Genomic DNA, 230,686 nt, shown 5'->3' on the forward strand with positions numbered 1-230,686 from the left:
CGGTGACGCGTGTCGCTGCCGAATATCCGGATGTGAAGCTGGAGCACCAGTTGGTCGATTCGATGGCGATGCTGTTGTTGACCCAGCCGTCGCGCTACGACGTGGTGGTCACCGAAAACCTGTTCGGCGACATCCTCACCGACGAAGCCGCGGCCTTGGCCGGCTCGCTCGGCTTGTTGCCATCCGCCTCGCTGGGCGAAGGCAAGGTCGGTTTGTACGAACCCATTCACGGCTCCGCGCCGGATATCGCCGGCCAGAACGTCGCCAACCCGCTGGGCGCGATCCTGTCCGCCGCGCTGCTGCTGCGCCACTCGCTGGGCTTGGAAATCGAAGCCGCCACGATCGAAGCCGCGGTAGCCCACGTATTGAGCAACGGCCCGCATAGTTGCGATATCGGCGGCAAAGCTTCCACCCGTGACATGCGCGATGCCGTGATCGCCGCGCTCGACGACGTTGCCACGCCCGCCTTCCTGTGCGGCCTGCGTGCGTGCGGCTGAGCGAGGCGACGCGTTGCAGACGCTCGGCCTGTCGCCGATGGACTTCAACGATATCCCGGCCACGCATGAGATGTTGCGCTGAGCGGACACTCCCCCGCTTTCGGCGCAAAGCTGGCACGCTACACTTCCTCCCATGACCCTGACTTCCCGCAAGCGCCCGCGGCGCAATCCACCCGCGCCCGCCACCCACCGCCTGCGTCCTGCCGCCTCTGCGCCGACCATGCCGACCATGCCGACGAGTCCTGCGGACAGCTCGACCCGCGCTACGCGTGTGCTGGACTGGCTGCTACGCGGACTGCCGGATCGTCAGCGCCAGAAAGCGCATGACATGCTTGTACTTACCCGCATGGATCGCCCCATTGGCGCCCTGCTCCTGCTATGGCCGACCTGGTGGGCGCTTTGGCTCGCCGCCGGCGATTTTCCACCGTGGAAGCCCCTGATCATCTTCACCCTCGGCGTGTTCGCCATGCGTGCTGCGGGTTGCGCGATCAACGATTACGCCGACCGCAAGCTCGATCCGCAGGTAACGCGGACTGCCGGGCGCCCGATCGCCTCGGGCCGGATCACGCCGCGAGAGGCGCTGATCGTCTTCGCCTCGCTGCTGGGGTTTGCGTTCGTGCTGGTGCTGTTCACCAATGCGCTAACCATCAAGTTGTCGTTTATCGGCGCAGCGCTCGCGGCCATCTATCCCTTCACCAAGCGCTATACCGATCTGCCGCAGGTGGTGCTCGGCGCGGCTTTTGGCTGGTCGATCCCGATGGCTTTCGCCGCTGTGCAGAACACGGTGCCAGCCGTCGGCTGGGTGCTGTTCATCGCCAATATCCTGTGGTCGGTGATCTATGACACGGAATACGCGATGGTCGATCGCGATGACGACATCAAGGTCGGCGCACGCTCCACCGCCATCCTGTTCGGCGACGCCGATCTCACCATCATCGGCGTGCTGATGGGCACCTTCATCACCGCCATGGTGATGGTCGGCACCCGTGCGCATCTGGGCTGGCCTTATTGGCTGTCCGTCGTCGCCACGGCCGGTTTGTTCGGCTGGCAGCAGTGGCTGATCCGCAACCGCGAACGCGATACTTGCCTTGCGGCGTTTCGGAACAACAATGGGGTAGGCTTAGCGTTGTGGATCGGCATAGCGCTGGCGTTGGCGATTCGCTGACGCGCTCCGCTTTTTCATATTGCCGTCACAAGGCAGGATCGATCCTTCCCTTACCTGCCGCTACCAGGAATCGGCGCACGTGCAAGCGCCCATGCATCCACGCGTACCACTCCCGCGCGCTTTAAGGTGCGCACGCACTCGGCAAGCGTGGCACCTGTCGTGAATACGTCATCAAGCACTGCGACATGCGTAGGCAATGGCACAGCATTGCGCAGCACAAAGGCGCCACGAAGATTGCGTCGACGCTCCATCGCGTCCAATCCTGTTTGCGCATCGGTATGGCGAGTGCGTATTAGCACATCATGTCGACAGGGAATGCCAAAGATGCTCGCAAGGGGTCGTGCGATTTCCACCGCTTGGTTATAACCCCGTTCGCGCAGCCGACGATGGTGCAAAGGCACCGGGATGATCATCCGCGGCAACGTGACAGGACAAGCTTCGCGTTGCCACAGCGTCGTCAGCGCGCGTCCCGCGGCAAGATCTCGACTGAATTTGAAGCGCGTTTCCAGCCAATCCAGTGGCCACGCGTAACGAAATGGCGCCCAAGCGGCATCCCAGGGCGGAACTTTACGCTGGCAGCGGCCGCATAGCGGGACCGACATGGGAAGCGGCAACGCGCAGCGCTGGCAGCAGTGCGTGTTGCGCGGCAATTCCGCCGCACAGTCGGCACACAAATCCATGCCATTAGCATCGGCATCGCCGCATAGCAGGCAACGCCAGGGCAGCAGCCAGTGGTGCAAGTGGGAAAGCCAGCGAATCGGCGCGTCCATGCGTAATGTTTCGGTCAGTGGTTGGGTTTGAACATCGCCGCATCGAGGATCGACCACAAATGGATAATCCAGCCCATCCAGAACACCCACAACACGCCGGCCAGCACGAACATCAGTACGGCTTTCAGGAAACGCCCCTGCACCAGTTGGCCCAGTCCCGGGATGAACAGACTGCAGATGGCGGCGATCACATTGCCGGCACTACCTTGACCTGCCGCATTCATGGCGACTCCTTCGATGGATGATGGGTCGATGTTAGCGGCCCGCGCCTCCATTCCGTCAACTATTCGCGCGCGAATCGAGTTGACAGTCCACCGGGTGGCTCCCACACTGTGCGCCGGTTTCCCGGAGCCTTCCCATGACTGCAGCCGCGCTTCGTCACGACTGGACCCGCGACGAAGTCGTCGCCCTATTTGCCTTACCCTTCAATGAACTGCTGCACCGGGCGCACAGCGTGCATCGCGCGCATCACGATCCGAACGCGGTACAGATATCCACTCTGCTGTCGATCAAGACCGGCGGCTGCCCGGAGGATTGCGGTTATTGCCCCCAGGCCGCCCGCTACCACACCGGGGTGAAGGCAGAGAAGCTGATATCGATGGAAAGCGTAGTCGCCCGTGCGCAGGCCGCCAAGCAGGCCGGCGCCAGCCGCTTCTGCATGGGTGCCGCGTGGCGTAGCCCGAAGGACCGCGACGTGGTCCAAGTGGCGGAAATCGTTTCCGCCGTGAAGGCGCTGGGTCTGGAAACCTGCGCCACGCTGGGCATGCTCAGCGGCGAACAAGCGCAGACGCTGAAGCAGGCCGGTCTCGACTACTACAACCACAACCTGGATACGGCGCCGGAGTTTTACGACCAGGTCATCCACACGCGCCAGTACCAGGATCGCCTGGATACCCTGGAACAGGTGCGCCAGGTCGGCCTGAAGACCTGCTGTGGCGGTATTGTCGGCATGGGCGAGACGCGCGATCAGCGCGCTGGCTTGCTGCAGACGCTGGCTAACCTGCCGGAGCATCCGCAATCGGTGCCGATCAACCAGCTGGTGCAAGTGCCAGGTACGCCGCTGCATGGCACGCAGGCGCTGGACCCGTTCGAGTTCGTGCGCACGATCGCCGTGGCGCGCATCCTGATGCCTCAGTCGATGGTGCGCCTGTCCGCCGGCCGTCAGCAGATGGACGATGCCGTGCAAGCCTTATGCTTCTTCGCCGGCGCCAACTCGATCTTCTATGGCGAAAAGCTGCTGACCACCGGCAACCCGGATGTGGAACATGATCGCGCGCTGTTCCGCCGCCTTGATTTGCATGCATTGGAAGTGGTCGAGGAAATCGACACCGTGCACACCGACATCCTTGAGACGGAAGCCGTCGGAAGCTGTGGCCAGAGCTGTGGCTGCGCGGCCTGACTTGCTCGAGCGTCTGGCCGTCCAGACGGCCGAACGCGCACAGGCACAATTGCAACGCCGCCTGCACACCATCGATGCAAGCCATAGACCCTATGTGGAAGTCGGTGGGCAACGCCTGCTGGCCTTCTGCACCAATGATTATCTTGGCCTAGCGCAAGATCCGCGCTTGATTGCCGCCTTGAAGAAAGCCGCCGATACATGCGGTGTCGGCAGCGGCTCGGCGCATCTGATCTGCGGCCATCATCGCGAACACGCCGCGCTGGAAGAAGCGTTGGCCGAGTGGACCGGGCGCGAACGCGCACTGCTGTTTTCCACCGGCCACATGGCCAACCTCGGTGTGATCCAGGCACTTCTCCAACGTGACGATCTATGCGTGCAAGACAAGCTCAATCACGCCTGCCTGCTGGATGGCGCGCAACTGGCCGGCGCCGTGTTGAAGCGTTATCCGCATGCTGATGCCAACGCCGCCGCTCGCCCATTACAGCGCGCCGCGAACAGTTACGCCCTGCTCGCCACCGATGGCGTATTCAGCATGGATGGCGATATCGCCCCGTTGCAGGCATTGGCGACTCTGTGCGCAAGCGAGCGAGCCAGCTTGATGGTGGATGACGCACACGGGCTGGGGGTATTGGGACACGACGGCGCCGGCAGCGTCATGGAAGCAGGTTTGACCGAACGCGACGTGCCGATTCTGATGGCGACGCTAGGCAAGGCGCTCGGTTGCGGGGGCGCATTTGTTGCCGGCTCCGCGACGTTGATCGATGGCTTGACCCAATTCGCGCGCACCTATGTTTACACCACAGCCATGCCCCCGGCTCTTGCCGCGGCAGCCCATTGCGCGGTCACGTTGGCCCGCAGTGAAAACTGGCGGAGGGAAAAGCTCAACGCGCTGATCCAGCGCTTCCGCTTCGGCGCGAAACAACTCGGCTTACCGCTGATGCCTTCGCGCACGGCCATCCAACCGCTGATGCTGGGTGATGCCCAGCGCGCCGTGGACACCTCCCGCGCCCTGGAGGCCCAGGGCCTGCTTGCCGTCGCCATCCGCCCGCCCACCGTCCCTCATGGGCAGGCGCGCCTGCGCATCACCTTGTCGGCCAACCACGAGGAAAGCCATGTGGATAGGCTCTTGCAGGCACTTGAGTCCCTGCGTCTGGCGGATGCGTCGGTATAATTAGCGTTCTCGCACTCCCCCTCCGCCTATGTCGATCCTCAATATTTCCGCTTACCGCTTCGTCAGCCTGGACGATCTGCCGGCGTTGCGCGAACGGGTGTTTGCACAGTGCGAGGCGCTGGCGCTGAAAGGCACCATTTTGCTGGCACCCGAGGGGATCAACCTGTTCCTGGCCGCTCCGCGCGAAGCGATCGACGCCTTCATGGCGTGGCTGCATCAGGATTCGCGCTTTGCTGGCCTTGAGGCGAAAGAATCGCCCTCCGACCAGGTGCCGTTCAAACGTATGCGCGTGCGTCTGAAGAAGGAAATCATCACGCTGCGACAACCTACCATTCGCCCCGAAGGTGGACGCGCGCCCGCGGTGGATGCGGCGACGCTCAAGCGTTGGCTGGATCAGGGGCACGACGATCGCAGCCGCGACGTGATTCTGCTGGATACGCGCAACGCCTATGAAACCGACATAGGCATGTTTCCGCAGGCTGTCGATTACCGCATTGCCCGTTTTACCGAATTGCCCGGCGCACTGGCAGCCGATCAGGCGCGCTACCACGGCAAGACGGTGGTGTCGTATTGCACCGGTGGCATTCGTTGCGAAAAAGCAGTGTTGCATATGCAAGACATCGGCATGGAAAACGTGTACCAGTTGGAAGGCGGCATCCTGAAGTATTTCGAGGAGGTCGGCGGCACGCATTGGGAAGGCGACTGCTTTGTCTTCGATGAGCGAGGCGCCGTCGACAAGGCACTCGCACCCCTGGATTTGCTCCCTCTCCCCTATGGGGAGGGAGCTGAAAGCACATGAGCCTGCATATCGAGGTCCACGGCAGCGGCCCGATGCCGCTGGTGATGATCCACGGCTGGGCGATGCACGGCGGCATCTTTGCGCCGCTGGTGGAAGCCTTGCGTGAACGCTGCACGATATATCTGGTCGATCTGCCCGGTCACGGCTACTCGCGCCACTGCGGCCTGCCACTGGATCCATCGCCATGCGCACGCGCCATCGCCGACGCCACGCCGCCAGCCGTATGGATGGGCTGGTCGCTCGGCGGACTGGTCGCGCTCAATGCAGCACTGGAGCTTCCGCAGCACGTTCGCGCGCTGGCCATGTTGTGCGCCACGCCGCGCTTTGTGGTCGCTGAAGATTGGCCGCACGGCCGGGATGCTTCACTGGTGCAACAACTCGCCGCCGATTTGGAAACCGACTACCACGCCACCATTGAACGTTTCCTGGCACTGGAAGTGATGGGTAGTCCCGATCCGCTCGGTGATCTACGCAAACTACGCGCCGAAGTGTTTTCGCGTGGTGAACCTGATTTACGCATATTGCAGGAAGGCATTCGCATTCTCGACCAGACCGATCTGCGCGCTAGCCTCCCGCAACTGAAAGCAAAACCGAGTTGGTGGAGTGCCGGGCGACTGGATCGTCTGGTGCATCCGGCTGCGATGCAGACATCTGCGGATGCGTGCGGCGGCGAATGTCACGTCATTGCGCGCGCCGGACATGCTCCGTTCCTGAGCCACCCTGATGCCGTAGCGCAGATTTTGCTGCCCTGGCTTGAATCCCTTCGATGAGTGATTTCCAAGTCGACCATCGCCGGGTGCGCGCCAATTTCAGCCACGCTGCCGAGAGCTACGAGCAACACGACGCCTTGCAGCGCGAAGTGCAACAACTTCTGCTGGAACGGCTCGATTTCTATCTGCAGCAACCCGAGCGCGTCATCGATGTCGGCGCCGGCACCGGTCGCGGCAGCGCATTGCTGAAAAAGCGCTACGCCAAGGCACAGGTGATCGCCGTGGATGCTGCTTTGCCGATGCTGCGCACGGCCAAGTCCCACACACGCTGGCTCAAACCGTTCCTGCGCGTATGCGGTGAAGCCACGGCATTGCCCCTGCCTGATCACAGTGTCGATGTCTTGCACTCGAATCTGTGTTTCCAATGGATCGATGACCTGCCCACGCTGTTCGATGAATGCGTGCGCGCACTGAAGCCGGGTGGCATGTTGCTGTTTTCCACCTTCGGCCCGGATACCTTGCGCGAACTGCGTGCGGCATGGGCATCGGTGGATCAGCACTCACATGTCAGCCGCTTTCTGGATATGCACGATCTGGGCGACGCCATGATCAATGCCGGCCTGCGTGATCCGGTACTGGATGTGGATCGTTACACGCTCACCTACAGCGAACCGAAAGCATTGCTGTATGAGCTCAAGGGACTCGGAGCTACTCACGCTGACCGTGTCCGCAAGCGCGGACTGACCGGCAAACACCACTTTCAGAGCATGCTCGCAACCTACGAAGCCATGCGCAAAGACGGCCGCATTCCCGCCACGTGGGAGGTGGTGACCGCTCACGCTTGGGGTCCACCGCCCGGCCAATCGCGTCGCACCAAGGATGGCGGCGAAATCGCCAGCTTCTCGATCGACAGCCTGCGCGGGTCGCGGCGGCGCTAGCCCGACTTTCGGGTTAGCTTAGGGATACCTGAGCAGTCTGTTGAGAAACTTACGCCGAAATCGCCAACCGCTCCGAGCGATAAACCTTCGCCGTCACCAAGGTAACCAGCAGCGCCACGACCAGCCCAGACACTATGCAGGCGGCCATCTCACGCGGGGCAATTTCACCACCGCGCAGCAACTGCGTAATGCCCACTTGCTGACCAAGCAACGGCACCGCATACATCCAATCCACCACTTTCACCGGTAGCACGCTGAGCAGAATCGACGGCAACGCCGGCACTATCATCAGCACGCCCAGATAGGTCTGCGCTTCGCGATAGCTCTTGGCGAACGCCGCCACCAGGGTTTGCAGCGATGCCAACAAGATAATCAGATGTTTTCGCGTGCGGTGAGGCGCTTGTACAAACCTCTCGCATCAGGAAACACTCCGAGTTGACGACGCACCGCCGCCGCGTTACTCGTCGCATCAATACCATCGACCAGCACTTTCCCCTGATCAGGATGCATCAACGTATACAGCATGCGCAGCGTGGTGGTCTTGCCGGCGCCATTGGGGGCCAACAAGCCTGTGATCTCACCGTCGCGCGCCTTGAAACTGACTCCATCGACGGCTTTCACTGTGCCGAAGCAAACATGCGCACCACGCTGGCAAGCGAAAATTCGCTCAATGGGCGCTCGACTGTCTGATGGGTCTGTGGATCGCGGAAGCTGACCGTATGCGGATTGGCGCGCAGCGCATCGCGCAATTGATACAAGGTTTGCATGATGTTTCATGGGAGTCTTCCTTGGCCCCCTTGCAACTCAGCGGATGGGAGCCACCCGTACCACGCTGATCCAACAGCACTACATCGTGATGCTTGAGCACCTCGACAAACGCAGGCGCTTCCAGTACCCACGATTCAGTCGCCGCTTCGCCCGGGCCACCGGCCGGCAAAACGGTCATGTTCGGATCGGGCACCTGTGCATCGCTGCGTGCAATGGCTAGCTTCAGGCCGATGCGGCGGCTGTGCGGATCATCGCGGTTTTCCGGCGCGTCGAACGTCGTGCACCAGGCCCCGGCGGTCACGCCACTGCCAGGACGCCCCCATTCACAGGGTTTGAAGGTCAACGCGCCGCGGTGCCAGATGCGCGCAGCGGGCGCCGCCACCTTGCCAGATGCGGCTGTCAACGAGGCGGGTGTCGACGTGGTGTTTTCCGGCACCACGTGCGACGACTTATCCATTCGCCAGCACGGATAGGCGAGTGCACTGATAACCACTGTGACAACAACGATGCGTAACACGGTTCTGGATGGCATCCCTACGCTGCTCCGGGTACGAAGATCATTTCGATCGGACCTCATCGTGACGTCCGATTAGGTTTCTTCGTTGTGATGTTCCTCTGCCACCGCAGCGCGGGATCTTGGAACAAACGCTTTGGCCGCTACATTCCATTGCCCCGGTGGAAGTGGGTGATGCGCGTTCCCTGCCTTCTTCGTGACCTGCACGTAGGGTTGGTTTTCCTGGAACGCATAGGTCATGGTGTACCCCTCACCCTTAAATTGACTCAGCGCTAGTTCCGCGCTTGCACGCATCTTCCCTTTGTTCGCGGCCAGATGACGCGATGAACCATAGACGACCCGGAGGGTGTCGCAAGAGGGTAGTAGCTGATGGAGCGCCATGGTGCAAAACGCGTGACCTAACTTGTGTGACAAGTAGTGAAGATCCACTGCAAATAGGTGACCGTGTCGGGGATCAGGATGAATGTGTCGCGGGTTGTTTAGTAACCGCCAAAGCGTCCTGGAATAGGTCCCAGGCGTGAGGTCCTGCGGACGGAGCGGCAGGTTCAATGAGCCACTGATCTGGGTGATTAAAGATTTTGTCGAGGGATGGGTGAGATGGTTTCTTACGCTGAAGATACACTCCGCCAGATAGGTTGCCGGAGGAATACCTGTCTTGGTGACGTCGTTAGCGCTGATGCGTGCTGCATGCACGACCAAGGCATCCAGCACCGCGTGAGTGCCCGCCGTCGGCGGCATGTTTTGCAGCCCGTACAGGGCGTTGCCGATTTCTTGGGCAGATAAGGGGGGTGCCTCGGAAATGTACGGCGCTATGGCCTGCAGCACCGCCTCGGTGCCCGCCGTCGAAGGCATGTTCTGCAGCCCGTACAGGGCGTTGCCGATTTCTTGGCCAGATAAAGAGGGGGCCTCGGAAATGTGCGGCGCCATGGCCTGCAGCACCGCCTCGGTGCCGTCCGTCGAAGGCATGTTCTGCAGCCCGTACAGGGCGTTGCCGATTTCTTGGCCAGATAAAGAGGGGGCCTCGGAAATGTGCGGCGCCATGGCCTGCAGCACCGCCTCGGTGCCGTCCGTCGAAGGCATGTTCTGCAGCCCGTACAGGGCATTGCCGATGGCTTGGGCATCTAAAAAGGGTGTCTTGGAAATGTGCCAGGCCATGGCCTGCAGCACCGCCTCGGTGCCGTCCGTCGAAGGCATGTTCTGCAGCCCGTACAGGGCATTGCCGATGGCTTGGGCATCTAAAAAGGGTGTCTTGGAAATGTGCCAGGCCATGGCCTGCAGCACCGCCTCGGTGCCAGAGGTAGATGGCATCGCCTGCAAGTTGTAAAGGAGGGTGCCCGCAGCCTGAGGTTTCAATCCTTCTGGTAGGTCGTTCAACCAGTCGACCATGGCGTGCAATAACGGTTCCAACTGCTGCCTGCCATGAGGGTCGTTCCCGACTTTTAGAAATAGCGAGCTCCATTGGGCATACGTTTGCTCATTCAATATGTACCGGGGTGAGTTGCGTACAAGCGTGGGGAGCTGCTCCACGAGCAACTTGAGATCATCCGGCGTAGGCCGATCGAAGTGTTTCATCATTTTGAACCAGCATGCACACGTCAACACATTTAACCGGCACGGTTGCGCTCGCAATGCCGCGCGCAGTGCGCCGGCTGATTGGATCGGTGCAGCCGGTGCTTTGCCCTTAACGGCCGGCCTCCCATCCACCGGCGCTGACTCTGTGTGGATACCTGGGGCCGCATTGGGCGAGAGAGGCGCACCGCGACCTGACGAAGGAACCGGTGCCGACGTGTGATGGTTACCGGTGGCCCAAGGCTGGCCTCGCCCGCTGAACCCGCCGCGAGAGCGATCGCCGGTGCCTCGCCTATCCCGAGCAGGTGGCGCATCTAAGACTTGGGCACCGTGAAAAACACCTCCTTCGGCGGGCGTTGGTGCATCACTGGCAGGTGATTGCGAGGTATCCGACACAGATACCTCACGTTGATAAGGATTAACGCGTTGATAAGGACCAACATGCATGAGGCTATTCCTAATTAGTCATTAATGAGTGTGCGGAGACTGGTCTGTGCAACAACGCGACAAAAAGTGGCTGGCGTTGCACTATTGAGCTTTTCATCATTCACAACATGCGCTCCGCGTAGATCAGAACTCCACGAACTTCAACATCGCCGATTCGTTATCCCAGCTTTCGCTGGGATAACGATTCTGCTTCCAGGCATCCGATTACACAAATCTTTCTTCGATGTCAGGCCAGGTGAGCAAAGTGTAATCGGATGGGTTTGGCCGCTACAGAATAAATCAGAACTTCCAAGATGGTTGACAGGAGTCGCATAGCGAAGCGGTTCATGGCCTACCCTGCCATCAAGTTCCAGTTTGCGATGCTCTGCGTACTCAGTCCCAATCGTCATCAGACGGCGAGATTGGACCTGTTAGCCTGATGGGTGGTACCCCACGCCAAAAGGACTATGCTGATTGGCCTGCCACCAGGTTCCGTACACCACGCTGAAAGCCAGAATGATTGTGTTGCGGATACCCCAATGCAGCAGGCATGGCCACAAGCATGGAATCGCATGCCGGTGGCGCGTCTGCCAGGTTTACATGCGGCCGCGAGCGATATCGCGGTCCTATCGAATATTCGACTCATGTCATCAGGAGTACTGCAATGGAACACCCAACCCGCACGCTCAATGGACTCGGCCAGAGCCTTTGGCTGGATAACATCACGCGAAGCATGTTGGGCGACGGTACCTTACTAGGCTACCGCGAGCAAAAGAGTGTTACCGGCCTGACCTCCAACCCCACCATCTTTGCCCAGGCCATCAAGTCCGGTAAGGACTATGACGCGTCGATCCGCGCTGCCGGGCAGGTGGAGCCGGAAACGATTTTCTTCGGCTTGGCCATCGACGACCTTCGTCGCGCCGCCGCCATCTTCGAGCCGGTCTATCAGCATACGCATGGCGTGGACGGATGGGTGTCGCTGGAAGTTTCGCCGTTGCTGGCGGACGACACCGCCCGCACCGTCGAGCAGTCGGTTGCACTGCACAAGCAGGCCGCGGTGCACAACCTTTTCATCAAGGTGCCGGGCACGCCGGCCGGCATCGGCGCCATCGAAGAACTGATCTTCCGCGGCGTGCCGATCAATGTGACCCTCCTGTTCTCGCCCGTGCAATACCAGGCGGCGGCCGATGCCTGGCTGCGCGGCCTTGAACGTCGTCATGCGGCAGGATTGGATCTGGACGTGGCTTCGGTCGCGTCGATATTCATCAGTCGCTGGGATGTGAAAGTGGCCGACAAGGTATCGGCTGAGCTGCAGAATAAACTCGGCTTTGCGGTATGCGGACAGATTTACGCTAAGTACCGCCAGCTACTTGATTCGCCACGCCTGCAGCGCCTGCAGAACGCCGGGGCGCGCGTACAGCGCCTGCTCTGGGCCAGCACGGGCACCAAGGATCCGCAAGCCAGCGATGTGCTTTACATTGAAAACCTGGTAGCGCCGCTGACCGTCAACACCATGCCGCAAAAGACCCTGTTGGCCTTCGCCGATCATGGCAAGGCTGCGCATCTGATGGCCCTGAACGACCCGAGCGTGGCCAGCACGCTGGCGAAGTTCGAGGCTGCTGGCATCCTGGTCGAGCCGCTGGCGAAGACACTTCAGCAGGAAGGTGCCGATACATTCGTGAAGTCCTGGCGCGAATTGCTGGATACCATCAGCGAGCGCATGGGAGCCACCGCATGAGCGCGTTACGCGAGAAAGCGGCATGGCGCGCACTGGAACAACATCAATCCGAACTGGCCCGACACCATCTGCGTGATCTTTTCGCGATGGATCCCGGTCGCGCCGAGCGCTATCGCGCCGAGGCCGCGGGCTGGAAGTTCGATTATGCACGTCATCGCATTAACGACCAGACGTTGGAACATCTGTTTGCGCTAGCGCGTGAATGTGGACTGGAAGCCCGCCGCGACGCCATGTTCGCGGGCGAAAAGATCAACATCACCGAACAGCGCGCGGCCTTGCATGTTGCCTTACGCGCACCGGCGCGCAATGTGATCAAGGTCGATGGCGTCAATGTAGTGCCCCAAGTGCACACGGTGCTCAGGCGCATGGTCGAATTTGCCAACGATATCCGCGAAGGGCGCTGGCTTGGCTTTACCGGCAAACCGATTCGCAACATCGTCAATGTTGGCATCGGCGGATCCGACCTCGGGCCGGTGATGGCGTTTGAAGCCTTGCGTCACTACAGCGATCGCAAGTTGCAGATGCGCTTCGTTTCTAACGTGGACTACACCGACTTCGCTGAAGCGGTGATTGATCTGCGCCCCGAGGAAACCCTGTTTATCGTTGCCTCCAAGACCTTCACCACACTGGAAACGATGACCAACGCGCACAGTGCGCGCGACTGGTTGATGAAAGCAGCGGGTGGCGACAAGAAAGCAGTTGCCAAGCACTTTGTCGCGCTATCCACCCATGCGAAGGCGGTGGAAGAATTTGGCATTTCCGCCGATCACATGTATGGCTTTTGGGATTGGGTGGGCGGCCGTTATTCGATGGATTCGGCCATCGGCCTGTCCACCATGATGGCGGTCGGCCCGGATGCTTTCAGCGAAATGCTCGCTGGTTTCCACGCGATGGATGAGCATTTCCGCACCGCGCCATTGAAACGCAACCTGCCGGTCATCATGGGCTTGCTGGGCGTGTGGTACACGGATTTCTTCCATGCCGAAACCGTGGCCGTGCTGCCGTATGAGCAGTATCTCAAACGTTTTCCTGCCTATTTGCAGCAGCTCACGATGGAGTCGAATGGCAAGCACGTCACGCTGGAAGGTGCCAGCGTCGATTACCCCACTGGCCCCATCTATTGGGGCGAGCCAGGCACCAACGGGCAGCATTCGTTCTATCAACTTATCCATCAGGGTACGCGGCTGATTCCTTGTGATTTCGTTGGTTTCGCGCAGTCATTGAATCCGTCTGGCCGCCATCACGATCTGTTGATTGCCAATGTCATCGCACAAGCGGAAGCTCTGGCTTTCGGCAAGACTTTGCAGCAAGTGAAAGATGAGGGCATCAGTGACGAGCTGGCGCCGCACCGTGTGTTCGAAGGCAATCGTCCTTCCAGCCTACTGCTGGCTGATCGTCTTACGCCGGCTGTGCTGGGCAGCCTAGTTGCCCTTTATGAGCATAGCGTGTTCACGCAAGCGACGATCTGGAACATCAACCCTTTCGATCAATGGGGCGTGGAACTGGGCAAGCAACTGGCTCTGCGCGTAGTGGACGAGATTGAATCGCCGCGCAAGCCACTCAATCACGACAGCGCTACCAATGCGACAATTACGTGGTATCGCAAGACGCGTCGCAAGGTATCGATCGAAGCTGCCGCGCCTGTATCTGCAGTCAAGCCGCAGCGCGTGCTGGTGATCGATATTGGTGGCAGCCACGTCAAGGCCATGCTCAGCGGCAATCCACGCGAAGTGGAGATCAAGTCCGGTCGCTTGCTAGCGCCGGAAACGATGATCAAACAATTGCGCCCGACGATTCGGGGCTGGAAATACGATGCAGTGACGATCGGTTATCCCGGCCCGCTCCTGCACGATCGCATTGCGCGCGATCCGTACAACCTTGGCAAAGGTTGGGTGGGTTTCGATTTCGCCAAGGCGTTCGGTTGCCCGGTGAGGGTTATCAACGATGCAGCCATGCAGGCATTGGGTAGTTACGAAGGTGGTCGCATGTTGTTCCTTGGCCTGGGCACTGGCCTGGGCACGGCGTTTATCGTCGACGGTGTCATCGAGCCGATGGAGCTGGCACATCTTCCGTATAAGAAAGGCACGTTCGAGGACTACGTTGGCACGCGCGGCCTGAAAAAACTCGGCAAGAAGAAATGGCATGCGTATGTCTTCGATGTGGTCGAGCAATTGCGCGCGGCACTTGAGCCCGATTACGTCGTGCTTGGCGGTGGTAATGTACGCCACCTCATCGAGTTGCCCGAAGGCGTACGCCGTGGCGACAACCGTAACGCCTTTATCGGCGGATTTCGCTTGTGGGAGAACCATGCATGAGCGCAGCAACATCACGGAAGGAAACACTGCAACTGGGTTTTGTTGGTTTGGGACGCATGGGGCTGAACATGGTTCGCCGCATGCAGCAAGCGGGCATCGATTGCGTGGTATTCGATACGAATATCGATGCGCGCAAAGAAGCTGCCAGCTATGGCTCGACCATCGCCGAATCGATTCAGGACTTGGCCGGCAAGCTTGAAGGTTCACGAGCCGTATGGCTGATGTTGCCGACGGCAGTGGTCGATGCGGTGCTCGATCAGCTTGTGCCGCTGCTATCTGCTGGCGATATCGTCATCGACGGCGGCAACTCGCATTACGTGGAGGACCTGCGGCGCGCTGAGGCGCTCAGCAAGCATCGGATCATGTACGTTGACGTCGGGGTCAGCGGCGGCGTGTGGGGGTGCGAGCGCGGTTATTGCCAGATGATTGGTGGCCCTGAACAGGCTTACAAACGGCTGGAGCCTGCTTTTGTTGCACTAGCGCCTGGCGTGGGAGCAGCGCCGCGCAGCGAAGGGCGCACGGGTGATCCGTCGCCGGCTGAAAACGGTTATCTGTATTGCGGCCCTAGTGGTGCCGGCCACTTCGTAAAGATGATTCACAACGGCATCGAATACGGCTTGATGACCGCTTATGCGGAGGGCCTCAACGTGCTGAAGGGTGCCAATGCCGGCAAACACAAGCGCAGTGCCGATGCCGAAACCTCGCCGCTGGAGCATCCGGAACGCTATCAATACGACTTCCCCATCAGCGAGATCACGGAACTGTGGCGTCGCGGCAGCGTGATCGGCTCGTGGCTGTTGGATCTCACGGCTACCGAACTGAACCGCGATCCCTCTTTGAAGGATTACACCGGTCGTGTTTCCGATTCCGGCGAAGGGCGTTGGACGGCACAAGCCGCAATCGATGAAGGCGTGCCCGTACCGGTGCTTACGGCAGCACTATTCGGTCGCTTTACTTCACAGGGCAACGAGCTTTACGCGAACAAGGTGATGTCCGCGATGCGCCATGCTTTCGGTGGTCATCATGAAGTCACGACCGACAACAAGGATTGAGCCATGACCGCCGCCACGCTCGTGATTCTTGGCGCCAGCGGCGATCTCACCAAGCGGCTGTTGATGCCGGCGCTGTATCGCCTGCACGCGCTAGGCTTGACCCCGGATTTGCGCATCGTCGGTTATGCCATGGAACCATGGAGTCGTGCGCATTTCGAGCAGCATATCCATGAAGCGTTGCAAGCCTTTGCGATGGACTTCAAGCCAGCGCAGTGGAATCGCTTCCGTCGCCAGCTCGATTATGTAGGTGGCGAATTGAAAGCGGATCAGCTTGTCGCGCTCAAGGGCAAGCTGAGCCCGGCCACCATGTTTTATCTTGCATTGCCACCTCCGTTGTTTGGTGTAGCAGCCACAGCGCTCGGCGAAGCCGGTTTTTCAGAGAGCCCGCGCGGCGGTTGGCGGCGTCTGGTAGTGGAAAAGCCGTTCGGCACCGATCTGGCTTCCGCCGAAGCCTTGCGCGGGCAGATGCATACGTATTGGGAAGAAGAACAGATCCTGCGTATCGATCACTTCCTCGGCAAGGAAACCACCCAGAACCTGATGGTGTTCCGTTTTGCCAACCGCTTTCTCGAACCCATCTGGAACGCACAGAACATTGCGCAAGTGCAGATCACCTACGCCGAAACCCTGGGCGTGGAACAGCGTGCCGCTTATTACGACAAGGCGGGTGCCTTGCGTGACATGTTGCAAAATCATCTGATGCAGTTGTTCAGCCTTACTGCGATGGAACCGCCTTCGAGCTGGGATGCGGAAGTGCTGCGCGATCACAAGGTTGAAGTGTTGCGCTCCGTCACGCCAATCACTGCAAAGACGATCAACAAGCATGCTGTGCGCGGGCAATATCGAGCCGGCAAGCTTGGGCGCAAAAAAATGATCGGTTATCGCAACGAGCCCGGTGTGAAACGGGGCTCCGACACGGAGACTTTCGCTGCCTTACGACTGGAAGTGGACAATTGGCGTTGGCGTGGCGTGCCGTTCTATTTGCGCAGCGGCAAGCGGTTAGCCAGTAACTACTCTGAAATTGCCGTGCAGTTTCGCGAGGTGCCGGGTCCGATTCCGCATGCTGTGCATGCGGGCAACAACTGGATGATTTTCCGTATTCGTCCAGTTGAACGCATGGATTTGCTGGTGACCGCCAAGCAGCCAGGCGTGAAATTGGCAGGACGTCCGGTGACGTTGACGGCGCCTTATGCAACACCGAACGATCGGGAATTTTCCGCCTACGAACAGTTGCTGGTGGATGCGCTAGGCGGCGATCGCTCGAACTTCCTGCGTTTTGACGAAGTGGAATGGGCGTGGCGAGTGCTCTCGCCTGTGTTGAGGGCCTGGGAGAAAGGTGCGCCGAATTTCTATCCGGCAGGTTCCGAAGGTCCTGATACGCAAGCGCGATTGCTCGATCTCGGTCATGACTGGCGGCCGATCGCCCTGGATGGGGATGGCTGAGCCGGGGCCGCAGCGGCCATCGCTGCGACCCCGCAAGGCGCAGCGGTAGAATGGCGTTATGCATATCTTCAAAGTTTTCCAGATCGAGGCTGCGCATCGGTTGCCCAATGTTCCAGTCGGGCACAAGTGCGCGCGGCTGCATGGTCATTCATTCCGCATCGAAATTCATCTGCGCGGCGAGCCTGATCCCAAGCTGGGCTGGGTGATGGACTTTGCCGATGTGAAGATGGCTTTTGCGCCGCTCTACGACCGGCTGGACCATCATTACCTCAACGACATCGAAGGGCTTGAAAATCCTACCAGCGAAATGCTGGCGCGCTGGATCTGGCGACATCTGGAACCTGTTCTGCCGGGGCTGAACAAGGTTGTCGTGCATGAGACCTGCACATCTGGGGCATCCTGTACCCGGGATAGCTTTTGACACAAATTTGACGCGATGCAAAATTAATTCTTTGTTACCAGTTGATTGTGTTTGTTGAAGATTTTGTGAAGTGTCGAATCTTTTTTAAAAAAAGATATTGCGCCGCACAAAAAGCCTTGCTAGTCTTTATCCCACTCTCCCACTTCCCGTTGAGGGACAAAGTCATGACCCAGCAACTGAACTCCCAGATTTTTGCTTATGCCAAGCAGCTTTCCGACAATGCATTTAAGGCGCACGCCCTGACCATCAGAGGTCTAGAGCAGGTCGCCGAACTGCAGCTCGCAGCCCTGGAAAAGCAGGCTCAGGTTACCGCTGACTTCATTGCCCAGGCGGCTGAAGTGCGTGACATCGAAGCCTTGCGTGGCCTGTGGGAAAAGGGCACGTCCCTGGGTCGCGAACAGGCTGAGAGCGCTGTGGCCGTCACCAAGGAAGTGGTTGCCGTAGCCCAGAAGACCGCCGAGTCCCTCAACGCGCTCCTGCAGGAACAGCAAAAAGCTGCCAACGAGGCCGTGGCCGCTCCAGTTGCTGCCATCAAGAAGGCCGCTGCAGCCGCTGCCAAGTAATCGTCTTCCTGCCATCGCGATTCCCTTGCGATTTGCCATTGGGCCGGGCCTCTGCGTCCGGCCCTTTTCTTATCAGCACGTCCTTATCAGCACGTCCTTGTCCGTACAGCCCTCGTGAGGCGGCATGTCGCACATGGGTCAGCTTGCTGGTCCAAAAGTCACGCTGATATACTTTTCCGGATTGGATCGTGGCCCGTGGCGTGTTGAATGCCTGGTGCGGAAACCGCAGGAACCTCACGTGCTCAACAGTCTTGCTTCCGGTCGACGTCTTGCGCTGCGATTACTGCTTTGGCAGCTATTCGCGGCGCTTATTGTGGGCCTCGTTTTTGCGACGTTGGGACTTCGCGAAGCGATAGCGGCAGCGGCGGGGGCAACGATCGTGGCGTTGGGAACCGTGCTGCTTTCGCTGAGGTTCTTTAGCCAGGTAAGCGGCGCCGGCATTGCGCTGGGGCACTTACTGATAGGCATGATCCTGAAATGGATCGTGATCATCGGGGGGATGATCACGATCATGTTTCAATACAAATTGCCGCCGTTAGCTGCCATCACGGGGCTGGCGGCTGCTTATGCGGTTAATCTGCTGGCGTTCAGATTTAAGGGTTAAAAGATGGCAAGCGAGCCGCAGGGCGGTCTTACCGAATACATCACGCACCACTTGCGCCATTTCAAGCCGGTGCAGATTAGCGAAGGCGGCTTCTGGTCGGTGCATATCGACTCGCTGACCGTATCGTTGGCGTTGGGCGTGGTGTTCTGCCTGTGGTTCTGGGCCAAGGCTCGCAAGGCCACGTCTGGCGTTCCTAGCAAGGGCCAGGCCTTCGTCGAAATCGTGCTCGAGTTCGTCGATGGTCAAGTCAAGGACGTTTTCCACGGCGATCGCCGCTTCCTCGGCCCATTGGCGCTGACCGTGTTTGTCTGGGTGTTCCTGATGAACGCCATGGATCTGCTGCCGGTTGATCTGCTGCCCTGGATCACATACCAATTCGGCATCGGCCACTTCCGTTCCGTGCCCACCGCCGATCTCAACCTGACCTTTGCGATGTCGATCACCGTGTTGTTGCTGGTGATTTTTTATAGCTTCAAGGCGAAAGGCTTCAGTGGCTATACACACGAACTCTTCACAGCGCCGTTCGGCGCCCATCCGACCCTGTGGATTCCCAATTTCCTGTTGAACATCGTCGAGCTGCTGTCCAAGCCGGTCAGTCTGTCGATGCGATTGTTCGGCAACATGTACGCTGGCGAACTGGTGTTCATGTTGATCGCAGGCCTGTTCAGCGCCGGTAGCTGGGTGCTTTATGGCATGGGCGTGATCGGTTATGCGGTGTGGGGCATCTTCCACATCCTGATCATCTCGATTCAGGCCTTTATCTTCATGGTGCTCACCATCGTGTATATCTCGATGGCCCACGATCACCACTGAGTCATTCACTTTGTTTGTAAGAACAACTGCTTTTCTTTTCTTGAGGAGAACACCGTGGAACTAGTTGCTCACCTTGCCCAAGTCCAGGGCTTTACCGCTATCGCCCTTGGCCTGATCATCGGTTTCGGTGCGCTTGGCGCCTGTATCGGCATCGGCATCATGGGTTCGAAGTTCCTCGAGGCTGCCGCCCGCCAGCCTGAGCTGGTGCCACTGCTGCAAGGCCGCATGTTTCTGCTAGCCGGCCTGATCGACGCGGCGTTCCTGATTGGTGTGGCGCTGGCAATGTTCTTCGCGTTCACCAATCCGCTGCTGAACGCGCTGAAGACTGCCACGGGCGGTTAATCCCGTCTGGTAGTCCATTTCCGGGTGCAGCCGTGATCGCACGGTTGCATCTCTTAGCCATCCACATGTACAGGTAACGCAGCGATGGAATTCAACGCGACCTTGATCGGCGAAATGATCGCATTCGCCATTCTGATCTGGTTTTGCGTCCACTTCATTTGGCCGCACATCACCAAGGCCATCGAAGAACGCCAGCTAAAAATCGCTGAGGGCCTCAATGCCGCCGAGCGCGCGCATGCCGAGCTGAAGGAAGCCGACAACAAAGTGGCAGCCGAGATCAAGCAAGCACGCCAGCAGGCTGCCGAAATCATCGACCGCGCCCAGCAGCAGGCCAACCAGATCCTTGACAAGGCCCGTGCCGACGCGGTGTCCGAGATCAACCGCCTGAAAGCGGTCGCGCAGGACGATATCGCTTCGATGGCGCAGCGCGCCCGCGAAGATCTACGTGAACGCGTCGGCGCACTGGCTGTTCAGGGTGCATCGAAGATCGTGCAGCGTGAGATCGACCCGGCGGCACACAGAGCGTTGCTCGACCAGCTCGCCACCGAGATCTGATCGATGGCAGCCCAGGCAATCACGCTTGCTCGCCCCTACGCCCGTGCCGCTTTCGAGTTGGCGCAGGCGGATGGTTCACTCGCCGACTGGTCGCAGGCGCTGGCTTTCGCCGCGGAAGTGGCGAAAGATCCGCGCGTGACCGCGCTGAGCTCCGACCCGCGTGTGCAACCGAACCAACTGGTTGCGTTGCACCTACCCAATGGCGACAAAGCCGAAGGTGCCTTCGGCAAGTTCCTCGGGGAATTGGCTGAAAAACGTCGCATGACACTGCTGCCGGAAGTGGGTTCGCTCTATGAAACCTACAAACGCGAAGCCGAGTCGCAGTTGCTGGTGAAAGTCACCAGTGCCATACCTCTGGATGCTGCGCAGGCTGAACAGCTCAAGGCATCGCTCAAGCGTCGCTTCAAGCGCGAGATCGAACTGGATACCCAGGTCGATCCTTCGCTGCTCGGCGGCGTGCTGATCGATACAGGCAGCGAGGTGATCGACGGCTCCGTCCGCGGTCGTCTGCAGCGCCTGGCTTCGGCTCTCACAAATTAGTTTCACGCGAAGTCCTCTTCGCGAAGAGCAAAAACCTGCCATCCATGGCCGGACTCTTAAAGAAAAGCATACACATTCAGGATAACGACCATGTCTAGCACCACCCTGAACCCGTCAGAGATCAGTGAACTGATCAAACATCGCATCGAGCAGTTCAAGCTTGGCGCGGAGGCCCGCAACGAGGGCACGATCATCAGCGTGTCCGACGGCATCGTGCGCATCCACGGCCTGGCCGATGCGATGCAGGGCGAAATGATCGAATTGCCGGGCAATTCGTTTGCGCTGGCCCTGAACCTTGAGCGCGACTCCGTTGGCGCGGTAGTATTGGGTGAATACCAGCATCTGCGCGAAGGCGACGTTGCCAAGACGACCGGTCGCATTCTTGAAGTGCCGGTTGGCCCAGAAATGCTCGGCCGCGTCGTCGATTCACTGGGCAACCCCATCGATGGCAAGGGCTCGATCAATGCCAAGCTCAGCTCGCCGATCGAAAAGGTTGCGCCTGGCGTGGTGTGGCGCAAGTCAGTCAATCAGCCGGTGCAAACGGGCTACAAGTCGGTCGACTCGATGATTCCGATCGGCCGCGGTCAGCGCGAACTGATCATTGGCGACCGCCAGACCGGCAAGACCGCGCTGGCCGTCGATGCGATCATCAACCAGAAAGACTCCGGCATTAAGTGTATCTATGTCGCCATCGGCCAGAAGCGCTCGTCGATCGCCAACGTGGTGCGCAAGCTGGAAGAGAATGGCGCGCTGGCCAACACCATTGTGGTCGTTGCTTCCGCTTCCGAATCGGCCGCGTTGCAATACATCGCGCCATACTCCGGTTGTGCCATGGGTGAATACTTCCGCGACCGCGGCGAAGATGCGCTGATCATCTATGACGACCTGTCCAAGCAGGCTGTGGCCTACCGCCAGATCTCGCTGCTGTTGAAGCGCCCGCCGGGACGCGAAGCCTATCCGGGTGACGTGTTCTATCTGCACTCGCGTCTGCTTGAGCGTGCTGCGCGCGTGTCCGAAGAGTACGTCGAAAAATTCACCCACGGCGAAGTGAAAGGCAAGACCGGTTCGCTCACCGCGCTGCCGATCATCGAAACGCAGGCTGGCGACGTGTCCGCATTCGTGCCGACCAACGTTATCTCAATCACTGACGGCCAGATCTTTCTGGAAACCGACCTGTTCAACGCTGGTATTCGTCCAGCCGTGAACGCTGGCATCTCGGTATCGCGCGTGGGCGGCTCTGCGCAGACCAAGATCGTGAAGAAGCTGTCCGGTGGTGTGAAGCTGGCGCTTGCTCAATACCGTGAGCTGGCGGCATTCGCACAGTTCGCTTCGGATCTCGACCCAGCTACGCGTGCCCAGCTCGATCGCGGCCAGCGCGTCACCGAGCTGATGAAGCAGTCGCAGTATGCGCCGCTGTCGATTGCTGAACTGGCCTTGTCCGTGTACGCCGCTGAGAAGGGCTACCTGGACGATCTGCCGGTGAACAAGGTGTTGCCGTTCGAAAAGGGGTTGCATGCCTTCTTCCATCAGAACTACGCAGATCTGATCAAGAAGATCGTGGCGACCGGCGACTGGAACAACGACATCGAGGCGAGCTTCAAGGCCGGTCTTGACGAGTACAAGAAGACCGGTAGCTGGTAACAAGAGCAGGGAATCGTCAATCGGAAATCGGGAATCGTCAAAGCGCATTGTGCATTTGCTGCGATTCCCGATGGATGATTTCCGATTCACGACATAGCAAGCATAGCGAGCGAAGCACATGGCAGGCGGACGTGAAATCAAATCCAAAATCAAGAGCACGCAAAACATGCGTAAAGTGACGCGTGCGCTTGAAATGGTCTCGGCCTCCAAGATCCGCAAGGCGCAGGATCTAATGAAAACTTCACGTCCCTATGCGCGTTCCATGCGCAAGGTGATCGCTCACGTTGCGCAGGCCAGCACGGACTTCAGTCACCCGTTTCTCAACGAACGCGAGAAGGTCGCGCGCGTAGGTTACGTGGTCGTAACGACCGATCGCGGCCTCTGCGGCGGCCTCAACTCCAACCTGTTCCGTCGCTTGCTGCCCGCCATCCGCGAATGGCAAGACAAGGGCGTGCAAGTTGACGTGGTTGCGATTGGACAGAAAGCAGTGCAATTTTTTCGGCGCATCAAGGGTGTGAATCTGGTCGGTAGCGTCACGCATCTGGGTGAGCGTCCGAAGGTCGAGCAGCTCATCGGCGTCATCAAGGTGGTGCTGGATTCGTATTCGGAAGGCAAGCTAGATCGCGTTTTTCTGGCCTACAACGACTTCGTCAACACCATGACGCAGAAGCCGTCCATCGACGCGCTGCTGCCGCTGCCCGCGGTGGCCGCGGAGCTGGAAGCACAGCACGTGAAGGGTGTTGCGTTGGAGCAGTCGCATGACTGGGATTACATCTACGAACCCGATGCCGCTACGGTGCTTGAGCACGTCCTCGGCCGTTATATCGAGTCAGTGGTGTACCAGGCCGTGCTGGAAAACCTCGCCAGCGAACACGCCGCTCGCATGGTCGCGATGAAGTCCGCGTCGGACAACGCTACCAAAGTGATCGGCGAGCTGACGCTCAGCTACAACAAGGCGCGTCAGGCCGCGATTACTCAAGAAATTTCTGAAATCGTAGGTGGTGCCGCAGCTGTATAAGTGCGGTCATCCATGACCGCGAAGATTAAAAAGCTGCCTTCCATGACAGCACTTTTAAATTTGAGAGCGACGCCCAGGCGGCGCTTTGGCAGTAAAGACCAAACACTTTTTTAAAGATCCATCCGGAGCACATCCATGAGTCAGGGCAAAGTTGTACAGATCATCGGCGCGGTTATCGACGTCGAGTTCGCACGCGATCAGGTGCCGCAGGTGTATGACGCACTGAAAATCGACGGTACCGAGATCACGCTGGAAGTCCAGCAGGTGCTCGGCGACGGCATCGTGCGTACGATCGCCCTCGGTTCCACTGACGGCCTGAAACGTGGCCTTGTCGCGCGCAATACCGGTGAAGGCATCAAGGTGCCGGTCGGTAAGGCCACCCTCGGCCGCATCATGGACGTGCTCGGCAATCCGATCGATGAAGTCGGTCCGATCAAGGCGGAAGACCATTGGGTCATCCACCGCGAGGCCCCGGCTTACGACGAACAGGCGCTGGCCAACGAGCTGCTGGAAACCGGCATCAAGGTGATCGACCTGGTGTGCCCATTCGCCAAGGGCGGCAAAGTCGGCTTGTTCGGCGGCGCCGGCGTGGGCAAGACCGTGAACATGCTTGAACTCATCAACAACATCGCCACCCAGCACTCGGGTCTGTCGGTGTTCGCTGGCGTGGGTGAGCGTACCCGCGAAGGCAACGACTTCTATCACGAAATGCAGGACGCCGGCGTCGTGAAGATCGACAACCTACCGGAGTCGAAAGTGGCGATGGTGTACGGCCAGATGAACGAGCCGCCGGGCAATCGTCTGCGCGTGGCCCTGACCGGCCTGACCATGGCCGAATACTTCCGCGACGAGAAGGACGAACACGGCAAGGGCCGTGACGTGCTGTTCTTCGTCGACAACATCTACCGCTACACCCTGGCTGGTACCGAGGTGTCCGCACTGCTTGGCCGTATGCCGTCCGCCGTGGGTTACCAGCCGACGCTTGCCGAAGAAATGGGCGTGCTGCAGGAACGCATCACGTCCACCAAGACCGGCTCGATCACCTCGATCCAGGCCGTGTACGTGCCCGCGGACGACCTGACCGACCCGTCGCCAGCCACCACCTTTGCGCACTTGGACTCCACCGTGACCTTGTCGCGCAACATCGCGGCGCTGGGTATCTACCCGGCCGTGGATCCGCTGGACTCCACCAGCCGCCAGCTCGATCCGCAGGTGGTGGGTCAGGAGCATTACGACGTGGCCCGTCGCGTGCAGGGCATGCTGCAGCGTTACAAGGAACTGAAGGACATCATCGCGATTCTCGGCATGGACGAACTGTCCGAAGAAGACAAGCAGGTCGTGTACCGCGCACGTAAGTGCGAGCGCTTTTTCTCACAGCCGTTCCATGTAGCCGAAGTGTTCACCGGCTCACCGGGCAAGTACGTGACGCTGAAAGAAACCATCCGTGGCTTCAAAATGATCGTCGACGGCGACGTGGACCATATTCCGGAACAAGCGTTCTACATGGTCGGCACCATCGACGAAGCCATCAAGAAGGCAGAGGAAATGGCTGCCAAGAAGGCGGCCTGATTAAGCTGGGAATCGTCAATCGGGAATAGGGAATCGACAGAGCGCCTTTCGCGGTTCCCCACTCCCGATTCCCTTCGAGCGAAGCGAGAAATTCTATGAGCACCATTCGTTGCGACATCGTCAGTGCCGAGGCCGAGATCTTTCATGGTGAAGCGGTGATGGTGGTCGCCACCGGCGAGCTGGGCGAGTTGGGTATTACGCCCCGTCACGCGCCGCTGATCACCCGCCTCAAGCCGGGCCACATTGACGTGGTGCTGGAAGGTGGTGAGCGCCAGCAGTTCTACGTTTCCGGCGGCATCCTGGAAGTGCAGCCGCAAGTGGTAACGGTGTTGGCCGACACGGCCGCTCGTGCCGCCGATCTGGACGAAGCCGCGGCGCAGCGTGCCAAGAAGGAAGCCGAAGCCGCGCTGGCCAATCGCACCGATGCCGTTGAAGTGGCTGAGGCTCAGGCCAAGCTGGCCCAAGCACTGGCCCAGCTTCAAGCGCTGGAGCGCTTGCGCAAGAACCTCAAGCACTAAGGCCCGGAACCTTATGCAGCAAAACGCAAGCTCAGCTCCTTATCTTTCGTAGCGAGCGGTCGTCGGGAAAAGCTCGCTTGTGCAGAAAACGTTTGCCCGCTGTAACCACGTTGCTCATCGTGGACCTCGCAACAACGACACACACAGACACCGTCGCAACGCTCATAAGCGCTGCTATGAGAGTCTGACAAATTTTAAACAATCTTTGAACTTCTCACAGTTCACATTGGCAACTAGGGGGCATCCATTGCTCATGCAATAAGTGGGAAGGGCTTATGCGCACGGCACACTTGTTTGGCTTCGTATTGGCGTCATGGGTGGTTGTACTGCTGACGCTTGCACCCAGATTGACCCGGGCCGCCGACAACCCGCCATTGAGCGCGGAGGAGCAGGGCTTTCTGATCCAGGCTATGTCGGACAACGCCGCGCAGATCACCATGGCGAAACTGGCTTTGCAGAAATCGCAAAACCAGAAAGTCATCGGCCTTGCCAACACGGTCATGCATGAGCGCATGGACCTCGATGCCAATCTCGTGCGATTGCTAGCCACAGGTGTAGGCAGCATGAAACCTGCCGCGAACAACGAAGCATCGATGACCTCGCTACAAGCGTTGAGTGGCGATGCTTTCGACAAATCCTATGCCGGTCTGCTGGTGCGAGATCACAACAGGATCATTTCCGCATACGAATGCAGCAAGGCCAATTCCACCAACCTCGCGCTGCATAACATCGTGCGCAAAGCCGTACCTGAGCTGCAAGGCAATCTGATGGTGGCGCTCACAGTACTGCGTTCGTCGGATTGGGCGCCGGCAGCACATCAGCAGGTATTGACTGCAACGGATACCCGCTCGAGCAAAGCCATGATGTTCATGGGTGAGCCGCTTACCTCGATCGTTACGGCACCGTGGTGATGCGCTAACGATCAAGCTCGACTGTTGCTGTCGCAAGTATTCGGTCTGCACTTCAGCATGGGCACGATCTTGGTTGCCCACGGCAAAGTTGGATGATCATTGACAGCCGCATCGACACAGGAGGAACCCAGCCTGCAATGTGGATGGTTGCTGGCGTCTGCGCCATCCATGGCGAAGACGTCGGGGACAAGCTGCCAATCAGAAGCATGGATGTTCGAATGGCACTCACATCCTCTTGCGAAGAATCCGTTACGGCGTGCGGCTACCGGAGTTAACGGCAGGCGCCGGTTCCAGATTGAACGAGATGGTAGTGATCTTGGCATCCAGACCCTGCACCACGGCTGGCGTTAGGTCGTTGGTCATGTTGCCGCCCAGCACCACGGCGCGATCCAGCAGCAAGCCGCAGTTCTTGCTGTTATACGCACTGACGATCACCGGTTGTGTGTATTGTGCGATCTGGTCCATCGCCTTGGCGCGGGTGGCCTCCAACTGCCGCCCTTTGGTCTGCTGATCGGTCTGCACGGCTTGCATGCGTTGTGCCAGAGCCTGTTCCTGCGATTGACGCTGATCGGCGGAGAGCGACGAGGCTTTCGCACGGTACGCCTGCACGTCTGCATCGAGCGGCTTGCGCTCGGCATCAATCTGCCTCTGTGCTTGTTCGGCCAACTGCTTCAAGCGTGCCGAAGCGGCCAGGCCGACCTTGGCATTGGCGAAGATCGCCTCGCGGGACAACAGGCAGATGCTGGCCACCGCAGGGCCATTCAGCGGCATGTTGCCGCCGGTGCTGGCCTGGGCGTGCGCGGCAGTGGCTGGCATTCCGACCAGAGCAACTACTGCAAGAGCCATAAGGGTTCGGTCGATACGCATCGCGATTCCTTTATTGGGTGAAGTGCGAAATGAATAAGATCGCATTAATGCCGGCGTTTTGCACCGGGCACGGCGCTTTTAGCGCTGCGGCATCCTGCCAAGAGCCCGATTGATTCTTTGCGCTCCTGTTCAAACTACGCCTTTTGCATCTGCCACTGGGCCTGCTGGCCTTGCAAATCCTTACTGGCCGAGTGCTTACCACTCGGCCATGCTGCCGTCACTATGGCGCCAGATCGGATTACGCCAGCGATGTCCCACCACCGCACGCTCGGCGACATAGGCTTCATTGACTTCAACGCCCAGGCCCGGTCCGCCCGGAATGGTGACATAGCCGTTCTCATAGGCGAACACGCTGCGATCGGTCACGTAATCGAGCAGATCGTTGGCAGCGTTGTAGTGAATGCCCAGGCTTTGTTCCTGGATAAAAGCGTTGTGGCAGATCGCATCGAGCTGCAGATTGGCCGCCAGCGCGATCGGGCCGAGCGGGCAGTGCAGGGCGAGCGCGACGTCGTAAGCCTCGGCCATGGTGGCGATCTTGTGGGTTTCGGTAATGCCGCCGGCATGGGACGGATCAGGCTGGATGATGTCCACGCCGCCCGTCTCGAACACGCGTTTGAAGTCGTAGCGCGAGTACAGTCGCTCACCCAGTGCAATCGGTGCGGGGGACATCGTGGCGAGTTCCGGAATGGCTTCCAGGTGATCCGACAGCACGGGCTCCTCGATAAACATCAGCTTGAACGGCGCCAGCTCGCGCATCAGCACCTTAGCCATCGGCTTGTGCACGCGGCCATGGAAATCGAGGCCAAGACCGATATCCTGACCCACGGCATCGCGCACCGCCTGCACGTTTTCCAGTACGCGTTGCACTTTCGCATAGGTGTCGACGAAGTGCATTTCTTCGGTGGCGTTCATTTTCACGGCGGTGAAGCCACGCGCCACCGCATCCTTGGCAGCCTTGGCCGTATCCGCCGGACGATCCCCGCCGATCCACGAATACACGCGGATGCGTTCGCGCACCGGTCCACCCAGCAAGGTATGCACGGGTACGCCAAGGTGCTTGCCCTTGATATCCCACAGCGCCTGATCGATACCGGCGATGGCGCTCATCAAGATCGGGCCGCCGCGATAGAAGCCGCCGCGATACAGCACGTTCCAGTGATCTTCGATATGGCGCGGATCCTTGCCGACCAGATAATCCGATAGCTCATCGACCGCCGCCGCCACGGTATGCGCGCGCCCCTCCACCACCGGCTCGCCCCAGCCGCTGATGCCCTCGTCGGTATCCACCCGCACAAACAGCCATCGCGGCGGAACCAGGAAAGTGGTGAGACGGGTGATCTTCATGTGTGAATTCCTTGAGAGCCTTCCTTCCAGGCTCGTGCAAAGGCGCGAGCGCGGCGACCGATATCGTCAGCGCTGCGGCCAGGGACGTAGAGCGCGGAACCAAGGCCAAAACCGTTGGCGCCAGCCGCGATGTAGGGCGCCATCGATTCAGGCGCGATGCCACCAACCGGCAGCACGACGAGATCGCGCGGTATCACAGCGCGCCAAGCCTTGAGCGCGGCCGGTCCCAGTTGTTCGGCGGGAAACAGCTTGATGGCGTCAGCGCCGGCCTGGATCGCCGAAAACGCTTCAGTAGGGGTGGCAACACCCGGCACGCAATACATGCCGGCGCGCTTGGCCTCTGCGATCACGACGGTGTCAGCGTGCGGCATCACGATCAGGCGGCCACCGGCGGCGGCAATCTGCGCAACCTGCTCGACACTCATGACGGTGCCTGCGCCAATCAGAAAGTTGTCACCCAGTGCGGAGGACAGCAAGCGAATGCTTTCGAGCGGTTCCGGCGAATTCATCGGAACTTCGATCACGCGAAAACACGCGTCGGCAAGCGCACGGCCTACATCCAGCGCGTCCGACGGCCGTAGGCCGCGAAGGATGGCTACCAGAGGAAAGGGATCCAGCCAAGTGCGGATCATGCGTCGGCTCCCGAATAAGAATGCAGAACAGCTTGTTCAAGCAAGCCGGCCACCGAGGCCAGTTGCCAGAGTCCCTGCGCGGCGGCATCGTCGATCACCGACGGTATGGGATAGCCAAAGATCGCCGCAGCACTGAGGTAACGCTGGCACAGCAAAGGTTCGCCGATCAGGCAAAGCGGTGCGATACCACCATCACGCAACAGAGCGATGCGGAATTCTTCGCCGATCAGCAAACCGGAAAGGAAATCCAGCAGGTCGTCGAACGCAAGCTGGCCAGCCAGCATCAAGGCGCGTGTCGAGAATAGGCAACTGGAGAGACCCGCTGCACCACTTTCCTTTATCGCGCGCAGGCCACGCACAAAGGCGACATGCGAGAAGGGGTGGGTGGACTCGGCGGAAGCGCCCACCCCCAGGATGGAATGTTTCATCAGCAAGGCGTACAGCTCGCCGGTCATCACCGTATCGAAGGCGACGATGCGCCCATCGTTGACCGTGGCCCATTTGCTGTGCGTTCCGGGCAATACGAAGCGTGCGTTGTTCCGGTAAGCCGGATGCTGCGCCAGGGTACCGATGATTTGTGTTTCCTCACCACGCATCACATCGGCAGGACGGACCCTGCGCAAACCGGGTGCAATCCATAGCGCATGGCTGGTACAGGCTTCAACACGCACCATGCCACGTGCGATAGCCTGCGCATCGGCGGGCAAGTCGACATAGGGCGCCTCGCACCAGCCCTGCCGACTGCCGACCATGCCGGACGCGACGATGGTGCAGGGCGGCCAGCCCGACGTGATCGCACGCAGCGCTGCGGGATAATCGCCTTCCGGCAAGTGACGGATACCCCATGCATGCTGGCGTGTGTCGACCACTATGCCGCCGGCATCAAAGAGATAGGCACGCAGACTGCTGGTACCCCAATCCAGACCGATCAGCCGTGCTCGGGTAGTCATGCGAATTTCCTGCTGCGCGGCTTACCGGTGATATGAGCGCGCGAATCGAGAATCATCCGTTGCATGGCGCGACGTGCCACTTCAGGCTGGCGCCGGCGGATCGCTTCATAGACCTTGCGGTGACAAGGCAATGAATACTTGAAATCGTTGCTCTTGCGTGCCGAGAGCACAAAGTAGGAACCGAGCGCGGTTTCCACCACGGAGAACAGCGAAATCATCAACTCGTTGTTGGTAGCGACCAGCACGGCCTCATGGAAGGCCAGGTCGGCTACCGCCCATTCATCGCTATTGCACGAAGCCTCCATCGCCTTGTAAGCCGTTTCGATGTGCTCGAATTGATCGACATTGCGGCGGCGCGCTGCCAGAGCGGCTGCGGCGGGCTCGAAAATCTCGCGCATCTCCGCTAGCTTCTGCACGAAATCCGCGGTGGGCATCGAGGCGCAGCGCCATGCCAGCACCTCGGCGTCGAGCTGTTGCCAGTAGCGTTCCTCGCGCACACGCGTACCGACTTTCGGCCGCGCCTCGATCAGACCCTTGGCGGAAAGTACGCGCATCGCTTCGCGCAGGGCCGTGCGGCTCACCGCCATCTGCTTCGCCAACATTTCCTCGCGCGGCAACGCCTCGCCCGGTTGGAGTGCGCCGTTGACGATACGCACACCAAGCTCCTGGATGACGTGGCCGTGCAGGTTGCGGGCGATCGGGGCTCTCATAAGGGTCTAGAGATGATGAAATCGTTCGTGGATATGGCACTTCCTGCCGCAACTGCACCATCTGAAGCAGTGCCGGACTTCGTTCGAATATAATCATACAATATGCGCAGATGCGAGTAGCCAGGCCGGACCCATTTTGTAAGGTTTCTGAGTAAATTTGTAAGGTGCCTGACCGGCCCTGTGAACAACCCGTTCTTCTTAATGACGAGGTCGATGCGCAAGATTGGGACACGATCTGGCATAGCTGGTTTCGACTTCAAGAACGCCAAGCAAGCCATGGATCAACCCATGTGATCAAGAGACAGGGTCTGCGCCGAGGCGACGGCTAAAGCGGCAACCCATGCAGCGGTTTCGGGCCGGCTCTGAGACAATAGCCAACCGTTCCACCTGCCCCGCCCCGCATGCTGCGACTGACCGATATCAAGCTACCGCTGGACCACGCCGAGGAAGCGCTGGTAGCGGCTATCCGTACCAAATTACATGTCGGCTCTCAGGCTATTCGCGGTTACCGCATCTTTCGCCGCGGCTATGACGCCCGCAAGCGCGGTGCGATCCAGCTTATCTATACGCTGGATGTGGAGGTGGCTGATGAGGCGAAGCTGCTGCTGCGTTATACGGACGATCCACATGTACGTCCAACACCCGATACGAATTACCGTTTCGTGACCCGTGGAACAAAAGGCATGATCCATCGACCGGTGGTCATCGGTATGGGCCCTTGCGGTCTATTTGCCGGCCTGATCCTGGCGCAAATGGGTTTTCGCCCTATCATCCTGGAGCGCGGCAAGGCGGTGCGCGAGCGTACCAAGGACACCTGGGACTTGTGGCGCAAGCGCAACCTGCATCCCGAATCCAACGTGCAATTCGGCGAAGGTGGCGCAGGTACGTTTTCCGATGGCAAGCTCTACAGTCAGATTTCCGATCCGCATCATTACGGGCGCAAAGTGCTTGCCGAGTTCGTAAAGGCGGGCGCGCCGGAAGAAATCATCTATGTAAGCAAGCCGCATATCGGCACGTTCCGCCTGGTGACGATGGTGGAGAGCATGCGCAACACCATCGAGTCGCTCGGTGGCGAGATTCGTTTCGAGCACCGCGCGGACGACTTGCACATCGAGACCGATGCCCAGGGTATCCGCCATGTGCGCGGCGTGGTGCTGGCAAATGGCGAGCAGATCCGTACCGATCATGTGGTACTGGCGTTAGGCCATAGTGCACGCGACACCTTTGAGATGCTGCACAAGCGCGGCGTGTATCTGGAAGCGAAACCCTTTTCGATGGGTTTCCGCGTCGAACATCCGCAATCGATGATCGATCGCGCGCGTTTTGGTCCGCAAGCTGGCCATCCGCTTCTTGGCGCGGCGGATTACAAGCTGGTGCATCACTGCCGTAACGGCCGTTCGGTCTACAGCTTTTGCATGTGTCCTGGCGGCACCGTGGTCGCGGCAACCAGCGAGCCAGGACATGTGGTGACGAACGGCATGAGCCAATATTCACGCAACGAGCGCAATGCGAATGCCGCCATCGTCGTGGGTATCGAACCCAGTGATTTCATACCCTACGATGGTAGCGGCAGTCCGCTGGCGGGTATCGCGTTGCAACGTCACTGGGAAAGCCGTGCGTTCGAGCTTGGTGGTGGCACCTATGAAGCGCCAGGGCAACTGGTCGGCGACTTTATCGCCGGGCGTCCATCCACCGCCTTTGGTGAAGTGCAACCTTCCTACCAGCCCGGCGTGCATCTGACGGATTTGACGAGTGCCTTGCCCGATTACGCGGTGGAAGCCATACGCGAGGCGATGCCTGCGTTCGACCGCAAGATCAAGGGTTTTGCCCAGCACGATGCTATCTTTACGGCCGTTGAGACACGCACATCCTCACCGGTTCGCGTGCGTCGCAACGATGTCGACTACCAGAGTCTCAACACGTGCGGACTGTTCCCTGCCGGTGAAGGAGCAGGTTATGCGGGTGGCATTCTTTCCGCGGGTGTCGATGGCATTCGCGTGGCGGAAGCGGTGGCTTTGAGCATCGTCGGCATGCATCAGGAAACCTATGCTCACTGACGCACTCAAGGACAACATCCGCGAGGCTTACACACGTATCAAGGACGGGCTACCCGGTTTCCGCGCGCGTCCCGCGCAGTTGCGCATGATTGCCGAAGTAGCCAAGGCATTGGCTCAATCCGGTGGTGCGGCGGTGATCGAAGCCCCTACTGGCACCGGCAAGTCGATGGCCTATCTGGTCGCCGGTGCGGAAGTGGCCAAGGCGCAGAAGAAAAAACTGCTGATCGCAACCGCCACGGTGACTTTGCAGGAGCAGTTGGTCGAGCGTGATATTCCGTTGTATCTGAAGCTCAATGGTAGTGAAGCAAAAGTTGCGCTGGCCAAGGGCCGGGGACGCTATCTGTGCCCACGCAATCTACACATGGCAGCCGGCAGTATCGGCGAGAACAACCAGATGGGCCTGGGCTTCGATGCTGATCTTGCCTTGTGGAGCAAACCACCGGCGGAACGCGACAAGCAGGTGATACGCAAGCTCACCGATGCCTTCGATCGCAACGAATGGAATGGTGATATGGATGCCGCGCCAGAAACACCCGGCGATATGCTGCGCGCGCTGATCACCACCAGCGCCGGTGGCTGCACGTCGCGCCGTTGCGGACACTTCATGATCTGTCCGTTCTTCGCCGCGCGTCGCGCCGTTGCCGATGCGGACATCATCGTGGCCAATCAAGATCTGGTGCTTTCCGATCTCACCCTTTCCAGCGGCGAAGAAAGCTGGGGCGGTGTTTTCCTGCCCAAGCCTGAAGAAACTGTCTACGTGTTCGACGAAGCGCACCACATGCCCGACAAGACCATCGATCGCGGCGCGTCGGATGTGCCGCTGGGTTTGGCCGTGCGGCAAATCAATCGTCTGACTCGACAGGTGCACGCCGCTTATTCGTTGACCGACAAGGAAGTGATCGGCAAGCTCACGCTGGGCGCCGGCGACGAAAAACTGCAGGAACTCAGCGACGCGCTGGAGGCCCTGGAAAAGGACATCCGCCAATCCTGGCTGCCCGATCCGGGCCAAACCGAACCCATGTATCGCGGATCGCTGGGGCAGTTGCCGGAAATTTGGTCTCATCACGCCGGCATGCTGTATGTCTACACTGCGGAAATACAGCGCTGGCTGACGGCTGTGCGGCGAACCGTTACTGAAATGAGCGAAGGTGGCCCCACGCAGGAAGCCTTGTCGCGTGAACTGGGCATCGCACTGGAGCGTATCGATCGCCAGGTACGCACGTGGCATGCCTGGTCCAGTGATGATCCTGAGCATGCGCCGCCGCTCGCGCGCTGGGTCACGCTGTCGCCGGATCAGCAACTCGTTTGTCACGCTTCCACCGTTTCAGCCGGCGACTTGTTGCGCAATATTTTGTGGGACAACGCCAGTGCAGCGGTCATGACCTCAGCCACCTTGAGCGCAGGCGGCAATTTTCGCGGATTTGCCGACGCCGTGGGCCTGCCGGACGATGCGGTGACGATAAGCCTGCCTTCCCCGTTCGACCTGAGTGTGCAGGCACGCCTGGAGGTACCCGCCTTGTCCGCACTGCCCGATACACGCGAACAGCACGCGCAAGAAGTGACGGATTGGCTGGCGAAACACCTGGATTGGGATGCCGGCAACCTGGTGCTGTTTACCTCCCGCGCGAAACTCGAGCGCGTCTTGCAGCGCCTGCCTATCGACAAGGTGCGCAGAGTGCGTGCGCAAGGCTCGCTGGGCAAGACGCAATTGATTGCCGAGCACACGGCCGCTATCGAAGCAGGCAAAGGCAGCACCTTGTTCGGCCTGGCATCGTTCGGCGAAGGCCTCGATCTGCCTGGCAAGTTGTGCGAGACGGTGGTCATCACCCAATTGCCATTTGCGGTGCCAACCGATCCAGTAGGCGCCACTTATGCGGAATGGCTAGAATCGTGCGGGCGCAATCCGTTCCTGGAGGTCGCCGTGCCGGAAGCCACGCGTCTGCTCACCCAGTACTGTGGGCGCCTGATCCGAAGCGAAACGGATCGCGGGCGCATCGTGCTGCTGGACCGGCGCGTCGTCACACGGCAATACGGCAGTCAGATGCTAAAAGCATTACCCCCTTTTCAGCGCGTGATCGAGCGAAGTACATGAGCATCATCCGTCTTCGTGATTGCCCAGCCATGCCGTGGAAAAATGGCATGGGTCGTACACGTGAGCTTGCCGTCCATCCGGTCGGTGCCGGCATGGATGAATTCACCTGGCGCGCGAGCGTGGCGGAAGTCGATAGCACAGCACCGTTTTCCGCGTTTCCAGGTATCGATCGTCACATCGCTCTACTTGAAGGCGCCGGGTTCATCATGGCCCTGGACGATGGACGCACCCATGCGCTGACCTCGCCCTTCATGCCGTTTACATTCCCTGGCGAAGCCCAGGTGAGCGTAACCTTGCGTGGTGGCCCGACGCGCGACTTCAACCTGATGCTGCGCCGCACACGAGTGCATGGCGAGCTGGTAGTGTGGGACGAACCCGGTCGGCAAGTGGTGGATGATGCGGTGGCCTTGATCTATTGTGCGCAAGGCCACGTCGATACGGCGGACGGGCGCCTGCAAACAGGTGATGCGTGGTTGCCAGGGCTGTCATCGACTGGGCGTATCGCACTGGATCCTGGAACATTGACACTTGTCGCGCGAGTGGAATCGCGCGGAAATTAGCCATTGCTGGCGTTTCTTCCAAGGGGTCTCCACTATGATCATGTTGGTCTTCGGTCTTATCGTTTTCCTCGGCTTGCACTCCCTTCGCATCGTGGCCGACGACTGGCGCAAGCAGCAGATCGCGCGCATCGGGCTGCATCGCTGGAAAGGCTTCTGCTCCATAGTCGCGCTCATCGGTATCGGGTTGATCATCTGGGGGTTCGGGCTGGCGCGGCAGCATCCGGTGCTGGTTTACGCGCCACCGCTTTGGCTGCGCCATCTCAACAGTTTGTTCATGCTGGTGGCACTGATTTTTCTTGCGGCAGCGCGCGTACCCCGCAACCATATCAAGGCGAGGCTGGGTCACCCTCAGGTACTGGCGGTGAAAACCTGGTCGTTCGGCCATCTTCTGGCGACCGGCATGTTGCACGACCTGGTGTTGTTCGCGCCGTTCCTGGTCTGGTCGGTGGTGTTCTTCATCGTGTCGCGCAGGCGCGACCGCCGGGACAGCACGGTTTATCCGGCCGGTACGGTCAAGGGTGACGCGCTCGCGGTGGTGATGGGGGTGGCGGTCTGGACGCTGTTCGCATTCTGGCTGCATAACCTGCTGTTCGGCGTGAATCCGTTGACCTGAATGGTTTTTAGATAAGTCACCTGATGACATCGTCCAGGGTGAAAAGAGGGATGCGGCTATGAACGCCAAGCTTATTGCCCCTCCACCACCGGCAAGCTGATAAAGCTCGCATGATCCGGGGTATGCCATACCCGTTGCGTAGCCTTCACATAATCCGACGCTTTCGCATCAAAGATGTTTGGCACGAAGGTCTGCGGATTGCGGTCATATAACGGGAACAGGCTGGATTGCACCTGCACCATGATGCGGTGTCCCGGTTGGAATACATGGTTCACGGTCGGCAAGCGGAAGCTGTAAAGCAACGGTGCATGGGCTTCGATCGCCTGCGGATGCTCAAAGCTGGTGCGATAGCGGCCGCGGAAAATATCCAGCGAGATCGGCAATTCATAGCCGCCCATGCTCGGGTTGGACGGCACAGAATCCGGGTATACGTCGATGATCTTCACCACCCAGTCGCTGTCCGTACCACTGGTTGATGCCACCAGGTTCACTTGCGGTGCGCCGCCCAGATGCATCGGTGTGGTCAGCGGCTCGCTGACATAGGTGAGTACATCCGGCCGACCGTCGACAAAGCGCTGGTCATTGAGCAACCAGTGCGTCCAGGCTTCGTGATCGGAGCCCACCACCGGACGCGGCTGATATGGCACCGGCTTGGCCGGATCGGAAACGTATTCGTCGTACTTGGCATCACTGGCTGTGGGCGCTTCGAATGACAGGCGACCATCTGCTTCGAGGTAAATCGGCTTGGGTTTCGATACACAGCCGTTGTCACATGATAGCGGCCAATGCGTGTAACGATCCCAATGGTTCTCGCCCGTGTTGTAGATGAACACCGGCGGCGTGTTGGCCTTCGGCGCGCCATCTTTCAGGTATTGATTGAAGAACGGCAGCAATACGTCGCGGCGGAATTGCAGTGCGGTATCGCCATCCCATTTCATGGGACCGAGCGTGCTGCCATCGTAGTTCGCCTGGCTGTGCCGCCACGGGCCCATCACCAGGTAGTTCTTGGTGTGGGTGATGTCCTTGGGTTCCATGACTTCGTAGCTATGGATGGCGCCCCACATATCTTCCTGATCCCACAAGCCCTGCTCCCACATGGTGGGCACCTTCAGCGGTTGGTTGACCAGGATCTGGTCCAGCGCCTGATTCGACCAGAATGCATCGTAGGCCGGGTGCTCATGGATCTTGCGCCAGAACGGCAGTGCATCCAGTCCGTTGGCATGCGCGAAGTCACCGGCGGAGCCCACGCGCAGGAAATTGGTGTAATCGTCCAGACCCTGGCGCGGGATCATGTAGCCCGTGCCTTTCTTGGTGGTCTGGAAGGTGATGTAGTCCAGGTCGTTCTGACGGAAGGCGCCGTAGTGGAACCAGTCGTCACCCATCCAGCCATCCACCATCGGGCTTTCCGGCGCGGCGACCTTCAACGCCGGGTTCGGGTTGATCAGCGCCATCACCACGGTGAAGCCCTCGTATGACGAACCGAGCATGCCGACCTTGCCATTGGACTCGGGAATGTTCTTCGACAGCCAGTCGATGGTGTCGTAGGCATCGGTGGATTCATCCACCTTGCCGTGATTGAGCGGTCCGCGCAGCGGCAAGGTCATCACATAGTCGCCTTCGGAGCCGTACTTGCCACGGATGTCCTGGAACACGCGGATATAGCCTGCTTCCACGAATACTTCGTCACCCTGTGGTAACAGATCCAGCATGTGCGGCGACAGCGTGCGCTCGGTGCGGCCGTCCGCGTTGTAGGGCGTGCGCGTCAGCAAGATCGGCGCATTGTGCGCACCCTTCGGAATCACGATGACCGTGTGCAGCTTTACGCCGTCGCGCATCGGAATCATCACCACGCGCTTGATGTAGTCGTTGGCATCGGTCGGCGCGGTGAAGTTCACCGGAATATCCGGCGTGAGCGGCGCGGTCTGGGCATGGATGCTCGCAGCGGACAGGGCCATTGCGAGTGCCGTAGCAAAAAGCAGGGAACGAATCGGATACATGAGGATCTCCACAACAGCCGCCCCAACCCTAAGGCAGCGGGTGCCATCGATGTCTGGAAAGCTGCTCTCCCGGCAGCATGGAGACTTTAAGACAACGCTGATGGAAAGCCATGCATGACTTTTTGCCTAGTGACCCCTTGCATTTGCTAACCGCAGGTGGAGGATGGAAGGCTAGCCCATCGGGGAACCTTCATGAGGTCAGCCGCTTTGTGCGACGAGCGAAGTCACTGGGTCCCGGCCTGCGCCGGGACGACGAGCAAAAACCTGTGACTTTGACGCTTCGACGTCGCCTCTCGTTTTATCAGCCACTTTTTTCCAAGTCATGCCGCGCTAACCCAACCTGCGAATGACCTTCCGCAGGGCTGCGGATTCAAAGGCCACTCGGTCTCGCCAAGGAAACGGCCCATCGGCCCGAAGCGGCGTTCCACGATGCGTCCCCGGCCCTCGTTATCGATCGCCACGACGGTGCTGGCGCGCGTGCCGTAATACTCGCCACGGATAAAGGCGGAAGACAGCCAGCGCTCACGCTCCAAGCCAATGCCCGTATCCGGTAACGTCTCATCAGGCGCCTGCTGCTCGTTGGCCAGCGCGCGGAACAACGGTGCGAAATCCACTTCATGGCCGGCATTCATCCAGGCCTGCAAGCGCACCATCAAGGCCTTGGTCTTGGGCCAGGGCGTATTGAAGTCCGCATTGGAAAGCCCATGCACACCGGGCTCGATCCGTTGCACCTTCGCCGTTGGGCGATTGCCGATGTAGAAGCCGTGATCGACATCGAAAGTAAGCAGATTAAACGGTCGATAGCTGGCTGCCGTTGCCATCACGTTTTGCGCATGCTGGGTGGCGTCGTCGGGGCCAGCGAGGTAATCCGTGGCAAGCAGACCGCGCGACGTGCCGTGCTGCGGATCGCGCGGATCGCGCATGTTGGTGACGACACAGCATCGGCCCGACTCGGTGACACCTAACCACGTGCCGCCGGCTTCCCGATCACGGCCGCCAATGATCGCCAGATCTTTCCAGTGGCATAAAGGGTTGCTTGGCCGCGCATGGAATTCATCGCGGTTACCCGCCAGCAGTAGACGCCAGCGTGGGTGGCTATGCCAAGCGAACGCGATCAGGCACATAGAGGCATGGATTCTAGCTCATCGGCGGGACGCGCGCCGCCGTACCGCCTCCGCCCAGCGAACAGCCAGCCGTGGCGCCGTCATAAAAACTGTTTCATCCGTTATCGTATTGCTCCATTTGAATACTGCCCAGATCTACCACCATCTACGTCAGTTTTCACGGCGGCGTGCCTTCGGAAAAACGCCCGGCCTTGGTGGAACGCTTTCGCAACGATCCTGCATGCCGCGTCTTTCTTTCCATCGATGCCGGAGCCACAGGGCTCAACCTGCAACACGCCTCCGTACTGGTGAACATGGATCTGCCGTGGAATCCGGCCACCGGAGCACAACGGCTCAATCTGCCGTTACCCTCCGGGGAAACCGCCAGCAAGCTCGCTGATGCTTGCGCATTATTAGCGGAAACCTTGCGAGGGAGGTCTTGAAGTCAATAAGGGATGCAGTAGCGGCTGCTTTGTTCACCGGAGCCAGGAATTCATGCAAGCGCGCCAGATCGGAAAGAGCCTTACCGGTCCACTTCAACTCCATCAACGAGGCACCGGGAGTGTCTCGTCGGTGCCAAGGCTATCTGCCCACGCTTGTACGGCCTGATGGTCGATGACGTGACCTGCGTCAACGTCGGCCAATGCCTCTCGGGTCAGGCGGTCACGCTCTTCCTCTTGGGCAATCCAGGCTGTGAGCGCCTGCTTCAATATCCAGCCACGTGGACGCTCAAGACGATCGGCCAAGCGGTCGACTTGCTCGGCTAGCGAAACCGGTACGTGGGCGGTGAGAACACGGGTTGCAGCTTTCGTCATGGCGACCTCACGATCAATTGACACGGCACATCCTTGCGATCTGATTCAGATGTAATCTGAATGATTAAATCCGATTACATCAATGAAAGCTGGGATTACATCCCAGCGGCAGCAGCCCCTTGCGGATACCGCGACGACAGCTGCGGCCGATTTCCTGTCGATCCCCCTTCGACACGCGCTAACAGACCACTCCGGCTAAAATGTCCGTGAGGCCGCGCCAGAGCGCCATCCGTGCCATCTCGCCGGAACAAGCCAGCTCGGACATAATCAGCTTTATGCCGACCTATTCCAACGCCTTTCACCCACTTTCAGCCGCCCTGATCGCCTGCGCGATCGCCTTTTTCGCCATCGTCCCCATACCCGTCCGAGCCGCACAGGACGGCAAGACCCAGGCCCAACAGGCCGAGGCCAGGCAGCAGTTGGCCGACTTGCGTACCAAGATGCAAGCACTGACCAAGGAGCAGGCGGACACCGCCGCGCGCCGTGATAGCGCCAACGCTGCCCTGGCCAAGCAATCCGACGCCGTCGCCAGCGCGGCCAGAGCCGTGCACGATACCGACGCGCAGATCGCCGCCAAGCAGCAACAGCTCGATCAGTTGCAGACGCAACGAAATGCCCTCAACCAGCACCTGGACAGCCAGCGCGCAGCGATTGCCGATCTGCTGCGCGCCACTTACACCGTCGGCCAGGGCTCCGACCTGCGCTTGCTGCTCGGTGACGAGGACATCGCCCGGATTGCCCGCTCGCTCGCCTACTCCAAGTATTTCCAGCAGGACCGCGTGCAAAAAGTGCAGGAGCTAATGACGCAACTCACCCAACTGCAGGACCTGGAAAACCAAGTCGCCACCGATCAGCAAGCCCTGCAAGCGACACGTACGCAGCGCCAGCAGCAGGCCAGCGCGCTCGAGCAACAGCGCAAATCGCAGCAGCAACTCGCCAGCCAGATCGATGCGCAATACAAGAATGAAGCACAGAAGCTAACGGCGATGAAGCAGAACGAGCAGTCGCTCAATGACTTGCTGGTCAAGTTGCAAAAGGCGATCGACGAAGCCGCTCGCGAGGCGGAGCGTAAGGCACGCGCCAACCCGACCGTACCTGGCGCCAACACCGGCAAGGCGCTGGCCAATATTCGCGGAAACTTGCCGTGGCCGGCTGCCGGGCCGGTGCACAGCTTCGGCAACGGCGTGTTGATCAGCGCACCGCGCGGCAGCGAAGTGCATGCGGTGGCGGCCGGCCGCGTGGTCTACGCCCACTTCATGCGCGGCTACGGCCAGCTCATCATTCTCAGCCACGGCAATGGCTGGCTGAGCATGTACGGCAATAACGAGACTCTGCTGCACGGAGTGGGGGACGACGTGGCATCGGGCGAGTCGCTTGGCACGGCCATGCTTGTCACCAGCGACAGCAACGGCGTGTATTTCGAACTGCGCCACCATGGACAGCCGGTCGATCCGCGAACCTGGTTGAGCCAGAAGCGATGACCTCTACCCATGCGATAGCTGCTTCCCCCACGTGCAAGGGAGCCATGTCACGAATGTGCAGGTCCTTACGCCAAGACCAGCCAGACAACGCCATCGCAACAAGGATCGGCGTATTCTGTGGCGACTGAATTCGGACGGTGCCGAACAGTCTCAACATTGCCGTCATCTCTTTTCCTGTGGAGTTTGCCCCATGCGTTTCCCCCGTCACTGCCTTCTCGCCCTGCTGCTGGCGACGCCTGTGCTGCATGCACAAGTGGCGACTGATACGGGTGCGAACGCCGCGATCGATAACGGCAGCACCCCTGCCAAAGCGTCCAGCAGTGCCACCCCGGCAGACCAGGTCAACATGGACGACGTGAGTAATTTTGCGCACGTGTACCAGGTCATCCGCCAGGCCTACGTGGAAAAGGTCGACAACAAGACCCTGATGAACGATGCGATCAAGGGCATGCTCTCCGGCCTTGATCCACATAGCGCCTACCTCGACAAGGAAGGGTTGCAGGAACTCAACGAGGACACCACCGGCCAGTATGGCGGTCTCGGCATCGAGGTGATGGAGGACAACAGCCTGTTGCGCATCGTATCCCCGATCGACGACACGCCCGCTTCACGCGCGGGCATCAAGCCGGGGGACGTGATCACTTCGATCAACGGCAAAGCGGTGACCCCCGACAACATCGACGACATGTTCAACGCCCTGCGCGGCGATCCCGGCACTAAGATCTCGCTAGGCATCCTGCACGAAAAGTCGGAGCAACCGGTCACCATGACCATGACCCGCGAACGCATCTCGATGACCAGCGTGAAGGTGCGCGAACTGGAACCGGGTTATGCCTATATCCGCATCAGCCAGTTCCAGGATGACACCGCCGGTGATCTGGAGAAGAAGCTGGGTGACCTGTTGAAAAAGAATGGTACGCAGAAAGGCGCCGTTCTCGACTTGCGCTCCAACCCGGGCGGCCTGTTGACTGCTGCCGTAGGCGTTAGCAGTGACTTCCTTGATTCCGGCGCCATCGTGACCACGCATGGCCGCCTGCCGGATTCCAACCTCACCTTCACGGCCCACGCCGGTGGCGACTTGTTGAACGGCGCACCGATGGTCGTGCTGGCCGACAACGGCACGGCCTCGGCAGCCGAGATCGTTTCCGGCGCACTGAAAGACAATCATCGTGCACTGATCGTCGGTCGCCGCACATTCGGCAAGGGCGTGGTACAGACGGTGCTGCCGCTCGATGCCGATCACGCGGTGAAGTTGACCACGGCTCGCTACTACACCCCGAACGGCACCTCGATCCAAGCTGAAGGCATCAAACCGGATATCGCACTGGCGGATTTGACGGTCGCCAAGGTGGACAACTCGCAGGAACCCATGAGCTCGGAAGCGGACCTACCGCATCACTTGGCCAATGAAGCTGCTGCGGTGGCCGGTGGCAACATCAATAACGATGGCAGTGCGGAGAACGCCAAGCTGGCGACCACTGACTATGCGTTGTCGCAGGCGTTGAATATTTTGAAAGGGCTGGCGCTAAGGCGCGATAGTGGGACGCCCGCGGCCAAGGCGCAATAACGCACACACTCACCCCTTGTCATCCTGGCGAAGGTCCACTGTTAGCGGAAAATTCGCGGCACGGCACTCCTCTTCCCAGAAGGGAGAGGGAAATGCCAGTGTAAGACGAACCTTAAAAATCCTTCTGCAACGTCAGGTACACCCCACGCCGCGGCCCATATTGCGGCGCCCCCACGCCCACACCGGTACCGCTACGCAGTTCATACGTGCGATCCAGCGCATTGATCAGCGCAAGCTGTGTATGCAGCTTGCCGAAGCTCTCAAAGTTGAAGTCATGCGAGACATTGAGGTTTAGCTGGAAGTAGTACGGCAGCGAAAGACCATTCGGCGTGAGGCCATCCTCGCGCAGGCCGCTGCCGAAAATGTAATCAGCGCCGACCTTGGTGGCATCGGTGATAGCGTAGTTGATGCCACCGGATGAGGTCAGCTTCTGATCGTGGTCGAGATGGATCCAATGATCCGCGATATAAGCCAGTTCATCCGGACTGAAGTTGTACTGGCTGGTGATCACATCCTTGCCCATCGCGCGGCTGTAGGCAAAGTTGAAGTACGCGGACAGCGGCCCCTGGTTGTAGGTCAGGCTGAACTCGTTGCCGCGCACGCGACCGTACTTGTAATTGAAGGTGGAGTACACCAGCGCCGCGCCGAACTGACCCTCATCCTGCAGACGATCCACCTGGCGGTAGTAGGAATCGAAGCCCAGGGTCCACGCCGAACCGATGTTCTGCGAAATGCCGACGTCGAAGTAATGGGAGCGCTCAGCCAGCGGTGTGTTGTTGCCGTAATTCTTCACCGCGTTGGTGGTGCCAGCGAATGCCTCGATGTTTTCGGTGGAAATCAGCTCGGTCTGCGGCGGCGTAAAGTAGCGCGAATAACCAGCGTGCACCGTGGTGCTATCGGTCGCCTGCCAGACCACGCCAACGCGTGGGCTCAACTGGCTTTCCTCGCGGAATGCCTGATAGCGATCACCACGCACGCCATAGTTGACGGTCCAGCTATCGTTGATATCCCACTGGTCCTGGACGTAGGCAGCCATAGTTTTAGCGAGGATGCGATCGCCAGTGAAGATGCTGAAAGGCACCGTGCTGGTCTGGTTGCCTGCGTCATCGGCCGGGAACACTTGCGAATAAGTATGGGTGTAGGCGCGATCGAGTTCGCCGTACAAACCGTAGCGCAAAGTGTGATTGCTGGCCCACGGCATGGAGAAGTCCGCCTGCAAGGTCGTGGCGCGGTCGCCCTGGTTGATCTGTCCGGCTACGCCGTTGAACATCAGGTCGCCGATGTCATCGGGGTAATACTGCAAACCGCTGTAACGCTGACCCACCGATACCTGGTAATGGGTGTCGGCGAACTTGCCCTGTAACGCCAGCGCGCCGAAACGCGTTTCTTCGTCCTGACGTTCGTTCAGATCGGCGGAGTTGAAGGTGGTGATATCCAAATAACCGAACTGCGGCACCTGGCTTGGATTGTTCGGAATCTGGAAACGATTGTTGGTCGAGCCGAACATCAGGCTCAAACGTGTGTCGTTGTTGATCAGGTACGTGACATCACCGAACGCCTTGATCTGGTTGGTATGATCGTGGATCGGGTCGCGGCTCGGAGTTGGATTTTCGATCCCGATGTTGTTCTCCAGATAATTGGCCGTGAAGAAATAACTCCAATTGCCGCTGTGCCCCCACAGCGAGGCATAGGGATTCACGGTACCGAACGAACCACCTGTGATACCCACGCTGCCACCGTTGTTGAGGTCGGAGCCACTTTTGGTGTTGATGTCCACCACGGCCGCCGTGCGCTCCCCATATTGCGCTGGCAAGGCGCCGTCGAGCAGGGTGACGCTCTGGATGGTTCGCGGATCCAGCGACTGACCGAAGCCGGAGATCGATTCCGGAATCATCACGCCATTGATGCGGTACTGCAGATTGGCGTGGTCGCCGCGCACATGAAGCTGGCCGTAGGAATCCTGTACCACGCCCGGCGCCTGCAGCAGCACCTGGTTCATCGGGGTGGCATCGCCCAGCGGCAACGCCTGGATGTTCTGCGCGGTGATGACGTACTGGCTGCTGCCCGTATCCGGCGACAAACCGTTGCGAGCCTGGTCGAGCGCTGCGGTCACGCTTATCGTGCCTAGCTGCTGGACCTTGGAGGGGCGCCGATTGCGCGAGCCCGCGGCACCGCTTGTGTCATCGGCATTGCTGTCCGCCGGTTGTTGGGCAGTCGCGGCCGACGAGGCGACGGCGGGGGTTGTACCAGGGATATCCAGCGTGGGAATCGCTGTGGCTGCATAACTGGAAACCGCATATAGCGCGAGGCTGAGTCCAAGAGCGAGCGGGGACAATTTCATGCAGGGGTTCCGGACGAGTGTGGTTTGGGTCGGCCGATCGGAAGGGGGCTAATTTCGATATGTTATAACATTTCTATCGCATCCCGACATCCCTCCCAGAAGTCATGCCCGTCGGAATGGGAGAATTGAAGAACCACACGCGCACGGCGGGTGGTTTGCGCCAGTCGCCCCTGCGAGGAAGATGGAGTTAAAATCCCGCAGTTCCGGCAGGGCGCACCGCATGATCTCCGTTTGGACAGCACTTCAGTGACCGCATGCAGGTCCCGAAATCCGATATACGACGCGCTCCCCCCACCCGCATATACCGTGCACCCCCGAGTGCGCAAGGTGCAGTCATGGTGGCGCCGGCACCGCCCAGCTATTACGAGGAACACAGGTTTTGAATACAGCGAATGATACGGCAGCACAACAGCGTAATCCTGGCGTGAGTGGCATGAGCCTGTACGTGCCCCAGCCTCGCGTCCCGCTGCAGGACTGGTGCGCGTGGACGGGCAACTCCTGGGATAAAGTGCAGGCCGTGGTCGGGCGCAGCTTCCGCCGACCGGCGCCTTATGAAGACGCTTACACCATGGCGGCGACCGCCGTGCTGCGTCTGATTCGTCACTACAACGTCGATCCGCGCAATATCGGCCAGCTCGCGCTCGGCACCGAAAGCAGCAAGGACAATTCCGCTGGCGCCGTGATCGTGCGTGGCATGGTCGATCGCGAGCTGGAGCGCCTGGGGCTGCCGCGTCTTGCCCGTCAGCTTGAAGTCCCCGAATTCAAGCATGCCTGCCTCGGCGGCGTGTACGCGCTGAAGAGCGCGCTGCGCTACGTCGCCTTCGACGCTAAGGGCAAGCAAGCCATCGTGGTGTGCAGCGACATCGCCGAATACGAACGCGGCTCCAGCGGCGAGCAGACTCAGGGCGCCGGTGCGGTAGCCATGCTGGTCGAGGCCCATCCGAAGCTGTTCGAAGTGGACTTGGCGCACTCGGGCAGTGCCTCGGATTACCGAGGTCCGGATTTCCGCAAGCCGTTTGCCCGCCATTTCGACCAGGACTATGGCCAGCGCAGCAAACGTGCGCATGATTTCCCCGTGTTCAGCGGCAAGTACTCCACGTTTGCCTACCTCGACGAAACCGGTCAGGCGGTGGATGCGATGCTGGAGCGCCTTGGCGTTTCCGACGCGGATTTTCTCGCTGGTGCGGACGGTCTGTTCTTCCATCGCCCCTACCACATGATGCCGCTGCAGGCGCTGGCGTTTATTTACGCCCGCGCACTGGCCCGCTCGCCGCAACCGAATGCCGAATTTCAGGCGCTGTGCGAACAGGTTGGCGTCTCGGCAGAAGGCGTAGTGGAGGAATGCCGCAACAAGCCCGATCTGTTCGGCGAGTTCGTGCGCCTGGGCGGCGGCGCCGATGCCGCACAGGAACCGCATCCGCTCACCACCCAGCTATCTGGCGTGGTGCGCAAGAGCCCTAAGTTCCAGAAGCTGCTGGCCGAGCGCGTTAACCTTGGCACCGACTGGGCGATGGAGTTGGGCAACCTGTACACCGCCGCGCTGCCGGCATGGATTGCCGCCGGCCTTGAGCAAGCATTGGAACACAACGTGGAGCTGTCGAACGCCAAGCTCTATGCGATCGGCTACGGCAGCGGCGATGCTTCCGAAGCGATTCCGCTGAAGGTGGTGCCAGAGTGGCGTGAAGCAGCCGGCAAGATCGGCTTCCGCAAGGCACTAGCCATAGCTTCCGACCTGTCGCAGCAGCAATACGAAGCGCTGCACGACGGCAAGCATGCGGAGCTGAGCTGCCCACCACGGGATCAATTCAAGATTGCGCGTACCGGCAACACGTACGAAACCACGTTCCAGGACCTTGGCGTGGATTACTACGAGTTTGTGCCCTGATTTTAGAGAGGATGCACGCCGCTCAGCCGCTACAATGTTCTAGATGGATGTCTCCCACCTGATCGACTCGCTCAACGATGCGCAGCGCGAAGCCGTCTGCGCACCACCCGGCCACTATCTAGTCCTCGCTGGCGCCGGTTCCGGCAAGACGCGCGTGCTCACTCATCGCATCGGCTGGCTCAGCCAGGTCGACCGCGTGCCACCATGGGCCATTATCGCGGTGACCTTCACTAACAAGGCGGCCGGCGAGATGCGTACGCGCCTGGACAACCTGATTCCTGGCGGCGCACAGGGCCTCACCGTAGGCACGTTCCACGGCATCGCCCACCGCCTGCTGCGCCGTCACTGGCGCGAAGCAGGTTTGCCGGAAAGCTTCCAGATCCTGGATGCCGACGACCAGCAACGCCTGATCAAGCGCGTCATGGCCGGTCTCGGCCTGGACGAAGCACGGTTCCCGCCACGCCAGGCCACCTGGCAGATCAATAGCTGGAAGGACGAAGGCAAGCGCGCCGAGAACATCGAACACGGCCAGCATCCGGTCACCCGCACCCTCGTGCAAATCTACCAAGCTTACGAAGATGCTTGCCGTCGTGCGGGCCTGGTCGATTTTGCCGAACTGCTGCTGCGCGCACATGAGCTCTGGCTCAAGCAACCCGCCATTCTGGAGCATTACCAGCAACGCTGGCGCCATCTGTTGATCGACGAATTCCAGGATACCAACGCGCTGCAATATGCGTGGATTCGCGTACTGGCCGGACAGACCGGGCAAGTCTTCGTGGTCGGCGACGACGACCAGTCGATCTACGGCTGGCGCGGCGCCAAAGTGGAAAACGTGCAGCAATTCCTGCGCGATTTCCCCGGTGCCCGCACGATCAAGCTGGAACAGAACTACCGCTCCACCTCCAACATCCTCAAAGCCGCCAACAGCGTAATCCAGCGCAACGGCAACCGTCTCGGCAAACAATTGTGGACGGCTGGCGAGGAAGGCGCGCGTATCGCCGTCTACGCGGCCTACAACGAACAGGATGAAGCACGCTTCGTGATCGAGCGTATTCGCGAATATATCGCCGAGCATGGCGACGCGAAGGATTGCGCGATTCTTTATCGCTCCAATGCGCAGTCGCGCAATTTCGAAGAACAGCTTATCCAGCACGATATTCCCTATCGCGTGTACGGTGGCTTGCGTTTTTTCGAGCGAGCTGAAATCAAAGATGCGCTTTCCTATCTGCGCCTTACCGCCAATCGACACGACGATGCCGCGTTCGAACGCGCGGTGAATACGCCGCCACGTGGCATTGGCGATCGTACCCTGGATGTGTTGCGCCGATGTGCGCGCGGCGAAGGTGTGTCCATGTGGGACGCTGCATTGAACGAGCTTTCCACCGGCAACGAACTAGCTGGACGCGCCAAGAATGCCGTGAAAAGCTTTCTTGGCATGATCGATGAAATGGCGCGCGTTTTTTCGCCCTCTCCCCTCCGGGGCACGCGGGAAGAGGAGAGGGTTTCAGAAGTTCTGCCGTTGGCCGAACAAATCGACCACGCCATCGTCCAATCCAGCCTGCGCGACTTCTACGAAAAAGACAGCCGCGGCAATGCCGAATCGCGGGTGGAAAACCTGGATGAACTGGTCAATGTCGCCACTCGTTTCGAGATGACGCCGGACGATGTCGATGCCGGCCTCAGCGAACTCTCCGCCTTTCTCTCGCATGCAGCGTTGGAAGCCGGCGAAGGCCAGGGTGAATCCTGGGACAACTGCGTGCAATTGATGACGCTGCACTCGGCCAAGGGCCTGGAATTCCCGCTGGTCTTTCTCGTCGGCGTAGAAGAAGGCCTGTTCCCCAGCCAGCGCTCGGTGGAAGACGAAGGCCGCCTGGAAGAAGAACGCCGCCTCGCCTACGTGGGCATCACGCGCGCACGCGAACGGCTGGTGATCACGCATGCCGAATCGCGTCGCATGCACGGTGCGGAAATGCTTGCCCGCCCCTCGCGCTTTCTCGGCGAAATTCCGCCATCACTGGTCGATGAAGTGCGCCCACGCGTACACATCAGCCGTCCGTTGTACGCTGGACGCTTCGCCGAGCCAGCACCTTCGCTGAAAGAAGACCTGTCGGTAAAACTCGGGCAGCGCGTCAACCATCCGAGCTTTGGCGAAGGTGTCGTAGTTAGCGCGGAAGGCAGCGGTGCGCATACGCGTTTGCAGGTCAATTTCAAAATAGCCGGCAGCAAATGGCTGGTCGCCGCCTACGCCAACCTCACACCGTTATAAATGATGCGACACGATGAGCGAAAAAGCAGTTTTTTCGTGCGGGAACACTCGCCATCTGGCGATCAGGCTGCGACGGCTTCTTGCTCTTCCACGGGCAGACGGATCAGGTAATCGAACGCACTCAGTGATGCCTTCGCACCTTCGCCCATCGCAATCACGATCTGTTTGTACGGCACGATCGTGACGTCACCAGCGGCGAATACGCCCGGCACCGACGTTTCGCCACGCGCATCCACATCGATCTCGCCACGCGACGACAGTTTTACCGTGCCCTTCAGCCATTCGGTGTTCGGCAACAAGCCGATCTGCACGAAGACGCCTTCCAGCTCCACGCGATGGTCTTGGTTGCTGGTGCGATCGGTGTAGACCAGGCTGGTCACTTTCTGGCCGTCGCCCGACACTTCGGTGGTTTGCGCGCTGATGATGATGTTGACGTTGGGCAGGCTGCGCAGCTTGCGCTGGAGCACCTCATCCGCACGCAGTTTGCTGTCGAATTCCAGCAAGGTGACGTGGCCCACGATACCGGCAAGGTCGATCGCCGCTTCCACCCCGGAGTTGCCACCGCCAATCACTGCCACACGCTTGCCCTTGAACAGCGGACCGTCGCAGTGCGGGCAATAGGTGACACCCTTGTTGCGGTATTCCTGCTCGCCCGGCACGTTCATGTTGCGCCAGCGCGCACCGGTGGAAAGGATCACCGATTTCGCCTTGAGCGAGGCGCCGTTGGCCAACTTCACTTCGATCAGCCCGCCTTCTTCGGCTGCTGGAATCAACCGCTCGGCACACTGCAGGTTCATCACGTCCACATCGTATTCGTGCACGTGCTGTTCCAGTGCCGTCGCCAGCTTCGGACCTTCGGTATACGGCACCGAGATGAAGTTTTCGATCGCCATGGTGTCCAGCACCTGGCCACCGAAACGCTCCGCCGCCACGCCCGTGCGGATGCCCTTGCGTGCGGCATAGATGGCTGCCGCGGCGCCCGCCGGACCACCGCCGATCACCAGCACATCGAACGCGGCCTTGGTCTTGATCTTCTCGGCAGCGCGCTGGGCGGCACCGCTATCAAGGCGGGCAGCGATCTGTTCGATCGACATGCGGCCCTGGTCGAACGGCTCGCCGTTGAGGAACACGGTCGGCACGGACATCACCTGACGTCGGTCCACTTCGTCCTGAAACAGCGCGCCATCAATCGCCACGTGCTTGATGTTGGGATTGAGCACGCTCATCAAATTCAGCGCCTGCACGGTATCCGGACAGCTATGACAGGACAACGACATGAAGGTTTCGAACACATATTCGCCTTCAAGGATGCGCACCTGCTCGATCACTTCGTCCGACACCTTGGGTGGATGACCGCCAACCTGCAGCAGCGCCAATACCAGCGAAGTGAATTCGTGACCCATCGGGATGCCGGCAAAGCGCACGCCGACATCCGTGCCGCTGCGGTTGATCGCGAATGACGGCTTGCGCGCGTCGTTACCGTTGAGGCTCAGCGAGATGCGATCGGACAACGCTTCGATATCCTGCAGCAGCGCGCGCAGTTCTTGCGACTTGGCGCCATCGTCGAGGGAGGCCACCAGCTCGATCGGATGAACCACTTTCTCCAGGTAAGCCTTGAGCTGGGTTTTCAGGTCGTTATCCAACATGGGTGACATCTCCTTGGCATTTTTTAGGGTGAGCGCCACCGCATCCGCCAGGGCGAATGGGACGACAACTCAGGGATAAGGTGGGCCTGCCAAGTTGAACAGGCCCAAGCGGTTCCGCAGGGGATAGAACCGCAAAGCGAAGCAAAACTTAGATCTTGCCGACCAGTTCGAGCGACGGCTTCAGGGTGCTGGCGCCTTCCTTCCACTTGGCCGGGCACACTTCACCCGGGTGGGAGGCGACGTACTGCGCAGCCTTCACCTTGCGCAGCAGTTCGCTGGCGTCACGGCCGATGCCGTTGTCGTGGATTTCGCACAGCTTGATCTGGCCTTCCGGATTAATCACGAAGGTGCCGCGCAGGGCCAGGCCTTCTTCTTCAATCATCACCTCGAAGTTACGGGTGATAGCACCGGTGGGATCGCCGACCAGCGGGTACTTGACCTTGCCGATCGCGTCAGAGGTGTCGTGCCACGCTTTATGCGAGAAGTGCGTGTCGGTCGAGACACCGTAGATCTCCACACCCAGCTTCTGGAATGCGGCGTAATGATCGGCGAGATCTTCCAGCTCGGTCGGACAGACGAAGGTGAAATCAGCCGGATAGAAAACCACCACCGACCACTTGCCTTTCAATGTGGCTTCGGTGATTTCGATGAACTTCCCGTTCTTGTAAGCAGTGGCTTTGAACGGTTTGATTTCGGTGTTGATCAGCGACATCTATATCTTCCGCATGGTTGTGGATGAAGTCGCAAAGACTAGAGACTTTAGGGCGAAAGAGCTAATTGATTGTCGAGATAGGTTTGATAAATGCCATCTATGGGATGAGCTGGCATTATGCATACATCAGGGTGGGGTTCGCGCCACGTTGGCGTTGCGATCATGCCTATTTCAGCGACAGTGCACTTTCCCATTGGACGTGAGCCCCCGCTTCGGCCTTGCGCCACCAGCGTTCACCCGTATGCGGCGACGCGAGATCCAGACACTCGCCCATGCGCGGCGTGGCCAGCGGTATGTCGCACTCGGCCGCCAGGGCAAGAACACGCTCGAACGGCTCCTGCCAGGGATGCATGGCTAGGTCGAACGTGCCGTTGTGCACCGGCATCAACCAGCGTCCGCGCAGATCGAGATGAGCCTGCACGGTCTGTTCCGGCTGCATATGCACATAGGGCCATTGCGCGTCATAGGCCCCGGTTTCCATCAACGTGACGTCGAACGGCCCCAGACGTTCACCGATAGTCTTGAAACCGTCGAAATAGCCGGTGTCGCCACTAAAGAACAAGCGCAGGTCGTCATCGACGATGACCCACGATGCCCACAGCGTGAGGTTGTGGTCGAAAAGAGTGCGCCCGGAAAAGTGCTGGGCGGGCGTGGCGGTTAGGTGCAGTCCGTCGATCTCCACGCTTTGCCACCAGTCGAATTGCTGCACTTTGGCGGCCGGCACGCCCCATTCGATCAACCGATCGCCTACACCCAGCGGCGTCAAGAAAAGCTCGGTAGTGCTGGCCAGGTACTGGATGGCCTGGCGATCGAGATGATCATAATGATCGTGCGACAGGATGACGCCACGGATCGGCGGCAGGTCGCGAAGGGCAATCGGTGGTTGATGAAAGCGCTTTGGCCCCATCCACTGGAACGGGGACGCGCGTTCGGCAAACACCGGATCGGTTAGCCACCAACTTCCGCGCAGCTTGATCAGCATGGTGGAGTGGCCCAGCCGGAACAGGCTGCGATTCGGTGCTGCATCCAGTTGTACGCGACTGACAGCCTGCACGGGCACTAGGCCATTCGGCACCGTACCGGCAGGCTTATTAAAGAATGCGTTCCAGATAATCCGCAGGTTTTTGCCAAGGCTCTGGGCCGGACGTGGCGCCGGGTTCTGAAAATGGCCGTCGCGACGCTGCGGCGATCTCTGGTACTTGTCGGCCATTGCAGACCGGGGCGGTTTGGAAGAGCGGACAACCATGACAGGCTCCCAGGCCGGATCACGGCCAGCATTGATATAATGCACAGTATAGTTTTTCCTATAAAAGTAAACCAAAACGCGCACACGACCGGCTTGTATGCTTTGGTCACGAAACATCCCACCCACTGCCTGCCGTACAAGCGGCGAGCCGGACGATGGCAACGAGGTAGACGACATGCACAGCGATGTCCTCATCACAGGCGCCGGCCCTACCGGCCTGGTGCTGGCCTTGTGGCTGACCCGGCTTGGCGTGAAGGTGCATATCATCGACAAGACATCCGCGCCCGGTACCACCTCGCGTGCACTGGCGGTGCAGGCGCGGACGCTGGAGCTTTACCGGCAGCTCGATCTGTCCGATGCGGTGATTGAAAGAGGGCATCAGGTACCGGCGATCAACCTTTGGGTCAAAGGTGAAAAGACGACACGATTGGCGATCGAAACCATCGGTTCGGATCTCACGCCATATCCGTTCCTGCAGATTTTTCCGCAGGACCAGCATGAGATGCTGCTGGTCGAGCGGCTGGAAAAACTCGGCGTAACGGTCCAGCGGCAAACGGAACTGCTCGGCTTCGATGATAGCGGCGAGTGCGTGCTGGCCCGCCTGAAGGGCCCGGACGGCAGCGAACAAAGCTGGGAAACCAGCTATATCGCGGGCTGCGATGGCGCCCGTTCGCGGGTGCGTGAAGTGATCGGCACGGGATTCCCCGGCGGAACCTACCGACAGGTTTTTTATGTCGCGGATGTCGAAGCGGTAGGGCCTTCGATGAATGGCGAATTGAATATCGACCTCGATGAATCGGATTTCCTCGCCGTCTTTCCACTGGCCGCAACAGGCCAGGCAAGGTTGATCGGAACCGTGCGCGACGAACGCGATGAACACTTGGAAACGCTCAAGTTCGAGGATGTCAGCCATCGCGCGATGGAACACCTGAAAGTGAAGGTGAACACGGTGCATGGGTTTTCCACCTACCGTGTGCACTATCGCGTCACCGAGCATTTCCGCAAGGGCCGCGCGTTTCTGCTTGGCGATGCGGCGCATATCCACAGTCCCGCTGGCGGCCAGGGTATGAACACCGGCATTGGCGATGCGATCAACCTGGCCTGGAAGCTGGCCAGCGTATTGAAGGGTTGCGCGACGGACAACCTGCTCGACAGTTACGAAGCCGAACGCATCGGCTTCGCGCGCAAACTGGTGGATACAACCGATCGCGTTTTCAGTTTTGTCACTGCCGAAGGCCGGATTGCCGATCTCATACGTACGCGCATTGCACCGAGGCTGATCCCCACCGTCGCGCGCTTTGACGCCGCGCGCGAGTTTCTGTTTCGTACCGTGTCGCAGATCACCTTGAACTATCGCGGCAGCCCGTTGAGCCAAGGGATGTCCGGTCACGTCCATGCGGGCGATCGCCTGCCGTGGGCCGTAGCGGGCTATAAGGATAATTTTGCCAGCCTGTCGCACATGGATTGGCAGGTGCATGTGTACGGTACGGCACAGCCGGAGTTGATCGACTGCTGCAAGACGCTTGGATTGATGCTGACTGTATTTGATTGGCAACGCGAGTACGAAACGGCTGGACTGACGCAAAATGTGGTTTACCTGTTGCGGCCGGATACGTATGTCGGCATGGTGGATCAGACTGGCAACGGGGAGATATTGGATCATTACTTTGCGTCGCGCGGGTTGGCGCCACTGCAGCGGATATGGTCGTGATGTGCCAGAAAAAACCCTCCATGCTGCTCGCCGGCATCGGCGCCCTGGGGGTGGTGTTCGGAGATATCGGCACCAGCCCGCTGTATACCTTCAAAACCGTGCTGGACATGACCGGTGGCGACAACGCGCACACCATCTACGGCGTGATTTCTCTGTTGATCTGGACGCTGATCGTGGTGACCACGATCAAATACGCCGGCTTCGCCATGCGTATCGACAACGACGGCGAAGGCGGCATCCTGGCCCTGATGGCCTTGCTGGGAGTGAAGCGGAACAAGCGTCCGCTGATCGTGGCAGCGGGATTGTTCGGCGCGGCGTTGATCTATGGCGATGGTGCGATTACCCCGGCGATTTCGGTGCTTTCCGCGCTGGAAGGCCTGAATATCGTGAAGCCCGCACTACAGCACTATGTGTTGCCGCTGACAGTGCTGATCCTACTGGCTTTGTTCGCGTTCCAGTCGCAAGGAACGGCCAGGATCGGACGAGCGTTCGGGCCGATCATGGCGGTGTGGTTCATCACCATGGCGATCCTCGGCATCTGGGGCATCGTGCAGCATCCGGCCATTCTCGGGGCACTGAATCCCTACTACGGCCTCGCTTACCTGCTGCACAGCGGTGGCACCGGTTTTCTGGTGCTGGGCGGCGTTTTCCTGTGCGTGACAGGCGCGGAAGCGCTGTATGCCGACATGGGGCATTTCGGTGCGGGCCCGATCAAGCTGGCTTGGTCCGGGCTGGTTTTTCCAAGCCTGGTGCTGAACTACGCCGGCCAGGGGGCGATCGTGCTGGCGGGTGCGCCAACCACCGGCAATATTTTCTATCGCCTATGTCCGGCATCGCTCACCTTGCCGCTGGTGATTCTGTCAACAATCGCCACCATCATCGCCAGTCAATCCATCATTACCGGCGCCTTTTCGATGACGCGGCAGGCCATCCAGCTCGGCTGGATGCCGCGACTGAAAGTGTCGCAAACCTCCGAAGAGGGTTACGGCCAGATCTATGTTGGCGCGGTGAACTGGCTGTTGATGCTGGTGACGATCGGCCTGGCGCTGGGTTTCCGCAAATCCGACAACCTCGCCGCCGCTTACGGTATTGCCGTGTCGGCCACCATGCTGATGACCACGATGTTGCTGTTTATCGCCATGCGCGAGATCTGGAAGTGGCGCTTGGCGGCAAGCGCGATAGTGGCCGGTCTGTTCTTCGTGGTGGATGCCTCGTTCTTTGCCTCGAACATGACGAAGCTGCTCGATGGCGGCTATGTACCTTTGCTGCTGGCCTTGCTGGTGTATGGCGTGATGTACGTGTGGCATCGCGGGATCGTCGCGTTGGCCATGCGGCTGACCGAAGATCCGGTGCCCGTTGACACCTTCCTCGACGAGCTTACCCAGACCGGCGTGGCACGCGTGCCAGGCACGGCGGTGTTTCTGACCCGCGCCCAAGCGACCACTCCGCCGGTGATGCAGTTGTACGTCAAACACACCTTGGCCTTGCACAAACGCGTGCTGGCCGTGACGCTGGATATCGCATCCACACCTTACATCGCGGCGAGGGATCGATTAGCCCTGTCGGAAATCGGTCCCAACTTCTGGTCGATCACCGCCCGCTACGGTTTCATGGAACGGCCGGACATGCCTGCATTGATGGCGCAGATCGCCACGCACGGGTGCCCGATTGATCCGAAGAAGCTCACCTATTTCATCGGCATGGAAAAAATCGTGGCGCGCGAGGGGCCGCATCGCGTGCCGCGACTGATACGCGCGATTTTCACCGTGATGCTGCGCAACTGTACGCGGGTGACGGATTATCTGCGTATTCCAGCCCATCAGGTGGTGGATATTGGCAGGCAGGTTTCGATTTGAACTGCTTCATCGCCATTGGCCGGCTTCGCTGTTGAAAAGCGCTTCGGCGAAGACCCGCTGCTTTGCGCTCGTCATCCCAGCTTTCATTGGGATGACGGTGTCGCAGGAATTAGGAGAGCGGCGGAGAATCTGCGCACCCTTGCGTGTGCTGCCGCTGACATTGCCCAGCACTTCACGCATGATGCGTCTCCTTCCATATCGATGATCGTGAGCTACTATCGCGCGATGAACCGTTTCCTCTCCCCTTCGGGACATGGGGAGAGGGAGTAATCGCGCCCGTCCTCAGGTAGCACACAACGGCGCCACGAATCCCTTGGACAACCTGCGGCGGGGTACTCTCAGACATGAGCCTGTTGTACGACCTGTCAGCCCATGCCGTGCGCCGCATCTATGACGCACGCATCAATACCCCTCCGGTACTCGATACCAGCACTTACTTTCCCCAGGCCGCCAGATTTGCCGCCGGATGGTCTTCGATTCGCGATGAAGCGCTTGCCGTGGCGGCGCAACGCATGCAGACCATTCCGCGCTTCCATGAAATCATGCCGGCGCAAGCTTCGCTCTCCGCCCATGACGGCAGGGACTGGCGGCTTTTCATATTGAAGGTTTACGGTACGGAGGTCGAGCGCAACATGGCGGCTTGCCCAACGCTGGCGCAGCTTGTTTCGTCATCGCCGGATGTGCTGTCGGCAAGTCTTTCTTTCCTTGCTCCGCGCAAACATATTCCATGTCATCGTGGTCCGTTCCGCGGGGTGCTGCGTTTCCAGCTTGGTCTTGCCGTACCGATCGACACGGAAGGCCGCCCGGCGGCGGTGCTGTCGCTCAACGATGAAGAACACCGCATTGGCAGTGGTCAGCACCTGCTGTGGGACGATACCTATCCGCACGAGGTATGGAACAACAGCGACGAATTGCGTGTCGCCTTGCTGCTGGATGTGCGCCGGCGCCATATGCCGATGGATATGCAGTTGCTCTCGAGCGCCCTGATTGCCTCGGTGGGCATGGTCGCGCGCTTACGTGGCATGGCTTGAGCGAGCTTGCACAAGGGGCAAAGAGCGCAATGGTCATGGTCTTTTCCCTCCGATTAGACCGCGAAGACAACGGCAACGCGCCCGGCAGAAGCCGCACGTCGAGCCGGGCCGACAACGATTTGCACGTCACGGCCTAGCCGCGCGAGGCAATCAAGCATCTTCGTTTCACTGATGCCGCGAAACTGGCCGCGCAGCATCTTGGATAGCTTCGGCTGAGGGATGCCGAGAACATCAGCGGCTTGCTGCTGACTCCACTTCCGGCCCTTGATGATCTCGCCAATCTTGCTGGCAAGTTGGGCCTTCACAAGCATTTCTTCGGCATCAACCATGCCCAGATCGGCATAGACGTTGCCCGTGCTTTCTTCGATCTTGGTCATTTGGACTCTCCTTTGGCATGCGCTTCCGCCGCCTTCAATCATTCCCGAATCAAATCCATGTCCGGCTTCGGCGTGGCTATGCCATGCGTCGATTTCTTCTGAAAGCAATGCAGGACATAAACCGCGTCGACCAACTTGACGGTGTAGACGGCGCGGAACGTACCGCCGCCGGAGTCTTCAACCACCTCAAGGACACTTGCCGAGCCGAACCCCTTCAATGGTTTCGTCTGTTCGTACTTCTTGCCAACCTGCGCCAGATGCAGCGCATAGCCGAAAGTGTCTTGCACCTCTTCCGGCATCGCCACCAAGTCTTTCTTGGCTGACCCGATCCAGAACAACTTCTTCATTTGTGGATCCATCAGCACACTATACCCAAATGGGTCTAACAAGACAATCCGCTAAACGTTCGTTTCGCAGGCAGGCATACACCTTGATATATGCGCCGCATTGGCATGTCCTGCGATATATGCCAACGCCTTCATCGGAGAAGAATCGTGAGTCACGTTGCCAAGCTGTTTATCAATGGCCGCAGCCAAGCCGTCCGCTTGCCTGCCGCCTACCGCTTTACCGAGAAAGAGGTTTTCATTCGCCAAGACCCGGAAATCGGTGACGTCATCCTGTCGCGGAAGCCTGCAACGTGGGAGGATTTTTTCGCAGCACTCAAGGGTGCAGACGTGCCGACTCATTTTTTGGATGCAGCCGAGCGCAATCAGGGCACGCAGGATCGTGATCCTTTTGCGGGATGGCAGGAATGAAACGCATCGATCCGTAGCAGCGCAGCCCGATTGACGCAGTACAGCTTTGGCATATACAATATGGCATATACATTGGAGAGCAATACCATGCCTATCTTATCGACGCCATCCAGACCCAAGGAGGCCAAGCTGTTTCGCAACAACCGCAGCCAGGCGGTGCGGATTCCTGTGGAGTTCGAGTTGCCGGGGGATCGTGTGCTGATCCATCGCGAAGGCAGCAAACTCATCATCGAACCAGTGACTCGGCCAACGAACATCATCGAACTGCTGGCCGAGTGGAGGAAAGAAGCGCCGCTTGGGCCAGAAGATCAGTTCCCGGCCATTGAGGACATGCCCGCCAAGCCAGAGGACATATTTTGAGCGGATATCTGCTGGACACGAACATCATCAGCGATGTGATCCGCAGCCCGAATGGACTTGCTGCACGCCACATTGAGCAGGTCGGACCGAAGGAGATTTTCACCAGCATCATTGTCGCAGCCGAACTGCGCTATGGCTGCGCAAAGAAGGGCTCGCCCAAGTTGCTCACCAAAGTGGAGGGCATCCTTGAAACGATCCCGGTGCTACCGCTGGATATTCCGGCTGACGCTGAATATGGCGGCATCCGCGCCGAACTGGAAGCGGCTGGCCAGCCTATCGGCATGAACGACCTGCTGATCGCCGCACACACCTATGCGCTTGGCCTCACGCTAGTAACGGACAACACGCGCGAATTCAACCGCATCCGTGGCCTCAACGTAGAGAACTGGCTGGAAAGATAGCCGGCCCCTCTTGTAAGAAAGACGGGGAAAGACTGAGACCCAACGTTCGGCTATTTCTTCATCCGACCAGTCGTTGACGACCTGCGGGTCAGCATGTGCAACACAACGTGCACGTGATTGCTCATGACCGCATAGGCATACAGCCCCACTGCGAAACACTCCGCCAGCGCCATCCATCGTTCTTCCACCCAAGCCTTTCGGTGCTCGTAGGAGCGTCCGCTATACGCATCTTCGCCACACAGAAAGGCGCGGCGCACGCAGCGGGAAACGCAGTGGAAGAAGCCGGCGGCTTGCGGATTGACGATGTGATGGCGGGGATAGGTCATGGGGCCAAGTTAGCCCCCATGGCCGTCCGCCCACATTAGTCGATGATGCCTTTGCTTGCCGGCGAAGGAGTATTTCATGGGTGTCCCAAATCAACCTTTGGGTGTCCCAAATCACTCTACAAATCACTCGAATAAACCCTTCTCCTTTTCTGAACTCTCGGTGGCGCCCCTTCTATAAGATTTATGCCCTTCTTATTCTCAGTCACAGTCAAATTAGCTCCTTCGCCACTTTCGTTCCCAATCTTGTCACCTTTCAGGTTTTTTTCTTGGGTGTCCTCATTCGCGTTCCCCCAAGTGTTTCCATTAATGTCAAAATCCATTGATTTTGATTTAAATAAATTATCTAAACATATATCGCTGATAAGAGTCTGATCGTTCAAAAATGAGGGCTCAACGTAGCTAGTATCCGAATAAAAGAGATCTTCAGTAGAAGCAGTGTTAGTAGCGATGCTCTGGTCGTCCATATCTACCGTGGTTACATCACTATCCTGGCCGTCGTTATTCGTTCCATCGGTCTTGCGGTTGATAAGTACTTTTTCGCTAGATTCAGATGAATCGGCTTCGCTTTCGCTGCTTTCGCTTTTGCTGACCGAGATCTCAGACTGGCTGGATTCGCTTGTCGAGGGAGGCAATTGGATAACTCCGGCTTCTTCGTACGACGTAGTGTTTGACTGATGGCACAAGCCCGAAGTGTTCGATTGATTCGCAGCGTCTTGTTGTTGCGTGTTGCTAGGAACTGTTCCATTAACCGGTAGTGTCTGCTGAGATCCATCCGTCGAGGAAGGAACATTCGATCCGTTATCCACCGCAACCAGATTAGGACGACGCCTAAGCTCTTCAATTTGACGGTCACGCTCTTCAATTTGACGCTTTAGATCGTTTATTGAGTTATTCAAATTCGTAAGCTGATTTTGCCATGGCGTTGCGTTGAAATGGTTGGATGCCTCGTCAGCATGTTCGGTCGCATTCGAGTAATCCGCGAGCAGGACGGCCAGCCCTGCCGCGGCCACCGCCAGCCCTGCCCCGGCCAGCCCTACGGGATTTGTCACTACAACGGCTGTCACAACGACAGCCGCTGCTATGGTTACAACGGTTTTGAGTATCTGGCTGGCCTTGCCTGGTTCGTCGGAACCGAAATGCTGGCTAATCTGCTGCGACAGTTGAGTCAGTTTTGTATCAAGTTGATGGAGTAGATTGCCGCTCTCCGCCGGATTGCCGCTGCCCATCTGGTTAGTGGCTTGGATAGCGGTTTCTTGGAGATCGGACACTGTATGGGTTAAAGCGTGCTGGGCGTTGCTACCCAGGTTTGAGCCGTGGATCGCCTGCTGAGCTTGGCCACCATTAACAGCAATACTCGCGCGCGCTTGAGATGCGGGGTTGCTCGGGCTGCCCATCCCGGTCACAGGAGCACCGTTAGTTGATGCAATGCCGGGTGTGGGTGTGGGTGTGGGTGTGGATAGGTTACCGTGCATTTCCGATTTCAACCATTGATAGAGAAGTTACGAATTCCAGGAAACATATGCATTTTCCCGGGGTTATTTTTGTTGGGGTTATCCCGATTATGGCCGTCATAACTAGTGTAGATATGACAACCATGCAAGCTCGGCGGTAACGCGCGGATCCTCACTTTGCTTGATAGCAGATGCGGTAAGCCCCTCTCCCTCCGGGAGAGGGTGTCGGCAGATGGGTGAGGGTCCGGGCGAAGCGAGCGCTTCAGTTACTGTACATGTCGTTCTCGCACAAGTCTTTGTTTTCGCGCCCTGGCCGCACCCTCACCCCAACCCCTCTCCCGGAGAGAGAGGGGCTCACGCCCTACTCACCCGGCCTGACATCGCAAAAAGATGGGTGTAATCGGATGGGTTAGTGGGTGCACGGTCCGGATGTCGGCGAAGGAGACGGCCCCGTCTGGTAATTGCATACCGTACCATCGGAAAACATGCTGTAGCGCCCCGTTGAGCTGTTGTTTTGATTGGAATAGGGGAAACTGATGATCACCCCATTGCTGTCGCTGAAGGAGGGAATGCCGGCGTAGCTGCCGCCCTTATGGATGGTCGGCACGTCGATGTACTCCTCTTCGGAGCGGCCTTTGGGCCAGTCTGCCGTGACGATACCCATGAATTGCTGGTGACCGTTGTCGGTCGGATCCCTGGCGATGTCCTTTTTGATGGGTTCGTCGTTGTATTCAAAGTAAAGCGCGCCCAGGTTGTGAACATTTTGCGAATGTTTCAGCAGATAGGCCCACTCGTTGTTGTACCAGTTGGGCGAAAACTGTTGGTTGTCGTACTGGCCGGTTTCACCGATCGCAAACGGAATCTGATAGGCCGTCGTCAATGCCTGAATCTGCTGGAAGAGCGTGTCATACGCAGATAGACCGCCGTTACCGTCGTTGCGGTATTCGTTAACCATAAAAACGTCGACGCCTTTGCCCTTGGTATGCTTGCTGTTGCCCAGCAACTCCAGCGCCGGACTGATACCTTGCGGGTTGATAATCCAACTGTTGCTGCCGCCGGAGATATCGTCGTTGTCGGTGTAGCTCACCAGAGCACCCGGGCACTCGCGGCGCACGATGCTGATGGCGGTGTGGATATTGGCGACCGTCTGCGCGTCACTGAGCGGCAATTCGTTGCCTACGTTATAAGCCAGGATCGCGGGATGGAGGGCGCCACTAGGGCAGGTCTCATTCACCAGAGCAGTCACTGTGCCCGGCAGAGTGTCGGGATGGCTGTTGGTATAGGTGGTCAGGGCTGGGAAAATAACGCGAATGCCATGCTGCGACGCTTCATTCAAGAAATCGGTATGCTTTTTGAACTGGCTGGCCTGCACGTCATACAGCCGGATGGTGTTCACACCCAAGCGCTGCATGTCGCCCAGATCGCGATCCCACACTTGGGTCAGGGCGGCGTTGTAAGCCTTATTGTTGACCGTGGTGTCGGTGAGCTTTCCTGCTAGGTCGTTGTCCCCGCATGCGGACTGCCAGTCCCCAGGGCTGTACTCATTGGTTCCGGAGCATAGCCATGCACCGTTTTTGTGTTGCTGCCCTTGCGGCCCCACTGAAGTGAGCCCATTGCCAGGCCAGCCGCGCGTTTCCGGCGCATAGTTCATGCCGCGAATGAAATAAGGCTGGCCGTCGACGGTCAGTTGCAAGGTGTTGGGGTCGATGGCCGGACCCGCCGCATGCGCCGCGGCGATGCTGCCGCCTAGCAGCGAGGAGGTGAGCAGCCATTTCAATGTGTTATTCATCAAGGTTCTTTGGAATGAAAAGGTTATGCGAGGTGAGCCATAGGTTGCCGGCCGCTTCGGGTACCTTGGGTACCTGCGTATGGTGTTGCGGTTGTGGCTATTGTGGGTACTCGGGCATCGCGACCCTATCGGGTGAATACCTGAATAGTCGTTTAGGGTTTGGTCGGCTCGGCCATTCAGGTACCTGATCTTGCCTTTGAATCACAGACACGACTCGTCTCTTGCCTCTCACCCAACAGCAGGGGCACTGTTCTGAACTTAAGCGTCATTCCAACGTATCGTCATCCCAGCGAAAGCTGGGATGACGAGCATGGAATTTCCACCGTTAAGTTCGGAGCATTGATAGCAGGTTGTCTTAGCGGACGGGATGGGGCTTCACCCAGGTTTCGAACAGTTCATCTATGCGGCGATATTCGTCATACCACGAATCCGCATGCTCAAACTCGTGCCGCTCCAGCGGATAGAGTGAAATCCAGAAGTTTTTCTTGTGCAGCTCGACGAAACGCTGGTACAGGCGCAGTGAATCGGCAGCCAGCACGTTGTCGTCGATCAGGCCGTGGTTGATCAGCAACGGATCGCGCAGGTTGCTGGCGTACTCGATCGGCGAGCTGGTTTGGTAGGCTTCCGGATCGATCTGGGGATCGTTGAGGATGCTGGAGGTGTATGGGTCGTTATAGGTGACCCAGTCGGCCGGCGAACGTTGCGCCGCGCCAGCGGCGAATTCGCCCGGTGCGCGCAGCAAGGCCATTTCGGTCATGAAGCCACCATAGCTGCCGCCGTAGATGCCTACGCGTTTGGGATCCACGCCGTGGTTCTTTACCAGCCAAGCTTTGCCGTCAAGCAGATCTTCCAGTTCGGGATGGCCCATCTGACGGTAGATCGCGGTACGCCATGCGCTGCCGTAGCCTTCGGAAGCGCGGTAATCCATATCAAGCACGACGTAGCCTTGCTGCACCAACCGATTGTTGAACAATTGTTCGCGCTGGTAATACGAGGCCGATTCGCTCACATCCTGCAGGTAGCCGGCACCATGCACAAAAATCACCGCAGGGCGCGAAGCGGCTGCATCGGTTTCATGGGCGGGGCCGTAGTACTTCGCATAGATCACGCCCGCACCGTGCGAGGACGGTACCTCGACGATCTTCGGCTGAATCCAGGCATGTGCCGTGAAGCCAGGCTTCATGGTGTGGGTGAGTTCGCGCGGCGTACCACCTTGGGCACTCTGCACGGCAAGCTGCGGCAGCACATACGCCGAGGAATGAAGCACGGCAAGCTGCCCGTCATCGGGCGACAGGGCGAATTGATCCATGCCGCCGTACTGGGTGACGCGGCTCAGGGTGCCGCCGTTCGACGGTATGCGATACATATCGTAGCTGTATGGCGCGACCTGGTTAGTGCGCAGGTAGAACCATTTACCGTCGTTGGAAAGCTGGGGTTGGCTGACTTCGAACTGGCCGGTGGTGAGTGCCTTCGCCGATCCGTCGACGGGCTTGGTGTAGAGCTGCGAGTAGCCGGTTTCCTCGCTGAGATACCACAGCGTGCGATGGTCCTTGAGCCAACCGACATCGTTGAAGATCCAGTTGATCCAGGCATCGTTATGCAGGCGGTGCTGCGGCACGAGCGTGTGTTGGGTGAAATCGATGGTTGCGATCCAGCGATCCTTGCTATCGATGGAGAGGAATTCCAGTGCGGCGTTGCGCCCGTCGTCACTCCAGGCGATGCCAGCACTGCCACTGTCCATGCTGTACAGGGTCACCGGACGGACGTCGGGTGCTTTCAGCGCCTTGGCTTCGTCGTCCTTGCCGGCCTTTTCCAGCGCAGCGACGGTTTTGGCGCGGATGGCTTTGAGTGGATCATCCTTGATGCCCGGCAAGTTGTCGGTGGAAAGCGGGTACTGCTTGTGCGCAGACAAGTCGAGCAGCCGTACCGACTGCGGCGCCGGATCGTTGCGGCCCACGTAGGTGCGTGCGTCTTCGGTTTCGGTGTAGCCGGAATCGGTGACGTAATGAATGACGTAGGGGGCCTTGCCGTTATCGCGGTGCGCAGGCTGAGTGACCACCAGCATCCAGCGGCCATCGGGCGACAACTCGGTGTCCACCGCCTGCACCTTGTCACCGAGATAGAACGGCAGCGGCGCGCGGGTGGGATCGGCCGCAGTCAGTGCTTGCTGAGCGGCGCGCTGGGCGTCCTTGTCGTCTTTGTTTTCGCGCAGCGCCTTGAACCGATCAAGCTGCTGCTGTTCCAGTGCGTCGGGCTTCTTCACCTGCGGATCGTCGGTGAACTTCAGCACCGCCGCGGGTGAGGTGACGCCACTGGCCATATCGTAGACGTACCAGTTGTTACCCTCGCGGAACTGCAGCGAGCGGCCATCGGCGGAAAATTGCGGCGACGATTCTGGCTGCGGACTGCGGGTCACTTGCGTACGCCGGCCGCTTGCCAGGTCCACCAGAAAAACATCGCCATGCAGAATGTAGGCGGCATGCCGGTGTGTGCGGTCATACACCGCCGGACCTTCCGCCTGCGCCATTGCCGACGGATCGAGCTTGGTGTTCTGTCCGCTGGCGGGATCGACGCGATACACGTCGCGTACCGAACTCCCATCGCGCTTGAGGCTGTAATACAGGCTGCGGCCGTCCACACTCCAGTAGGGATTTTCCACCGCGTGGCCCATCCAGTCCGGATGGGCCATGATGGTTTCCAGATCAAGCGGTTGTGCGGTTTCTGCTGCCACGGGCAGTACGGAAAGGGCGATAAGGCCGGCGAGCAGCAGTTGGCGCATGGGATGCTCCTTGATCGAAAACCACCCAGGATAGCCAAGCAGGCGAGCCTGGCAAGCACCAAGGATTTACTTCCGCGTCTTGCACAGTGGCAAAACATCCTATGGGAACGGCTGCTACGATGCGGCTCCGGTTCCTACTGTTGATGCCTCATGAGTTTGCTTCCCACCGTCGAAAACGAAACCGCCGCCAGCCCCACCTACAGCATCATCTGGCTGCATGGCCTGGGCGCCGATGGCTACGATTTCGCCCCGATCGTGCCGGCGCTGGTCTCCCCGCAGTGGCCGGCGGTGCGCTTTGTATTCCCGCACGCGCCGATGCGGCCGGTCACGGTGAACAACGGCATGTCGATGCGGGCTTGGTACGACATCTACGGTTTCGATCTGGTATCGCGCCAGGATGAGGCGGGCACGCGCCAGTCGATCGCCGACGTGGAAGCATTGATCGCCCGCGAACAGGAACGCGGCATACCGAGCGAGCGCATCCTGCTCGCCGGCTTTTCGCAAGGCGGTGCGATTGCGTTGGCCGCCGGCCTGCGTCATCCGCACCAACTGGCGGGCATCATCGCACTGTCCACCTATGTGCCGATGGCCGATTCACTGGCGGCCGAACGCAGTGCCGCCAACGCCTCGATCCCGATTTTCTGGGGACACGGCACATTTGATCCGGCGGTGATCCTGCAGCGTGGCCTCGATTCGCGCACTGCGTTGGAAGCGCTGGGCTATCACGTGGCATGGCACACCTACCCCATGGCGCATGCGGTCTGCCCGGAGGAACTCGCAGACCTCAGCCATTGGATCGGGCAACGGTTCCGCTGAAAGCTGAGCCGGCAGCGGGCATACTTGCACGCATGCCGGGAACTGCCGACAAAGCGCCAGCTCAACCGCACAGTCCGCTGCCGGATTTCTGCAGCCTGCCGGTGATTTCCGCCTTGCTGGTGGTGGGCGCGCTGTGCGTTACGCTGGCGTGGCTGGCCCCGGATAGCACGCATGGCTGGCGCGGCTACAGTGTAGGCATGTTGTTTGTGGAGTGGCTGGGGATGGTCATCGGCGTGGCACTGTGCAAGCTGCGACCGTGGTTGTCGCGTCTGCCTGGCCTGCTGCCTTATGCAGGCGTATGGCTGGTAATGGTGCTGATGGTAACCCTGAGCAGTCTGCTGGCGCAGTGGATGGACCAGATGCTGCAGATGCAATTGCTTGTCTCAGGGTCCCCTGTCTTCGTGCGCAACAACGCCATGATCGCCGCCTTGCTTGGTGCGGCGATGCTGCGTTATTTCTACGTGCTGGCCGAATGGCAGGCGCGGCTCGCCGCCGTTGCACACGCCAAAGTGGAAGCCTTGCAGGCGCGCATCCGCCCGCACTTTCTGTTCAATAGCATGAATACGGTGGCCGCCTTGGTAAAGGTGGATCCGGTGGCCGCCGAGCGCACGGTGGAAAATCTCTCCGAACTGTTCCGCGCTGCACTGGGTCAGCACGATACGCACACCAGTACCTTGGGTGAGGAACTGCAATTGGTTGATCGCTATCTCGCCATCGAGGAGCTGCGTCTTGGTGATCGCTTGCACGTGCGTCGCGAGCTCAACGAATTACCCATGGGTGCTTCGCTACCGCTGCTGCTTTTGCAGCCGCTGGTCGAAAATGCCGTGCGCCATGGCATACAACCGTTGCGCGAAGGTGGCGAAATAGTCCTGCGCGGCAAGCATGGGAACAACACGATGCTGATCGAGATCGACAACCCGCTTGCCGATTGCCCAAGCATCGGCGGCAGCGGTCATGGCCTGAACAATGTACGGCAGCGCGTCGCTTATCATTTCGGCCCTCGGGCACGCGTGGAAGCAGGCCCCAGGGACGGGCGCTTTGTGGTGAGGCTGCATTTACCCGTGGAGGTACGCCATGCGCGTGCTGATCGTCGATGACGAACCGCTTGCACGAGCACGTCTTGCCGCCTTGTTGAAAGAATGCGAAGACGTGGAAGTCGTCGGCAGCATGGCAGACGGCGAAGCCGCGCTGACGGCGCTGTCTGAAATCCGTCCGGACCTGTTGCTGCTGGATATCAACATGCCTGGCCTGGATGGCAAGGCGCTTGCAGCAAAACTGGCCAACCGCGCGCGGCCACAAGTAGTGTTTTGCACCGCTTACGAAGCCCACGCCGTGCAGGCTTTTGATCTGGGCGCCACCGACTACCTGCTCAAGCCCGTGCGGGTGGAACGTTTGCGCGATGCGCTCAAGCGTGTACGTCAACGGCTGGATGCGCAACCGCGCGAACCTACGGGGTGGCTGCACGCCCGCGTGCGTGGCGAACCGGTACGCATGGCGTTGGATGAAGTGGTCTGCTTGTTGGCGGAAGAGAAGTACGTGATCGCGCATCGCCGCGGCGGTCAGCTCTTGTTGGATGAATCGCTGCGGCAACTGGAAGAAACCTATCCGGACCAGTTGATTCGTCTGCATCGCAACTGCCTGGTCCCCGCCTATCGCCTGATCGGCTTGAAGACACTGGCCGATGGACGCGTGCTGGCTCGTCTTGCCGGCACGGATTTCAGCCCGGAAGTGAGCCGGCGCAATCTGCCCACCCTGCGCAAACTGCTACGCATGGGCTAAGGATGCTCCGATGCATCCTGCGCGGGATGCATCGGAGCATCCTTAAGTGCGCGACAATAGAGGCTGACGTCCATTCCCGGAGCCCTCATGACGCCGTCGATCCTGCGCATCGCCACACGCAAAAGTGCACTCGCGCTGTGGCAAGCCGAACATGTGGCAGGACTGTTGCGTGCTGCGCATCCGGGGCTTCATGTGAAGCTGGTGCCGTTATCGACACGCGGCGACGAAATCCTCGACAAGCCGCTCGCCACCCTCGGCGGCAAGGGCCTTTTCCTTAAGGAACTCGAAGTGGCGATGCTGGAAGGCCATGCCGACTTGGCGGTGCATTCGCTGAAAGATGTGCCCGCGGAATTGGAACCAGGTTTTGCCCTGCCGGCGATCCTGCCGCGGGCGGATGCTGCCGATGCCTTTGTGAGTAACGACTACGCGGACTTGATGGCCTTGCCGCATGGTGTGCGCGTCGGCACGTCGTCGTTGCGACGACAGGCGCAACTGCGTGCGATGCGGCCGGACCTGGCACTGCTCGACTTGCGCGGCAATGTCGGCACGCGGCTACAAAAACTCGACGCCGGCCACTATGAAGCCATCCTGCTCGCTTGCGCAGGATTGGAAAGGCTGGGTTTGCACGATCGTATCCGCAGCCGCCTGAGCGCACCTTCATGGTTACCCGCACCGGGCCAGGCGGCTATCGCCATCGAAGCACGCGCCGATCGGGTCCCCGTGCTGAAAGCGCTAGCAGTGCTTGATGACACCGACACGCGGCTGGCCGTTACCGCCGAGCGCGCTATGAACCATGCCTTGGGCGGAAGCTGCACGGTGCCCGTGGGTGCATGGTGCACCGTGACCGAGCGCGGACTGCATTTGCGTGGACTGGTCGGCGAAGTTTCCAGCGGACGCCTGCTGGTTGCCGAAGCGCGCGGTGATAACGATGATGCAGTGAGCCTTGGTAACAAGGTGGCGCAGGCATTGTTTGCGCAGGGCGCCGAGACACTGCTCAAATCCTAACCCCCCGTTTGCGTGGAGGGGCTTTCGCTGCGACGAAACCGTCGTACGGGATCAGAGGTTGTAGACCACGTTGGTCGTGGTAAGCGTGTCGGTGTGGCGGATGCCCGGCAGCACTTCGCTGTTATGACGCAGCTGGAAGCCGACCTTGATCGAGAGCTTTTTGGTCATGCCGACTGCGAGACCCGCATCGTTCTGCATGTAGGTGTTCTTGCCACCCGCTTCGGTCAGGAACGTGTCGTCGAAGGAGGTGTTGTCGGTGATACGGTATTTGTAGTTCACCAGGCCACGCGCCACCACTTCGCTCTGACGCGGTTCCATCAACGGCATCGATTGGCCGTTGATTACCTGCGTGCCGGTAGCCGGCTGGTATTGGGTGTAACCGGGACCGATTTCGAGCGAAAGCTGGGTCCGGTCGGTTTTCAGCGCCATGTAGCCATAGCCAACCGAGACGGTCCCCTGCCAACGGTTCGCGGCGAAGTCGTCGTGGTCGTAGCGGATGGCCGTTACCACGTAACTGCGCGGATCAAGCTTGTAACCTGCCGAGGCGCCCATGTCATAACGATTGGCGGTGGTGTCGAATTGCTTGTAACGGGTGCCGCCGGGACCGACGACCGTGACTTGGCCCTTGGAACGAAGTGCATCAAGGAAGAAGTTGTTCTTCCACTGATCGGTTTCCTGATTCAGAGTCAGCTTGGCGTTGACGTTCTGGGAGCGGGAGTTGCCGGTGGTCGACGCAAAGCCCACTTCACCCGAGCCCGTCCATTCACCCGAAGAGGTCTGCACGCCGGAGGAAGTGTCCTGGGCTTGGGCAGCGAATGTGGCCAGAGTGGCAAGCGCCAGACTGGTCAGCAGGGTGTTTTTCATGACTAAGTCGTCCTATTGTTAATAAATTGTTTGGCGCGTCACTTTAACGGCACGGCTTGAATCTTTTGTGAATGTTTAGATCGATCTTAGAGCGACTTAAGGGCAGTTATGTGGCCAAAGTGGGGCAGGTTCGGCCGAACGGGCGAGGGCGCAGCGGATCAGGGTGGACAGCCATAGCTCCAGACTTTTGCTGATGACACAGACCGTTGCAGCACAACAGGCCAGCCAGCGTCCGTCGGGGCACGGCCGTTTAAGCAGCAGGCTCACAGGATCACCCAGAACAAAGCGGCAAGAAACCGCTGGGACTAAAGGCTACGGGCCATTTGCCAGTACTCACCCTGATCCGACACCCTCAGCAACTGTCAGCTCAAGCCATCGACCAGCCGTTAACTGACTGCGATGGATGGGGGATTGATGAGCATAAGGACCGGGGAAAGTCCGCACGCACGCTTGCAGACGTCACGTAGCATGCTCATGCTACACAAGACCCTTCTGCCGAACATCGACATGGATCGCTACGAGCGCATTCTTACCCTGCACCGTCTGCTTAAATCGGCCCACTACCCGGTGCCGCTGCCAAGACTGATGGCCGAGCTTGAATGCTCACGCGCCACGCTGTACCGCGATATCGCCTTTCTGCGCGATGCGCTGGGAGCGCCAATCGAGAGCGCGGGTGGCGAGCACGCGGCTTTTCGCTATGAAGCCGCCGAAGGCCAGCGCTTCGAACTGCCCGGCCTGTGGCTGACCTCGGATGAACTAGCTGCCCTGCTGGCCCTGAACGAATTGATCGGACGCAGCGGCCCCGGCGTACTAGCCGGTGCGCTGGCGCCATTCAAAGCTCGCATCGAGCACCTGCTTTCCGACAAGGCCAGCGGCAAGGCGCTGCCGGTCGAACGCATCCGCGTGATTCCGTGGGGGGAACGCAAGCTGGATCAGCAGGCATTCCGCATCACAGCCGGTGCTGTGCTGGATCGCAAGCAACTGCGTTTCCTGTACCGTGCACGCACCACCCATAATGAAAGCCGCCGCATGGTATCACCGCAACGGCTGACGCATTACCGCGACAACTGGTATCTGGATGCCTGGGATCATGATCGCGAGGCACTGCGCAGCTTCGCGGTGGATCGCATTACCGAGCCGCACACGCTGGAAACACCTGCCACCCACGTGGTGGAAAACGACCTCAACGAGCTGCTGGCTTCCAGCTACGGCATTTTCGCCGGTAAGCCCAAGGCGTGGGCCACGATCCGCTTCTCGGCCCACGCCGCGCGCTGGGTCGCCGACGAACATTGGCATTCGCAGCAGAAGGGCATGTGGCTGCCCGATGGCCGCTATGAATTGCAGTTGCCCTATTCCAACTCGCGTGAGCTGTTGATGGACGTGCTCAAGTACGGCCCGGATGCGGAAATCGTGGCACCACTGCCATTACGCGAGGAAATGAAGATCCTATTGCAGCTCGCGTTGGGCGGGTATTCGTAGCATCAGATGGCTCCTCCCCTGCCCGTGAGGGAGTCGATCTGCACTATCTCTGATCTTCTCGCGCTACCATGCCTCGGATGGCTGTCATTGATCCCCTACCTGACGCTGCTGGCAAGGACTCCACGCGCAAACCTACCGTCGCGCTGGCCCTTGGCGCAGGCGGCGCAAAAGGCTTGGCGCATATAGGGGCCATCGAGGAACTGGAGGCACAAGGTTTCCAGATTGTCGCCGTGGCAGGCTGCTCGATGGGGGCACTGATCGGCGGCATCTATGCCATGGGCAAACTGGATGTTTACCGCGACTGGGTCTGCTCGCTGGACAAATTCGATGTGCTCAAGCTGGTGGACTGGTCGTTCTCGTTTTCGGGCGGTGGCTTGATCAAGGGCGAGAAAATCATCGGCACCTTGCTTGATCTGATTGGCGACACGCGTATCGAAGAGTTGCCCATCGATTTCACTGCTGTTGCCACGGATATCGAGCGCGAACGCGAGGTATGGCTGTCGCGGGGGTCGCTATTCGATGCGGTGCGCGCTTCCATCGCCGTTCCCACACTGCTCCGCCCGCATTCCATTGATGGGCGCCTGCTGGTGGACGGCGCCCTGCTCAATCCCGTACCCGTTACACCGTTGATACGCGATCCGGCAGATTATCTGTTCGCCGTGAGCATTGATGGACCTGCCGATACGAATACGCCCATTGAGATGACTGCCAGCGATGTATCCAGCAGGCGCCGTATCGGGCGATGGCTGAGTCGATGGCTGCCCGGCGGTGGCGAAGCGAAACCCAGCGAACTCAAAACGCAGGAACACGGTGCGCTGGAGTTGCTGGTGCAGTCGATGGATCTGATGCAAGCCAATCTTTCACGCTTGCGGCTGGCTGCCTATCAACCGGATTTGCAGGTGCAACTTGCGCGCAATGTGTCGAGCGACTATGCGTTCTATCGTGCGCACGAGTTGATCGAGCTGGGACGGGAAAAAACGCGTTCGGCGTTGGCAACGTGGAACCCCTCGCCGCGCTGACCCAAACCTCAAGCCTTCATCTAACGCAACCCGTTCGCTTTGATCCAGTTATCAAGGTATATCTTCAGCGCCACGGCTTGGTTATGTTCCTCATCCTTTGCACCGTAAAGCAACGTGACGCGATGCCGCTCAGCCTGGGTAAGCAGTGGTTGCCAGAAGGGTTTTCGTGCATCCAGTTCACTGGCGTAGCGATGGCGAAAGCCTTCCCAGCGGACCGGATCATGGCCGAACCATCGGCGCAGGGCCTTGGTGGGGGCTAGTTCGCGTGACCAGACATTGAGCGCGGCTTCTTCCTTTTTCAGCCCGCGCGGCCACATGCGATCAACCAATACCCGATAGCCATCCGACTTGGCGGCCGGCTCATAAACACGTTTTATAGCAATACTCACGGACAATCTCCCATACGGGACTACGACTTCCGAGCATACGCATCCGTCATTCAATTGGCGTGATGATCGTCACTATTCTTCGACGCGGGTCACTTTGGCGCGGCGCATCAGCCACGCAACACCACGCAAATCGGCCACGCCAACCCACAAGCGATCCAGCATGCCGTACTTGGATGTGCCCGCTGTTCGCGGGCGATGGCCCACCGGCACACTCTGGCTACGATAGCCAGCGCGCTTCACCAGCGCCGGCAGATAACGGTGCATGTGATCGAAGTACGGCAGGCGCAGGAACACTTCCCGCTCGAACAGCTTGAGGCCACAACCGGTATCGGGTGTGTTATCGCGCAACATGCGCGAGCGCACTGCGTTGGCGATCTTGGAGGAAATACGCTTGTTGAAGCTGTCGCGGCGCGTGGTGCGCCAGCCAGCAAACAACTTGAAATCGGGCTCGGCAGCGGCGCGTGCGGCGAGTAGCTTGGGGATGTCGGCCGGATCGTTCTGGCCATCGCCATCCAAGGTGGCGATCCATGCCGCACGCGCAGCGCGCACACCGTTCCACACCGCCGTGCTCTGCCCGCTGCGACTTACGTGATGCAGGACGCGCAATTCCGGATAGCTGACTTTCTGCGCGTTCAATACCGCACGGCTGTCGTCGCTGGAATCGTCGTCGATGTAGACGATCTCGAAATCCACCTTGCCACGCAGTGCCGTAGCGATCTCGGCGAGCAGCGGCGGGATGTTGTCACGTTCGTTGAAGACGGGCACGACGACGGAAAGTTGCGGCATGAAACGGTGACCTTGTGATGCGAGTGGGTTGTCTAAGCCCTCTCCCCAGAGGGGAGAGGGAGTAAGTCGTCAGCGCATCTTGCCGAGAATCCCTTCCAGCTCGTCATTGCTGTGGTAGTGGATCACCACCTTGCCACGGCCACCACGACCATGAGCCACTTCCACCTTGGTGGCAAAACGTTCGGCCAGCTCGCGCTCCAGCGCATCGATATTCGGGTCGCGGGCCGGCGTGCTCTTAGCCTTGCCCTTGGGCGCGGTTTGCGCTTTACGGGCGGCATCTTCCAGCTCGCGCACGCTCCAGTTATGGCGCGCAGCTTCCAGCGCTAGCGCTTCGGCCTGATATTCCGGCAAAGTGAGTAGGCAGCGAGCGTGGCCCATTTCCAGCTTGCCGTCGTCGAGCAGGCGTTTGATGGAGGCCGGCAGGTCGATTAGGCGCAGCATGTTGGATACCGCGGCGCGCGAACGGCCCACTGCATCGGCCGCCTGCTGGTGAGTGAGGTCGAAATCGTCGATCAGGCGCTTGATGGCGTCAGCTTCTTCCAGCGGAGTGAGATCCTGACGCTGGATGTTTTCGATCAGCGCCATCGCCGGCACGGCGACTTCCGGCACGTCTTTCACCAGCGCCGGAATCTCGCTGAGCTGGGCACGCTGCGCCGCGCGCCAGCGGCGTTCGCCGGCGATCAGCTCGTAGCTGTTCTTGCCCAACGCGCGCACCACGACTGGCTGGATCAGCCCCTGCGCCTTGATCGAGGCCGCCAGTTCGTCCAACGCCTCATCGTTCCAGTGTCGGCGCGGCTGGTATTTGCCGGGCTGGATGTACTGGATAGGCAGCGCGCGCAACTCGCCTTCTTGTTCGATCACTGACGGAGTGCCGGTGTCGCCACCGCCGAGCAATGCATCGAGTCCACGTCCCAAACCGCGCTTTTTAGCCGCTGACATGCTTATAGAGCCTCTATTCCTGATCCAGATGTGCCGAGGCTTCCAGCGTTTCCCCGGGGGCGTCACCGTGCATGGCGTGCAGCGCAGGCGCCGCAGCCTGCGAACCACGTTCGCGACGAATGATCTCGCCGGCGAGCCCGATATAGGCGATCGCGCCGCGCGAGCTGCGGTCGTAGAGATGAATGGGCTGGCCATGGCTGGGCGCTTCGGCCAGGCGTACGTTGCGCGGAATGATCGACCGCAGCACCTTGTCGCCGAAGTGCTGGGTGAGCTGTGCTGATACTTCGTTGCCGAGGTTGTTGCGCACGTCGTACATGGTGCGCAGCAGACCTTCGATTTCCAGTTGCGGATTGAGGTGTTGGCGCACGGCTTTCACCGTATCGAGCAGGCTGGACAGACCTTCCAGCGCAAAGTACTCGCACTGCACCGGAATCAGCAGGCCGTGCGCGGCTGTAAGCGCGTTCACGGTGAGCAGGTGCAGGGTAGGCGGGCAATCGACCAGGATGGTGTCGTACTTGTGGTCGATCTTGGCCAGTTGTTCCTTCAGTCGGTTTTCCCGCGCTAGCGCGTCCATCAGCTTGAGTTCGGCGGCGGTAAGATCGCCATTGCCGGGCAACAGGTCGTAATGCGCTTCGGTGGTGACGATAGCCGTTTCAATCGACGCTTCACCCAGCAGCACTTCGCAGCCGTTGGGTGTGGTCTCGTGCTTGTCCACGCCCGATGCCATGGTCGCATTGCCTTGCGGATCGAGATCGACCAGCAGCACTTTGCGCTTCGCCGCGGCGAGTGCCGCAGCGAGGTTGACAGCAGTAGTGGTTTTGCCGACGCCGCCCTTTTGGTTGGCGACAGCGATGATACGGGCCATGCCTTGTCCGGTACCGTGAGTATGGGTAAGAACAACTAGGTTACCAGTTTGTGGGTCCAAACCTCGAAAGCTCGCCACCCTGACAGCTTTTCGGGTCGGTGCGGATAGCGCATCCACAGCGCCGCTGTTCCCGCTTCTATTCGTTGGCACGCCCAAGCACGACGAGATGACGCTCCGCCGCACCCAATCCGGGCACGTTCAAGGTGTGAATGCCTCTTACCGTGAAGCCGTCCGGCACGCCGGGCAGCTCCTCGTCCGGCGCTTTACCCTTCATCGCCAGCCAGATGCCCTGCGGCGCCAGCAGATGGCCGCCCCAGACCAGCATGTCGGCCAGACTGGCAAAAGCGCGGGCGGTTATGCAATCGAATTGGCCCTCCACGTCTTCTACACGCGATTGCAGCGCACGCACGCCCTCCAGCTTCAGCGAGCGGATTACCTCGCGCAGGAAACGCACCTTCTTGCCGTTGGAATCAACCAGCAACACCTGACGACCGGGTGCAACGATGGCTAGAGGAATACCGGGAAGGCCAGGGCCCGTGCCCAGATCGGCCAGCGAATTCCCTTGCACGTAAGGCAAGATCGCCAGCGAATCGAGCACATGACGGCTGATCATCTCCGCTGGATCACGAATGGCAGTGAGGTTGTAGGTACCGTTCCAGCGCTCCAGCAGCACCTGGTAATCAAGCAAACGCGGCACCGCGTCAGCGGACAACCTCAGGCCGAGCGCTTCGATGCCCTGTTCGAGCCGGGTTTGCAGAGCGGAGCGATCGGTCATCGATAATCCGTGGCGTGAGACACCACACTAGCCTTGCACAAAAGAAGACCCGCCGAAGCGGGTCGATACTTTCTTAGGTTCCCCTGTGCCGGTGCTTTCTTGGGCAACCTGGCCAGTTTGTTGCTACTCAAGCGGCTTCCAGTTCCACACGGGTCACCATGACGCCACGCTCGCGCAGACGCTGGTTGAGGTTGGACTTCAGGCGGGCAGCCACTTCGCGGCGCGCTTCTTCCTGATTGGCGGCGGCATCGGCGTTAAGCGCATCGAGCACATTGCGGCGAATGAGTTGATCAGCTTGATCAATCACAGCATCCGCACGTTCGGGTTCAAGCACCTGCCAGTAGACCGTGCCATGCAACGACTGGGCTTCCGAGGCGTCGAAACGCAGCGTGCGGCCGCCCAGATCGATACGATGCCCTACCCGGTCTACCAGTGGCAGTACCACATGGGTGCCTGGTTGCAGCAGACGTACAGGCTTTCCACGGCGATAAAGACTATGAACCTGATCAGCCGGGACATGCTTCACCGCCACTACCGCGAGGGCAAGCATTGCAATGATAAGAACGAGCGCCAGGATAGTCATGGTCTGTTAAAACAATTGTTTAGCTGTGATTTCTGAAATTTTCACGAAGCAGGATTCTACAGGCGCATGACCCTGCTTGGATTAATCTTTATTTAACGGTGAAATTCCCCACGTCACCATGCTTGCTGTTAATCGTTTTTTCGGCTTCCGTTGACAGAGATGAAGCATCGTTCGTGCCATGAACACGGAACGAACATCGCCCTGCCGATATCACTATCGGCAGGGCGATGGATTAGCTGAAATGTTCGGAACGGTGACAACAATCCCTGACACCGGACCGACAGCGTCACCTAAGGACCCAGCGATGACCTTCACCGTCACCCCTTTGGCCAGGTACAGCACTGGAATCCGCTCCGGACCGATGTTCTGCTAGTGCGGCTCGGTCATCCTTATCTTTGGAAAGCTAAGTTCACCCAAAGCTGGAAACCCCACATCAGACCGTTTTAAGGTGTTTACCTGACATCAAATCCGCACCTCGGCCTTAACCTCAGGATCAAGGATCCATGGAAATCATGTTCGAATGATGACGTTGCATTGTCAGGCAATGGTTTCAACTCACCGTAGGACCTTTGTTACCCACTCGTCCCTAAGGAGAATGCATGAAAGCATGGTCGTTGTTGTTGTTGGGTGTCGCTTTGGTCGCACCCACTGTTTTTGCCGGAAACGCCGATGTTGCGCCGGACGCCCGTTACGCGCACGTTCTATCGCCATCCGGTCCGCTCAGTCGCGAGGAATTGCTGAAACAGGGGCCACCTAAAGCCGAATTGACCGCGGGTATTGCCGCGGTGCCTGGCCCTCCCACTTACACCTACGTGCGCTGCTATTACCGTACGGGCAGCAGTAATACACAACCAAGTACTGACTACGTATGGGCGCTTGATCCGTCTGGTGGTGACTATTACCGACTGAGCGGCAATTGGTGGTCCAGCAGCCTGGTCGATTGGAAGAACATGTTCTACAGCAACGTAACGCAAGATGCGTTGTACTCGATTTGTCAAAACACACTGGCGACAAAGGGCATTCAACAGCAGCCTGCCATGGTATTTGCTGCCGACAATCAGTTGTCGTACAACTACACGGTATGGAGCAACGACCCGCCAGGCGAGGGTTCGGCGATCAATAAGATTGTCGTGTTTGGCGATAGTCTGTCGGACAATCAGAACATCTATACCGGTTCGGTGTGGGGTCTTCCTAATCGCAATAGTTGGTATATCGGCCATTTCAGCAATGGCCCGGTGTGGGTGGAATATCTGGCTCAACAACTGCGACTGCCGTTGTATAACTGGGCGATAGGCGGCGCTGGTGTCACCACCCAGGACTTATTAATTCCAGGCGTGCAGCAGCAAGTGCAATCATGGCAGCAGTACATGCAGCAGGCACCCCATTACAATCCAGCCACCACGCTGTTTGCCGTATGGATAGGCGCGAATGATCTGATGAGTTATGGCAGCACACCCGATCAGGTAATTTCCGGCGAGCAACAAGCGTTGATTAACCTAATCAACACCGGCGCCCGTAACATCGTGCTTCTGAACCTACCCGATATATCGCGTGCGCCGGTGTACCAGATCAGAAGCGGCGGTGCTGCTCTAACGATTCAAGTATCGGAATACAATCAGAAGTTGGATGGGCTAGCGGTACTGCTGCGTCAGCAGTATGGCGTCAACATCCAGGTATTTGATGCCTATACATTATTCAACGACCTGTTGAATAACCCGGCCAAGTATCAGATGAATAACACGACCCAATCCTGCTTGGACATCAACACCGATTCGTCACTCAACTACATGCAAGCTCAGTCGCCGCGCTCCAATTGCAGCAACGCCGACACCTTCGTGTTCTGGGATACGTTGCATCCAACCACTCGCGCTCACCTGCTATTGGGTAATGCGGTGGCTGACTTCCTCCGCTCGACGGGTATGCTACCGATGACGATGCATGGATACGAGTAGGCTGCAACGGACGCTGCTTGGCTAATCGATCCTAACCACGTTCCATGGACACGGAACGTGTTCTTATGCCACCAAGATGCGCCATAACAAAGCGCAACAAAACTGCCTTGCACCGGTCTACTAAGATTTTCCCGTTCCCAGCATCCAATCAATGCACCCACTGCCCGCTACGCTGACGTGGCGGGCCAGTGGGACGTTCCTTGTTGGTTTCATTCGCATGATTGAGCGCGTCGATTTCTGCTTCGGTAGCGGGATGTTCGTACCAGTAGTGATTCACGGCTATCAATACGGCCGGAAGCTGCGCCAAACAGTCGTCGTACTCTTCTTCGCTAAGTTTTTCGAATTCGGCTTCGGCGCTGAGGATGCCTTCGTCCACCGCCAGGGCCATCACCGGGCCGAGCGTTTCCATCAGGGATGGATCGTCGGCTAGGCGTTTTTCCCACAGGCCTGCGCGCAGATCGATGCCACGACTGAAGCCTTCGCACCAGCCTGCCGCCGACAGTGCCGGACCGACTTCGGTCTCCACTTCACCCAGGATCGGCTCGTAGGCGTCGACGTCGAGTTCAGCACTGATCGAATCACTGAGCTTGGCCAGAAGGGCCAGCACGCGGTTGCCCTCGTTCTCGTTCTCGAACGGCTCGTGCAGCACCTCGGGCAGCCACTCTTCGGGCAGCACCTGTATCGGACCTACCGCGATCGCGCTGAGTAGGCCGTGCACTCCATCCAGCAACAGGTGGCCATCTTGGGTGTGCGCGCGCAGATAGTTGTCGAGCTCGTCGAGTTCGCTATCGTCCAGAGAACTGGGCCAGTCGGCCTTGGTATGGCTTGTCGTCATTAGATATCCAGGTCCACCGTGACCGGCGTGTGATCGGAAGGGCGCTCCCAGCGCCGCGGTTCGCGGTCGATGGCAGCAGCTCTCGCCGACGATGTCAGGGCATCGCCGAGCAGGATCAAGTCGATGCGCAAGCCCATGTTGCGCCGGAACGCGCCCTGCCGGTAGTCCCACCAAGTGTAGTGGCCGGCTTCCGTTTCAAAAAGCCGAAAACTGTCGTGCAGGCCCAGATCCATGATGGCTTTCAGGACTCCGCGCTCGGGCGGGGAGCAGAGCACCTCCTCCCCCCATCCGAGCGGGTCGTACACATCACGATCATCAGGAGCGATGTTGAAGTCACCCAGCACCACCAGTTTCGGGTGCCGCTGGATTTCCTGCGCCAGGAAGGCGTGCACCTGTTCCAACCAGTGCAGCTTGTAGGTGTATTTCTCGTCACCGACGGATTTGCCGTTGACCACGTACAGATCCACCACGCGCACCCCGCCCACGGTGGCGGCAAGGATGCGCCGCTGCGGATCGTCCAGACCGGGAATATCGGTGATGACACCCTCGAAACGCAGCCCGGTGTCATGGCGGGCCAGGATCGCTACACCGTTGTAGGCCTTCTGGCCCGCATAAACAGCCTGATAACCGGCGGCAGCCAGCTCATCGACGGGAAATTTGTCGTCTTCCAGTTTGGTTTCCTGCAGCGCCACCACGTCCGGCCGCGCATCGGACAGCCACTGGGTGAGGTGCGGAATGCGCACTTTGAGCGAATTGACGTTCCACGAAGCGATTTTCATCCGCCGATTGTAAGGGATGTAGGTTACCGCCAAGAACTACCACCACCACGGTTCCACGCATCGAGGCCCTGCTTACCTAAGATTAGAATAGCTCGCCTTGCGGCGAAGGCTTTCTTGGTGGAATAAAGCGTGTCGTATCCAGCAGCAATTCACGCGCACGTCCAAAGTTGTGACGACGACAAGCCATGTCGAAACGCCGCCGCAGCAAGTCGGCAAACACACCCTCACCGTGCATGCGTGTCGCAAAATTGCTGTCGTAATCGCGGCCGTGATTCATTTGTTGCACAAGGCTCATTACGTGTGCCGCGCGCTGCGGCACATGCAGCTCCAACCATTCGCGAAACAGCGCTTTCAATTCATACGGAAGGCGAAGTATCGTGTAGCCTGCGCATGAAGCACCAGCTTCTGCTGCCTGCTCCAGAACCGCTTCCATGTCATGCTCGTTCAGTGCTGGAATCATCGGCGCAACCAATACGCCTACCGGCACACCTGCTGTGGCCAGCACACGGATGGCTTTGATACGACGATGTGGTGCGCTCGCTCGCGGCTCCAGTTTCGCCGCGAGATGGTTATCCAATGAGTTGATCGAGACAAACACTTGCACCAGATGTTCGCGCGCCATCGGTACCAGGATGTCCAGGTCGCGCTCGACCAGAGCGTTCTTTGTCACGATGGTGCAAGGGTGATGACATTCGGCTAGCACCTCGAGGGCAGCGCGCGTAAGTCGCCAGCGCTGTTCGATCGGCTGATAGGAGTCGGTATTGCTACCTATGTTGATCGGGCTGACGATATAGCCCGGTTTCGCCAGGTCCGCGCGCAGCACTTCCGCCAGATTCGTTTTCGCGCGCAGCTTCGTTTCAAAATCGAGCCCTGGCGACAGGTTGAGATAGCTGTGGCTGGGACGCGCAAAGCAGTAAATGCACCCATGCTCGCACCCTCTGTAGGGATTCATCGCCTGGTTGAAATGAATATCCGGGGAGTCGTTGCGTGTGATGACACTGCGCGCGCACTCTTCGGTGACTTCCGTGCGGGGACGCGGACGCTCTTCGTCAAGCATGGTGTGTTGCCAGCCATCATCCTCCGCATGGTGTCGGATGGTTTCGAAGCGTCCCTCCGGGTTGGAAGCCGCGCCGCGTCCTTTAAGTGCGTGAGGAAGGTCAGCCATGTGCCTATGATGCGCTTGGTTGGTCTCATCCACCGCGACACTCAGGGTTGCATCGCATTGCGCAGTTGCCCCGCAAGCCAGTCCGCCATGACGCCAAGTGGATAATTCTGTTCAAGCTGCCGATGCATTTCTTCGAATGCCGGCGGAGAAATGGTCCAGCCCAATGGCAACGTGTAATTACCAGGACACAAACGCATGTGCCACAGGATGTCGCCATTGTCTGGGTCTGCCTGATTGATCTTTAGTGATGAAAGCAGTTCGGCGCGAGCGTATTCACCACGCGCTCCCCGAGTATCGAGTAGGGCAACGATCGGCGCCGTCGCTTCGCCATAGCTTGATCGTTCGGTGGGGCTTGGCTCACGCGGACACGCGGCCGAGTAGAGGGGCAAGGGCTGTTTCGCATTATGGGCGTCGACAAAGTCATGCAGACTTGGATCGTTGCTGATATGCAACACGATGATCTGCAAAGCTTGTCCCTGTTTTACGGCGATGGCGCGCAAGCGATGGATGATCTCGCGCAGGGTGGCGGCACCGGAATTTTCAAAGTAGCCGCCATCAACCAGTTGAAATTCCACTGGTGTTGGCGGGTTGGTTTGAATAGCTGTCTGCAATGTACCGGCTGGACTTAGATACGTGAAGCGAGCGCTGTTGAGGACGACTTCACTCAGCGGCATTCGCGGATCTAGCCAGTGCGAACCGTCGTACGCAGTGGTCCAGGGGCTATGGGTGAAAGGACGGAAGGGATCCTGCACGAATCGCCATCCCTGCCCCACCGTGGCGCTGTTAAGAAACAGCGCGGGTACATCCGCATTCACGCTGCCATCGGCGTGTTCATACAGTGTTGAAAAGGGCTGGGCCAGCGCGTTCATGCCTTGCTCCTGCGCTGCCTGTTCCCATGCGCGCGTCAGTGCACGACCGCGGTCGTCGAACAGCGCACCGGGAAGCCAGCGTTGGGTGAAGTCGACGAACCAGGCGTTGGCCATCACGGGGGCGAGAAAATCGTGGTTGAGCATGTGCTCGGTTCGCATCTGGACAGCTAGGCCCGTACGCGGGGCCACTTGCAGGGCGGCTACGTAGGCAGCCAACCCGAGGCTGCCGCCCGATACACCACTTCCCGCGAACAGGTAGCGCGTGAACACGGGCTCGCCACCATTGGGTGGCAGGATCTGGTCGATGAGGGCGGTGAAGCGGCTTAGCACCATGGTCGTCCATGCTGCGCTCCGCAGGCCGCCACCTTCTGTCGACACCATGATCACCGGACACGCGCGCTGAGGGATGCAGCGACTTTGCAACCACGTCGCGGCGTAGGCATCGAAATCCGGTCGATGATCTTCCGGCGGCGTGTCTGGCCGCTGATGCGTATTCATCGATGGGTACTGGCGCACGCGATGATTGTCGTTGAGATGCATCATGTGCAGGCTCACAGCTATCGCCGCTAGCAGGCTGAGCAGGGGCACGCCACGGCGATCGGCAAGCATGCACAGAAATCCGCCACTCATGCAGAAGAAGCTACCGGTGATCAGCAGCACAGCCAGCGAACCCATACCGTCGAACTGGCGTGGTTGGATCACCACCAGCACCGTGAGCAGGACATTCAGCATCAGCGTGGCAAGGAAAATCGCCAGCGGTACCATGCCCAGCACGGTGATCGACTCAATCCGCTGAGTGGCAACCTGGGTGGAACCGCGCACTCCAAGCAACCAACGCCGGCCAATGAAGAACATGAACATCATGGCGGCTTCTGCCAGCAGCCCGGCTACACGCAGATCACGGCGATGGCATTGCTCGCCGATGCTGCAGGTGGCGGGTGGGGCACCACGTAGTGTAAGCAGATAACCGAACAAAACCAGCAGAGGCACCAGGATACCTAGTATCCGCGGGATCCATTTACGCAAGGATGCGGCGCGCGGATCCTGCAAAGCGGGCCAACGCGGGTAGACCAGTCGATAGGCATTGCGGGCGGTGTACCAGATGGCCAACCCGGCCATGGCGCAGGTGACCAACAAGGACAGGTAACGAACCCTGCTAGGGTCAGCCCACATAGCGATCAGGAACAGTTCGCTGGCCTGATCAACGTTGCTGATCACGATGGTTGTAAAGGTAAGTACCAACAGGGAAACCCTGATCGGCTTACAGTGATCCAGCCCGATTGCCACCCAATCGAAAGCGATCCTCAGGGCAGAACGTGGTTGTTTCAACGCCATGGAATGCGCATTCCGACGAAATCGGCCACCCAATCCAACGCAAATCGGCCAGGTGTTCCGAGGCTAATCGGCCACCTCGGCAAGGTCATGCGTGGGTGGGTGGATTATGGCGTAGCCGAGGGGGTCGACGCCATGGGAGAGGAGGCACGTTTGTGCATGGACTCGCCAGTGAGGCGAGTCGGTAGCTGTTGTGGACGAGACGGTCGAGGATGGCGTCGGCAAGGGTGGGCTCATCAATGTAAGTGTGCCACTGCTCGATCGGCAACTGACTGGTGATGAGCGTGGATTTCTTGTCGTAACGATCGTCGAGGATTTCCAGCAAGTCACGTTTGTGCTGATCGCTGAGTGGTGCCAGGCCGAAGTCGTCGATGTAGAGCAGGTCCACCTTGGCCAGTTGGCGCAGGAACGCCGAGCGATTGGCCTGCGCGTGCTGACGGACCAGTTCATCGGTCAGGCGTGGCATGCGATAGGAGCGCACCGAGTAATCGGCACGACACGCGGCATGCGCCAATTGCACTGGCGATATAACTTTTACCGACGCCGCATGGTCCGGTGATCAACACGTTGAGTTTGTCCCGCAGCCAGGCAAGTGCGCCGAGGGTGGCGATCAGCTTGGGATCGAGGCCGCGCGCAGTGCGTGTATCGAGATCTTCAAACGTCGCGTCTTGGGGAAGTTTGGCCCAGCGCAAACGTTGCGCCAGACGCTTTGCATCACGATCGGTGATTTCGTGCTGGATCATCAAGCCTAAGCGCTCTTCGAAGGTAAGCGCATCGTGCGAGGTGCTGTACAGGGATTGTTCGAGCGCAGCGGCCATGCCACGCAAGCGCAGCTGATGAAGCTGCTGGATCATCGGTTCCATCAACATGGATAAAACTCCGCGGGTTAGTGGAAGCACTCAGGTCCGCGCACGTTGTCGTGCACAAGGGGTAGCTGGCGCGAAGCGCCAGATTCGGCGAGGTGTTCGCCGTTGATGATCAACTGGCGAACGCTTTGGTAGCTGAAGGTTTTCAGCGCCAGTGCGCACGTGCAGGCGTTGGCCAGGCGCTCGGGACTGAAGTCCTGAGCGAGGCGCAAGATGCCCTGGGCAGAACGGATAGCTTCCTCGGGATGCAGTCGGCGGCGAGATTGCTCGCGCAGCACATCGGCGACAGACGGAGCGATCATTTCGACACGCTCAATGAGTCGTGCGAGCGTGGTATCGATGACGGCGCAATGATGTGGCGGACGGTGCGCATTGAGCGTGATGCGCTCGCCACGCTTGGTGCTGCGCGGATGCGTGGCGATGCGCTTATGCTTCGCGAAGACTTCAATCATGCGCGCGGTCAGGCGCACATCTACGCGCTGACCGATGCAGGTGTAAGGCACCGAGTAATAGGCATGCTCCACCTCGATGTGATAATCGGGATGGACCTTGGCGTATTTCCATTGCGCAAACTCGTAGGGGTGCACCGGCAACGGCTTGAGTGCCGGTCGCTCGACGTGCAGGAATTGCGTGTGGCGCGATCCTGCGAGTTTCTGGAAAGGACGGTGATTGAGCTCATCGAGCAGGATGCGGAGCGCGGCATTGAGCTCGGTGAGCGAGAAAAATTGCCGATCACGCAAGGGCGCGAGAAGGGAGCGTTCGACGATCAGGACGGCACCTTCCACCTTGGCTTTGTCGCGTGGCTTGCGCACGCGCGCAGGAAGGATCGCTACGTCGTAATGCGCCGCAAAGTCGGCGTAGGAGCGATTGATCTGTGGCTCATAACGATCAGGGCGGTGCACGCCACTCTTGAGATTGTCCGGGACAATCGCGGTCGGTGCGTCGCCGAAGAAGGTCAATGCGCGCGCATGCGAGCCGATCCAATCGGATAGGTTTTGCGTGAGTGTGGCTTCGGCGTAGATGTAGTTGGAGCAACCGAGGGCGGCCACGAAAATTTGTGCGGCGTGCAGCTCGCCGGTGTGGCGATTGATGATCTCGACGGTCTGCCCTGCGTAGTCGACAAAGCACTTCTCGCCGGCGCGATGCTCCAAGCGCATTACCAGTTCGGCGGTGGCGTGCGACCATTCGCTGTAGCGATCGCAGAACGCGCTGTACTGCGGGCCATCGGGATGCTGTGCCTTGTATTCCTGCCATAGCAATGGGCGTGTCACGCCAGAGCGGGACAGTTCGCGGTGAACATGAGCAAAGTCCGGCCACGGTATCGGCGACGTCACGGACTTGGGTTTGCATGGATACAGGCTCGCTTCGAGCGCAACGTCGTCGAGCTCATCGGGCAGCGGCCAGCTCAATGACGCAGCGGCAACACGATTCAAGCATTCCTTGATCGACGAGCGGGCCATGGAAAGGCTTTGAGCAATCTTGCGTTCACTCAATCCCAGCTCAAATTTCAATCGCAACAGTTCACGGATTTTTCGCATGGATAACCTCTCTTTAGGCATGACTCTGCTCGTTGGGGAAAAACGAGCGAGCGTGCCTGATCAGGGGTCCACGCACGACATCGGCGGGGTGGCCGATTTACATCGGAAGGGGTGGCCGATTTAGCTCGGAATCACTGGCCGATTTCGTCGGAATGCGCAGACGCTCGAAGAGCAACTCGCAATTTCCTTCTGCATAGCCGATTTTTATTAATCCCGAATCATGCAAAGGGAAGCCTATTAACATTCCTGTGCTGTCAGTCTTCATGTTCAACCTCCGTGCGGAACATTAGGTCCGCGCGGCGGAGGCGGATCTCCTGCCTGCGGCGGTCTCGGAGGACCACAGTCCCCGCTTGTTGGGCGCCCACCACCGGGGGCCCTTTTTCGTCTGGATGCGGTAAATCCCTGTCCGTCAGCGGGTAACCATCATCACCATAAGTGCGACTGCCTGTCCCCCCGCGCACAGTTGAACCGGAATCACCTGTCCAAGGCGGAATACGCAGTGCTTACGGAATCAGGTTACTGACAGGAGAAAAGCCTTGGCTGCCAAGCCTTCTCCTCAGAAGCTATACCGTCTCCCTTTGCATTTACGAACCTATTGCTCCTGGAAATAGGCTTCGTTTCGTTTGATTGCTGGCTCCAACAACACTAACAACTGTGCAGCCTCCTTGCGAAGCGGTTCCCATGCCGGATGGTTCATCGCAGTGATGCATCCAGCGTGGCCGGTCATCTTCATATGAGGCACTGGCACTGATAACGCTTCTTTTGGCAATCGCCTCAATGCCGCCACTAGATCAACAATTTTTTCCGCTTGTTCCCAACTTAGATAGGGAGCCGACAAGCGTAACGATCCTAAACCATCGCTAGTCGTATTTCGCTGGATTTCCCACGGCGTATTATAGTTACCCATATCCTCACACTGCTTAGCAGCATCGCTCGATAACACGCGGAGCGCTTTAGTGAAGTAAAAGAAAGTGTTTTCAAATACCTCATGGTCGTCCATTTCCTCGGAAGCCATAATTTTCACCTCTGCAGTACTGATCTTCGTCTTCATGGAATGATCGGATCAATAATAGGAGGTTCCACCACCGGCGGCTCGGTAACGGGTGGCTCAGTGATCGGCGGCGGTTGAGAAGGAGGAAGTGGTGGCTCGGCCGGTAGCGGATTTCCAGGATGTGCCTCTTCCGGGCTCATCCATCTTCCATCTGTCGGATTCCAACGATCCCATCCGTTCTGGCCTGGTTGTTGAGTTTCCCAATACCCAGTCGAACCAGGTGAACCACCATTTTCTTCACTCGGCACCCATCGACACATTGCCCTCGGCCCTTTGGGCTGCTTAGGACCTAAGAATGTTCCAGGCCTTTGTCCTGAATTATTGGAAGTCGAACTCCAAGGTCCACCGGGAACATTGCCGGGGATTTCTGATGCGTCCGGAATTCTGCCGCCGGGGTCTGCCGGTGAAAACGGCCCCATCGGCGGTTGTATGGGAGCGAACCCCGTTGGATCAATGTAAGTCAGCGGATTGTTCAGACCATATACGTACAGGCCGATCCCGCCATTGAATCCCGATGGATCGGCCTGATCGTACCCACCACGACTCGAGTCGTAGTAGCGCGCACCGTTGTAGTAGAGGCCCGTTTCCGCATCGTAGTACTGCCCCGCAAAGCGCAGGTTGTACGTATAACCGTTGCCAACAGGCTGTTGCTCACCCCACGCGTTCCCTTGATAGGCCCACGTCCACACCGCGTTGCCGCTGCTATCGGTGACGGCTCGCGGCGCGCCGAGCTGATCCGCCGTGACGTAGGCGACCGACGTGGTCGTTCCCTGCGTGTCAAGGTTCGCCACCGGAATACCAGCAAGGTAGACGTAGTCACGGTTGGTCGTGCCGTATTCGCTTAAAAGCTGACTGTCCTCGTTGTAGCTGTAGCGTTCGGTCGTTCCTGCGGCCGTCTTGGCTACGCGTTCACCGTCGGCGTTATAGGCGTAGTTCGCAACCGTGCTCTGGTTGAGTTGGGCGAGCGCCATCCGGTTACGCGCGTTGTAACCAAATCCATACGTGCTGCCAGCTTGGTTGATCGCGGTGGTGTTGCCGTTGGCATCCACCGTTCGCGCCGTATTCCCCGTGCCAATCAACTGATGCGAATTGGGGTTGTAGCGTCAGGTACGCAAAATTCTTGCCGGACAGCAGTGCACTTTCGCGGGAATGACGGCCATGGGGATTACGCGCTCCGCTTTTTCTTAAGGAGCTTTTAGACTCAGACCCGCCATAGCCACCCCGGCAGGAAGCTTCGTCGAGTTGTCGTATACCGCAGACTCAAATAAAGCCTTATCGGTCTTAGCCCCTGAAAAATCAGCGCCACTTAAGTCGACATACCCACCCATGTTGTCGCTAGTAAAAATAGCGCCACTCAAATCTGCATTACTAAAGTCAACATCTTTATAACTTCCTCCTGCAAACTTCGCATTCTTCAGAATCGCGTTGGAAAAAGAAGCCCCCATCGCAAGCACCATGTAAAACTCACTGCCACTCAAGTCCGAATTTGAAAAGTCGGCCCCAAACATTGCCACTCCCTCAAACATGGCATTCTGTAAGGTGGCTCCCTGGATTTCACAATCACTGAGACTTCCTCCTTGAAATTTAGCGTTCATTTTTTTAACGCTCATCATTCAACCCTTATTCAAATTGCACAATTGTTCACTTTCGAACCAATCGGTGACTTTTCTTGCAACATCACTTACTCAGCAAGCAATGTATTTAATAGCTCCACCCCCTCTTCCACAGCCTCCCCACTTCCTTCAGCAGCGGGGGCGGTTGGCGGAAGCGGAAAAGCATCAGGCGACTGATTAGGATTCGAAGTTGGGCAATCCGGCGGACGACCCCCGCACCGATCATTATATTGCTTGATGGCATTTGCCAAATCGTTTTGATACTTAAAAAGCAATTGCTCGTGCCCCCAAACTGAATCCTTCAAAGCACCGCCTGGCCCACTAAACCCCGGGGCGTAATAGGCAAGATTTCCGGGATTGTTCGCCAAATTTTCGATCTGCCGCTGGATTTCAGCCTTTAGATTTTGAATTCTCTTCGCGAGGTTGATGCAACCTTCGCCGTTCGGATCCATTGGTCTATTCTTCCAATCCGCTTTTGAGAGCCCTAATGGGTCAATATCTGCGAGAGGATTGGCACCCACATATGAAAAGGTAGAAAGGCCGCCTTTGAGCCCAATCAGATCGCTTTGCAGATATCGCCCTGTGCCTGAGTCGAAATCGCGATTGACGTTGTAGTTGAGTCCTGTCTCTGTGTCTAAGTATTGTCCGGGAAAGTGCAAGTTATAAACATAACCGTTGGACGTTGGTTGCATTTCGCCCCATGGATTACCGTGGTAAGCGAATTGCCAAAGGGTGCTTCCGGCGCTATCCGCAATCGCACGTGGCGTTCCCAACTGATCCGCCGTGACATAACTGATCGAAGCGCTTCCGTTTGCTACATCCACATTCGCCACCGGAATTCCATCCATCCAGATGTAATCCCGATTGGTCGCGCCATACTCGGCCAGCATCTGACTCGCTTCGTTGTAGCTAAAGCGCTGGCTTACGCCGTTAGCAACCTTCTGCACCCGCTGATTCAACGCGTTATACGTATAACTCCCCACCGTATTCCCAGCGAGCTGCGCCACCGCCATCCGATTGCGATCGTTATACCCAAACCCATACACACTCCCCGCCTGGCGGACCGCCGTGGTATTGCCATTGGCATCCACACTGCGCGCCGCATTCCCCGTCGCGATCAACTGATGCGTATTCGGGTTGTAGCCGTAATTTCCGGTCGCCAGCCCACTGCCCGTCTTGCTCAGGCGGTCACCGGTCTGGTTGTACGTGACGCTTTCCAACGTACTGCCATCCGCCTCCGTGATTTGGGTCAAGCGATACAGCGGATCGTAAGTGTAGGTTTCCGTCGCCGGAGTCGCCCCCGGCGCATTGCCGATGGCGGTGATGTTGCCCATCGCATCCCGCGCCACGTGCAGGGTGAAGGCCGGGCTGGTCAGGTCCGTCAGCCGGTAGTTGGCGTCGTAGGCACGCGTGACTTGCTGGCCGTTGCCCAGGGTGTAGCCGCTGACCGGGCCGAACGGTTGGTAGCTGACGTTGCTCACCACCGTGCTGGCGGTGCCGTGGGGCGGCATGGCGGTGATGGCCTGGATGCGGCCGTTGCTGTCCCGGGTGCGTATTCCGACGAAATCGGCCACTCATTCCAGCGCAAATCGGCCACCTGATCCGAGCCAAATCGGCCGGGTCTTCCGAGGTTAATCGGCCACCCCGGCAAAGGCCGTGCGCGGGGTGGGTGGATTATGGGGTGACGGAGCGGGTCGAGGCCACCGTGGCCGGAGCGCGCTTGCGCATGGACTCGCCGGTGAGGGCGAGTCGGTAGCTGTTATGGACGAGGCGATCGAGGATGGCGTCGGCGAGGGTGGGGTCGCCCAGGTACGCATGCCACTGCTCGACCGGCAACTGACTGGTGATGAGGGTGGATTTCTTGTCGTAGCGATCGTCGAGGATTTCCAGCAGGTCGCGCCGATTGAGGTCGGTCAGCGGTGCCAGGGCAAAGTCATCGAGCACGATCACGTCGACCTTGGCGAGCGAGCGGAAGTAAGCGCTACGACGTGATTCGGCGTGTGCCTTGGTCAGTTCATCGATCAATCGTGGCAGGCGGAAGTAGCGCACCGAGTAATCTGCCCGACAGGCCGCTTGAGCGAGCGCACACCCGAGATAACTCTTGCCGACACCGGTCGGTCCGGTGATCAGCACGTTCAGGTGCTCTTTGATCCACGTCAGCGTGGCGAGTTTGGCGATCAAGCACTTGTCCAGCCCCCGTGCGATGCGTGTATCGAGGTCTTCCAGGGTGGCGCTCTGTCCGAGTTTGGCCCAGCGTAAACGCTGATGCAGGCGCTGCGTATCGCGGTCGGCCATCTCGTGCTGAACCAACAGGGCCAGGCGGTCCTCGAAGGGCAAATGGTCGGCTTGGGTAGATGCCAGTTGCTGCGTCAGGGCGGCGGCCATGCCGCGCAAACGCAAGGATTGCAGTTGTTCGATCAAGGGATGTAGCACCATCGTGGTCTCCGTCAGTGGTAGTAGGACGCGCCGCGCACGTTGTCGTGCTCGGGCAGGGAAAGTGTCAATTCGGTTTGCGGAAGGGTGTGCTTGATCAGCGCACGAATGGCGCGGTAACTGGTGCTGTTGTGCGCCAGCGCCTGCTTGCAGGCTGCCTCCAGTTGCAGCGGCGAGAAGTCGTTGGCCAAGCGCAAAATGCCCAGGCATGCGCGCAACGCATATTCGGGATGCTTGCGCATGTTGACTTGCATGTTCAGCACGCCGACGACGTTCGGCCCGATGGTTGCGTATTTCGGCCCATCGTGACCGCCCATTTCGGTAAGGCGTGACCGGTCATTTCGGTAAGCCGTGACCGCCCGTTTCGGTTGATCGTGACCGATTTTCGACGGTCACCGAAATCAGCGGTCACGGCTTACCGAAACGCGCCCCTCGTTGTGCATAACTTCAACGCAACGGCATCCTCCACGGCTTTTTGGAGTGGCGATGCCGACCCCGCGAGTAGCTATGCGCAAGATCAAAGAATGTCTTCGACTGAAGCTGGAGTGCGACCTCTCGCACGAACGCATCGCCTTGGCCTTGGGTCTGTCCAAGGGCGTGGTCAGCAAGTACGTGAAACGTGCCACGGCCGCCGGACTGGACTGGCCCGGCCTGTCCGCCATGGACGACAACGCGATTGCCGCCCAGCTGTGTATGTCACCACCCGCCGTGCGTGGCGAGCGGGCACCCATCGATCTGCCATGGGTGCATCGGGAGTTGCGCCGCAAAGGCGTCACGCGACAATTGTTGTGGCAGGAATACTGCGACGCGAACGCTGGCCGTCTCACGTACCAATACACCCAGTTTTGCCAGCACCTCCACGACTACACGGCCTCGCTGCGCCGTTCGATGCGTCAGTTGCACGTTGCCGGTGAAAAGCTGTTTATCGACTACGCCGGCCCCACCCTTGGCGTCGTCAACCCCGACACCGGCGAGCTGCAGCGAGCGCACATCTTCGTGGCCGTGCTGGGTGCGTCCAGTTTCACCTATGCCTGCGCCACACCGGGCGAAACGCAGATCGACTGGCTGCGCGGCTTGACGCAGACGTTGGCATTTTTTGGTGGCGTGCCGGCGCTGGTGGTACCTGACAATCCGCGCGCGCTGATCACCCAGCCGGATCGCTACGAGCCCGTGCTCAACCGTGCTACGCAGGTGTGTGCAGAGCATTACGGCATGGCGATCCTGCCGGCCCGCCCACGACGCCCGCAGGACAAGGCCAAGGTCGAGGTCGGCGTGCAGGTGGTCGAGCGCTGGATCCTCGCGCGCTTGCGCCATCCGTGCTTTTTTACCTTCAGCGCTCTCAATCACGCCATCGCCGACCTGCTGACGGACTTGAATGCACGGCCGTTCAAGAAGCTCGACGGCTCGCGCCGTTCGTGGTTCGAGACGATCGACCGTCCCGCCCTGATGCCCTTGCCGGCGCAACCCTATGAGCCGGCGCGCTTCAAGCCGTGCAAGGTCAACATCGATTACCACATCGAGGTCGATGGCCATTACTACAGCGTGCCGCATAGCCTGGTACGCAAGACCGTCGAGGCGCGCATCACCGACACCACCGTCGAGATCCTGCATGCCGGCCAGCGCATCGCCAGCCACGTCCGCTCCCCGGCGCGCGGACGCCACACCACCGTCGCCGACCACATGCCGGCCGCACATCGTGCGCATCGGGAATGGTCACCCGGTCGCTTCCTGCACTGGGCCGACACGATCGGCGCGGCAACCCGTCAGTTGGTCGAGCACCTGCTGACCGAGCGCCCGCATCCGGAGATGGGCTATCGCAGTTGCCTGGGGCTGCTGGCGCTCGCGCGCCAGTACGGCGACGACCGCCTGGAAGCGGCCTGCGCACGCGCGTGGGCGATCGGTTCGCGCACGCGCAAATCCGTGCAGTCGATCCTGCACAACAAGCTCGATCAACACCCCTTGCCCAGCGCCATCGCCCAAACCGACTGGGTCACACCCGACCACGTCAACCTGCGTGGCCCCACCTATTACCGCGATCCACCCACCACTCACTGAAAAGGAGACCACCTTGTTGATCCATCCCACCCTTGAACACTTGCGTGCCCTCAAGCTCGACGGCATGGCACAGGCGCTGGAAGAACAGCGCCTGTTGCCGGCCTGTCACGATCTGCCGTTCGAAGATCGGCTCGGCATGCTGGTCGATCGCGAACGCCATTGGCGTGACGGTCGACGGCAGGAACGATTACTTCGTGTGGCCAAGCTCAAACACGCCCAGGCCTGCCTGGAAGATGTGCAGTACAGCGCCGACCGCGGTATCGACAAACGCCTGATCGCCACCTTGTCCGGCGGCGACTGGATCCGGCAGGGGCAAAGTGTGTTGCTGACCGGTCCGACCGGGGTTGGTAAAACGTGGCTGGCGTGTGCGCTTGGACAACATGCCTGCCGCCAAGGCTTCCCGGTGCTGTATCAGCGTGTGCCACGCCTCGCCGAGATGCTACGCATCGCCCACGCCGACGGCAGCTTCGGTCGCGTGCTTGCTCAGTTGGCGCGCATCGACGTGCTAATCCTTGACGATTGGGGCATGACACCGCTCGATCAGGCGGCGCGCCATGATCTGCTGGAGGTCATCGACGATCGCGGCAACGGCAAATCGACCCTCATCACCAGCCAGCTACCGATCGAACACTGGCACGCCTGGCTCAACGATCCCACCCTCGCCGATGCCATCCTCGACCGTCTCGTACACCGCTCTCATCGCATCGTGCTGAAGGGCGAATCGATGCGCCGAAAGTCCTCCGCCAAGCCAGCCGCCGATACCTCATCGTGACCGGTCCAGTTACACTCGAGTGCACCGCACAATGACTGGCGCTGACCGGTCACGATCAACCGAAATACGCGGTCACGATCGCCGAAATCCGCAGTGAGCCGGAGAACTTCTCGAATCTTGCGCATGGACAACCTCGCTTTGGGCATCGCTCTGCTCGCTGGGGAAAAGCGGGCGAGCGTGCCCGATCAGGGGTCCACGCATGACGTTGGCAGGGTGGCCGATTTGGCTCGGAATGGGGGGCCGATTTACGTCGGAACGGGTGGCCGATTTAGCTCGGAATCAGTGGCCGATTTGCGTCGGAATACGCAGTCAGATGAGGACTTACGGTTATGGCCACCCTCCCGTCCGTGATTTCGACCGTGGCCCTCAGCAAGGAAGAGCAAGCTTTCTTCGTCCAGCTCGGCAACCGCATTGCGCAGCTACGCAAGGAGCAAGACATCACCCAGGTCCAGCTCGCCGAGCTGCTGGGCGTGTCGCAGCAGACCATCAACGCCTACGAGGTGGGGCGGCGACGCATCCAGGTATCGGCATTGCCGGTGATCGCCCGTGCGTTGCATACGTCGATCGAGGAGCTGATTGGCGAGGACACGAAGCGCAACAGCAAGCGCGGTCCGGCATCGCGGTTACAGCAGCAGCTAGAGCAAGTCAGTCAGCTCCCCAAGGCACAGCAGAAGTTCGTCAGCCAGATGCTCGACACGGTGCTGCAGCAAGCCAGCCGATAAGCGGCTAAGAGATAAAACGGTTCGACCTCGGCGTCGATCGCATAGTACCCGCCTCACGGGCCGCGACAGCGGCCTGAGAGGTGGGTGTTTTTTATTTCTATAAAAGATTTAGCTGGCTAAATTTCCAAGGCAATCAGCATTACCCGGCCCGGGTAACCGCTTCTCTTTAGGGTGCTGTGGATGGATCACGGAACGCACCGGCGGCAATTCGCTCGCGCAGATGGCGCAGCACGGCGTCCAGTTCGATCTCACCACGTGCATGGCGGTTTAGATCTTCCGTCGTCACTGGATCGACGCTCAGACCTTCTAAGCGCACTGTAGCGATGGCATTGGCCACCGCCCGATGACGTTCCAGCTTTTCCTTTTCATCGATCATGTGCACACCTGGTTGATCACTCGATGACCCGATTCGAGTCACTGCGATGTTTCTGCTTGCCAAGGCGTGATGCCCTGGCGTTGCAGTTCCGCCTGCACCATACGCACGTGTTGCGGATTGGTCACGGCGCGTAGCAGTAGCAGAGTTTCGATAGCCACACTGTCCGCGTGGCTACCATCAGGCCGTCCATGCCCTCGACCGATATCGACCGCTAAATCACGGATGTCCAAACGCAACGCGTCAAGATGTTCGGCGATGGCATCGCCTTCTTCGAGCCGACGCTTGAGGTAGGTGGAGAGTGGAATCGGGTTCGGCCAAGCCTCGTCGGCCATAGCCTGATAACGGGTGGCGGCGGCTTCAGAGAGCCGGATGCTGACGACCTTCATGCAGAGCAAGTCACTCCGTTGCGAGCATGTAAGCGGTTTGTAATCGCTTCATGCGCACAGCATAGCCATTTGCGCGGCATCGTGTAGTAGTCGTGTAAGCATTTTTGCGTGTATTAACTTTGTCTCACTTTTGAATATTGATTTGCGCATCAACGCGTTGCGCATGCTCTTATCGCTCCCGCAGAGGAGCGTAATGTGTATGGCGCGATTTGGGGGTTAAGGGACACCTCCAACGGCCCGCAAACACCCCTAAAAACGGCCAGATTGCACGCCAAGAGGGTCCACCACCATCCCCATGGCCCGCAGGGCCATGGGCAGAGACAACGATGATGCCAAGGTGAGACAAACTTAATACGAAGGTGATGCACTTTGCGTCACGGCTAATACAACCATGAGCCAAACGTGATGCAGTGATGATGCAAAAACGCCTGGCTAGTTGCGTGGCTTACGTTCCTGCGCGATGACGACCGGCGGACCGCCTGGCCGCATCCATTTGGCATCGGGCGAGCTGGGCGGGATGTCGCTGCAGTCGATGTCACTGTTTGGCATGGCTGCCAAGCGGACGAGCATGGCTTGCTCGTCCGCGCTCAGCGGCGTGGTGGCGTCGAGGGTGAACGTGATGGTTTTTTCAACAGTTCGATTACCCATGGATTAACACCAAGCTTTCTATTGCTCCTGGAAATAGGCTTCGTTTCGTTTGATTGCCGGTTCCAACAGCACTAGCAACTGTGTAGCCTCCTTGCGAAGCGGCTCCCAAGCCGGATGGTTCATCGCAGTAATGCATCCAGCGTGGCCAATCATCTTCATATGAGGCACTGGCACTGACAGCGCCTCCTTTGGTAATCGCCTCAATGCAGCCACCAGATCAACAATCTTTTCGGCCTGTCCCCAGCTTAGATACGGCGCCGACAAACGCAAAGATCCCAAACCACTACCGGCTGTATCGCGTTGAATTTCCCATGGCGTGTTGTAGTTGCCCATCTCCTCACACTGCGTATCTGCATCGTGGGACAAAACCTGCAACGCTTGGACAAAGTGAAGGAAACAGTTTTCAAACTCTTCGCGAGCATCCATTTCTTCGGAAGTCATAACTGCTCCGGTGTAACAGTGATCGTCGTCTTCATGGAATGATCGGATCAATAATAGGCGGTTCTATCACCGGCGGCTCAGTAACCGGGGGTTCTGTGACTGGCGGTTCGGCAGGCGGCGTAGGCTCAACAGGCGGCTCCGCTGGTGGCGGATTTCCAGGATGTGCCTGTTCTGGCGGTTGCCAATTTCCATTCAAGTTCCAACGATCCCAACCCTTCTGGCCTGGTGCCTTTGTTTTCCAATAGGGCGGCTCGCCATTATTACCTTCAGGCACCCACCTGCACATCGCCCTCCCACCCTTCGGTTGAGCTGGACCATAGAAATCACCCGGTAACTGACCCGGCCCTGCTGGTGTCCATGGCCCACCAGGAAGACCACCCGGGATATCTGATGCACCAGGAAGTTGTCCGGGATCTTCCGGCGGAAACGGCCCGATCGGCGGCGGTGCGCCTGGGGGCGACAGCCCTGATGGGTCGATATACGTCAGCGGATCGTTGAGGCCGTAAACATACGGATTGATGCCACCGCGGAGTCCAGCCGGATCAGCTTGCGGGAAGCGTCCCGATGCCGGGTCGTAATAGCGCGCACCGTTGTAAACCAGGCCCGTCTCGGCATCAAAGTACTGCCCCGGGAAGCGAAAGTTATACGTATAGCCATTGCTTGTGGGTGCTTGTTCAGCCCAGGCATTCCCTTGATAGGCCCATGTCCATATCGAGTTGCCGCTGCTATCGGCGACGGCTCGCGGCGTGCTCAGCTGATCTGCCGTGACGTAGGCGACCGACGTGGCCGTTCCCTGCGTGTCAAGGTTCGCCACCGGAATACCATCAAGGTAGAGCATGTCGTCATAAGATTCTGAGCCACATGACGAGGCAGCGAATTTGCACAGCGGCAAGGAAAGAGGACAGATTCTTCGCGTAGCGTGTCGCCACACCACGCCACTGTTTCAGGTACAAAAACGCATTCTCAACCAGGTGGCGATGACGATACAGGTACGTGTCGTAGTCGCGCGGCTCTTTTCGGTTTTTACGTGGCGGAATATGCGCCTGCATGCCTTGCTCATGAGCCTGCTCAACAATGGCATCACTGTCATAACCTTTGTCGGCCATGAGATGCTCAGCAGGAATGTCTTTGATCAGTTCCGCGGCCTGCGAACAATCTGCCCGGGTACCCTCTGTAACAAGAATTCGGACTGGCATACCATGCGCATCCACGGCCAAATGTATCTTGGTGTTGCGCCCCCTTTTGTGAGACCTATGCCCTGATTGCCGCCACGAGCTCCCGCTGCATGAGGATGAACCTTGCAGTGACTGGCATCGATCATCAGCCACTCAAAGTCCGGCTCATCCATCACACGTTCCAACAGACCTTCCCATGTGCCGTTATCGCGCCAGCGACAAAAGCGCCGATGGGTATTCTTCCAATCGCCGTACTCGGGTGGTAAATCTCGCCACGGCGCTCCGGTGCGAAGTATCCAGAACACTGCGTTGATGAATTGCCGATTATCTTTGGCTACACGCCCCCATCGGCCCGCTTGACCCGGCAAATGGGGTTCAAGCAAACCCCATTTTTCATCGGAGATGTCATGGCGTCGATAGGCTGCAGTCACAGAGGATTCCATCCAGCAAGATTCCATGGCGGGTAGTTAACCATATTTCAACACCTCATGACGACAGGCTCTAGACGTAGTCGCGATTGGTCGTGCCGTATTCGTTTAAAAGCTGACTATCCTCGTTGTAGCTGTAGCGTTCGGTCGTTCCTGCGGCCGTCTTGGCTACGCGTTCACCGTCGGCGTTATAGGCGTAGTTCGCAACCGTGCTCTGGTTGAGTTGGGCGAGCGCCATCCGGTTACGCGCGTTGTAACCAAATCCATACGTGCTGCCAGCTTGGTTGATCGCGGTGGTGTTGCCGTTGGCATCCACCGTTCGCGCCGCATTCCCCGTGCCGATCAACTGATGCGTATTGGGGTTGTAGCTGTACGCCCCCGTCGCCAGGCCGCTGCCCGTCTTGCTCAACCGATCCCCGGTCGGGTTATACGTCACGCTCTCCAGCGTGCTGCCATCGGCTTCCGTGATGGCCGTGAGGCGATACAGCGGGTCGTAGCTGTACGTCTCGGTGGCCGGGTTGGCGCCGGGGCTGTTGCCGGTCGCGGTGATATGGCCCATCGCGTCCCGCGCCACGTGCAAGGTGAACGCCGGGCCGACGAGGTCCGTCAGCCGATAATTGGCGTCGTAGCTGCGCGTGATCGTTTGCCCGTTGCCCAGCGTGTAGCCGCTGATCGGTCCGAACGGCAGATAGGTGACGTTGCTGACCAGGGTGGTGGTGCCGTTGGCGGTGGTGGCGGTGACGCCGCTGATGTGGCCATCCGCATCGTAGCTGTAACTCACCTGGTTGCCGCTGGGATGGGTGATGCTCAGCAGCTTGCCGCCGGGGCTGCGGATGTAGCCCGTGACATCCGTGTGGCCGTCGACCGTCTGGCTCTTCTGGATCACGTAGCCCTGGGCGTTGTAGCAGTACGCCGTGGTGACGGCGCTTTCGATCACCCGCGTCAGGTGGCCGATGGGATACGACGTGGTGCAGCCCGTGACGCTGTTGGGTTCGTCGTAGGCGTAGCTGATGTTCTGGGTGCTGTCGGCGTAGCTGGCGCTCAGGCGGCGGTCGTTGGCGTCGTAGGTGTAGGTGACGGTATTGCCGTTGGCATCGGTGGCGGTCAGCACGTTGCCGGCGGCGTCATAGGTCTTGGCGGTGACGCCGGTATCGGGGCTGGTGAGTGTCGTCTCGTCCGACAGGCCGTCGTAGTGATAGGTGGTGTTGAGGCCGCTGGGATCGGTGACTTGGGTGAGGCGATCCAAGCTGTCGTAGTGATACGCCGTCGTGGTGTTCTGGGTGGTGGTATCGCTGCCGTTGTAGTTGTCGATTGTCTGCACCAGGCGGTTGAGGGCGTCGTAGCCTTGCTGGCGCTGGATACCTAAACCGTCACTGTTTTGCACCAGGTTGCCGTTGGCGTCGTAGCTGGTGCCGGCGCTTGCATCGAAGATGGTGTGGTGGAGGCCATCCATCACCGTGGTGAGCTGGCCCAAGGTGTTGAAGCTGCGGGTGAGGCTTTTGTGCAAGGTGCCAGTGGCGTCATGGACCTGTTCGGCGGTTTGGTTGCCGGCGGCGTCCAGGGTGTATTGGATGGTGTTGCCGAGCGCATCGGTGATTTTGGTGAGGCGATGTGCGGTGTCGTAGCCGTAAGTGGTGGTGACGCCATCCGGATCGGTGACGGTTTGTACGGCACCGTAGGGCATGTAAGTGAAGCTAGTCGTCGCGCCGCCGACCGTGCGCGAGGCGAGCCAGCCGCGCGGGGTGTAGGTCATATCGGTGTTGACGCCGTTGGCGTCGGTGATGCGCGTGATGCGGCCGTCGGCATCGTAGGAAGCGAGGGTGGTGACGTGGCCCAGGGCATCGGTGACGGTGTGCAGATCGCCGGCTTGGTAGCAGGCCGCGCCCGGCGTGCCGCAGTTCGTCGCGCTACCGGTCATGTAGTAGCGGTAGGTGGTGGTTTGGGTGAGATCGGTGCGCGGACCGGTGGCGGTCAGTAGCAAGCCGACCAACGGACACTGCACGGTGTCGACGGCGGTGCAGTAGGTGTAGGTGCTGCGGCGCACGCCAGCGGGGACGGTGCCCGTCGTACTACAGCTATAACCTGATGCCGCACTGTTAGTCGGATCGATGTCGCAGCGAGCCAGGGTTTGGCCGGTGGTGTGGTAGACCCATTGGGTGGAGCTGATGACGGTGCCGCTGGCGTTGGCCACGGAGCGAGTCAGCGGCAACCTCAAGGCATCGTTCCAAAGAAGGGTGGTGGTGCGCTGGGTGCTTGCTCCTTGTGCATCAACTCGCTGAGACAGCAGGTTGGCGTTGTCGTAACTAAACGCCGTAATATTGCCTAGACCGTCAGTGGCCGTTGCAACTCTGCCGTTGCTACCAAACGTATAAGTCATAGGCAAACGTAAGCGTGCGTCCTCGTGCATCCTGCACGCTGGCGATTTGACCCGCACTATTACGCGTCACTGTTTGCGTAAAGCCGTTTCGATCTGCCATCGACAGTAAATTTCCGGATGCATCGTAGGTCTCGGTTTCACCTTTCTCATTCAAATAAGTGAAACCAATAAAATTGCCATTGCTGTCCTGCGTGGATGTGAGCGAGCCGTCAACATCTGCGTCCAACGTCCACACACCATTCGCGTAGTCCGCGATATAGGTTTTGCCGTCGGGTCGTGTCACGTAGGCTGAGACAAAGGTTGTGCCAGGCATGCTGTATGCCCGCACGGTTCGTAAATAGTTCAGCGATCTATGGGTGCCGAGCACCATTTCAGTTTGTGATGTAGAGCCGCTATTCCCTGTGCTGTTATAGGTCCACGTCAACTCCAAGGGGAATGGACCGCTTCCTTGGTATTCCGTTTTAGTCTCGTAGACATTCCCGCTGCCGACGTCAATAGGGTCGCCACACGAGCAATCCGACTTTCCACGTGACTTTTGAATGTCAGTGCCCGTCGGAGAAGGACAAGAGATCCCAGGATAACGGTAGGCAGGTGCTGGCGGCGAAGTACAGGAAGACCATTGCTCGGTGATATTGTCCAGGGTGTAGGACGGTGGGTTTGATATCTCACCGGAACTACACAATCGGTGCTCGGAATAAGGTTCCCAAAAATCCCCATCAGAGTAGTCCGCGGCATGCCTCATTCGCGCATTCCCCAGAAAAACGGGAAAAATGGGGTGTGTTCCGCATGCGCTTTGCTGCGCATACCAAGGCCAGCCTGCCTCAAGCGCTGCTACTGCAGAAGGATAACGCTGGGTCGACGGATCTTGATTGTAATTGGTGCTGGCGAAATAGTTGATGGGAGCGTGATCCGCACGCGCGTTTAGCGCCACACCCAACAGGCATAGCAGCAAACAAACCATCGCATAACGGCTCACTATCGACCAAAGCGTTGGCCGCCTTGTCGTTTTACTAAAAACGGTGGGTCTATTCTTACAAAGAGTATGCCAACCTAGATCGAGCACGCACTCAACGTGACATACAAAATCGAAACTAGCCGAGGTTAGGTTGCGCAATGTACGATCCATCGGGAACCCATGGTTCGAATTTACGGTGTGCGTGGTATTCATGATCAACCTCCCTGTCAGTTTGTGCCGTGGTTGTTGTCGATCGTCTGCAGCAGGCGATTGAGTGCGTCGTCGCCTGTTAAAGTGTAACTATTCAGCCCGGGGTAGGCACGAGCGAAGGTTTCACGTCGGTGCCGCCGAAGTCATAGTGAAACGTGTCGCAGTAGAACGCAAACACGGAGCGCTGCTGCTGGATGCAGGTATGCATGGCGGAGTAGATCCGCTCGACGCCGCTTCGGGTTTGACGGAGGAGTTCATCGGCGAGCAGTGTGCTCAACGTTGTGCGGCGTGACAATCGTTCATCCAGCGCGGAAATCGGTAGGGGTGGGCTGAATAATTACACGGATTCTGCTCAACCATCGTTCCATTTTCCCCGTGCGGCTTGATCGACGACTCATATTAGGCCAGAGATGTGTGGAACAGGTGGTGACATCGCACCTCTGTTGCACTGCAGCTTTGATGGTTTAGCCGCCCAAACGCTACACTCGATGGATCGACACTTCGCAAAAAAGTGTCATGCGGTTTTTCACTGAGTGTGCTCCCGGTTGATCGGTGAGCAGGAGGCGAACATGTCAAAGGTCTATCCAGTCGATCCCGCATTTGCCGCCAAGGCGCATCTTCGTAAGGCGGACTACGAACGTTTGTATGCCGAGTCGGTCAAGGATCCCGAAGGTTTCTGGGGTCGCATCGGCGAAAGACTGGAATGGTCGAAAAAACCCACCAAGATCCGCGACGTTTCCTACGATCCGAAAGATCTGCACATCCGCTGGTACGAAGATGGTCTGCTGAATGTCTCGGCCAACTGCCTCGATCGTCACCTTACCGAGCGCGGGGACAAGACGGCTATTATCTTCGAAGGCGACGATCCGAACGATTCGCGCCGTATCAGCTATCGCGAGTTGCACGCTGAAGTTTGCAAGTTCGCTAACACACTCAAGCATCTTGGCGTCAACAAGGGGGATCGCGTAGCGATCTATCTGCCCATGATTCCGGAGGCCTCGGTTGCGATGCTGGCTTGCGCGCGCATTGGCGCGATTCACTCGGTGGTGTTCGGCGGCTTTTCGCCCGATTCGCTCGCCAGCCGCATCGCCGATTCCACCGCCAAAGTGGTGATTACGGCCGACGAGGGCATGCGTGGTGGCAAGAAGATTCCCCTGAAAGCGAATGTCGACGTTGCCCTAGCGCGACCGGGTACTCACAGCGTGGAAACGGTGATCATGGTACGCCGCACCGGGGCTGCGGTACCGATACAGTCGCCCCGCGATCGGTATTACCACGTACTGATGGAAGGGCAATTAGTCGACTGTCCGCCTGAGCCGGTGGACGCCGAACATCCTCTCTTCATTCTTTACACGTCCGGTTCAACTGGTAAGCCGAAGGGCGTGCTGCATACGTCGGGTGGTTACCTTGTCTACGCCAGCTTTACCCATGAGATGGTGTTCGACCTGCGTGAGGAAGATGTCTACTGGTGCACGGCCGATGTGGGCTGGGTGACTGGACACAGCTATGTGGTGTATGGCCCACTCGCCAATGGCGCCACCACGGTGATGTTCGACGGCGTGCCGAATTATCCAGATTTCAGCCGTTTCTGGCAGGTGGTCGACAAGCACAAGGTCAGCCTCTTCTACACCGCGCCCACCGCTATCCGTGCCTTGATGCGTGAGGGTGAAGCGCCGGTGAAGAAATGTTCGCGTGCCAGTTTGCGCCTGCTTGGTTCGGTGGGCGAACCCATCAACCCGGAAGCCTGGGAGTGGTATCACCGCGTAGTCGGTGACGCGCGTTGTCCTATTGTCGATACCTGGTGGCAAACGGAAACCGGGGGCATCCTGATTACGCCACTGGCGGGCGCCATCGATGCCAAACCGGGTTCGGCGACCTTGCCGTTTTTTGGCGTAAAGCCTGCGGTGGTCGACGCGGGCGGGTCCGTGCTGGATGGTGCTTGCGAAGGCAATTTGCTGATCACTGATTCGTGGCCGGGCCAGATGCGTACCGTTTACGGTGACCATGAGCGTTTCATCGACACCTACTTCAGGGCCTATCCGGGCAACTATTTCACTGGCGACGGCGTACGTCGTGACGAAGATGGTTATTACTGGATTACCGGCCGCGTGGATGACGTGATCAACGTTTCCGGTCACCGCATCGGCACTGCTGAAGTGGAGAGTGCACTGGTGGCTCATCCGAAGGTGGCCGAGGCAGCAGTCGTCGGTTGCCCGCATGAGATCAAGGGACAGGGCATTTATGCCTATGTCACGCTGGTGGCCGGGGAGCAGGGCAGCGACGCATTGCGCAAGGAGCTGATTGCCTGGGTGCGCAAGGAAATCGGGCCAATCGCCACACCCGATTACTTGCAATGGGCTCCGGGGCTGCCCAAAACACGATCCGGCAAGATCATGCGCCGTATCCTGCGCAAGATCGGCGAGAATCAGTCTGATCAGCTCGGCGACATTTCAACGCTGGCTGATCCGGGCGTAGTGAAGAATCTGATCGATGAGCGCCTGATTCGCTGAGGTTCTAGTGTGGCGTCTCGCAAGTATCGGGAAAAGGTCCATCGCCACCGCTTGTACCCAGCAGTGGCGATCCGGCAGCATGTGCTGATGCACACCTCTCTCGGCCATGATGTCGCCAGCATTGCTTCCAACCTAGGCGACGGCGGCATACATATCTGGTTGATCGACTATCACCGATCCCAGCAGCGTCGGCCGCTGCAAGCGTTGCTGGGTGTGTATCTAAGCCTGCCTGCCGAGGCTGTCATTCTGATCGATGGCGAACATGGGCGACCGGACCTCGCGCCACCATGGAACCAGGTTTTGCAGTTCAATTGGTCGCATAGCGTGGATAAGGCCATTATTGCCATTACTCGTCATGTCGCACCGGGTATCGATATTGAGTGTATCCGGCCAAGACCTCGGGCCATGCAATTAGCCGAGAGGTTTTTCCACCCTGAGGAAGTAGCAGCACTGCAGGCGCTAGACAAGCACCGGCGTGAGATCGCCTTTCTGCAGCTCTGGACCAGCAAGGAAGCGGTACTTAAAGCGCTGGGACGAGGCGTGACCTTTGGCCTGCATCGATTGCACTTGAGTGTTGCATCCGAGTCGCCCGATCTGCTCTGGCTGGACGGTGATGACGCCACACAGTGGCAGCTCCATTGCCTGAAGATCGACTGTGATCATGTTGCCAGCCTAGCTTGGCGCGGCCCATCACTGGCTGTGGACATCTGGACACTTGCCGAGAACGGCTGATCGGCGCAGTGTATTCGGCCCGACATCTATTTTGCTCTCCAATCCATGACCTTGCTTAGCGTCAATCTCAACAAGATCGCCGTGTTGCGCAATTCGCGTGGTGGCCAGGAACCTGATATTTCACGTGCTACCGTCACTTGTATCGAAGCCGGTTGCGGCGGGATTACCGTTCACCCGCGCCCTGACATGCGGCACGTACGGCCTGATGACGTGCGAACCTTGGCCGCTCTACTGCGCGGACGCGTTGAATACAACATAGAAGGCAATCCGTTGGCAGCGCCACGCGGCAATTACCCGGGTCTGATGGTGCTCGCGCGCGAAGTGCGCCCAACGCAAGTGACCCTGGTACCGGACAGTGATGGGCAGATCACGTCTAACCATGGATTCGATCTCGCCAATGACACCGAGCGACTGCGTCCCTTGGTTGCGGAACTCCGCGAGCTTGGCTGTCGCGTAAGCCTGTTTGTCGATCCCGGAGCGAAGGGTTTTGAGCATGCTGCCGCCATGGGTGTGCAACGCGTGGAAATTTACACCGGGCCTTATGCACAAGCTTTTGAGGAAGGCGATGCGGGCGAGCAGCTTGCTCTGTGCGTAGATACCGCGCGTCGTGCGCAACAAGCTGGTCTGGCTGTCAATGCCGGGCATGATCTTAATCAAGCAAATCTCGGCACTTTACGTGTGGCTATCCCCGGTCTTGCCGAAGTATCTATTGGCCATGCCTTGATCGGTGAAGCACTTTACGAAGGCTTGGCTAATACCGTGCGCAACTATCTGCAAATTTTGCGCTGAAGAAATGGCTGTCTAAACAGCCACGCAAAACAGAAACCCCCGCTTTCGCGGGGGTTCTGCGGGTAACGCCTGACAGTGATTGAACCGCTCCGATTCAATCGCTGCGATTTGCTTACTGTCCGCTGCTATCAGTGAAGCCGATCTTGTTCAAGCCGTAGCTCTTCGCATCGGCCAGAACGCGAGCAACCACCTGATATGGCACCTGATCGGCCGCATCGATCTGCACTTCCGGCTGATCCGCTTCGCTCTTGGTTGCAATAACTGCGATCTGAGTCTTCAACTGCGGCTCATCCACCGGAGTGTCGTTCCAATAGAACGCGCCGGATTGGTCGATCTTCAGGTGAACCGGTTCCGGCGGGTTAGTCGGAGGAATGATGTTCGGATTCGGCTGCGGCAGATCGATCTTGACCTTGTGAGTCATGATCGGTGCCGTGATCATGAAGATGATCAACAACACCAGCATCACGTCAACCAACGGTGTGACGTTGATGTCGGCCATGGGGCCCTTGCCACCACCCATACTAAATGCCATGGGATATCACTCCTTACCGGTGGTCATGAAGCCGACGTGCACCATGCCCGAATCCTTCGCTTCGCCCAGAACCTTCCGGACGATCTTGAACTCCGTGTCCTTGGCTGCACGAATCTGCAGTTCTGGCTGTGGTGACATCGCCGCGAACACCGCGAATTTCGACTTCAATTCGGTATCGGTGATCGGGTTCGAATCGTCATTGAGGAACATGTTGCCATCTTCCTTAATGGCCAAATCCATCGGCGGAGTCAACGGCGGCGTATCCGTGGTTTTCGGATTTGCCGTCGGTAGATCCACCCTGATCCGGTGCGACATCAGCGGTGCTGTGATCATAAAGATGATCAACAGCACCAGCATCACGTCGACCAGCGGCGTGACGTTGATTTCCGACATCGGCGAGCCGGACTCGTTTCCGGAGCTCATCGCCATGGGTCAATCCTCACTTCTGAGTCGGAGCGACGCCTTCGACGCGTGCGCCGGTGGCGAAGAAGTCGTGCAGGTCATGCGCGAATTCATCGAAGCGGGCATAGGTCAGGCGGTTGGAACGGGTGAAGAAGTTGTAGGCAAGCACGGCCGGGATAGCGGTAAACAGACCGAAGGCGGTCATGATCAGCGCTTCACCCACGGGGCCCGCCACGGCTTCCATTGAAGCATTACCGGACGCGGCAATGCGGATCAGCGCGTGGTAAATGCCCCACACCGTACCGAGCAGACCGATAAACGGTGCCGACGAACCGACGGTGGCAAGCAGAGTCATGCCACCTTCCAAACGCAGGCTCTCACGAGCAACGGCCTGACGCAGGGCACGGTCGATGAATTCCGAACGGCTCAGCGATTCCGCAAGACGACCGCCGCCAGCGGAAGCCTGCTGGTGGTGAGCCACGGCGGAGGCAGCATCCAGAGCGATCTTCGAGAAGGGTTCGCCCTTGGGTTGGGCTTCCAACTCACGGATAGCATCCTGGGTGGAGTTATTGGACCAGAAGCCGTTGATCACGCCATCAGCGCGACCGCGGACCATTGAATTACGGATGGCATTGGCGATGATGAAGTACCACGAAGAGAACGACATCACCACGAGCACCACGAATACGATCCACCCCAGAAAATCGAAGTTGTGGAGCAGGTCGTGGAAACCCATTTGTTGCATGGCCATCGCATTGGCGTTGCCACCCAGAGCCGGAGCGGCATCGGAAGCAGGAGTCTGTTGGAACATAAACGCTACCCTTGGAAGTCAGGCGTGAACAGTAACTGTAATAGGTATTACAGCTGGTTGAGATTGAAGTTGACAGGCACGCGTACGTATCCCTCAACCTTTTTACCGTTTTTGATTTCTGGATTGAAACGCCACTTCTGAGCCGCTTCAATCGCCGCACGATCAAGCTCGCGGAAGCCACTGGACTGGTCGACCTTGATGTCCTTCGGCGTGCCATCCTCGGACACGAGGATTAGCAGAGTCACCGTGCCTTCATGCCGCTGGCGAATAGCCTGCGGCGGATACTTCGGCTGGAGACGACTGTTGTAGCTGATGTCCTGGCCAGCCTGGATATCCGCCGGCGGTGCCGGCGGAGCAGGCGGTGCCGGCGGCGGCGAAGCCACAGCATTGGTCGAAGCTTCTTCCACCGCCGGCGGCGGTGCCGGCGGTGGCGGAGTTGGCGGCGGGACCACCTGCTTGATGATCTTCGGCGGCGGCTGCTTTGGTGGTTCTGGCGGCGGCGGCGGTGGTGGTGGTGGTGGTGGTGGTGGCTCGAGGAAGTTCACCTGCACGACCTTTTCTTTCTGAACTTCCGCCGTTTTCGGAGGCGCCATCGGCGCGATCAGTATCAGGAAAGCAAACGCATGCAGCGCGATGGCTACCGCCAGCGCCCATGTGCGCCCCCAACTGAACGGTTTAGCGCCGGTATCTTCGTTACTTGAGGCCATCTGTCGCTTTCAATCAGGAGCTAGTCAATCGGAATGACGTTGTCGCAGCAACCATCGGCAAAGCCGTTCCCAAAAAGGGGGACATTTGCCACTGGACAATGCGGGAAAAGTCCAACGGTACAACAGCACATGGCGTTTGTATAGCTTTCGTATAGGCATTGGATGGCAATCGAATAGACGTCCATCTGTGCGGCCGAAACAAATGCCGTGTGCTTACGAATCAATTGCCAATATTGGCGTCTTTAAGCCATTTTTTGGCTTGGGCGGCCGTCTCCGGGTCCTTTTCCGCTTCCATGACTGCATCGGCCGCGGCTGCCTTGTTCTTGAGGCCGATATTTGCCTGGGCTAGGGCCATGTAGGCCTTGCCCTTATGCTTCACGCCTTTACTGATGGCTTGCTGCAACTCTTGCTTTGCTTCGCTGTACTGATTGGCCATCACATAAGCCACACCGGCTTTGTAGGCGGGCTCGCCATCACTGGCAGATGGAGCCGCCTTCTGATAGGCCGCAGCGGCGTCATTGAAGTTCTGGCCGATCATATTGGCGTCGCCGATCAACATGTAATTCTCAGCGCTCGGCTTCACTACGTTCTTGCTGATACCTTCCTGGAGGATCTGCACAGCCTTGGTGGTGTCACCGCTCGGATCTTGGTTGCTGTCGCTCTGCGCATCATTCATGTAGAGCTTGGCCATCGTGACGTAGTCGTTCTCGGAGAACGGGATTTTGCCTTCGATGTGGGTCTGCTCCATCAGCTTCAGCGCATCAGCGTAGTTCTTCGACTGAATGTACAGGCTCAGCGCGTTGTGGAAACTGGTAGGGTCGGTCGGTGAAGTGCTGACGGCCTGCTTGGCGAGTGCGGCAGCTTTGTCCGTTTGTCCGGATTCGCTGTAATCAAGCATCAGCAACTGATTCCAGCGTGGATCTGCCTTGTCCCCAGCCATCGACTGCGCTTTCTGGATAGCAGTGATGGATTCGGGGTATTTCTTCATGTGGTAGTAGGCTTCGCCTTCCAGCGCATAGGACTCCGGTGTTTCCTTCTTACCCTCGGAGCGCCACTGTTCGGCCTCATTGATGGCGTCTTGATACTGCTGATTAAGCAGATAGAACGTCGCGAGTTCGTATTTGAGCTGGAAGTAAGCATCGTTTGGCAGCACACCGTTAGTGAGCGCCTGCTTCAGCTTGTCGATGCCAGCCGGAAGGTTGTTGTTTGTGGCATCGACGCGAGCAAGTCCTTGCAGTGCCATGGCCTGCGCGTACTTGCTCTTGCTGCCCGTGGCGATCGGCTGCAGCAACTGCGTGGCCTTGTCCTTGTCGTTGTTTTCGGCTGCCGTCAGGCCGTCATTGAGGGCCTGCTGCTCTTTTTTGTCGGTGAGATCCAGCTTCGGTTCTTTGCGGGTCGCATTTGGATAAAGCGGAGCCGCTTTCTGCTGGTCGCTCGACGACGAGTTGTCGTTCGCTAGCGCCGGAGTGCTTGCCAACATCAACGCAAACGCTGCGCCGGCCAGCATCTTCAGGGAAGCGTGTTTCATAGCGTTCCTCAAAATCAAAGGAGTCGGGTTTCACACCCGAACGGTGCGGGAGATTACTGAGATTAACCTGAGCCGACTGTCGATAACAAGTCGCAGTGCGGCATGAAAGCTGTTTACAAATCAATAACTTATGTCAATGCAGGCATGCGCGTCCGCATTTTTCCTACTTGACGGATACGTGTTTTGTGAAATCTGCTTTGCGTGCGAAATTAGGCACTCGCGCGATATTATGTGCACGCTAATGATCCACGTGTAGGCGCAATCCAGATGTAGATGCTCCAGCCCACTCGTGGATCAAATATCAAGGTTGGCAACTTTCAATGCATTGGCTTCGATGAAATCACGACGTGGTTCGACCGCCTCGCCCATCAACATCGAGAACATTTGATCTGCCGCAATAGCGTCCTCGATGCCCACCTGCAGCATGCGGCGTGTTTCGGGATTAACGGTGGTTTCCCAAAGTTGTTCGGGGTTCATTTCACCCAGACCCTTGAAGCGCTGAATGGTGCGTCCCTTCTTCGCTTCGTCAAGCAACCAGCCGCGGACTTCGGCAAAGCTCAGGACCCCACGTGAAGCGTTGCCACGACGGATCACAGCATCCGCTTGGATTAGTCCTGCCAACTGCTGGCTGATCGTGAGAATCGGGCGAAATTCCGAGCCACTGAAGAATGGCTGCGACAGCAGCCAGATGTGGCTGAGACCATGCTGGTCGCGCACTACCTCGATCGCAGCCGGATGCTCTGCGTGGGAAGCACGCAAGGAAAGACGATAACGCGGTTTGCCCAAGCCACTTGCAGCCAGACTCTTCGCTACACCATCCAGCCAGGCTTGCATCGCGGCCGAATCGTTCCAGTGATGCGCGTCGATGGGGGCATGCTCGAGCATAGCTGTGAGCACGTTGGCGTCGAAACGGTGTCCGAGGCGTTCGATCTGATCCAGCGCCCCCTGGTAATCGCGTAGCAGTTTTTCCAATGCTTCGCCGCTAATCGGCAACACGCCTGGGCTGTAAGTGAGTTCGGCGTTATCGACCGCGCTGGAAATCAGGTAAGCATTGAGGGCTGCGTCATCCTTTAGATACAACTCTTGCTTGCCTTGTTTAAGTTTGTACAGAGGCGGCAGGCCGATGTAGACATGACCGCGTTCGATCAGATCCGGCATCTGGCGGTAGAAGAACGTCAGCAACAGCGTGCGGATGTGCGAGCCATCCACATCCGCGTCGGTCATGATGATGATGCGGTGGTAGCGCAGCTTGTCGGGGTTGTAGTCTTCTTTGCCGATACCTGTACCCAATGCAGTGATCAAGGTGCCCACCTCGGCCGAGGAGAGCATCTTGTCGAAGCGGGCTTTCTCCACGTTGAGGATCTTGCCTTTCAGCGGCAGCACGGCTTGAGTCTTGCGGTTGCGCCCCTGTTTGGCCGAACCACCTGCAGAGTCACCCTCCACCAGGAACAGTTCACAAAGGGAAGGATCTTTTTCCTGACAATCGGCCAGTTTGCCCGGCAAGCCTGCGATATCGAGTGCACCCTTGCGGCGAGTCATTTCGCGGGCTTTGCGCGCCGCTTCACGGGCGCGGGCTGCGTCGACCACCTTGATAGCAATAGCTTTGGCTTCGTTTGGATGTTCCAGCAGAAATTCGCCTAGCTTTTCGTAGACCACCTGCTCCACCACTGTCTTCACCTCAGACGAAACCAGCTTGTCCTTGGTCTGGGAGGAGAATTTCGGATCAGGTACCTTCACCGACAACACGGCGATCAGCCCTTCGCGCATATCGTCACCAGAGAGTGTGACCTTGGCGTTCTTGGCCAGCCCCTCCTTTTCGATATAGGCCTGGATCGCACGTGTCAGAGCAGCGCGGAAACCCGTCAAGTGGGTGCCGCCGTCGCGCTGAGGAATGTTGTTGGTGAAGCAGAACATTGTTTCCTGATAGGAGTCGGTCCATTGCATTGCCAATTCGACATTGATGCCGTCTTGTTGGGCACTGAGGCTGATAACATTCGGGTGTAGCGCAGTCTTGAGTTGGGCTAGATGCTGCACGAAGGAACGAATGCCGCCTTCGTAGGCATAGGTGTCGTGGCGCCCTTCCCCACGCTCGTCGCGTAGGTCGATGGTGACACCGGAGTTGAGGAAAGCTAGTTCGCGTAGGCGTTTAGCCAATATGTCGTAATGGAATTCGATATGAGTGAAGGTCTGCGGGCTGGGCAAAAACCGTACAGTGGTGCCGCGCTTTTCCGAGGGGCGGATCATTTTCACGGGATAAAGCGGCTCGCCTAGCGAATACTCCTGATGGTATTCGTGGCCATCGCGATGAATCGTCAGCCAAAGGTGTTCGCTAAGCGCGTTCACCACCGACACACCCACGCCGTGCAGACCACCGGAAACCTTGTACGAATTCGCATCGAACTTGCCGCCCGCATGCAAGACAGTCATAACCACTTCTGCCGTGGAACGCCCCTCTTCCGGGTGCATGTCTACAGGGATACCACGGCCGTTGTCCACGACACTGACGGAGCCGTCTTCATGGATGGTCACGACAACATGATCGCAAAAGCCAGCCAGGGCCTCGTCGATGGAGTTGTCCACAACCTCGAACACCATATGGTGAAGGCCGGTGCCGTCATCGGTGTCTCCGATGTACATACCTGGGCGCTTGCGCACCGCTTCCAGACCTTTGAGTACCTTGATGCTGTTCGAATCGTAAGATGCGTTCATGCAATGACCGTGTCTCGACGCCATTAATCCGCCCGGTATGGCGCCAGAGGGGCCGGACTAGATGCAATTCACTATGATAGCAGAGGTGTCAATTCACCCTGTTCCACGTGGAACACTCTCACGGCTGCGCCTTCAAGGGGACGTGGCATCTCGGTTCCGGTAATGAGCACCTGAGCAGGCGCGGACAACAAATTTCGTACAACCGCGGTCTGATGATCGAGATCCAGCTCAGATGCCAAGTCATCTAGGCAGATAATCGGCCATTCCCCACGACGCTCTGCGTCCAATCGGGCTTGCGCGAGCAAACAGGCCAACGCTACGAGCTTTTCTTGTCCACGGGAGAGATGCTCCCGTTGGGGAGCCTGTAAGAACGACAGTGACCAATCCGCCCGATGAACTCCCACTGTCGTATGACCACGAGTTTGGTCCTTCAAACGGTGCTCTGCCAGGGTGACGGCCAAACTCTCTCCTTCAGGCCAACCTCCGCGGTAACGAAGTTCAACCTCACCCAGTTCAGGAAGAAACAAAGCCGCTTGCTCACGTAAGTGCGGCAAGAACGCTCCCAAGTAGTCCCGACGCCATTCATCAATCAGCACGCCGGTACGGGCCATTTCCAGCTCCCATGACCCGTAAAGTTCCTTTTCTGACACTGATTCCTTCCGCAGCAGGCTATTTCGCTGCTTTAACGCCCGCTGATATCTCCGCCAAACGGATAGGAATTCTTGTTCCACGTGGAACACTCCCCAATCCAGGAATCGGCGTCGCTCGTCTGCCGCACCAGCAATCAATGCGTGTGATCCAGGTTCAAAGCAAACAACCGCACACTCCCGCACGAGTTGTCCGATGGTAGCGTCCTGAGAATCGATGCGCGCTTCCCATCGCCCCCCTTCTCTGCCCAGTCCGAGCCGGATCAAACGCTGATCGTCCCGTCGAAGGGTTGAAAACACACTCAAAGCCGACGCACCACGCTGCATCAGTGCTTCTCGGGCTCCGCTGCGAAACGAACGACCACGTGAAAGAAGAAACGCAGCTTCCAGAAAAGAGGTTTTGCCTGCGCCGTTCGCCCCCACCAAAACGTTAAATCCCGCCCCCAGATCGAGCGTCGCGTTGGAAATACAGCGCAAGCCACGAAGCTGCATCCGTTCGAGCTGCATCAACAAATACCTATAAACGGCAACGCCGGAGCTTGATGGCCCCGGCGTTGCGATGTCGACAACGGACAAGCGACTGGCATGCGAACTAATCAGAGCCTCAACGGCATAATGACGTGACGTGACTGCTCCGTACCATCCTCCTGCACCAGACAGCTTGATTGGGCATCTCGAAGGCTCAAACGCGCCTTCTCACCGTGCAACGCAGCCAGAGCATCAAGCAAATAACTCACGTTGAATCCAACGCTCAGATCGGAAACACCCGTTTCTGCTTCCACTTCCTCGACAGCTTCTTCCTGCTCCGGGTTATGCGCCACAATTTTCAGCTTCCCGGGCGAGAATTCGAGTTTTACACCGCGATATTTTTCGTTGGAAAGAATGGCGGCACGTTGCAATGCACCTCGCAACACCTCTCTATTGAGCGTCGCCTGCTTGTCTGCGCCTAATGGAATCACAGCTTCGTAATCTGGGAAACGCCCATCAATCAGCTTCGAGGTGAAAACTACGTTCCCGCGACGCACGCGAAGATGATTGCGACCGAATTCAAGCTCAACTGAACCTTCACCAGACTCAAGCAAGCCAACCAGCTCGTTGACACCCTTGCGTGGGATGATGATTTGGCGTCGTGCGGAGACCTTGCTGTCCAGTTGCGTTTCTTTCAATGCAAGGCGGTGACCGTCGGTCGCGACACAGCGCAACGCGTGTTCCTGCACATCCAGCAACATACCGTTGAGGTAATACCGAACATCCTGGTTCGCCATCGCGAACGCAGTGCGATCCATCAGATCGCGCAGCACTTCTTCCGGAAGGCTTACGCGCTCGACCGACTCAATCGCGTCAATCGTCGGAAATTCCGTCGCCGGCAGCGTGGTGAGTGTGAAGCGGCTGCGCCCTGCATTCAAGGCAATGCGGTCACCGTTTTGTTTCAGTTCGATCTTAGCGCCATCAGGCAATGCACGCACAATATCGAAAAGCTTGCGCGCGGGAATGGTGGTCTCGCCATCGACAAGCTTTTCCGCTTCCGTTGACGCAATCAATTCCACTTCAAGATCAGTGCTGGTGAAAGAGAGCTTTCCGTCACCCACCTTGACCAGGAGGTTAGCCAGAACCGGTAGTGTTTGTCGACGTTCCACCACGCCGACCACTTGCTGTAAGGGTTTAAGCAGAGCTTCTCGTTGGATGCTGAATTGCATGTTTGTGCTTTCCCTAATCCGCAGTTCTGTTTTTAAAAGAAAAGTAGTGGTAGAAGTAGGTGCCGTGGATAACTTGATAAAGGCAAATTATCTTTAATAAACAGTAGGTTGAAAAAATTCCTCCTGTGCCTTGAACTATCGACGAGTTGTGTATCAACAGTGGATAACTTTTGGGCTTCAAGACATCTTCATATTATCCACAGGATACCCTGCTGGTTTTCAAGCGCTTATTCAACATCGCGCCATCAACCTGTGAGCGTGCGGATCAATTGTTCCCAGTCTTGCCGCATGCGGGTGTCGGTTTCGCACAACTTCTTGATCGTCCGGCAGGCGTGCAATACCGTGGTGTGGTCGCGCCCACCGAAGGCTTCGCCGATTTCAGGCAAGCTGTGTTCGGTAAGCTCTTTGGACAATGCCATGGCAATCTGCCGCGGACGGGCCAGCGAGCGCACACGGCGCTTGGAAAGCAGATCCTGCAGGCGTACGCCGAAATATTCGGCGACGATCTTCTGGATATTCGGGACGGTGACCGCCTGAGCATGCGTTGCGAGCAGGTCGCGCAGAGTCTCTTCGGCGAAATCTGTTGTGATTGGCCGGCCGTAGAAGTTGGCACGTGCGGCCAGCGTGTTGAGCGCCCCTTCTAGGTCGCGCACATTTGAGCGGATGCGTTTGGCCAGCAGCATCGCTACGTTTTCACTTACCGACACGCCTTTGTCCTGCGCTTTCGCAAGCAAAATCGCGGCGCGTGTTTCGAAATCGGGTGGCTCGATCGCTACTGACAAACCCCAGCCCAGGCGCGATTTCAGGCGCGGCTCAAGCTTGTCCACTTCCTTCGGATAACGGTCGCACGTAAGGATGATTTGCTGCTTGGATTCGAACAGCGCGTTGAAGGTATGGAAAAACTCTTCTTGCGTGGTGTCCTTGCCGGCAAAGAACTGGATGTCATCGATCAATAGCGCATCCACTGAACGGAAACGGCGCTTGAACTCGTCCATGCTCTTGGTGCGCAAGGCTTCGATCATCGAACCGACGAACTGTTCAGAGCGCAGGTACAGCACTTTGCACTTCGGGTTGCGTTCGCGCATCAGGTTGCCGGCGGCGTGCATCAGATGCGTCTTGCCCAGGCCGGTGCCGCCGTAAAGCAGCAGCGGGTTGTAGGCACGACCTGGGTTCTGGGCCACCTGCATCGCGGCGGCCTTGCCGAGCTGGTTGGATTTGCCTTCCACAAAGGTTTCGAAGGTGTAATGCGGGTCAAGGTTGTGGCTGAAGCTGGCCACCTGCGGCTCCACCATTGCTGTGGCTGAGCGTGGCGTGGCAGTGGCAGGCCGAGCATGACTAGCGCCATTGGCACTGGAGCCTACTTCCAGGCGCACAGTCATACGCTGGCCATTGAGCAAGGTCAGTACGGCCTCGATCTGGGGTAAATAACGTTCACGAACAGCATCCAACGTGTAAGGATTGGGCGCATAAAGCTGCAAGCCGTCCGCATCATCGCGTGCCTGCAGTGGCATTAGCCACGTATGCAGGTCCTCGGCGCTCAATTCACCTTCCAGACGCTCGAGACAGCGCCGCCACAAGTCACTCATGGATACTATCAGCCACAGCAGGGGCGCTTTCGCGCAGGGTGGATCAGGAAGTCTAGCAGCACATCCATGACAACTATCCACATGGATATCCACAAGTTGCTGTCAAGCATTCATTTGACAGCCATTGGTTTCGTTCCGCATAATTCCCAATCTTTTTTCACTCATTCATTTTAGGAGGAAGCCATGAAGCGGACCTTCCAGCCCAGCAAGCTCAAGCGCGCCCGCACGCACGGCTTTCGTGCCCGCATGGCCACGGCCGATGGTCGCAAAGTGCTCAACGCACGCCGCGCCAAGGGCCGCAAGCGCCTGATCCCGTAAGCGTTCACGTATATGGGTACCACCGGCCTGCCGCGCGAGGCGCGGATTCGCCGAGCCGGTGACTTTGCTGTCTTGCGTCAAGCCAGCGGCCGCCTTGGCGGCCGCTGTTTTTCTGTGCGCTACCGTCAGAACGAACGGGGTCACGCACGACTTGGCTTAGCTGTTTCCAAACGGGTTTCCAAACGCGCGGTAGAGCGCAATCGCATCAAGCGGCTCTTGCGCGAATCCTTTCGCCGCGTCCGTAACCAGCTTCCGCCGCTGGATCTGATGGTCATGGCCCGCGAACAGGCTGCTGGCGTCCCCGGTCCGGAGCTGCTGGCTGAGCTCGAAACGCTGTGGCGTAGGATTCCGCCGTTGAAGCGCAGTGGCGACGCCGCCACAATGACGAGTTGACCTCTCTTTTTCCACCCAAGTGGCCCGCCAGCGCGGCGCCTGGAACCGGATCGCTACGCGATGAATCAAACGCGCACCTTCCTCATGTTTGCTTTGCTGGCTGTTTCGTTCCTGCTTTGGCAGGCATGGGAGCAGGATTACGGTCCGCACCCTGTCAACGAGCCGACCACAGTGTCGACCACCACCACTGATGGCAACATCGTCCCGGGCGCCGCACCAACCATCGCCAACGGTTTCGCGGAAGGCACGGCGCAACTGATCACGGTAACCACCGATGTCCTGCGCCTCACCATCGATACGCGCGGTGGTACCATAGTGCGTTCGGAGTTACTGGATTACCCAGTCACGCCGCGCACGAGGAAGGATCCGAATCCGGTACCGATCCGTTTGCTGGACGATGGCGTGGCCGACTACTTCGCCGCACAGAGCGGCCTAGTCAGTGCGGATAGTGCTGCTCCCGATCACCGTGCGGTTTTCCAGTCGGCGCAGACCAGCTATGAACTGACCTCCGGTCAGGATGCGTTGAATGTCGACCTCACCTGGGCGGATCCATCTGGCATCAAGGTGCTCAAGCGCTACACCCTGCATCGCGGCAGCTACGTGATCGGTCTCGACCAGCAGATCGACAACGGCAGCAGCAAGAACTGGGACGGCAACGCTTATCGTCAGTTCCAACGTGTGGATCGCCCTGCTCCGGTCTACAGTAACTTTCTGCAGCGCATTTCCGATCAGTCACGCTACGGCTTCTTCGGCGCCGTGTGGTACACGCCGGAACAGAAATTCAACAAACTGCCCTTCGACAAGTACGAGAAGGAACCGCTGCAAAACCAGTCCGCCACCGGTGGCTGGGTATCGATGATGCAGCAGTACTTCCTGGGCGTCTGGATTCCGCCAGCCAAGGAAACGGATACGTTCTCCAGCGCTATGGTGAACGAGCAAGGCAGCGCACCGCGATATGTCATTCGCAGTGTTGGTCCGCAGATCAGCGTGGCGCCAGGCCAGCAGGCCAGTAGCGCGGCCGAGCTCTACATCGGTCCCAAGTTGCCCGATCAGTTGCAAAACGTGGCGCCGGGCCTGGAGCTGACCATCGATTACGGCATGCTCAAGATCTTCGCCGAACCCCTGCATTGGGTGCTGGCCAAGCTCGACAAGCTCACCCATAACTGGGGTGTGTCCATCATCCTGTTGGTGCTGCTGATCAACCTTGTCACTTTCAAGTTCACCAATGCGCAATTCGAATCCGCCGCCAAGATGCGCAAGCTCAAGCCGCGCATGGATGCGCTGAAAGAGCGCTATGGAGACGATCGCCAAAAGATGCAGCAGGCGATGATGGAGCTGTACAAAAAGGAAAAAGTGAATCCCGCTGCCGGCTGCCTGCCGGTGCTGATCACCATTCCCATTTTCTACGGCCTTTACTACGTGTTGCGCGACAGCGTGGAGCTGCGCCAAGCACCGTTCTTTGGCTGGATCCACGACCTGTCCGCGGCCGATCCCTACTTTGTGCTGCCGATCCTCTACACCGTCGTGATGCTCGTGCAGCAGTGGATGATGCCGCCCACCGCCGGCATGGATCCCACCCAGGCGAAGATGATGAAGTTCATGCCGCTCATGTTCGCGGTAATCTTCTTGTTCTTCCCCTCGGGCCTGGTGCTTTACTACGTCGTCAACGGCCTGTGCCGCCTGTTGCAGCAATGGTGGGTTACGCGCCGTACCGAAGCCGTGCAGGCTAAAGCTGCCTGATAACAACACGTGGGCGGCCACGCATCGCCCGCCGCGGTTATGCTAAACCCATGACCGCCGACGCCTTTTACGAAGACACCATCGCCGCAATGGCCAGTGCTCCTGGTGCCGCTGGGGTCGGAATTGTACGCGTTTCGGGGCCGCGCGTTCCGTTTATAGCCGAAGCACTACTAAGTCGCGCGCCAACGCCGCGACACGCCCACTTCGCCGCATTTCGAAATGCGGATGGCCAACTGATCGATCGCGGATTGCTGCTGTATTTTCCCTCGCCTGCTTCCTATACCGGCGAACACGTGTTGGAACTGCAAGGTCACGGCAGCACCGTTCTGCTTGCTGCGTTGTTGCGGCGTATCGGTGAATTGGGTGCACGTCTGGCACGTCCCGGTGAATTTACCGAGCGTGCGTTCCTTAATGGCAAACTCGATCTTGCGCAAGCCGAAGCCGTAGCTGATCTGATTGCCGCACGATCACAAGCGGGCGCACACGCAGCGCTGCAGTCCATGGAAGGCGTGTTTTCCAACAAGGTCGAAGCGTTGTTGCATGCCTTGATTGCCTTGCGTGTGCATATCGAAGCCGCCATCGATTTTCCGGAAGAAGAAATCGATTTTCTGACGGATCCTGCGATTGCCCGGCAATTGGAAGCCTTGCGCACGCAACTCGATGAGCTGCTACGCGAAACACGACGAGGCGTTCGGCTCAACGACGGTTTGCGCATTGCTATCGTTGGTCGACCCAACGCCGGCAAATCCAGCTTGCTCAACGCACTGGCCGGCAACGAACGAGCCATCGTCACGGACATCGCGGGTACCACCCGCGATGTCGTACGGGAAAGCATCCATCTTGATGGCTACACGCTGGAACTGGCTGACACTGCAGGCTTGCGCGATACCCACGATCCCGTCGAACGCGAAGGCGTACGCCGTGCACACAGCGAACGCGAGCGCGCTGATGTCGTTTTGTTAGTGACTGATGCCCAACACGCCGAAGCAGATCTTGCGTGGTTGGCCGATCTTCCCCCTGCGGTCGAACGCATCGTCATTGTCAACAAGATTGATCTGGATAGCGAACAAGCACACACTGAACAACGCGTGGATACCAAGTGGCTTTGGCTCTCCACCAAGACAGGAGACGGCCTAGAGACATTGCGTGAGTATCTCAAACAGCTCGCTGGAGCTGGTAGCGGTGAAGGCGCTTTCAGCGCGCGCCGCCGCCATGTGCTTGCACTCGAACAAGTCGCTGCTCACCTGGCACGAACGACTATCGTATTGACCGAGAATCGAGCCGGCGAACTCGCCGCCGAAGAACTGCGACATGCCCAACATGCACTTGGCGAGATCACCGGAACCTACACCAGCGACGACTTGTTGGGTGCCATCTTCAGTTCGTTTTGCATTGGCAAGTAGACCATGGGTCTAATGACACCCGTTATTAAGCTCCAGTGTTAACTCGTAGCCTAGTGACATAAATCCATGTTTTGCCACCGTCCCCTGAACTCAAAACATCCTCATGCCAAGGATCGGGTATTGATCCAAAAATACCGCTCAATGGCACCGCTCTAAATTCAAAAAATTTTTTCAGATGGGAGACCCATATTATAGCGTCAGGCCAACCAATGCACTCAGACAAGGACCAATGTATGCCATCGGTCGTGTAATATATTCGTTTTTCAAATGTGAAATCATAATAAGTGCCGTGAGCAGCTGCAACCGCTGCGCCACTATAGTCATTATCGGCTGCTAAAATGGTTAAGCTATAGCGCGAAGGTCCCTGAATGCCGCTGGTTTGACTCCAAACATGCGTGGTGAATGTGTCACTATAAAACGCTGTGGCATTATTCCCGACGGCAATCCACCTATGAAGCGGTTTGTCATAAAGCACTCTGTTTATGGTCGTGTTGGGTAACTTATCCAAACCGCTAACATACCTCCATGTATTGGAATTCCCTGTCTCGGATGCCATAACGGTCAGGTAAGGTCCAACCACAACAAATAGACCGTTCCTTATGCATAGAGCGGGCGGATAACAGACAATGTTCGACGAGGGGTCTCTACCATACGCAATGCCCTGGAAATGAGCCTTGTTTCCAAACACCCCAACTGTCCACGAGGCGCCGCCGTCGCTAGATCGAACATACTGATACGGTGACAGTGTCTGTTGGCTCGAAGCATTTGCAAGTGCCACTATTGTATTATCGATCTGAGCCGCCCCCAAAACTTCGAAGCCACGCGGTGTTCCGCCAGAAGACCCCTTCGAAGTCCATAAGGGTGGTGTGTTTCTTTCGGAAGGGGGGCGCAAATATGGGGGATGACCCAAATATGGAAATCCACCGTAGGCGAATGCAATGAAATTTCCCTGCAACTGCACGCCAAGGAGCCCTGTTGGCTTAAATCCTAGACATTCCTCGTAACCGCAATAGGCGGGGTTCTTGTTCGGATATTGTGGATGCCAGTGTGCACCGTTATCAGTGGAAACCCAAATGTCCCGAGCGCCCGACTGGCCAGCTGGTGCTGATTCGAGCTCGGAGAGCATCCAGCTACCGTGGCCGTTATAGGCTAAATCGCTAAACTCGCCTATAGGGGATGCCCACTGTCCAGGATTGTCGATTTTGCCTCGATTCCAGGTAGTGCCGTCGGTTGAGTAGTAGATGACGCCACCGACACCTGCGTAGATAATCACGCCATTTGCAGATACGACTTGGGAGTCTCCCTGCACCGAGTCCGCATACACTTGGCGAGCAAGGCTTCCCACAAGAATAGAAAATAAAATCGGCATTATTTTCTTAATATACCCTCCCATTCGACCAAAGTCAGGAAAGCATGCACCCGAACGTTCTTTCAGGAAGGAATCTTTTAACTGTTTCATAATATTGATTACGATCTGAAGGAGTAGGCTTAAATTAGTGCCATTGCGATTAATTCCACATTGAACGAGTTCACCTCCTACGGCTTTGTTCGATTGTAATTTGATATACGCCAAGTTGGTTGTGGATGCAAGTAGGGGTATATATGAACGCGCTCCGTTTGCGCCAGTGTTTCGTGTGATCCGACATCAACAGGATGGGTTGCAGCTGTCGAAGTAGATGTTTTATCGCTTGCGATTGAATGCAGTGATCCTCGGTCACCACAACGTGTGGCTGCATGGTGTAAGAGAAACTCTAAAAGAGTGATCATCAATTCCGGCAGAGCTGGGTAAGCGAATGTCGTTTTCCTTTGGAGAACCTGCACAGAAGTCGACCAGGCAGGCATCGCCATCGTCGGATCGCCATTTATTTGCCCCGCTCTGAACAGGAGGATCTCGTTATGATTCAACGATCATCGGGTTCTTACACGCAATCAAAATCGGGACGCGAATCATGGGAAAATTTCACGCAGCATGTTTGCTTGCCGCTACGGCTATCGCTAACGCTGCATTGGCTGCTACGCCTCAGAAGGATATTGACACGAATATTCAACCTGCCGTCCAGGCGTTCATGCAGCAGTACAAAGTACCTGGTGTGGCGATTGCTCTCACGGTCGATGGCAAGCAGCATTTTTACAACTATGGTGTGGCTTCTCGCGACACCCAGCAGCAGGTTACCAGCGATACGCTTTTCGAAATCGGGTCGATTAGCAAGACATTCACGGCGACTCTGGTTGCTTATGCACTAGTCAACGGCCAGCTTTCATTGACCGATCATCCGGGCAAATATCTGCCGGAACTGAAGGGCAGCGACTTCGACAAAGTAACGTTGCTTAACCTTGGGACGCATACAGCGGGTGGTTTTCCGATACAAGTACCAGACGAAATTCAAAACACCTCGCAGTTGATGGCTTATTTCAAAGCGTGGAAGCCACAGTATCCCGCCGGCACCCAACGCACTTACGCCAATCCGAGCGTAGGCATGCTTGGTTTGATTGCGGCAAAGAGCATGCAAACTCCCTTCGACGTTGCGATCGAACATGTACTGTTGCCCAAGCTTGGCATGTCCGATACCTATCTTCACGTGCCCGCAGACAAAATGGTGTTGTACGCGCAGGGCTACAACAACAAGGATGCCCCTGTTCGCGTCAATCCAGGCATGCTTTGGGAAGAAGCGTATGGCGTGAAAACCAATGCCAGGGATTTGCTGCGATTTGTTGAGATCAACCTTGGTTTGGTCAACGTGGAACCCAAGCTCAAGCAAGCCATTGAGGACACCCATGTTGGCTACTTCAGGCTGGGTGCCATGACCCAGGATTTGATCTGGGAGCAATTGGCTTACCCTGTGAGCCTGAACGATCTGCTTGAAGGCAGTTCCGACCACGTTGTGCTTCAGAACAACGTGGTAACGCCTTGGCAACCATCGCGGGCTCCGCAACAGGATGTGTTGATCAACAAAACGGGCTCCACCGCAGGTTTTGGCGCTTACGTCGCCTTTATTCCATCGAAAAAGATGGGCATCGTGCTATTGACCAATCGCAGCAATCCGACAGATGCCAGACTACGTCTCGCGTACACGATTTTGAACGCAGCGAACGCACTGTCGAACTAGCACCACCATCTTGCCACGCGGCTTCATTCGTTACGTTGCCGCGCCAGCAATGCCTCTACCTCTGCCGGATGCGGCATGCCGCCGCGCGCACCCATACGGGTGACCGAAAGGGCGGCGGCAGCGCAGGCTTTGCGTACGGCAATCGATAAGCCTTCGTGTAGGAAGACGGCCAGCGCTGCGTTGAAGGTATCGCCGGCACCCGTGCTGTCGATGGCTTCCACGTGGAAACCACGTTGAAGCTGCGGCTCCTCCTCCTCCCGAAACCACGCACCTTCCGCACCGCGGGTCAACACGACCGGACAAGGTGCCTGACGCATCAGGTCGCGAAAATCTTCCGACGGATCTGCGCCAAGCAAAACCGCCAGCTCATGCTGGTTTGGCGTCACATAGCGTGCCAACTTCAGCCAATCCGACGGCAATCGCTGCGCAGGCGCAGGGTTCAGAATCACCGGCACCCGCTCCTGCTGTGCGATGCGCAGGGTGGCTTCTATGGTTTCCAATGGAATTTCCATTTGCATCAGAATTGCGTCGGCGCTTGCAATCTCCGGCCTGGCTTGGTTCACGTGTGCAGCACTGAGTCGCGCATTGGCGCCTGGCACGACGATGATTTGGTTTTCCCCGCCGGCAACAGTGATGGTGGCGGTTCCGCTACTGCAATCACGGATGCGAGTGATGTGCTGGCTATGGACGCCTTCCGCGACCAACGCATCGCATAAAGCGTGGGCGAAGCCGTCGTCCCCCACCGCGCCTACCATATGCACGTCGGCGCCCAGGCGTGCCGCCGCAACGGCCTGATTGCCGCCTTTGCCACCGTGCACGGAAAGAAAGCGTTCGCCAAGCAGGGTTTCGCCGGACGCGGGGAAACGCTGCGCCACGGTGACCAGATCCATATTGATGCTGCCGACGACAACAAGACGCGTCATGGAGGTTCTCTCAGTATGTTTACCGGAGAGCGTAAAGCCACAGGCCATGCTGTAGTAGTCGCTACGTGTCAGCGCACGGATAGGATGTCGGTGCGCTGCGGAAAAACGTCCAGCGAAAGTAGACTAGTTGCTGCCGTTGTCGGAGCTGGAGCCAGCAATGATGATGATCTCACTATGCCCGGCCGACGTCGGAATCACCCTGCAATAACGGTGGTGGCGCACCAGCGACGGCTAGTAGAGACTGTGCATAGCCGTCTTCCATCGTCACCGTCGACACTTCATCCCAGGCGAAGAAAGAAGGCTCACGCAACCACTCTGCATCGGGGGTGATTTCCTGCATATTGAAACCATCCTCCTCAACGCTGACCAATCGGCCGATGTAGCAAACTTCCGATTCGTCTTCGCTATCCACGTGTACACCGATCACCGGCGCCATCGCGCTAGCCGCTTGTACCACTTCACGAATGCTGTCGAGCGGAAAGTTGCGCGGGAGCCGTGGTACTAAGTTCTTCAATACCAGCGCCTTCTCCATGAAGTGGCTGTGTTTGTCAGGTGTTTCCAGCTCGGAGATGTCGCGGTGCCGCATGATGTACATGCCGTCGTAGGTGATGCCATCACCCACGACCCACAACAGGAAAAATTCCCGACCCACACTGCCGACGTAACCGCAGAAGCTGCCGTGTTCGAGTTCGCCGCGCCATAGACGCACCAACTGCTGCTTCTGTTGCGCTTCGCGGAGTTGCGCACGCTGGCCGGTGGTCTTCAGTTCAATAATCTTGCCCATTTGGACATTTTACCAGAGAGGGGACCGGCAGCTTGTTTACAGCCCGCTAAGTGCAAGTGGTTGTTTAATTTTTACTTTTTAAACAGTAGGTTGTATTGAATGGTAGGCGCTTAGAGGATGTACCGGCTGAGATCCTCGTCACGAACCAGGCTGCCAAGGTTCTTATCCACATATTCGGCGTTGATCAGGTAGTTTTCGCCGGATTTGTCCGCAGCTTCGTAGGAGATCTTTTCCAGAAGGCGCTCCATCACCGTGTGCAGGCGGCGAGCGCCGATATTCTCGGTGCGTTCATTTACCTGGTAGGCGACCTCGGCCAGGCGATCGACCCCGGACTCATCGAAGTTCAGGGTCACGCCCTCGGTACCCAGCAAGGCCACGTATTGCTTGGTGAGAGCGTTGTGCGGTTCGCGCAAGATGCGCTTGAAGTCGTCGACCGACAGGGCGGACAACTCCACGCGGATCGGCAGGCGGCCCTGCAACTCCGGGATCAGGTCCGACGGCTTGGCCAGCGAAAACGCACCAGAGGCGATGAAAAGCATGTGATCGGTCTTGATCGGACCGTACTTGGTGGACACGGTGGAGCCTTCCACCAGCGGCAGCAAGTCACGCTGTACGCCTTCGCGGCTGACGCCAGCCCCGCCCCATTCGGAGCGTTGTGCAATCTTGTCGATCTCGTCGATGAAGACGATGCCGTTCTGCTCGGCGGCTTCCATCGCCTGGGCGCGGACCTCCTCGTCGTTGAGCAAGCGCGCGGCCTCCTCTTCGATCAGCAGCGGGCGGGCGGCCTTGATGGCCAGCTTGCGCTTCTGCGTCTTGGCGCCGCCCAGGTTTTGGAACATCTGGCGCAACTGCTGACCCATTTCCTCCATGCCTGGCGGCGACATGATTTCCACGCCGACATTCATGCTCACGTCCAGCTCGATCTCGCGTTCGTTCAGCGCACCTTCGCGCAATTGTTTGCGCAGCTTCTGGCGTGTTTCGGTTTCGATCGCGCTGGCCGGTGCCGGGTCGTGGCTCCAGTCGCTGGGAGCCTGGCGGCGTGGCAGTAGTGCATCCAGGATGCGATCTTCAGCGCGATCCTCGGCTTGCGTGCGCACGCGTTTCATTGCCTGCTCACGCGTGAGCTTGTACGCGACATCGGCAAGATCGCGCACGATCGATTCTACATCCTTGCCGACATACCCTACCTCTGTGAACTTGGTTGCTTCCACCTTCACGAACGGCGCGTTGGCCAGCGTAGCCAGGCGGCGGGCGATTTCGGTCTTGCCCACGCCGGTAGGACCGATCATCAGGATGTTCTTCGGCGTTACTTCTTCGCGCAGCGCCGGCTCAAGCTGCATACGGCGCCAGCGATTGCGCAGCGCAATGGCCACGGCTCGCTTGGCGTCATGTTGGCCGATGATGTAGCGGTCGAGTTCGTTGACGATTTCGCGTGGGGTAAGTTCTGACATAGCCGGGAATCTAAATAGGGGGTAGGGAATGGGAAGAGCAAGAGCGCGGGATGAAGGGTTTTCGCCCCCCCTATTCCCGACGTCCCATTCACAGCTCTTCAATCGTGGTGTTGTGATTGGTGTAGATACAGATGTCGCCGGCGATCTTCAGCGAGCGCTCCACGATGGCACGCGCATCGAGCTCGGTGTTGTGCATCAAGGCCAGCGCGGCCGATTGCGCGTATGGGCCACCGGAGCCGATCGCGATCAGGCCATGCTCGGGTTCAAGCACGTCACCGTTGCCGGAGATCAGCAGCGAAGCTTCTTTGTCGGCCACGGCAAGCATCGCTTCCAGGCGCCCAAGGCGGCGATCGGTGCGCCACTCCTTGGCCATCTCGACGGCGGCACGGGTGAGGTTGCCACTGTGCTTGTCCAGCTTCTGCTCGAACAGTTCGAACAGGGTGAAGGCATCGGCGGTGGCACCGGCGAAACCGGCCAGCACATCGCCCTTGCCTAGACGGCGGATCTTGCGGGCATTGGCTTTCATCACGGTATTGCCCAGCGTGACTTGGCCGTCGCCGCCGATCACGACACGACCATGGTGGCGCACCGAGACGATGGTAGTGGCGTGGAACGATTCCATGTGAGGCTCCGGCAAAGACGTTGAACGCTGAACGTGGGGATGGGGCAAGGCCAGTTCAATGAGCCAGGAGTGAGTGGAGAGAAGAGAGAGAAGGCTCAGGCGGCCGCGGATGGGCTTTTCTATTACTTCTCACTTCTCTCCACTCCTCGTTTCTTCGCACGTGGATGCGCGGCGTCATACACCTTGGCCAGATGCTGGAAATCCAGATGCGTATAGATCTGGGTGGTGGCGATGTCCGCATGGCCAAGCAACTCCTGCACCGCGCGCAGATCTCCGGAGGATTCCAGCATATGGCTGGCAAAGGTATGTCGCAGCAAATGCGGATGTACGTGCTTGGCGAAACCCTGTCGCAACGCAAGGGTTTTCATCCGTGCCTGCACGGCACGCGGACTGATCGGTGCGCCATGGCGACCACGGAATACCGGCGAGTTAGGCTCGCGTCCCTCGAATTCACCCCATGCACACAGCGCTGCCATCGCATGACGGCCTACTGGCACGATACGCGTCTTGCGTCCCTTGCCCAGCACGCGCACCTCACCCGCTTCCAGATCAAGGTCCATCCAGCACAATCCGATCAGCTCGGACAAGCGCAGGCCAGAGGAGTAAAACAATTCCAGCATGGCGCGATCGCGCAAGTTCAGTGCTTCGCCACCCTCGCCTTCCACCAATGCGGTGGCTTCGTCGACGTCCAGCACTTGCGGTAGTTTGCGGTGTACTTTTGGGCCATGCACACCGGCAAGCGGGTCATGCGTGAGCAAGCCTTCGCGCGTGAGCTGGCGGAACAAGCTGCGACACGATGACAACAATCGCTGCAGACTCTTGGGCGACAAACCGCCGCGATGCTCCGCAGCGATAAAGCCGCGCATGCGGTGGGGTATCAGCGCATCGAACGAAGGGAGCTGTTGCGTCTGCATGTAACGCAACAGCTTGGCCAGATCGCGGCGATAGGCTTCGATAGTGTGCGGTGACGCCTTGCGTTCGTTGGCCAGCCGCGCAAGCCATGCATCGATCTGGCCCCGGATATCCACGACCGTACTCAGGCACCGTCTTTCAGGCGTGCCAGCGCGGCAGTTACCGTGGCCGCAATCATCTTCAGGAACATCGTGCCCATGCCGGGCTGGAAGTGATCCGGATCTTGACTGCCGATCGCCAGCAGACCCAGTTCACCCAATGACATCACGGCGGCGGAGCGAATCTCCGGCGCACGCTGGCCGAACAAGCGGTAGAGGCGTTCAGCGGAAAGCCGGCCGGACATGGGTTCATGGTGGGCAAGAAAATCCACGAACTCCGGCATGGCAGTGCGCCCGCCTGGTTCGTGCAGCAGCCAGTCCGCCGGCGGCAGGATCAGGTCGCCGAACAGCACCAGCCGGATCTGGTCGGTGCCAAAATCTTCGGAGAGCTTGGCCACCACACTGCGCACCGCGACGGCCGAGGTATTGGCGCGCAGCACCGCCACGTTAAGCTCGTGCACGCGCTGCATCAGGCGTTCGTTCTCGGTAGCGATCGTGGTCAGTTCCGCCAGTTTGCGTTCCAGTTCGCTGTTCTTGTCGCGCAATGTCTGCAGTTGATACGCAGCCAGCGAAGCCACTGTGCCCTGTTCGCGCGGCAGAGTCAGGAGCGTCGCCAGTTCCGGATAGTCACTGAGAAAGTCCGGATATTTGCGCAGGTAGGTGGCTACATCGCTGGCTTTGATCGTGTCTTTGAGCAGTGCGTTAGTCATACGCGAAACCTCGAACCGGAAAACGCGGGGGCATATTCATACTGCCGGAACTGAATGTGCGATGGACGCGCTGGCGCATCAATCACCTGCTTGCCAGTCTAGCCATTCACCTTCGAACACAAAGCTGGCAGGACCGGTCATCCACAGGTGTTCACCGGGGCCGACCCAGTCGATCTGCAGGTTGCCGCCCGGCAAATCCACCTGCACTTGGACTTCGACTTCGCCGCGTTGTCGCAGCACCGCCATCGCCGCACAGGCGCCGGTGCCGCAAGCGAGCGTCCAGCCAGAACCGCGCTCGTGCACGCGTAAGCGGACGTGGCGCGGGCTGAGTTTCTGTACAAAGTCGGTGTTGGCGCCTTCGCGAAAACGCGAATGGCCGGTCAGGGCAGGGCCAAGCCGCGCCAATGCCGGGGCGGAAAGATCGTCCACGACCACGACGGCGTGTGGATTGCCCATTGACGCGGCACCGATTTCCAGCGTCTGGCCGTCCACCTCCAGGATGTAGCGCGCGGAGGCATGCGGGGCATCGAAGGGAATGCGCGCCGGATCGAAGATCGGCTCGCCCATGTCCACCATGACATGATGCGCATCGACCAGACGCACCGCTACCGGACCCGACGGGCTTTGGATCTGCACGGTCTTGCCCAGCGGCAGGGCACCAGCACGGTGCAACCACGCGGCGACACAGCGCACGCCATTGCCACATTGTCCAGAGGGCGAGCCGTCGGCATTCCAGATGCCGTAATAAAACACACTAGCACCATCGCGCGCCGGCTCAACGCTCAGCAACTGATCGAAGCCGATGCCAGTATGCCTATCGGCCATGGCGCGGATCGTGGCGGCACTCAACACCAGTGCGCCACCGCGGCTGTCGATCACGACAAAGTCGTTACCGCTGCCATGCATCTTGGAAAATGGTAAGACCATGACGAATAGGAGATCAGCTTCCGCTGAGCGGCTTGGTGACAACGCTGCTGGAACTGGCTGGTTGAGCCGCCGTGCTTGCGTGCACCGGTGCGGGTTTTGCCGGCGGCGCGGGAGTCGGTGGCGGCATATAGAGTGGGCCTTTGTTGCCGCAGCCGGGGATCGCTGCGAAAGCAAGGCAGGCCGATAGCAGCAAGATCGATCGGCGCATAGTGCAAAGTCCTAGGGAAACGCTGTCAGTATAGCCAAGCATTCCAGGGTGCGATCGCGGCAGCATTTATCATGTGCAGCAGATTGCACAGGATATGTGGGTATTGGGAGTCGTCAATGAACTGGAATGAATTACTGCGCCTGCCGGCGACCTTGCTTGCCATCCTGGCCGGCATCGTCTTGCTGGTTGCCTTGGCCCAGCTACTGGCGGCGCGTCAGCACGTGCGCGATCGACGCCGCCTTATGGCGAGCGGCCATGCGTTGCTGATGCTGGTGTTTCTGCTGCTGGCCATCTTCCTCGGCGGCCTGGCCATGTCGCTGCGGGGCTATCGCTTCCTGAGTGAGGAGGTGCCTGTGGTACAGATCGATGCACGTATCCTCTCGCCACAGCGCTGGGTACTCATACTCACCTGGCCGGATGGCGCCACGCGCCAGGTGACGCTCTCAGGCGATGACTTCCAGGTTGATGCCATCGTGCTGAAGTGGAAGTTGCCCGCCATGCTGGCAGGCTTGCCGCCGTTGTACCGGCTGGATCGCATCTCCGGGCGTTATGACGATGCGAATCAGGACATGACGGCATCTCGCACGGTTATCGATTTCAGCCAGGCGGGTCAGGGCGACGTGCTCGATCTGAAAAAGCAGACCCCGGCCTGGTGGCCCGAGGTGGATGCGGTGTTTGGCAGCGGAGCCTTCTTGCCGTTGGTGGATGGCGGGCATTACAGCGTGGATTTGATGCGTACCGGGGCGCTGGTGGCGCGCCCGGACAAGGCCACGCAGCAAAGGATCGGGCAACCGTTGGGCGGTTGATCTTGGCCGCTTTTTGATCACTTCAGAAGCTTTTCGTAGCGATAAGCATCCGATCCATCTTCGTAAAAACCTTTCACCACCGGACCGAAGCGGTGATAGCCCAGCCGTTCATACAGGCGCACGGCGGTTTTGTTATCCGTGCGCACTTCCAGGTGCAAGGCGTGACAGTGGCGCTGACGGGCTGTCGCCTCGGCGGCTTCGATCAGCGCCGTGCCCACACCTTTGCCGCGTGTTTCCGGCAGACTGGCAATCGAATACAGCCGCGCCACGCGACTGCCCTTGCGGAAGAACACCAGCGCTGTGCCAAGAAAGCGGCGATGGTTGGCACTGGCGACCAGCACGTGCGCAGTGTTGCTATCTAGGTGGCGACGAAATTGCGCACGACTCACCCGGTCGCTGTCGAAGGTGGCTTGCTCCAGTGCGACCAGATCATCGAGATCGGAAAGTTCGGCTCGGCGCACCCGCACGGCGGTGGTTGCTGGCGATGGGGTCATCAGGGTTCTCGTCAAACGCGCCGGTGGTCGGTCGCCTGGTGCAAGTCACTGGGGTCGAGTAAGCGCAGCACTGTAGTGCAGAGCGCGCGGGAAAGCATCCGGCCAAGGTCATCCTTCAGTTCGTGAGGGCCTTCGGCGGAATGCGCGTTTAGTCCCGCTTCAGTGCATACCCTTGTGCACCTTGCCGAGGTACAAGACACTGCTACCTTGCGCTGCGCCGCCTCGTGCCCCTACGCGACGACGTCTTTCTTCTAGTCTTCCGAGGTGTCATGACCCGACTCGTCATCGTCGTCGAGAAAGCTTCCGACTGGGGCTCTTACTATCCGTCCGTCGACGTCGTCACTGCGATGGACTATTTGCGCGAACCGGTGGGCGGCGACGACGAACGCACCCATGTGCTCAACCTATGCCGCAGCTACAAATATCTGGGCACCGGCTATTACGTATCGCTGTTGGCCGAAGCGCGTGGGCATCGCGTCATGCCCTCGGTGCGCACGGTGAACGACTTGCGCCGCCGCTCGTTGTACGGTCTGGCCATCGACGATCTCAACGCTAAGCTCACGCATTTCCTGCCCGAGGGCGGCCGGGATACGACTGATTTCGGCATCCTGGTCTACTTCGGCGAGACGTCCCATCCGGCGTTGCAAGACTTGGCGCGGCAGGTGTTCGAAATGTATCCCTGTCCGCTGCTGCGCATCGAGTTCGAGCGCGAGCGTGTATGGCGGATCAGTTCGATCAAACCAGTGGGCCTGCACACGCTGGATGATGCGCAGGAAGACGCCTTCGCCACCGAGCTGGATCGGTTCTCCAAGAAACTATGGCGCAAGCCTCGCGCAAGGCGGCTGTATCGCTACGACGTTGCCATGCTGGTCGATCCCCATGAAACCATGCCGCCGTCGAACAAGAAAGCGCTGAAATCCTTCATCAATGCCGGTAAGGAATTGAGTATCGAAGTCGATCCCATCGGCAAGAACGATTACCAGCGCTTGGCCGAATACGACGGCCTGTTCATTCGCGAGACCACTGCCAGCGACAACCACACTTACAGCTTCGCCCATCGCGCCGAACGCGAAGGCATGGTGGTCATCGACGATCCCAGTTCGATCCTGCGCTGTACCAACAAGATCTTCCTCAATGATCTGATGGTGTCGCGTAAGCTCGCCGTACCACGTACCGAAATACTGTATCGCGACGACATTAAGGGCCTGAAGGAAGTGGCCAGCAAACTTGGCTATCCGTTGGTGCTGAAGATTCCCGATGGTTCGTTTTCGCGCGGAGTCATGAAGGTAGAAAGCGAAGACCAGCTCGAAAAAGCCGCCGGCGAACTGTTCCAGCACAGTGTACTGCTGCTGGCGCAGGAATTCGTCTACACCGATTTCGACTGGCGCGTCGGCGTACTCAATCGCGAACCTTTGTACGCCTGCAAGTACTACATGTCGCGCGGCCACTGGCAAATCTTCAACCACGGCGCGAAAGGCGCCGCGAAATTCGGTGGCTTCGAAACCATTCCGACGCGCGATGTACCGGCGGAAGTCATCAAGCTCGCGTTGAAAGCCACCAATGCCGTCGGCGACGGCCTGTATGGCGTGGACCTGAAGCAGGTGGGCGACAAGACGGTGGTGATCGAGGTGAACGACAATCCATCGATCGATGCCGGTGTCGAAGACGCCTACCTTGGTGAAGATCTCTATCGCCGCATCATGCAGGAATTCCTGCGGCGCATGGAACGCAAGCGGCTGGGTATCAATGGCTAGTGTGGTGTCTCACAAGCAACGTGAATAAATTCCGAGTGGATTTCGTCGCGAGACAAGGCGCGAGGAGGAGTCATAGTGGGCGCTATGGCGACGACGAGCAACGCAGGATCGTGGCGAAAGATGCCGGAATTTGTTCACGTTGCTTGTGAGACACCACACTAGGTAATGAGTGGAGAGGCGTGAGAGGTGAGAGAAAGTCGTAAAATCATCATCTTGAGCAAGGAGCCCCCCGTGTCCCACCCCCAATCATTCGCCGTCTTCGGCCACCCGATCTCGCACAGCCTGTCGCCGCATATCCACCAGGCTTTCGCACAGCAATTCGGCATGGCGCTCGACTACCGCACCATCGACGTCGCACCCGAAGCATGGGTCGATGCCGTACGCCATTTCTTCCAGGAAGAAGGCGGACGAGGCGCGAATGTCACCCTTCCCCATAAGCACGCAGCCTTTGCGCTGGCGGACGAACGCACCCAGGCCGCTACGCGCGCAGGTACCGCCAACGTGCTTACGCGCCTCGCTGATGGCCGCCTTGCCGCGCACAACACAGACGGTGCCGCCATGGTGCGCGATCTCACCGAACGCCATGATCTGGATCTGCGCGGCCACGATGCACTGCTGCTTGGCGCGGGTGGTGCCGCGCGCGCGGTAGCCTGGTCCTTGTTTGAAGCGGGCGTGCAGACCCTCACCATCGTCAACCGTTCACCTGAAGCCGCCGATGCGCTGGCTGACGCCATGGGCGAACCGGCACGCGTGCACACCCGTTACTGGGAAGACCTTGGCAATATCGGCAGCTTCGACCTGATCGTCAACGCCACCTCGGCAGGCACACTGGATCAGTCGCTGAGCTTGCCCTTTTCGCTGATCGCGTCACGCGCTACCTGCTACGACCTCGGTTACGCCAAGGCTGCTTTCAGCTTCCTCGCCTGGGCACGCGCGGCCGGTGCCCGCTATGCCCATGATGGTCTCGGCATGCTGGTGGAACAAGCTGCCGATGCTTTCGAGTTGTGGCACGGCAAACGCCCTGATACCGAGTCGGTTTATCAGTTGCTCAAGGCGCAAAGTGTCTGAACGGCCATCGCCAATCCATTTGGCATCTCTAACTTTCCTGTCGTGCTAGCTTTAGCGGACAGGGGGTGTCACGACGCGGGGAGTTGCGCACATGTTGCCGAAGGGGAGTTTCAGCCGTTGCCTGGCGATCGCCGGGCTTTCATTGTTTTTTGCTGGCGTTGCGGAAGCGGCGCTGGATAACAACAGTCCAGTCGGCACGGCCAATGTCACCGTTGCCGATCCCACCGTACCGCGACCGCCGGGCCAGCCGTGCGTGGTGCAGCTTTTCAGCAATGACACGTTTGACGATTTCAATCCGCGGCCTTTCACCTATACGCCACCCAGCGGTTGCGGCGCGCATTGGGCCAAGGTGGTGTTGGAAGCGGATTTCTCCGTCACGGAAGGTGTGCAATACGACCGTACCGCAACCATTTTCTTTGGTGGTGTGAACCTGTATTTCGGTACCACGCAGGAGCCTTCCTCCACACTCGCGCCGAGTTGGCACGTGGAACGTGACCTGACCGATTACAGCGCCTTGTTCAGCAGCACGGGCCAGGGCCAGGCGTTTATTGGCAACATCGTCGACAGCACTTATACCGGTGTGATCCACGGCAGCGCGCGCTTGCTGTTTTATCCTGCCGATGCGGTTGCGCCGGCGGCGAAGGTGCCTGATGCGGTGTATCCGTTGAGCAGCGATCTGATCGGCAGCACTGTTACCTTGAACAATTCCAGCAGCCAGATGACCGCAACACTAAGTCTGCCGCGCAACGTGGAGAAGGCTTATCTGGATGTCTTCACGCAGAGCCAGAGCAGCGATGAGTTCTGGTACACCTGTGTGCCAGCGCAGTACGCAGCCGAAACCGGCGAATGCAACAACGGCAATTTCCGCGAGGCGGAGGTCAGCATCGATGGCCAGCCGGCCGGTGTGGCGCCGGTGTACCCATGGATTTATACCGGTGGCCTCGACCTGTTCATCTGGAAGCCGACGCCTGGCGTGCAAACGCTGAACTTCATGCCCTATCGCGTGGATCTGACGCCGTTCGCCGGCGTGCTCAGCAACGGTTCGCCGCATACAGTGGCTGTGAACGTGGAGGGTGCGGACAGCTACTTTTCCGGCACGGCGGCGTTGCTTGTGTATCAGGATAAGAACACCAAACAAGTGAGCGGACAGGTCACGCGCAATACGCTGGCCAATCAGCCGCCGACGCCCACCACTAGCAGCACCCTGAGCCAGGATGCTTCCGGCAATGTTACCGGCGGCGTAACCACCGCCCTCACTCGCCACTTTGTGATCGAAGGCTATGCCGATACCTCGCGTGGCCGAGTGACGACCACGGTGGACCAGACGGTTGGGTTCACCAACACCGAAAGCTTCAACATCACCCGTAGCCTCTACGATCAGATCACCGATCAGCTCACCACGGTGGCGAGCGTAAGTCGCAGCAAACGGGGTCAGGCGCTGGTGAATGAGTTCAAGGCCAGTTATCGCTATCCGCTGTATGTGAAATCGGACCAGAGCAGGCTCGCCGATGGTAACTACTCCATTCTTACCAAGGTTCGCCAGGGCTACCACCAACACACGGCGTTGGGCGCGGATGGCATCACGCCGTACTCGGCCGATGTGAAAAACCAAGTGGATGGTTCCGATACCCTGGTGCTGACACCCGGCTATCGCATCATCAGCCACAGCGGCCAGCAGGCCACGCAAACAGTTGCGTTCGACGATTCATGGGGTGGTTGCTATCGCGGTAGCGTTAGCTCCGCCAACAACGTGGTGACTGCCTACAGCAGCGATCACGGTTGCCCCGGCCAACAGAACCGGGTGCTGTGGTTCGCCCATCCGGATGGCTCGCCCTATCAGGGTGACAGCCTGTTCGGCGGGTAAACGGCACAGGAATCGACACCCCCTCGGATGGTCCGAGGGGGTGTCGGCATGCTAGTTTTGCCGGCATTGCCGCTTGGCACCACGTTTCCCCGGAGTCCTTACTGATGCGTACCCGTCTGCTTGCCTTTTCCATTCTTGGCGTGGCCGTTGCCCTTGCCGGCTGCCATCGAGGCACGCGTCCGGATGGAGCACGGGTGGACAAGAACGGCGTGTCCAGCATGGGCCAGTTCGAAAACTTCGTCGCCACACACCCGACACCGGAGCAATTCAAGTCGATGTATCCGGGTGTGCAGTTGATGCTGCCGGGCACCGTGAGCACCATGGAAATCCGCTACGACAACTCGCGCTTTTTCCCGCAACTGGACAAGGATGACCGCATCGTCGGCGGCGATTTCCATTGATTTTGTGACAGGCCTGTTAGCCCTGTTTGGCGGCGTGCTGGATGCGCAGCGAGTGATTAAGGCGCAACAGGCAGCAGGTGGGTAGAGCACCCATTGGGTTTATCCAGCCAGGTAAACATCCTTCAGCCGCACGTAGTGATCGGCTGAGTAGTGCAACTGCTCGATCTGCTGGTCAGTCAACACGCGCACGCGCTGGGCCGGATTGCCCAGCCAAAGTTCGCGCTCACCTATCACCTTGCCCGGCGGAACCACCGCGCCTGCGCCAATAAAGCCGTACTTCTTCACGACAGCGCCATCGAGCACGGTGGCGTGCATGCCGATCAGGCAGTAATCCTCGATGGTGCAGGCGTGGATGACCGCGGCGTGGCCGACCGTCACACCTTCGCCTATGATGGTCGGGAAACCACCCGGGGAATGTGGGCCATCGTGCGTGACGTGCAGCACTGCGCCGTCCTGTACATTACTGCGCGCGCCAATGCGGATGTAGTGCACGTCGCCGCGCAGGACGGCGCTAGGCCAGATGGAAACGTCGTCGCCCAGCACGACATCGCCGATCACTGTAGCGGCCGGATCGACATAGGTACGGGCACCCAGGGTGGGCGTGATGCCCTTAAAGCTGCGCACATTATTCATCCTGGCATTTTAAGGCAACGCTGAATAAGTATCACCGTCGTCACCAGCTTCAAGTACGCGTAGTGTTTCCTGGACATCGTACGTATCACACGCCGAAGACCGCCTTGATTTCGGCCCTCGTCGCCAGCACGCTGTCAGGTCTGAAGGAGTCTGACATGAACCAAGCCAATCCCCTACTGGACGATGCCGAACTGCCGGCGTTTTCGCAGATCAGCCCCGACAATGTGACGCCCGCGATCGATACCCTGCTGGCCGCCAGCCGAGCCGGCATTGCCGCACTGACTACCCCCGGCGCACCGCATGATTTTGCTTCCGTCATGCTGCCGCAGGAGCGGCTGGAGCAGCGCATCGCACACGCCTGGTCCCCCGTTTCGCACCTGCACTCGGTGGCCGATAGCGAAGCATTGCGCAAGGTGTACGGCCCGGCCGAGGAAAAGCTCACCGATCATGCGCTCGAAGTAGGCCAGAATCGTGATCTGTATGCCGCCGTGCAGGCTGTGGCCGATGCACCGGATTTCGCCAGCCTGTCTCGCGCACAGCGCGCACTGGTGGAACATGCGTTGCGTGATTTCAGGCTTTCCGGCGTGGCCTTGGAAGAACCAGCGCGTTCGCGCTTTCGCGACATCGGTGTGGAGCTGAGCAAGCTTTCCACCGAATTCTCCAACGCCGTGCTGGACGCGACGGACGCGTGGCACGAGCGCATTACCGACGAACGCGATTTGGCTGGCGTGCCCGAATCCGGTCGCGCGGTGTTGCGCCAGTACGCCAAAGAGCAGGGCACGGATGGCTATCTGGTCACGCTCAAGCAACCTAGCGTGCAGACGGTGATGACCTACGCTGACAATCGTGGCCTGCGCGAGCGCGTGTACTGGGCCTATCAAACGCGCGCCTCCGATCAGGGTCCGCATGCAGGCAAGTACGACAACAGTGCACGCATCGAACGCATCATGGGCCTGCGCCACGAAGCGGCCCGGTTGCTTGGCTTTGCCAATGCAGTCGAAGAATCGCTAGCAACGAAAATGGCCAGTGCACCGGCTGATGTGCTGGCCTTCCTGCGCGATTTGGCGGGGCGAGCCAAACCCGTTGCGCAAAAAGAACTCGTCACGCTGCGCGAATTCGCCTCCAACGAACTGCACATCGACAACCTCGAAGCCTGGGATGTCGCCTACGCTTCCGAAAAACTGCGTCAGAAACAGTACGCGCTGGATGAAGAGCAGCTCAAGCCATACTTCCCGTTGCCCGTGGTGATCGATGGCTTGTTCGGCCTGGTCCATCGACTCTATGGCATTAGCCTGACCCCGCGCGATGACGTCGATGTCTGGCATCCGGATGTCCGCTATTACGACGTCATCGATAAGAGTGGGCGTATTTTTGCCGGTGCTTACATCGATCTTTATGCACGTAGCGGCAAGCGTGGCGGTGCCTGGATGGACGTGTGTCGCGCGCGCTTCGACGATGAGGCGCATACGCAGATTCCGGTGGCCTTCCTCACCTGCAATTTCGCGCCGCCGACCGAAGGTCGCCCGGCTTTGCTCACTCACGATGACGTATTGACCCTGTTCCACGAATTTGGTCATGGCTTCCATCACCTGCTGACGGAAGTACCACTGCCTTCCGTAGGCGGCATCGACGGCGTGGAATGGGATGCGGTGGAGTTGCCCAGTCAGTTCATGGAGAACTTCGGCTGGAACCGGGAGGCGTTGGATCTGTTTGCCAAACATTGGGAAACCGGTGAGCGCCTGCCCGACGAATTGTTCGAACGCATGCTCGCGGCGCGTCATTTCCACGCCGGCCTGTTCCTGGTGCGCCAGCTCGAATTCGCGTTGTTTGACTTCCTGCTGCATCTGGAATACGACCCGGTGAAAGGCGCACGTACACTCGAGGTGCTGGAGCAGGCGCGTCACGAGATTGCCGTGCTGCATCCACCGGCTTGGCAGCGCTTTCCGCATGCCTTCACGCACATCTTTGCGGGTGGCTATGCGGCGGGTTACTACAGTTATCTGTGGGCGGAGCTGCTGAGCGCCGATGCATTCGGTGCCTTCGAGGAACATGCGCGCGACGGGCAAAGCGTGATCGAGCCGGCCACCGGCGAGCGTTTCCGCCGCGAAATCCTGGCGGTGGGCGCAAGCCGGCCGGCCATCGAGAGCTTTGTCGCGTTCCGGGGCCGCAAGCCGGAGCCCGACGCTTTGCTACGCAGCCACGGTTTGGCGTGAGGCCGCTCTTCCTCCTCTCCCCTTTTGTGGGAGAGGACCAGGGTGAGGGGCGACTCATGCCAGGGGCTCGCCCTTCCCTCGCAAACAGGTTCACAATCGCCTCCGCCCCGCCCTGCGACCATCAGCGGCGCAAATCCCCATCAACAGCGCTGTAGACCTGAGGACTCTGCGATGAACGCGATGACGCAACTGCCGCCCGAATGGCACAACTGGATCCAGGAAAATCTCGCGCGTGGTTGTGCCCCGCAATCGTTGATCGACGACATGGTGCGCAATCATTTCGATCCGGTGTTTGCGCGTGCCGCGGTCAACGGCGTCATGAGCGGCCCCTTTGTCGTCACCACGAAACCACAACCGCCAACGCAGCCTGCCAGCGGCTACGTCTATGAAAAGCCGCGGCTCCACGCCGGCAATGTCATCCGTACTTCCGATCGCGACGTGCGCGTGGTCACGCGCGTGAATCGTCCGATGATCGCCGTGCTCGACGGTGTGCTGAGCGAAGAGGAATGCGATGAATTGATCCGCCGCTCCGCTGACAAGATGCGCCGCTCCACCACCGTCGATCCGCTCACCGGCAAGCATGAAGTGATTGCCGATCGCAGCAGCGAAGGCACTTTCTTCACGCTCAATGCCAATCCCTTCATCGCGCGCCTCGACCGCCGCATTTCCGAAGTGATGAATTGGCCGGTGGAGAACGGCGAGGGCCTGCAGATCCTGCACTACGGCATCGGCGGCGAATACAAGCCGCACTTCGATTACTTCCCGCCGGAAGATCCCGGCAGCCAGGTGCAGATGACCATCGGCGGCCAGCGTGTCTCCACCATGGTGATGTACTTGAACGAAGTGGAAGAAGACGGCACCACCATCTTTCCCGAGATCGGCCTGGAAGTCGTGCCGAAAAAAGGTTCAGCCGTCTATTTCGAATACACCAATAGCCAGAACCAGCTCGACAAGCTCACCTTGCACGGCGGCTCGCCGGTGACGCGTGGCGAGAAGTGGATCGTTACCAAATGGATGCGGCAGCGGCGATATGGCGAGACTGTTGTGTAATCGCACGAGCCCTTCCTCTGGCTTCATGGTTTGATCACACCTTTGTTTTGGCGTCGTGGTGGAGACGCCGTCTTTTGTTTGCCTCACTTAGCTCTGCGCCACGTCCGCTTCGACGTGATAGTGCGTGGCAGCCTCAACTTCTTTCTTCGAGCCCAGGAACACCGGCACGCGTTGATGCAAGCCTGTCGGCTGTAGCTCGAGAATGCGCTCGCGGCCGGTTGTGGCTGCGCCACCGGCTTGTTCGATGATCAAGGCCATTGGGTTGGCTTCATACATCAGGCGCAGCTTGCCGCCCTTGCTCTTGATCTTCGCATCCAGCGGATAGAAGAACACACCGCCGCGGGTGATGATGCGATGCACGTCGGCCACCATCGAGGCCACCCAACGCATATTGAAATCCTTGCCGCGCGGGCCGTCCTTGCCGGCGAGCAGTTCACCGATATAGCGCTGCATCGGCGGTTCCCAATGACGCTGGTTGGACATGTTGATGGCGAATTCGGCGGTTTCTTCGGGAATGCGAATGTCGCGGCGGCTGAGGGTGAAGCTGCCCACTTCGCGATCGAGCGTGAACTCGTGCGTACCGTAGCCGAAGGTCAGCACCAGCACGGTGGCGGGGCCATACACCACGTAACCGGCGGCGAGCTGCGTGGTGCCGGGCTGCAGGAAATGTTCGGCCTTCGGCTCGCTCACACCATCCGGACAGTGCAGTACGGAGAAGATGGTGCCGACAGAAATGTTCACATCGATGTTCGAGCTGCCGTCCAGCGGATCGAACAGCAAAAGGTGATTGCCCTTCGGATACATATCGGGAATCGGTTGCGGATCTTCCATTTCCTCCGATGCACAAGCGGCGAGCTGGCCACCCCAGGCGTTGGCCTCGAGCAAGATTTCGTTGGAGATCACGTCCAACTTTTTCTGCGCTTCGCCCTGGATGTTGCCCGTGCCTGCCTCGCCCAGCACGCCGCCGATGGCGCCCTTGTTGGTCGCGACCGCGATGCGCTTGCAGGCGCGTGCCACCACTTCGATCAGCAAGGTGAGTTCGGCATTGATGTGGTCGGCGCGGCGTTCTTCGATCAGGAACTGGATCAGCGAGATGGGCTTCATGGCGAACCTGCTGGAAAAGGGACAGTCATTGTCCTGGCTCAGCCTTACGGAAGCCAGTCATAGGCCTGAATCTCTCACTAGCGTCAGCCCGTCATCCCTGCAAAAGCGCCCCTTTGGATGCTGATGCACCGACAGATGGATTCTCGCTTTCGCGCGAATGACGAGGTGGAGGGTTGCTGACAACACGCTGGCAGTAGCAGGGGCGCAGGCTCTCACCATCGAAAAGGAGGGACGATCATGCGCGACACGATTTATGTGCTGGTGTTCGAAGGGTTTGCGGATTGGCAGGTCGCTCTGGCCCTGGCTGAAATCCGTCGCCCGGGGGATTGGGCAGTGCGCAGTGCCGGCTTCACACGCGAGCCGGTCACATCGATGAGCGGGCTCAAGGTATCGCCCGATGTAAGCGTGGATGAGCTTGATCTGGATGCCGCTGCGTTGCTGATCCTGCCAGGAGGACACCTGTGGTTATCCGCGCAACTTGAGCAGACGGTGGCCGTAGCGCGACGCGTTTACGAAGCGGGGGCACCGGTTGCTGCCATCGATCAAGGTGTGCCGGTGCTGGCGCGTGCTGGTTTGCTCGACCGTTGCCGTCATACCGGCAACTGGCCTGGACAGGTCAATCGCGAAGCGCCCGCGTACGCAGGACACGACCAATACGACGCGAACGTGCTCGCCGTGAGCGATGACGGTGTGATCACGGCAAGTCATCTCGGCAGCATCGAGTTCGCGCGGGAAATCATCCATACGCTGGATCTGTACAACGCCAGCGACCGCGAACACTGGTATCGCTTGTTCAAGCATGCCGTGCTGCCGCCGTGGTTTGCCGGTCAACCCATCGAAGTCGTTCGCGCTGCATAAAAGGCTTAAGAGGCTTACATCATGAACACAAGCAACTTCATTGATCGGCTTTTGGCTGCGTATCGGCCGATGTATCTGCGGGGCCAGTTGATGGATGGCCAATATCGCCTACCTGCCTCGCAGGAAAAGAAACCGGAAAAGGGCGATCGGGTCATAGAACTCACACCGGCATTCAATCTAGGACGCAAGCGAGTGCTGGTCACGTCAGCCACCGCTTCAGCAAGTCTGCGCATGCGGTCGACGGACGAACCATCGGGCGGATTGAGCGGCGCATAACCCATCACCCAGGACATCATCATGCAAAAGACTTATCACAGCAGTTGTCATTGCGGTGCAGTGACGTTCGAAGCGGATATCGACCTCACGCAAGGTACGGGGCGCTGCAATTGCTCCATCTGTAGCAAGGCGCGGCAGTGGGGTGTGATCGTGAAGCCGGATGCATTCCGGCTCATCCATGGCGCTAGTGAGCTTTCCGACTACCAGTTCGGCAGCCACAGCATGCATCACCTGTTCTGCAGGCACTGCGGCATCAGGCCGTTCGGCAAAGGCAGCCTGGATGTGCTGGGTGGCGAGTTCTATTTCGTCAACGTGTTCTGCCTGGACGACGTCGAGCCTGCAGAGTTGATCGAAGCGCCGCTGCATTTTTCCGACGGACGCAACAACAACTGGCAGAACACGCTGGCGGAAACGCGGCATCTATAACCCTTAGTGCCAAGGTGAGGACATGAATCGCACGATCACTTTCTACCACGCACCCAATAGCCGGTCGGTCGGCACGTTTTCCCTGCTCGAGGAATTGAGTGCGGATTACGAACTGCACCTGGTCAACCTCAAGGCCGGCGAATCGCGCCTGCCGGACTATCGGGCGATCAATCCGATAGGCAAGGTGCCCGCGATTCGCCATGGCGACGTGCTGATTACCGAGCAGCCGGCGATATTCATGTATCTCGCCGACCTGTATGCGGAAGCAGGGCTTGCTCCAGCCATCGACGATCCATTGCGTGGCCCGTACCTGCGTTGGCTGGTTTTCTACGGTTCGTGTTTTGAACCGGCCTTGGTTGATCGCTCATTGAATCGGCATCCGGCGCCGCCATCCACGTCGCCCTATGACACCTGGGACGACGTCATCAACACGTTGCAGCTGCAGCTCGCCAAAGGGACGTACATGCTCGGCGAGCGGTTTACTGCGGTAGACGTGCTATGGGGTGGTGCTCTGCATTGGGCCACCCTGTTCAAGTGGGTGCCGGAAACGCCGCAAATTTGCGCCTATATCAATCGCGTCATCACGCGCCCTGCCATGCAACGCCTAGCGGCCAGGGATGCCGACATGCTTGCGCAGCAGGCTGCGTGAGATGGTGGATGGCGACGGGTATGTTTCCATTTGTCTTGCATAGCAGGGTCTCACGCAGTGCGACGGCCCTGCATGACTTCGGACGCTGGTCCGTAAGGTCAACCTGGGCGATCATGCACGGATGCGTCGTGCCGATCGCCTCTTCCTCATCATCAACGCCTTGCGCGGTCGACGTACCGCGCTGCAGGCGCGCCAGCTCGCGGAAGTGTTGGGGGTATCGCTGCGCACGGTTTACCGCGACGTGGCGGACCTCCAGCTCTCGGGCGTACCGATCGAAGGCGAAGCCGGCGTCGGCTACATGCTGCGCAAAGGCTCGGACATCCCGCCGCTGATGTTTACTGCTGACGAACTCGAATCGCTGGTGGTCGGTACACGCTTCGTCCGCGCTTTTGCCGGCGAGAAGCTGGCGGTCAGCGCCCAGGCTGCCTTGGTCAAGATCGAAGCGGTGCTGCCGTCCGAATTGCGCGAACGCTCCTCCCGCACCCGCATCTACGCACCGATCTGGCGCGACGAAGAATCGGTTGCCTTTGCCGCCCGTATCGATCAGCTACATGCTGCGATCGAAGCTCAGCACGTGTTGCGCCTGTGCTATCGCGATGAAGTAGAGCGCGAAAGCGAGCGCGAGGTGGAGCCGCTGTGCCTGGCCTTCTGGGGCGGCAAGTGGACGCTCGGCACCTGGTGTCGTTTGCGCTGGGATTTCCGTAATTTCCGCCCCGACCGCATCAAGCGGATGGACAAGACGGGCGAGGTGTTCCAGAGTGGACCCGATCGCGATCTTGCTTCGTACCTGCAAGCCATGCGGGGGTATTACTCGGGATTGGAATAACGCCTTCCAGGTACGCGGTTGGGTTACCCTCGGATCAAGAAACAGGGATTAAGGCAACCCTGACTAAGTATCGTCGCTTGCTGTTCATCGGGTACCCTGCGCCAATCACGGTACCGTAGGAGTCACCCATGTCAGGTGTGCGTCATCCTCTGTTGTCGATTGCACCGGGCAAGCTGCGTCCAACGCAGATGACGGTGGGCAAGGCCGAAGTGGCCGAAAAACGCACCCAATGGGAAAAGCTCGGCAAGAAGAAGCGCAAGGAAATGCTGGCCGAGCATTGGTTTCCGGGCGTACTCGGTCCCAAGAATCAGGTTTATATCGTCGATCACCATCACCTTGGACTGGCCTTGCTCGAAGAGAAGGTGAAGGAAGTATCGGTGATGATCCAGCGCGATTTTTCCTGGCTGGAACCGGCGGTGTTTTGGAAAACCATGGAATTCAACCGTTGGGCGCATCCCTACAACGAACAGGGCGTGCGCGAGCAGTACGACGCTATCCCGGTGAAGCTCATCGACATGCGTGATGATCCGTTCCGCACACTTGCCGCGCGAGTTCGCAACGCCGGCGGTTATTCCAAGGACGCCACGCCTTATTCGGAATTCCTGTGGGCCGATTTCTACCGGCGCCACATGAAACTGAAAGACGGGCACCTTATGCCCAAGGTGATGAAGGACGCCATGCTGTACGCGCATTCGCACGATACGGCGTACCTGCCCGGTTGGAGCGGCGTGATCGTGCAATGAGTGCCGTGCCGGTACGCACTGGCATCAACGCCGCGGACCTGCTGGCAGGCCTGGCGATTGCGGGTTTGCTGGTGCCCGAAGCGGTGGCCTATTCCGGCATTGCCGGCCTGCCGCCGCAGGCCGGTGTGATCGCGCTGTTCATCGGCCTGATCTGCTACGGATTGCGAGGTACCAGCCGCTACGCCATCGTGTCTTCAACCTCGTCATCGGCAGCGGTGCTGGCCGCCGGCACCTTGGCGTTGGCGGGCAACGCGGCGATGGCGCGGATCGCGGTTGCCGAAACCCTGGTGCTGTTCGGCGGCATGTGTTTTCTCGTGACGGGGTTTGCCCGGTTGGGTGGGTTGTCGCATCTGATCGCGCGGCCGGTGTTGCGCGGCTACACCTTCGGCCTGGCTATCGTGATTGCGCTCAAGCAGTTGCCACATCTGGGTGGTTGGCCGGATCTGCATGGCGATTTCGTGCCGTTGTTGATCAAGGATCTGGTGCAGACCGCCGGTCAGGTGCATGCGGTGACGCTGGGTACCGGTTTGCTCGCGCTGGTGCTGTTGTTCGCCTGCGAGCGCATACGGCGCTTGCCCGGCAGCCTGCTGGTGATCGCTTTAGGTGTGATCGCTTCCGGTTGGTTGTCCGCGCATGGCGTGCCGCTGACAGGCCCCATCGACCTGCATATGAATCTTGCCATGCCGACCTGGCCATCCCGCGATCAGTGGTTGCCCAGCGCGGGGCTTGCCGCCGCCTTGCTGTTGATTCTCTATGCAGAGTCGTACAGCTCGATCCGCGGTTTTGCGCTCAAGCACAACGACCCGGTGGAACCGAATCGCGACCTGCTGGTGCTGGGCGTGGCCAACGTGTTGTGCGGCCTGCTGCAAGGCATGCCGGTAGGCGCCGGTTATTCGGGCACGTCGGCCAACGAGGCGGCTGGCGCGCAGTCGCGTCTGGCCGGTCTGGTGGCAGGCGTCACGGTGCTGCTGATGGTGCTGCTGCTGTTGCGTTGGATCGAGCGTATTCCGCTGGCGGTGCTGGCGGCAATCGTGATCCACGCGGTGAGCAAATCGTGGCGGTTGTCGGTGTTCCGGCCGTATCTGCAGTGGAAGCGCGATCGCCTGCTGGCGCTGTTGGCGGTACTGGCGGTGTTGTCGCTAGGCATCCTCAACGGTCTGCTGGTGGCCATCGGCTTCAGCCTGGTCATGCTGTTGCGCCAATTGGCGGTAGCACGCTTGAGCGTATTGGGGCGGCTCGCCAACGGCCACGATTTCGTCGACGTCGCACAGCATACGGATGCATTGGAGCCGCCGGGCATGCTGATTCTGCGCCCGGCAGAGCCGCTGTTTTTCGCCAATGCCGAATCGGTGATGAGCTTGGCGCGCAAGCAAGTGACGCAGCGTTCCGGCCTGAAGCAGGTGATCCTCAGCCTGGAGGAATCGCCGGACCTCGACAGCACGTCGCTGGAATCCCTCAGCGATTTTTCGAGCTGGCTGCAATCGTTGGGTGTCGGTCTGCACGTGGCGCGCCTGAAGGACGATACGCGCGATTTGCTGTTGCGTGCCGCCCTGCCCCAGCTTTCGCCCCAGGCGCTCAATAACTGGAGCGTGGAAGATGCCGTCTCGGCATTGGCCGGCGCACCTTCGTCAACCGGGAAGCAAGCGTAGTGAAAACAGCAACACGTATGACTTACATAGCGCTTGGATTTGCACTGGCCATTCCGGTTGTTGCGCAACAGAACGCAGACACTCGCTTCAGACAGATTCATCAGCAGGAATGGGCATGGCGCAACGGTAAGGTCGGCATCAGCGCCTCGGGCGAATCGCAGCCCAACAACGGCCGTCTCGATCAAGTGGATGCCAAAAGCCAGCAGGAACGGTTGGGCTATTGGCAGAAGGTCATGAGTCAGCTCGACGCCATCGACGTCAAGCAGCTCGCGCCTGACGAGCAGGTGAACTATGCGGTCTATCGCGAGCAGATCCGCAATTTCATCGCTGACCAGCAATTCAAGCAATGGCAGATGCCTTTCAATAGCGATTCGGCGTTCTGGAGCGAGCTCAACGACGATCTGGATAGCGATGGGTTGCGCAATGAGAGCGATTATCGCCGCTATGTCGATCGCCTCGGCCAGATACCTGCCTACTTCACCCAGCAGATCGACAACATGCGTGCGGGCTTGAAGCGGGGTTTCAGCGTGCCGCGTGCGGTGCTTGCTGGACGTGATGTGTCCATTGCTTCGGTCGCCGAAGCGAAAGATCCTGCGCAGACATCGTTCTATGCACCTCTACAACATATGCCGTCCAGCATTCCGGTTGCAACGGCGGCAGCTATCCAAGCCGACGCGCGCGAAAAAATCAGCAAGGACGTGATTCCGGCTTACGCCAAATTGCTTTCCTTCTTCCGCAACGAATATGTACCGCAGTCCCGTATCACGCTAGCCGCCGAAGCCCTGCCCGACGGCAAGGACTATTACCGCCAGCAGATTCACGAATACACCACGCTCGATCTCGATCCGGACACCATCCACCAGGTCGGCCTGGAGCAGGTCGCCAAGATCCACACGGAAATGCTGCAGACCATGCAGCAAACCGGCTTCAAGGGCAGCTTTGCGGATTTCCTGCATTTCCTGCGTACCGATCCGCGGTTCTACGCCAAGACGCCACAGGAGCTGCTCGACAAGACGGCATGGGTGGCCAAGGAAGTGGATGGCCAGCTCAGTCAATTCTTCGGCCACCTGCCGCGCGAACGCTTCACCATTCAGCCGGTGCCGGATAGCATCGCGCCTTACTACACCTCAGGCCGTGGCGGTCCGGACGTCTATCTGGTCAACACTTACGACCTGCCTTCTCGTCCGCTCTACAACATGCCGGCGCTGACCCTGCACGAGTCCTATCCGGGCCATGCATTGCAGTTGGAATTGGCGGAAGAGGAGCATGACCAGCCTGCGTTCCGTCGCAATGGTTACATCTCCGCCTACGGCGAAGGCTGGGGCCTGTATTCCGAATATCTCGGCAACGAGATGGGCATCTACAAGACGCCCTACCAGCACTTTGGCTACTTGACCTACCAGATGTGGCGGGCCTGTCGCCTGGTCGTCGACACGGGCATCCATCATTTGGGCTGGACGCGCCAGCAGTCGATTGATTTCATGTCGCAGAATACCGCGCTATCCGATCGAGAAATCGCCAACGAGGTCGATCGTTATATCAGTTGGCCAGGACAGGCGCTGTCCTACGAACTGGGTTATTTGAAGATGCTCGATTTGCGGGCGAAAGCCGAAAAGGCACTGGGGTCGAAGTTCGATATCCGTGCCTTCCACGACACGATCCTGCAGATCGGCTCCGTGCCGCTGCCGGTGTTGGAACAACGGATTGATCGTTTCATCACCGAAGGCGGTCCGGAGCCGGACTACGGTAACGATGGCCACGCTGTGAAGCAGTGACTTGCACACGTGCGATAACTTGAGCGGCGCACCCATCAAAACCACCGATGGTTCAACCTGCCACTCTGTAACGGCCCAATAAGTCTGAAGCAGTGTCACCGCCTGCGCTGGTTCCACCGGCTCGAAGCCATGGCATTGCCTGGGTTGACGAGGATCAGGCTGCCCGGTCCGGCTTCCAGGGAGGACTGGTCAAAACTCCACATATAAAGTAATATCTTCACAAACTCTATATGGAGAGTTTGCTATGACAGCTTATCCATTGCCTCGGACCGAGCCCGCCGAAGGCTTGGGTGGCCCTGCCCTCCGCAGTTTCTTCAAGTTGGCGGAGCGGTGGAATCTGCGCATTGCCCAACAGCGCAAGTTGCTAGGGGACCCGCCGGAATCCACCTTCTACAAGTGGAAGCGGCATCAGGATGGCGTGCTGGGCCGCGATACGCTGGAGCGCATCAGTTATCTGCTGGGGATCTACAAGGCCCTGCAGATTCTGTTCCCCGATACCAAGCAAGCCGATGCGTGGTTGCACAAGCCGAACCAGGCGTCATTGTTCGGCGGGCACTCAGCGCTGGAGCGCATGTTGTCGGGCAACGTGGCCGATTTGTACGTAGTGCGGCAATATCTGGATGCCCAGCGCGGCGATCACTAAGCGCATGGCGTGAAAACGGCGCCGCTTGTCGCAGTCGACGAGAACATGCTTCGGCACACTTTGATGGCAAAAACAACAAGGGAAGAACGCGAATCGACACGATTCGTGCCACGGATTATTCATGTCTATCGACACGCCCCCCCTTCGACGCATCCGCTGGAGCCAGGCCTATCGCATCGTGCCGAGCCGCTTTCCACCGGCTGGGTTGTTCGATCGCATCGCCGATCCCGCTGACCTTGATGCCGTCTTCGCGATCGAAGCATTGACCAATCCTCGTTTGCGCGAGGAAGCCAATACACTACGCCTGGTGCCGCGTGATCGCCGCATTAGCGGACCAGGGAGCACGCCCATCATGGCCGCTTTCACGCATCTCAATCCGGAAGGCAGTCGCTTTTCCGACGGTAGCTGGGGCGTGTTCTACGCGGCGCACACGGTAACCACGGCGGTGGAAGAAACCGTCTATCACCGCGAACGGTTTCTGGCCGCCACGGCTGAACCTGCTTGCGATATCGAAATGCGCTGCTACGGCACCCGCGTGGATAGCAAGCTGCACGATATACGCGGCGGTTGGCCGGAAGCACACGATCCCGACAGCTATGTCGCAGGCGTCAAGCTGGCGCGCGAGCTGCGCGCCGCGGGTTCCAACGGCATCGTTTACGACAGCGCACGGCACCGCGAAGGCGAATGCCTCGCGGCTTTTTATCCGGACGTGATCGCTCCTTGCGTACAGGCCCAACATCTGACCTATCGCTGGGATGGCAAGCGCATCGTGAAGGTATGGGAAGTAAGCGAGATAAAGCGCGGTTAACGCCAACGGCACTAACTTACGGAGTTGGCATCCATGTTCTTGAATCAGCGCAACCCGACGTCTTTCTCAGGTGTCCGCGTCGGTTGCAAACCCTTCGCGCGTGCCGCGGTTGAACACATGGTCGTGGTCCAGTACGTCGGCTGCCGCACGAGCCGATAGGGGCTTGAGCTTGGCGTAGATCGGTGTGAAGTCTGGTTGGGTGGCTTCAAACAATTGCTCGAAGCTGTCGATCACGAAATAGGTCTGTTGATATGTATCGATGCGGTAGCGCGTATTCATCACGCGCTCCAGGCCAAAGCCGATGCGGTTTGGCGCTGGCGAATCCAGGCAGTAGATCGACTCACCCTTGGAGCTGACAATACCGGCGCCGTAGATGCGCATGCCTTCGCTAGTGTTGATCAGGCCGAATTCCACCGTGTACCAGTACAGGCGGGTGAGGTTCATCAGCGCTTCGGGGCCGATGTTGAACGCCTTCATGCCGCCGCGGCCGTAGGCTTGCATGTAGTCGGCAAAGACCGGGTTGAGCAGTAATGGCACGTGGCCGAACAGGTCGTGGAACAGGTCGGGCTCGCTCAGGTAATCGAGCTGCTCTGGCTTACGGATCCACCAGCTCACCGGGAAGCGGCGATTGGCCAGATGATCGAAGAACACTTCGTCAGGCAGCAGGCCTTCCACCGCAACCAATTCCCAGCCCGTGGCCTTGCCCAGTACCTTATTGAGCTCGGAGAACTTGGGGATGCCACCGTCACCCAGGCCAAAACGCTCTACGCCAGCCAGGAATTCCTTGCAGGCGCGTCCGGGCAACAGTTCACACTGGCGCTTGTACAGGGTGTCCCACACCTCGTGGTCGGTGCGGGTATAGGACTCCCACGGCTGCTTTACCACGCCGGTGGCGTACACCGGCACATAGCCGCGGTCGGTCTGCTGGTGTTCGACTTTGCGGGGCGCGGCGCGGGTGTCCATCGGTGGCTCCAATGTTTAAGGCAGGCCCTAAAAGGTAAGCAAAAGCATACGACCTCCGTCATGCACGAAGCTTGTTTTATTGCAGAATTAAGGGTTAATAATGCAATATTTATGCGACATAAACTAAAAATATCGAAGGATCATGCATGAATAGCCTGGACCGCACTGACCTGCGCATCCTCGCCGTATTGCAGGGCGAGGGTCGCATCACCAATGCCGAGCTGGCTGAGCGGGTCAGCTTGTCCCCATCCGCCTGTTTGCGCCGCCTGCAGCGGCTGGAGGGGGAGGGCATCCTTGTTGGCTACATCGCCCAGCTCGATCCGGAAGCCGTCGGCCTGGGCCTGCAGGCTTTCGTGCGCGTGCAGCTCACCAAGCACGAGGCCGAAACCATCGAGCGCTTCGTCAAGCATGTGAACACCTGGGACGAGGTGGTGGCCTGCTACGCACTCACCGGTGACATGGACTACCTGATGCACATTTACGTAGCGGACTTGCAGCACTTCTCGCGCTTCCTGCTGGACCGCCTGCTTAATGCCTCGGGCGTGGCCGACGTGAATTCCAGTTTCGTGCTGCGTACGGTCAAGCGTTCAGCCGCCCTGCCTTTGAGCCAGCTCGAACACTGATTCAGGGTTACAGAGATAAGCGGTAGAGCGAGAAATTCGAATAGGGCAGGTAGATGAGTGATAGCCCGCGCAGGCCGTAATAGGCGAACAGCAACATAACGCGTCCCGTTCGGAACGCATGCGGAGAGGGAGTCAGGGTTGCATGCAAAAATTCGCACGCTTAAAACACAGCAAGAAACTGTACGCAAGCATACTTCCGACTTGTACGTCGATTGACGTTAAAATGATGTACTGATGAGCATCGAAGCCGTTTCCGCCCCGGACCGAGACCTGCTGCGCCCGCTGCGTTACCTGTGGCGGGTACCCCTGTTGCTGCTGCATGTGGTGCTCGGCATCTTGCTGTGCGGGTTCATCCTTACCTGGAACCGCCACGCAGTGATGAAGAGCGGGCGCGAGCCTTTCACCCATCGCATGATCCGCGCATGGTCCAAGGCGCTGATGCGCATCTTCGGCTTGCGTTCCGTGCGTGTCGGCCAACCCATGCGGGACGCCGTATTGTTCGTCGCCAATCACACCTCGTGGATCGATATCGAACTGCTGCACAGCCAACGCGCGGCCTGCTTCGTGGCCAAGGCCGAGATCGCAAACTGGCCGCTGGTCGGATGGCTGGCAGCCAGCGGTGGCACCATCTTCCATCGCCGTGGCAACAATCACTCGCTGGCCACGGTCATGCAGGCGATGGTCGAGCGGCTGCGCGAAGGTCGCTCAGTGGCGGTATTTCCCGAAGGTGGTACCGGTCACAACGGCGTGCTGAGAGTGTTCCATGCGCGCATCTTCCAGGCCGCACTGGACGCCGAAGTGGCGGTGCAGCCGGTGGCCCTGCGTTTCATGCGGGATGGCAGGCGGCAGATCGACGCCGGTTTTCGCGAAGACGAAAACTTCCTGCAAAACTTCCTGCGCATGCTCGGCGGCGCGCCGATGGATGCGGAAGTGCATTTTCTGGAACAGGTGCCGATCAGCCAGGATGGTCGACGCCGTATGGCCGATCTGGCGCGCGAGCGCATCGCCAAAGCGCTGGAGGATCGCGCGGCATGACGCTGCCACAGGGACGGGACTTCCGTCCCGCATGGCCGCTTAACAGCGGTCATATCCAGACCATGCTTTCCTCCAGCAGCGTGCGCCGCATGCTGCTTCCGCGCCACGCTTACAAAGTGCTGGAAGGCGCGGAGCCAGTGATGGTCGATGGTGGCGATGGCGTACGCCTTACCGGCGCCTACACCGCACAGAAAACGCAGGCCACCTCATGTGGCCTCGCCGTACTGTTCCACGGCTGGGAAGGCAGCGTCGATTCCACCTATGTCCTGCAGACCGGCAGCCGTCTGCTGGATGACGGTTGGGACATCTTCCGGCTCAACTTCCGCGATCACGGTGAAAGCCACGGCTTGAACGAGGCGCTGTTCCATTCCTGCCGGCTCGATGAAGTCGTGCATGCGCTGGGCGATATCGCCCGCCGCTGGGCCGCGCCGCGGATGGTGTTGGCAGGTTTTTCACTGGGAGGGAACTTTGCCCTGCGCGCGGCCATGCAAGCCCCCGTGAAAAACATTCCGCTGGACTACGCACTGGCGGTATGCCCCATCATCGATCCCAGCGAAGGCTTGTTTTCGCTGGAAGAATCCGCGCCGTGGTTCTACCAGGCATATTTCATGAACAAATGGCGCCGCTCGCTGCGCGCCAAGCAAGCCGCTTTTCCCCATAGTGAATATTTCGAGTTGCAGGAACTGAAACAGAACCTGCGTGGCCTCACCGAGGCGTTAGTACTGCGCCATACCGATTTCGACTCGCTGCAGGCTTATCTGGATGGCTATTCGGTCGCTGGTCGCGCGTTGGCAGCCATGCAGATACCCGCTACCATCCTCACGGCGCGCGACGATCCGGTCATCCCCGTCGATGCTTTTGAAAAGCTTGAGCTGCCACATAACGTGGAGCTGGACATTGCCCCCTATGGCGGGCACTGTGGTTTCATCCGAGGCTGGGACATGACCAGCTATTGCGACGATTACATCGCTGCGCGTTTCAATGCCCTCATAGGATAAAAGCACGGTGCCCGTCGCGTAGCACTTGATCGTGCAGCCAGGTGCCCGCAGCAAGTGCCGCGCCGAAGGTATCAGACCTTCTCCATGTCATCCAGGATTTTCTCGGTATCTGGATACGGGCTTGCGTCACCTTGACAGTGCCCCAAACTGAAAGGCTTTCCACCCGTACCATCGCCTGTATCGCCGGAGACTTCCATGCAGCTACGTAGCGACAACTTCCAGCACGGCACGCCGATTCCGACCAAATTCGCATTCGGCAAGCCCGGCAACCCGGTGGCGCTGTCGGACAACCACAGCCCGCACCTGGCCTGGAAGGAGGCGCCCGCGGGCACTCGCTCCTTCGTGCTCACCTGCATCGACACTGATGTGCCCAGCAAGTCGGATGACGTGAACAAGGAAGGGCGCAGCGTGTCGGCCGACCTGCCCCGCGAGGAATTCGTGCATTGGTTGATGGCGAATATTCCCGTCGAATGCGTCGAACTGGGCGAAGGCGCCTGCAGCGACGAGATCACACCGAGCGGCAAACAGGAACCTTTCGGCCCGCCAGGCAGCGTGCAGGGCGTGAATGATTACACCACCTGGTTCGCCGACGACGCCGACATGGGCGGCACATACCTGGGCTACGATGGCCCCTGCCCGCCGTGGAACGACACGCTGGTGCATCACTATCACTTTCGTGTCTACGCACTGGATACCGAGTTGGCGTTGAAACCCGGTTTCAGCCTCGCCGAATTGCGCACGGCGATGCATGGCCACGTGCTGGGGGAAGCAGTGCTCACCGGCATCTACAGCCTCAATTCTAAAGGCAACGCTGAACCAACCGAAAAAAAAACAGGCGACTGCAACAATTACATTGGGCAACCTTCACGCCCGAACAGCATGTAATGTGTCACATAAAGAGCGGAGCGTGCGACATCACGCCTTGATGTCAGAAGGAGCGCCGTCATGCTGCATTACGCCCTGGTTTTTCTGGTTATCGCTGTCATCTCAGCCTTGCTTGGATTTACGCGTATTGCTGGTACCGCTGCCTGGATCGCCAAGGTACTGTTTGTGCTCTTTCTGATCCTGGCCGCGATCGCCTTTTTGCGGTGAGTAAGCTGAACGGCGCCGCGATCGTTCAGCCAATGGGCCGACAACCCGCTACAGTCAAGACCTTGCCATCGGAGAACGTCATGAACAAAGAAGTCCAGGCGCACGAGACGCACGAACACGAGCACGAGCACAACATCCACGAGCGCATCGACCATGGCGCCGAACGCATCAAGCAGGCTACGTCCGACGCCGTCGCCAACAGCAAAGACAAGTTCGGGCGCGTCGCCGATCATCTTGAGGACGGACTGCACCGCGCCACCGACAAGGCCGCGCATGCCGCCAACCGCGCCAGCGATAAGGTGGACGAAGCGAAAGAGCGGGGTCGTGCCGCCTACGGCCAGGCCCGGGATCGCGCCGACGAATGGCTGGACGAAGTGCGTGACTACGTTCGCGAGAAGCCAGTCCAGGCCGTTGCCATTGCATTGGGCGCGGGCTGGCTGCTTGGCCGTATCCTTCGTCGCTGATCCTTGACGATTTCAGCACGGAGGGGGCGATGCACGATTCCGTGCGCGATAACGAGGCGGCCGGGCAAACCGAGCCGCCGCCAAGGTCAGCGCCAAGCGGCCTGATCGATGAACTTGGTCAGTTGGCCGGGGCGGTGCGCCGGTTGTTTGGCGAGCAAATGCACCTGCTGGTTGCCGAACTGGGATTGGCGCGCAGCGCCGTTTCCTGGCTGCTGGCGGCTGGCCTGATTGCGACCGTGACAGGTGTTGGTCTCGGCTTGACCGTGTTGGGCCTGATCGGACTGGTGTTGGCCAAATGGCTCCATTCCTGGATCGCAGCCTTTGCCGTGCTTGCCGTGTTGGAAGCACTGGCACTCTTTGGTGCCGTCCTGTTGTTCCGTCGTTGCATGCATTGGATGAGCTTGCCCGCCAGCCGTCAGGAATGGGGGGCGATCATGCGCGATACTTTGCAAAAGGCCGAGCAGGACATCGAGGCCGACAAGCGTTCGGACTGAAGGGGCCTCAGCCATGAGTTTGTTCAAGCAGCTTGAAAGGGTTCGCAAGGCGCGCGACCGTGTGGCGATCCGCCGCGACGAAGTCGCCACGCCCGCGGCTGCCCTACTGGCGCGTGGCCATCGCCACCCGCTGACTACGGTAGGTGCAGCAGCTGGCGCGGGTTTCATGCTCGGCACGCTTGGGGTCGGCGCATTGCGCGTACCCGGCATGGCGTCGATGATCAGCACCAGCATGGCAGATATCGTGGCGCACGGCATGCGCCTGATCGCTGAACTCGGCATGGATGACAGCGACAACGAAAACGACAGCAACGATACATGACCGGCATCAAGCCCACGGCATTGCCCAGCAATACGCCAGAGGCCGGAGCACCGCACGCAACAGCGCCAGCCCCGACACCTGCCGCTGTACTCACCTCCAAACAGATCAAGCAGGCCGCACAAGGTGTACACCGCTTGCGAGGACACCTGCGCGCCATCCGCATGACGCTCAATGCCCTGTTGATCCTGGCCCTGCTCTACACCGTCACCCTCGTCAAAGCGCTGATCATTCCGCTGGTGCTGGCCGCCTTTATTGGCTTGGCGTTGAATCCCATCGTTGCGCGCGGCACACGCCATCACATACCGCGCTGGTTGGGCGCAAGCGTGCTGATGATCACGCTGATCGCCGGCATCGGTCGCGGCATCGGCATGCTGAGCGGGCCAGCAATGACCTGGCTGCATACCGCGCCGTCGCAGATCCGCAGCTTCATTCCCAAGCTTGAACACTTCACTCGCCCCCTGGAAGCGGCAGGCCGCGCCACGCAGACGCTCGTCAACGGTCATCCAAGCTTGTCGGCGCAGAGTCCTGGTGAAGTTGCCTTCAACGCTTGGGACGTACTGGCGAACGCGCCGAAAGTGCTGGCGGCAGTGCTCACCGTGCTGCTGTTGGTGTTCTTTTTCCTGGTCTATGGCGACCTGATCCTGCGCCGATTGGTGGAGATCGCGCCGAATTTCGGCTACAAGCGTCACGCGGTGAACCTCGTGCGCGGCATCCAGACCGAAGTGTCGCGCTACATCCTCACCACCGTGCTGATCAACGCCTCGCTCGGCCTCGTCACCGCCAGCATGCTGTACCTCATGCACATGCCTGATCCATTGCTATGGGGCACGGTGGCGATGTTCGCCAACTTCATTCCTTACGTCGGCGCCATCGTCACCACCACCACGCTGCTGTTCGTCGGCTTGATCCATTTCGAGCAACTGCCGGACGCACTGCTGCCCGCGTTCTGCTTTGCGTGCATCACCGCGGTCGAAGGCAACCTGATCACGCCAATGATTCTGGGCAGGCGCATGCGCGTCAGCCCCATCGCCATCCTGATCTGGCTGCTTATCTGGGGTTGGCTATGGGGCGTGCCCGGCGCGCTGCTGGCGGTACCGATGCTGACCAGCGCGAAGCTGATTGCGGAGCGCGTGCGCGGATGGGAGTGGTTTGCGCGGATAGTGCAGCGCTGATCAATTCCACGTATCCGCCATACCTGTCGAGATCGATGCCGACGCATCGCGTCTGGTTTCGATGACATCCCCTGACATGCCAAGCGGCTAACGTCGTGCCCTGCCCGCGCGCTAGCGCGCCGGTCAAGCATTCCGCAGGGAGTCATCAATGCACGACCCGAACGATATCGTGGCGGCCATCGCGCCGCCGCTCCATCAGCGCTACTTCGTCGACGTCACCGGCTTTGCGCGCAACGAAGCGTCGTCCGTGCGCGAGTTCGAAGTACACGAACAGCTCGGCCATTACTACCGCATCACGCTCACGCATCCCGAGGCGCTCACGCGCGCGGAGATGGTCGGCAAGGATGCGAGCTTCCGCATGCTGTCCGCCGACGGCACGCCGCGCCGCTTCGCCGGTTGCATCACCGCCTTCAGTCAACTGCGGCGCAGCCAGGACGAATACACCTATCGCATCGTGATCGAACCGCACGTCGCGCGCCTGCGTCTCACGCGCGCCAGCCGCATCTTCCAGCATCAGACCGCGCCGCAGATCATCGAGGCGATCCTGCGCCGTCACGGCTTCAAGGGGCACCAGTTCATCTTCAAGCTGCGCCGCAAGTACCCGGAATATACTTTTAGATTTCAGTATCAGTGCAGCGACGCATGTTTCATGAAAATACTCATGGAACAGGAAGGCTTATTTTCCTACGTCGAAGAAGGCGAACACGGGGATCTTCTCGTGCTCGGGGACGACATCGACCATTATATATACCTCCCCACGCTGACCCTGCCTTTCCGTGAACCCGCTGGCCTGAATGCCGGCGGTGACGCCATCCTTGCACTCGAAACGCACGCGCGAACCGTGCCGCAGTCGTTCCGGGTGGCCGACTATAACCCGGATCTGGCGTGGGAGCGTATCCAGGCCGAAGCCAATGTCGCGAGTAAGGACACCACGACTTACGGCCAGCCGTATATCTACGGCACCGGTCATCTGGATCAGAAACAAGCCCAATGGGAAGCACAACTGCGCCACGAAGCCGCCATCAGCGGGCAGGTGCGCTATCAGGGCGAGACCACCCATCCCGGCCTGCGCTGCGCGCGCATCACCCACACCACCGAGCCTTTGCCCGATGCACCGAACGGCATGGTGATCACCGAGGTGATCCACCGCGGCGCGCGCGACCAGGCGTATCGCAACAGCTTCAAAGCGATACCGGCCGACCGGCGCTTCCGCCTGCCGCTCGACGAGGCGTCGTGGCCGAAGATCCACGGCACGCTATCCGCGCGCGTCACCTCGCCGAGCAAATACAAGTACGCCTACCTGACCAAGGCCGGCTACTACGTGGTGCGCTTCGATCTGGATTTCGATGCCTGGAATCCCGGTGGCGAAAGCGTGCCGTTGCGTCTTGCCAAACCCTTCGCCGGCAAGCGGCAGACCGGCATGCACTTCCCCGCGCTGGATGGCGACGAAGCCGTCATCGAGTTCCGCGACGGCGACCCGAACAAGCCCTATATCGCCGCCTTCCACCACCACAGCCAAGCCGTCGACCTGATCACCACCCAGGACCGCTGGCTGTCGCGCAACGTGATCCGCACGCAAAGCGACAACAAGCTGCAGATGGAAGACTGGAAGGACCAGGAGCACGTCAAGTTCAGCACGCAGCATTCGGGCAAGAGCCAACTCACGCTTGGCCATATGGTCAACGGCAACCGCGAGAAGCGCGGTGAGGGCTTTGAGCTGCGCACGTCGGCGCACGGCGCCGTGCGCGCCGGCAAAGGGTTGTTCATCAGCACCGACGATCGGCCCGGTGCCCAGGGCGCGCAGCTCGACATGCAGGAAGCCATGCGGCAACTCCAGTCCGCGCATGCGCAGATGGAAAGTTTGGCGCAGGTGACCCGCGACGCACAGGCCGAAGCGTCTGACGTCAAGGCGATGAACGAGGTCCTGCAAACGCAGCTCAAGGAACTACAACAGGCTGTGATGGTGTTGTCGGCACGCTCGTCCATTGCCTTCACCACACCAGACACGATCCAGCACAGTGCCGGAAAGAACCTCACTTTCACTGCGGGCGAAAGCGCCGACGTGGGCGTGCTACGCAAGTTTCGCGTGGCGGCCGGCGAACTGATCAGCCTGTTCGCGCAGAAGATGGGGCTATCGCTCATCGCCAGTCGGGGCAAAGTCGCCATCCAGGCGCAGAACGACGCGATGGCACTGTCCGCCCTCAAGGATGTGACCGTGACCAGCACCAACGGCAAACTCATCCTGTCCGCGAAAAAAGAGGTGTGGATCGGTGCCGGTGGCTCCTACATCCGCCTCGATGCCACGCGCATCGAAAGCGGCACGCCGGGCGACATTCTCGAAAAATGCGCGGCGTGGGAGAGGCGGACGCCGGATTCACAGATCAGGAAAGACACCCTGCCATGGACAAGTGAACTGCCTGACCTGCGACGTCATGGCTCGAAGTTCTCGGGCTGATCACCGAAGCGGGTACTCCAGAGAACCTAAAGAATAACGAGAACTCACACATGCCAAAGAACATCACTGCACGCTTTGTCGTATCGATGCTCCTGATGATGCCTATCACCCTGTTGCAGTCCAACTTAGGCGCAGCGGCCATTTCGCGGCCATCTAGTGCAACTGAACAGTCGTCAGTAGCCTGCCCAAGTCGGAATTTCGATAAATTCCTTCAGGCATTTGCCGATGACGTGGCGATTCAGCGCGCCTACACGCAAGTGCCGTTGAAGAGTACCGAATTTATGCATGCCAATCCCGAGCCGGTGCCGAGGACGCAATGGCTGCGCTTGGCAGATATCCGCTTCCCAATCATGCCAAGCAAGGCCGACCAAGAGGCATATCGAGCGAAAACGACGATCAGAAAGCCGTCAAAAAATGGTCGCAGCGTCAAGGTGTCCGGCACCGATAACGGCGCACTTGTCGTGTACGAATTCGGCTTTCGAGCCGGCTGTTGGATGCTTATCAGTGTCGATGACCAGTCCATGTAAGCAGTTCACCTGGAAGGAATGCAATGAGTTTCGATGAAGTTATGCAGCGGATGCTGCCTGAGCAACAAGGCAAATCGGCCCACATCACGGATCACTATGGAGCAACCAATCCAATTCGTAACTACCGACCACACGATGGGGTCGACTTCAATTACACAGGTGGACAAAATGGTCTCAATCTAACGCATCCCACCATCAACTCGCCCGTTGACGGTGAGGTAACTTTCGTTGGCGGCCAATTCGGGACCATCAAGATTCGCGATGTCGAAGGCTACAGCCATGAGATCCTGCATACGAACGACCAGAGTGTGCAGGTGGGTCAGCGCGTTGCTTCTGGAGGCTCGATAGGCACCATGGGTGGCCGTGGTCCTGGCGGTCCAACTCAGTTCGCTCAGCACGTTCACTATCAAATAGAAGATCCACAAGGGAAGCGCATCAATCCACAAGAATGGTGGAATCAACGTGAGGCAAATACCGATTCGGCTTTGGCGCTCAATCCGGTCAAAGCTTGGAGCTATCCCTTCCGTGCCAAAGATGGCCGCACGGAAATTACCGGCCGGCAAACGTTCTTCGGCGCCTTTTCACAGATGGACGATGGTTACTTCCCCATAGGCGTTAATGGTTTTCCCCACGGCGGCGTGCACTTCGGCGCTGCGACCGCCGGCAGCTTCGATCAGGCCGATGGTGTGCGCTGCATCGCTGATGGCGAGATCGTCGCTTACAAACTCGATGACACCTATCCGAAGCTGCATTTCACGCAGGACGATCACTGGGCGATGTATTCAACCGGCTTCGTGCTGGTGCGGCACACCCTGGCGTTGCCGTCCGTGCCGAACAGTCCGGTGTCGGCCAGCGACACGCAAACGCTCTACAGCCTCGCCATGCATATGGCGGACTGGTCGACCTATCTGGCTGAGGGTGCGCTCAAGCGACCCGGATGGTGGATCGGCGTGGAGGCGTTTCGCATCGGCAATGCCGACCGGCAACGCGGTGGCGAGACCAAGGGCGCGCGAGTACGCACGGAGCCCAAGGCCGATACGCGCGGGCGTTACACCGCCGGAGCGTTGGTGGGCTTCCTGCCCGAGGGTAGTGAAGTTCGCATCGGCGAAAAGCACGGCCCCTGGGGTCACATCATCTCCATTAGCGCAGGCGGCATGATCAGCCCCGACAGTGGCGGCACATTCGGCGGCGACGACGATCTGAACGGGCCGTGGTACGCGCCCGGCAACGACAAAACCAGACCGGTCACGCCGCGCGGCGACTGGGGCTGGATTTACCTGCACGAACAGCATGCCGTTACGGCGCCGACCGGTGTCGGCAGCGTCGTCATTCCGCCGGAGCCCATTCCCATCAAAGCCGGCACATTGCTAGGCCAGCTCGGCGAGTACATCGACTACGAGCGATCCACGCCACTGCCGCCGCTGCCCATGCGCCAGTTGCTGCATCTGGAAGTGTTTGCGGGCGAGGACTTCAAAGCGTTCCTGGACAGGAGCCGGGCGCGCGCCGCACAGCTTCCCGCCGAGCAGAAGACCGTGCTGATGGTGAAGGCCGGCACGCGGTTCGTCGCCAGCGCGACACCCTCTGATCGGCAACTGGCCGACATGTATCCCTCCGCGTTTGCCGAGGCCAAACCCACCGCGGACAGCCCCAGCGACGGTCCTTGGGTCAAGGTCCAGCCGATGTACCGATCACCGTGGGGCCATCACGATATCGAGCGTGACGGATCGCCGGTCTGGATCGAGCGGGACAAGCTGGCGCAGGTCACTGCCACCACGCCGGCCTGGTCGCGATTTCCCCTGCAGGTTAACGCGGCGAACGGGCCGACCAGCGACTTTATCGAAACCCACACCCGTGCCGAGCTGGAGGGTCTCGATGGCCGCGACCGCGCCGTCGATGATCAGGGACATCGGTGGTGGCGCTTCGATGTGGGCACCGCCGATGGGAAATCCACCACCGGCTGGCTGAGCCAGAACCACCCGGGCAGCGAATGGGTCAGCCCATGGGCATGGCCGGGTTTTGAAGTCGTAGATGCAACCGGCATCGCCTTGACCGATGCGTTCCAGCGCAACCTCGTTGTCACCGGCTCGGCGGACTGGCAAGAAGCGGGGAAATACAAAGAGGCGGTGGAACGAGTCAATGCCAGCCCGCTGCTGCGCCGGCTGGAGCAGGTGCTGGGCAAACACGTCAGGAAGGATACCTACGGCCGCGAACTGCCCAAGAACAAGTACAGCATCGTCACCGCGCGCGCCTTGCAGGAAGCCATGCGCCTCCCGTGGCTCGCCAGCGAGATCAGCCACCTGATCCTGCGTTATGAAAGCGAATGGAGCGGCAACATGGGCCGATGGGAAGCGATCACGCCGTTGATGCGCCACGCGCGGCAGAACTGGGAGTGCGAGGTGCAACGCATTCACAAGTTGCAATGGTGGAACGAGGTGAAGGGCAAGGTGGCGGGATTTCCGGACAGCCCGGTGGTGTATCACATTCATCCGATTGCGTTGGTGGGGAATTTCGAAGGCGCATGCCCAGAAAGCTGCAAAACAAAAGTAGTCGAATTCCAGACTAGCGAAGGGATATTTCAAGTTTCGAAACGAGCATTCGAATTCGTGCTCTCCACAGAGGACTACAGAGCTCACCCATACGTTCCGTCCGGCGATCAATCGAGCGGCGTTACCGTTGGATACGGATACGATCTCGGTCAACAAACGTCTGCAACAATTGCCTCCGAGTTGAGCGGGATCTTCTCGCCTGAGCAAATCACAAGCCTTCAGCAAGCATCAGGACTACACGGCGACACTGCTAGGAATTTGCTACCTTCGTTAGCAAACATTTCGATTAGTCGAGACATGGCGCTTCGTCTGGCCGTGGTAATGAAGGGGAGATATGCACAATATACGGTAGATGCATTTCCTGGGGTGACAAAATTGCACCCTCATTGCCAAGGGGCGCTACTAAGTCTTGTAATAAATCGCGGCCCTGGGCTTGTCGACAAGCCGCACCAGAAAACTCGCGAACAAATGAGATCCATTAAATCCGATATCGAGAACAGTAAGACGAAAGACGTTCCTGTTCAATTGCGATCGATGAAGTCTCTATGGGCCGGCAGCGGTCAAGGCGGCTTAGTAGAACGTAGAGAACAAGAGGCCATTCTTTTTGAAAGTGGAATGACATGTAATTGTTGGAGATAGAATCATGAAAAAGCTCTTCGTTTTATCTGTTTTTATTCTGTCGCTTCCAAATCTAGCCGGCGCGGGAGTTCTTTGCAATGGCAAAACAACACATGCACTTGAAGAGTGCGCACAAAGTAACTTCAAATTATCTGATGATCAATTGAATGTTTTTTACAAAGATTTTTCATCCAAACTTTCGAGGGACCAAAAGGCGCTATTGGTGGATGCCCAGCGTGAATGGATCAAATATAAAGAGAGCACATGTCAAGCGGCCTATGATGCAACGTCGCCAGGCGAGGAAGCTGGGATTGATAAATGGACGTGCTTGGATGAGGTCACAAGGGCGCGCATAAATGAGCTTCATTATCTTGACTCTGGTATCGGAGGGGACAGCTTCTTACACGCGGTGGATGTGGTCGCAAAGCTGTATGAAGGCGGGAATAGAGATCGATTTATCGAGAAACTCTCCAAGCAACCGGCAAGTAAAGACGATCAACATTGGGGCGCATATGTAAGCAAAAACTGCATACTGGCCGTTCAGCGCTTACACGAAGAAAGGAATCTCTGCGTAGCTAGGCAAAACTTTTACAGCTATCCATTAAGATGCGGCCATGGACCAGCGATCTGCCCGACCTGCGACGTCATGGCTCGAAGTTGGGCACAGTCCATATCCCCTCCAATTACGTCAAGTCGGGAGATGTGTGGCGAGATGATATGAGGAAGAAAGAATTGTATGTCCCCGAGGAAGATGAAATCAAAGGACACACAACCTTGAAAGTACGTCAGGGTGAATTACTAAAATGAAAAAAGATACGATCGAAAAAATTCTAGCCCTTCTATTTCTGGCCGCAGCATTCGAAGGTTGTCGCGCGACAGCAGGGCCGGATGCTGGGGTATCGTCAACCCTTGCAAATGGTTCGAATGAATTTGAGGGTCGATGGTCGCCAAATTGCGAAAGATTTGAAGGCTTCAAGGTAGGAAATAACCTTCGCGCTAACTTTGTCATTAATTCAAACCAGATTAATATTAATATCCATCTAAAAATAAGTGGTGTAGAAGACAATTTAATATCAATCTATTTTGATTCGCCGTCCGATCTAGGAAGAGGTGGAATTAATCTGGATTGGGCAGATTTCTCAAAAAATATTCCAATTGCCATTGGTGAGATTGATGGAAAAAATAGCATGAGATTAAATTGGAGTGGATTCTATAACACAAAGTCATTTTTGTATCAGTGGGTTAATCAACCTGATTTTTACGAAAAAAGAAACGTTATTCTTTTTCATAGGTGCGCAAGCTAAAGCCAAAATCTTTTGGACCCGACAGAACCTGAGCGCGACAAAGCACAAGGCGAGCTGAGCAATGAAGGCGACTATTAAATGTGTTGCATTGGCTTTGACGCTAAGTTGGACAGATCTGTTCGTCCTCAATGATAACGGAGACAAGATAACACCTGTTACGAAGACGTTTGTTGGCTGCTACAAACCATGAAAGAACTCCTCTTTTTAGCATTTTTGTTTTATCGATCCTGAGCCCGGTCGACGCGGGAGTTCTTTGCAATGGCAGAACTACGCATGCACCTGAAGAATTCGCACAAAGCAACTTCAAATTATCCGATGATAAATTGAATGATTTTTACAAAGATTTTTCATCCAAACTTTCGAGGGACCAAAAATCTTGACCGGCTCGTACACCATGAGCATTGAAGGCCGCAATGTGGCGCGAGTGGCTGACCTGGTGTCGTTCCGGCAAATCGGCACCCATCGCATCATCTCCGATGTGTGTAATCGGATGGGCTAAATCGGGTGGATGACTGTCTAAGGACGAACATATGATAAAGATATACAGCGCCTTGGTTGCGAAGGCGATCGCTTGGATTTTTCTGGCTTCTTATTTCAACGTAGTTCATGCCAACAAATCATTTTCGGGCGAATGGAGATATGTCCAGTACATAGACACATCAAAAAAGCCCTATTCCACTTTCGATATCAGATTGGTGGAGGGCAACGATGGAAAAATTCAAGGATCTTATTGCTTTATAACTCAGGGCGGAAACAGGATTGACTGTGACCCTGATGGTGAAGAAATCAATATCACCGGTCGAGCTGCGCCAGATGATAGCTCGACGGAAGTCCATTTTTACTCTTTCTTTGGAGCAAAAGATGGAGTTGCTAGGCTTTCGAGGGTTGGAAATGATCTGATTTGGCAGGTCATCAAGAACCCAAGCGGCGATTTCTTTTACGGGCCATACAAAGCTTAGAGCATGTCGTCATAAGATTCTGAGCCACATGACGAGGCAGCGAATTTGCACAGCGGCAAGGAAAGAGGACAGATTCTTCGCGTAGCGTGTCGCCACACCACGCCACTGTTTCAGGTACAAAAACGCATTCTCAACCAGGTGGCGATGACGATACAGGTACGTGTCGTAGTCGCGCGGCTCTTTTCGGTTTTTACGTGGCGGAATATGCGCCTGCATGCCTTGCTCATGAGCCTGCTCAACAATGGCATCACTGTCATAACCTTTGTCGGCCATGAGATGCTCAGCAGGAATGTCTTTGATCAGTTCCGCGGCCTGCGAACAATCTGCCCGGGTACCCTCTGTAACAAGAATTCGGACTGGCATACCATGCGCATCCACGGCCAAATGTATCTTGGTGTTGCGCCCCCTTTTGTGAGACCTATGCCCTGATTGCCGCCACGAGCTCCCGCTGCATGAGGATGAACCTTGCAGTGACTGGCATCGATCATCAGCCACTCAAAGTCCGGCTCATCCATCACACGTTCCAACAGACCTTCCCATGTGCCGTTATCGCGCCAGCGACAAAAGCGCCGATGGGTATTCTTCCAATCGCCGTACTCGGGTGGTAAATCTCGCCACGGCGCTCCGGTGCGAAGTATCCAGAACACTGCGTTGATGAATTGCCGATTATCTTTGGCTACACGCCCCCATCGGCCCGCTTGACCCGGCAAATGGGGTTCAAGCAAACCCCATTTTTCATCGGAGATGTCATGGCGTCGATAGGCTGCAGTCACAGAGGATTCCATCCAGCAAGATTCGATGGCAGGTAGTTAACCATATTTCAACACCTCATGACGACAGGCTCTAGCTAAAAAAGACATCCGATGATAAACATCGTGGAGAACGCCGGGTAGTAATTGAAGGGGCTTATTTATACGATTACCCATCAAATTCCTTTGCCACCAATACCTACGTGATAAAGGACGACTATGTGAAGTTACTAAACATTTCTGATGATTTAAAGTTTTGGAAAATTCTATATATCCGTGCAGATGGAGTCGTGATCGAGCGTTGGATCAACTGCAATGCGATAAATTTCTGTCCGTAAAATGCAAATGCGATGAAAGAGGAAGAAAGAAGGACTGATCTTGGAAGTGGATCCATCGAAAGCGGCGATGGATGGTGCTATCGAGGTCGCCGCCTTAAGCAGACCACTGGCAAGTACAACTACGCAACGTTCAATTCAGCCTATCCATCAATATGACCAGGATAAATTGTCGATTTTACAAAAAATCCTGAACTTCCCCTGCTGTCACTGGCTCGGCGGACTGGCAAGAAGCGGGGAAATACAAAGAGGCGGCGGAACGAGTCAATGCCAGCCCGCTGCTGCGCCGGCTGGAGCAGGTGCTGGGCAAACACGTCAAGAAGGATACCTACGGCCGCGAACTGCCCAAGAACAAGTACAGCATCGTCACCGCGCGCGCCTTGCAGGAGGCCATGCGCCTCCCGTGGCTCGCCAGCGAGATCAGCCAGCTGATCCTGCGTTATGAAAGCGAATGGAGCGGCAACATGGGCCGATGGAAAGCGATCACGCCGTTGATGCGCCACGCGCGGCAGAACTGGGAGTGCGAGGTGCAACGCATTCACAAGTTGCAATGGTGGAACGAGGTGAAGGGCAAGGTGGCGGGATTTCCGGATAGTCCGGTGGTGTATCACATTCATCCGATTGCGTTGGTGGGGAATTTCTCGTCACCATGCAAATGCATTAACTACGATGCAATACTAGTTAAAAGAGCCGCACCAGCATATCGTGATAGTCAGATTGTTACTCACAGCCACTACCGTCTTTCCATAGACACGAAACCTGGACGATTAGCCGGTAATAGTAGGCGGGCGGGAGACGCAAGCAAACAAGTTCAGATGCAAGTAATCGACATTCTTGTTGAAAAAGCTCGGGCGCACCGTCTCAGTCGAGAAGATATTGCCATGGTTCTCGCAATGACGAGACATGAATCTGGATTCAACCCCGATGCGGCCGCTGGTACAACGTCGGCGTCTGGACTTGGGCAGTTCGTCGACCAAACCGCTACCGCTTACGGAATCAGGACAGATGAGCAGCGCTTTGACGCCGAACAAGGAGCAGAGGCAATGGTCGAGCATTACCTTGAAAATAAGAGGTTGGCTCAGAATGGAGGTGCAAAGGGACGAAATTTATTCATAGATATATATGCCTACCATCACGATGGCCCATCATTAGCATACGGCGGTCGACAAATATCAGAATCAAGTGTAATGCCTTGGTTCGACACCATCGTGGCTAACATTTGCGCCGACATAGCGGATTGAGGAGATACATGAGATTCGTTTTTTTCGCGTTTTTTTCATTTTTCCTTGCAACCCATGCTTATTGCAAAGAACCTTCAACTTCGATCGAAGACAAAAATTTGCGCGTTGTGCCTACTGATGTTGATTCGGCGGTCGTCAACGATAAATCCTTTGCCACCTTCAAACAGTTGAACTGCAAAACAAGAGATGTTGAAGTTGTGCTATCCATAAGCGATCTAAATAAAACATGGTTTGTCACGACGGCGGATGGGTGTGGCTGGGGAGCTGCTTTAGCTCCTATCTGGATAATTGCACAGACTAACTCGCAGCGTATCTCCTTGCTTCTTTCCACTGGAGGGTACGCGTTGATTCCATCGAACATATTTCATAATGGGATGGCTGACATTGTCATCTCCGCTGGCACTTCGGGTGAAAGCGAATCTAAGGCGTATATTTTTGACGGGAAATTGTATGTCCCCAAGTCACGAAAATAATTTTCATGGGCACACTCAAGGAGTAGAAAAATGCAGTTCATCGCATGGGTGGGTGACAATACAACCTGCGGCGGAAAAATCTTGACCGGCTCGAGCACCATGAGCATTGACGGGCGCAATGTGGCGCGAGTGGGTGATCTGGTGTCGTGCCCTGCAGCTCGCGGTGCAGCGAATCAAGCCCCCGCCGGCATCAGCAACAACAGTGCCGCGCCCAGCGCAATGCGATACCAAGCAAACCACGTAAAGCGATGCGTGCGGATGTAGCCCAGCAGCCATTTCACGGCCACGAACGCCACGATCAGCGACACCACGAATCCGACGATCAGCGCCGTCCAGTCTTCGTGCGCGGCGCCACCCTGCTTGAACACCTTCAACAACTCGTAAGCCGTGGCCGCGTACATGGTGGGAATGCCGACCAGGAACGAGAACTCCGTCGCCGCCGGCCGATTGCTGGTGCCGGCCAGCATCGCTGTGAAGATCGTCGCACCCGAGCGCGAGGTGCCGGGAAAAATGCCCGCCACCATCTGCGCGATGCCGACCAGAATCGCCACGCGCCAGGTGACCTCGCTGCAATCGACCTGTCTGGCCGCCATCGCCTCCGCACCCAGCATCCAGAAACCGCCGATCACCAACGCCCACGCGATCGGCGTCACCGTTTCCGGCAGCTTGAAGCCAAAGTGCGTGACCACCAGGCCGAGCGCGCAAGTAATCAGGAACGCCACGGACAGTTTGAACAGATACGCGCGATTGGCCGGAGCCCGCCACTGCGTCAGCAACTGCCAGATCCGCTTCCAGTAGATCAGCGTGATCGCCAGGATCGCCCCCGCCTGGATGCCCACGTTGAACAGTTCCGAACGCGCACCCAACCCGAAACTTTCGGCGATCAGCAGGTGGCCGGTACTGGAGATCGGCAGGAATTCGGTAATACCCTCGACAATGCCGAGCAGGATGATGTTGATCAGGTCATGCACGCGGAGAACTCCTTTGGGGTGCGTGGCGGGAGGCGGCACAAGCGGTATAGCTTAAAGTCTGTTTCCCTCACGCCAGATGCCTTGGCAGTGCTGTTTTATTAGCGCCATAAATGGGCAAAGCAAGTTCCATTATGGTGCATAAGCCGCGCTTTGGAATGTGCGGTCCTGATATAATTCATTGAAAAAAGACGTGTTTCATAGCTGGTACGGTGTTTGCCTAGAAGCACGCGCGACCCCCTTTCACGAAACCTCGAGGTTTACATGTCCACCAAGAAAGTGCTCGACCTGATCCAGGAACATGAGGTCGAGTTCGTCGACCTGCGTTTTGCCGACATGCTCGGCAAGCACCACCACGTGACCTTCCCCGCCCACGCCATCGACGACTCCACCTTCGAAGACGGCAAAATGTTCGACGGCTCCTCGATCTCGGGCTGGAAAGGCATCAACGAGTCGGACATGGTGCTGCTTCCCGATCCGGACACCGCCTACCTCGATCCGTTCAGCTCCCACACCCAGCTGGTCCTGCATTGCGACGTGCTGGAGCCGAGCACCATGCAGGCCTACGGCCGCGATCCGCGCTCCATCGCCAAGCGCGCCGAGGCGTACCTGAAGTCCACCGGCGTGGCCGACACCGCTTTCTTTGGTCCGGAGCCGGAATTCTTCATCTTCGATTCGGTGCGCTGGCAGAACGACATGGGTCGCGTGTTCTATGAAATCGAATCGCAGGAAGCCGCGTGGAGCTCGCGCTTCAAGTACGACGAAGGCAACAGCGGCCATCGTCCGGGCGTGAAGGGCGGCTACTTCCCGGTCAGCCCGGTCGACTCGCTGGGCGACCTGCGCGCCGACATGTGCAAAGTGCTGGAGTCACTCGGCCAGGTGGTGGAAGTGCATCACCACGAAGTGGCCAACGCCGGGCAGTGCGAAATCGGCACCAAGTTCAACACGCTGGTGAGGAAGGCCGACGAACTGATGACGATGAAGTACGTCATCAAGAACGTTGCCCACCAGAACGACAAGACCGTCACCTTCATGCCCAAGCCGATCGTCGGCGACAACGGCAGCGGCATGCACGTGCATCAGTCGCTGGCGAAGGAAGGTAAGAACCTGTTCTCCGGTGATCTCTACGGTGGCCTGTCGCAGACCGCGCTGTGGTACATCGGCGGCATCTTCAAGCACGCCAAGGCCATCAACGCCTTCGCCAACTCCACCACCAACAGTTACAAGCGCCTGGTGCCGGGCTTCGAAGCACCGGTGATGCTGGCCTACTCCGCGCGCAATCGCTCGGCGAGCTGCCGCATTCCGTTCGTGTCGAACCCGAAGGGCCGTCGCATCGAGCTGCGCTTCCCCGACCCGATGCAGTCGGGCTATCTCACCTTCACCGCGCTGATGATGGCCGGCCTCGACGGCATCCTCAACAAGATCGATCCGGGTGCGCCGGCCGACAAGGATCTCTACGATCTGCCGCCGGAAGAGGAAAAGAACATTCCGCAAGTGTGCTCCAGCCTCGACGCCGCACTGGAAGCGCTGGACAAGGACCGCGACTTCCTCAAGGCCGGCGGTGTGTTCACCGACGACTTCATCGATGCCTACATCGAACTGAAGATGCAGGAAGTCACCCGCTACCGCGCCAGCACGCATCCGCTGGAATTCCAGATGTATTACGCGATGTGATTGCGGTTGCACGCGATGAACATCAACGGGCGCCTCGGCGCCCGTTGATGTTTCCGGTGGATGCTCCACTACGTGGACACCCTTCCGCGTTTCTCGGACAATCTTCCATGCCGCTCCCACCAAGGAGGCATCATGCCGGTCATCTCAATGTTTTACGGCATCAATCATCCGAATGTATCTGATCGATAACAAGCATCACCATGCACCTCACATCCACGCGAGGTATGCGGAGTTTGAAGCATCGGTCTCCATCTCCGAAGGCGAGATCCTCGCAGGCGAACTTCCAAAAAAGCAGCTTCGACTCGTTCAGGCGTGGATAGAGTTGCACCGCGACGAGCTGATTGCTGATTGGGAGCTGGCGATTAGTGGCGAAAGCCCGTACAAGATCGCTCCACTTTGAGGTACTCCAATGTATTGGGACGTCAAAAAAGTAAAACCGCTCGATGATTACAGGCTTTTTGTAGAGCTCGAAGACGGCAGAATCGGAATCTTTGACGTGAAGCCTTATCTGAATCACGATGCGTTCAAAGAGCTTCAGAACAGGGATTACTTCAATCAAGTTGGCATTTTATTTGGCGCCGTTACGTGGCCGCACGAACAAGATATCGCTCCGGAAACACTCCTGGCTGAGTTGCAGCCTTGTGATGCCTCGGCTGCGTAAGAGCCCGCAAGCGACAGAAATCGCTCGTTTCCTGGGCTTGTTAGCCTCCTCAATCGGACACCGCGAAAGCTGGCGCCATCTTGCGACGAACTGCTGCATCGCATCCGCGATATCCGCGGCTCCGAGAAACGCTCTACCAGGAGCTGCGCGATCTGTTCAAAGCCAGCAGCAGCGATTACGACGGCAGCGCGCAAACGGCCAAGACCTTCTTCGCCACCATCCAGAATAAGCTGGTCTTTGCTGTCACCGGCCAGACCGCCGCCGCTTGGAAGAAGCGCAGGTGGCGGAACAAGAGGCCTCCGAAGATCTTAAGGGCGACCTTTACGAAGGTCCGCTGCAAAAGAACGCGGAAGACACCAAGAGCGGCGCCGGTAAATACTTCACCCCACGCGCGCTGATCCAGGCCATGGTCGAATGCGTGCAACCGGAGCCGAAGAAAACGGTGGCAGGACCCTGCCTGCGGCACCGGCGGCTTCTTTTTTCTGGGCGTGCACGAATGGCTTAATCGCCAGAAGTTGAACAAGGCTCAGGCACAGTTTCTTCGCCATCAAACCTTTTATGGCAACGAAATCGTGCCAAGCGCACTGCGATGGTACTTGGTGAAACAAACAACGGGCGCTTCGGCGCCCGTTGTCGTTGCGCGCGTCACCGCGTGCAAGTCACCAGCCGCCGCCATGGCTTGGCTATGCTGTTGGGATCGGTGATGAAATTCTCGTCCGGTTGCTGGTTTTGCGTCCAATGAACAACCTCATAAAGCCAGTTGTCGTAGGAAACCTTTACACCCGGCGTGTCGTATACCTTGCTGCTGATCCATGCTTCCACGCCATCGCAATGGCCACCGCCAGGTTCTTTCGGCGCCACCATCACGGTGGCATGAAACGTTGACGAATGCAGACCGTCGCTGACGGCTACCGATACCTCAAAGGGTTCCGGGGCTTGTACGGTGGGCGCGGTGATCGTGAGCGTGTTAGTCGTAGCGCCCTCCGGATCCAGAAACCCACCATGGCTCCATTGATAAGAAAGTTCATGGCCGCCCGGGCTGCCGGCATCGGCCACCGCCGAAAATCGATCGCCGCTTCGAACCTCGGACACCACCACGATATCGCCGATGGGCGGCAACTGGTCGCCTGGGCCGTAATAGGTATATGGCGCCGACATGTCGGTGTTTTCCCAGATGGGCTTGTCTAGCGACGGCAAATGCAGATTCTCGACCGTCTGTCGCGTAGCGGCGGTGATCGGCATACCCCATTTTTCATAGAAGGGAATCAAATTGCGGCCGGCAACACGACTGGTTTCGATGACCACGCGCGCTTGCTTTTCCGCCTTTGCTACTCCTGGATAACCCTTCAGTGCACGAGATTCACGCGCATACCGTGGATAGAACGTCGGCCCGAATGCCAGGTGCAGCTGCCAGAACATTCCCAGACGGATAAACAGGTAAGCTCGGTCGTAGCTTGGATTCAGTTGATCCCAGTTCTTCGAAGTTTGGTCCAGATAACGTTTGATTTTCGGCCATACATTGTCCACCTCCAGCTCGCTCTTCAGGTCGAAAAGATTGGTTTGAACCCATAAGGAAGTCAGGTTGTTGGAGGTCTCGTCATCCATCGGATATGACAGGTCGCGGGCGACATCCATGGTCAGGTCGTCGTGTTGAAGGATGTGTCCAAGTTCATGCCAGGGTCCCCAGCCATCGGTTTCGAGCAGATGCTTGTTAACCACGGCCTTGATGGCGTCGTCCGCATACGCCGTACGATACTGCCATGCATACATATAAGAGTCGCAGCCCACGCATTCCACAAAGTGATGCGGCAATCGCGGAGAGTCGTGCGGAGCTTCGTTGTCCAGTGCCAGGCCGTATTGGGCTTCGCCGACATTGATAATGCGATCCCAGTTTTCCAGCACTCCGACGGGATCGTCTACGAATCGTCGGGCACGTGCCAAGGTCAAGGTAATCATCGCTCGCTGACTAATCAATTCGGCATACGGAGCGTTTGCATAGGTCTGAAGCATGTTTGCCCAATCGGAGTCGCCATGCTCCCCCAGTATGAAGCGGGGCATGGGATGTCCGCCGGATTCAATATCGACGGTCATCACCCCGCCGCTAGGCTGATTTTGGACTGCGATATAGACAGCCCCCTTCTTGCTTGCATGGATGGTGTTGATGCCAGAACGCAGACGGACTTTCTGCGCTTCGTCGTACTCCCACGTATCGTCATCCAGCGAATGGATCCACACCGATGGCATGGGCGAAGGTGCTGCACCTGAATATTGAAAATCAATCACCAAGGTGTCGCCGGCATTGACCCAATAGCCTGTCGAGCGCATCGGCGTCAACGCAAATTCGTTGATTGTCCGCTGCGCGATCATGAACTGCTTATCAGGCAACGTCGCTTGCACAAGCGTGAAAAATCGTGGCGGCAAAATAGCTGCGTGCAACGTTGGATGATCCAGTGCGGCTATTCTTGTCTGGCCTTGCGTGGAGCGCTTGTGCGCAGGAATCGCCGGTATGTGCAACTCTGTCGCAGGCGTTCTTTCGCGTGGGTGTCTCATATCTACGCGCTTGTCGTCCGCATGTAACGACAGCGCCAGGCAGGATAGGCCGCAGAACAGCATGCTAAAGAGAAAAGCTTTCACGTTATGTCCCTCCTTTAGACGACGCAAACCCGTTTTGGTGTTCACGCTTGGTGATCCACGCACAACGGCATGGATAAGGCGGAGTGATGAAATAACCCACTCGAAACAGTTCTTGCGGATGGCAATACATGCGCCGCTTTTATCGAGCGCTACGTCAGCACAATATTGGCGAGACAGGATGAAAGTTCGGTGAAACGATAGACCTCGATTTGAGAGCTATGCACAGCCTCGCGTCGGGAGAGTGTGCGGGTCAACAGGTTGGGGTGTACGGCAACTTGTCGCAGCAATCCCTGCGGGGTACCACGATGAATGCGCTTGCCAGCACGATTGGCAACACCATTGCCGAGCAGATGGTGATGGAATCGCAAGCCAAGGCGCAGACTGTTGCTGCTGGAACGTGTTGCTTCGGTCTTTCAGTGCCGCAAGTAGCCTATGTCGCTGGTCCCATCCGGCGCCACCCGACGCAGCAACGCATTGAACCAGCGACGTTTCTGCACCAGGTCGCTGTCGATCAACCATTGCGACTTGTTGGCCACCAGGGCTGCAACAGGTAAACCATCTTCATAGAGCACGCGGGTACCTGCCAGCGCGGGCAAGCGGTCGCCAGCGAGTACGGTGCCGACAAGATTGAGCGGGTCGCTGCCGCTCAGGCAGACGCATTGCTGTTCGAGGGAGCGCTGACGAATGCTGCGTAGCTGGCCGATGGCTTCGGGCAGCGCGAATTGTTCGCCGATCAGGCCTTCCACGAAACGGCCGCCGCGGATGTCGCCACGGGCTTCCAGTCGATGGTAGACGCGCAGCAGTTCGCGCCAGCTTGGAAGCCAGGAGGCTTCGCGTTCGAGCAATTTCCAGAAGACCACACCGTAGCGGCGTAGCAGCGTGCGGGCAATGTGCTCGATCGGATCGGTGTCGTCGCCGACTTGGCTATGGGGCGTGGACTTGCGCACCAGCGACCAGCGGCCGGCATCTTCGATGTCACTCAGCGCATGACGACGTACACGACGATGCCTGGGTGATTCGCGCTTGGCTGCAGGAGTGAGCAGCACACGCAGGCCGGCGAAACTGTCGGCGGTGACACGGCCGGCGGAGACCAGCTCGCCGAGCGCATTTTCCAGTTCCGTACGTAGAAGATGCGCGCCATCGATCAGTTCGTCGAAGAACAAGGCGCCGTGTGCGGCCAGTGCATCGATAACAGCTTGCGCGCGTGAAGACAGCAACAGCTCCTGTTCCTGATGGCGATCGGCGATGGAGGTCCAGATGCCGAGCTGGCGGCGTGGGAGCAGCACAATGGGCGTGGCGCGTATCGGGCCGCCACTGCCACCGCCGCTGCGCAGGCGATTCCAGCCGATACGGCCCGCGCGGCAGAGTTCGTCCAACCAGCGGCTGGCATAGTCTTCAATGCGCGCGGCAAGCAGTTCACTTTCCCAGGCGCCCGCAGCGGCTTCGTAACCTTCGAGCTGGGTAAGTACGGCGCCGAGCGCATCGGGGCCTTTGAGCCGCGTAGTGGGTGTGGTGTGCTGCCAGTCGAGCAGAAAGCGCATCAGATCGCGGCGGCTGACGGGTTCGATTTCGCGACGCAGGCGGCCGATGGTGTAGCGGTGGATGCGTGCCAGCAGATGACGTTCGCACCATTCGACGTCGTTCGCCTCTCGCGTAAAACGGCCTTGCATCACATAGCCTTCGGACTGCAGGCGGATCAATGCGAGTTCGACATCGGACATTTCCACGCTGAGCGAGGCGGCGAGCGCGGACACGGTGACGGGACCGAGACCGGTGAGGCGGCCGCGCACCAGTTCGAGCAGGGCGTCTTCGCGCGTCCAACCCTGGGCGGCGTATTCGGCGGGTGCGGCGATGGCTGGGTGCATCGATACGCTGCCGTGAATGGTTTGCCAGAGAGGAAGTTTTTCGGCGCAGGCCCACACGTCGCACGAGCTTGGCCCTTCCCCTTGCGAGCAAGGGGAAGGAGTAAGGAGCGTGGCGCGATGGACGTTTGCTAGCTTGTGTAACCAGTCGCGCCAACCCGCATTGGCTTCGACTTCGTGGGTGGTAACAAAGCCAAGCACGTTCAGCGCTTCGTGCATTTCATCCGCACTGCGTACCTCAGGCCATGCTTCGGCGCGCACCGCGGCGATGGCTTCGGGATCGAGCTTGGCCAGATCGTCGGTATCTTCAATGCCGTTCCAATGGCGTGTTTGGACGGCACGCGTGCGGCGTTCTTCCAATGGCGCATCGTCGAGGAAGGCATAGGGCGCGGCGCTGAGTATTTCGCTGGCAAGCGGACTGGGCGCGGTGAGGTCGCGCGCAACGACTGTGATGGCGCCAGATTCCAGGCCCTTCAGGATATGCAACAGACCGTCCACGTCCATCGCCTCGCGCAGGCAATCGTGCACGGTCTGGTTGACCAGGGGATGATCCGGAATCTGGCGTTCGCCGGCGATGTTTTCCAGGCACGCTATTTGATCGGGAAAGACGGTGGCGAGCAGGTCTTCGCTTTTCATGCGTTGCAATGGCGCGGGGACTTTCTTGCCGCCGACATAGCGCGGCAAGGCCAGCGCGGTGACGGCATTCCAGCGCCAGCGCACCGGGAACAGCGGTGCATCGAGCAGCGCTTGTACCAGCACGTGTTCGGCGCTGCTGCTGTGTAGATAACGTGCGACTTCTTCTAGTGGAAAGCTGTGGCTGGTGGAAAGCGACAGCACGATGGCGTTTTCGGTTGCCGCGGCCTGCAATTCGAAATTGAACTGGCGGCAGAAGCGTTTACGCAACGTAAGGCCCCAGGCGCGATTGATGCGGCTGCCCCAGGGCGTGTGGATCACGAGCTGGGTACCGCCGGATTCATCGAAGAAGCGTTCGAACACGAGCGTGGATTGCGTGGGCAGCACCCCAAGCGCGGCCTTAGCTTTGGCCAGGTATTCCACGATCTGCTGTGCAACGGATTCGTTGAAGCCCAGCGTCTCGCGCAGCCAATCGAACGCGGCCTGCACGCCACCCGCATCGATACGCGCAACCACTTCCTCGCGCAGGCGTGATACCCCGACCGAAAGCTCATTGCTGCGCCCGGGTGCTTCCCCCAGCCAGAACGGAATGCTCGGCGGTGCGCCTTGCGCATCTTCCACGCGTACGCGGTCGCGTTCCACGCGAAGAATGCGGTAACTGGTATTGCCGAGCTGGAAGATATCGCCAGCCATGCTTTCGATCGCGAAATCTTCATTGACCGTGCCGACGATGGTGGCTTGTGGTTCCAGCACGACCAGGTAATCGGCCATGTCAGGAATGGTGCCGCCGGAGGTGACGGCGGTCAGCCGGGCGCCACGTCGTGCGCGTAGTTCGTGATGCACGGCATCGCGATGTACGTAGGCCGCGCGCGCACCGCGCCGTGTGGTGAAACCGTCGGCCAGCATGCGCACGATGGCGTTGAATTGCTCGCGGGGCAGCGCGCGATAAGGGTAAGCGCGCCGAACCAGATCGAACAGCGCATCTTCATCCCATTCGGTGCAGGCCACTTCGGCGACGATCTGCTGCGCCAGCACGTCCAGCGGTTGCGGTGGTTGCATCAGCGTGTCGAGTTCGCCGCGGCGCACGCAGTCCAGCAGTGCAGCGCATTCGATCAGATCATCGCGGCTGGTGGGGAACAGGCGCGCTTTCGGTGTGCCGTTGACCGCGTGGCCGGAGCGGCCGGCACGTTGCAGGAACGCGGCGATGGAGCGCGGGGACGAGAGCTGGCAAACCAGATCGACGTCCCCGATATCGATGCCCAGTTCCAGCGAGGCCGTGGCGATCAACACGTTCAGTACGCCGCGTTTCAGGCGCTGCTCGGCGTCGAGCCGTTGCTCTTTGGCGAGGCTGCCATGGTGCGCGGCGACCGCATCGCGGCCCAGGCGCTCGGATAGGTGCCGCGCGACGCGTTCGGCCATGCGCCGGGTATTCACGAACACCAGGGTGGTGCGATGTTGTTCGGCTAACTGGACGATCTGGTTGTAGACCAGTTCCCAGGTGTCGTTGGACATCACCGCTTCAAGCGGCACCGGCGGCACTTCGATGGCGAGATCGCGTGCGCGCGCGTGGCCGACATCGATGATGGCGCAACGCTTCTCCCTCTCCCCCACCAAAAAATTCGCCACATCTTCAATCGGCTTCTGCGTCGCCGACAAACCAATGCGCAACAACGGCCGCTGGCACAACGCCTCAAGCCGCTCCAAGGTCAGCGCCAGATGCGCGCCACGCTTGCTCGCAGCAACCGCGTGGATTTCGTCGACGATCACGCTGCGCACCGTCTTGAGCATCTCGCGCCCGGACAGCGAACCCATCAGCACGTACAGCGATTCCGGCGTGGTGACCAGAATATGTGGCGGCGCCTTGCGCATCAGGTTGCGCTCGGGTTGGGGTGTGTCGCCAGTACGCACGGCGGTGCGGATCGGTGCACCGGGCAGGCCGCGTTTTTCTAGCTGTTCGCGAATGCCTTCCAGTGGCGCTTCAAGGTTGATGTGGATGTCGTTCGACAGCGCCTTTAAAGGCGAGACGTATACGACGCGCGTTTCGTCTGGCAGGGTGCCGCCGCGTGCCACGGCTTCGTGCACCAGCGCATCGATAGCCGCGAGAAAGGCGGTGAGGGTTTTACCCGAGCCAGTTGGCGCTGCGACCAGCGTATGCTGCCCTGCCCTGATCGCCGGCCATGCGCGCGCCTGCGCGGAAGTTGGCGTAGGGAACGTGGCTTCAAACCACGCGGAGACGGCAGGATGGAACGCGTGCAGCGGCATCGTCGATGGCCCGAGGTCGAGCGGTGCGGTTCGTCGATCATACATAATTCACGTCTGTCCATTTGCTGAAACAATAGGTGTCTGAACTATATTTGCCTTGACAAATATTGTTGGCGGCAATAGAGTGCGCTGCCATGAACACAGCCCCGCTCATTACTCCTTCTCGTCAGGAAAGCCTTGGCGTGCTGATCGGCCTCGTCCGTATGGAGCTGGTGCGTGGCATCGAAGCGGAAATCGCTGCCAAGGGTCTGGATTTGCGCTTTACGCAGTTCCTGATCCTCAAGCGGCTGGCCGCCCTGGGCCCCATGACGGCCACCGAACTGGCTCGGGCGGTGGAGCTGGATGGTGGCGCAATGACCAGGCAGCTCGATCAACTGGAGGGTAGAGGCTTCTTGCGCCGGCATCCGCACGAGCAGGACCGGCGCGCGTTGCGCATCGAACTGACCGAAGCAGGCCATGCGCTGTGGCAGCAACTTACCGATTGCAATGAACGCGTCCTGCAAGCGGCGCAACGTTCGTTGACCGACACCGAAAGCAAGCAATTGCACGATTACCTGGAGCGAGTGCTGCACGCACTTCGCGACAAGAACTGATTGATCCGGCAGGCTAGGGAGGGCTTGCCACGAATCGGGCACTGACATGTTTGATTCGCCGGAGCTGGGTTCGGACTCGTGCCGAGCCCGGTGCGTTATGAAAGGACAGGAACGCGCTTTCCCGACACCTTAGTTAAATACACATCGAGACTTGAAAGCCATGCGTCTGTATATTCTTGCGGCGGCTGTCGGACTGGCATTCGCGTTGGCGGGTTGCGCCACCCGCGGTGGCATTCATCCGGACGGCACCCTGACCGATCCCTCTTCGCTCAAGACCGACCGCAGCCTGGCGAAGGTGCGGGTGTCCGACGCGGCCTGGCCGAAAGACGATTGGTGGACCGGATTGGGCGATCCCCAGCTCAGCGCACTGATCACGGAAGCACTGCACGACAACCCGACGTTGGCCGTCGCCGATGCACGCGCACGTGCTGCGCAAGCGGCTGTCGGTGTGGCTGATGCGGCGCGCCAGCCGACCGTCGATGCGGGTGCCAGTGTTGCCGAGACACGCATTCCCACTTCCATTCCGGCTTTCGGCAACGGACACCTGGGAGCCGCCAAGTACGTCTATGGCAGTTTCAAATGGGATCTGGACCTGTGGGGCGGCCAGCGCGCTGCGTGGGAAGCAGCATTGGGCCAGTCTCGTGCGGCCGAAGTGGATGCGCAGGCCGCGCGCATCGAATTGTCCACCCATGTAGCCCGTGCGTATGTGCAGTTGAGCTACGCCTACGTGCAGCAGGATGTAGCCATCGCTGAAATGAAGCGCGCTAGCGAAGCGCGCGACCTCACGCGTCAGCGTGTTGCTGCAGGCATCGACAACCAGATGCAACTCAAGCAGAGCGACTCCGAAGTCGCCAGCGCACAAGGGCAGAAGGCACAGGCCGATCGTGCGATCAACGCAGCGCGTTCTTCCTTGTCGGTGTTGCTTGGCAAGGGGCCGGATCGCGGCCTGGATATCGGCCGCCCGCCACGGGTGCCCACGAATGCGTTGACGGTGCCGTCCAACGTACCCGTGGAGCTGATGGGTCATCGCGCCGATCTGGTCGCTGCACGCTGGCGCGTCGAAGCGGCCAGCAAGGACATCCAATCCGCCAAGACCGAATTCCTGCCCAATGTGAACATCGGCGCCATGGTCGGCCTGATCAATTTGGGTGGTGGCAATCTGTTCCAGTTGTCAAACCGCTTCTACGAGGCAGCGCCGGCTATCAGCCTGCCGATCTTCGACGGTGGCCATCGCCGCGCCAACTTGAGCGGCAAGGATGCGCAATACGACTTGGCCGTGGCGCAATACAACCAGAAGCTGGTGTCGGCGATCAACGAAATCGCCGATGACTATGATGCGCTCAACTCGTTGAAGGAGCAGGTCGATGCGCAGCAGCGCGCACTCGATGCGGCGAACGATGCGTGGACGTTGTCCGAGCAGCGTTACAAATCGGGCATCGGCAGTTATCTGGAAGCGCTCAGCGTGCGCCAGGAATGGCTGGCAGCCGAACAGCGCATGGCCGCCCTGCATGCACAGCAGGCCGATCTGAATGTGCAACTGATCCAGGCGCTCGGCGGCGGCTTCCGTCCTGGGGGATGCACTGATCAATCCCCCGCAGGCGCCAGCGACTCTGTCTGCCCGCAGCCCTTCGGTCCGCCGGCTCGACAGACAGCCAGTCTGCCTTCGCCGCCGGCCCTGCGGTCTGCAAACAGACAGAGCCGCTGACACCTACGTCGAATCGATCAGTGCATCCCTAGCTGACACCCAACTTTCTTCCAAGTAATTCTATTGTTCCTGAGGCAGCCCCCATGTCCAGTCAGAATCCCAACATCGCCGATACGCCGGCAGTTCAGGCGCCGCCGGCCAACAACCGGCGCGGCTTTCTGCTGCGGCTGTTGCTCGTCATCCTTGTTCTCACCACTATCGCATGGACGGCGTGGTATTTCCTGGATGGCCGTTGGTACGAAAGTACCGACGACGCGTACGTCAACGGCAACATCGTGCTGATCACGCCGCGCATTGCCGGCACCGTGATCAGCATTGGCGCTGACGATGGCGACCTGGTGAAGCAGGGCGATGTGATGGTGCAGCTCGACAAATCCGATGCGGATGTCGAACTGCAGCGCGCGTCCGCCAACCTCGCCAGCACGGTGCGTCGCGTGCGGGGTCTCTACAGCACGGTGTCCGGTGCACAAGCGCAGTTGGCCGTGCAGAAGGTCAGCCTGCAAAAAGCGCAGGCCGACTTCAACCGCCGCCGCGACCTGGCCAAGACGGGCGCGATCTCCGCGGAAGAACTGTCGCACGCACGCGATGCATTGACCGCCGCGCAAAACGCGATGGATACCGTCCAGCAGCAATTGCAGACCAACAAAGTGTTGGTGGACGACATCGACGTCGCGTCGCACCCGGACGTGAAAGTCGCTGCCGCACAGTACCGCGCGGCCTACCTCGATGACGTGCGCACCACCATGATTGCCCCAGTGACCGGCTATGTCGCCAAGCGCACGGTGCAGGTCGGCCAGCGCGTGCAGCCGGGTGCCGCCCTGATGGCCGTGGTGCCGCTGCACGAAGTATGGGTGGATGCCAACTTCAAGGAAACGCAACTCACCCGTATGCGCATTGGCCAGTCGGTGGACATCAGTTCCGACGTCTATGGCGGTGCGGTGAAGTACAAGGCGCAGGTGCAGAGCCTAGGCGTGGGCACGGGCAGTGCGTTCTCGCTGCTGCCAGCGCAGAATGCCACGGGTAACTGGATCAAGATCGTGCAGCGCATTCCAGTGCGCGTGGTGTTCACCGATCCGTCGCAGCTCGTCAAGTATCCGTTGCGTATCGGCATGTCGCTCGACACGGAAGTGAACCTGCACGACCAGAACGGCCCGATGCTGTCGCAGACGTCGCGCACCGAGCCGCTGTTCAGTACGGACATCTACAACCACGAGCTCACCGAAGCGAACGAGAAGATCGAGCAGATCATTCACGCGAACATGGGTGGGCATTGAGCTCCTGCGCTTTTTCCCTTTCTGCGAAGGGGAAAGAGTTCAGGTCTAGGCTAGGTACCCACCTATGAACACCCATTTCCGTCCACCTAATCTGGTCTTGGCGACAATCGGCTTGTCGCTGGCCACGTTCATGCAGGTGCTGGACACCACCATCGCTAACGTGTCCTTGCCGACCATCGCCGGTAATCTCGGCGTGAGTCAGGATCAGAGCACCTGGGTGATCACCTCCTTCGCGGTGAGCAACGCCATCGCGCTGCCGCTCACCGGCTTCCTCACTCGACGCTTCGGCGAAGTGAAATTGTTTGTGTCGGCAACGTTGCTGTTCTCGTTGGCATCGCTTCTATGCGGCATCGCGCAGAGCATGAGCATGTTGATCCTGTTCCGGACCATCCAGGGTGCGGTGGCAGGTCCCATGTATCCGATCACGCAGGCGCTGCTGATCTCGATCTATCCACCGGCCAAACGAAGCATGGCGCTGGCGCTGTTGGCGATGGTGACGGTGGTGGCGCCGATTGCCGGTCCGATTCTCGGTGGTTGGATTACCGACAACTACTCGTGGCCGTGGATCTTCTTCATCAACGTGCCGATCGGCATCTTTGCCAGCATGGTGGTGGCCAACCAGATGCGATTGCGCGAGGTGGTCACGCAGCGGCCCAAGATCGATTACGTGGGCCTGATCACGCTGGTGATCGGCGTGGGCGCCTTGCAGGTAGTGCTCGACAAGGGCAACGACGAAGACTGGTTCAACTCCACCTTCATTGTGATCACCTCGATCATCTCCGCGATTGCGATTGCGATCTTCCTGATCTGGGAGTTGACCGACAAGGAGCCGATTGTCGACCTGAAGCTGTTGCGGCATCGCAACTTCCGCATGGGTACGATTTCGCTGGTGCTCGCCTATGCAGCGTTCTTCGCGATCGGTTTGCTGGTGCCGCAATGGTTGCAATTGAATTTGGGTTACACCGCTACCTGGGCCGGTTTCGCTACGGCTCCGCTGGGTGTGTTGCCGGTACTGCTCACCTTTGTCGTCGGCAAATACGCCACGCGTTTTGACCTTCGTCTACTCACCAGTGGTGCGTTCGTCATCATGGGTTTGACCTGCTTCCTGCGTTCGAATTTCTATATTGGTGTCGACTTCGAACACGTGGCGTTGGTGCAGTTGCTGCAAGGTCTTGGCGTGGCTTTTTTCTTCATGCCGGTGACCACGATCCTGCTGTCGGATCTGCAGCCACATGAAATCGCCGCGGGGGGTGGCTTGGCGACCTTCTTGCGTACCGTGGGCGCCAGCTTCTCGGCATCGCTCACCACCTTCCTTTGGCAACGTCGCGGCATCGTACATCACGAGCATCTGGCAGAGCAGATCACCCCCTACAACCCGCTGGTGCAGCAGGCGCAGAGCCAGGCGGGTGATTCACAGACCGTCATGGCGATGTTGAATCAGTCGATCACTTTGCAGGGTCTGCAGATTTCCTTCAACGAAGTGTTCCACATGTTGGGCTGGATCTTCCTCTCCCTGATCGTGGTGATCTGGATGGCTAAGCCGCCGTTTGCGGCCAAGGCCGGTGCCGGTGATGGCAGACATTGAGAACTTTCGCTGACGTTGACACGAAACAACAACGGCCCCGTCGGAGCCGTTGTTTTGTACATGGCAGGAAAGTGCCGAATCAGAACGCGATACCGGCCACCGCCATTGTCTCGCCACGGTTCGGCTCGTGGAAACTGCTGTTGGAGATGTGGCGAATGCCAAGGCTCCAGTGATTGCCCTGATAGCCGACCGTCGTAACGAACTCGTAGACGGTGCTGAGCGCCTGCGTACGACCGGCGTGTACCGCGAGCTGGAAGCTTAAGAAGAGCGGCTGATACCAAGCATAGGTAGGGCCGTAGTGAAAGCGCACACCACCGGCCAGCACAAAGGCGTCATTGCGCACGGTGTAACGATCCGCATTGAATTGCGCATATGTGTTGCCGGTGCGGCCACCGATCCAGCCGACAGTAACATCCGGTGACCAGGTGAAATGACTGCTACCGATCGGATTCGGTTCAAAGATGACTTCGCCGAATGCAGCAGGCGAACTGTAGCCATCGGAAGGGCTGCCCATGTAACTGACGCCACCCTGCAATTCGAAACGAGCCGCCATGGCGGGAAGCGCCGGAAGAGCGCACATCAGCACGGCAATCAAACCACGGGTGATTGGATGAATACGCATTCGAAATACCTGTGTGGGAGAGGTGGTATGACGTTTATGCACTTAGCGGAGCATGGATTCAGTCGGCTGCTGCATCAGGAGGAAGCGGCTCTGGCAGCACGAACTGAAATCCGCGACTTTCAAGATCGGTCAATGCCTGATCGAGCACTGCAGCGGTAGCCGGCTTGTCGTGCATCAGCAGAATCGAATAGTTTTGGGTCTGCTCTCGGGTCCAGTAGAGAATCTGCTCTGGCTTGGTCTGCCAGCTATCCTGGGTGTTTGCGTTCCAGAGTATCTGCTGCATGCCTGATGCCTCTGCTAGTTGCCTGACATGCGAGGATGTCAGGCCGAATGGGGGGCGAAAATAATACGGGCGATGTCCCGTGAGGCTCGCAATGCGTCGACTACAGCCCTCGATTTGCTGATACAGGTCAAAATCTTCCAGTTTGTTGAGCTGAAGATGGTCGAAGCTATGGTTGCCGATGATATGGCCTTCCTGCTCGAACGTTCCCAGAAGGCGGCCTGTTGTATCGTCAATGCGATGGCAGACAAGGAAGAAGATGGCGTGTGCGTGATGGTGACGAAGCACACTCAGAATATGTTCATCCACACCATGTCCGTAGGGGCCATCGTCAAAGGTCAGTACGGCATATTTGCGCCCGTCCAGCCAATCACTGGCTTTGCGCCAAACGTATTCGTCGACGGGAGTAACACTCGCCTGGGTAGCCGGGTCCAACACGAAATGAGGTGGCTTTAACCCACGCCCCGCCAATACAAGCATGCACGCGAGCACGGCCAGCAAAACAGCGCTAGCAATCGGGTGGCGTCGAGGCCAACGTAGTGGCTTAGTGACGGCTGTCTGTAAATTCATTTCCCCCGCTCGATCATGCTGCGGCTCATTGCCCATATAGGCCAATGGCGGACATGGGTGCATCCGAGTCGCAAAAGGCGCACAACGACGAAGCATACGCCATGCCATTCATAAATTCACGGATTCGGCGCGTTTGACCTTCGAATCAGGCATGCAGTGAGCCATAGACTTCTTTGTGGCGCATTATCCATGATGGTGCAATGAGTGAGCATGAGTCCCGAGGCTGGGCGGAGCAGATGTCGACCGGGTTGGCGGTGGTCGATGGACAATTGCGGGTGCAATGGATCAACTCGGCCTTGGCGGAATTGCTGGGGTTGGGGTTGCGCCATGCCCAGGGACAATTGCTGGCGGAGTTACTAGCGGATGCCGGTGTGGCGGAACAGGCGGCGCGCAGCTTGGCGGAGCAGCGTTCGGTGCAGTGCCGGGGCGTGGCGCTGTCGGGGATGCCGGCCGGGGAGCAACGGGTGGATGTGGCTTTGCAGCCACTCGATGCCCATCGTTTGTTGGTGGAGGTGCATGCCCTGGCGGAGCCGGTACCAGCAGTATCGCCGCTGTCGGCTACGCTGCGTGGCTTTGCGCATGAGGTGAAGAACCCGCTGGCGGGTTTGCGTGGGGCAGCGCAGTTGCTGCAGCGACGTCTAGATGATGCGGACATGCAAGCGCTTGCGGGTATGGTGATGGCTGAGGCGGATCGGCTGACGGCTTTGGCCAATCGCTTGCTGCATCACGATGGCGCATCGCATTGGGGGCCCGTGAATTTGCATCAATTGCTGGAACGTTTGAGCGACTTGATCCAGGCCGAGCCATCGCCACCGCGACTGCGCCACGATTACGATCCCAGTTTGCCGGATGTGCATGGTGATGCCGATCGGTTGCAGCAGGTGATGCTGAATCTTGCGCGCAACGCTATCGAGGCGGGTGCGCAGACGCTTACTTTGCGCAGCCGCGTTGAGCACGGTGTACGTTTGGGCGATCGCATGCTTCGCAGCGCTCTGCGGCTGGACGTGATGGATGATGGCTCGGGTGTTTCGCCAACGGTGCGCGATACCTTGTTCGAGCCATTGGTTTCCGGTCGCGTTGATGGCACTGGCTTGGGTTTGGCGCTGTCGCGCGAAATTGCACACGAACACGGTGGTGAGTTGCGTTATGTCAGCCGGCCGGGCGAAACGGTGTTTTCGCTCTATCTTCCGTTGCCGCCGCGCGCAGGTGCAGCGGTACTTTCTTCTGGGCGCTCCGATGGCTAAGCAATCCGGTACATCCGGCATCTGGATTGTCGACGATGATCGTGGCGTACGTTTTGTGCTGGCCGAAGCGCTGCGTGACGCGGGTCTTGTCGTGCGCGAATTCGGTGATGCTGCAAGCGTGCGCGCCATGCTACGTGAAGAAACGCCAGCCTTGCTGATTACGGATGTGCGTATGCCTGGCGAAGGTGGTTTGGCGTTGCTGGAGGAATTGCGTGCGCGCCAGATCGGACCGGTCATCGTGATGAGCGCTTATACCGATGTAGCGACAACCGCTGCGGCGTATCGCGCGGGGGCGGTGGATTATCTGGCCAAGCCGTTCGATCTGGATCAGGTGGTGGCGGCGGTGCGGCGCGCCTTGACGGATGCGCCGCACGCGCAAGTGGCGCCAGCCGCATCCGTCACACCACCGCATGCGTTGCTCGGCGAAAGTGCGTCCATGCGCGAGGTATTTCGACTTATCGGGCGTGTGGCCGCCAGCGATCTGAATGTGTTGGTGACGGGTGAAACCGGTACCGGCAAGGAGCTGGTGGCGCGTGCCTTGCATGAGGAAAGCGCTCGATACGCCAAGCCTTTTGTAGCGCTGAATACCGCGGCCATTCCCAGCGAGCTGCTGGAAAGCGAGTTGTTTGGCCATGAGTCCGGTGCGTTTACCGGCGCAACGCGCCGCGTGTCCGGTCGTTTTGAGCAGGCTGAAGGCGGCACGTTGTTTCTGGATGAGATTGGCGATATGCCGCTGATTCTGCAAACGCGCTTGCTACGCGTGTTGGCGGGTAGTGAGTTTTATCGAGTGGGTGGGCGTGAGCTGATCCGCTGCAACGTGCGTATCATTGCGGCTACCCACCAGGACCTGGACGCACGTGTCGCGGCGGGACAGTTTCGCGCCGATCTGAAGCATCGACTGGATGTGGTGCGGATCGAGTTGCCGCCACTGCGGCAGCGGCGCAGCGATATTCCTCTGCTGGCGCAGCATTTTCTGGCAGGTGCGGCACAAGAGCTGAGGCTCCCGCCCAAGCGGTTTTCCAGGGCGGCGCTTAAATCGATCGCCCAGCGTGATTTTCCGGGCAATGTGCGTGAGCTGGAAAACTTGTGCAGGCGCCTGGCGGTGATTGCTTCGGGCACTGAGGTGTTACCCGCGGATTTGGGCAAGTCGGTTGACGTGCCGCGTGGCGATTGGAGCGATGCCTTGCGTGAATGGGCGGAGCGCGCGCTCGAGCATGGCGAGGCAGATATTCACACGCGTGCACGCGAGACGCTTGATCGCGTGTTATTGGAGGCGGCGTTAGCCGCACATGATGGCCATCGTCAGCACGCTGCCTCCGCGCTGGGAGTCGGGCGTAACACGCTGACGCGCAAGCTGGGTGCGTCGCGGACGCGCCGCAAATAACGATGAGTGGAGTAAGGAACGTGTCGACAACAATGATTCTCCATGCCATACACAGCGATATCGTCGCCTTGCCAGAAGGTTGCGCGCAACGGTGAGTTAGTCAGCCGGGTTGTTCGGCTAGCCGTTGTTCCAGCAGTTCCGCCGGCATCGGTGCGCCAAACAGAAAGCCTTGCATCTGCGAACATCCGGCTTCACGCAGGAAGGTGCTTTGCATTTCCGTTTCAACCCCTTCGGCAATCACATCCTTGTTGAGGCTGCGCGCCATGGCGATGATGGCGCTGGTGATGGCGGCAGTTTCGGCATCCTGGGTGATGTCGCGTACAAAGGCGCGGTCGATCTTCAAGGCATCGACCGGGAAATGCTTGAGATAGGAAAGGCTGCTGTAGCCTGTGCCAAAGTCATCGAGGGACAGGCGCACGCCACGCTGGCGGATGCGTCGCAACAGGCGGATGGTGCCGTCGCCGCCGGTCATCATGGTGCGCTCGGTGAGTTCCAGTTCGAGCAGGCAGGGATCGAGGCCGGTTTCGTTGAGAATGCTGTCGAGGCGTTCGTAGAAGCCGGCGTACTGGAATTGCAGCGGTGAAACGTTCACCGACACGGGAATCGGTCGTCCTTCGCATTGCCAACGGCGCGCCTGCTGGCAGGCTTCGTGCAGGGCCCAGGTACCGATGGAGACGATCAGGCCGGTATCTTCCGCTACCGGAATGAACTGATCGGGGACGAACAGATCCTGGCCATCGACCTGCAGGCGCAGTAGTGCTTCAGCGCCGACGATATGGCCGAGCCGCGCATCTACTTTGGGCTGGTATTGCAGTGAGAGTTCACTATGCGCCAGTGCGTGTCGCAAGACATTTTCAATGCGCCGGCTGGCGGTGGAGCGCTGGGTCATTTCCGGGGCGTAGAAGGAGTAGCCATGTCGGCCCTGGGTTTTCACTTCGTACATGGCCGCGTCGGCGGTGCGTACCAAGGCCTCCGGCTCGGTGGCATCGCGCGGGAACATACTGATGCCGATGCTGGCGCGGATATCGAGCGGAGGTAAATGCGATACATGTGTTTGCGAGCAGGCATCAAGCAGGCGCTGAGCAAAGCTGGCAGCTTCGTTGGCGTCGTCCGCGCGTGGCAGCAATACCACGAATTCGTCGCCGGTGTAACGGAAAGCCAAGTCTTCACTATCGCGCAAGGTGCCGCGAATCTGCTGTGCTACGGCTTGCAATACCTGATCGCCAACGTCGTGGCCTAGCGTATCGTTGATACGGCGGAAGTGGTCAAGATCAAGATAAAGCAAAGCGCACTGCCGATGACGTTGAGTGGCCATCGCCGTGGCCTGCTCGATGCGCGCATACAGCAGGCTGCGGTTGGGCAGGCCGGTCAGCATGTCGTGCTGGGCAAGCTGGATCAGCTTCAGCGCCAGCGTGCGGTTTTCGCTGATGTCGTGGCAGACCAGTACGCCACCCGTGACGCTGCCGGCGTGATCATGGATTAAGGCCGCCGAATTCTCGATCAGCGTTTCGAAGCCATTGCGATGCAGAAGAATGGTTCGCCCGTTGAAATCGACGATCGCATTGCGTCGCATAGCCTGGCGCAGTGGGTTGTCCAGTGGCTGGTGACTGTTGACGTCGCGCAGGCGAAATACGTCGTCCAGAGGGCTGCCTTTGGCATCGGCATTGGACCATCCGGTCATCGCCTCGGCAATCGGGTTAAGCGAGGTGATGTTGAGTGCGATATCGGTGGTGATGACCGCATCGCTAATGGAGTTCAGCGTCACTTCTGCGAGCTGGTGTTCACGGAACAGCGCCTCTTCGAATTGCTTGCGCTTGGTGATGTCCTGCACCTGGCTGATAGCGTAGTTGAGTTGGCCCGATTCACTGTGTATCTGCGCCACGCTGATCAGCACGTGCACGCTATGTCCATCGCGATGGATGTAGCGTTTTTCGGTCTGGAACGCATCGCGTTTGCCGTTGATGAGTTGCGCGGAAAGTGCCTCGCTCAGCGGGATATCGTCAGGATGCGTGATGTCTCGCCAGGTCAGTCCGCGCATCTGTGCTTCGTTGTAGCCAAGCATGTCGCACAGCGCGGAGTTGACTTGCTGGTAGCGGCCGTTGGGTAGGATCAGCGCCATGCCTACGGCAGCGTGGTGGAAGGCTTGCGAGAAGCGTTGCTCGCTTTCGCGCAGTTGCTCTTCCAGCGCATGGCGTTCGGTGATATCGGTAAATACGGTAAACACGCCGCGCAATTCACCATATTCGTTCAGGTCCGGCGTGAAGCTGCCATGCACGTAGCGGCGCTGTGGCGTACTGAATAGCGCGCCTTCGTAACTGGAATCCTGGCCGTTGAGCGCTTGCAGCAGGGCGGCGCGTGCGCGCAGATAACTTTCCGGATCCAGCACTTCGCTGACGAGGCGGCCGGTGATCAGGCCCGGATCGAGATCAAACCAGTGCCGGTGGGCTTCGTTGGCGAAGACGTAGCGTTCGTCCCGATCGATATAGGAGATCAGTGCAGGCACGCTCTGCACGACATGGGCGAGCAAATCCGCTCCCGGTTGCGGGGACGGCGACGTGCCTTCGATGGGGATCGTCACCTTCGACATGGAGTTCCGGTTAACTGATCGCGGCCTGTATGCACACATCATGCGCTGGAGCGGGTTCGATTTGCATCATGCCTTCGCGCATCGTGTCCGTAAGACTGCCCCATCAGTGCAAGGCAATGGCTGGCGCGCTGAGCTGGCCGCTTTCGTCAAGCTGAATCCGGCCCAGCGCATGCAGGTCGCTGGCGGTGCCGAAATGCTCGGCGAGCATCGCAATCAGCGGCCCCAGGGCTGCCGGTTGTAAGGGGTAGCCATGCGCCAGCGCGCGCGCGCTGCCCGTCGGGCCGCGTTGCGCCACGGTGATGGCGACGATACCCAGGCCCGCGGCTTCATGCGCAAACAAATGGGGCGCGCCGTAGATCGTATCGGTCGTGGCAATGGTTTCGGCAAGCCAGCCTTGCCCATATTCGGGGTGACTGCCCGGCGCGGTATCAAGATGTAGTGACAGCCCGTGTGCCTGCAGCAGCGCAGCGTATTGGCGCAATTCGAACACCGCGCCGGCGAAAGCATGGCTGCGTTCGATGAGGTCGCCGTGCTGGGTGCTTAGCCACTGTGCGGGTGATTGTGACCAGACCTTGCCGTCGGCGTAGCGCAGGGTCAGTCCACGGGCGCTCAGTGTGGTTTCGCTGCGATAGGGCGTGAGCATGGCTGCTTCCAGCAGTTGCCAAAGGGGGGCTAGGTTGACGTGTTCGTATTGCACGCAGGTGAGCGCGAGCAGGTCGTTGCGGCTCAGGTAACGGGCGTGTTCCAACCGCACGCCGAAGCAGCGCATCAGCCAGTCGGCCGTACACGTGCCGGCTTCACCGCGACCTACCAGCTCCACTTCCAGTCGTTCGAACAGCTCGCTGGCGAGGGCTTCGGGGGCCAGTACGCTAAGCGGCAGCAGGCGCATCGGGCCATCGATGTAGGTCGGATCGGGCTCAAGCGGTTGCGCGGGCATGCGGCCTTCGTGGCTGCCGAAGGCCACCACCTTTTCCAGTGGGTCGTGTTCCAGTTGGCCGCGGGGAATGCGGTGGGCCAATTCATCCAGCGTTGTCCATACGGGAAAGCCGGGGCGTAGCAATTCGACTGCATCGAACAAAGCGCCGGCCAATGTCAATCGTGCCTGGGCGATGTCCGGGACCAACTTGTGCAGGTCTTCGGCCATCAGCGCCGCCAGTTTGGCGGCTTCATCGCGGCTCAGGCTCAGCCGCTGCGGGTGCTCGCCCGGGGATAGTTCCAGTGCCAGGACGGCGGGCAAGGCTTGCAGCGGAACGGCTTCCACGACGTAATTCCAGGTAACAAAGGGCCGCAAGTCTAACATTCGCTGATCGAGCGGCCGTTCGGGCTTTCGCCGAGGCACTTCGCGGGTTAGCCTTGCCAAACTCAAGGTGTATCTGGACCAGTCAGGCTATGGAAAACACGCAGCAGCGCGTCGGTGTCATCGGCGGTGTGCGCATCCCGTTCTGTCGCAACAACACGGCGTATGCGGACGTGGGCAACTTCGGTATGTCAGTGAAGGTGCTGGGGGCACTGGTCGAGCGCCTCGGGCTGCATGGCGTGGAGCTGGGTGAAGTGGCGATGGGGGCGGTGATCAAGCACTCCTCCGAGTGGAACCTAGCCCGCGAGGCCCTGCTGAGTTCCGGCCTGGCCCCGACCACGCCGGGTATCACGATTGCCCGTGCCTGCGGTACCTCGCTGGACAATGCCATCATCATCGCCAACAAGATCGCCGCTGGGCAGATCGAGGCAGGCATTGCCGGCGGCTCCGATACCACCAGCGACGTGCCGATCGTCTTCAGCCAACGCCTGCGCAAGCGTCTGCTGGCAGTGAATCGTGCCAAGACACCCTTGGAAAAACTGAAAACCGCCGTACGCGGTTTTTCATTGAGTGAATTGAAGCCTTCTTTTCCGGGCGTGGCCGAGCCGCGTACCGGCATGTCGATGGGTGATCACTGCGAAAAGATGGCCAAGGAGTGGCATGTTGGTCGCCAGGACCAGGATCGGTTGGCGTTGGAGAGCCACCACAAGCTGGCCGCTGCCTATGAATCGGGCTTCTTCGAGGATCTGGTGGTGCCGTTCCGCGGTTTGAAGCGCGATGGTTTCCTGCGTCCCGACACCACCATGGACAAGCTGGCCACCTTGAAGCCGGCGTTCGACAAAGCCTCTGGCCTGGGCACGCTTACTGCGGGCAATTCCACCGGTTTGTCCGATGGCGCGGCGGCCGTCTTGTTGGCCAACGAAGCCTGGGCCGCCACACGTGGCCTAAAAATCCAAGCTTGGCTGCGCGATGCAGAAGTGGCAGCGGTGGATTTCGTGCACGGCGAAGGGCTGCTGATGGCGCCCACGGTCGCGGTGCCGCGCATGCTGGCCCGGCATGGCCTGACTCTGCAGGACTTCGATTTCTACGAAATCCATGAAGCCTTTGCCGCGCAGGTTTTGTGTACGTTGCGGGCCTGGGAATCCGCGGACTACTGCAAAAACCGCCTTGGCCTTGATGTGCCCATGGGCAGCATCGATTCGGCCAAGCTCAACGTGCATGGCTCCAGCCTCGCCGTGGGCCATCCGTTTGCGGCCACGGGCGCGCGCATCATCGCAACGCTGGCCAAGATGCTGGAGCTAAAAGGTTCCGGGCGCGGGTTGATTTCCATCTGTACCGCCGGTGGCATGGGTGTCACCGCCATCTTGGAGCGAACCTGAGTGTTGCAGCCTGGCGTTTTGAGCAGATTTGCGTAGGCATAACGGAACGGTTACGAGGTTGCCGCTAGAGCACGCCTTTCACGCCGGCGCCGAATGCAGTGATCAAGCGGGTGTAGAGCAACTTCGGCGAAATCGCCACGTCGGGGAAATCACCAACAGCTTCATAGCAGCGACTGAAATCCGGATTGTTCGGCTGCATCGGAGGGCAATTGGGTTTCAGTTCGTAGCTGGTGGCATAGCGGAATGGCCAGATATCGAAAAACGGCAGCTTGGCCGAGATGTCGCCGATGACCTGGCTGATTTGCCCGAGCACAGGAATAGTGGGTTTGCGCGGCGCGATGATCCAGGCGTTCTGCGGCTTGGTGGCCTGCATGATCGATGTGCGTAATTGATCGGCAAAACGTGGGTCGTACACGATCACGCCCGCTTCGGTGTTGTAGTGATCTGAGCGTGGATCGAAATTGTGCGAGCCCACCATGGCGAAGCTATCGTCTACTACCAGCGATTTGGCATGCAGGCCGAAACGGCGTCCGGCGCTGATCAGCGGTACGGGGCGATTGCGCCTGCTGTTGCTGCCGAACAGGCCGGCGCGGCGCTCGGTGCCGGGGAAGCGTGTTTGCCGGGTGCCGGACAAGGTGGTAGTAGTCATTGCTTCCTCATCGTCATCATCGGTTTCATCGATGACATTGGCCTGCACATAGGCATACGCGGCGAGCTGGGCGTGAGGTTTCATTTCATAGATGTCGAAACCGTATTGGGTAAGGTAGCTCTTGCGGTGCTTGTAGGACACCGCATAGACCGCAAACGCATCGGTGGATGCCAGCGAATTGGTGGAGACGGTGATCCGCGGCGGCGGTGTTTCCTTGTGCAATTTCTGGAAGATCTTCTGCGCGCGGCGACTCATCACCAGATAGGGCGTTTGCAACACCACCTCGTGCTGCGCGGCGCCGATCAGGTGCATCAGGTGCGCGGTAAATTGCTGGGCGTCGCGCTTGTCAGGTTGCTCGGTCTTTGCGGGACGATCGCTGAAATACGCTACCTTGCCGGTGACCAGGCTGGGGGCGATCAGGTGTTGGGTGAGCCAGTCCATGTCTTGCGCTTCGTTCACCGCATCTTCGACGCGTGCCGGATACGCGTAGTGCGGTGCCGGCCACGGTGGTGGATGGGGGTCGCGAATGATCAATCGATTCACGTCGCGCAAATGGGCCAGCGGTACGGAGCGTTTGAGTTTCCAGAATTGGTTGAAACTGGTGGCCATCTGCTGCGTGGCAGGCCCGCCCACCATGATGTCGCGATCAACGTAATTGAAATCATTGTCCCAGTTGAAATACCGGTCCTGATAATTGCGCCCGCCGGTAATGCCGATGCTGTTGTCCACCAGTAGCAGCTTGTTGTGCATGCGCTGATTGAATTTCATGAAGCAGCACAGGACGCCTGCGGCAAATTCCAGGGGTGGTGTATGCGAGTTGTGAAAGGTGGGGTTGTACAGGCGAACGTGCAGGTTGGGGCTGACGCGGGTGAGGCGCTCCAGCAGGTTGGGATCTTCGAACGAGAAGAGCTGGTCGGCCAGAATACGCACCTTCACGCCGCGCCGCGCCGCGGCGATCAGTTCGTTGAGTACCAATTGGCCGATGTCATCTTCGTCCCAGATATACATCTGCACGTCGATGGATTGATGCGCGGCACGAATCAGGTTGATGCGTGCGACCAGGGCCGCTTCGCTGTCGTCGAGCAGGGTGACGACATGTTCCGGCTGGCTGGACGTGGAACGGGCAATGGCCTGTTTGGCGGCATCGAGCAAGGACGATGGGGTGGCGCAATGATCGTCGCTGCTGCAGGTGATTTGGCGATCGACGGTTGCCGTGACGATCGCGTCGGCGCGTTTGATCTGTGCACTCGTCAGCGTGCAGCCCTGCAACAAGGCGGCCAGCAATAAAGTGAAGACGAGACTGCAACGCAGAGACATGTCCTTATGATAGTTGGGGTGTTCACCGTTGGGCGAGAGCTGCTATTGTCTAAAATCGGCGTAATATGGAGTGGCAATTTCAGAAAGAGGAGATGCGATTATGGGGATGACGCGTCGAGATTTCATTAAAGCCGGCATTGGCGGGGCGGTGGCACTCACTGTGGCGCAAGGAGTAGATCGCGCGCAAAGCGCCTCCGCATCGACTACGGGGATCATCGTAGTCGGTGCGGACGGTTCCGATCTCACCCCCAGTTACCTCCATGATTATCTGACCGCCGGCGCCACCGTATGGCAGTACTCTGGGAATACCATGACTTTTCATCGCTTTGATGAGATCGATAGTTTTGTGACTGCTAACTCATCGAAGGTCATTCTAGCCAAATCCTACAACGATATCCTAGCCGCTAAAAAGGAGGGCAAGGTTGCTATCGTCGCCGGCGCTCAAGATTTGTACCCGCTTGAGCTAACGTGGAACAACGAGCAGGATCTCAGCAACCCTCCCAACAATTGGTATGTCAATCCGCCGCAAACGCAGCTTTCCAAGTATTACGACAGGGGTCTCCGGATTGCCAACCTCGCCTATCAATTCTCCAACTTTTTTGGCGGCGGCGACCTTGACCCAACGACGCCCCTGTCGAAGGCGGGCCGGTATATGGTTGGCCAGATGCAGGAAATCGGTATTCTGGTCGATTGCAGCCATTCGGGCGAGCGGACCGGCCTCGATATTGTTAAAATGTCAAGCCGGCCCGTTGTCTGTTCACATTCGAACCCTGCCGCGCTAGACGATAATCCGCGTAACGCCAGTGACCGCCTCATCGAGGGTATTGCCGAAACCGGCGGGCTAATCGGCCTGAACGCGACAAACTGCTTTATACTCTGGAGCCGAGCTGACGCTCCTTATGCGAATACCGGGCCGTTTCCCCCGCTGGCGAGCATTTCGCAATATGTCGATATGATGGACTATATCGTTCGTCTCGTGGGAGTCGATTATGTCGGCATGGGTCCTGACTGGACCATCGGCTCCCCTCCCGACCACACGCCACCCCCTGATCCTGCTAAATCATTCTATTTTGGCCCCGAATTTCAATACAACCAGCCTAATGGACTTCAGTATGTCGCGGATTTCGACACAGTATCCGGCCTCCCAGTCCTCACTGCAGAACTGGTGCGTCGCGGCTACTCTTCCGCTGACATGGCGAAAATCATGGGCGGCAACTGGATGCGCGTGTTCCGTCAAGCCTGGAATTCTTGACATGATTCGGAGCAGCTTTGTTCGAGAGGGTAGGCGCCCAATGGGTTGCGGACATCATTAGGAACCGTCCCGAAGTTGCCATGGATGTGTTTCAGCCACAGCAGGCGCACCTGAAAAGTGGCCTGTAAGGTGACCTGATCGATGCGGTAATTGGATTCAGTGGCGGCTACGCAGGTGGGTAACAACCCGAGCAGTAGCAGTGCGACTCGTCTCACGGCGACCAGAACGCATCCAGTCGTGCATTGCCCGGTTCCAATGGGCCATCTAGGTGAAGCACGGCCAGGCCGGCGGGTGGCATGCCACGAAATTCATTCGAGCGACCTTCCACCAGCAAGGCGACCAACCGTTCAATGCCAGGATTGTGACCGATCAGCAAGACAGTACTGGCATCGAGATGCTTATCGAGCAAGACCAGCAGTTCGCCAGGCGTGGCGTTGTAGATTTCTTTGGCGGTTTGCATGGCAGGAGCGCGTTCAAGCGCAGCCAGCGCCAGTGTGCCGGTGGCGCAAGTGCGCTCTGACGGCGAGCACAGCACACGGTCAGGCTTCTTGCCATGCTTCTTGAGCCAGTCGCCGGCAGCGCGTGCTTCCTGTTCGCCGCGCCTGCTCAGGCGACGCACGGAGTCTTCCACGCCGGGCTTGGCGGGTTGGGCTTCAGCATGTCGCAGCAAAATCAATTCGTGCATGGGTGCTCCGTATTAGTGCTGGCGCTTGATCCAGCGCAGCAGTGGCGTCCAGTCCTGCTGATGCCCGCGCACCTGCTCGGATCCGTAATCGAAAATGCCCTTACCCAACGAAGTGAGCAAGACATAGGCTTGGGTGTCGCGCAACTGGGCTACTACCGGGAAGGGTGCCTGTTCAGCCAGTTGCGCAACGGCCTCCTGACTGGCATGGGTCCACGGTTTCAGTCGATTGCCGATCAGCGCCACCGGCAGCTTGCCGCGCTTGATCCGGCTGATACCGCGCAAATGTTGCAGGAAATTCAGGGTGGCGTGCAGGTCGAACGAAGAGGGCAACACCGGGACCAGCAAGGCGTCGGCCTTTTCCAGATAGGGCTCCAACTCTTTTTCGTGGGCGCCGGCCGGGGTATCGATCAGCGCGCGTTCAGTGTCCTCGGGCAGCTTGTCCAGTGCCTTGCGGCCGCCTTCCGTGGCCAGCACGCCGGGGACGTTGTCCGGACGTAAGGTGGCCCAGCGATAACTGGAGCCTTGTGGATCGCTGTCGACGATGGCCGTGCGTTTGTTGTCTTGTGCCCAATGCGAAGCGAGCTGGGTGACCAGCGTACTTTTGCCGCAACCGCCTTTACTGCTTGCTACCAACACCGTAAGCATCAGTTATCCCTGATGGCGTGAGGTGTCACAAGGGTAGCTGGGTAGCTGGGAATCGTAAATCGGGAATCGGGAATCGGGAATCGTAAATCGGGAATCGGAAATAGTTAAAAGCGGTGGCCAGTACGCTTACCAGTCATCGCTTTTGCGATTCCCGATTCCCGATTCCCGATTTACGATTTACGATTTACGGGCTTTTCGTCGGCTGCCAGTCCGCGGGTGCATCGGTTGGGATGCCGCCGTCGTGCAGGGCCGCCAGCACCAGGCTCATCTGGGTGCCGCCACTGCGGGCGAGGGCCAGCATGTGTTGCGATTGGGCCTTGTCGTTTTGCGCGCGCAAGGACAACGCGGCGAAGTTTTGCACCTGCCAGATCAGGTTACGGCGGGCGTTCTGGGCATCCTGCTGCTGGGCCGGATCGGTGTTGAGCACCTCGCGCAGATGGAGGCCGAGTGAGCGGGCCAACGGGCTGGAGCCCCACTCCAACAACTTGCCCAGCTTCAAGCAATCATCCTTGATCGAATCATCCTTCGGTGCGTTCTGTTCGCAATAGGTCGCGGTATCCCGCAGTGCGGGTTGCGGCATGGCCGCGGCGGTGCCGAACACGATTAGGGACTGCACGCCTTCTGCGCCGGCGGCCGAGTTTGGATCGATGGTCGCATTGGGCGGTGGCAAGGTGCTGATCGTGCTAGCCAAGGCTTGCAGGCCGATGCCGCTGTAGTCGTCAAACAGCTTGGCCGAGGCGGCCTTGGCCAGATCTTGACGCACATCGTCCTTCTTTCGGGCATTGACGTCCTGGCTCAACGTGAGCAGCCACACCGCGGCATTGTCTGGCGCCTGCTGGACCAGTTGCGCTAACGCATGGGTGTTAGGACAGTCGCCCCGGGTATCGGGGTTGCAGTCGGCTAGGCGCACCCAGCTCACGGCGGGGCCGGTGTCATCGGCATGGGAGGCACGCTCGATAAGGGCGTGGAAACTGACAATCTTGGACTGATGGGGCAGCGGGCGCGCCAGCAGGGCGGCGGCGAGCAGGCGTTGAGCATCCGCACTGGGTGCGAGTACGCTGACCAGATCGCTCTGGAATGAGGTCAGTGCCTTGTGTCGTGCCGCGGCGTTGTTGGTAGCACTGGATGCGGTCTTGGTGGCCTGTGGGCCTGCCATCACGGTTGCGGAGGCGCCAAGCAGGCCGGCCAGGATCAGGGCGAGGGGACGCCATCCACGCATGGGAAGTGCTCCGTGGTTCATAAAACCACAAGCATAACTGGGGCGGATTGACGATGTTCTGAACAGACGCTGCGATACATGTCTGTCGGGGGCTTGCCAGGGGCTTGCTCTTGCTAGGATGCCTGCTTGCCATTGCGGTATGCAGGAGAAGGCTGTGGAGTCGTTTTCGATGCTGGCCCAAGCGCGCGCGCCGTGGTTCGTCGGGTGGGGCACGTTGGCCTTGATCAATGCCGGTCTGGCACAGGGCAAGAACCGCAGTGGGTTGTGGTGGTTCTTGCTGTCGCTATTGTTTGGTCCGCTTGCAACGCTGGTGCTGGTGCTGCTCCCGAAGGTGCGGGGCAGGATTTTTTGAGCGAGACTTGGGACTTGGGAAATGCAAAAGGCACCTGAGCCATTGCGCAGGTGCCTTTAAATAGCTTTGTCTGGATTTTTCGTGGCGGGCGATGCGAGCACGTTCCACGTTTGCTCTGAGGCGAGCGAGTCCCCGGTTCCAAGTCCCAACTCTTATTCCCCCAACGCTCCGCGCATGAACTCAGGCAGCGCCAGCGCACCCTTGTGCACATCGGCGTTGTAGTAGCGCGTGGTGAAATTTTTGCTCAGCGCGCCGCGTTCGCGGAAGCCAGCCAAGTCGCCGCCTTTGCGGGCCATGGTGCAGCTCCACCAGCCGGTGGGATAGCACGGTTGCGGGAAAGGCAACGTCTTCACGGCACTGAAACCGGAAGTGCGCATGGCGGCACGCATCGACTTGATCAGTTCCAGATGCGCCAGCGGCGATTCGCTCTGCTGCACCAAGATGCCGCCGTGGCGCAGTGCCTTGTAGCAACTGGCGTAGAAGGCTGCGTTGAACAAGCCTTCGGCTGGACCCACCGGATCGGTGGAGTCGACGATGATCAGGTCCAGCGATTCCGGTTCGGCATCGGCCATGTACTTGATGCCGTCGATAAACAGCAGCTCGGCGCGCGGGTCGTGGTTGGCGTCGCACAGTTCTGGGAAATACTGTTCGGCCAGACGCGTCACGCGCTCGTCAATTTCCACCTGTACGGCGTGCTCGACTTCTTCATGCTTGAGCACTTCGCGCAGCGTGCCGCAGTCACCGCCGCCGATGATCACCACGCGCTTGGCGCGCGCATGGGTGAATAGCGCTGGGTGGGTCATCATCTCGTGGTAGAGGAAGTTGTCGCGGTTGGTGAGCATCACGCAGCCATCGATTACCATCAGGTTGCCCCAGTCAGTGGTCTGGTAGATCTCGATGGTCTGGAACGGGGTTTTCTCCGCATGAAGCGGCTTCTCCAAGCGATAACCGATGGAGGAACCGGAAGCCTGATGTGCTTCGGTGAACCAGCTTGGCTGCGACATGACGGGGAAATCCTGCGGATCGTAGTTAAAGAGGCGTGATTGTAGCGGCAACCGCGGCGGTCGTGCCCGCGCGGCTGACCTCAAATTGTCGCCATGCCCTATTACGCCATGCCCTATTACGACATGCCCTATTACGACATGCCCTATTACGACATGCCCTATTACGACATGCCCTATTACAATAGAAATTTGGACTGTCGCCTAGGCGGTCCGGCAAGCCCATTCGGCCCCGCGGCGTGCGAGGCTTCCGGTCGGTGGACTTACGTTCGTCAAGGCTCGCCGCTGCGACGATGTCATCCCTCATGGGCTCTTGCGGCCCACACAAGGAGATACCGTCCCATGGCGAATGCCTGGAATACCGACACTGCCCGCCATACCTACGCCGTATCCAACTGGGGCGATGGCTATGTCGACATCAATGATGCCGGCGATATCGTGATGCGGCCGCGCGGTTCGCGCGGCCCGGCTTTTTCCCTGCCTGAGATCGTCGAATGTGCGCGCACCGACGGCCTGCGTCTGCCGCTGCTCGTGCGTTTCCCCGACATCCTGGCCGATCGTCTCGCACGGCTGCAGGGTGCATTCGCCAAGGCCATTGGCGAGTGGAATTACGCGGGCGGCTATACGGCCATCTATCCGATCAAGGTCAACCAGCAGCGTGGCGTGGTAGCCGAACTGGTGGCTGCGGGCGAACATGGCTTTGGCCTGGAAGCAGGCTCCAAGCCGGAGCTGATGGCGGTACTGGCGATGGCGCGCCCCGGCTCCATCGTTATCTGTAATGGCTACAAGGATCGCGAATACATCCGCCTTGCGCTGATCGGTCGCAAGCTCGGGTTGCGCATCTACATCGTGATCGAGAAGCCTTCCGAGCTGGAACACGTCATTTCGGAAGCCAAGGCGTTGGAGGTGGAGCCGCTGCTCGGCGTGCGCGTGCGCCTGGCGTCGATCGGCGCTGGCAAGTGGCAGAACACCGGCGGGGACAAGGCCAAGTTCGGCCTATCTCCGGCGCAGGTGCTGGGCCTGGTCGAGCGTCTGGACAAGGCGGGCCTCAAGCACACGCTCAAACTGCAGCATTTCCACATGGGCTCGCAGATTTCCAACATACGCGACATCGCCAATGGCATGCGCGAAGCCACGCGTTATTTCGTGGAACTCACCCGCCTGGGTGTGCCGCTGGAGAGCGTCGACGTGGGCGGCGGTCTTGGCGTGGATTACGAAGGTTCGCGTTCGCGCAGCCTCAACTCGATCAACTATTCGTTGGAACAATACGCCGCGACCATCGTGCAATCGCTGGCCGAAGCAGTGGAAACCGAAGGCCTGAAGGCGCCGCACATCCTCACCGAAGCCGGTCGTGCGATGACCGCGCATCATGCGGTCATGGTGGTGAACGTGAGCGAAGTTGAAACCGTGCCGGTTGGCAGCCTGCCGCTTGCGCAGACCGATGAACCCAAGGTACTGCGCCATCTGCGTGAGGTGCATGAGGAACTGGGTGTGCGTCCGCCGCTCGAGCTGCTCCACGAAGCGCAGCATCATTTGCAGGAAGGCCAGACGCTCTACGCGCTGGGCCAGTTGTCGCTGGCGGATCGTGCGTGTCTGGATGAGTTGTATTACACCATCGTCAACGCCGTGCGTGCGCGCCTGCTACCGGCGGAGCGCGCGCATCGCCAGGCGCTCGATGATCTCGACGAAAAACTGGTCGACAAATACTTCGTCAATTTCTCGGTGTTTGAATCGGTGCCCGATGTGTGGGCCATCGATCAGATCTTTCCAATCGTACCGATTGCCCGTTTGAACGAACAACCCACGCGTCGTGGCGTGCTGGTGGATCTCACTTGTGACTCGGATGGCCGCATTGATCATTACGTCGATGCAGAGGGTGTCGATGTAAGCCTTCCGCTTCATGCACTGCAGGAAGGCGAGCCATATCGGCTAGGCATTTTCATGGTCGGGGCCTATCAGGAAACGCTGGGTGACATCCACAACCTGTTCGGCGATACCGACGCCGTGAACGTGCGTGTGGACGGTGGCAACTACGTTTTTGCGCACAAGCGCCGCGGTGATACCACCGACCTGATGCTGGATTACGTGGGGTATGATCTGGAAGCATTGCGGCGCAGTTATCGAGAACGCATTACGGCTGCAGGGATTGTCGGTGAGCAGGCTGAGCGCTTGTTTGTAACATTGAATGAAGGTCTGACCGGTTATACCTACCTTTCCGAGGGCGTGCGTTAGCAACACGGCCCGGGGTGCTTCGAAACATGTCGTGGCGCCCCGCGGCAGACCGATGTGTCGCCCCACTTTCCGTTTTTCCGATATCGAAGGAGTGGCACATGGCAAATCTCGACGGCAAAGTTGCATTGATCACGGGCGCAGCCAGCGGCCTGGGCAAGGCGATTGCTGAGCTGTATGCGAAAAATGGTGCAGCGGTAGCCATCGCCGACATCAACCAGCAGGCTGCCGAGGCAGCAGCGGCAGAGATCAAGGCAGTCGGCGGCAAGGCCATCGGCATTGAAATGGACGTCACCAGCGAAGACGCAGTGAACGCTGGTACGGATAAGACCGTGGCCGCATTCGGCAGTCTCGACGTGCTCATTTCCAACGCGGGTGTGCAAATCATCAATCCGATCGACCAGTTCTCGTTTGCCGATTGGAAGAAAATGCTGGCGATTCACCTGGATGGCGGCTTCCTCACCACCAAGGCCGCGCTCAAGCACATGTACAAGGATGACGGTACGGGTAAGAGCCGCGGCGGCACGGTGATCTACATGGGATCGGTGCATTCGCACGAAGCCTCCAAGCTGAAATCCGCCTACGTCACCGCCAAGCACGGTTTGCTCGGTCTGGCACGTACGCTGGCGAAGGAAGGTGCGGCGCATAACGTGCGCTCGCACGTGATCTGTCCCGGTTTCGTGCGCACGCCGCTGGTGGAAAAGCAGATTCCCGAACAGGCCAAGGAACTGGGCATCAGCGAAGCCGATGTGATCAAGAACGTGATGCTGAAGGACACAGTGGATGGCGTGTTCACCACCGTCGATGACATTGCGCGGACGGCGCTGTTCCTGGCGGCATTCCCAAGTGCGGCACTCACTGGCCAGAGTTTCGTGGTCAGCCATGGTTGGTATATGCAGTAATCGATGCGATCTGTCCCGCTCCTGCAGGCAGGAGCGGGACAAATGATTGTAAGAATCGCGATGCCACGCACAACGTTTACAAGGGAGTACTGATGAAGATCGCCGACGTTAAAGCAAACGCTTTTGCCATGCCCTTGACCAGTCCCGCCTTTCCGGTGGGGCCTTATCGTTTCGTCAATCGCGAATTCTTGGTCATTACTTATCGCACGGATATGGATGCGCTGCGCGCCGTCGTGCCGGAGCCATTGGAAGTGCATGAGCCGCTGGTGAAATACGAATTCATTCGCATGCCCGACTCCACCGGTTTCGGTGACTACACCGAATCGGGGCAGGTGATACCGGTAAGTTTCCGTGGCAAGAAGGGCGGCTATGTGCACGCCATGTATCTCAACGACCATCCGCCGATTGCCGGCGGCCGCGAGCTATGGGGTTTCCCGAAGAAGCTGGCCACGCCGATTCTGGAAACCGAGATCGATACGCTCGTTGGCACGCTCGACTACGGCAAGGTGCGCGTGGCCAAGGCCACCATGGGCTTCAAGCATCGCGAAGCCGATCGCAACGCCATCCTCGCTGGTCTTGCCGCACCGAGCTTCCTGCTGAAGATCATTCCGCACGTGGACGGCACGCCGCGCATCTGCGAACTCGTGCGTTACTACACCACCAACGTCACCCTCAAGGGCGCGTGGACCGGACCTGCCTCGCTGGAACTGCATCCGCATGCGTTGGCGCCGGTGGCCGACCTTCCCGTGTTGAAGGTGGAGTCGGCGGTGCATTACATCACCGATCTCACCCTCGATCTGGGTTCGGTGGTCTACGACTATCTCGACGAAAAGAACGCGTAGGAGTCGATGCATGGCCGCGCAAAAAACGCCGTCAGCCAAGACCGCGACAAAGCATCCCGTGCAGAATGCCTACAAGATCACCGCCCTGGTTCTGCAGGGTGGTGGTGCATTGGGTGCTTATCAGGCGGGTGTCTATCAGGCGCTCGATGAAGCGGGCTTGCACCCGAACTGGATTGCGGGCATTTCGATCGGCGCGTTGAACGCCGCCATCATCGCCGGCAATCCGCTGGAGCTGCGAGTCGAAAAGCTGTCCGAATTCTGGGAAACCATCTGTCAGTCGGCCTTGTGGCCCAGCCGCCCTACGTTTCCCTGGCCGGAAAACTTCTCGTTTCCGCAGATTTTTCGCGATGGCGTCAACGCGCTGGCTGCATGGCGTGCACTGACCGAGGGCCAGGCAGGCTTCTTCCAGCCACGCGTGCCGCCGCCGGTCATGCAGTGGCACGGCAATCCCGCCACCGCGAGCTGGTATGACACCGCACCGCTGCGCGCAACACTGGAGCGCCTGGCTGATTTCGATCGCATCAATCATCCATCCTGCGTGCGCGTGTCGGTAGGCGCGGTAAACGTGCGCTCGGGCAACTTCGCTTATTTCGACAATCGCCGCGACAAGCTGCGGCCGGAACATTTCATGGCCTCCGGTGCCTTGCCGCCCGGCTTTCCAGCGGTGGAGATCGATGGCGAGTACTACTGGGACGGCGGCATGGTTTCCAACACGCCGCTGTATCAAGTGCTGACGGAACGGCCGCACCACGATTCGCTGATTTTCCAGGTGGATCTGTGGAACGCGAGCGGCGCGTTGCCACGCGACATGGGCAGCGTGGCCGAGCGCTCCAAGGACATCCAGTTTTCCAGCCGCACGCGCCTGGTCACCGAGTACATGCGCCAGAATCGCGAACAGCAGCGGCTGGTGCATGAACTGATGGGACTGGTGCCGGAAGCCCAGCGCAACAGCCCGGTGTTTCGTCGCGCCGAGCGTTATGCGAGCGGCTCGCTGACCAACCTCATCCACCTGATCTATCGAGACAAACCCTATGAAGGGCACTACAAGGATTACGAGTTCAGTGCGACGACCATGCACGAACACTGGCAAAGTGGCCTGACCGACATGCGGCATACTCTCACGAAGCCGCACTGGCTCGACCTGCCGACGAGCGAGAATCCCTTCGTAACGCACGACGTACATCGTGGCTGAGCGCCGCAGCAAGGAAATAAAACCACATGCAGCATCACAGGGAGAGGGCCGGCCACGGCCATCGGGCGTTTTCGGCATTCGCGAAGCAGGTTCTCAGATGCGAATGGAAGTGCTGGAAGGACAACACATGACTCTCAAGACAGCATTTATCGGCCTCGGCGCCATGGGCGCACCGATGGCGAAGCACCTGAAGCAACACGGTCTGCTGCACGCCGTTGCCAATCGCACCCATGCCAAGGCCATGGCGTTGGCGCGCGAGCTGGGCGTCGTTGCGCCGGACAGTTTGGCGGAACTTGCACAGCCATGCGACGTGATTGCGTTGTGCGTTACCGCGGATGCTGACGTCATCAACACCGTTGAGGCATTGGCGCCGCATGTAAAGCCCGGCACGATCGTGATCGATCATTCGACCGTGGCGCCGGATACGGCCAAACAGGCAGCTGCACGTCTGCACCCGATCGGCGCGCATTTTCTCGATGCGCCGGTTTCCGGCGGCGTGGAAGGGGCGAAGAGCGGCAAATTGTCGATCATGGTGGGTGGCGACGCCGCGGTGCTGGAACGTGCGCGTCCGGTGCTCGAAGCCTATGCTTTACGCATCACGCACCTTGGCGATGTCGGCGCGGGGCAGGCTACCAAGGCCGTTAATCAAGTGCTGGTTGCGGGTATTGCGCAGGCCGTATGCGAAGGGCTCGCGCTGGGTGAGGCGTTGGGCCTCGATCCGGAGCGCTTGATTCCTACCCTGGGTGCGGGCGCCGCGGGCAACTGGTTTCTCGACAAGCGTGGCGCGACCATGTTGAAGAACGAGTTCAGCGTGGGTTTCAAGCTTGCTCTGCTGCACAAGGATCTGGGGATTGTGCGCGGTATTGCGGAAAAAGCAGGTACGTCACGGGAGATGATCGAGCGCTCGCTGGCCGACTATGCCGAGCTGATGACGCAAGGTCACGGCGATGACGATATTTCCGGCCTCATTCGCCTCAAGCGGCGCCACTGATTCAAGGCGAGCCGCGGCAAGCACCAAGGCAAATGATAAATATAAATCCACCGTAAATCGTAATTGCTTGCAGTGATTCGTCGGCATGTCTGTTGATTCGATGCATTCGTGGTGAGTCAGGAACTCAATATCGGCATGCCAGGCAAGCGTTACATGTCTTTTCAATGTCACGCTGATTCGAATGATGTTGCAACACGGTGTCAATGTATAAATCGTTTCGCTACGGTTCACTGTCAGGCAATTCGATCATGCAATGATTGAAAAGTAGTTGATGTGCTGCTTTGGTGATGGTTCCTGCTTCGGATGCCGCGTATCACGTTTGTATCGCAAGTGCCAAAGCATAGGCAGTATCCGAATCGATGCGTGTGGTTCAATGCGTGAGTGGCAGCAATCCTTTAGTTACGGAGGTCGTGTAGCCCAGCATTGTAGTAACGCGATTCTGGAATCCAACCAAGTGTGGGATTCCGGATCGGACAGGGGGCTTTCATCACCGGCGCCATTGAATGGCGCCGATCTGCCTAGGTCCGGGAGCGTGCCAGCACCGTGTTCAAGCGGATATTGATCGTTTGCGTGGGCAACATTTGCCGCAGTCCAGCGGCGGAGTACCTGTTCCGGGAGCGGATGGGCGCGCGTGGTATTGAACTGTGCAGCGCGGGGCTCGTCGCATTGGTCGGCAATCCCATGGACCAGATGGTCCTGCAGCTCCTTAGCGAAAGTGGCGTCGATGGCACGTCGCATCGCGCTCATCAACTCACACCCTCCATGTTGCTTCAGGCTGATCTCGTGCTTGGCATGGAAAAGCGCCATGTCAACGCGATGGTTCAGCTTGCGCCCGAGGCACGCGGCAAGGTTTATCTGCTCGACAAATGGCTGGGCGAGCGCGACGTTCCCGATCCCTACGGCCAGCCACGATTTGTATTCGATCGCGTTTACGAAATGATCATGGGCGACGTCGATAGCTGGGCGGCCCATTTGTGACTCTCTATTTTCTCCATGTGATGGATTGAACGCGCGCATGTTCACTACTCAAATACCCTTACAGCATGATGGTGGGCGTGACGGTGAGATGGAACTGAGCGAAATGCTCGGCACGCTTAAGGACAATAAGTGGCGAATCATCATCATCACTGCCGTATTTGTCGCACTCAGTGTGACCTACGCGCTGCTGGCCACGCCGATCTATCAGGCTAGCGCCATGGTGCAGGTCGAGCAGAAAGTGCCAGACCTGCCTGGGCTAAGTGCGCTGACCCAGACATTGAGTGCCGAAAGTCCCGTGGCAACGACGGAATCGGATCTGATCACGTCACGCATGGTCATCGGTGCGGCAGTGAACAAGCTCAACCTCACGATTCAGGCAAGTCCGCGTCGATTTCCAGTGCTTGGTAACTTCATCGCCCGTCATTACGCTGCAAAAAATCCCGGCAAGGTAGCCCCTGCTCCATGGGGGCTGGCCGGATATGACTGGGGTGGCGCGAAGCTGGATATTTTCCAGTTAGATGTTCCCGACGATCTGCTGGACAAACCCTTGCAATTGACCGTCGGTGAAGGCGGTATCTACGTGCTGCAGGACGACAATGACAACGTTCTAGTTATCGGTCGTGCAGGCCAATCCTCCCGCGGTCATGGCGTGACCATGCAGGTAAGGACGCTGGCTGCCAATCCTGGCACGCGTTTCCGAGTCTTTCGGCACCGTGACTTGACGGTCATCAACGGCTTGCAGAAACAGATCAACGTCAAGGAGGAAGGTAAAGACTCCGGCATCCTGAGGATGACCTATAACAATGCCGACCCTAAGCTGGCTGCCCATCTGCTTGAACAAGTGGGCGAGATGTACGTGCGACAGGATGTCGATCGCAATTCCGCGGAAGCGACAAACAGTCTGAAGTTCGTCAGGGAGCAACTCCCGAACGTACGCCTCGAATTGGAGAAAGCGACGGAAGCACTCAATGCCTTCCAGAACCAGGCGCATTCTGTCGATATGAGCATGCAGACGCAAAGCTTTCTGACCCAGCAGGTTTCCATTGAAGCCAACCTGCAGCAATTGCGCCTGCAGCAGGCGGATATGCAGCGTCAATTCACACCGGAGCATCCGGCGTATAAGGCATTGATGAAGCAGATCGGTGAACTGGAAGGACAAAAATCAGACGTCGACAAGAAAATTGGCGCCTTGCCGGATACGCAGAAAACGCTGTTGAAACTCACCAGCGATGTGCAGGTGAGCAATCAAACCTATCAAAACCTGCTGAATCAGGCCCAGCAACTGGATATCGCCCGGGCCGGCACGGTTGGCAACGTACGCATTGTCGACAATGCGGCCGTAGATGTCACCGATCCAGCTTGGCCAAAAAAAATCATCGTGGTGCTCGGCGGTGCTGTCCTCGGTGGCGTCGTAGCCATGATGTACGTATTTATCCGCCAGGTGCTCAATCGCGGCATCGAGGATCCTTCTGTCATTGAGAATCTTGGTCTGCCGGTATATGCCACTATCCCTGTCAGTTCGCGGGAATTGGCGCTTGAAAGCAAACGAAGCCGTGGAGACGCCAAGCAGTACTTGCTTGTCACCGATGCGCCAGCGGACCTTGCTGCCGAAGCATTGCGCAGTTTGCGAACCAGCCTGCATTTTGCGCGTTTGGAAGCAAAGAACAATGTGCTCATGATTTCCGGTGCGAGCCCGGATACCGGAAAGACTTTCGTCTCCGCAAATCTTGCTGCCGTTGTCGCCCAAAGTGGGCAAAAAGTGTTGCTGATCGATGGTGACCTGCGCATGGGCACGTTGCACGAGGTGGTGGGTGGCAAGGCAGATGTTGGTCTTTCGGAATTGATTTCCGGTCAAGCCGAGCTGGGGGAAGCGATGCGGCCAGTAGCGCCGTTGAGTCATTTGTATTTCATCGGTCGCGGTCGGATTCCACCCAACCCCTCCGAGCTTTTGATGAATGCCAGGTTCTCGACACTGCTCGATCACCTGAAGCCGATGTACGACCTCATCATCATTGATACACCGCCGATTCTAGCGGTCACCGACGCGGCCATCATCGGTAATCAATCCGGTACCGGATTGCTGGTCGCGCGTTTTGGCGTCAATCAACCGCGCGAACTTAACTTGGCCAAGCAGCGCTTCGAACAAAACGGCGTTGCGATCAAAGGAGCCATTTTCAACGCCGTAGAAAAGCGCAGCACAGGCTATTATTCGTATGCTTACTACGCTGTCGACGCGGCGACTTCATGAAAACAGTACAAGAGTAGTACTATGCCTGCCGCCAAGAACTTTGCGCTTATCGGTGCCGCCGGTTACATCGCGCCACGGCACATGCAGGCCATCAAGGCCACCGGTAATCGACTCGTGGCTACCCTGGACCCGAATGATTCCGTGGGTATCATCGACAGTCACTTTCCCGATGCCGATTTCTTCACGGAATTCGAGCGCTTTGATCGCCACGTTGACATGCGCAGGCGCGCCAAAAATGGCAGCAAGATCGATTACGTTTCGATTTGCTCGCCCAATTACCTGCATGACTCGCACGTACGTTTCGCTCTACGTTCAGGGGCTCACGCCATCTGTGAAAAGCCGCTGGTGTTGAATCCATGGAATATCGATGGTTTGCAGGAGATTGAACGTGAAACTGGCAAGAAAGTCAGCTCCATCCTGCAACTCCGCCTTCACCCAGCCATCATCGCCTTGCGCGACAAGGTTCGGAACAAGCATGGTGACGGCAAACACGAAGTGAATCTTACCTACATCACTTCGCGCGGTCATTGGTATCTTCAGAGCTGGAAGGGCGATTCGAAGAAATCGGGTGGCGTCGCCACTAATATCGGTGTCCATTTTTTTGACATGTTGCATTACCTCTTTGGCACGCTGCAAAGCAACGTGGTGCATTTATACAGTGACACGAAGGCGGCCGGTTACCTGGAATATCAGATGGCTCGCGTGCGATGGTTTCTGTCAGTGGATATTGAAGACGTTCCCCTCGAGCAACGCGAAAAGGGCCAACGCACTTTTCGGTCGATCACCGTGGACGATGAAGAGATCGAGTTTTCCGGAGGCTTCACGGACCTCCACAACCGCAGTTACGAGGAAATTCTCGCGGATCGCGGTTTCAGTCTGGAAGAAAATCGCACTGCCATCGAGACCGTGGCAGCGATTCGTACAAGCAAGGTGGTTTCCGCTACGGACAACGGTCACCCTTTTCTGAGAAGAAAGTGAGCAACATGGACTACTACAAACACCCATCCGCCATTGTGGACGAGGGCGCCGAAATAGGCGAGGGATCACGCATATGGCACTTCGTGCATGTATGCGGTGGTGCACGCATCGGCAAGCACGTATCGCTCGGACAAAACGTGTTCGTCGGCAACAAGGTGGTGATCGGGGATCGCTGCAAGATTCAGAACAACGTGTCGGTGTACGACAATGTGACGCTGAAAGAGGCAGTGTTCTGTGGGCCAAGCATGGTGTTCACCAACGTCTATGCGCCGCGTTCGCTGATCGATCGAAAGAGCGAGTACCGCGACACCGTGGTCAACCGAGGAGCCACGCTCGGCGCGAACTGCACCATCGTCTGCGGCATCACCATCGGCGAATTCGCCTTCGTGGGCGCCGGCGCCGTCATTCATCGGGATGTGCCCGCGTACGCGCTTATGGTGGGCGTGCCTGCACGGCAGATCGGCTGGATGAGCGAATTCGGTGAGCGCTTGAATCTGCCGCTGAAGGGTGATGCTGAAGATGTCTGTCCGCATTCCGGCATCCGTTACATATTGAGGGGAAACGCGCTGCACAAAGAGGAGCCAGGTGGATGATCGACTTCATTGACCTCAAAGCACAGCAAATGCGGATCAAGGAAAGCATCGACGCAGGCATTGCCCGCGTGCTGGCACATGGACAGTACATTCTTGGTCCGGAAGTCGCGGAGCTGGAGGCGAAGCTGGCCGCGTACACGGGCGCAACCCATTGCATCTCGGTTGCCAATGGTACGGATGCTCTGCAGATTGCGCTCATGTCCTTGGGTGTCGCTCCGGGCGACGAGGTGATCACGCCGGGTTTCAGCCACATTTCCACGGCCGAATCCGTCGCTGTGCTGGGAGCCCGGCCGGTGTATGTGGACATCGATCCGAAAACCTACAACCTTGACAGCAGCTTGTTGGAAGCGTCCATCACTCCGCGCACCAAGGCGATCGTCGTGGTATCGCTGTATGGTCAATGTGCCGATTTTGACTGTATCAACGCTGTTGCGGAAAAGCATGGCATGGCGGTGATCGAGGATGCCGCGCAGAGTTTTGGCGCAACCTGCGAAGGCCGAAAGAGCTGCAACCTCAGCACCATGGCATGCACCAGCTTCTTCCCCAGCAAACCATTGGGCTGCTATGGCGACGGCGGCGCTATCTTCACCTGTGATGGTGCACTGGCAAAAGCCGCGCGACTGATTGCCAGGCATGGCCAGGACCGTCGCTATCATCATGCGTGCATAGGCGTGAACAGTCGTCTGGATACGCTACAGGCGGCCATCCTGTTGTCGAAGCTGGAGATCCTCGACGAAGAATTGGCGCTGCGTCGCCAGGTGGCAGCCCAATACGACCGGCTGCTGGGCGGGATGGAGTACGTCGTCCTGCCCATGGTCGAGCCGCACAACACCAGCGCATGGGCCCAGTACACCGTGCGTGTGAGTCATCGCGAGGCGTTGCGCATTCGCCTCCAGGAGCTGGGGGTGCCCACCGCCGTGCATTATCCGCTACCCCTCTACAAGCAGCCGGCGCTCGCTGACGGCAGTGGGTGGACATTGGCGAGATGCGATGAAGCTGCGGAGGAGGTGATGAGCTTGCCCATGTCGCCTTATCTCGACACAGGCGCGCAACATTTCATCGTGGATGCGCTGGCTTCGATCGTAGCCGCCGAGCTCACTCCGAGTTGATCGCATGAAAAATGTCATTTTCAGAAAGTTCTGTTTCGTGATGAGCGTGAACGGAAGATCATGAAAGTCGCCATGCTTACCCATGCATATCCTTATCACCCCGGTGAGCAGTTCATCGAGGATGAGATCAAGTATTGGGCGAAGAATCCCGCCGCATGCGTAACGGTGCTGCCGGCTGAGGCGAAAGGGAATCCACGGCCCTTGCCCGATGCGGTGTCCATGGATCTGTGCATGGCAAACGGAACGGTAGGCGCGAGACTCGTTGCAGCATGGGCGGCGTTGTTTTCCATGATGTTCTGGCATGAATGGGGCTACTTGTGGCGATCGCGAAAAATGGCGGTGTATACGGTGTGCCGTGCCCTTTTGCATACCTCCAAGGTCATCGCGCAAGCAAAAGGTCTGCGTCGATACATCCGTCTCCACGGTGAGATCGACGTGGCCTATTGCTATTGGAACGAAACGCAATCTTATGCTGCCGTACTGATCAGAAAAGAGGGCGGCATACGGAAAGTCATTTCACGCATACATGGGATTGACCTGCACGAAATGCGAAGGCCGCATGGCTATATGCCGCTCAAACGGCAGTTCATTCACGCCTACGACAAAGTGTTCACCACGTCGCGGAAGGCGCAGGCTTATCTGGAAGAAACCTATGGGGCTTCATCAGAAAGCATAGCGATCAGCCCATTGGGTGTTCCATTAGCGGCCATGCTGTCACAACCGAGCGACGCGGGTACTCTGCACATTGTGTCGGTATCGTTCTGTCTTCCCGTCAAGCGTCTCGACAGGATCATCGAGGCACTGCGCCTGTTTGCCCTTCGGCATAAGGAGATGGTGACGACATGGACTCATATCGGCGGTGGGCCTCTCTTCGAAGCGACGAGGTCTCTTGCTGCGGCGCGATTTGCCGGCGTGGAAAATATTTGTTTTGAATTCGTGGGCGAGATGGCCAATGGTGCCGTCAAGAAATATTACCTCGGCACGCCGGTTGATCTATTCATAAACACGAGTGAATCGGAGGGCATTCCCGTTTCCATCATGGAGGCGATGAGTGCGGGAGTGCCAGCGGTAGCGCCCAATGTGGGGGGCATCTCCCATCTGGTGTCGAACCAATGCGGCGTATTGCTGGGCAATTGTCCGAGCACTCAGGACATTGTCGATGCCATCGAAAGGGTGGTGTTTGGCGAAAAGAGAGACGTCTTGCGGGTCAATGCCCGCAAGAGGGTCGAGGAGAAGTTCAGTTCCGATCGGAATTATTCGGACTTTATTGCGAGCGTCCTGGCGATCGGCGCGAACCAGGCCGAGGTGCGGCAGCCATAGTCCGGCAAGTTTCGAAATGATTACCGAGTAAGCAGAAAGAGAGGGTGTGTACCGAAGGCCAAAGACAGTTAGGTTTTGAAAGGTGGAAACGTGAACATAAAAACCATCATGGCATTTGCTGTTGGACCGATCGCCACCGCTGGCCTCGGTCTGCTAACAGTGCCTGCCATTGCATGGATCTTTCCGCCGGCTGATGTCGGCCGTCTGAACATGGTTCAGATCTCGGTCTCTTTCGGCGTATTGCTGTTCAACCTCGGTCTGGATCGGGCTTATATCCGGGAATACCACGAATGGGGTGATCGCGGTGCGCTATTGAAAGCCTGTTTCGTGCCCGGATTTGCGCTGCTTGTGCTGGTGATGGCGATCACTCTTCCTTATGACCGGCGTATCGCCATGTGGTTGTTCGGTCTTGGGCACGTCACTTATTACTGGGTTCTGGTTGCATGCGTGACTGCGAGTTTCATTTCGCGTTTTCTGTCGCTGATTTTACGCATGCAGGAGCGGGGCTTGGCTTTTTCCATGAGCCAGGTTTTGCCGAAGATCATCTTCTTGCTGATTTTAGGTGTGATGACGTGGCCGGCCTTTTCCCGATCATTCAACGAGCTGGAAGCAGCTTATCTCGCGTCGCTACTATCGGTCCTCGTTATATACGCCTGGAATACCCGAGGTGATTGGAGCCTGGCACTACCCGCTGCCGTATCCCAGGCACAAATCCGGGGGTTGCTCAGCTATGGTGTACCGTTGATATTTGCTGGTGTTGCCTATTGGGGGCTCGATGCCACCAGCAGTCTGGCATTGCGTTCGTTGTCCACCCTTTCAGAGCTCGCGGTGTATGCGGTCTCAGTGAGTTTTGCCGGTGTGGGTGTCGTATTCCAGACCATTTTTACCGTGCTATGGGCGCCACTTGTCTACAAATGGGTAGCCCACGGCGTGGATATGAGCCGGATTGACCGCGTCGCCCAACAAGCGCTGGCTGTGGTGTGCGCCATTTGGGTCCTGTGTGGAACCTTGTCCTGGGTGGCCGACTTCGTATTGCCGGCCCGCTATCTGCAAGTGAAGTATTTCATGTTGTGCTGCATAGGTCAGCCGTTGCTCTACACGCTTTCCGAAGTGACGTGTGTGGGTATTGGCATTACGCGCAAATCCATGTTGTCGCTGTGGTCGACACTGGCTGCGTTGATCGTCAACGTTGCCATAAGCGTGTGGCTGGTACCCGGGCATGGTGCGGCGGGTGCGGTGATCGCGAACGCCATGGCGTTTTTGGTCTTTTTCATCGCAAGAACGGAGGCGTCCGCTTATGTATGGCGCCCCTTTCCTCGTGCACGGCTCTATGCATGTGTCGTGGTGGCGGTGGGCTTGTCGCTGGTCACCCTGGTATGGGGGCCCTTCGCCCCCGTGCATTTCAGCTATGCATGGCTTGCCATGCTGCCAGTTGTCGCTTGGTACTTTCGTGCCGAATGGCTTGGCATGTATCGATCGCTGCATTCAGCGGCGGGTCTGGGTGGCTGGCTGCTGCTGACGGGAAGGGGCCCCCATGTTCGCCTTTGATAAACGTAGCTATCCCAAGCCGGAAATGTCCGATGGGAGGTGCTTATAGGTTAGCGAAACCGAACGCACGGAGGCGACATGCAAACTTTCTCTTTCATTGGCGCATAGGGGGTGCGACATGCAGGCCGTCTGAGGGTCAGGCAATGAAGCGAATCAATTTGTTTGTCTTTGCGACACATCATTTGTCCAACAATGTTGCAGCTCAGCGTTTCAAAGGGTTGCTGAAATATCTGGATCCGGCCAAGTATCGGGTGTTTGTTTTCGCGCGGGAGCTCGCAGCGGGCGAGTACGCCGCAGACCTATCTCCCTTTCTGGAAGTCTCGGTGTTTCCTCTGTCCGGACACTGTGTGGGCAGCGAGTCTTCCCTATCATCGGCGCTGTTGACGTTGGCTGCGGCGTTCCTACGCCCGTTACCATTCCTCTTTCCGAGACATGGCGCCTCTCCTCGCGCATGGTTTGTTTCAGCATTGACGGAAGCCGATCGCTTATGTCGCGAGAAACTGGCGATAGGCGAGTGTTGCGTGGCGATCGGTACGTATTCCCCCATTGATGCGCTGATCGCCGCCGCCAGTCTGGCTAGCCGATATCGCATCGGTTGTCTGCAGGATTTCAGGGATGGCTTGGTTTTCGAGCCGCTGGGCAAGTCTGGTTGGCTGCGAAGCATCGCGAGGAAACTGATCGAACGACGTGTCCTGGCGGTGAGTGGCCTGATCACGTCAGTCAGTGCTCCATTGGTCGATGACTTTCGCCGCCGCTATCCGGACAAGACGACGCAGGTTCTTCCCAACGGCTACGACCCAGCGGACTTTGCGGCCCTGGCCAACGACCTCGGTAGTGAAGAACAAGCCGCTGAGATGCTGGCGCGATATGTTCCCCCGGGCGCGATGTTGATCGGTCACTTCGGACGTATCGGTGCCAGTGACGGATCGGCATCCGCAAGCCTCGACTATTTCATCGACGCCATGAACGAATCGATGGCGACATCGACGAATATCCACGTGATGTTCGTCGGTGAGCTGACGCGATCCGAGCGAGCATCGACAGAGCGCGCCAACTTTTCCGTCAGCGTATTGAAGCCGATCGAGCGAAGGCTGGCCCTTCAGCTTATGAAGCGATGTGACAAGCTGTTGCTGCTGACCGGTTCGCGCGCCAGTTGTGCCACGGGAAAGTTGTTTGAGTACCTCGCGGCAGGCGCCGACATACTTTGTATTTCGGCCGTGCATAACGCCGCTACCGACATCCTCGCGCAGACCGGCGCCGGGCACACCTTGCTGACCAGCGAAATAGCGACCGAGGCCAGCGTACTGCAGACGCTGCTATCGCCTCGTTCCGGTCAGGCGAATCGTGACATTGGGGTGTATAGCAAGGTCGAGCAGGCCAGCATGCTTGATAGCTGGATTTCACAGATGGTGCTGACATGAATTCCGCCGACGATCCATCGCTGTTGCCGCCGATGCCTCCGACGCGATTGCCGCGCGCGAATGCTTATCGGTTCACGGTGCGACACATGTTTCTTGGTGCGACATTTGCACTGCTTCTGCTGGCAGTCGTCGTGCCTAATTCGTTGCCAATGGCTACCGCGGTGGCGATGGCGATGGCGCTGCTGCTGGCTTTGCCCGGAATTCGTTTTAGCGCGTCGCTCAGAAATTTGCTGGCGCTCTACGCTTGTACCGTTATGGTGACCATCGTCTATGTGATCGTGGGCGGCATGCATGGTGCACCATGGGTTGCCATGGCCGAGGTTTCCGCGGTCTATATCGTTTCGCCATTGGCGTGGATAGTTATTGCGGAGGGTTTGCATAGGCAGCTCGGCATCGACCGTCTGGTCGAATGGCTCATTTTTTTAAGTGTGCTCTGTGCCTTGAGCGTGGCCCTGTTCTTTTACCTCTTCCTTACGCGTGGCGCGGCGGCGGTGGAGTTCTTCTTCCAGGGCGCCAACGTCAATTTGAGTGAGGGATTTTCCGGCGCGACCATGCATGTCTATGGGTCGATGATTTTTCTATGCGGTGGATTTTTCAGCACGCCCGAACTGATCAAGAGCAGGCTTTTGCGACTTTCGCTGCTTGCGACACTGCTCATCTGTGCGCTTACATCCGGTCGGTCGGCTCTGATACTGGCCATTCCGTTGGGCTGGATCCTAGGGTGGCTGCTCGCATCCCGCACCGTCGAGCATGTGGGAAAGTCGGCGATAGCCCGTCTTATCCAGTATGGCTTGCCGGCGTTGATCGCCGTCATGGCGGCACTCTACTTGTTGCAGGCCTATACCCAGGTGAGCATTTCCTCGGTATTCGACATTGTCTTCGCCAAAGTAGCATCCGGTGGCGGCAGTGCGCGAGCAGAGATGTCACGTTCGATTTATAAGGGCATTTTCGATAATGGAGGATTGGGTGCAGGCCATGGCGTCGGCGTCCCGTTCATCAGTGACCCTCTCCATCCCTGGCGCTACGAAGTGGTGTGGTTGGCGACCCTTTACAGAGTTGGCATCGTAGGTACGGTGATCTACGTGCTGCCGTTCCTGCTCTACACCATCGGGGTGATCCGGCTGGCGCTCGCACGCTTGCTGCCGGCGCGCCACAAATTCATGTTCTGCGGATTTTTCTGTGCATTCCTCGCCACCAATACGAATCCGTATATCGAGGCGTTTGCCTTGCAATGGATGTATGTCATTCCGCTAGTGCTTTGGTACATCGAATATCCGTCGATCCTGAAAAGGGTGTCCCTATGAAGCGCATGAAGGTACTGCTTTTTTCCAAGTATTCGAGGCGCGGCCCTAGTTCGCGGCTGCGTAGCCTGCAGTATTTGCCCATGCTGAAGGAATACGGGATCGACGTGCAGGTGCGCGCACTGTTTCCAGATGCTTATCTGGAAGAGCGCTATCACGGCAGTCCATCGTCCGCCCTATATCGTGCATGGTGGCATGGCACGCAACGGATCGTGCAGATCCTGCGGCGCAGCGAGCACGATCTGGCCTGGATCGAGGGTGAACTGTTTCCCTACTTGCCCAACTGGATCGAATCGGCGCTGGCGCGGTCTGTGACGCCGTACGTGGTCGATTACGATGATGCGCTGTTTCACAAATACGATTTGTCGCAAAGTCCCTGGGTGAGGCGCCTGCTAGGGAGCAAAATCGACAAGGTCATGCGCGGCGCTACCTGCGTGATTGCCGGAAACGGATACCTGGCGGCGCGCGCCTTGCGGGCGGGAGCGGCGCGAACCGCGATCATACCGACAGTCGTGGATGAGCAGCGCTATACGACGGTGAGGCATGGAGCGGATAGGCCGTCTGTCATCGGCTGGATCGGATCGCCTGCCACCGAGCACTACGTACTAGACAACCGTGAGGTTCTGGAGCGTGTTTGTGTCAAATATGGCGCACGCCTGCTGCTGGTCGGTCCACATGTTGACATCGCTAAACAGTTCAACAGCGTTGTTCCGGAAGTGGTGGCATGGTCCGAGGACAATGAGGTTGCCATGATCAAGCGCATGGATGTCGGCATCATGCCTTTGCGTGATGGTCCGTGGGAGCGTGGTAAATGCGGTTACAAGATCATTCAATACATGGCTTGCGGTCTGCCGGTGGTGGCTTCGGAAGTCGGCACCAACAATGACATTGTGCGCCATGGTGAAAACGGCTTTCTCGCCGCCAGCGCTTCTGCATGGGAAAAGCGCCTTGGGCAATTGCTTACGGACTGGTCTTTGCGCTCGCGCATGGGGCTCGCTGGCCGTATGTGCGTCGAAAACGAATATAGCCTCAAAGCGCAGGCGCCGCGGCTTGCAGAAGTATTGCGCAACGCGGGGCGGGGCTCATGTGCGGCTTGACTGGCTTTTGGAATGGGCGTGGCGCGGGTGGTGAGACCCTGCGTGACCAGGCGGAGTCCATGTCGAGGCAATTGACGCACCGCGGACCCGACGACAGCGGGCTGTGGTGCGATGAAGCAGTGGGTATCGTGCTCGCACAGCGGCGCCTGTCCATCCTCGACCTTTCGGATGCCGGCCATCAACCGATGCATTCGGCAGGCGGGCGTTACGTCATCGCTTTCAATGGCGAGATATACAACCATCTTCAATTGCGTGAACGTCTGGCGGCGGAGAGCGCTGCACCTGCATGGCGAGGGCATTCCGATACCGAAACAGTGGTGGCATGCTTCGTCGCCTGGGGTATCGAGCGCACTTTGCAACGCTGTGTTGGCATGTTTGCCTTTGCGGTGTGGGATCGGCAGGAACGGACGCTTGTCTTGGCACGTGACCGCATGGGCGAGAAGCCGCTTTACTACGGATGGTGCAGCGATACTTTTCTGTTCGGATCCGAGTTGAAGGCTTTGAAGGCACATCCCGCCTTTAGCGCGGACATTGATCGTAATGCGCTGGCGTTGTTCTTGCGCCACGACTGTGTTCCGGCGCCGTACGCCATCTATCGCGGGATATTCAAGCTGCGTCCTGGACATGTATTACGCATGCCGATCGATGCGCCACGGGATGGACAACCTAGACCGTATTGGCGCTACAACGATGTCGTGAGCAAAGGCCTGGGCGACCCGCTGGTTTGTAGCGATACCGAGGCAGCCGATGCGCTTGAGAAGCAGCTTGGAGCAAGCATCAGCGCGCAGATGTTATCGGACGTACCACTGGGTGCATTTCTCAGCGGTGGCATCGACAGCAGCACCGTCGTGGCCTTGATGCAGGCGGTGAGCCGTCGGTCGGTCAAGACGTTCACCATTGGCTTCGAAGAAGACGGCTACGACGAGGCTGCCCACGCGGCGGCCGTGGCACGGCATCTTGGTACGGAACATACCGAACTTTATGTTCGCTCCGCGGATGCCATCGACGTTATCCCACGCTTGCCTTTCATCTTTTGCGAGCCATTTAGCGACTGCTCCCAGATTCCGACTTTTCTGGTCAGCCAATTGACCCGGCGCGAAGTGAGCGTGGCGCTGAGCGGCGACGGTGGCGACGAATTGTTCGGTGGTTACAACCGTTATCTCACCGCTCGCACGACGTGGAAAAGGATGCTGCATCTGCCAAAGTTTGCGAGACAGGCGATGGCCGGCGCGCTCCGCACGATCTCGCCGGCGGCATGGGACAGTCTAGTGGAACACGCAGAGCCTCTGCTGCCCAAACGGTGGCGCATGAGCACACCGGGCGACAAGGCGCACAAGCTGGCGGAAGTGCTATTGCAGCCAAATGGTCACGCATTCTTTCTCAATGTTGCCAGCCAGTGGAAAGATCCCGAAAGCATGGTGATCGGCGCGCGCGAGCCCTCAACCTTGCTGACCGATGCCGACACATGGCCGTCTACCGGCAACTTGGCGCAATGGATGATGGCTATGGATGCGCAAAGCTATCTGCCCGACGACATTCTGGTGAAGGTCGATCGCGCCGCCATGGCCAACAGCCTGGAGACCCGCGTGCCAATGCTCGACCATCGCGTGGTGGAACTGGCCTGGCGCCTGCCATTGCATCAGAAGATTCGCCATGGGCAAGGGAAATGGCTGTTGCGCCAAGTGCTCTATCGGCACGTGCCAAAGGCATTGGTCGAACGCCCCAAGATGGGGTTTGGCGTGCCGTTGGATAGCTGGTTGCGTGGCCCTTTGCGCGACTGGGCGGAAACCTTGCTCGATGAAAAGCGCCTTCGGCAGGAGAGTTATTTCGACCCGATTCCGATCCGGCAAAAATGGGAAGAACACTTGAGCGGGCGACGTAACTGGCAACATGCGTTGTGGACGGTATTGATGTTTCAGGCATGGCTGGAAGCCAGCCGGAGATCGTCGCCGTGACTGCCCTACAAGACACCGTGCGATTCGCCTCGCCCGCTGCTAGGCATCAGGCACGGGGGAGGACACATGAAAGCGGTTTTGTTCGCGAACACTGATTGGTACCTGTACAACTTCCGGCGCTCATTCGCATTGTCCTTGCGCAAGGCCGGGTACGACGTACTGCTGATTTCGCCAGCAGGATCCTATGGCAGAAAACTGCGCGACCTGGGGCTGCGCTGGGAGCCGTTGCCCATGCAGCGGCGTAGCCTCAATGTGCTGCGCGAGCTGGCACTGCTGTGGCACCTGGTCAGGTTGTTGCAGCGTGAGCACCCAACGCTTGTGCACGGCTTCACCATCAAGTGCGCAGTGTATGGCTCGCTGGCGGCACGGATAGCCGGCATTCCCGCACGGGTGAGTGCCGTGGCGGGAATGGGGTACGTGTTTACCAGTACACAGTGGAAGGCACGCCTGTTGCGGCCCGTTGTGCGCGGGTTGCTGCGCTTGGCTCTTGGAGGAACAGGGGCACGACTCATCTTGCAGAACGCGGATGACGTGGAACTCTTGAAGCAAGTGGGTCTGGTCGACCCGCGGCATATCCGTCTGATTCGTGGTTCAGGCGTGGACTGCGCGCAATTTGCGCGTGTATCGGTCAGAGTCCCCGGCGCTGAACGCATGCGGGTGCTGCTTGCGTGTCGCTTGCTCTGGGACAAAGGTGTCGATGAATATGTTGCGGCCTCGCGATTGTTGCGCCAACAGGGCCGTGCTATCGAGACACTGCTTGCCGGCACCCCGGATCCGGGCAACCCTGCCGCCATTCCGGCATCGACGGTCCGGGGTTGGGTGGATGAAGGGGTGCTTACCTGGCTTGGCCATGTCGAGGACATGGTCAGCCTGCTCGGGTCGGTTCATGTCGTGGTATTGCCGAGTTATCGCGAGGGGCTGCCAAGAACCTTGGTCGAGGCAGCCGCCTGCGGACTACCCTTGATTACCACGGATGTGCCGGGGTGTCGCGACGTGGTACGCGATGGCGTTGACGGACTGCTGATCCCGGTCAAAGACAGCGATGCACTGGCGCGCGCCATCCGTAGACTTCAGGACGACCCCGTGCTCGCCCGTCGGCTGGGCGATGCGGCGCGTATCAAAGCGCGCCAGCAGTTCGACGAGCGCATCGTCATCCAGCGCACCATGGATGTCTATGGCGAGCTATGTCATCCGTTGGAGCCATCCGTCGCGCATAGTCAAGCTGGGCGGCTGTCGCATTAGGTTTTCTGTCATCGGGCCAACGATCATGCCAACTTCGCCGAACATGGTTAATGTGTTCAGTTTCCTTCCCGAGGCCGAGCACGCGGGCATTCACGCGGGTACAAGCACCTATGACTGCACGGGCGGCATCCAGGCGGCGATCGACAGTGCGGACAAAGTGTTCGTGCCTGCAGGGGTCTATTACGTAAGGCAGTTGAACCTGAAGTCCAACCTGGAGTTGTATGGCGAAGGGGCGGCCAGCGAATGGAGGGCCTACGACAATTCGCTGGCCTGCGAATTCATGCTTGCCACGTACGTGCGGGATGGTGGAACCCCTCATGTCGCGGACAACATGCGCAACATCCATGTGCACGATCTGAAGCTCAATGGGCGTGTGGATGAATTTGGTTACATGCAATATTTTTATCTTTTCGCCGTCAACGCCACGTCGGATCTTACCGTCGAGCGCGTGGCGTTTTATGGTTTTCGTGGAGACGGGATGTATGTCGGATCGGGGACGTTGAAGAGCACCGAGCGTCACAATCAGCGCATTGTGATACGCGATTGTTCGTTCAACGGTGCGATCAAGGACAACCGAAACGGCTTGTCCATCATCGATTGCGACACGCTGACAGTCTATGGTTGCCTCTTCACGAATATTGGCAACAGCCAATTGTCCCATTCCGTGGGAGCCATCGATTTCGAACCAGATCGCAACTGGAGCGTCTATCGCGATGTGACGATCTCCCATTGTCAATTCATGGATATCGACTCCGTGAACACAGCGGGTGTCACGTTCTTCAATGGGCATCAGTCCGGCGAAAATATTCACGACTGGGTCGTCTCGGATTGCCAGTTCACGAACTGCTATTGGGGCATCTATGCCGCGACCAAGCCCAAGCGCCCTGAAGATGGGCCGGATAATCTGTCGGTATCGAACTGCCACTTTCTCAATTCAGTACGTTTCGATATGAATATCGGTGGATTGAGCCATACACAGATAAGCGCGTGCACTTTCGAGCGATCACCACCGGGCTCCGGGCTAGGTGGCGATGCGATACGGCTTGGCGCCTACACCTGGAAAACCATCAAAAACGCCATCGACACCATTATCACCGGCAATACCTTTATCGGTATACGTCCGCAGATAGGGGTTATTGGCGTATTCGGTGCAATAGGCATGGTGTGCGCCGGCAACACCTTTATCGACATCTATGGGCCCTGCATCGGCTTTGCTCAAGACGAATCCGCCGATAACGCAAGAGTGATCGACAACATCGTCATCTCCGGAAACAAGGCCAGGCGGACACCCGGATCGGCATCAAGCCGCGTGGCCCCCATGTCGTTTCTGGGAATCAACGATGAACTCCGAGTGGTCAAAGGACACTTGACGCTCGAAGGGTCTTACAACTATGACAACGACATCCAGGCAGGTATCACGGAAGTCGAAGACGCAGCGGATATCCAGTTCCTCGGTGTCAGATAGCCCAGTGGCCGCGCGCCACGACGTTATATGGCGCGCCCACAGCGGCATATTTTGATGTTGTCCTTTGTCACAGGGATGACATCAAGGGTGGACCTGTTTGTTCGCAGCACGCGCACGAGCAGGGTGTGCGCGTCGGCGATGTGCTTCCTGGCGAGCCCGCAACTGCGTGACGATCACGATGTAGAGCATCATCGTGAAACCGTAGGCCGCAAGGTTCAGGCCGGCAGACGTCGCCGCATGGGCGATGATGACACCAAGAAGCGCGAAGCTGGCGGCGAGTACGGTTAGCGCAAGCAGGGTTGTGCGTGGTCCCATGCCGGCATCCATAAGGATGTGATGAACATGCCCACGATCCGGCTTGAAGGGCGATTTGCCCTGGCGAACGCGGCGGAGCATCACCGCAAACGTATCGAAGACCGGCAAGGCTACGCACCACAGTACATCCACCGGCGATAAATGCGTCTGCGTGGTCTGACTCATGCGCACGAGCGCCCACGCCAGCAGGTAGCCAATAAGCATGCTTCCTGCATCTCCCAGGAAAATCTTGCGGCCCATGAACCCCAGGTTGGTCATCAGGAAAGGTAGTGAAGCGGTGGCCAGCAAGGCCAGCAGCAAGACCATCTCCTGCAGTGTCGGCGGGTCGGCGAACATGACGATGGCCGCGATGCTTACCAGTTCGAGGCTGCCAGCGAGACCATCGATGCCGTCCATCAAGTTGAACGCATTCATCAGGCCAATGATGGCGAACACCGTGAGTGGTGGACCAAGCCAGCCGAGCCTCACTTCATGACCGAAAATGTGCCCGAGCGTGTGGATGTAAACGCCGGTGGTGGCAATGACGGTCAAAATGGCGAGTGCCTGGATCAGCAGGCGATCTCGCACACTGAGGTCAAAGCGGTCGTCCAGTGCGCCAAGTAAGGTAAGCAGCATGGCGGTATCGATCAGGATTTTCACGAACCAGTGAAAGTGGCCGTAGGCGGCCGCACCTACGGTTATCCCCATGAAAATGGCGAGACCACCTACCAGCGGAACATCACCGACATGTTGCTTGCGCTGATCGGGGTGGTCCATAAGGCCAAGTAACAAAGCATATCGACGTAGCACGAAAATGGCTGTCGCTGAGGTACATGTCCCGACTAGGCAGTCGAAAATCACACGTGGCTCTAACATGCTGTAACCAGATTGAAATAAATCAGTGGGCTTCATTCACTGAATAGTTGGTGTAAGCCGCAGTGCTGAGGAGGGTGGCTGACGGCAGCAATTGGCTCAACACGCGATTCCAGCGTGTAATGCCTGCGGGACCCACGAAGACCACATCACCGGGCCTCACTCTGAATTGGTCGCCGAGTGCGAATGCTGAAGGTGAATGGGCATCCAGTTGAAAGACTTTCGCGGGTGCGTTTTCCAGATCACTCGCGCCGCGGATGACATAAACCTGCTTGCCGCTCGCTGTGAGCGGATTGAGGCCACCGACACGTCCCAGTGCTTGGGTCAGTGAGAGTGCGTCTGCTGTACCGAAATTGACAGCCATGGGGCGTATGACCTCACCCATGACGTACACCTCCCTGGCGTCGTTATAGGGAAGAAACAAACGATCACCGGATTTCAGATAGATATCTTGTGCAATGCTTTTGGCGCCATTAAGCGCGGCCAGATCCAGATGGTAATCATGACCATCGCGACTCAAAATCAAGTCGGAGAGGTTGGCCTGATTGGTGTTGATGGTGGCAGTGCCAAGCGCCTCCCAAAGGGTCAGTGGAACCGCTGTGATCGACTGCGGATCGGTTTTGATGAACGCACCCTGGATAAGCACGTGTTGACTGTTGTAACCCACCACGTTGACATCCACTTGTGGGTCCTTCACGAATGTCGCGAGTTTGCTGGTGATGGCTTGCCTGAGCTGTTCTATGGTCATTCCAGCGACGCGGACGGCGCCTATATAGGGATAGAACAACGTGCCATCCGAGCGCACCAGGCGGCCATTGGCCACGGTTTGTTGTTGTATGCCGGCGGGTGAAGTCAGCTCGGGATGATCCCAGACCGTAATGTAAAGCGTGTCACCGGCGCCAATGCGATAGGGTTCGGGTTTATACGTCAGCAATGCGTCGGGTACCGCTGCGCTCAGCGTTACTGGGTTGTTCGTCGAAAGAAGTTGGGGCGTGATTGTTATGAGCTGAATCTGACTGTTATCCGTGGGTGTGCCGCGAACCAGTCCTTTGTCCGACATGTATTGTCCTGGTGACCATACACAGCCTTGAACGAAAAGTGTAGAACCAAGAACGATCGAGAGATATGTTGTTTTCACGGTTAGCGGGATCCTTTGCGAGAAGGCACGCCACGAAGGCTTCCATTCATCGGCATGCCGATGAATGGCTATCGGATTCAGTTTTGTGAACTGAACTACCGAAACAGTGATCAGGAAAATGTTCTCGAATCCTTTCGCAGGTGATTCAACCGCGAGCAGCGATGGTGTATGTAAGCGGGATTATCGAGGGTTATAATTGATGCCACAGTTGTCGTGAACAGAGCATTACGCATTGTCAAAAAATGGAATCTTTGCGGCACATAACTTGCGAGGGTATGTTTTGGATGTCTTCGCATACGTGAACAACGAAGAAACGAAACGATATGAATAATTGTTTCTATCGTCCATCGAAATGCGACTCGTGCTTTCATTAAGAAGTGTTATTCGTTGGGTCGTAGAAGAAGACAATGAAAGTGCTGGTTACAGGTACCGCTGGCTTCATTGGATCTCATGTTGCCGCCAGACTGCTTGATCGCGGCGACGATGTGATAGGCATCGACAATCTCAACGATTACTACGATGTGGCCTTGAAGAAGGCGCGCCTGGCGCGTCTGTCTGACCGATCCAACTACACTCATATTCACGCGGATCTGGCCGACCGCACGGCGATGGAACAAGCTTTTTCAACGCATCTGCCGCAGTGTGTGGTGAATCTCGCCGCACAAGCCGGAGTCCGTTACGCTGCGGAAAACCCGCATGTTTATGTGAGCAGCAATGTCACAGGATTCCTGCATATTCTGGAAGGCTGCCGGCATCATGGGGTAGAGCATCTGGTATTTGCCTCCACCAGTTCTGTGTATGGCGCCAACACGGCGATGCCTTTTTCCGAACATGAATCCACCGAACATCCATTGACTCTTTATGCTGCCAGCAAGAAAGCCAACGAGCAGATGGCGCATAGCTATGCACACCTCTACGGCATTCCATGCACGGGTTTGCGCTTCTTCACCGTGTATGGGCCCTGGGGGCGACCGGACATGGCGCTGTTCCTGTTCACCAAGGCGATGTTGGCTGGTGAACCCATCAAGGTGTTCAATCATGGCAAACACAAGCGCAGTTTCACTTACGTGGATGATATTGCCGAAGGTGTCGTGCGCACGCTGGATGTCGTGCCGAGCAAGTCGGAGGCATGGAATGGTGACGCACCGGATCCAGCCAGCAGTGGGGTGGCCCCTTATCACCTCTACAATATTGGCAACGAAGAGCCGGTCGAACTGCTGCATTACATTGAAGTGCTGGAGCAGTGCCTGGGGTGCAAAGCAAACATGCAGATGCTGCCCATGCAGGCCGGCGATGTGCCGGACACCGAGGCGGATGTCTCGGAGTTGGTCGAAGCTGTTGGATATCGCCCGCAGGTTTCGGTGGAAACGGGTGTCGCCAATTTTGTTCACTGGTATCGCGAGTACTACGGCTGAGTTCAGATTCCCGAGGTAAGAATCGGATCAGTTCGCTCGGTGCATACCTTGAGGCTAGACAAGGAAGACAGATGGTTACTGCCCGCCTCGATGGTGCGTCGGTACCTGACGCTTCAGGATGGCGTCCTGATTGACGAGGTGTGTGGCTGACATATGCCGGGCATATTCACTATCTCGCTGGATCTTGAGTTGTTCTGGGGCGTGCGAGACAGCCGCAGCTTCGGGGACTACGAAGCCAACCTGAATGGCGAGCGCGACGCCATCCTCGGCATACTCGACATGTTCGAAGCGCATGGCATCCATGCCACCTGGGCGACGCTCGGCTTCCTGTTCTTCAAGGACATTGCCGAATTGAAACAGCACCTGCCAAGGGTGTTGCCGGACTATCGTCACAGCCAGCTTTCCTCCTACCGCTACATTGACGAACGCACGTGGGGCGACGATGACGCCTACCATTTTGCGCCGGAAACGATCGAACTGATCCGCAGCCGCGCTGGGCAGGAGATCGGCACGCACACCTTCTCGCACTATTACTGCCTTGAAGAGGGGCAGACCATCGAGTCATTCCGCGCGGATCTGCAAGCCGCGGTGGCGATTGCCAAGGACAGAGGTATTCCCATCACCAGTCTGGTGTTCCCGCGCAACCAGGGGAATCCGGCCTATCTACCTGTGCTCGAGGAACTGGGCATCGTTTGCTATCGGGGAAATGAAAACGCCTCGTTCTATCAGCCGAGGAACAAGCGGGAACAAAGCGCATGGGTGCGCGCTTTGCGTCTGGTGGATGCCTACGTCAACCTCAGTGGTTACAACACCTACAGTCTGGAGGAATGTGCGCGCAGCCGCCCCTTCAACATTTCCGCCAGCCGATTCTTGCGCCCGTATTCGCGCTCGCTCGCACCGCTGGAAAGCCTGCGTTTGCATCGCATCAAGCGTGCGCTGCACGATGCTGCGACAGGCCATCGACTGTTCCATTTGTGGTGGCATCCGCACAACTTCGGTGCGGACGTGAAACAAAATCTCGCTTTCCTGCAGAAGATTCTGGTTTACTACAACCAGCTCAACCAACGCTATGGTATGCAGCCGTGCAACATGGGCGAGGTCGCGGCCTTGTTGGAATGCAGGCATGCCGGCTAGAGCGCGGATTGTCTTGCTCGCCGGCGATGGATTATCCACCCGGGTGATGTATCACGGTTTGCGAGAGGAATTCGATATCGTCGAGGTCATACTTGAGCGCAAACCCTCGGTGTTCAACATGTTGCGTCATCGCGCGCGCAAGCTCGGCAAGGCTCAAGCGCTTGGACAATTGGGCTTTATCCTGTACAGCCGAGTGTTGGGCCGCATCTCCCGTCGGCGCATCGAAGCGTTGTTGCGCTGTCACGGCTTGTCGGACGCGCCGATTCCCGCGCAGGTGATCACCCGTGTCGGCAGCGCTAACGAGCATGGCGTAGCGAGTCGTCTGCGGCAGCTCGCGCCGCAAGCGGTGGTGGTAAACGGCACGCGCATCCTGTCGAAGAAACTGCTGGCTGCGGTGGACGCACCTTTCGTCAATACGCACATGGGTATCACACCGGCCTATCGCGGGGTGCACGGCGGCTATTGGGCGCTGGTCAACGATGACCGCATGCACTGCGGCGTAACCGTCCATCTGGTGGACGCGGGTGTCGACACGGGCGGCATCTTATACCAGTCGTTGATCACGCCCGAAGCCGACGACAACTTCACCACCTACCCGATCCTGCAACTGGTGCAGGGGCTGTCATGGATGCGTGTTGCGTTGCGCGATGTCGTTGCTGGCCGCC

Annotated in this window: 212 protein-coding genes and 3 pseudogenes (2 of these 215 only partly in view); 125 read left to right on the forward strand and 90 right to left on the reverse strand. The window is 58.6% G+C overall.

The features are described 5' to 3' along the window. Both leuB and ubiA read left to right on the forward strand, forming a co-directional pair. Positions 1-497 carry the 3' end of a 3-isopropylmalate dehydrogenase gene (gene leuB / locus EO087_RS11200; RefSeq protein ID WP_128898936.1) on the forward strand. It extends 595 nt beyond the left edge of the window, so 497 of the gene's 1,092 nt are visible here — the last part of the coding sequence; the start codon falls outside the window, past its left edge; it ends in the stop codon at positions 495-497. A gap of 229 nt (positions 498-726) precedes the next feature. After that, positions 727-1,662, forward strand: a complete 936-nt coding sequence (ubiA, locus tag EO087_RS11205; protein ID WP_240669204.1) for a 4-hydroxybenzoate octaprenyltransferase — start codon at positions 727-729, stop codon at positions 1,660-1,662. A 50-nt stretch (positions 1,663-1,712) separates the two neighbouring features. Here the strand turns inward: ubiA and EO087_RS11210 are convergent, their stop codons facing one another. Together EO087_RS11210 and EO087_RS11215 are read right to left on the reverse strand one after the other, a co-directional pair. Next, positions 1,713-2,432 carry a ComF family protein gene (locus tag EO087_RS11210; protein ID WP_128898938.1) on the reverse strand — a complete coding sequence of 240 codons (720 nt, stop codon included), beginning with the start codon at positions 2,430-2,432 and terminating at the stop codon, positions 1,713-1,715. A gap of 14 nt (positions 2,433-2,446) precedes the next feature. Then, complete coding sequence (locus EO087_RS11215) at positions 2,447-2,656, reverse strand: hypothetical protein (protein ID WP_128898939.1); 210 nt, start codon at positions 2,654-2,656, stop codon at positions 2,447-2,449. A 134-nt stretch (positions 2,657-2,790) separates the two neighbouring features. Here EO087_RS11215 and bioB point away from each other — a divergent pair, with 134 nt between their 5' ends. The 5 genes from bioB to bioC are packed head-to-tail and all read left to right on the forward strand — an operon-like array spanning position 2,791 to position 7,449. Continuing rightward, entirely contained in the window at positions 2,791-3,831 is a 1,041-nt protein-coding gene (gene bioB / locus EO087_RS11220; RefSeq protein ID WP_128898940.1) for a biotin synthase BioB, read from the forward strand. Continuing rightward, entirely contained in the window at positions 3,803-5,002 is a 1,200-nt protein-coding gene (gene bioF, locus EO087_RS11225; RefSeq protein ID WP_240669032.1) for an 8-amino-7-oxononanoate synthase, read from the forward strand. The genes bioB and bioF overlap by 29 nt, the downstream gene beginning before the upstream one ends. A gap of 28 nt (positions 5,003-5,030) precedes the next feature. Then, entirely contained in the window at positions 5,031-5,801 is a 771-nt protein-coding gene (locus EO087_RS11230) for a sulfurtransferase (protein WP_128898941.1), read from the forward strand. After that, the gene (gene bioH / locus EO087_RS11235) at positions 5,798-6,571 is read left to right on the forward strand and encodes a pimeloyl-ACP methyl ester esterase BioH (protein ID WP_128898942.1); all 774 of its coding nucleotides are present in this window, start codon (positions 5,798-5,800) and stop codon (positions 6,569-6,571) included. Before EO087_RS11230 ends, bioH begins: the two co-directional genes overlap by 4 nt. Next, positions 6,568-7,449 (forward strand): malonyl-ACP O-methyltransferase BioC, encoded by an 882-nt coding sequence (gene bioC, locus EO087_RS11240; protein ID WP_128898943.1) that lies wholly within the window; start codon positions 6,568-6,570, stop codon positions 7,447-7,449. Before bioH ends, bioC begins: the two co-directional genes overlap by 4 nt. A gap of 49 nt (positions 7,450-7,498) precedes the next feature. Here the strand turns inward: bioC and EO087_RS11245 are convergent, their stop codons facing one another. The 4 genes and pseudogenes from EO087_RS11245 to EO087_RS11260 all read right to left on the reverse strand — a co-directional run bounded on the left by EO087_RS11245 (position 7,499) and on the right by EO087_RS11260 (position 10,306). Further along, positions 7,499-7,813, reverse strand: coding sequence for a hypothetical protein (locus EO087_RS11245; protein ID WP_128898944.1), 315 nt, complete (start codon positions 7,811-7,813; stop codon positions 7,499-7,501). An 11-nt stretch (positions 7,814-7,824) separates the two neighbouring features. After that, positions 7,825-8,121, reverse strand: a pseudogene (locus EO087_RS11250) (ATP-binding cassette domain-containing protein); the annotation flags it as partial. Continuing rightward, positions 8,117-8,674, reverse strand: a complete 558-nt coding sequence (locus EO087_RS11255; RefSeq protein ID WP_128898945.1) for a hypothetical protein — start codon at positions 8,672-8,674, stop codon at positions 8,117-8,119. The gene EO087_RS11255 and the pseudogene EO087_RS11250, both read right to left, overlap by 5 nt. Positions 8,675-8,806: 132 nt before the next feature. Then, a complete protein-coding gene (locus tag EO087_RS11260; RefSeq protein ID WP_164931825.1) occupies positions 8,807-10,306 on the reverse strand; it encodes a hypothetical protein in 1,500 nt (499 codons plus the stop codon). Between the two features lie 1,084 nt (positions 10,307-11,390). Here EO087_RS11260 and tal point away from each other — a divergent pair. The 16 genes from tal (at position 11,391) to EO087_RS11340 (ending at position 26,769) form a co-directional block, all read left to right on the forward strand. Continuing rightward, entirely contained in the window at positions 11,391-12,464 is a 1,074-nt protein-coding gene (gene tal, locus EO087_RS11265; RefSeq protein ID WP_128898947.1) for a transaldolase, read from the forward strand. After that, entirely contained in the window at positions 12,461-14,779 is a 2,319-nt protein-coding gene (gene pgi / locus EO087_RS11270; protein ID WP_128898948.1) for a glucose-6-phosphate isomerase, read from the forward strand. The genes tal and pgi overlap by 4 nt, the downstream gene beginning before the upstream one ends. Further along, entirely contained in the window at positions 14,776-15,831 is a 1,056-nt protein-coding gene (gnd, locus tag EO087_RS11275) for a phosphogluconate dehydrogenase (NAD(+)-dependent, decarboxylating) (RefSeq protein WP_128898949.1), read from the forward strand. Before pgi ends, gnd begins: the two co-directional genes overlap by 4 nt. A gap of 3 nt (positions 15,832-15,834) precedes the next feature. Continuing rightward, a complete protein-coding gene (gene zwf, locus EO087_RS11280; protein WP_128898950.1) occupies positions 15,835-17,274 on the forward strand; it encodes a glucose-6-phosphate dehydrogenase in 1,440 nt (479 codons plus the stop codon). Between the two features lie 58 nt (positions 17,275-17,332). After that, the gene (gene queD / locus EO087_RS11285; protein ID WP_128898951.1) at positions 17,333-17,695 is read left to right on the forward strand and encodes a 6-carboxytetrahydropterin synthase QueD; all 363 of its coding nucleotides are present in this window, start codon (positions 17,333-17,335) and stop codon (positions 17,693-17,695) included. Between the two features lie 47 nt (positions 17,696-17,742). Continuing rightward, entirely contained in the window at positions 17,743-18,258 is a 516-nt protein-coding gene (locus EO087_RS11290) for a phasin family protein (protein ID WP_240669033.1), read from the forward strand. A 133-nt stretch (positions 18,259-18,391) separates the two neighbouring features. Next, positions 18,392-18,862 (forward strand): ATP synthase I, encoded by a 471-nt coding sequence (locus EO087_RS11295; RefSeq protein WP_240669034.1) that lies wholly within the window; start codon positions 18,392-18,394, stop codon positions 18,860-18,862. A gap of 3 nt (positions 18,863-18,865) precedes the next feature. Beyond that, positions 18,866-19,675: a F0F1 ATP synthase subunit A gene (atpB, locus tag EO087_RS11300; protein WP_128898952.1), complete on the forward strand. Its 810-nt coding sequence runs from the start codon at positions 18,866-18,868 to the stop codon at positions 19,673-19,675. 54 nt (positions 19,676-19,729) lie between these two features. Further along, positions 19,730-20,017, forward strand: a complete 288-nt coding sequence (atpE, locus tag EO087_RS11305; protein ID WP_128898953.1) for a F0F1 ATP synthase subunit C — start codon at positions 19,730-19,732, stop codon at positions 20,015-20,017. Positions 20,018-20,101: 84 nt separating this feature from the next. Beyond that, positions 20,102-20,572, forward strand: a complete 471-nt coding sequence (locus EO087_RS11310) for a F0F1 ATP synthase subunit B (protein ID WP_128898954.1) — start codon at positions 20,102-20,104, stop codon at positions 20,570-20,572. A 3-nt stretch (positions 20,573-20,575) separates the two neighbouring features. Beyond that, complete coding sequence (locus EO087_RS11315; RefSeq protein WP_128898955.1) at positions 20,576-21,112, forward strand: F0F1 ATP synthase subunit delta; 537 nt, start codon at positions 20,576-20,578, stop codon at positions 21,110-21,112. Between the two features lie 90 nt (positions 21,113-21,202). Next, entirely contained in the window at positions 21,203-22,753 is a 1,551-nt protein-coding gene (atpA, locus tag EO087_RS11320; RefSeq protein WP_128898956.1) for a F0F1 ATP synthase subunit alpha, read from the forward strand. Positions 22,754-22,871: 118 nt separating this feature from the next. After that, positions 22,872-23,771: a F0F1 ATP synthase subunit gamma gene (gene atpG / locus EO087_RS11325; RefSeq protein ID WP_128898957.1), complete on the forward strand. Its 900-nt coding sequence runs from the start codon at positions 22,872-22,874 to the stop codon at positions 23,769-23,771. Positions 23,772-23,906: 135 nt separating this feature from the next. Next, positions 23,907-25,340, forward strand: a complete 1,434-nt coding sequence (gene atpD, locus EO087_RS11330) for a F0F1 ATP synthase subunit beta (RefSeq protein ID WP_128898958.1) — start codon at positions 23,907-23,909, stop codon at positions 25,338-25,340. A 95-nt stretch (positions 25,341-25,435) separates the two neighbouring features. Beyond that, positions 25,436-25,858 (forward strand): F0F1 ATP synthase subunit epsilon, encoded by a 423-nt coding sequence (locus tag EO087_RS11335; RefSeq protein ID WP_128898959.1) that lies wholly within the window; start codon positions 25,436-25,438, stop codon positions 25,856-25,858. Positions 25,859-26,133: 275 nt separating this feature from the next. Further along, positions 26,134-26,769 carry a DUF4142 domain-containing protein gene (locus tag EO087_RS11340; RefSeq protein WP_128898960.1) on the forward strand — a complete coding sequence of 212 codons (636 nt, stop codon included), beginning with the start codon at positions 26,134-26,136 and terminating at the stop codon, positions 26,767-26,769. Between the two features lie 249 nt (positions 26,770-27,018). On the opposite strand, the gene EO087_RS11345 is transcribed toward EO087_RS11340, so the two are convergent. From EO087_RS11345 to EO087_RS11365, 5 genes are all read right to left on the reverse strand, one after another. Next, positions 27,019-27,636: an OmpH family outer membrane protein gene (locus EO087_RS11345; RefSeq protein ID WP_128898961.1), complete on the reverse strand. Its 618-nt coding sequence runs from the start codon at positions 27,634-27,636 to the stop codon at positions 27,019-27,021. A 195-nt stretch (positions 27,637-27,831) separates the two neighbouring features. Next, on the reverse strand, positions 27,832-28,980 hold the full coding sequence (gene dgoD / locus EO087_RS11350; protein WP_128898962.1) for a galactonate dehydratase: 1,149 nt from the start codon (positions 28,978-28,980) through the stop codon (positions 27,832-27,834). Then, positions 28,977-29,612, reverse strand: a complete 636-nt coding sequence (locus EO087_RS11355) for a 2-dehydro-3-deoxy-6-phosphogalactonate aldolase (protein WP_128898963.1) — start codon at positions 29,610-29,612, stop codon at positions 28,977-28,979. The genes dgoD and EO087_RS11355 overlap by 4 nt, the downstream gene beginning before the upstream one ends. Continuing rightward, on the reverse strand, positions 29,609-30,562 hold the full coding sequence (locus EO087_RS11360; RefSeq protein WP_128898964.1) for a 2-dehydro-3-deoxygalactonokinase: 954 nt from the start codon (positions 30,560-30,562) through the stop codon (positions 29,609-29,611). Before EO087_RS11360 ends, EO087_RS11355 begins: the two co-directional genes overlap by 4 nt. Then, positions 30,559-31,272 (reverse strand): FadR/GntR family transcriptional regulator, encoded by a 714-nt coding sequence (locus tag EO087_RS11365; RefSeq protein WP_128898965.1) that lies wholly within the window; start codon positions 31,270-31,272, stop codon positions 30,559-30,561. The genes EO087_RS11360 and EO087_RS11365 overlap by 4 nt, the downstream gene beginning before the upstream one ends. Positions 31,273-31,673: 401 nt before the next feature. Between EO087_RS11365 and EO087_RS11370 the strand changes: the two genes are divergently transcribed. The 4 genes from EO087_RS11370 to EO087_RS11385 are packed head-to-tail and all read left to right on the forward strand — an operon-like array spanning position 31,674 to position 36,594. Further along, positions 31,674-33,329 (forward strand): NAD(P)/FAD-dependent oxidoreductase, encoded by a 1,656-nt coding sequence (locus tag EO087_RS11370; protein ID WP_128898966.1) that lies wholly within the window; start codon positions 31,674-31,676, stop codon positions 33,327-33,329. Continuing rightward, a complete protein-coding gene (gene dinG / locus EO087_RS11375; RefSeq protein WP_128898967.1) occupies positions 33,319-35,421 on the forward strand; it encodes an ATP-dependent DNA helicase DinG in 2,103 nt (700 codons plus the stop codon). Before EO087_RS11370 ends, dinG begins: the two co-directional genes overlap by 11 nt. Then, a complete protein-coding gene (locus tag EO087_RS11380; protein ID WP_128898968.1) occupies positions 35,418-35,981 on the forward strand; it encodes a HutD family protein in 564 nt (187 codons plus the stop codon). Before dinG ends, EO087_RS11380 begins: the two co-directional genes overlap by 4 nt. Continuing rightward, positions 35,950-36,594 carry an NnrU family protein gene (locus tag EO087_RS11385; RefSeq protein WP_240669035.1) on the forward strand — a complete coding sequence of 215 codons (645 nt, stop codon included), beginning with the start codon at positions 35,950-35,952 and terminating at the stop codon, positions 36,592-36,594. Before EO087_RS11380 ends, EO087_RS11385 begins: the two co-directional genes overlap by 32 nt. A 71-nt stretch (positions 36,595-36,665) precedes the next feature. On the opposite strand, the gene EO087_RS11390 is transcribed toward EO087_RS11385, so the two are convergent. Together EO087_RS11390 and EO087_RS11395 are read right to left on the reverse strand one after the other, a co-directional pair. After that, entirely contained in the window at positions 36,666-38,591 is a 1,926-nt protein-coding gene (locus EO087_RS11390; RefSeq protein WP_128898969.1) for a CocE/NonD family hydrolase, read from the reverse strand. 320 nt (positions 38,592-38,911) lie between these two features. Continuing rightward, positions 38,912-39,715 (reverse strand): NRDE family protein, encoded by an 804-nt coding sequence (locus EO087_RS11395; protein WP_128898970.1) that lies wholly within the window; start codon positions 39,713-39,715, stop codon positions 38,912-38,914. A gap of 167 nt (positions 39,716-39,882) precedes the next feature. Here EO087_RS11395 and EO087_RS11400 point away from each other — a divergent pair, with 167 nt between their 5' ends. After that, positions 39,883-40,137, forward strand: coding sequence for a C-terminal helicase domain-containing protein (locus tag EO087_RS11400; protein WP_205744354.1), 255 nt, complete (start codon positions 39,883-39,885; stop codon positions 40,135-40,137). A gap of 102 nt (positions 40,138-40,239) precedes the next feature. Here the strand turns inward: EO087_RS11400 and EO087_RS11410 are convergent, their stop codons facing one another. After that, positions 40,240-40,533: a ribbon-helix-helix domain-containing protein gene (locus EO087_RS11410; protein ID WP_240669036.1), complete on the reverse strand. Its 294-nt coding sequence runs from the start codon at positions 40,531-40,533 to the stop codon at positions 40,240-40,242. 182 nt (positions 40,534-40,715) lie between these two features. On the opposite strand from EO087_RS11410, the gene EO087_RS11415 reads away from it, so the two are divergent. After that, on the forward strand, positions 40,716-41,990 hold the full coding sequence (locus EO087_RS11415; protein ID WP_240669037.1) for a peptidoglycan DD-metalloendopeptidase family protein: 1,275 nt from the start codon (positions 40,716-40,718) through the stop codon (positions 41,988-41,990). 190 nt (positions 41,991-42,180) lie between these two features. After that, positions 42,181-43,557, forward strand: a complete 1,377-nt coding sequence (locus EO087_RS11420; RefSeq protein WP_128898971.1) for a S41 family peptidase — start codon at positions 42,181-42,183, stop codon at positions 43,555-43,557. A gap of 112 nt (positions 43,558-43,669) precedes the next feature. On the opposite strand, the gene EO087_RS11425 is transcribed toward EO087_RS11420, so the two are convergent. Further along, complete coding sequence (locus EO087_RS11425; protein WP_128898972.1) at positions 43,670-45,898, reverse strand: TonB-dependent receptor; 2,229 nt, start codon at positions 45,896-45,898, stop codon at positions 43,670-43,672. A gap of 379 nt (positions 45,899-46,277) precedes the next feature. On the opposite strand from EO087_RS11425, the gene EO087_RS11430 reads away from it, so the two are divergent. Beyond that, positions 46,278-47,783 (forward strand): hydroxymethylglutaryl-CoA synthase family protein, encoded by a 1,506-nt coding sequence (locus tag EO087_RS11430; RefSeq protein WP_205744355.1) that lies wholly within the window; start codon positions 46,278-46,280, stop codon positions 47,781-47,783. Between the two features lie 43 nt (positions 47,784-47,826). Next, positions 47,827-50,049 carry a DNA helicase II gene (gene uvrD, locus EO087_RS11435; protein WP_128898973.1) on the forward strand — a complete coding sequence of 741 codons (2,223 nt, stop codon included), beginning with the start codon at positions 47,827-47,829 and terminating at the stop codon, positions 50,047-50,049. 62 nt (positions 50,050-50,111) lie between these two features. On the opposite strand, the gene ahpF is transcribed toward uvrD, so the two are convergent. The 3 genes from ahpF to EO087_RS11450 form a co-directional block, all read right to left on the reverse strand. Then, on the reverse strand, positions 50,112-51,695 hold the full coding sequence (gene ahpF, locus EO087_RS11440) for an alkyl hydroperoxide reductase subunit F (protein WP_128898974.1): 1,584 nt from the start codon (positions 51,693-51,695) through the stop codon (positions 50,112-50,114). Positions 51,696-51,843: 148 nt separating this feature from the next. Further along, positions 51,844-52,407, reverse strand: coding sequence for an alkyl hydroperoxide reductase subunit C (gene ahpC / locus EO087_RS11445; protein WP_128898975.1), 564 nt, complete (start codon positions 52,405-52,407; stop codon positions 51,844-51,846). A gap of 166 nt (positions 52,408-52,573) precedes the next feature. Beyond that, positions 52,574-53,653 (reverse strand): MBL fold metallo-hydrolase, encoded by a 1,080-nt coding sequence (locus EO087_RS11450; RefSeq protein ID WP_128898976.1) that lies wholly within the window; start codon positions 53,651-53,653, stop codon positions 52,574-52,576. Between the two features lie 175 nt (positions 53,654-53,828). Here EO087_RS11450 and EO087_RS11455 point away from each other — a divergent pair, with 175 nt between their 5' ends. Next, positions 53,829-55,364, forward strand: coding sequence for an FAD-dependent monooxygenase (locus tag EO087_RS11455; protein WP_128898977.1), 1,536 nt, complete (start codon positions 53,829-53,831; stop codon positions 55,362-55,364). After that, entirely contained in the window at positions 55,364-57,220 is a 1,857-nt protein-coding gene (locus EO087_RS11460; protein ID WP_240669038.1) for a KUP/HAK/KT family potassium transporter, read from the forward strand. The genes EO087_RS11455 and EO087_RS11460 overlap by 1 nt, the downstream gene beginning before the upstream one ends. Before the next feature lie 6 nt (positions 57,221-57,226). On the opposite strand, the gene EO087_RS16270 is transcribed toward EO087_RS11460, so the two are convergent. Continuing rightward, positions 57,227-57,400 (reverse strand): hypothetical protein, encoded by a 174-nt coding sequence (locus tag EO087_RS16270; RefSeq protein WP_164931826.1) that lies wholly within the window; start codon positions 57,398-57,400, stop codon positions 57,227-57,229. A gap of 164 nt (positions 57,401-57,564) precedes the next feature. On the opposite strand from EO087_RS16270, the gene EO087_RS11465 reads away from it, so the two are divergent. Then, a complete protein-coding gene (locus EO087_RS11465; protein WP_128898979.1) occupies positions 57,565-58,251 on the forward strand; it encodes an aspartyl/asparaginyl beta-hydroxylase domain-containing protein in 687 nt (228 codons plus the stop codon). Positions 58,252-58,304: 53 nt separating this feature from the next. On the opposite strand, the gene EO087_RS11470 is transcribed toward EO087_RS11465, so the two are convergent. Then, positions 58,305-58,628 carry a helix-turn-helix transcriptional regulator gene (locus EO087_RS11470; RefSeq protein ID WP_128898980.1) on the reverse strand — a complete coding sequence of 108 codons (324 nt, stop codon included), beginning with the start codon at positions 58,626-58,628 and terminating at the stop codon, positions 58,305-58,307. A gap of 38 nt (positions 58,629-58,666) precedes the next feature. After that, complete coding sequence (locus EO087_RS11475; protein WP_128899921.1) at positions 58,667-58,987, reverse strand: type II toxin-antitoxin system RelE/ParE family toxin; 321 nt, start codon at positions 58,985-58,987, stop codon at positions 58,667-58,669. Positions 58,988-59,122: 135 nt separating this feature from the next. Between EO087_RS11475 and EO087_RS11480 the strand changes: the two genes are divergently transcribed. The 3 genes from EO087_RS11480 (at position 59,123) to EO087_RS11490 (ending at position 60,144) form a co-directional block, all read left to right on the forward strand. Further along, the gene (locus EO087_RS11480) at positions 59,123-59,383 is read left to right on the forward strand and encodes an AbrB/MazE/SpoVT family DNA-binding domain-containing protein (protein WP_128898981.1); all 261 of its coding nucleotides are present in this window, start codon (positions 59,123-59,125) and stop codon (positions 59,381-59,383) included. Positions 59,384-59,470: 87 nt separating this feature from the next. Next, positions 59,471-59,743: an antitoxin gene (locus EO087_RS11485; RefSeq protein ID WP_128898982.1), complete on the forward strand. Its 273-nt coding sequence runs from the start codon at positions 59,471-59,473 to the stop codon at positions 59,741-59,743. Then, entirely contained in the window at positions 59,740-60,144 is a 405-nt protein-coding gene (locus EO087_RS11490; protein ID WP_128898983.1) for a type II toxin-antitoxin system VapC family toxin, read from the forward strand. The genes EO087_RS11485 and EO087_RS11490 overlap by 4 nt, the downstream gene beginning before the upstream one ends. 50 nt (positions 60,145-60,194) lie before the next feature. Here EO087_RS11490 and EO087_RS11495 read toward each other — a convergent pair whose 3' ends face one another. The 4 genes from EO087_RS11495 to EO087_RS11510 all read right to left on the reverse strand — a co-directional run bounded on the left by EO087_RS11495 (position 60,195) and on the right by EO087_RS11510 (position 66,489). Then, entirely contained in the window at positions 60,195-60,470 is a 276-nt protein-coding gene (locus tag EO087_RS11495; protein ID WP_128898984.1) for a hypothetical protein, read from the reverse strand. 116 nt (positions 60,471-60,586) lie between these two features. Further along, positions 60,587-61,942: a hypothetical protein gene (locus EO087_RS11500; RefSeq protein ID WP_128898985.1), complete on the reverse strand. Its 1,356-nt coding sequence runs from the start codon at positions 61,940-61,942 to the stop codon at positions 60,587-60,589. Between the two features lie 388 nt (positions 61,943-62,330). After that, complete coding sequence (locus EO087_RS11505) at positions 62,331-63,710, reverse strand: hypothetical protein (protein ID WP_128898986.1); 1,380 nt, start codon at positions 63,708-63,710, stop codon at positions 62,331-62,333. Between the two features lie 355 nt (positions 63,711-64,065). Continuing rightward, positions 64,066-66,489, reverse strand: a complete 2,424-nt coding sequence (locus EO087_RS11510; protein WP_128898987.1) for a prolyl oligopeptidase family serine peptidase — start codon at positions 66,487-66,489, stop codon at positions 64,066-64,068. A gap of 150 nt (positions 66,490-66,639) precedes the next feature. Between EO087_RS11510 and EO087_RS11515 the strand changes: the two genes are divergently transcribed. The 4 genes from EO087_RS11515 to hemC all read left to right on the forward strand — a co-directional run bounded on the left by EO087_RS11515 (position 66,640) and on the right by hemC (position 70,089). After that, a complete protein-coding gene (locus tag EO087_RS11515) occupies positions 66,640-67,305 on the forward strand; it encodes an alpha/beta fold hydrolase (protein ID WP_128898988.1) in 666 nt (221 codons plus the stop codon). A 32-nt stretch (positions 67,306-67,337) separates the two neighbouring features. Next, complete coding sequence (locus tag EO087_RS11520; protein ID WP_128898989.1) at positions 67,338-68,402, forward strand: histidine kinase; 1,065 nt, start codon at positions 67,338-67,340, stop codon at positions 68,400-68,402. Further along, positions 68,380-69,084 carry a LytTR family DNA-binding domain-containing protein gene (locus EO087_RS11525; RefSeq protein ID WP_128898990.1) on the forward strand — a complete coding sequence of 235 codons (705 nt, stop codon included), beginning with the start codon at positions 68,380-68,382 and terminating at the stop codon, positions 69,082-69,084. Before EO087_RS11520 ends, EO087_RS11525 begins: the two co-directional genes overlap by 23 nt. A gap of 87 nt (positions 69,085-69,171) precedes the next feature. After that, positions 69,172-70,089: a hydroxymethylbilane synthase gene (gene hemC / locus EO087_RS11530; RefSeq protein WP_128898991.1), complete on the forward strand. Its 918-nt coding sequence runs from the start codon at positions 69,172-69,174 to the stop codon at positions 70,087-70,089. Positions 70,090-70,140: 51 nt separating this feature from the next. Here the strand turns inward: hemC and EO087_RS11535 are convergent, their stop codons facing one another. Continuing rightward, positions 70,141-70,953, reverse strand: coding sequence for a DUF481 domain-containing protein (locus tag EO087_RS11535; protein WP_128898992.1), 813 nt, complete (start codon positions 70,951-70,953; stop codon positions 70,141-70,143). A gap of 507 nt (positions 70,954-71,460) precedes the next feature. On the opposite strand from EO087_RS11535, the gene EO087_RS11540 reads away from it, so the two are divergent. Both EO087_RS11540 and EO087_RS11545 read left to right on the forward strand, forming a co-directional pair. After that, positions 71,461-72,432, forward strand: a complete 972-nt coding sequence (locus EO087_RS11540) for a YafY family protein (protein ID WP_128899922.1) — start codon at positions 71,461-71,463, stop codon at positions 72,430-72,432. Between the two features lie 77 nt (positions 72,433-72,509). After that, positions 72,510-73,451: a patatin-like phospholipase family protein gene (locus EO087_RS11545; RefSeq protein WP_128898993.1), complete on the forward strand. Its 942-nt coding sequence runs from the start codon at positions 72,510-72,512 to the stop codon at positions 73,449-73,451. A 20-nt stretch (positions 73,452-73,471) separates the two neighbouring features. On the opposite strand, the gene EO087_RS11550 is transcribed toward EO087_RS11545, so the two are convergent. From EO087_RS11550 to EO087_RS11575, 6 genes are all read right to left on the reverse strand, one after another. Beyond that, complete coding sequence (locus EO087_RS11550) at positions 73,472-73,840, reverse strand: DUF488 family protein (RefSeq protein ID WP_128898994.1); 369 nt, start codon at positions 73,838-73,840, stop codon at positions 73,472-73,474. 72 nt (positions 73,841-73,912) lie between these two features. Then, positions 73,913-74,626, reverse strand: coding sequence for a glycosyltransferase (locus tag EO087_RS11555; RefSeq protein ID WP_128898995.1), 714 nt, complete (start codon positions 74,624-74,626; stop codon positions 73,913-73,915). Positions 74,627-74,695: 69 nt separating this feature from the next. Continuing rightward, complete coding sequence (locus EO087_RS11560) at positions 74,696-75,565, reverse strand: ParB/RepB/Spo0J family partition protein (protein WP_205744356.1); 870 nt, start codon at positions 75,563-75,565, stop codon at positions 74,696-74,698. Between the two features lie 13 nt (positions 75,566-75,578). Further along, a complete protein-coding gene (locus EO087_RS11565) occupies positions 75,579-76,430 on the reverse strand; it encodes a ParA family protein (RefSeq protein WP_128898996.1) in 852 nt (283 codons plus the stop codon). A gap of 136 nt (positions 76,431-76,566) precedes the next feature. Beyond that, positions 76,567-77,205, reverse strand: coding sequence for a 16S rRNA (guanine(527)-N(7))-methyltransferase RsmG (gene rsmG / locus EO087_RS11570; RefSeq protein ID WP_128898997.1), 639 nt, complete (start codon positions 77,203-77,205; stop codon positions 76,567-76,569). 127 nt (positions 77,206-77,332) lie between these two features. Continuing rightward, entirely contained in the window at positions 77,333-77,755 is a 423-nt protein-coding gene (locus tag EO087_RS11575; RefSeq protein WP_240669039.1) for an SPFH domain-containing protein, read from the reverse strand. 632 nt (positions 77,756-78,387) lie between these two features. On the opposite strand from EO087_RS11575, the gene EO087_RS11580 reads away from it, so the two are divergent. Beyond that, the gene (locus EO087_RS11580; RefSeq protein WP_128898999.1) at positions 78,388-79,740 is read left to right on the forward strand and encodes an SGNH/GDSL hydrolase family protein; all 1,353 of its coding nucleotides are present in this window, start codon (positions 78,388-78,390) and stop codon (positions 79,738-79,740) included. 148 nt (positions 79,741-79,888) lie between these two features. On the opposite strand, the gene EO087_RS11585 is transcribed toward EO087_RS11580, so the two are convergent. From EO087_RS11585 to EO087_RS11640, 13 genes and pseudogenes are all read right to left on the reverse strand, one after another. After that, positions 79,889-80,575, reverse strand: a complete 687-nt coding sequence (locus EO087_RS11585; protein WP_128899000.1) for a YecA family protein — start codon at positions 80,573-80,575, stop codon at positions 79,889-79,891. Continuing rightward, a complete protein-coding gene (gene xth / locus EO087_RS11590) occupies positions 80,575-81,354 on the reverse strand; it encodes an exodeoxyribonuclease III (protein ID WP_128899001.1) in 780 nt (259 codons plus the stop codon). Before xth ends, EO087_RS11585 begins: the two co-directional genes overlap by 1 nt. Positions 81,355-81,436: 82 nt before the next feature. Beyond that, positions 81,437-82,519, reverse strand: coding sequence for a PA0069 family radical SAM protein (locus EO087_RS11595; RefSeq protein WP_128899002.1), 1,083 nt, complete (start codon positions 82,517-82,519; stop codon positions 81,437-81,439). 41 nt (positions 82,520-82,560) lie between these two features. Next, positions 82,561-84,723, reverse strand: a complete 2,163-nt coding sequence (locus EO087_RS11600; protein ID WP_128899003.1) for a hypothetical protein — start codon at positions 84,721-84,723, stop codon at positions 82,561-82,563. 104 nt (positions 84,724-84,827) lie between these two features. Next, a pseudogene (gene istB / locus EO087_RS11605) lies at positions 84,828-85,589 on the reverse strand (IS21-like element helper ATPase IstB). A gap of 17 nt (positions 85,590-85,606) precedes the next feature. Further along, positions 85,607-87,124 carry an IS21 family transposase gene (gene istA, locus EO087_RS11610; RefSeq protein ID WP_128899004.1) on the reverse strand — a complete coding sequence of 506 codons (1,518 nt, stop codon included), beginning with the start codon at positions 87,122-87,124 and terminating at the stop codon, positions 85,607-85,609. Between the two features lie 97 nt (positions 87,125-87,221). Further along, positions 87,222-87,389, reverse strand: coding sequence for a hypothetical protein (locus EO087_RS16275; protein ID WP_164931827.1), 168 nt, complete (start codon positions 87,387-87,389; stop codon positions 87,222-87,224). A 327-nt stretch (positions 87,390-87,716) separates the two neighbouring features. Continuing rightward, positions 87,717-88,175: a hypothetical protein gene (locus EO087_RS11615; RefSeq protein WP_128899005.1), complete on the reverse strand. Its 459-nt coding sequence runs from the start codon at positions 88,173-88,175 to the stop codon at positions 87,717-87,719. Next, positions 88,172-89,224: an RHS repeat-associated core domain-containing protein gene (locus EO087_RS11620; RefSeq protein WP_128899006.1), complete on the reverse strand. Its 1,053-nt coding sequence runs from the start codon at positions 89,222-89,224 to the stop codon at positions 88,172-88,174. The genes EO087_RS11615 and EO087_RS11620 overlap by 4 nt, the downstream gene beginning before the upstream one ends. 135 nt (positions 89,225-89,359) lie before the next feature. Beyond that, on the reverse strand, positions 89,360-89,788 hold the full coding sequence (locus tag EO087_RS11625) for a pentapeptide repeat-containing protein (protein WP_128899007.1): 429 nt from the start codon (positions 89,786-89,788) through the stop codon (positions 89,360-89,362). Positions 89,789-89,856: 68 nt separating this feature from the next. Further along, complete coding sequence (locus EO087_RS11630; RefSeq protein ID WP_128899008.1) at positions 89,857-91,362, reverse strand: RHS repeat-associated core domain-containing protein; 1,506 nt, start codon at positions 91,360-91,362, stop codon at positions 89,857-89,859. Positions 91,363-91,462: 100 nt separating this feature from the next. Beyond that, the gene (gene istB / locus EO087_RS11635) at positions 91,463-92,224 is read right to left on the reverse strand and encodes an IS21-like element helper ATPase IstB (RefSeq protein WP_128897577.1); all 762 of its coding nucleotides are present in this window, start codon (positions 92,222-92,224) and stop codon (positions 91,463-91,465) included. A gap of 11 nt (positions 92,225-92,235) precedes the next feature. Next, the gene (locus EO087_RS11640; protein WP_128899009.1) at positions 92,236-92,463 is read right to left on the reverse strand and encodes a hypothetical protein; all 228 of its coding nucleotides are present in this window, start codon (positions 92,461-92,463) and stop codon (positions 92,236-92,238) included. A gap of 244 nt (positions 92,464-92,707) precedes the next feature. Between EO087_RS11640 and istA (EO087_RS11645) the strand changes: the two genes are divergently transcribed. From istA (EO087_RS11645) to EO087_RS11655, 3 genes are all read left to right on the forward strand, one after another. Beyond that, complete coding sequence (gene istA, locus EO087_RS11645) at positions 92,708-94,276, forward strand: IS21 family transposase (RefSeq protein WP_128897722.1); 1,569 nt, start codon at positions 92,708-92,710, stop codon at positions 94,274-94,276. 13 nt (positions 94,277-94,289) lie between these two features. Beyond that, positions 94,290-95,048: an IS21-like element helper ATPase IstB gene (gene istB, locus EO087_RS11650; RefSeq protein WP_128897459.1), complete on the forward strand. Its 759-nt coding sequence runs from the start codon at positions 94,290-94,292 to the stop codon at positions 95,046-95,048. A 329-nt stretch (positions 95,049-95,377) separates the two neighbouring features. Then, a complete protein-coding gene (locus tag EO087_RS11655) occupies positions 95,378-95,770 on the forward strand; it encodes a helix-turn-helix transcriptional regulator (protein ID WP_128899010.1) in 393 nt (130 codons plus the stop codon). 166 nt (positions 95,771-95,936) lie between these two features. On the opposite strand, the gene EO087_RS11660 is transcribed toward EO087_RS11655, so the two are convergent. The 9 genes from EO087_RS11660 to EO087_RS11700 all read right to left on the reverse strand — a co-directional run bounded on the left by EO087_RS11660 (position 95,937) and on the right by EO087_RS11700 (position 103,043). Continuing rightward, positions 95,937-96,146 carry an antitoxin VbhA family protein gene (locus tag EO087_RS11660; protein ID WP_128899011.1) on the reverse strand — a complete coding sequence of 70 codons (210 nt, stop codon included), beginning with the start codon at positions 96,144-96,146 and terminating at the stop codon, positions 95,937-95,939. A gap of 38 nt (positions 96,147-96,184) precedes the next feature. After that, entirely contained in the window at positions 96,185-96,532 is a 348-nt protein-coding gene (locus EO087_RS11665; RefSeq protein ID WP_128899012.1) for a hypothetical protein, read from the reverse strand. A gap of 432 nt (positions 96,533-96,964) precedes the next feature. Further along, complete coding sequence (locus EO087_RS11670) at positions 96,965-97,180, reverse strand: hypothetical protein (protein WP_128899013.1); 216 nt, start codon at positions 97,178-97,180, stop codon at positions 96,965-96,967. An 18-nt stretch (positions 97,181-97,198) separates the two neighbouring features. Next, entirely contained in the window at positions 97,199-97,621 is a 423-nt protein-coding gene (locus EO087_RS11675; RefSeq protein ID WP_128899014.1) for a hypothetical protein, read from the reverse strand. A 31-nt stretch (positions 97,622-97,652) separates the two neighbouring features. Continuing rightward, positions 97,653-98,459 (reverse strand): RHS repeat-associated core domain-containing protein, encoded by an 807-nt coding sequence (locus tag EO087_RS16280; RefSeq protein WP_164931828.1) that lies wholly within the window; start codon positions 98,457-98,459, stop codon positions 97,653-97,655. Positions 98,460-98,463: 4 nt separating this feature from the next. Further along, a protein-coding gene (locus EO087_RS11685; RefSeq protein ID WP_240669003.1) for an IS5 family transposase occupies positions 98,464-99,239 on the reverse strand; the annotation gives its coding sequence in 2 pieces (ribosomal slippage) (positions 98,464-98,870 and positions 98,870-99,239; 777 coding nt in all). Between the two features lie 58 nt (positions 99,240-99,297). Then, on the reverse strand, positions 99,298-101,601 hold the full coding sequence (locus EO087_RS11690; RefSeq protein ID WP_164931829.1) for an RHS repeat protein: 2,304 nt from the start codon (positions 101,599-101,601) through the stop codon (positions 99,298-99,300). Beyond that, positions 101,582-102,769 (reverse strand): DUF6531 domain-containing protein, encoded by a 1,188-nt coding sequence (locus EO087_RS11695; RefSeq protein WP_128899016.1) that lies wholly within the window; start codon positions 102,767-102,769, stop codon positions 101,582-101,584. Before EO087_RS11695 ends, EO087_RS11690 begins: the two co-directional genes overlap by 20 nt. A 91-nt stretch (positions 102,770-102,860) precedes the next feature. After that, positions 102,861-103,043 (reverse strand): hypothetical protein, encoded by a 183-nt coding sequence (locus EO087_RS11700; protein ID WP_128899017.1) that lies wholly within the window; start codon positions 103,041-103,043, stop codon positions 102,861-102,863. A gap of 292 nt (positions 103,044-103,335) precedes the next feature. Here EO087_RS11700 and acs point away from each other — a divergent pair, with 292 nt between their 5' ends. The 3 genes from acs (at position 103,336) to EO087_RS11715 (ending at position 106,797) form a co-directional block, all read left to right on the forward strand. Then, entirely contained in the window at positions 103,336-105,276 is a 1,941-nt protein-coding gene (acs, locus tag EO087_RS11705; RefSeq protein WP_128899018.1) for an acetate--CoA ligase, read from the forward strand. An 87-nt stretch (positions 105,277-105,363) separates the two neighbouring features. After that, positions 105,364-106,008 (forward strand): 4'-phosphopantetheinyl transferase superfamily protein, encoded by a 645-nt coding sequence (locus EO087_RS11710; RefSeq protein ID WP_128899019.1) that lies wholly within the window; start codon positions 105,364-105,366, stop codon positions 106,006-106,008. 45 nt (positions 106,009-106,053) lie between these two features. Further along, entirely contained in the window at positions 106,054-106,797 is a 744-nt protein-coding gene (locus EO087_RS11715) for a pyridoxine 5'-phosphate synthase (protein WP_128899020.1), read from the forward strand. Between the two features lie 112 nt (positions 106,798-106,909). On the opposite strand, the gene EO087_RS11720 is transcribed toward EO087_RS11715, so the two are convergent. The 9 genes from EO087_RS11720 to dnaA all read right to left on the reverse strand — a co-directional run bounded on the left by EO087_RS11720 (position 106,910) and on the right by dnaA (position 117,416). Continuing rightward, positions 106,910-107,329: a biopolymer transporter ExbD gene (locus EO087_RS11720; protein ID WP_164931830.1), complete on the reverse strand. Its 420-nt coding sequence runs from the start codon at positions 107,327-107,329 to the stop codon at positions 106,910-106,912. 6 nt (positions 107,330-107,335) lie between these two features. After that, positions 107,336-107,758: a biopolymer transporter ExbD gene (locus EO087_RS11725; RefSeq protein ID WP_128899021.1), complete on the reverse strand. Its 423-nt coding sequence runs from the start codon at positions 107,756-107,758 to the stop codon at positions 107,336-107,338. Between the two features lie 10 nt (positions 107,759-107,768). Next, on the reverse strand, positions 107,769-108,542 hold the full coding sequence (locus EO087_RS11730; RefSeq protein ID WP_205744357.1) for a MotA/TolQ/ExbB proton channel family protein: 774 nt from the start codon (positions 108,540-108,542) through the stop codon (positions 107,769-107,771). A gap of 47 nt (positions 108,543-108,589) precedes the next feature. Beyond that, positions 108,590-109,249 (reverse strand): energy transducer TonB, encoded by a 660-nt coding sequence (locus tag EO087_RS11735; RefSeq protein WP_128899022.1) that lies wholly within the window; start codon positions 109,247-109,249, stop codon positions 108,590-108,592. A gap of 220 nt (positions 109,250-109,469) precedes the next feature. Beyond that, positions 109,470-110,777 carry a tetratricopeptide repeat protein gene (locus tag EO087_RS11740; protein ID WP_240669040.1) on the reverse strand — a complete coding sequence of 436 codons (1,308 nt, stop codon included), beginning with the start codon at positions 110,775-110,777 and terminating at the stop codon, positions 109,470-109,472. Positions 110,778-111,071: 294 nt separating this feature from the next. Then, positions 111,072-113,486, reverse strand: coding sequence for a DNA topoisomerase (ATP-hydrolyzing) subunit B (gene gyrB / locus EO087_RS11745; RefSeq protein ID WP_128899023.1), 2,415 nt, complete (start codon positions 113,484-113,486; stop codon positions 111,072-111,074). 71 nt (positions 113,487-113,557) lie between these two features. Next, the gene (gene recF, locus EO087_RS11750; RefSeq protein WP_304988478.1) at positions 113,558-114,709 is read right to left on the reverse strand and encodes a DNA replication/repair protein RecF; all 1,152 of its coding nucleotides are present in this window, start codon (positions 114,707-114,709) and stop codon (positions 113,558-113,560) included. 20 nt (positions 114,710-114,729) lie between these two features. Further along, the gene (dnaN, locus tag EO087_RS11755) at positions 114,730-115,830 is read right to left on the reverse strand and encodes a DNA polymerase III subunit beta (RefSeq protein WP_128899024.1); all 1,101 of its coding nucleotides are present in this window, start codon (positions 115,828-115,830) and stop codon (positions 114,730-114,732) included. Between the two features lie 245 nt (positions 115,831-116,075). After that, entirely contained in the window at positions 116,076-117,416 is a 1,341-nt protein-coding gene (gene dnaA / locus EO087_RS11760) for a chromosomal replication initiator protein DnaA (protein WP_128899025.1), read from the reverse strand. Positions 117,417-117,599: 183 nt separating this feature from the next. Here dnaA and rpmH point away from each other — a divergent pair, with 183 nt between their 5' ends. Genes rpmH through mnmE form a run of 4 tightly spaced genes read left to right on the forward strand, consistent with a single transcriptional unit; the run spans position 117,600 to position 121,270 of the window. Further along, positions 117,600-117,734 (forward strand): 50S ribosomal protein L34, encoded by a 135-nt coding sequence (gene rpmH / locus EO087_RS11765; protein ID WP_007510029.1) that lies wholly within the window; start codon positions 117,600-117,602, stop codon positions 117,732-117,734. Between the two features lie 12 nt (positions 117,735-117,746). Beyond that, entirely contained in the window at positions 117,747-118,127 is a 381-nt protein-coding gene (rnpA, locus tag EO087_RS11770; RefSeq protein ID WP_128899026.1) for a ribonuclease P protein component, read from the forward strand. 60 nt (positions 118,128-118,187) lie between these two features. Beyond that, positions 118,188-119,867, forward strand: coding sequence for a membrane protein insertase YidC (yidC, locus tag EO087_RS11775; RefSeq protein ID WP_128899027.1), 1,680 nt, complete (start codon positions 118,188-118,190; stop codon positions 119,865-119,867). A gap of 50 nt (positions 119,868-119,917) precedes the next feature. Continuing rightward, positions 119,918-121,270: a tRNA uridine-5-carboxymethylaminomethyl(34) synthesis GTPase MnmE gene (gene mnmE, locus EO087_RS11780; protein WP_128899028.1), complete on the forward strand. Its 1,353-nt coding sequence runs from the start codon at positions 119,918-119,920 to the stop codon at positions 121,268-121,270. 25 nt (positions 121,271-121,295) lie between these two features. Here the strand turns inward: mnmE and EO087_RS11785 are convergent, their stop codons facing one another. Then, entirely contained in the window at positions 121,296-122,843 is a 1,548-nt protein-coding gene (locus tag EO087_RS11785; RefSeq protein ID WP_128899029.1) for a sialidase family protein, read from the reverse strand. 376 nt (positions 122,844-123,219) lie between these two features. Here EO087_RS11785 and ampC point away from each other — a divergent pair, with 376 nt between their 5' ends. Beyond that, complete coding sequence (ampC, locus tag EO087_RS11790) at positions 123,220-124,377, forward strand: class C beta-lactamase (protein ID WP_128899030.1); 1,158 nt, start codon at positions 123,220-123,222, stop codon at positions 124,375-124,377. A 23-nt stretch (positions 124,378-124,400) separates the two neighbouring features. On the opposite strand, the gene rbsK is transcribed toward ampC, so the two are convergent. From rbsK to dapF, 7 genes are all read right to left on the reverse strand, one after another. Continuing rightward, positions 124,401-125,300, reverse strand: coding sequence for a ribokinase (gene rbsK, locus EO087_RS11795; RefSeq protein ID WP_128899031.1), 900 nt, complete (start codon positions 125,298-125,300; stop codon positions 124,401-124,403). Between the two features lie 172 nt (positions 125,301-125,472). Next, the gene (locus EO087_RS11800; RefSeq protein WP_128899032.1) at positions 125,473-126,084 is read right to left on the reverse strand and encodes a hypothetical protein; all 612 of its coding nucleotides are present in this window, start codon (positions 126,082-126,084) and stop codon (positions 125,473-125,475) included. Positions 126,085-126,194: 110 nt separating this feature from the next. Continuing rightward, positions 126,195-127,535, reverse strand: coding sequence for an ATP-dependent protease ATPase subunit HslU (gene hslU, locus EO087_RS11805; protein ID WP_128899033.1), 1,341 nt, complete (start codon positions 127,533-127,535; stop codon positions 126,195-126,197). An 88-nt stretch (positions 127,536-127,623) separates the two neighbouring features. Next, a complete protein-coding gene (hslV, locus tag EO087_RS11810; protein ID WP_128899034.1) occupies positions 127,624-128,157 on the reverse strand; it encodes an ATP-dependent protease subunit HslV in 534 nt (177 codons plus the stop codon). A 122-nt stretch (positions 128,158-128,279) separates the two neighbouring features. After that, positions 128,280-129,185, reverse strand: a complete 906-nt coding sequence (xerC, locus tag EO087_RS11815; protein ID WP_128899035.1) for a tyrosine recombinase XerC — start codon at positions 129,183-129,185, stop codon at positions 128,280-128,282. Positions 129,186-129,193: 8 nt separating this feature from the next. Then, the gene (locus tag EO087_RS11820) at positions 129,194-129,877 is read right to left on the reverse strand and encodes a DUF484 family protein (protein WP_128899036.1); all 684 of its coding nucleotides are present in this window, start codon (positions 129,875-129,877) and stop codon (positions 129,194-129,196) included. 78 nt (positions 129,878-129,955) lie between these two features. After that, the gene (dapF, locus tag EO087_RS11825; RefSeq protein WP_128899037.1) at positions 129,956-130,804 is read right to left on the reverse strand and encodes a diaminopimelate epimerase; all 849 of its coding nucleotides are present in this window, start codon (positions 130,802-130,804) and stop codon (positions 129,956-129,958) included. Positions 130,805-131,128: 324 nt separating this feature from the next. On the opposite strand from dapF, the gene EO087_RS11835 reads away from it, so the two are divergent. Continuing rightward, positions 131,129-131,818, forward strand: a complete 690-nt coding sequence (locus EO087_RS11835) for a hypothetical protein (protein WP_128899039.1) — start codon at positions 131,129-131,131, stop codon at positions 131,816-131,818. A gap of 17 nt (positions 131,819-131,835) precedes the next feature. On the opposite strand, the gene EO087_RS11840 is transcribed toward EO087_RS11835, so the two are convergent. Continuing rightward, positions 131,836-132,312, reverse strand: coding sequence for an N-acetyltransferase (locus EO087_RS11840; protein WP_128899040.1), 477 nt, complete (start codon positions 132,310-132,312; stop codon positions 131,836-131,838). A gap of 269 nt (positions 132,313-132,581) precedes the next feature. On the opposite strand from EO087_RS11840, the gene EO087_RS11845 reads away from it, so the two are divergent. From EO087_RS11845 to EO087_RS11860, 4 genes are all read left to right on the forward strand, one after another. Next, on the forward strand, positions 132,582-134,066 hold the full coding sequence (locus tag EO087_RS11845; RefSeq protein ID WP_128899041.1) for a RimK family protein: 1,485 nt from the start codon (positions 132,582-132,584) through the stop codon (positions 134,064-134,066). A gap of 231 nt (positions 134,067-134,297) precedes the next feature. Then, a complete protein-coding gene (gene aroE, locus EO087_RS11850) occupies positions 134,298-135,134 on the forward strand; it encodes a shikimate dehydrogenase (protein ID WP_128899042.1) in 837 nt (278 codons plus the stop codon). A gap of 91 nt (positions 135,135-135,225) precedes the next feature. Then, the gene (locus tag EO087_RS11855; RefSeq protein ID WP_128899043.1) at positions 135,226-136,998 is read left to right on the forward strand and encodes a peptide-N4-asparagine amidase; all 1,773 of its coding nucleotides are present in this window, start codon (positions 135,226-135,228) and stop codon (positions 136,996-136,998) included. Positions 136,999-137,102: 104 nt separating this feature from the next. Next, complete coding sequence (locus tag EO087_RS11860) at positions 137,103-137,399, forward strand: hypothetical protein (RefSeq protein WP_128899044.1); 297 nt, start codon at positions 137,103-137,105, stop codon at positions 137,397-137,399. Positions 137,400-137,498: 99 nt separating this feature from the next. Here EO087_RS11860 and EO087_RS11865 read toward each other — a convergent pair whose 3' ends face one another. After that, positions 137,499-138,032 carry a gamma carbonic anhydrase family protein gene (locus tag EO087_RS11865; protein WP_128899045.1) on the reverse strand — a complete coding sequence of 178 codons (534 nt, stop codon included), beginning with the start codon at positions 138,030-138,032 and terminating at the stop codon, positions 137,499-137,501. Positions 138,033-138,187: 155 nt separating this feature from the next. Between EO087_RS11865 and EO087_RS11870 the strand changes: the two genes are divergently transcribed. Both EO087_RS11870 and EO087_RS11875 read left to right on the forward strand, forming a co-directional pair. Further along, positions 138,188-140,245, forward strand: coding sequence for a M3 family metallopeptidase (locus tag EO087_RS11870; RefSeq protein WP_128899046.1), 2,058 nt, complete (start codon positions 138,188-138,190; stop codon positions 140,243-140,245). A gap of 171 nt (positions 140,246-140,416) precedes the next feature. Further along, positions 140,417-141,295, forward strand: a complete 879-nt coding sequence (locus EO087_RS11875) for a 2OG-Fe(II) oxygenase (RefSeq protein ID WP_128899047.1) — start codon at positions 140,417-140,419, stop codon at positions 141,293-141,295. Positions 141,296-141,382: 87 nt separating this feature from the next. Here the strand turns inward: EO087_RS11875 and EO087_RS11880 are convergent, their stop codons facing one another. Then, positions 141,383-142,399 carry a class 1 fructose-bisphosphatase gene (locus EO087_RS11880; RefSeq protein WP_128899048.1) on the reverse strand — a complete coding sequence of 339 codons (1,017 nt, stop codon included), beginning with the start codon at positions 142,397-142,399 and terminating at the stop codon, positions 141,383-141,385. A 237-nt stretch (positions 142,400-142,636) separates the two neighbouring features. Here EO087_RS11880 and EO087_RS11885 point away from each other — a divergent pair, with 237 nt between their 5' ends. From EO087_RS11885 to EO087_RS11930, 10 genes are all read left to right on the forward strand, one after another. Beyond that, a complete protein-coding gene (locus tag EO087_RS11885; RefSeq protein ID WP_128899049.1) occupies positions 142,637-143,257 on the forward strand; it encodes a DJ-1/PfpI family protein in 621 nt (206 codons plus the stop codon). Between the two features lie 21 nt (positions 143,258-143,278). Continuing rightward, the gene (locus tag EO087_RS11890; RefSeq protein WP_128899050.1) at positions 143,279-143,533 is read left to right on the forward strand and encodes a hypothetical protein; all 255 of its coding nucleotides are present in this window, start codon (positions 143,279-143,281) and stop codon (positions 143,531-143,533) included. A 21-nt stretch (positions 143,534-143,554) separates the two neighbouring features. Then, complete coding sequence (locus EO087_RS11895) at positions 143,555-143,959, forward strand: GFA family protein (RefSeq protein WP_128899051.1); 405 nt, start codon at positions 143,555-143,557, stop codon at positions 143,957-143,959. Between the two features lie 22 nt (positions 143,960-143,981). Next, the gene (locus EO087_RS11900) at positions 143,982-144,608 is read left to right on the forward strand and encodes a glutathione S-transferase family protein (protein ID WP_128899052.1); all 627 of its coding nucleotides are present in this window, start codon (positions 143,982-143,984) and stop codon (positions 144,606-144,608) included. Between the two features lie 121 nt (positions 144,609-144,729). After that, on the forward strand, positions 144,730-145,434 hold the full coding sequence (locus tag EO087_RS11905) for a YafY family protein (RefSeq protein ID WP_128899053.1): 705 nt from the start codon (positions 144,730-144,732) through the stop codon (positions 145,432-145,434). 128 nt (positions 145,435-145,562) lie between these two features. Beyond that, complete coding sequence (locus tag EO087_RS11910; protein WP_128899054.1) at positions 145,563-146,177, forward strand: ParB-like protein; 615 nt, start codon at positions 145,563-145,565, stop codon at positions 146,175-146,177. Next, entirely contained in the window at positions 146,174-147,826 is a 1,653-nt protein-coding gene (locus tag EO087_RS11915) for a SulP family inorganic anion transporter (protein WP_128899055.1), read from the forward strand. The genes EO087_RS11910 and EO087_RS11915 overlap by 4 nt, the downstream gene beginning before the upstream one ends. A gap of 17 nt (positions 147,827-147,843) precedes the next feature. After that, positions 147,844-149,601, forward strand: coding sequence for a DUF885 family protein (locus EO087_RS11920; protein WP_128899056.1), 1,758 nt, complete (start codon positions 147,844-147,846; stop codon positions 149,599-149,601). A 244-nt stretch (positions 149,602-149,845) separates the two neighbouring features. Next, positions 149,846-150,244, forward strand: coding sequence for an MbcA/ParS/Xre antitoxin family protein (locus EO087_RS11925; RefSeq protein ID WP_128899057.1), 399 nt, complete (start codon positions 149,846-149,848; stop codon positions 150,242-150,244). A gap of 121 nt (positions 150,245-150,365) precedes the next feature. Next, positions 150,366-151,052 carry an RES family NAD+ phosphorylase gene (locus tag EO087_RS11930; protein ID WP_128899058.1) on the forward strand — a complete coding sequence of 229 codons (687 nt, stop codon included), beginning with the start codon at positions 150,366-150,368 and terminating at the stop codon, positions 151,050-151,052. A 66-nt stretch (positions 151,053-151,118) separates the two neighbouring features. On the opposite strand, the gene phhA is transcribed toward EO087_RS11930, so the two are convergent. Continuing rightward, positions 151,119-152,015 carry a phenylalanine 4-monooxygenase gene (phhA, locus tag EO087_RS11935; protein WP_128899059.1) on the reverse strand — a complete coding sequence of 299 codons (897 nt, stop codon included), beginning with the start codon at positions 152,013-152,015 and terminating at the stop codon, positions 151,119-151,121. A gap of 146 nt (positions 152,016-152,161) precedes the next feature. Here phhA and EO087_RS11940 point away from each other — a divergent pair, with 146 nt between their 5' ends. From EO087_RS11940 to EO087_RS12010, 15 genes and pseudogenes are all read left to right on the forward strand, one after another. Beyond that, entirely contained in the window at positions 152,162-152,638 is a 477-nt protein-coding gene (locus EO087_RS11940) for an Lrp/AsnC family transcriptional regulator (protein WP_128899060.1), read from the forward strand. Positions 152,639-152,872: 234 nt separating this feature from the next. Next, complete coding sequence (locus EO087_RS11945) at positions 152,873-153,673, forward strand: lysophospholipid acyltransferase family protein (RefSeq protein WP_128899061.1); 801 nt, start codon at positions 152,873-152,875, stop codon at positions 153,671-153,673. Continuing rightward, entirely contained in the window at positions 153,670-154,671 is a 1,002-nt protein-coding gene (locus EO087_RS11950) for an alpha/beta fold hydrolase (protein WP_128899062.1), read from the forward strand. The genes EO087_RS11945 and EO087_RS11950 overlap by 4 nt, the downstream gene beginning before the upstream one ends. A gap of 195 nt (positions 154,672-154,866) precedes the next feature. Further along, a pseudogene (locus tag EO087_RS11955) lies at positions 154,867-155,469 on the forward strand (YbhB/YbcL family Raf kinase inhibitor-like protein); the annotation flags it as partial. Positions 155,470-155,616: 147 nt separating this feature from the next. After that, on the forward strand, positions 155,617-155,763 hold the full coding sequence (locus EO087_RS11960) for a DUF1328 domain-containing protein (RefSeq protein WP_128899064.1): 147 nt from the start codon (positions 155,617-155,619) through the stop codon (positions 155,761-155,763). Between the two features lie 80 nt (positions 155,764-155,843). After that, positions 155,844-156,227, forward strand: coding sequence for a DUF883 family protein (locus tag EO087_RS11965; protein ID WP_128899065.1), 384 nt, complete (start codon positions 155,844-155,846; stop codon positions 156,225-156,227). A 29-nt stretch (positions 156,228-156,256) separates the two neighbouring features. Beyond that, positions 156,257-156,721: a phage holin family protein gene (locus EO087_RS11970; RefSeq protein WP_128899066.1), complete on the forward strand. Its 465-nt coding sequence runs from the start codon at positions 156,257-156,259 to the stop codon at positions 156,719-156,721. A gap of 13 nt (positions 156,722-156,734) precedes the next feature. Beyond that, the gene (locus tag EO087_RS11975; RefSeq protein WP_128899067.1) at positions 156,735-157,043 is read left to right on the forward strand and encodes a hypothetical protein; all 309 of its coding nucleotides are present in this window, start codon (positions 156,735-156,737) and stop codon (positions 157,041-157,043) included. Next, positions 157,040-158,215, forward strand: a complete 1,176-nt coding sequence (locus EO087_RS11980) for an AI-2E family transporter (RefSeq protein ID WP_128899068.1) — start codon at positions 157,040-157,042, stop codon at positions 158,213-158,215. The genes EO087_RS11975 and EO087_RS11980 overlap by 4 nt, the downstream gene beginning before the upstream one ends. A gap of 148 nt (positions 158,216-158,363) precedes the next feature. Continuing rightward, positions 158,364-160,670 (forward strand): type VI secretion system Vgr family protein, encoded by a 2,307-nt coding sequence (locus tag EO087_RS11985; RefSeq protein WP_128899069.1) that lies wholly within the window; start codon positions 158,364-158,366, stop codon positions 160,668-160,670. Positions 160,671-160,720: 50 nt separating this feature from the next. Then, positions 160,721-161,197, forward strand: a complete 477-nt coding sequence (locus EO087_RS11990) for a hypothetical protein (protein WP_128899070.1) — start codon at positions 160,721-160,723, stop codon at positions 161,195-161,197. Positions 161,198-161,220: 23 nt separating this feature from the next. Beyond that, on the forward strand, positions 161,221-164,382 hold the full coding sequence (locus EO087_RS11995) for a M23 family metallopeptidase (protein ID WP_128899071.1): 3,162 nt from the start codon (positions 161,221-161,223) through the stop codon (positions 164,380-164,382). A gap of 4 nt (positions 164,383-164,386) precedes the next feature. Then, on the forward strand, positions 164,387-165,082 hold the full coding sequence (locus tag EO087_RS12000) for a lysozyme inhibitor LprI family protein (RefSeq protein WP_128899072.1): 696 nt from the start codon (positions 164,387-164,389) through the stop codon (positions 165,080-165,082). An 82-nt stretch (positions 165,083-165,164) separates the two neighbouring features. Next, positions 165,165-165,665, forward strand: coding sequence for a hypothetical protein (locus EO087_RS12005; RefSeq protein WP_128899073.1), 501 nt, complete (start codon positions 165,165-165,167; stop codon positions 165,663-165,665). 530 nt (positions 165,666-166,195) lie between these two features. Beyond that, positions 166,196-166,624 carry a hypothetical protein gene (locus tag EO087_RS12010; protein WP_128899074.1) on the forward strand — a complete coding sequence of 143 codons (429 nt, stop codon included), beginning with the start codon at positions 166,196-166,198 and terminating at the stop codon, positions 166,622-166,624. Positions 166,625-166,633: 9 nt separating this feature from the next. Here EO087_RS12010 and EO087_RS12015 read toward each other — a convergent pair. Beyond that, positions 166,634-167,409 (reverse strand): IS5 family transposase gene (locus tag EO087_RS12015; protein WP_240669003.1). Its coding sequence is split into 2 segments (ribosomal slippage): positions 166,634-167,040 and positions 167,040-167,409, totalling 777 coding nucleotides; the frame shifts between segments, so codons are not numbered across the junction. 598 nt (positions 167,410-168,007) lie between these two features. Here EO087_RS12015 and EO087_RS12025 point away from each other — a divergent pair. Continuing rightward, the gene (locus tag EO087_RS12025; RefSeq protein ID WP_205744358.1) at positions 168,008-168,949 is read left to right on the forward strand and encodes a lytic transglycosylase domain-containing protein; all 942 of its coding nucleotides are present in this window, start codon (positions 168,008-168,010) and stop codon (positions 168,947-168,949) included. 8 nt (positions 168,950-168,957) lie between these two features. Next, a complete protein-coding gene (locus EO087_RS12030) occupies positions 168,958-169,422 on the forward strand; it encodes a hypothetical protein (protein ID WP_128899075.1) in 465 nt (154 codons plus the stop codon). 173 nt (positions 169,423-169,595) lie between these two features. On the opposite strand, the gene EO087_RS12040 is transcribed toward EO087_RS12030, so the two are convergent. Further along, positions 169,596-170,393, reverse strand: a complete 798-nt coding sequence (locus EO087_RS12040) for an undecaprenyl-diphosphate phosphatase (RefSeq protein WP_128899077.1) — start codon at positions 170,391-170,393, stop codon at positions 169,596-169,598. A 261-nt stretch (positions 170,394-170,654) separates the two neighbouring features. On the opposite strand from EO087_RS12040, the gene glnA reads away from it, so the two are divergent. From glnA to EO087_RS16940, 5 genes are all read left to right on the forward strand, one after another. Beyond that, the gene (gene glnA, locus EO087_RS12045) at positions 170,655-172,064 is read left to right on the forward strand and encodes a type I glutamate--ammonia ligase (RefSeq protein ID WP_128899078.1); all 1,410 of its coding nucleotides are present in this window, start codon (positions 170,655-170,657) and stop codon (positions 172,062-172,064) included. Between the two features lie 172 nt (positions 172,065-172,236). Next, positions 172,237-172,464: a DUF4160 domain-containing protein gene (locus EO087_RS12050; RefSeq protein ID WP_128899079.1), complete on the forward strand. Its 228-nt coding sequence runs from the start codon at positions 172,237-172,239 to the stop codon at positions 172,462-172,464. A gap of 9 nt (positions 172,465-172,473) precedes the next feature. Continuing rightward, entirely contained in the window at positions 172,474-172,725 is a 252-nt protein-coding gene (locus EO087_RS12055) for a DUF2442 domain-containing protein (RefSeq protein ID WP_128899080.1), read from the forward strand. A gap of 80 nt (positions 172,726-172,805) precedes the next feature. Continuing rightward, positions 172,806-173,123, forward strand: a complete 318-nt coding sequence (gene rhuM, locus EO087_RS16935; RefSeq protein ID WP_343132936.1) for a RhuM family protein — start codon at positions 172,806-172,808, stop codon at positions 173,121-173,123. Beyond that, positions 173,060-173,230 (forward strand): N-6 DNA methylase, encoded by a 171-nt coding sequence (locus tag EO087_RS16940; protein ID WP_343133215.1) that lies wholly within the window; start codon positions 173,060-173,062, stop codon positions 173,228-173,230. The genes rhuM and EO087_RS16940 overlap by 64 nt, the downstream gene beginning before the upstream one ends. Positions 173,231-173,370: 140 nt before the next feature. Here the strand turns inward: EO087_RS16940 and EO087_RS12070 are convergent, their stop codons facing one another. Next, positions 173,371-175,359, reverse strand: a complete 1,989-nt coding sequence (locus EO087_RS12070; protein WP_128899081.1) for a M60 family metallopeptidase — start codon at positions 175,357-175,359, stop codon at positions 173,371-173,373. Positions 175,360-175,772: 413 nt separating this feature from the next. Continuing rightward, on the reverse strand, positions 175,773-180,116 hold the full coding sequence (locus tag EO087_RS12075) for a DEAD/DEAH box helicase (RefSeq protein ID WP_128899929.1): 4,344 nt from the start codon (positions 180,114-180,116) through the stop codon (positions 175,773-175,775). A 134-nt stretch (positions 180,117-180,250) separates the two neighbouring features. Between EO087_RS12075 and EO087_RS12080 the strand changes: the two genes are divergently transcribed. The 4 genes from EO087_RS12080 to EO087_RS12095 all read left to right on the forward strand — a co-directional run bounded on the left by EO087_RS12080 (position 180,251) and on the right by EO087_RS12095 (position 185,273). Next, a complete protein-coding gene (locus EO087_RS12080) occupies positions 180,251-180,709 on the forward strand; it encodes a MarR family transcriptional regulator (RefSeq protein WP_128899082.1) in 459 nt (152 codons plus the stop codon). 160 nt (positions 180,710-180,869) lie between these two features. After that, positions 180,870-182,414 carry an efflux transporter outer membrane subunit gene (locus EO087_RS12085; RefSeq protein ID WP_128899083.1) on the forward strand — a complete coding sequence of 515 codons (1,545 nt, stop codon included), beginning with the start codon at positions 180,870-180,872 and terminating at the stop codon, positions 182,412-182,414. A gap of 83 nt (positions 182,415-182,497) precedes the next feature. Continuing rightward, on the forward strand, positions 182,498-183,688 hold the full coding sequence (locus EO087_RS12090) for an efflux RND transporter periplasmic adaptor subunit (protein ID WP_128899084.1): 1,191 nt from the start codon (positions 182,498-182,500) through the stop codon (positions 183,686-183,688). Positions 183,689-183,752: 64 nt separating this feature from the next. Beyond that, the gene (locus EO087_RS12095; protein ID WP_128899085.1) at positions 183,753-185,273 is read left to right on the forward strand and encodes a DHA2 family efflux MFS transporter permease subunit; all 1,521 of its coding nucleotides are present in this window, start codon (positions 183,753-183,755) and stop codon (positions 185,271-185,273) included. Between the two features lie 79 nt (positions 185,274-185,352). Here EO087_RS12095 and EO087_RS12100 read toward each other — a convergent pair whose 3' ends face one another. Both EO087_RS12100 and EO087_RS12105 read right to left on the reverse strand, forming a co-directional pair. Further along, entirely contained in the window at positions 185,353-185,895 is a 543-nt protein-coding gene (locus tag EO087_RS12100; RefSeq protein WP_128899086.1) for an acyloxyacyl hydrolase, read from the reverse strand. 58 nt (positions 185,896-185,953) lie between these two features. Then, positions 185,954-186,781, reverse strand: a complete 828-nt coding sequence (locus EO087_RS12105; RefSeq protein ID WP_164931831.1) for a polysaccharide deacetylase family protein — start codon at positions 186,779-186,781, stop codon at positions 185,954-185,956. Between the two features lie 164 nt (positions 186,782-186,945). Between EO087_RS12105 and EO087_RS12110 the strand changes: the two genes are divergently transcribed. Both EO087_RS12110 and ntrC read left to right on the forward strand, forming a co-directional pair. Further along, entirely contained in the window at positions 186,946-187,989 is a 1,044-nt protein-coding gene (locus EO087_RS12110) for an ATP-binding protein (protein WP_128899088.1), read from the forward strand. After that, positions 187,982-189,373, forward strand: a complete 1,392-nt coding sequence (ntrC, locus tag EO087_RS12115) for a nitrogen regulation protein NR(I) (RefSeq protein WP_128899089.1) — start codon at positions 187,982-187,984, stop codon at positions 189,371-189,373. The genes EO087_RS12110 and ntrC overlap by 8 nt, the downstream gene beginning before the upstream one ends. A gap of 100 nt (positions 189,374-189,473) precedes the next feature. Here the strand turns inward: ntrC and EO087_RS12120 are convergent, their stop codons facing one another. Continuing rightward, entirely contained in the window at positions 189,474-191,960 is a 2,487-nt protein-coding gene (locus tag EO087_RS12120; protein WP_128899090.1) for a GGDEF and EAL domain-containing protein, read from the reverse strand. Positions 191,961-192,063: 103 nt separating this feature from the next. Then, positions 192,064-193,221, reverse strand: a complete 1,158-nt coding sequence (locus tag EO087_RS12125) for a hypothetical protein (RefSeq protein ID WP_128899091.1) — start codon at positions 193,219-193,221, stop codon at positions 192,064-192,066. 128 nt (positions 193,222-193,349) lie between these two features. Here EO087_RS12125 and EO087_RS12130 point away from each other — a divergent pair, with 128 nt between their 5' ends. After that, positions 193,350-194,636 (forward strand): acetyl-CoA C-acetyltransferase, encoded by a 1,287-nt coding sequence (locus EO087_RS12130; RefSeq protein WP_128899092.1) that lies wholly within the window; start codon positions 193,350-193,352, stop codon positions 194,634-194,636. Between the two features lie 64 nt (positions 194,637-194,700). On the opposite strand, the gene EO087_RS12135 is transcribed toward EO087_RS12130, so the two are convergent. After that, complete coding sequence (locus tag EO087_RS12135) at positions 194,701-196,602, reverse strand: phospholipase D family protein (protein WP_128899093.1); 1,902 nt, start codon at positions 196,600-196,602, stop codon at positions 194,701-194,703. A gap of 100 nt (positions 196,603-196,702) precedes the next feature. Here EO087_RS12135 and EO087_RS12140 point away from each other — a divergent pair, with 100 nt between their 5' ends. Continuing rightward, positions 196,703-197,854 carry a membrane dipeptidase gene (locus EO087_RS12140; protein WP_128899094.1) on the forward strand — a complete coding sequence of 384 codons (1,152 nt, stop codon included), beginning with the start codon at positions 196,703-196,705 and terminating at the stop codon, positions 197,852-197,854. A 211-nt stretch (positions 197,855-198,065) separates the two neighbouring features. Here the strand turns inward: EO087_RS12140 and EO087_RS12145 are convergent, their stop codons facing one another. The 3 genes from EO087_RS12145 to EO087_RS12155 all read right to left on the reverse strand — a co-directional run bounded on the left by EO087_RS12145 (position 198,066) and on the right by EO087_RS12155 (position 200,403). Next, positions 198,066-198,539 carry a histidine phosphatase family protein gene (locus EO087_RS12145; RefSeq protein ID WP_128899095.1) on the reverse strand — a complete coding sequence of 158 codons (474 nt, stop codon included), beginning with the start codon at positions 198,537-198,539 and terminating at the stop codon, positions 198,066-198,068. 12 nt (positions 198,540-198,551) lie between these two features. Further along, positions 198,552-199,184: an AAA family ATPase gene (locus EO087_RS12150; RefSeq protein ID WP_128899096.1), complete on the reverse strand. Its 633-nt coding sequence runs from the start codon at positions 199,182-199,184 to the stop codon at positions 198,552-198,554. 184 nt (positions 199,185-199,368) lie between these two features. After that, positions 199,369-200,403: a hypothetical protein gene (locus EO087_RS12155; protein WP_128899097.1), complete on the reverse strand. Its 1,035-nt coding sequence runs from the start codon at positions 200,401-200,403 to the stop codon at positions 199,369-199,371. 169 nt (positions 200,404-200,572) lie between these two features. Between EO087_RS12155 and EO087_RS12160 the strand changes: the two genes are divergently transcribed. Beyond that, entirely contained in the window at positions 200,573-200,755 is a 183-nt protein-coding gene (locus EO087_RS12160; RefSeq protein ID WP_128899098.1) for an antitermination protein NusB, read from the forward strand. Positions 200,756-200,907: 152 nt separating this feature from the next. Here EO087_RS12160 and speE read toward each other — a convergent pair whose 3' ends face one another. Next, positions 200,908-201,759 carry a polyamine aminopropyltransferase gene (gene speE, locus EO087_RS12165; protein WP_128899099.1) on the reverse strand — a complete coding sequence of 284 codons (852 nt, stop codon included), beginning with the start codon at positions 201,757-201,759 and terminating at the stop codon, positions 200,908-200,910. 339 nt (positions 201,760-202,098) lie between these two features. Here speE and speA point away from each other — a divergent pair, with 339 nt between their 5' ends. From speA to EO087_RS12260, 18 genes are all read left to right on the forward strand, one after another. After that, on the forward strand, positions 202,099-203,988 hold the full coding sequence (gene speA / locus EO087_RS12175) for a biosynthetic arginine decarboxylase (RefSeq protein WP_128899101.1): 1,890 nt from the start codon (positions 202,099-202,101) through the stop codon (positions 203,986-203,988). Positions 203,989-204,086: 98 nt separating this feature from the next. After that, complete coding sequence (locus tag EO087_RS12180; protein ID WP_128899102.1) at positions 204,087-204,887, forward strand: 3-hydroxybutyrate dehydrogenase; 801 nt, start codon at positions 204,087-204,089, stop codon at positions 204,885-204,887. Between the two features lie 92 nt (positions 204,888-204,979). Continuing rightward, a complete protein-coding gene (locus EO087_RS12185) occupies positions 204,980-205,729 on the forward strand; it encodes an acetoacetate decarboxylase (protein ID WP_128899103.1) in 750 nt (249 codons plus the stop codon). Positions 205,730-205,739: 10 nt separating this feature from the next. Continuing rightward, positions 205,740-206,921, forward strand: coding sequence for a patatin-like phospholipase family protein (locus tag EO087_RS12190; protein ID WP_128899104.1), 1,182 nt, complete (start codon positions 205,740-205,742; stop codon positions 206,919-206,921). Positions 206,922-207,048: 127 nt separating this feature from the next. Further along, positions 207,049-207,912 carry an NAD(P)-dependent oxidoreductase gene (locus EO087_RS12195; RefSeq protein WP_128899105.1) on the forward strand — a complete coding sequence of 288 codons (864 nt, stop codon included), beginning with the start codon at positions 207,049-207,051 and terminating at the stop codon, positions 207,910-207,912. Positions 207,913-208,455: 543 nt separating this feature from the next. Beyond that, positions 208,456-208,890, forward strand: coding sequence for a low molecular weight protein-tyrosine-phosphatase (locus EO087_RS12200; RefSeq protein WP_128899106.1), 435 nt, complete (start codon positions 208,456-208,458; stop codon positions 208,888-208,890). A gap of 37 nt (positions 208,891-208,927) precedes the next feature. Then, positions 208,928-211,138, forward strand: coding sequence for a polysaccharide biosynthesis tyrosine autokinase (locus EO087_RS12205; protein ID WP_128899107.1), 2,211 nt, complete (start codon positions 208,928-208,930; stop codon positions 211,136-211,138). Between the two features lie 21 nt (positions 211,139-211,159). After that, positions 211,160-212,116, forward strand: coding sequence for a Gfo/Idh/MocA family oxidoreductase (locus tag EO087_RS12210; protein ID WP_128899108.1), 957 nt, complete (start codon positions 211,160-211,162; stop codon positions 212,114-212,116). Positions 212,117-212,121: 5 nt separating this feature from the next. Further along, a complete protein-coding gene (locus tag EO087_RS12215) occupies positions 212,122-212,709 on the forward strand; it encodes an acyltransferase (protein ID WP_128899109.1) in 588 nt (195 codons plus the stop codon). Next, positions 212,706-213,818 (forward strand): DegT/DnrJ/EryC1/StrS family aminotransferase, encoded by a 1,113-nt coding sequence (locus EO087_RS12220; protein ID WP_128899110.1) that lies wholly within the window; start codon positions 212,706-212,708, stop codon positions 213,816-213,818. The genes EO087_RS12215 and EO087_RS12220 overlap by 4 nt, the downstream gene beginning before the upstream one ends. 60 nt (positions 213,819-213,878) lie before the next feature. Beyond that, positions 213,879-215,138, forward strand: a complete 1,260-nt coding sequence (locus EO087_RS12225) for a glycosyltransferase (protein WP_240669042.1) — start codon at positions 213,879-213,881, stop codon at positions 215,136-215,138. 90 nt (positions 215,139-215,228) lie between these two features. After that, entirely contained in the window at positions 215,229-216,686 is a 1,458-nt protein-coding gene (locus EO087_RS12230) for a lipopolysaccharide biosynthesis protein (RefSeq protein ID WP_240669043.1), read from the forward strand. A 32-nt stretch (positions 216,687-216,718) separates the two neighbouring features. Then, entirely contained in the window at positions 216,719-218,107 is a 1,389-nt protein-coding gene (locus tag EO087_RS12235) for a glycosyl transferase (protein ID WP_240669044.1), read from the forward strand. Then, positions 218,104-219,411, forward strand: coding sequence for a hypothetical protein (locus tag EO087_RS12240; RefSeq protein ID WP_128899111.1), 1,308 nt, complete (start codon positions 218,104-218,106; stop codon positions 219,409-219,411). The genes EO087_RS12235 and EO087_RS12240 overlap by 4 nt, the downstream gene beginning before the upstream one ends. Further along, positions 219,408-220,505 carry a glycosyltransferase family 4 protein gene (locus EO087_RS12245; RefSeq protein ID WP_205744360.1) on the forward strand — a complete coding sequence of 366 codons (1,098 nt, stop codon included), beginning with the start codon at positions 219,408-219,410 and terminating at the stop codon, positions 220,503-220,505. Before EO087_RS12240 ends, EO087_RS12245 begins: the two co-directional genes overlap by 4 nt. After that, a complete protein-coding gene (gene asnB / locus EO087_RS12250; RefSeq protein ID WP_128899113.1) occupies positions 220,493-222,460 on the forward strand; it encodes an asparagine synthase (glutamine-hydrolyzing) in 1,968 nt (655 codons plus the stop codon). Before EO087_RS12245 ends, asnB begins: the two co-directional genes overlap by 13 nt. A gap of 66 nt (positions 222,461-222,526) precedes the next feature. Beyond that, entirely contained in the window at positions 222,527-223,702 is a 1,176-nt protein-coding gene (locus tag EO087_RS12255; protein ID WP_128899114.1) for a glycosyltransferase family 4 protein, read from the forward strand. A 43-nt stretch (positions 223,703-223,745) separates the two neighbouring features. Next, positions 223,746-225,167: a glycosyl hydrolase family 28-related protein gene (locus tag EO087_RS12260; RefSeq protein ID WP_128899933.1), complete on the forward strand. Its 1,422-nt coding sequence runs from the start codon at positions 223,746-223,748 to the stop codon at positions 225,165-225,167. An 81-nt stretch (positions 225,168-225,248) separates the two neighbouring features. On the opposite strand, the gene EO087_RS12265 is transcribed toward EO087_RS12260, so the two are convergent. Together EO087_RS12265 and EO087_RS12270 are read right to left on the reverse strand one after the other, a co-directional pair. Continuing rightward, complete coding sequence (locus EO087_RS12265; RefSeq protein WP_240669045.1) at positions 225,249-226,253, reverse strand: undecaprenyl/decaprenyl-phosphate alpha-N-acetylglucosaminyl 1-phosphate transferase; 1,005 nt, start codon at positions 226,251-226,253, stop codon at positions 225,249-225,251. 106 nt (positions 226,254-226,359) lie between these two features. Continuing rightward, on the reverse strand, positions 226,360-227,394 hold the full coding sequence (locus EO087_RS12270) for a polysaccharide biosynthesis/export family protein (RefSeq protein ID WP_128899116.1): 1,035 nt from the start codon (positions 227,392-227,394) through the stop codon (positions 226,360-226,362). Positions 227,395-227,879: 485 nt separating this feature from the next. Here EO087_RS12270 and EO087_RS12275 point away from each other — a divergent pair, with 485 nt between their 5' ends. The 3 genes from EO087_RS12275 to EO087_RS12285 form a co-directional block, all read left to right on the forward strand. Then, positions 227,880-228,887 (forward strand): NAD-dependent epimerase, encoded by a 1,008-nt coding sequence (locus tag EO087_RS12275; protein WP_128899117.1) that lies wholly within the window; start codon positions 227,880-227,882, stop codon positions 228,885-228,887. Positions 228,888-229,040: 153 nt separating this feature from the next. After that, a complete protein-coding gene (locus EO087_RS12280) occupies positions 229,041-230,021 on the forward strand; it encodes a polysaccharide deacetylase family protein (protein ID WP_128899118.1) in 981 nt (326 codons plus the stop codon). Next, a protein-coding gene (locus EO087_RS12285) for a formyl transferase (RefSeq protein WP_128899119.1) crosses the window boundary here: on the forward strand, positions 230,011-230,686 show its 5' portion. Its footprint extends 95 nt past the window's final position; 676 of the gene's 771 nt are visible here — the first part of the coding sequence; it begins with the start codon at positions 230,011-230,013; its stop codon lies off the right edge, out of view. Before EO087_RS12280 ends, EO087_RS12285 begins: the two co-directional genes overlap by 11 nt.

The sequence above is a fragment of the Dyella sp. M7H15-1 genome (assembly GCF_004114615.1).
Lineage (GTDB): Bacteria > Pseudomonadota > Gammaproteobacteria > Xanthomonadales > Rhodanobacteraceae > Dyella_B.

Excerpts from the sequence above, each read along its gene's own strand:
- EO087_RS12055 (WP_128899080.1), top strand. The coding sequence starts at position 172,474 with ATGTATTGGGACGTCAAAAAAGTAAAACCGCTCGATGATTACAGGCTT.
- istA (WP_128897722.1), top strand. The coding sequence starts at position 92,708 with ATGCCGACCCCGCGAGTAGCTATGCGCAAGATCAAAGAATGTCTTCGA.
- EO087_RS11660 (WP_128899011.1), bottom strand. The coding sequence starts at position 96,146 with ATGATCGATGAAAAGGAAAAGCTGGAACGTCATCGGGCGGTGGCCAAT.
- EO087_RS11640 (WP_128899009.1), bottom strand. The coding sequence starts at position 92,463 with ATGCGCAAGCATCCCGAATATGCGTTGCGCGCATGCCTGGGCATTTTG.
- EO087_RS12030 (WP_128899075.1), top strand. The coding sequence starts at position 168,958 with ATGAGATTCGTTTTTTTCGCGTTTTTTTCATTTTTCCTTGCAACCCAT.
- EO087_RS11990 (WP_128899070.1), top strand. The coding sequence starts at position 160,721 with ATGCCAAAGAACATCACTGCACGCTTTGTCGTATCGATGCTCCTGATG.
- EO087_RS11905 (WP_128899053.1), top strand. The coding sequence starts at position 144,730 with ATGCGTCGTGCCGATCGCCTCTTCCTCATCATCAACGCCTTGCGCGGT.
- ahpF (WP_128898974.1), bottom strand. The coding sequence starts at position 51,695 with ATGTTGGATAACGACCTGAAAACCCAGCTCAAGGCTTACCTGGAGAAA.
- rsmG (WP_128898997.1), bottom strand. The coding sequence starts at position 77,205 with ATGACCGATCGCTCCGCTCTGCAAACCCGGCTCGAACAGGGCATCGAA.
- EO087_RS11455 (WP_128898977.1), top strand. The coding sequence starts at position 53,829 with ATGCACAGCGATGTCCTCATCACAGGCGCCGGCCCTACCGGCCTGGTG.
- EO087_RS11555 (WP_128898995.1), bottom strand. The coding sequence starts at position 74,626 with ATGCCGCAACTTTCCGTCGTCGTGCCCGTCTTCAACGAACGTGACAAC.
- EO087_RS11690 (WP_164931829.1), bottom strand. The coding sequence starts at position 101,601 with ATGACTTATACGTTTGGTAGCAACGGCAGAGTTGCAACGGCCACTGAC.
- EO087_RS12280 (WP_128899118.1), top strand. The coding sequence starts at position 229,041 with ATGCCGGGCATATTCACTATCTCGCTGGATCTTGAGTTGTTCTGGGGC.
- speA (WP_128899101.1), top strand. The coding sequence starts at position 202,099 with ATGGCGAATGCCTGGAATACCGACACTGCCCGCCATACCTACGCCGTA.
- EO087_RS11230 (WP_128898941.1), top strand. The coding sequence starts at position 5,031 with ATGTCGATCCTCAATATTTCCGCTTACCGCTTCGTCAGCCTGGACGAT.
- istB (WP_128897577.1), bottom strand. The coding sequence starts at position 92,224 with ATGGTGCTACATCCCTTGATCGAACAACTGCAATCCTTGCGTTTGCGC.
- EO087_RS11820 (WP_128899036.1), bottom strand. The coding sequence starts at position 129,877 with ATGACTAACGCACTGCTCAAAGACACGATCAAAGCCAGCGATGTAGCC.
- EO087_RS12215 (WP_128899109.1), top strand. The coding sequence starts at position 212,122 with ATGGACTACTACAAACACCCATCCGCCATTGTGGACGAGGGCGCCGAA.
- EO087_RS11210 (WP_128898938.1), bottom strand. The coding sequence starts at position 2,432 with ATGGACGCGCCGATTCGCTGGCTTTCCCACTTGCACCACTGGCTGCTG.
- EO087_RS12155 (WP_128899097.1), bottom strand. The coding sequence starts at position 200,403 with ATGCGTGGATGGCGTCCCCTCGCCCTGATCCTGGCCGGCCTGCTTGGC.
- dinG (WP_128898967.1), top strand. The coding sequence starts at position 33,319 with ATGCTCACTGACGCACTCAAGGACAACATCCGCGAGGCTTACACACGT.
- EO087_RS11340 (WP_128898960.1), top strand. The coding sequence starts at position 26,134 with ATGCGCACGGCACACTTGTTTGGCTTCGTATTGGCGTCATGGGTGGTT.
- EO087_RS11670 (WP_128899013.1), bottom strand. The coding sequence starts at position 97,180 with ATGGGTAATCGAACTGTTGAAAAAACCATCACGTTCACCCTCGACGCC.
- EO087_RS11890 (WP_128899050.1), top strand. The coding sequence starts at position 143,279 with ATGAACACAAGCAACTTCATTGATCGGCTTTTGGCTGCGTATCGGCCG.
- EO087_RS12160 (WP_128899098.1), top strand. The coding sequence starts at position 200,573 with ATGCTGGCCCAAGCGCGCGCGCCGTGGTTCGTCGGGTGGGGCACGTTG.
- hslV (WP_128899034.1), bottom strand. The coding sequence starts at position 128,157 with ATGGAATCGTTCCACGCCACTACCATCGTCTCGGTGCGCCACCATGGT.
- EO087_RS11950 (WP_128899062.1), top strand. The coding sequence starts at position 153,670 with ATGACGCTGCCACAGGGACGGGACTTCCGTCCCGCATGGCCGCTTAAC.
- phhA (WP_128899059.1), bottom strand. The coding sequence starts at position 152,015 with ATGGACACCCGCGCCGCGCCCCGCAAAGTCGAACACCAGCAGACCGAC.
- bioB (WP_128898940.1), top strand. The coding sequence starts at position 2,791 with ATGACTGCAGCCGCGCTTCGTCACGACTGGACCCGCGACGAAGTCGTC.
- EO087_RS11835 (WP_128899039.1), top strand. The coding sequence starts at position 131,129 with ATGAACTGGAATGAATTACTGCGCCTGCCGGCGACCTTGCTTGCCATC.
- EO087_RS11920 (WP_128899056.1), top strand. The coding sequence starts at position 147,844 with ATGACTTACATAGCGCTTGGATTTGCACTGGCCATTCCGGTTGTTGCG.
- EO087_RS11940 (WP_128899060.1), top strand. The coding sequence starts at position 152,162 with ATGAATAGCCTGGACCGCACTGACCTGCGCATCCTCGCCGTATTGCAG.
- dgoD (WP_128898962.1), bottom strand. The coding sequence starts at position 28,980 with ATGAAGATCACCCGTCTCACCACTTTCCTGGTTCCGCCGCGATGGCTG.
- glnA (WP_128899078.1), top strand. The coding sequence starts at position 170,655 with ATGTCCACCAAGAAAGTGCTCGACCTGATCCAGGAACATGAGGTCGAG.
- EO087_RS11715 (WP_128899020.1), top strand. The coding sequence starts at position 106,054 with ATGACCTTGCTTAGCGTCAATCTCAACAAGATCGCCGTGTTGCGCAAT.
- EO087_RS11855 (WP_128899043.1), top strand. The coding sequence starts at position 135,226 with ATGTTGCCGAAGGGGAGTTTCAGCCGTTGCCTGGCGATCGCCGGGCTT.
- EO087_RS11970 (WP_128899066.1), top strand. The coding sequence starts at position 156,257 with ATGCACGATTCCGTGCGCGATAACGAGGCGGCCGGGCAAACCGAGCCG.
- pgi (WP_128898948.1), top strand. The coding sequence starts at position 12,461 with ATGAGCGCGTTACGCGAGAAAGCGGCATGGCGCGCACTGGAACAACAT.
- EO087_RS11870 (WP_128899046.1), top strand. The coding sequence starts at position 138,188 with ATGAACCAAGCCAATCCCCTACTGGACGATGCCGAACTGCCGGCGTTT.
- EO087_RS16280 (WP_164931828.1), bottom strand. The coding sequence starts at position 98,459 with ATGCTCTACCTTGATGGTATTCCGGTGGCGAACCTTGACACGCAGGGA.
- EO087_RS11930 (WP_128899058.1), top strand. The coding sequence starts at position 150,366 with ATGTCTATCGACACGCCCCCCCTTCGACGCATCCGCTGGAGCCAGGCC.
- EO087_RS12130 (WP_128899092.1), top strand. The coding sequence starts at position 193,350 with ATGGAAAACACGCAGCAGCGCGTCGGTGTCATCGGCGGTGTGCGCATC.
- ampC (WP_128899030.1), top strand. The coding sequence starts at position 123,220 with ATGGGAAAATTTCACGCAGCATGTTTGCTTGCCGCTACGGCTATCGCT.
- ubiA (WP_240669204.1), top strand. The coding sequence starts at position 727 with ATGCCGACGAGTCCTGCGGACAGCTCGACCCGCGCTACGCGTGTGCTG.
- EO087_RS11520 (WP_128898989.1), top strand. The coding sequence starts at position 67,338 with ATGCCGGGAACTGCCGACAAAGCGCCAGCTCAACCGCACAGTCCGCTG.
- EO087_RS11315 (WP_128898955.1), top strand. The coding sequence starts at position 20,576 with ATGGCAGCCCAGGCAATCACGCTTGCTCGCCCCTACGCCCGTGCCGCT.
- dnaA (WP_128899025.1), bottom strand. The coding sequence starts at position 117,416 with ATGAGTGACTTGTGGCGGCGCTGTCTCGAGCGTCTGGAAGGTGAATTG.
- tal (WP_128898947.1), top strand. The coding sequence starts at position 11,391 with ATGGAACACCCAACCCGCACGCTCAATGGACTCGGCCAGAGCCTTTGG.
- EO087_RS11255 (WP_128898945.1), bottom strand. The coding sequence starts at position 8,674 with ATGGATAAGTCGTCGCACGTGGTGCCGGAAAACACCACGTCGACACCC.
- EO087_RS12240 (WP_128899111.1), top strand. The coding sequence starts at position 218,104 with ATGAATTCCGCCGACGATCCATCGCTGTTGCCGCCGATGCCTCCGACG.
- EO087_RS11470 (WP_128898980.1), bottom strand. The coding sequence starts at position 58,628 with ATGACCAAGATCGAAGAAAGCACGGGCAACGTCTATGCCGATCTGGGC.
- EO087_RS11615 (WP_128899005.1), bottom strand. The coding sequence starts at position 88,175 with ATGAAGACGAAGATCAGTACTGCAGAGGTGAAAATTATGGCTTCCGAG.
- EO087_RS11885 (WP_128899049.1), top strand. The coding sequence starts at position 142,637 with ATGCGCGACACGATTTATGTGCTGGTGTTCGAAGGGTTTGCGGATTGG.
- EO087_RS11710 (WP_128899019.1), top strand. The coding sequence starts at position 105,364 with ATGCACACCTCTCTCGGCCATGATGTCGCCAGCATTGCTTCCAACCTA.
- EO087_RS11310 (WP_128898954.1), top strand. The coding sequence starts at position 20,102 with ATGGAATTCAACGCGACCTTGATCGGCGAAATGATCGCATTCGCCATT.
- EO087_RS11695 (WP_128899016.1), bottom strand. The coding sequence starts at position 102,769 with ATGAATACCACGCACACCGTAAATTCGAACCATGGGTTCCCGATGGAT.
- EO087_RS12180 (WP_128899102.1), top strand. The coding sequence starts at position 204,087 with ATGGCAAATCTCGACGGCAAAGTTGCATTGATCACGGGCGCAGCCAGC.
- EO087_RS11500 (WP_128898985.1), bottom strand. The coding sequence starts at position 61,942 with ATGCACGGTAACCTATCCACACCCACACCCACACCCACACCCGGCATT.
- EO087_RS11800 (WP_128899032.1), bottom strand. The coding sequence starts at position 126,084 with ATGGGCAAGATTATTGAACTGAAGACCACCGGCCAGCGTGCGCAACTC.
- EO087_RS11665 (WP_128899012.1), bottom strand. The coding sequence starts at position 96,532 with ATGAAGGTCGTCAGCATCCGGCTCTCTGAAGCCGCCGCCACCCGTTAT.
- EO087_RS11450 (WP_128898976.1), bottom strand. The coding sequence starts at position 53,653 with ATGGTTGTCCGCTCTTCCAAACCGCCCCGGTCTGCAATGGCCGACAAG.
- EO087_RS11540 (WP_128899922.1), top strand. The coding sequence starts at position 71,461 with ATGGATCGCTACGAGCGCATTCTTACCCTGCACCGTCTGCTTAAATCG.
- EO087_RS12110 (WP_128899088.1), top strand. The coding sequence starts at position 186,946 with ATGAGTGAGCATGAGTCCCGAGGCTGGGCGGAGCAGATGTCGACCGGG.
- EO087_RS11365 (WP_128898965.1), bottom strand. The coding sequence starts at position 31,272 with ATGAGAGCCCCGATCGCCCGCAACCTGCACGGCCACGTCATCCAGGAG.
- EO087_RS11420 (WP_128898971.1), top strand. The coding sequence starts at position 42,181 with ATGCGTTTCCCCCGTCACTGCCTTCTCGCCCTGCTGCTGGCGACGCCT.
- zwf (WP_128898950.1), top strand. The coding sequence starts at position 15,835 with ATGACCGCCGCCACGCTCGTGATTCTTGGCGCCAGCGGCGATCTCACC.
- EO087_RS11465 (WP_128898979.1), top strand. The coding sequence starts at position 57,565 with ATGAGCCTGTTGTACGACCTGTCAGCCCATGCCGTGCGCCGCATCTAT.
- EO087_RS12145 (WP_128899095.1), bottom strand. The coding sequence starts at position 198,539 with ATGCACGAATTGATTTTGCTGCGACATGCTGAAGCCCAACCCGCCAAG.
- EO087_RS11380 (WP_128898968.1), top strand. The coding sequence starts at position 35,418 with ATGAGCATCATCCGTCTTCGTGATTGCCCAGCCATGCCGTGGAAAAAT.
- EO087_RS11875 (WP_128899047.1), top strand. The coding sequence starts at position 140,417 with ATGAACGCGATGACGCAACTGCCGCCCGAATGGCACAACTGGATCCAG.
- EO087_RS12195 (WP_128899105.1), top strand. The coding sequence starts at position 207,049 with ATGACTCTCAAGACAGCATTTATCGGCCTCGGCGCCATGGGCGCACCG.
- EO087_RS12220 (WP_128899110.1), top strand. The coding sequence starts at position 212,706 with ATGATCGACTTCATTGACCTCAAAGCACAGCAAATGCGGATCAAGGAA.
- dnaN (WP_128899024.1), bottom strand. The coding sequence starts at position 115,830 with ATGCAATTCAGCATCCAACGAGAAGCTCTGCTTAAACCCTTACAGCAA.
- EO087_RS12080 (WP_128899082.1), top strand. The coding sequence starts at position 180,251 with ATGAACACAGCCCCGCTCATTACTCCTTCTCGTCAGGAAAGCCTTGGC.
- EO087_RS11585 (WP_128899000.1), bottom strand. The coding sequence starts at position 80,575 with ATGACGACAAGCCATACCAAGGCCGACTGGCCCAGTTCTCTGGACGAT.
- EO087_RS11360 (WP_128898964.1), bottom strand. The coding sequence starts at position 30,562 with ATGACTACCCGAGCACGGCTGATCGGTCTGGATTGGGGTACCAGCAGT.
- EO087_RS12010 (WP_128899074.1), top strand. The coding sequence starts at position 166,196 with ATGATAAAGATATACAGCGCCTTGGTTGCGAAGGCGATCGCTTGGATT.
- EO087_RS11735 (WP_128899022.1), bottom strand. The coding sequence starts at position 109,249 with ATGGCCTCAAGTAACGAAGATACCGGCGCTAAACCGTTCAGTTGGGGG.
- ahpC (WP_128898975.1), bottom strand. The coding sequence starts at position 52,407 with ATGTCGCTGATCAACACCGAAATCAAACCGTTCAAAGCCACTGCTTAC.
- bioH (WP_128898942.1), top strand. The coding sequence starts at position 5,798 with ATGAGCCTGCATATCGAGGTCCACGGCAGCGGCCCGATGCCGCTGGTG.
- EO087_RS12270 (WP_128899116.1), bottom strand. The coding sequence starts at position 227,394 with ATGTCGGACAAAGGACTGGTTCGCGGCACACCCACGGATAACAGTCAG.
- EO087_RS11860 (WP_128899044.1), top strand. The coding sequence starts at position 137,103 with ATGCGTACCCGTCTGCTTGCCTTTTCCATTCTTGGCGTGGCCGTTGCC.
- EO087_RS11260 (WP_164931825.1), bottom strand. The coding sequence starts at position 10,306 with ATGATGAAACACTTCGATCGGCCTACGCCGGATGATCTCAAGTTGCTC.
- EO087_RS11840 (WP_128899040.1), bottom strand. The coding sequence starts at position 132,312 with ATGACCCCATCGCCAGCAACCACCGCCGTGCGGGTGCGCCGAGCCGAA.
- EO087_RS11565 (WP_128898996.1), bottom strand. The coding sequence starts at position 76,430 with ATGGCCCGTATCATCGCTGTCGCCAACCAAAAGGGCGGCGTCGGCAAA.
- EO087_RS11475 (WP_128899921.1), bottom strand. The coding sequence starts at position 58,987 with ATGGATCCACAAATGAAGAAGTTGTTCTGGATCGGGTCAGCCAAGAAA.
- EO087_RS11425 (WP_128898972.1), bottom strand. The coding sequence starts at position 45,898 with ATGAAATTGTCCCCGCTCGCTCTTGGACTCAGCCTCGCGCTATATGCG.
- EO087_RS12005 (WP_128899073.1), top strand. The coding sequence starts at position 165,165 with ATGAAAAAAGATACGATCGAAAAAATTCTAGCCCTTCTATTTCTGGCC.
- EO087_RS12245 (WP_205744360.1), top strand. The coding sequence starts at position 219,408 with ATGAAGCGCATGAAGGTACTGCTTTTTTCCAAGTATTCGAGGCGCGGC.
- EO087_RS11370 (WP_128898966.1), top strand. The coding sequence starts at position 31,674 with ATGCTGCGACTGACCGATATCAAGCTACCGCTGGACCACGCCGAGGAA.
- rpmH (WP_007510029.1), top strand. The coding sequence starts at position 117,600 with ATGAAGCGGACCTTCCAGCCCAGCAAGCTCAAGCGCGCCCGCACGCAC.
- EO087_RS12185 (WP_128899103.1), top strand. The coding sequence starts at position 204,980 with ATGAAGATCGCCGACGTTAAAGCAAACGCTTTTGCCATGCCCTTGACC.
- atpA (WP_128898956.1), top strand. The coding sequence starts at position 21,203 with ATGTCTAGCACCACCCTGAACCCGTCAGAGATCAGTGAACTGATCAAA.
- EO087_RS12205 (WP_128899107.1), top strand. The coding sequence starts at position 208,928 with ATGTTCACTACTCAAATACCCTTACAGCATGATGGTGGGCGTGACGGT.
- EO087_RS11535 (WP_128898992.1), bottom strand. The coding sequence starts at position 70,953 with ATGAAAAACACCCTGCTGACCAGTCTGGCGCTTGCCACTCTGGCCACA.
- EO087_RS12000 (WP_128899072.1), top strand. The coding sequence starts at position 164,387 with ATGAAAAAGCTCTTCGTTTTATCTGTTTTTATTCTGTCGCTTCCAAAT.
- EO087_RS12235 (WP_240669044.1), top strand. The coding sequence starts at position 216,719 with ATGGGAGGTGCTTATAGGTTAGCGAAACCGAACGCACGGAGGCGACAT.
- EO087_RS11345 (WP_128898961.1), bottom strand. The coding sequence starts at position 27,636 with ATGCGTATCGACCGAACCCTTATGGCTCTTGCAGTAGTTGCTCTGGTC.
- EO087_RS11910 (WP_128899054.1), top strand. The coding sequence starts at position 145,563 with ATGTCAGGTGTGCGTCATCCTCTGTTGTCGATTGCACCGGGCAAGCTG.
- EO087_RS11510 (WP_128898987.1), bottom strand. The coding sequence starts at position 66,489 with ATGCGCCAACTGCTGCTCGCCGGCCTTATCGCCCTTTCCGTACTGCCC.
- dapF (WP_128899037.1), bottom strand. The coding sequence starts at position 130,804 with ATGGTCTTACCATTTTCCAAGATGCATGGCAGCGGTAACGACTTTGTC.
- EO087_RS11485 (WP_128898982.1), top strand. The coding sequence starts at position 59,471 with ATGCCTATCTTATCGACGCCATCCAGACCCAAGGAGGCCAAGCTGTTT.
- acs (WP_128899018.1), top strand. The coding sequence starts at position 103,336 with ATGTCAAAGGTCTATCCAGTCGATCCCGCATTTGCCGCCAAGGCGCAT.
- EO087_RS11655 (WP_128899010.1), top strand. The coding sequence starts at position 95,378 with ATGGCCACCCTCCCGTCCGTGATTTCGACCGTGGCCCTCAGCAAGGAA.
- EO087_RS11495 (WP_128898984.1), bottom strand. The coding sequence starts at position 60,470 with ATGACCTATCCCCGCCATCACATCGTCAATCCGCAAGCCGCCGGCTTC.
- queD (WP_128898951.1), top strand. The coding sequence starts at position 17,333 with ATGCATATCTTCAAAGTTTTCCAGATCGAGGCTGCGCATCGGTTGCCC.
- EO087_RS12210 (WP_128899108.1), top strand. The coding sequence starts at position 211,160 with ATGCCTGCCGCCAAGAACTTTGCGCTTATCGGTGCCGCCGGTTACATC.
- EO087_RS11725 (WP_128899021.1), bottom strand. The coding sequence starts at position 107,758 with ATGGCGATGAGCTCCGGAAACGAGTCCGGCTCGCCGATGTCGGAAATC.
- EO087_RS11880 (WP_128899048.1), bottom strand. The coding sequence starts at position 142,399 with ATGAAGCCCATCTCGCTGATCCAGTTCCTGATCGAAGAACGCCGCGCC.
- EO087_RS12120 (WP_128899090.1), bottom strand. The coding sequence starts at position 191,960 with ATGTCGAAGGTGACGATCCCCATCGAAGGCACGTCGCCGTCCCCGCAA.
- EO087_RS11675 (WP_128899014.1), bottom strand. The coding sequence starts at position 97,621 with ATGACTTCCGAAGAAATGGATGCTCGCGAAGAGTTTGAAAACTGTTTC.
- xth (WP_128899001.1), bottom strand. The coding sequence starts at position 81,354 with ATGAAAATCGCTTCGTGGAACGTCAATTCGCTCAAAGTGCGCATTCCG.
- EO087_RS11505 (WP_128898986.1), bottom strand. The coding sequence starts at position 63,710 with ATGAATAACACATTGAAATGGCTGCTCACCTCCTCGCTGCTAGGCGGC.
- EO087_RS12190 (WP_128899104.1), top strand. The coding sequence starts at position 205,740 with ATGGCCGCGCAAAAAACGCCGTCAGCCAAGACCGCGACAAAGCATCCC.
- EO087_RS11595 (WP_128899002.1), bottom strand. The coding sequence starts at position 82,519 with ATGGCTGACCTTCCTCACGCACTTAAAGGACGCGGCGCGGCTTCCAAC.
- EO087_RS11845 (WP_128899041.1), top strand. The coding sequence starts at position 132,582 with ATGACCCGACTCGTCATCGTCGTCGAGAAAGCTTCCGACTGGGGCTCT.
- EO087_RS11925 (WP_128899057.1), top strand. The coding sequence starts at position 149,846 with ATGACAGCTTATCCATTGCCTCGGACCGAGCCCGCCGAAGGCTTGGGT.
- atpB (WP_128898952.1), top strand. The coding sequence starts at position 18,866 with ATGGCAAGCGAGCCGCAGGGCGGTCTTACCGAATACATCACGCACCAC.
- ntrC (WP_128899089.1), top strand. The coding sequence starts at position 187,982 with ATGGCTAAGCAATCCGGTACATCCGGCATCTGGATTGTCGACGATGAT.
- mnmE (WP_128899028.1), top strand. The coding sequence starts at position 119,918 with ATGACCGCCGACGCCTTTTACGAAGACACCATCGCCGCAATGGCCAGT.
- EO087_RS11390 (WP_128898969.1), bottom strand. The coding sequence starts at position 38,591 with ATGTATCCGATTCGTTCCCTGCTTTTTGCTACGGCACTCGCAATGGCC.
- EO087_RS11895 (WP_128899051.1), top strand. The coding sequence starts at position 143,555 with ATGCAAAAGACTTATCACAGCAGTTGTCATTGCGGTGCAGTGACGTTC.
- gyrB (WP_128899023.1), bottom strand. The coding sequence starts at position 113,486 with ATGAACGCATCTTACGATTCGAACAGCATCAAGGTACTCAAAGGTCTG.
- EO087_RS11335 (WP_128898959.1), top strand. The coding sequence starts at position 25,436 with ATGAGCACCATTCGTTGCGACATCGTCAGTGCCGAGGCCGAGATCTTT.
- EO087_RS12135 (WP_128899093.1), bottom strand. The coding sequence starts at position 196,602 with ATGTCTCTGCGTTGCAGTCTCGTCTTCACTTTATTGCTGGCCGCCTTG.
- istA (WP_128899004.1), bottom strand. The coding sequence starts at position 87,124 with ATGCGAAAAATCCGTGAACTGTTGCGATTGAAATTTGAGCTGGGATTG.
- rbsK (WP_128899031.1), bottom strand. The coding sequence starts at position 125,300 with ATGACGCGTCTTGTTGTCGTCGGCAGCATCAATATGGATCTGGTCACC.
- EO087_RS11525 (WP_128898990.1), top strand. The coding sequence starts at position 68,380 with ATGCGCGTGCTGATCGTCGATGACGAACCGCTTGCACGAGCACGTCTT.
- uvrD (WP_128898973.1), top strand. The coding sequence starts at position 47,827 with ATGGATGTCTCCCACCTGATCGACTCGCTCAACGATGCGCAGCGCGAA.
- EO087_RS11740 (WP_240669040.1), bottom strand. The coding sequence starts at position 110,777 with ATGAAACACGCTTCCCTGAAGATGCTGGCCGGCGCAGCGTTTGCGTTG.
- EO087_RS11720 (WP_164931830.1), bottom strand. The coding sequence starts at position 107,329 with ATGGCATTTAGTATGGGTGGTGGCAAGGGCCCCATGGCCGACATCAAC.
- EO087_RS12050 (WP_128899079.1), top strand. The coding sequence starts at position 172,237 with ATGTATCTGATCGATAACAAGCATCACCATGCACCTCACATCCACGCG.
- EO087_RS11945 (WP_128899061.1), top strand. The coding sequence starts at position 152,873 with ATGAGCATCGAAGCCGTTTCCGCCCCGGACCGAGACCTGCTGCGCCCG.
- hemC (WP_128898991.1), top strand. The coding sequence starts at position 69,172 with ATGACGCCGTCGATCCTGCGCATCGCCACACGCAAAAGTGCACTCGCG.
- EO087_RS11730 (WP_205744357.1), bottom strand. The coding sequence starts at position 108,542 with ATGTTCCAACAGACTCCTGCTTCCGATGCCGCTCCGGCTCTGGGTGGC.
- EO087_RS16270 (WP_164931826.1), bottom strand. The coding sequence starts at position 57,400 with ATGCGTGAAGTGCTGGGCAATGTCAGCGGCAGCACACGCAAGGGTGCG.
- bioC (WP_128898943.1), top strand. The coding sequence starts at position 6,568 with ATGAGTGATTTCCAAGTCGACCATCGCCGGGTGCGCGCCAATTTCAGC.
- EO087_RS11965 (WP_128899065.1), top strand. The coding sequence starts at position 155,844 with ATGAACAAAGAAGTCCAGGCGCACGAGACGCACGAACACGAGCACGAG.
- EO087_RS12105 (WP_164931831.1), bottom strand. The coding sequence starts at position 186,781 with ATGGGCAATGAGCCGCAGCATGATCGAGCGGGGGAAATGAATTTACAG.
- EO087_RS11355 (WP_128898963.1), bottom strand. The coding sequence starts at position 29,612 with ATGATCCGCACTTGGCTGGATCCCTTTCCTCTGGTAGCCATCCTTCGC.
- EO087_RS12275 (WP_128899117.1), top strand. The coding sequence starts at position 227,880 with ATGAAAGTGCTGGTTACAGGTACCGCTGGCTTCATTGGATCTCATGTT.
- EO087_RS11995 (WP_128899071.1), top strand. The coding sequence starts at position 161,221 with ATGAGTTTCGATGAAGTTATGCAGCGGATGCTGCCTGAGCAACAAGGC.
- EO087_RS11600 (WP_128899003.1), bottom strand. The coding sequence starts at position 84,723 with ATGGCGTTGAAACAACCACGTTCTGCCCTGAGGATCGCTTTCGATTGG.
- EO087_RS11915 (WP_128899055.1), top strand. The coding sequence starts at position 146,174 with ATGAGTGCCGTGCCGGTACGCACTGGCATCAACGCCGCGGACCTGCTG.
- yidC (WP_128899027.1), top strand. The coding sequence starts at position 118,188 with ATGAATCAAACGCGCACCTTCCTCATGTTTGCTTTGCTGGCTGTTTCG.
- EO087_RS12255 (WP_128899114.1), top strand. The coding sequence starts at position 222,527 with ATGAAAGCGGTTTTGTTCGCGAACACTGATTGGTACCTGTACAACTTC.
- EO087_RS12260 (WP_128899933.1), top strand. The coding sequence starts at position 223,746 with ATGGTTAATGTGTTCAGTTTCCTTCCCGAGGCCGAGCACGCGGGCATT.
- EO087_RS12090 (WP_128899084.1), top strand. The coding sequence starts at position 182,498 with ATGTCCAGTCAGAATCCCAACATCGCCGATACGCCGGCAGTTCAGGCG.
- EO087_RS11560 (WP_205744356.1), bottom strand. The coding sequence starts at position 75,565 with ATGTCAGCGGCTAAAAAGCGCGGTTTGGGACGTGGACTCGATGCATTG.
- EO087_RS11545 (WP_128898993.1), top strand. The coding sequence starts at position 72,510 with ATGGCTGTCATTGATCCCCTACCTGACGCTGCTGGCAAGGACTCCACG.
- EO087_RS11980 (WP_128899068.1), top strand. The coding sequence starts at position 157,040 with ATGACCGGCATCAAGCCCACGGCATTGCCCAGCAATACGCCAGAGGCC.
- EO087_RS12075 (WP_128899929.1), bottom strand. The coding sequence starts at position 180,116 with ATGCCGCTGCACGCGTTCCATCCTGCCGTCTCCGCGTGGTTTGAAGCC.
- speE (WP_128899099.1), bottom strand. The coding sequence starts at position 201,759 with ATGTCGCAGCCAAGCTGGTTCACCGAAGCACATCAGGCTTCCGGTTCC.
- gnd (WP_128898949.1), top strand. The coding sequence starts at position 14,776 with ATGAGCGCAGCAACATCACGGAAGGAAACACTGCAACTGGGTTTTGTT.
- rnpA (WP_128899026.1), top strand. The coding sequence starts at position 117,747 with ATGGGTACCACCGGCCTGCCGCGCGAGGCGCGGATTCGCCGAGCCGGT.
- EO087_RS12085 (WP_128899083.1), top strand. The coding sequence starts at position 180,870 with ATGCGTCTGTATATTCTTGCGGCGGCTGTCGGACTGGCATTCGCGTTG.
- EO087_RS11625 (WP_128899007.1), bottom strand. The coding sequence starts at position 89,788 with ATGATGAGCGTTAAAAAAATGAACGCTAAATTTCAAGGAGGAAGTCTC.
- EO087_RS11865 (WP_128899045.1), bottom strand. The coding sequence starts at position 138,032 with ATGAATAATGTGCGCAGCTTTAAGGGCATCACGCCCACCCTGGGTGCC.
- EO087_RS11900 (WP_128899052.1), top strand. The coding sequence starts at position 143,982 with ATGAATCGCACGATCACTTTCTACCACGCACCCAATAGCCGGTCGGTC.
- EO087_RS11580 (WP_128898999.1), top strand. The coding sequence starts at position 78,388 with ATGAAAGCATGGTCGTTGTTGTTGTTGGGTGTCGCTTTGGTCGCACCC.
- EO087_RS12150 (WP_128899096.1), bottom strand. The coding sequence starts at position 199,184 with ATGCTTACGGTGTTGGTAGCAAGCAGTAAAGGCGGTTGCGGCAAAAGT.
- EO087_RS12095 (WP_128899085.1), top strand. The coding sequence starts at position 183,753 with ATGAACACCCATTTCCGTCCACCTAATCTGGTCTTGGCGACAATCGGC.
- EO087_RS16275 (WP_164931827.1), bottom strand. The coding sequence starts at position 87,389 with ATGAAGACTGACAGCACAGGAATGTTAATAGGCTTCCCTTTGCATGAT.
- atpD (WP_128898958.1), top strand. The coding sequence starts at position 23,907 with ATGAGTCAGGGCAAAGTTGTACAGATCATCGGCGCGGTTATCGACGTC.
- EO087_RS11460 (WP_240669038.1), top strand. The coding sequence starts at position 55,364 with ATGTGCCAGAAAAAACCCTCCATGCTGCTCGCCGGCATCGGCGCCCTG.
- EO087_RS11295 (WP_240669034.1), top strand. The coding sequence starts at position 18,392 with ATGGGTCAGCTTGCTGGTCCAAAAGTCACGCTGATATACTTTTCCGGA.
- EO087_RS11575 (WP_240669039.1), bottom strand. The coding sequence starts at position 77,755 with ATGCTTGCCCTCGCGGTAGTGGCGGTGAAGCATGTCCCGGCTGATCAG.
- EO087_RS11515 (WP_128898988.1), top strand. The coding sequence starts at position 66,640 with ATGAGTTTGCTTCCCACCGTCGAAAACGAAACCGCCGCCAGCCCCACC.
- EO087_RS12225 (WP_240669042.1), top strand. The coding sequence starts at position 213,879 with ATGAAAGTCGCCATGCTTACCCATGCATATCCTTATCACCCCGGTGAG.
- EO087_RS12140 (WP_128899094.1), top strand. The coding sequence starts at position 196,703 with ATGGGGATGACGCGTCGAGATTTCATTAAAGCCGGCATTGGCGGGGCG.
- EO087_RS11395 (WP_128898970.1), bottom strand. The coding sequence starts at position 39,715 with ATGTGCCTGATCGCGTTCGCTTGGCATAGCCACCCACGCTGGCGTCTA.
- hslU (WP_128899033.1), bottom strand. The coding sequence starts at position 127,535 with ATGTCAGAACTTACCCCACGCGAAATCGTCAACGAACTCGACCGCTAC.
- asnB (WP_128899113.1), top strand. The coding sequence starts at position 220,493 with ATGTGCGGCTTGACTGGCTTTTGGAATGGGCGTGGCGCGGGTGGTGAG.
- atpG (WP_128898957.1), top strand. The coding sequence starts at position 22,872 with ATGGCAGGCGGACGTGAAATCAAATCCAAAATCAAGAGCACGCAAAAC.
- EO087_RS12100 (WP_128899086.1), bottom strand. The coding sequence starts at position 185,895 with ATGCGTATTCATCCAATCACCCGTGGTTTGATTGCCGTGCTGATGTGC.
- EO087_RS11215 (WP_128898939.1), bottom strand. The coding sequence starts at position 2,656 with ATGAATGCGGCAGGTCAAGGTAGTGCCGGCAATGTGATCGCCGCCATC.
- EO087_RS11960 (WP_128899064.1), top strand. The coding sequence starts at position 155,617 with ATGCTGCATTACGCCCTGGTTTTTCTGGTTATCGCTGTCATCTCAGCC.
- EO087_RS11975 (WP_128899067.1), top strand. The coding sequence starts at position 156,735 with ATGAGTTTGTTCAAGCAGCTTGAAAGGGTTCGCAAGGCGCGCGACCGT.
- EO087_RS11985 (WP_128899069.1), top strand. The coding sequence starts at position 158,364 with ATGCACGACCCGAACGATATCGTGGCGGCCATCGCGCCGCCGCTCCAT.